The organism is Cyclobacterium salsum (assembly GCF_010119245.1).
Taxonomy (GTDB): domain Bacteria; phylum Bacteroidota; class Bacteroidia; order Cytophagales; family Cyclobacteriaceae; genus Cyclobacterium; species Cyclobacterium salsum.
In genome coordinates this window covers 1-200,402 of sequence record NZ_WNKG01000011.1, presented here as the reverse complement: position 1 = coordinate 200,402, position 200,402 = coordinate 1, and the positions used below count along the sequence as shown (strand labels likewise).

153 protein-coding genes and 1 tRNA gene are annotated in these 200,402 nt (G+C 45.7%); 107 read left to right on the top strand and 47 right to left on the bottom strand.

All coding sequences use genetic code 11. From position 1 onward, the window contains the following. Positions 1-336: 336 nt before the first annotated feature. Positions 337-2,262, bottom strand: a complete 1,926-nt coding sequence (dxs, locus tag GJS45_RS19205) for a 1-deoxy-D-xylulose-5-phosphate synthase (protein WP_162343490.1) — start codon at positions 2,260-2,262, stop codon at positions 337-339. 182 nt (positions 2,263-2,444) lie between these two features. Here dxs and GJS45_RS19200 point away from each other — a divergent pair, with 182 nt between their 5' ends. From GJS45_RS19200 to GJS45_RS19190, 3 genes are all read left to right on the top strand, one after another. After that, complete coding sequence (locus GJS45_RS19200; RefSeq protein ID WP_162343489.1) at positions 2,445-3,200, top strand: segregation and condensation protein A; 756 nt, start codon at positions 2,445-2,447, stop codon at positions 3,198-3,200. After that, positions 3,197-4,255, top strand: a complete 1,059-nt coding sequence (locus tag GJS45_RS19195) for a lysylphosphatidylglycerol synthase transmembrane domain-containing protein (protein WP_162343488.1) — start codon at positions 3,197-3,199, stop codon at positions 4,253-4,255. The genes GJS45_RS19200 and GJS45_RS19195 overlap by 4 nt, the downstream gene beginning before the upstream one ends. 74 nt (positions 4,256-4,329) lie before the next feature. Continuing rightward, positions 4,330-4,569, top strand: coding sequence for a Kazal-type serine protease inhibitor family protein (locus tag GJS45_RS19190; RefSeq protein ID WP_317165116.1), 240 nt, complete (start codon positions 4,330-4,332; stop codon positions 4,567-4,569). A 56-nt stretch (positions 4,570-4,625) separates the two neighbouring features. Here the strand turns inward: GJS45_RS19190 and GJS45_RS19185 are convergent, their stop codons facing one another. Beyond that, positions 4,626-5,954, bottom strand: coding sequence for a glycoside hydrolase family 140 protein (locus GJS45_RS19185; RefSeq protein ID WP_394366603.1), 1,329 nt, complete (start codon positions 5,952-5,954; stop codon positions 4,626-4,628). A gap of 188 nt (positions 5,955-6,142) precedes the next feature. Beyond that, positions 6,143-6,565 (bottom strand): nucleoside-diphosphate kinase, encoded by a 423-nt coding sequence (locus tag GJS45_RS19180; protein ID WP_162343487.1) that lies wholly within the window; start codon positions 6,563-6,565, stop codon positions 6,143-6,145. 179 nt (positions 6,566-6,744) lie between these two features. Between GJS45_RS19180 and GJS45_RS19175 the strand changes: the two genes are divergently transcribed. The 4 genes from GJS45_RS19175 to GJS45_RS19160 are packed head-to-tail and all read left to right on the top strand — an operon-like array spanning position 6,745 to position 9,894. Continuing rightward, a complete protein-coding gene (locus GJS45_RS19175; protein ID WP_162343486.1) occupies positions 6,745-7,794 on the top strand; it encodes a DHH family phosphoesterase in 1,050 nt (349 codons plus the stop codon). Then, the gene (locus GJS45_RS19170; RefSeq protein ID WP_162343485.1) at positions 7,778-8,710 is read left to right on the top strand and encodes an FKBP-type peptidyl-prolyl cis-trans isomerase; all 933 of its coding nucleotides are present in this window, start codon (positions 7,778-7,780) and stop codon (positions 8,708-8,710) included. Before GJS45_RS19175 ends, GJS45_RS19170 begins: the two co-directional genes overlap by 17 nt. Positions 8,711-8,764: 54 nt before the next feature. Beyond that, positions 8,765-9,313, top strand: coding sequence for an FKBP-type peptidyl-prolyl cis-trans isomerase (locus GJS45_RS19165; protein WP_235954871.1), 549 nt, complete (start codon positions 8,765-8,767; stop codon positions 9,311-9,313). A 17-nt stretch (positions 9,314-9,330) separates the two neighbouring features. Next, the gene (locus GJS45_RS19160; protein ID WP_162343484.1) at positions 9,331-9,894 is read left to right on the top strand and encodes an FKBP-type peptidyl-prolyl cis-trans isomerase; all 564 of its coding nucleotides are present in this window, start codon (positions 9,331-9,333) and stop codon (positions 9,892-9,894) included. A 90-nt stretch (positions 9,895-9,984) separates the two neighbouring features. On the opposite strand, the gene guaB is transcribed toward GJS45_RS19160, so the two are convergent. From guaB to GJS45_RS19145, 3 genes are all read right to left on the bottom strand, one after another. After that, positions 9,985-11,463, bottom strand: coding sequence for an IMP dehydrogenase (gene guaB / locus GJS45_RS19155; RefSeq protein WP_162343483.1), 1,479 nt, complete (start codon positions 11,461-11,463; stop codon positions 9,985-9,987). Positions 11,464-11,565: 102 nt separating this feature from the next. Beyond that, entirely contained in the window at positions 11,566-12,267 is a 702-nt protein-coding gene (locus GJS45_RS19150; protein WP_162343482.1) for an SGNH/GDSL hydrolase family protein, read from the bottom strand. After that, entirely contained in the window at positions 12,264-13,454 is a 1,191-nt protein-coding gene (locus GJS45_RS19145; protein ID WP_162343481.1) for an RsmB/NOP family class I SAM-dependent RNA methyltransferase, read from the bottom strand. Before GJS45_RS19145 ends, GJS45_RS19150 begins: the two co-directional genes overlap by 4 nt. Positions 13,455-13,575: 121 nt before the next feature. Between GJS45_RS19145 and GJS45_RS19140 the strand changes: the two genes are divergently transcribed. Genes GJS45_RS19140 through prmC form a run of 3 tightly spaced genes read left to right on the top strand, consistent with a single transcriptional unit; the run spans position 13,576 to position 15,067 of the window. Then, positions 13,576-13,860 (top strand): hypothetical protein, encoded by a 285-nt coding sequence (locus GJS45_RS19140; protein ID WP_162343480.1) that lies wholly within the window; start codon positions 13,576-13,578, stop codon positions 13,858-13,860. After that, complete coding sequence (locus tag GJS45_RS19135) at positions 13,860-14,219, top strand: magnesium citrate secondary transporter (RefSeq protein WP_162343479.1); 360 nt, start codon at positions 13,860-13,862, stop codon at positions 14,217-14,219. Before GJS45_RS19140 ends, GJS45_RS19135 begins: the two co-directional genes overlap by 1 nt. Before the next feature lie 8 nt (positions 14,220-14,227). Then, positions 14,228-15,067 (top strand): peptide chain release factor N(5)-glutamine methyltransferase, encoded by an 840-nt coding sequence (gene prmC, locus GJS45_RS19130; protein WP_162343478.1) that lies wholly within the window; start codon positions 14,228-14,230, stop codon positions 15,065-15,067. On the opposite strand, the gene GJS45_RS19125 is transcribed toward prmC, so the two are convergent. After that, on the bottom strand, positions 15,062-15,679 hold the full coding sequence (locus GJS45_RS19125) for a thiamine pyrophosphokinase (RefSeq protein WP_162343477.1): 618 nt from the start codon (positions 15,677-15,679) through the stop codon (positions 15,062-15,064). The genes prmC and GJS45_RS19125 overlap by 6 nt on opposite strands. A gap of 226 nt (positions 15,680-15,905) precedes the next feature. Further along, positions 15,906-16,214: a hypothetical protein gene (locus GJS45_RS19120; protein ID WP_162343476.1), complete on the bottom strand. Its 309-nt coding sequence runs from the start codon at positions 16,212-16,214 to the stop codon at positions 15,906-15,908. A 168-nt stretch (positions 16,215-16,382) separates the two neighbouring features. On the opposite strand from GJS45_RS19120, the gene GJS45_RS19115 reads away from it, so the two are divergent. The 7 genes from GJS45_RS19115 to GJS45_RS19085 all read left to right on the top strand — a co-directional run bounded on the left by GJS45_RS19115 (position 16,383) and on the right by GJS45_RS19085 (position 23,519). Beyond that, positions 16,383-17,219, top strand: coding sequence for a hypothetical protein (locus tag GJS45_RS19115; RefSeq protein ID WP_202928126.1), 837 nt, complete (start codon positions 16,383-16,385; stop codon positions 17,217-17,219). 1 nt (position 17,220) lies between these two features. Further along, on the top strand, positions 17,221-17,895 hold the full coding sequence (locus tag GJS45_RS19110) for a response regulator transcription factor (protein ID WP_162343475.1): 675 nt from the start codon (positions 17,221-17,223) through the stop codon (positions 17,893-17,895). Between the two features lie 111 nt (positions 17,896-18,006). After that, positions 18,007-19,221, top strand: a complete 1,215-nt coding sequence (locus GJS45_RS19105; protein ID WP_235954870.1) for a sensor histidine kinase — start codon at positions 18,007-18,009, stop codon at positions 19,219-19,221. A gap of 104 nt (positions 19,222-19,325) precedes the next feature. Beyond that, entirely contained in the window at positions 19,326-20,135 is an 810-nt protein-coding gene (locus tag GJS45_RS19100) for a DUF4382 domain-containing protein (RefSeq protein WP_162343473.1), read from the top strand. 156 nt (positions 20,136-20,291) lie between these two features. Then, positions 20,292-20,804 (top strand): 3-hydroxyanthranilate 3,4-dioxygenase, encoded by a 513-nt coding sequence (locus GJS45_RS19095; protein WP_162343472.1) that lies wholly within the window; start codon positions 20,292-20,294, stop codon positions 20,802-20,804. Positions 20,805-20,857: 53 nt separating this feature from the next. Further along, the gene (gene kynU / locus GJS45_RS19090) at positions 20,858-22,135 is read left to right on the top strand and encodes a kynureninase (RefSeq protein ID WP_162343471.1); all 1,278 of its coding nucleotides are present in this window, start codon (positions 20,858-20,860) and stop codon (positions 22,133-22,135) included. A gap of 31 nt (positions 22,136-22,166) precedes the next feature. Then, entirely contained in the window at positions 22,167-23,519 is a 1,353-nt protein-coding gene (locus tag GJS45_RS19085; RefSeq protein ID WP_162343470.1) for an FAD-dependent oxidoreductase, read from the top strand. 767 nt (positions 23,520-24,286) lie between these two features. Here the strand turns inward: GJS45_RS19085 and GJS45_RS19080 are convergent. After that, positions 24,287-25,195: a 1-aminocyclopropane-1-carboxylate deaminase/D-cysteine desulfhydrase gene (locus tag GJS45_RS19080; RefSeq protein ID WP_162343469.1), complete on the bottom strand. Its 909-nt coding sequence runs from the start codon at positions 25,193-25,195 to the stop codon at positions 24,287-24,289. Positions 25,196-25,261: 66 nt separating this feature from the next. Between GJS45_RS19080 and GJS45_RS19075 the strand changes: the two genes are divergently transcribed. The 6 genes from GJS45_RS19075 (at position 25,262) to rhuM (ending at position 35,169) form a co-directional block, all read left to right on the top strand. Next, a complete protein-coding gene (locus tag GJS45_RS19075; RefSeq protein ID WP_162343468.1) occupies positions 25,262-26,296 on the top strand; it encodes an RluA family pseudouridine synthase in 1,035 nt (344 codons plus the stop codon). Between the two features lie 487 nt (positions 26,297-26,783). Next, positions 26,784-31,136, top strand: a complete 4,353-nt coding sequence (locus GJS45_RS19070; protein ID WP_162343467.1) for a hypothetical protein — start codon at positions 26,784-26,786, stop codon at positions 31,134-31,136. A gap of 75 nt (positions 31,137-31,211) precedes the next feature. Then, on the top strand, positions 31,212-32,240 hold the full coding sequence (pheS, locus tag GJS45_RS19065; RefSeq protein WP_162343466.1) for a phenylalanine--tRNA ligase subunit alpha: 1,029 nt from the start codon (positions 31,212-31,214) through the stop codon (positions 32,238-32,240). A 79-nt stretch (positions 32,241-32,319) separates the two neighbouring features. After that, positions 32,320-33,147 carry an FkbM family methyltransferase gene (locus GJS45_RS19060; protein ID WP_162343465.1) on the top strand — a complete coding sequence of 276 codons (828 nt, stop codon included), beginning with the start codon at positions 32,320-32,322 and terminating at the stop codon, positions 33,145-33,147. Beyond that, positions 33,147-33,929, top strand: a complete 783-nt coding sequence (locus GJS45_RS19055) for a glycosyltransferase family 2 protein (protein WP_162343464.1) — start codon at positions 33,147-33,149, stop codon at positions 33,927-33,929. Before GJS45_RS19060 ends, GJS45_RS19055 begins: the two co-directional genes overlap by 1 nt. A 760-nt stretch (positions 33,930-34,689) precedes the next feature. Continuing rightward, the gene (rhuM, locus tag GJS45_RS19050) at positions 34,690-35,169 is read left to right on the top strand and encodes a RhuM family protein (RefSeq protein WP_235954869.1); all 480 of its coding nucleotides are present in this window, start codon (positions 34,690-34,692) and stop codon (positions 35,167-35,169) included. An 11-nt stretch (positions 35,170-35,180) separates the two neighbouring features. Here the strand turns inward: rhuM and GJS45_RS19045 are convergent, their stop codons facing one another. Together GJS45_RS19045 and GJS45_RS19040 are read right to left on the bottom strand one after the other, a co-directional pair. Next, positions 35,181-35,825 carry a collagen-like protein gene (locus GJS45_RS19045; RefSeq protein ID WP_162343463.1) on the bottom strand — a complete coding sequence of 215 codons (645 nt, stop codon included), beginning with the start codon at positions 35,823-35,825 and terminating at the stop codon, positions 35,181-35,183. Positions 35,826-36,276: 451 nt separating this feature from the next. Beyond that, positions 36,277-36,348 (bottom strand) — tRNA-Arg (locus tag GJS45_RS19040). Between the two features lie 232 nt (positions 36,349-36,580). Between GJS45_RS19040 and GJS45_RS19035 the strand changes: the two genes are divergently transcribed. The 22 genes from GJS45_RS19035 to GJS45_RS18930 all read left to right on the top strand — a co-directional run bounded on the left by GJS45_RS19035 (position 36,581) and on the right by GJS45_RS18930 (position 65,700). Continuing rightward, entirely contained in the window at positions 36,581-37,219 is a 639-nt protein-coding gene (locus tag GJS45_RS19035; RefSeq protein WP_162343462.1) for a 30S ribosomal protein S16, read from the top strand. Positions 37,220-37,233: 14 nt separating this feature from the next. Then, entirely contained in the window at positions 37,234-37,764 is a 531-nt protein-coding gene (gene rimM / locus GJS45_RS19030; protein ID WP_162343461.1) for a ribosome maturation factor RimM, read from the top strand. Position 37,765: 1 nt separating this feature from the next. Beyond that, positions 37,766-38,491 (top strand): tRNA (guanosine(37)-N1)-methyltransferase TrmD, encoded by a 726-nt coding sequence (trmD, locus tag GJS45_RS19025; RefSeq protein ID WP_162343460.1) that lies wholly within the window; start codon positions 37,766-37,768, stop codon positions 38,489-38,491. Between the two features lie 58 nt (positions 38,492-38,549). Further along, entirely contained in the window at positions 38,550-38,915 is a 366-nt protein-coding gene (rplS, locus tag GJS45_RS19020; RefSeq protein WP_162343459.1) for a 50S ribosomal protein L19, read from the top strand. Positions 38,916-39,195: 280 nt separating this feature from the next. After that, positions 39,196-42,270, top strand: coding sequence for a SusC/RagA family TonB-linked outer membrane protein (locus GJS45_RS19015; protein ID WP_162343458.1), 3,075 nt, complete (start codon positions 39,196-39,198; stop codon positions 42,268-42,270). A gap of 19 nt (positions 42,271-42,289) precedes the next feature. Continuing rightward, entirely contained in the window at positions 42,290-43,798 is a 1,509-nt protein-coding gene (locus tag GJS45_RS19010) for a RagB/SusD family nutrient uptake outer membrane protein (RefSeq protein ID WP_162343457.1), read from the top strand. A 358-nt stretch (positions 43,799-44,156) separates the two neighbouring features. Further along, a complete protein-coding gene (locus GJS45_RS19005; protein WP_162343456.1) occupies positions 44,157-47,252 on the top strand; it encodes a SusC/RagA family TonB-linked outer membrane protein in 3,096 nt (1,031 codons plus the stop codon). Between the two features lie 30 nt (positions 47,253-47,282). Further along, on the top strand, positions 47,283-48,788 hold the full coding sequence (locus GJS45_RS19000; protein ID WP_162343455.1) for a RagB/SusD family nutrient uptake outer membrane protein: 1,506 nt from the start codon (positions 47,283-47,285) through the stop codon (positions 48,786-48,788). Between the two features lie 210 nt (positions 48,789-48,998). Further along, a complete protein-coding gene (locus GJS45_RS18995; protein WP_162343454.1) occupies positions 48,999-51,656 on the top strand; it encodes a c-type cytochrome in 2,658 nt (885 codons plus the stop codon). A gap of 76 nt (positions 51,657-51,732) precedes the next feature. Next, positions 51,733-52,530: a 3-keto-disaccharide hydrolase gene (locus tag GJS45_RS18990; protein WP_162343453.1), complete on the top strand. Its 798-nt coding sequence runs from the start codon at positions 51,733-51,735 to the stop codon at positions 52,528-52,530. 89 nt (positions 52,531-52,619) lie between these two features. Next, positions 52,620-53,684 (top strand): aldose 1-epimerase family protein, encoded by a 1,065-nt coding sequence (locus tag GJS45_RS18985; RefSeq protein ID WP_162343452.1) that lies wholly within the window; start codon positions 52,620-52,622, stop codon positions 53,682-53,684. 34 nt (positions 53,685-53,718) lie between these two features. Then, on the top strand, positions 53,719-54,924 hold the full coding sequence (locus tag GJS45_RS18980; protein ID WP_162343451.1) for a cupin domain-containing protein: 1,206 nt from the start codon (positions 53,719-53,721) through the stop codon (positions 54,922-54,924). Positions 54,925-55,097: 173 nt separating this feature from the next. Beyond that, complete coding sequence (locus tag GJS45_RS18975; protein ID WP_162343450.1) at positions 55,098-56,129, top strand: sugar phosphate isomerase/epimerase family protein; 1,032 nt, start codon at positions 55,098-55,100, stop codon at positions 56,127-56,129. 52 nt (positions 56,130-56,181) lie between these two features. After that, positions 56,182-57,336, top strand: a complete 1,155-nt coding sequence (locus GJS45_RS18970; RefSeq protein WP_162343449.1) for a Gfo/Idh/MocA family protein — start codon at positions 56,182-56,184, stop codon at positions 57,334-57,336. A 187-nt stretch (positions 57,337-57,523) separates the two neighbouring features. Continuing rightward, complete coding sequence (locus GJS45_RS18965) at positions 57,524-58,411, top strand: EboA domain-containing protein (protein WP_162343448.1); 888 nt, start codon at positions 57,524-57,526, stop codon at positions 58,409-58,411. Between the two features lie 106 nt (positions 58,412-58,517). Further along, positions 58,518-59,429 carry a TatD family hydrolase gene (locus tag GJS45_RS18960; RefSeq protein WP_162343447.1) on the top strand — a complete coding sequence of 304 codons (912 nt, stop codon included), beginning with the start codon at positions 58,518-58,520 and terminating at the stop codon, positions 59,427-59,429. Positions 59,430-59,437: 8 nt separating this feature from the next. Then, positions 59,438-60,337: a UbiA-like protein EboC gene (gene eboC, locus GJS45_RS18955; RefSeq protein ID WP_162343446.1), complete on the top strand. Its 900-nt coding sequence runs from the start codon at positions 59,438-59,440 to the stop codon at positions 60,335-60,337. A gap of 69 nt (positions 60,338-60,406) precedes the next feature. Then, a complete protein-coding gene (locus tag GJS45_RS18950; RefSeq protein WP_162343445.1) occupies positions 60,407-61,567 on the top strand; it encodes a 3-dehydroquinate synthase in 1,161 nt (386 codons plus the stop codon). Between the two features lie 36 nt (positions 61,568-61,603). Further along, positions 61,604-62,812, top strand: a complete 1,209-nt coding sequence (gene eboE / locus GJS45_RS18945; protein ID WP_162343444.1) for a metabolite traffic protein EboE — start codon at positions 61,604-61,606, stop codon at positions 62,810-62,812. Further along, positions 62,809-64,185: an alkaline phosphatase family protein gene (locus GJS45_RS18940; protein WP_162343443.1), complete on the top strand. Its 1,377-nt coding sequence runs from the start codon at positions 62,809-62,811 to the stop codon at positions 64,183-64,185. Before eboE ends, GJS45_RS18940 begins: the two co-directional genes overlap by 4 nt. A gap of 47 nt (positions 64,186-64,232) precedes the next feature. Then, positions 64,233-64,637 (top strand): transmembrane 220 family protein, encoded by a 405-nt coding sequence (locus GJS45_RS18935; protein WP_162343442.1) that lies wholly within the window; start codon positions 64,233-64,235, stop codon positions 64,635-64,637. Positions 64,638-64,692: 55 nt separating this feature from the next. Then, the gene (locus tag GJS45_RS18930; protein WP_162343441.1) at positions 64,693-65,700 is read left to right on the top strand and encodes an adenosine kinase; all 1,008 of its coding nucleotides are present in this window, start codon (positions 64,693-64,695) and stop codon (positions 65,698-65,700) included. 79 nt (positions 65,701-65,779) lie between these two features. Here the strand turns inward: GJS45_RS18930 and GJS45_RS18925 are convergent, their stop codons facing one another. Genes GJS45_RS18925 through GJS45_RS18900 form a run of 6 tightly spaced genes read right to left on the bottom strand, consistent with a single transcriptional unit; the run spans position 65,780 to position 71,235 of the window. Continuing rightward, positions 65,780-66,316, bottom strand: coding sequence for a hypothetical protein (locus tag GJS45_RS18925; RefSeq protein WP_162343440.1), 537 nt, complete (start codon positions 66,314-66,316; stop codon positions 65,780-65,782). Then, on the bottom strand, positions 66,301-66,990 hold the full coding sequence (gene mnmD / locus GJS45_RS18920) for a tRNA (5-methylaminomethyl-2-thiouridine)(34)-methyltransferase MnmD (protein ID WP_162343439.1): 690 nt from the start codon (positions 66,988-66,990) through the stop codon (positions 66,301-66,303). Before mnmD ends, GJS45_RS18925 begins: the two co-directional genes overlap by 16 nt. Next, on the bottom strand, positions 66,987-67,484 hold the full coding sequence (gene ispF / locus GJS45_RS18915; RefSeq protein WP_162343438.1) for a 2-C-methyl-D-erythritol 2,4-cyclodiphosphate synthase: 498 nt from the start codon (positions 67,482-67,484) through the stop codon (positions 66,987-66,989). Before ispF ends, mnmD begins: the two co-directional genes overlap by 4 nt. Positions 67,485-67,520: 36 nt before the next feature. Further along, the gene (locus GJS45_RS18910) at positions 67,521-68,759 is read right to left on the bottom strand and encodes a M16 family metallopeptidase (RefSeq protein ID WP_162343437.1); all 1,239 of its coding nucleotides are present in this window, start codon (positions 68,757-68,759) and stop codon (positions 67,521-67,523) included. A gap of 50 nt (positions 68,760-68,809) precedes the next feature. Beyond that, positions 68,810-69,022 carry a heavy-metal-associated domain-containing protein gene (locus GJS45_RS18905; protein ID WP_162343436.1) on the bottom strand — a complete coding sequence of 71 codons (213 nt, stop codon included), beginning with the start codon at positions 69,020-69,022 and terminating at the stop codon, positions 68,810-68,812. A 5-nt stretch (positions 69,023-69,027) separates the two neighbouring features. Then, positions 69,028-71,235 (bottom strand): heavy metal translocating P-type ATPase, encoded by a 2,208-nt coding sequence (locus tag GJS45_RS18900; RefSeq protein ID WP_162343435.1) that lies wholly within the window; start codon positions 71,233-71,235, stop codon positions 69,028-69,030. 172 nt (positions 71,236-71,407) lie between these two features. Between GJS45_RS18900 and bshC the strand changes: the two genes are divergently transcribed. Genes bshC through GJS45_RS18885 form a run of 3 tightly spaced genes read left to right on the top strand, consistent with a single transcriptional unit; the run spans position 71,408 to position 74,038 of the window. Beyond that, positions 71,408-73,006 (top strand): bacillithiol biosynthesis cysteine-adding enzyme BshC, encoded by a 1,599-nt coding sequence (gene bshC, locus GJS45_RS18895; RefSeq protein ID WP_162343434.1) that lies wholly within the window; start codon positions 71,408-71,410, stop codon positions 73,004-73,006. Beyond that, the gene (locus GJS45_RS18890) at positions 72,963-73,538 is read left to right on the top strand and encodes a 5-formyltetrahydrofolate cyclo-ligase (RefSeq protein ID WP_162343433.1); all 576 of its coding nucleotides are present in this window, start codon (positions 72,963-72,965) and stop codon (positions 73,536-73,538) included. The genes bshC and GJS45_RS18890 overlap by 44 nt, the downstream gene beginning before the upstream one ends. A gap of 20 nt (positions 73,539-73,558) precedes the next feature. Beyond that, positions 73,559-74,038, top strand: coding sequence for a hypothetical protein (locus tag GJS45_RS18885; RefSeq protein WP_162343432.1), 480 nt, complete (start codon positions 73,559-73,561; stop codon positions 74,036-74,038). 52 nt (positions 74,039-74,090) lie between these two features. Here the strand turns inward: GJS45_RS18885 and GJS45_RS18880 are convergent, their stop codons facing one another. Next, positions 74,091-75,206, bottom strand: a complete 1,116-nt coding sequence (locus tag GJS45_RS18880; RefSeq protein ID WP_394366602.1) for a PQQ-dependent sugar dehydrogenase — start codon at positions 75,204-75,206, stop codon at positions 74,091-74,093. Positions 75,207-75,753: 547 nt separating this feature from the next. On the opposite strand from GJS45_RS18880, the gene GJS45_RS18875 reads away from it, so the two are divergent. From GJS45_RS18875 to GJS45_RS18810, 14 genes are all read left to right on the top strand, one after another. After that, on the top strand, positions 75,754-76,188 hold the full coding sequence (locus tag GJS45_RS18875) for a hypothetical protein (RefSeq protein ID WP_162343430.1): 435 nt from the start codon (positions 75,754-75,756) through the stop codon (positions 76,186-76,188). 65 nt (positions 76,189-76,253) lie between these two features. Next, on the top strand, positions 76,254-77,804 hold the full coding sequence (locus GJS45_RS18870) for an LruC domain-containing protein (RefSeq protein WP_162343429.1): 1,551 nt from the start codon (positions 76,254-76,256) through the stop codon (positions 77,802-77,804). Positions 77,805-78,095: 291 nt separating this feature from the next. Then, on the top strand, positions 78,096-81,008 hold the full coding sequence (locus tag GJS45_RS18865; RefSeq protein WP_235954868.1) for an Ig-like domain-containing protein: 2,913 nt from the start codon (positions 78,096-78,098) through the stop codon (positions 81,006-81,008). 37 nt (positions 81,009-81,045) lie between these two features. Next, entirely contained in the window at positions 81,046-82,020 is a 975-nt protein-coding gene (locus tag GJS45_RS18860; protein ID WP_162343427.1) for a PorP/SprF family type IX secretion system membrane protein, read from the top strand. A 2-nt stretch (positions 82,021-82,022) separates the two neighbouring features. Then, positions 82,023-84,398, top strand: a complete 2,376-nt coding sequence (locus tag GJS45_RS18855) for an OmpA family protein (protein ID WP_162343426.1) — start codon at positions 82,023-82,025, stop codon at positions 84,396-84,398. Between the two features lie 1,026 nt (positions 84,399-85,424). Beyond that, positions 85,425-88,664 carry a SusC/RagA family TonB-linked outer membrane protein gene (locus tag GJS45_RS18850; protein WP_235954866.1) on the top strand — a complete coding sequence of 1,080 codons (3,240 nt, stop codon included), beginning with the start codon at positions 85,425-85,427 and terminating at the stop codon, positions 88,662-88,664. An 80-nt stretch (positions 88,665-88,744) separates the two neighbouring features. Further along, entirely contained in the window at positions 88,745-90,223 is a 1,479-nt protein-coding gene (locus GJS45_RS18845) for a SusD/RagB family nutrient-binding outer membrane lipoprotein (RefSeq protein WP_162343425.1), read from the top strand. Positions 90,224-90,255: 32 nt separating this feature from the next. Next, positions 90,256-91,800 carry an amidase gene (locus tag GJS45_RS18840; RefSeq protein WP_162343424.1) on the top strand — a complete coding sequence of 515 codons (1,545 nt, stop codon included), beginning with the start codon at positions 90,256-90,258 and terminating at the stop codon, positions 91,798-91,800. Between the two features lie 40 nt (positions 91,801-91,840). After that, complete coding sequence (locus GJS45_RS18835; RefSeq protein WP_202928125.1) at positions 91,841-93,433, top strand: amidase; 1,593 nt, start codon at positions 91,841-91,843, stop codon at positions 93,431-93,433. A gap of 107 nt (positions 93,434-93,540) precedes the next feature. Continuing rightward, positions 93,541-95,055, top strand: a complete 1,515-nt coding sequence (locus GJS45_RS18830) for an amidase (RefSeq protein WP_162343423.1) — start codon at positions 93,541-93,543, stop codon at positions 95,053-95,055. 62 nt (positions 95,056-95,117) lie between these two features. Beyond that, entirely contained in the window at positions 95,118-96,698 is a 1,581-nt protein-coding gene (locus GJS45_RS18825) for an amidase (RefSeq protein WP_162343422.1), read from the top strand. A 194-nt stretch (positions 96,699-96,892) separates the two neighbouring features. Then, a complete protein-coding gene (locus tag GJS45_RS18820) occupies positions 96,893-98,044 on the top strand; it encodes an acetamidase/formamidase family protein (protein WP_162343421.1) in 1,152 nt (383 codons plus the stop codon). Positions 98,045-98,058: 14 nt separating this feature from the next. Next, positions 98,059-99,813 carry an asparaginase domain-containing protein gene (locus GJS45_RS18815; RefSeq protein WP_162343420.1) on the top strand — a complete coding sequence of 585 codons (1,755 nt, stop codon included), beginning with the start codon at positions 98,059-98,061 and terminating at the stop codon, positions 99,811-99,813. A gap of 41 nt (positions 99,814-99,854) precedes the next feature. Continuing rightward, on the top strand, positions 99,855-101,387 hold the full coding sequence (locus GJS45_RS18810) for an amidase family protein (protein ID WP_235954865.1): 1,533 nt from the start codon (positions 99,855-99,857) through the stop codon (positions 101,385-101,387). Between the two features lie 369 nt (positions 101,388-101,756). On the opposite strand, the gene GJS45_RS18805 is transcribed toward GJS45_RS18810, so the two are convergent. The 4 genes from GJS45_RS18805 to GJS45_RS18790 form a co-directional block, all read right to left on the bottom strand. Further along, the gene (locus GJS45_RS18805; protein ID WP_162343418.1) at positions 101,757-102,326 is read right to left on the bottom strand and encodes a hypothetical protein; all 570 of its coding nucleotides are present in this window, start codon (positions 102,324-102,326) and stop codon (positions 101,757-101,759) included. 27 nt (positions 102,327-102,353) lie between these two features. Next, complete coding sequence (locus tag GJS45_RS18800) at positions 102,354-103,973, bottom strand: SusD/RagB family nutrient-binding outer membrane lipoprotein (RefSeq protein WP_162343417.1); 1,620 nt, start codon at positions 103,971-103,973, stop codon at positions 102,354-102,356. Between the two features lie 12 nt (positions 103,974-103,985). Further along, positions 103,986-107,270: a SusC/RagA family TonB-linked outer membrane protein gene (locus GJS45_RS18795; RefSeq protein ID WP_162343416.1), complete on the bottom strand. Its 3,285-nt coding sequence runs from the start codon at positions 107,268-107,270 to the stop codon at positions 103,986-103,988. Between the two features lie 555 nt (positions 107,271-107,825). After that, positions 107,826-109,106 carry a M23 family metallopeptidase gene (locus GJS45_RS18790; protein WP_162343415.1) on the bottom strand — a complete coding sequence of 427 codons (1,281 nt, stop codon included), beginning with the start codon at positions 109,104-109,106 and terminating at the stop codon, positions 107,826-107,828. A gap of 234 nt (positions 109,107-109,340) precedes the next feature. Here GJS45_RS18790 and aspS point away from each other — a divergent pair, with 234 nt between their 5' ends. After that, complete coding sequence (gene aspS / locus GJS45_RS18785) at positions 109,341-111,098, top strand: aspartate--tRNA ligase (protein WP_162343414.1); 1,758 nt, start codon at positions 109,341-109,343, stop codon at positions 111,096-111,098. A 30-nt stretch (positions 111,099-111,128) separates the two neighbouring features. On the opposite strand, the gene GJS45_RS18780 is transcribed toward aspS, so the two are convergent. Then, positions 111,129-111,818, bottom strand: a complete 690-nt coding sequence (locus GJS45_RS18780; protein WP_162343413.1) for a lysoplasmalogenase — start codon at positions 111,816-111,818, stop codon at positions 111,129-111,131. A 415-nt stretch (positions 111,819-112,233) separates the two neighbouring features. Between GJS45_RS18780 and GJS45_RS18775 the strand changes: the two genes are divergently transcribed. From GJS45_RS18775 to GJS45_RS18750, 6 genes are all read left to right on the top strand, one after another. Further along, positions 112,234-115,551, top strand: coding sequence for a TonB-dependent receptor (locus GJS45_RS18775; RefSeq protein WP_162343412.1), 3,318 nt, complete (start codon positions 112,234-112,236; stop codon positions 115,549-115,551). Between the two features lie 28 nt (positions 115,552-115,579). Further along, positions 115,580-116,560, top strand: a complete 981-nt coding sequence (locus GJS45_RS18770; RefSeq protein ID WP_162343411.1) for a fasciclin domain-containing protein — start codon at positions 115,580-115,582, stop codon at positions 116,558-116,560. Positions 116,561-116,920: 360 nt separating this feature from the next. Further along, positions 116,921-117,997 carry an efflux RND transporter periplasmic adaptor subunit gene (locus GJS45_RS18765; RefSeq protein ID WP_162343410.1) on the top strand — a complete coding sequence of 359 codons (1,077 nt, stop codon included), beginning with the start codon at positions 116,921-116,923 and terminating at the stop codon, positions 117,995-117,997. A gap of 5 nt (positions 117,998-118,002) precedes the next feature. After that, the gene (locus GJS45_RS18760; RefSeq protein ID WP_162343409.1) at positions 118,003-121,065 is read left to right on the top strand and encodes an efflux RND transporter permease subunit; all 3,063 of its coding nucleotides are present in this window, start codon (positions 118,003-118,005) and stop codon (positions 121,063-121,065) included. 1 nt (position 121,066) lies between these two features. Then, entirely contained in the window at positions 121,067-122,389 is a 1,323-nt protein-coding gene (locus tag GJS45_RS18755; RefSeq protein WP_162343408.1) for a TolC family protein, read from the top strand. A 118-nt stretch (positions 122,390-122,507) separates the two neighbouring features. Beyond that, positions 122,508-123,908: an MltF family protein gene (locus tag GJS45_RS18750; protein ID WP_162343407.1), complete on the top strand. Its 1,401-nt coding sequence runs from the start codon at positions 122,508-122,510 to the stop codon at positions 123,906-123,908. Here GJS45_RS18750 and crtD read toward each other — a convergent pair. Together crtD and GJS45_RS18740 are read right to left on the bottom strand one after the other, a co-directional pair. Further along, a complete protein-coding gene (crtD, locus tag GJS45_RS18745) occupies positions 123,884-125,371 on the bottom strand; it encodes a 1-hydroxycarotenoid 3,4-desaturase CrtD (protein ID WP_162343406.1) in 1,488 nt (495 codons plus the stop codon). The two genes, GJS45_RS18750 and crtD, sit on opposite strands and share 25 nt — an antisense overlap. A 60-nt stretch (positions 125,372-125,431) precedes the next feature. Then, positions 125,432-126,058, bottom strand: a complete 627-nt coding sequence (locus tag GJS45_RS18740) for a DsbA family oxidoreductase (RefSeq protein WP_162343405.1) — start codon at positions 126,056-126,058, stop codon at positions 125,432-125,434. Between the two features lie 266 nt (positions 126,059-126,324). Between GJS45_RS18740 and GJS45_RS18735 the strand changes: the two genes are divergently transcribed. From GJS45_RS18735 to GJS45_RS18725, 3 genes are read left to right on the top strand one after another with little or no spacing between them, the layout of a single operon-like run. Beyond that, positions 126,325-126,666 carry a phage holin family protein gene (locus tag GJS45_RS18735; RefSeq protein ID WP_162343404.1) on the top strand — a complete coding sequence of 114 codons (342 nt, stop codon included), beginning with the start codon at positions 126,325-126,327 and terminating at the stop codon, positions 126,664-126,666. Between the two features lie 8 nt (positions 126,667-126,674). Next, positions 126,675-127,007 (top strand): hypothetical protein, encoded by a 333-nt coding sequence (locus GJS45_RS18730; protein ID WP_162343403.1) that lies wholly within the window; start codon positions 126,675-126,677, stop codon positions 127,005-127,007. After that, positions 126,991-127,770, top strand: a complete 780-nt coding sequence (locus tag GJS45_RS18725; RefSeq protein WP_162343402.1) for a geranylgeranylglyceryl/heptaprenylglyceryl phosphate synthase — start codon at positions 126,991-126,993, stop codon at positions 127,768-127,770. Before GJS45_RS18730 ends, GJS45_RS18725 begins: the two co-directional genes overlap by 17 nt. Here the strand turns inward: GJS45_RS18725 and GJS45_RS18720 are convergent. The 6 genes from GJS45_RS18720 to panC all read right to left on the bottom strand — a co-directional run bounded on the left by GJS45_RS18720 (position 127,753) and on the right by panC (position 132,998). Then, positions 127,753-128,682 (bottom strand): helix-turn-helix domain-containing protein, encoded by a 930-nt coding sequence (locus GJS45_RS18720; protein WP_162343401.1) that lies wholly within the window; start codon positions 128,680-128,682, stop codon positions 127,753-127,755. The genes GJS45_RS18725 and GJS45_RS18720 overlap by 18 nt on opposite strands. A 140-nt stretch (positions 128,683-128,822) precedes the next feature. After that, positions 128,823-129,962 carry an acyl-CoA dehydrogenase family protein gene (locus tag GJS45_RS18715; RefSeq protein WP_162343400.1) on the bottom strand — a complete coding sequence of 380 codons (1,140 nt, stop codon included), beginning with the start codon at positions 129,960-129,962 and terminating at the stop codon, positions 128,823-128,825. 99 nt (positions 129,963-130,061) lie between these two features. After that, the gene (locus tag GJS45_RS18710; protein ID WP_162343399.1) at positions 130,062-130,754 is read right to left on the bottom strand and encodes a zinc metallopeptidase; all 693 of its coding nucleotides are present in this window, start codon (positions 130,752-130,754) and stop codon (positions 130,062-130,064) included. A 23-nt stretch (positions 130,755-130,777) separates the two neighbouring features. After that, the gene (locus GJS45_RS18705; protein ID WP_162343398.1) at positions 130,778-131,788 is read right to left on the bottom strand and encodes a lysylphosphatidylglycerol synthase transmembrane domain-containing protein; all 1,011 of its coding nucleotides are present in this window, start codon (positions 131,786-131,788) and stop codon (positions 130,778-130,780) included. After that, positions 131,785-132,132: an aspartate 1-decarboxylase gene (gene panD, locus GJS45_RS18700; RefSeq protein WP_162343397.1), complete on the bottom strand. Its 348-nt coding sequence runs from the start codon at positions 132,130-132,132 to the stop codon at positions 131,785-131,787. The genes GJS45_RS18705 and panD overlap by 4 nt, the downstream gene beginning before the upstream one ends. Before the next feature lie 8 nt (positions 132,133-132,140). Continuing rightward, positions 132,141-132,998, bottom strand: a complete 858-nt coding sequence (panC, locus tag GJS45_RS18695; protein ID WP_162343396.1) for a pantoate--beta-alanine ligase — start codon at positions 132,996-132,998, stop codon at positions 132,141-132,143. 129 nt (positions 132,999-133,127) lie between these two features. On the opposite strand from panC, the gene GJS45_RS18690 reads away from it, so the two are divergent. Both GJS45_RS18690 and GJS45_RS18685 read left to right on the top strand, forming a co-directional pair. Further along, the gene (locus GJS45_RS18690; RefSeq protein ID WP_162343395.1) at positions 133,128-133,940 is read left to right on the top strand and encodes a glycogen/starch synthase; all 813 of its coding nucleotides are present in this window, start codon (positions 133,128-133,130) and stop codon (positions 133,938-133,940) included. Then, entirely contained in the window at positions 133,900-135,282 is a 1,383-nt protein-coding gene (locus GJS45_RS18685; protein ID WP_235954864.1) for a DUF4270 family protein, read from the top strand. Before GJS45_RS18690 ends, GJS45_RS18685 begins: the two co-directional genes overlap by 41 nt. A gap of 14 nt (positions 135,283-135,296) precedes the next feature. On the opposite strand, the gene prmA is transcribed toward GJS45_RS18685, so the two are convergent. Then, positions 135,297-136,133, bottom strand: a complete 837-nt coding sequence (gene prmA, locus GJS45_RS18680) for a 50S ribosomal protein L11 methyltransferase (RefSeq protein WP_162343394.1) — start codon at positions 136,131-136,133, stop codon at positions 135,297-135,299. A 74-nt stretch (positions 136,134-136,207) separates the two neighbouring features. Next, positions 136,208-136,969 carry a triose-phosphate isomerase gene (tpiA, locus tag GJS45_RS18675; RefSeq protein WP_162343393.1) on the bottom strand — a complete coding sequence of 254 codons (762 nt, stop codon included), beginning with the start codon at positions 136,967-136,969 and terminating at the stop codon, positions 136,208-136,210. 73 nt (positions 136,970-137,042) lie between these two features. On the opposite strand from tpiA, the gene GJS45_RS18670 reads away from it, so the two are divergent. Further along, positions 137,043-137,549, top strand: a complete 507-nt coding sequence (locus GJS45_RS18670; protein ID WP_162343392.1) for a regulatory protein RecX — start codon at positions 137,043-137,045, stop codon at positions 137,547-137,549. On the opposite strand, the gene GJS45_RS18665 is transcribed toward GJS45_RS18670, so the two are convergent. Genes GJS45_RS18665 through GJS45_RS18650 form a run of 4 tightly spaced genes read right to left on the bottom strand, consistent with a single transcriptional unit; the run spans position 137,539 to position 141,932 of the window. Continuing rightward, positions 137,539-138,174, bottom strand: a complete 636-nt coding sequence (locus GJS45_RS18665; protein WP_162343391.1) for an AlbA family DNA-binding domain-containing protein — start codon at positions 138,172-138,174, stop codon at positions 137,539-137,541. The two genes, GJS45_RS18670 and GJS45_RS18665, sit on opposite strands and share 11 nt — an antisense overlap. Positions 138,175-138,179: 5 nt before the next feature. Then, the gene (locus GJS45_RS18660; RefSeq protein WP_162343390.1) at positions 138,180-138,620 is read right to left on the bottom strand and encodes a hypothetical protein; all 441 of its coding nucleotides are present in this window, start codon (positions 138,618-138,620) and stop codon (positions 138,180-138,182) included. Further along, a complete protein-coding gene (gene uvrB, locus GJS45_RS18655) occupies positions 138,617-140,656 on the bottom strand; it encodes an excinuclease ABC subunit UvrB (RefSeq protein ID WP_162343389.1) in 2,040 nt (679 codons plus the stop codon). The genes GJS45_RS18660 and uvrB overlap by 4 nt, the downstream gene beginning before the upstream one ends. Before the next feature lie 55 nt (positions 140,657-140,711). Then, entirely contained in the window at positions 140,712-141,932 is a 1,221-nt protein-coding gene (locus tag GJS45_RS18650) for an Lnb N-terminal periplasmic domain-containing protein (RefSeq protein ID WP_162343388.1), read from the bottom strand. A gap of 238 nt (positions 141,933-142,170) precedes the next feature. Between GJS45_RS18650 and GJS45_RS18645 the strand changes: the two genes are divergently transcribed. The 17 genes from GJS45_RS18645 to nagB all read left to right on the top strand — a co-directional run bounded on the left by GJS45_RS18645 (position 142,171) and on the right by nagB (position 161,570). Further along, positions 142,171-144,501: a hypothetical protein gene (locus GJS45_RS18645; protein WP_162343387.1), complete on the top strand. Its 2,331-nt coding sequence runs from the start codon at positions 142,171-142,173 to the stop codon at positions 144,499-144,501. 233 nt (positions 144,502-144,734) lie between these two features. Continuing rightward, a complete protein-coding gene (locus tag GJS45_RS18640) occupies positions 144,735-146,312 on the top strand; it encodes a T9SS type A sorting domain-containing protein (RefSeq protein ID WP_162343386.1) in 1,578 nt (525 codons plus the stop codon). Between the two features lie 90 nt (positions 146,313-146,402). Further along, on the top strand, positions 146,403-147,722 hold the full coding sequence (locus tag GJS45_RS18635) for a gluconate:H+ symporter (RefSeq protein ID WP_162343494.1): 1,320 nt from the start codon (positions 146,403-146,405) through the stop codon (positions 147,720-147,722). A 25-nt stretch (positions 147,723-147,747) separates the two neighbouring features. After that, positions 147,748-148,212 (top strand): RidA family protein, encoded by a 465-nt coding sequence (locus GJS45_RS18630; protein ID WP_202928128.1) that lies wholly within the window; start codon positions 147,748-147,750, stop codon positions 148,210-148,212. 4 nt (positions 148,213-148,216) lie between these two features. Further along, positions 148,217-149,329, top strand: a complete 1,113-nt coding sequence (locus GJS45_RS18625) for a D-TA family PLP-dependent enzyme (RefSeq protein WP_162343384.1) — start codon at positions 148,217-148,219, stop codon at positions 149,327-149,329. 21 nt (positions 149,330-149,350) lie between these two features. Continuing rightward, the gene (locus GJS45_RS18620) at positions 149,351-150,427 is read left to right on the top strand and encodes a dipeptidase (protein ID WP_162343383.1); all 1,077 of its coding nucleotides are present in this window, start codon (positions 149,351-149,353) and stop codon (positions 150,425-150,427) included. 217 nt (positions 150,428-150,644) lie between these two features. Then, the gene (locus GJS45_RS18615; protein WP_162343382.1) at positions 150,645-151,157 is read left to right on the top strand and encodes an RNA polymerase sigma factor; all 513 of its coding nucleotides are present in this window, start codon (positions 150,645-150,647) and stop codon (positions 151,155-151,157) included. 3 nt (positions 151,158-151,160) lie between these two features. Then, the gene (locus GJS45_RS18610; RefSeq protein WP_162343381.1) at positions 151,161-152,642 is read left to right on the top strand and encodes a phytoene desaturase family protein; all 1,482 of its coding nucleotides are present in this window, start codon (positions 151,161-151,163) and stop codon (positions 152,640-152,642) included. A 25-nt stretch (positions 152,643-152,667) separates the two neighbouring features. After that, positions 152,668-153,513: a phytoene/squalene synthase family protein gene (locus GJS45_RS18605; RefSeq protein ID WP_162343380.1), complete on the top strand. Its 846-nt coding sequence runs from the start codon at positions 152,668-152,670 to the stop codon at positions 153,511-153,513. Next, a complete protein-coding gene (locus tag GJS45_RS18600) occupies positions 153,510-154,214 on the top strand; it encodes a lycopene cyclase domain-containing protein (protein WP_235954863.1) in 705 nt (234 codons plus the stop codon). The genes GJS45_RS18605 and GJS45_RS18600 overlap by 4 nt, the downstream gene beginning before the upstream one ends. A gap of 15 nt (positions 154,215-154,229) precedes the next feature. After that, positions 154,230-155,075 carry a 4-hydroxy-3-methylbut-2-enyl diphosphate reductase gene (locus tag GJS45_RS18595; protein ID WP_162343379.1) on the top strand — a complete coding sequence of 282 codons (846 nt, stop codon included), beginning with the start codon at positions 154,230-154,232 and terminating at the stop codon, positions 155,073-155,075. A 31-nt stretch (positions 155,076-155,106) separates the two neighbouring features. After that, entirely contained in the window at positions 155,107-155,823 is a 717-nt protein-coding gene (locus tag GJS45_RS18590; RefSeq protein ID WP_162343378.1) for a fatty acid desaturase, read from the top strand. Between the two features lie 63 nt (positions 155,824-155,886). Continuing rightward, positions 155,887-158,289 carry a TonB-dependent receptor gene (locus GJS45_RS18585; RefSeq protein ID WP_162343377.1) on the top strand — a complete coding sequence of 801 codons (2,403 nt, stop codon included), beginning with the start codon at positions 155,887-155,889 and terminating at the stop codon, positions 158,287-158,289. Positions 158,290-158,316: 27 nt separating this feature from the next. Continuing rightward, positions 158,317-159,468 (top strand): BamA/TamA family outer membrane protein, encoded by a 1,152-nt coding sequence (locus tag GJS45_RS18580; protein WP_162343376.1) that lies wholly within the window; start codon positions 158,317-158,319, stop codon positions 159,466-159,468. Between the two features lie 29 nt (positions 159,469-159,497). Next, positions 159,498-160,118: a class I SAM-dependent methyltransferase gene (locus tag GJS45_RS18575; RefSeq protein ID WP_162343375.1), complete on the top strand. Its 621-nt coding sequence runs from the start codon at positions 159,498-159,500 to the stop codon at positions 160,116-160,118. Positions 160,119-160,150: 32 nt separating this feature from the next. After that, a complete protein-coding gene (locus GJS45_RS18570; RefSeq protein ID WP_162343492.1) occupies positions 160,151-160,753 on the top strand; it encodes a trimeric intracellular cation channel family protein in 603 nt (200 codons plus the stop codon). A gap of 94 nt (positions 160,754-160,847) precedes the next feature. After that, the gene (gene nagB / locus GJS45_RS18565; protein WP_162343374.1) at positions 160,848-161,570 is read left to right on the top strand and encodes a glucosamine-6-phosphate deaminase; all 723 of its coding nucleotides are present in this window, start codon (positions 160,848-160,850) and stop codon (positions 161,568-161,570) included. On the opposite strand, the gene GJS45_RS18560 is transcribed toward nagB, so the two are convergent. Together GJS45_RS18560 and GJS45_RS18555 are read right to left on the bottom strand one after the other, a co-directional pair. Next, on the bottom strand, positions 161,530-164,595 hold the full coding sequence (locus GJS45_RS18560) for a PAS domain S-box protein (protein ID WP_162343373.1): 3,066 nt from the start codon (positions 164,593-164,595) through the stop codon (positions 161,530-161,532). The two genes, nagB and GJS45_RS18560, sit on opposite strands and share 41 nt — an antisense overlap. 142 nt (positions 164,596-164,737) lie before the next feature. Beyond that, positions 164,738-165,910, bottom strand: coding sequence for an aspartyl protease family protein (locus GJS45_RS18555; protein WP_235954861.1), 1,173 nt, complete (start codon positions 165,908-165,910; stop codon positions 164,738-164,740). 292 nt (positions 165,911-166,202) lie between these two features. Here GJS45_RS18555 and GJS45_RS18550 point away from each other — a divergent pair, with 292 nt between their 5' ends. Next, entirely contained in the window at positions 166,203-166,676 is a 474-nt protein-coding gene (locus GJS45_RS18550; protein ID WP_162343372.1) for a Fur family transcriptional regulator, read from the top strand. Positions 166,677-166,696: 20 nt separating this feature from the next. On the opposite strand, the gene GJS45_RS18545 is transcribed toward GJS45_RS18550, so the two are convergent. The 4 genes from GJS45_RS18545 to GJS45_RS18530 all read right to left on the bottom strand — a co-directional run bounded on the left by GJS45_RS18545 (position 166,697) and on the right by GJS45_RS18530 (position 169,828). Further along, a complete protein-coding gene (locus GJS45_RS18545) occupies positions 166,697-167,149 on the bottom strand; it encodes an SRPBCC family protein (protein ID WP_162343371.1) in 453 nt (150 codons plus the stop codon). Between the two features lie 30 nt (positions 167,150-167,179). Beyond that, entirely contained in the window at positions 167,180-168,118 is a 939-nt protein-coding gene (hflC, locus tag GJS45_RS18540; protein WP_162343370.1) for a protease modulator HflC, read from the bottom strand. 30 nt (positions 168,119-168,148) lie between these two features. Then, positions 168,149-169,126 (bottom strand): FtsH protease activity modulator HflK, encoded by a 978-nt coding sequence (gene hflK / locus GJS45_RS18535; protein WP_162343369.1) that lies wholly within the window; start codon positions 169,124-169,126, stop codon positions 168,149-168,151. A gap of 90 nt (positions 169,127-169,216) precedes the next feature. Next, a complete protein-coding gene (locus tag GJS45_RS18530; protein ID WP_162343368.1) occupies positions 169,217-169,828 on the bottom strand; it encodes a cytochrome c oxidase subunit 3 in 612 nt (203 codons plus the stop codon). A 176-nt stretch (positions 169,829-170,004) separates the two neighbouring features. Between GJS45_RS18530 and mfd the strand changes: the two genes are divergently transcribed. The 3 genes from mfd (at position 170,005) to GJS45_RS18515 (ending at position 177,807) form a co-directional block, all read left to right on the top strand. Next, positions 170,005-173,349, top strand: coding sequence for a transcription-repair coupling factor (mfd, locus tag GJS45_RS18525; RefSeq protein ID WP_162343367.1), 3,345 nt, complete (start codon positions 170,005-170,007; stop codon positions 173,347-173,349). Between the two features lie 287 nt (positions 173,350-173,636). Then, the gene (gene gldJ, locus GJS45_RS18520) at positions 173,637-174,809 is read left to right on the top strand and encodes a gliding motility lipoprotein GldJ (protein ID WP_235954874.1); all 1,173 of its coding nucleotides are present in this window, start codon (positions 173,637-173,639) and stop codon (positions 174,807-174,809) included. Between the two features lie 190 nt (positions 174,810-174,999). Further along, the gene (locus GJS45_RS18515; protein ID WP_162343365.1) at positions 175,000-177,807 is read left to right on the top strand and encodes a YCF48-related protein; all 2,808 of its coding nucleotides are present in this window, start codon (positions 175,000-175,002) and stop codon (positions 177,805-177,807) included. Here GJS45_RS18515 and prfA read toward each other — a convergent pair. After that, on the bottom strand, positions 177,804-178,880 hold the full coding sequence (gene prfA / locus GJS45_RS18510; RefSeq protein WP_162343364.1) for a peptide chain release factor 1: 1,077 nt from the start codon (positions 178,878-178,880) through the stop codon (positions 177,804-177,806). The two genes, GJS45_RS18515 and prfA, sit on opposite strands and share 4 nt — an antisense overlap. A gap of 388 nt (positions 178,881-179,268) precedes the next feature. Between prfA and GJS45_RS18505 the strand changes: the two genes are divergently transcribed. From GJS45_RS18505 to GJS45_RS18490, 4 genes are all read left to right on the top strand, one after another. Beyond that, positions 179,269-179,931 carry a Tll0287-like domain-containing protein gene (locus tag GJS45_RS18505; RefSeq protein WP_162343363.1) on the top strand — a complete coding sequence of 221 codons (663 nt, stop codon included), beginning with the start codon at positions 179,269-179,271 and terminating at the stop codon, positions 179,929-179,931. Positions 179,932-180,043: 112 nt separating this feature from the next. Further along, a complete protein-coding gene (locus tag GJS45_RS24180) occupies positions 180,044-182,563 on the top strand; it encodes a M14 family metallopeptidase (RefSeq protein ID WP_162343362.1) in 2,520 nt (839 codons plus the stop codon). Positions 182,564-182,645: 82 nt separating this feature from the next. Continuing rightward, complete coding sequence (locus GJS45_RS18495; protein ID WP_162343361.1) at positions 182,646-183,248, top strand: DNA-3-methyladenine glycosylase I; 603 nt, start codon at positions 182,646-182,648, stop codon at positions 183,246-183,248. Positions 183,249-183,263: 15 nt separating this feature from the next. After that, complete coding sequence (locus tag GJS45_RS18490; RefSeq protein WP_162343360.1) at positions 183,264-184,493, top strand: serine hydrolase domain-containing protein; 1,230 nt, start codon at positions 183,264-183,266, stop codon at positions 184,491-184,493. Here the strand turns inward: GJS45_RS18490 and GJS45_RS18485 are convergent. Next, positions 184,490-185,923, bottom strand: a complete 1,434-nt coding sequence (locus GJS45_RS18485; RefSeq protein WP_162343359.1) for a DASH family cryptochrome — start codon at positions 185,921-185,923, stop codon at positions 184,490-184,492. The genes GJS45_RS18490 and GJS45_RS18485 overlap by 4 nt on opposite strands. A gap of 839 nt (positions 185,924-186,762) precedes the next feature. Further along, positions 186,763-189,189, bottom strand: a complete 2,427-nt coding sequence (locus tag GJS45_RS18480) for an outer membrane beta-barrel family protein (protein WP_162343358.1) — start codon at positions 189,187-189,189, stop codon at positions 186,763-186,765. A 299-nt stretch (positions 189,190-189,488) separates the two neighbouring features. On the opposite strand from GJS45_RS18480, the gene GJS45_RS18475 reads away from it, so the two are divergent. From GJS45_RS18475 to GJS45_RS18460, 4 genes are read left to right on the top strand one after another with little or no spacing between them, the layout of a single operon-like run. Beyond that, a complete protein-coding gene (locus GJS45_RS18475) occupies positions 189,489-191,204 on the top strand; it encodes a PQQ-dependent sugar dehydrogenase (RefSeq protein WP_162343357.1) in 1,716 nt (571 codons plus the stop codon). Next, a complete protein-coding gene (locus GJS45_RS18470) occupies positions 191,201-192,070 on the top strand; it encodes a sugar phosphate isomerase/epimerase family protein (RefSeq protein ID WP_162343356.1) in 870 nt (289 codons plus the stop codon). The genes GJS45_RS18475 and GJS45_RS18470 overlap by 4 nt, the downstream gene beginning before the upstream one ends. Positions 192,071-192,074: 4 nt before the next feature. Continuing rightward, on the top strand, positions 192,075-194,906 hold the full coding sequence (locus tag GJS45_RS18465) for a PVC-type heme-binding CxxCH protein (RefSeq protein ID WP_162343355.1): 2,832 nt from the start codon (positions 192,075-192,077) through the stop codon (positions 194,904-194,906). A gap of 40 nt (positions 194,907-194,946) precedes the next feature. Further along, positions 194,947-196,413: a glycine--tRNA ligase gene (locus tag GJS45_RS18460; protein WP_162343354.1), complete on the top strand. Its 1,467-nt coding sequence runs from the start codon at positions 194,947-194,949 to the stop codon at positions 196,411-196,413. Between the two features lie 399 nt (positions 196,414-196,812). Here GJS45_RS18460 and GJS45_RS18455 read toward each other — a convergent pair whose 3' ends face one another. After that, entirely contained in the window at positions 196,813-197,112 is a 300-nt protein-coding gene (locus GJS45_RS18455; protein WP_162343353.1) for a GIY-YIG nuclease family protein, read from the bottom strand. Positions 197,113-197,359: 247 nt separating this feature from the next. On the opposite strand from GJS45_RS18455, the gene GJS45_RS18450 reads away from it, so the two are divergent. From GJS45_RS18450 to GJS45_RS18440, 3 genes are all read left to right on the top strand, one after another. Beyond that, a complete protein-coding gene (locus GJS45_RS18450; RefSeq protein WP_162343352.1) occupies positions 197,360-197,554 on the top strand; it encodes a hypothetical protein in 195 nt (64 codons plus the stop codon). Positions 197,555-198,203: 649 nt separating this feature from the next. Beyond that, entirely contained in the window at positions 198,204-198,698 is a 495-nt protein-coding gene (locus tag GJS45_RS18445) for a Cif family virulence factor (protein ID WP_162343351.1), read from the top strand. A 356-nt stretch (positions 198,699-199,054) separates the two neighbouring features. Continuing rightward, positions 199,055-200,281 carry a glycoside hydrolase family 18 protein gene (locus GJS45_RS18440; protein WP_162343350.1) on the top strand — a complete coding sequence of 409 codons (1,227 nt, stop codon included), beginning with the start codon at positions 199,055-199,057 and terminating at the stop codon, positions 200,279-200,281. The last annotated feature ends 121 nt before the right edge of the window (positions 200,282-200,402 follow it).

Sequence of the window (200,402 nt, the reverse complement as noted above, 5' to 3'; positions counted from 1 at the left end):
AGAATGGAAAAGTATGTGGAATTTTAGCTGTTTTGTTTGCTTTTCAACATAGGAGGGCTCAAAGGTTTTCTTAATGAACACTTCTTGCCATTTGTGTTTCCTTTGTCGGCTTTGTGTCTAGCATCTTTGGAACATTAATCAGTATTCTTGCCGCAAATGATTCAAAGACATACAAAAAGGCAGGGAGCTTTTTTTAATACTACTTTGTGTTCTTCGTGCAACCTTTGTGCGCTTTGTGGCTTCCCTTTTTGTTCGTTCAACCTATCTTCACCCCGTTGACATTCCGTCTACAGATGTGGTCCAATGAGTTGCAAAAAACACATCATCATCCAGCCTTTAGTACTTCAACTTTTCCGAAACGGTCGTTCCGAGCATTTCTTTTGCAGCGGCAATAATGCCATCGGGATCAAACCCACATTCGCGATGCAATTCAATTTGCTCTCCGTGCTCAATGACCTCATCAGGTATTCCCAGTCTTTTTACTCTGGCCTGGTAGCCGTGGTCCACCATCCATTCCAGGACGGCACTGCCAAATCCCCCCATCAGACAGCCGTCTTCGATGGTAATAACCTTGTCGAATTTACTGAAAACCTCCTGAAGCAAGGCCTCATCCAATGGCTTTACAAATCGCATGTCGTAATGCGCCATGTCGATGCCTTTGGCCTGAAGTTTTGCCGCCGCCTCAACGGCGTAATTGCCTACGTGGCCAATGCTCAATAGGGCCAGGTCTTTTCCTTCCTTCACAATTCTGCCTTGCCCGGTAGGTATTTTTTGAAGCGGCTGTTTCCAGTCGGGCATCACGCCTTGGCCCCTTGGATACCGGATGGAATAGGGGCCGCTGTACTCGGAGGCTGAAAACATGAGGTTTCGGAGCTCCTCTTCGTTCATCGGAGCACTGACCACCAGATTGGGCAGGCACCGGAAGAAGGCCAAATCGTAGGCACCATGGTGCGTGGGGCCATCGGCTCCGGCAAAACCGGCCCGGTCCAGGCAAAACACTACCGGCAGGTTTTGAAGGCATACGTCATGGATCACCTGATCATAGGCCCGTTGCATAAACGTGCTGTAAATATTGCAAAAAGGCGTAAGCCCCTGGGTTGCCAAGCCGGCTGAAAAGGTAACAGCGTGTTGTTCGGCGATGCCTACGTCAAAAGACCTTTCCGGAAAGGCCTTCATCATAATGTTCATGGACGATCCGGAAGGCATGGCTGGAGTTACGCCTACAATTTTTTCATTTTGTCCGGCTAGTTCTACCAGGGTGTGCCCAAAAACATCCTGGTACTTGGGCGCTTGTGGACTGGTGGGGATTTTTTTGGAAATTTCCCCGGTAATTTTATCAAATTTTCCGGGGGCATGCCACTTGGTTTGGTCTTTTTCAGCAGGAGCAAAACCCTTCCCTTTCACGGTAATGCAATGCAGAATTTTTGGCCCCGGTATGTCTTTCAGATCATTCAGAATTTCTACCAGGTGATTGACATCATGCCCGTCTACCGGTCCGAAATACCGAAGGTTCAGGGACTCAAATAAATTACTCTGTTGGAGCAGTGTGGATTTAATGGCGCCTTCTACTTTGGAGACCACGTCCTGGGCACTGAAACCGAATTTGCTGATTTTGCCCAGTAGACTCCATACTTCATCCCGGACCTTGTTATAGGTATGGGAGGTAGTAATATCGGTCAGGTAATCTTTTAATGCCCCGACGTTGGGGTCTATGGACATGCAATTGTCATTCAGAATGATTAGCAGGTTGGTATCCGATACACCGGCATGATTCATGGCTTCAAAAGCCATTCCTCCGGTCATGGCGCCGTCACCAATAACGGCAACATGCTGTCTTTTGTCCTCCCCTTTGTATTTGGAGGCCATGGCCATTCCCAAGGCTGCCGAGATGGAGGTGCTGGAGTGACCTACGCCAAACGCATCATAAGGACTTTCTTTACGTTTTGGAAAACCGGAAAGGCCTTTATAAAGCCTGTTGGTATGAAATTCATCCCTTCTGCCGGTAAGAATTTTGTGCCCGTAGGCCTGATGTCCTACATCCCATACCAGCTGGTCATCGGGAGTGTTTAATACATAATGCAAGGCGACCGTCATTTCCACTACCCCCAAACCGGCACCGAAATGTCCTCCATACACGGAAACATGATCGATGATAAATTGCCTCAGCTCATCACAGATTTGAACCAATTGGTCTTTACTGAGGTTTTTTAGGTCTTCCGGATTATGGATTTCCCTGAGTAATTTTCCAGGTTCTATTTGCATATGCCGCTTTTCTTTATAAAAATTTATAACCCCGGTGGCAGTAGATTGTTTAATATTACCAATAATTATTCAGGCCACCATGCCATGAGGGAAATTATTCAGATGCCTATTGAATTAGAAAGATATATGATACCTTTGAACTCAATAAGAAGTGCAAAAATAACAAAAAATAATCGTATCCAGTGAGTTTTGAAATCAAATTACCTTTATTTGAGGGGCCGTTTGACCTGATGCTCTTTTTTATCGAAAGGGATGAGCTGGACGTTTACGATATTCCCATTTCCAAAATCACCCGTGATTTTTTGGATTACATCCACCAACTGGAGAAAATGGAGATCGAAGTCGCCAGCGAATTTATCCTTTTCGCAGCCACATTGATGAAAATAAAATCCAAAATGCTGCTGCCCAGGCCGGAGTTCAATGAAGACGGGGAGGAAATCGACCCTCGGGAGGAGCTAATCAGGCATTTATTGGAGTACAAAAAGTACAAATCCGTGATCGGCGAACTGGCGACGATGGAAGAACAACGCATGAGCCGTTTTGACAGAGGCAATGTCGTTTCCGAATTGAAGGAGCTAACAAAAACAGACCAGGTAGATGCCGAATTACAGGACCTTGACCTGTACCGACTATTAAAGGTATATCAAAAAGTGCTCACAAAATATGCGCACAGAAGCGATGAAACCAAGCATACCGTGATCCAATATCCCTATACCATTGAGCAACAGAAAACCCTGGTGCTGGATAAACTAAATGAGAAGCCTAGAATTCCATTTTCTGACTTTATTAATTACAAGCCAGATAAGATTTTTGTGATTTACACCTTTTTAGCCATTCTTGAATTGCTTCAGCTTGCCATGGTGACGATAAAAATCGGCGAGGGATTTAATAATTTTTGGGTTGAAAAACTGGAAGCCATACCTGTAGAAGACTTATGAAATTAGACAATAGGGAAATTTTTAAAACCTTAAATCCAAATAAGGTTTGGGTTCCTGTATTGATTGGGATAGGGATTGTGTTTCTTATGTTTTACATGGATCCGACTGTCAATGCCCAAACCCTGAGGGGTGTATTTGACGCTTCCTTTTGGTCAATAATGCTGGCACTGGTGTTTATTTTTCTTCGAGACGCGGGCTACGTATTCCGGATACGCGAAATCACCAATAAGCACCTTAGCTGGAGTCGGGCCATCTATGTAATCATCCTTTGGGAATTTGCCTCGGCCGTAACTCCTTCGATCGTAGGCGGTACTGCAGTGGCGGTGTTTATTCTTCATAAAGAAGGCATTCCACTGGGCAAGGCCCTCGCCTTTACCATGCTGACCGCCATTATGGACAACCTGTTCTTTGTGCTGGGCGCGCCGATAATCCTTTTTCTGGCGCAGGGGTATATCTTTCCCGATAGCAGGGTGCTTGAAATGCGCCTGGGAAATAGTCTGGAGTACCTTTTCTGGGTGAGTTATTCGCTTTATACCCTGTATTCCTTATTGATGGCACTGGCATTGTTTTACCGGCCACGGGTGTTTAAATGGATATTATTGAAATTATTTTCCATTCGCTGGTTGAAAAAGTGGAAATACGAAGCGAATAATTACGGAGACCAAATCATTGAAGCCAGCAAAGAATTTAGAGGGAAAAACCTGAAGTACTGGCTGCTCATTATCGTAACCACGATTTTCATCTGGTCCTCGCGTTATTTTATGCTCAATGCGTTAATATCGGCCTACGAAAGTCTCAGCATGTTCGAGCATGTGGTCATTTTCGCCCGGCAAATTATCATGTGGATCGTGATGATGATCAGTCCGACCCCCGGGAGCAGTGGCACGGCGGAATTTTTCTTTGCCCAGTTCTTCAATGAATTTCTGACCGGTTACACCTTTGTTACCAGTATTCTCTGGCGGGTGTTTTCGTATTATCCCTACCTGCTTTTAGGGGCAATATTTTTGCCACGCTGGATCCGGCAGGTGTTTTTCAAAAAGAAGACCAATGAATAAAAGGGCTTCTCTTTGTGGCGTTTTGATGATTTATTCCGTCTCAGCATTAAGTTAGTGGCGTATAAAAAAAATAAATGATGAAAAAGGCGGTCTTCGCACTTGGATTGATTTTAGCAATGGGGTTTCAATGTGAGGAAGTACAACCTAGCGGAGTTGTGGAAACAAGCTGCATCGATCCTGATAAAATCAATCCTGAAGGAATTTGCACCATGGAGTACATCCCTGTATGTGGTTGTGATGGAAAGACCTATGGGAATGCCTGCTCTGCAAGGCAGGCAGGGCTGAAAAGCTGGTCAAAGGGTAATTGTGACTAAACAGAAATTTCCTTTGTTGGTGAATTTTTCACTGACTGATGGGTGTATTCAGAAACCTATTCGGCATCCAAAATAAGTACCCAATCGTGTCCTTTTCCTCCCGAGGTAGGAGGTGAAATCTCCATTTTACCTGACTTCTCTATCGTTGCACCCAAATAGGAATTACCTGTTCTTGGGTCATACCAATTGATTTGCAAGAGGTTTCCGGATAACTTTCCTGAATTCAAGGTAACCGTTTTTCCAGTTGGAAAATAGACCATGGCATAGCTTCCCTCACTGTCCCGGGTGGCGATTACATAATGCTCGTTATCTTCTTGAGTACTGGTAATCATCTCCTGTGCCGGGATGCGGGTCAGGAATGGCCTGCTGAGCATCAGGTTTTTCAAGTGTTTGACCTGATTGGCCATGGGCAGGTCCAAGGCTTCTTTCCAGGGTCTCAATGGGCCATTTATTCCCTCTCTTTCGGTGGTAAACATCTGCCATACATCGTGACAGCCGTAGGATTGCCCGAAGGCACCTGCGAATACATTCCAGTACATGATCCTGCGGATATCTTCCGCAATACTGTATCCGAGCTCTTTGGCGTTGAAGCAATTGGGATGGTCTTCATAAAGGGGTTCGCCATCCAGGGTAGGTTTTACCGGTTTTAAGGCATAATCGTGACCGATTTTTTTGTAAGTAGCTTGGTTAGCACAATGTCCGGTTTGGTGCATGTTGAAATCCAGCCATTCGTCATTATGAAACCAGTTACTGGAGCCACCTGGTCCTGTGGGTTGGGGGTGAAAGGTCATCAAGGCCTTGTCCAGACCTCCTATTCCTTCACTAATCCCAGCGGCAAGCGCTCGCCAGATGGCCTCATCAGCGCTTTTGGCTCGTGGATTACGGTCGCCTCCTAAGACCCAGATGATGTGGGATTGATCTTTATACCGGTTGCCGATCCAATGGCCAAAAGCCTTGGCATTTTCCTCGGTAAAGACTTCCGGACCCTTTCCCCAGGAATTGGTAAACACCTTATCGCCCCAGGTAGGCAACAGAGCGACATAGATGCCCTGCTCCGCAGCCATTTGTACGATGGAATCCACATGTGAAAAATAAGCCGGATTGGGCTGGCAGGGATCGTTATCGATCAAGGGAGTTTCTCCATAAGGGTTGGGACTATTGAGGCCGTCAATCTCCGCAAGGGCTACAGCCTGTACCATGTTGAATCCCTGTTCAGCCCGCTTTTTCAAGTAATGGGCGGCTTCTTCCCGATCACAGCGGTGGAAGAGTTCCCAGGCCGTGTCTGCCATCCAGAAAAACGGTTCACCATTCTCGGTGACCAGAAACCGTTTATTTTCTGCTACCTTCAATCGGGGCAAAGAAGCCTGTCCGTAGGCAGCATACATCGAAAAGAAAGCAAGAAGGAATACCAGGATGGGTTTTGAAGTCATTGCGGGGAGGAAATGGGTACCAGGCAAGATAAAAATATCCAGGCGAATCTGAAAAATAAAGTGCCCCATTCGGGGATAATGTTAAAAAATCATAAAATTTCTCCCTTCCTTAGCTGGCGTTTCCAGAAGGAAGGGAGAAAGATTTACCCCTGATGTTCGAAGGCATTAAAAAAGAAATTGCCTTCAATAAGGGCATTTTCATCCGAATCAGAGCCGTGAATGGCATTCGCTTCTATGGAGGTAGCAAAGCGTTTCCGGATGGTTCCCTCAGCGGCGTTTTCGGGGTTGGTTGCACCGATAAGGGATCTGAAATCTGCCACCGCATTGTTTTTTTCCAAAATGGCCGCAATGATGGGGCCTGAGGACATGTACCGGCATAAATCCGCGTAAAAGGGGCGCTCCTTGTGTACCAGGTAGAATTCAGCGGCAAGTGCTTCGGTGAGTCGGGTGGCTTTTAGTGCGATAATTTGAAAACCGGCGGCTTCAATCATCTCTAAAATTGCACCGGAGTTTCCTGCGCCAAAAGCATCCGGTTTGATCATGGTAAAGGTTCTGTTGGTAGCCATAAACGAGTAGAATTATTTGATTCGCTGGCGAAATTACGTCTTTTCTCTGAAAGACCGAAAGAATGGATTCATTTCCCAATAAACTACCTGAGCCCGTGGAATTCCCATTGGGAATTTCAGAAAATTATACAGAACTTTGTCGTCCGTGTTTTTAAAAATACGGTAGTCAAAAATTACACATGCAGAAATTAGATCTATTTAAAGAACAGATTTCATCCGCTTCGTCCAAAAGAATCATTATCACCACCCATCATAAACCTGACGCAGATGCCCTTGGCTCTTCATTGGCCCTGGCCTTGTACCTGAAGAAGAAAAAGCATCAGGTCACTGTTGTCACCCCCTCCGATTATCCTTCTTTCCTTCATTGGATGAAAGGAAACGATGAGGTCATTAATTTTGAGGACAAGCAACAGGTGGATGAAGCCAGGAGTCTGATCGGGAAAGCGGATATCCTTTTTTGTCTGGATTTTTCCAATCTCGGTCGTTTGCAGGGAATGGAAGAGGCAGTAAAAGATTCCGATGCCTATAAGGTCAATATTGATCATCACCAGGACCCGGAGGATTTTGCTGACTTTAGCTTTTCCAGTACCAAAGCCGCTGCCACCTGCGAGTTGTTGTACGATTTAATAGTCAAAGTCGGCGATAAGGAATTAATCGATCAGGATATGGCAGAATGCCTGTACTCGGGAATCATGACCGACACGGGGGGATTCCGACACCCGAATACCACCAAGAATGTTCACTTGGTTACGGCAGAACTTATTGGTTTGGGGGCCGACAATTCCAAAATTTCCCGGCTGATTTACGATACTTATTCCGTCAACCGGCTTAAATTTCTAGGTTTTGCATTGACCAGGCGGTTGACCATTTTACCGGAGCTAAACACCGCCTACTTTGGGATCAGTAAAAAAGACCTGCGAAAATACCAGTCGCAGACCGGGGATACGGAGGGCTTGGTTAATTACGCACTCTCCCTGGATGGAATCAAAATTGCAGCTTTGTTTACCGAAAGGAAAGACGGCGTCAAAATCTCCTTTCGTTCTACGGAAGAAGTGGCCATCAATAAGTTTGCAGCCACCTATTTTGATGGAGGAGGGCATAAGAATGCCTCGGGGGGAATTTCCAGCCTGTCGCTGGAAGATACCCAGAAACGATTCGAAAAATTAGTAAAAGAAAATAAACAAATCTTATTTAATCAATTAGCATTAGTCGATGAAAAAAATCAATAATTTAGTTTTAGGTGCCATGGTGCTTGCAGGCAGCACCCTGTTGTATTCTTGCGAGAAGACAGAAACCACCTCAGATGGAATCGAATATACCTACGTAGAACAAGGTGACGATAAGACTCAGGACGGCGAATTTGTGGTCTATCACTTTACTGCAAAAACAGGAAGCGACTCTCTGTTTATCTCCAGTTATGACCAGCCGGTTCCTCCCTATTTGCAGCATTTGGACTCTGCGGAAGCCAAATCAGGAATAGATGAAATATTCCTTAACCTGAATAATGGAGATAGTATTGTCATTACCGCTACTGCAGAACAAATATTTGCTGCCGGTGGAGGCGTGCCCCCATTTTTGGATAATGAGGAGATGGTCACTATTAATATTGGGGTTATCAATGTGCTGGAAGAGGAGGTTTTTGAAGATTATTTCAACGATCTGGTAGCCGAACAGCAAAAGAAGCAAACGGAACAGGCTGGAGTTCAGTTAGAAGAAGATGTATCTGCATTGGAAGCCTATATAGAAGAAAATAATTTGGATGCCAACAGGACAGAATCAGGTCTTTTTTACGTCATAGAGGAAGAAGGTAATGGACCGCAGGTGGAACAAGGAGATAAGATTTCTGTGGACTATACAGGCTATGTGCTGGACGGGACCGTTTTTGATACCAGCGTGGAAAGCAAAGCCAGAGAAGCAAATACCTACGACGAAAACAGGCCCTACGAGCCATTTAGCTTCAATGTGGGAGAAGGAATGGTCATCCCAGGTTGGGATGAAGGATTGCAGCTTTTGAAAGAAGGTGCAAAGGCCAAATTTCTGATTCCCTCTCCACTAGCCTATGGACCCAGTCAGCGTGGTGCCGTCATCGTACCCAATTCCATTTTGGTGTTTGATGTAGAAGTGACAGATGTAGAAAAGCAATAATCCGGTAAACGCCGGAATCAGGAAATACACCGACTAAACCATAGTTGTACGAATATGAGAAAAAGCACCTTTATTTTGGCACTGATACCAGTCTTGGGTACGGTTTCATCTTGTATTTCCGATGAGGAAAATCTGGATGTCGTTTTTGAGCAGGACCTTCAGAAAATAGAAGAGTACATTCAAACGGTAGAGACAGAGTATACCCGAAGGGAAACCATAGAACAAACCGGGATTGAGCTTTTATTCCTTACTGAGGAGGTTGAATCGGAGGAACTGCCTGAGGTTAGGGATACCCTGGCCGTCAATTATACCGGCATGTTGCTGGACGGTACAGTGTTCGATACCTCCCTTGAACAAGTAGCACAGGAGAACGATGTTTTCAACCCGAACCGGACCTACGAGCCGTTCGAAGTGATATTGGGAATGTCCAACGTCATCAATGGATGGCATTGGTCCCTTTCTCAGATGAAAGAAGGAGAAAAAGCCATTGCCCTGATCCCTTCCTCCTATGCTTACGGAAGTCAGTCCAATGGGCCCATTCCAGCCAATTCGGTATTGGTTTTTGAACTTGATCTGGTCGAAGTACGACCCTATCAACCTTAATTACAGATATACAATCAATGATAAACGTTTCGAAAATCACTTGCATTTTTTTTATCGTCCTGTTTGGTTTTTCTTGTGACGATCAGTTAGGCCAGTTTGGCGGTCCGGTATACGATCGGGAGGCAAACCTGGCGATCGACCGGGAAATTATAGCGGAGTACCTGGAAACAGCCCCCTATGATAGTCTGTATCGAATCCATGATCCCTCGGGAGTGGTGGTGATCGTGACGGAGGAAGGAGAGGGTTCCCGCCCCACCGCAGGGAATGTGGTGTACGCCAATTATACCGGCTACTTACTGGACGGTTCCGTATTTGATTCCAACCTCGAAGATGTGGCCATTGAGAATGATATCTATGATGAAGAACGGAATTACGACATCTTCTCGTTTTTCGTGGATGTGCCAGCGAGTCAGGGGGGTGCTATTCAGGGTTTTAGTATGGGCTTCAAACGACTGAGGAGTGGTGCCAAAGGTACCATCATCATCCCGTCTCCCTACGGATATCAGGATAATGAAAACGTACTCCGTGTGCCGGCTAATTCGGTGTTGGTTTTTGATGTAGAATTTCTGGGATTGGACTAATGACCCGTTGACAGGCAATAGCAGTAACATAAAAAAAACCCGGTTTATCCGGGTTTTTTATTTTATATAGCTAATGAATTCGCTTTAAACCTACATTTTAGCACTATAGTTCGGTGCTTCCCGGGTGATGCTGACATCATGTGGATGTGACTCCCTGGCACCGGCAGCGGTAATCTTTACAAATTTGGCCTTATCTTTCAGGTCTTGAATGGTGGCTGTTCCGCAATAACCCATGCCCGCCTGCAAACCGCCAACGAGCTGGTAAAGGACTTCAGAAACCAGGCCTTTGAAAGCAACTCGTCCGATGATTCCTTCCGGCACCAGCTTTTTGATATTGTCTTCAGCATCCTGAAAATACCGGTCTTTGGATCCGGATTCCATGGCTTCCAGTGAGCCCATACCCCGGTAAGACTTGAATTTCCTGCCTTCAAAGATGATGATCTCCCCAGGGGCTTCTTCTGTTCCTGCCAGGATAGACCCGATCATTACCGAACTTGCTCCGGCAGCCAGGGCTTTTACTACATCCCCCGAATATCGGATGCCGCCGTCGGCAATCACCGGAATTCCCCTGTCTTTCAAAACCCCAGCGCATTCCATAACCGCAGACAACTGCGGCATGCCTACGCCTGCAATCACGCGTGTGGTACAGATACTTCCCGGACCTACTCCGACTTTCACTGCATCCGCGCCCGCATCCGCCAGTGCTGTGGCCGCTTCCGCCGTCGCAATGTTTCCAACGATTACTTCTAAATCAGGAAAGGCCGCTTTGATTTTTTTGCAGGTTTCGATCACGCCCTTGGAATGTCCGTGAGCCGTATCAATGGAAACCACGTCGACGCCGGCAATTTTCAGTGCTTCTACCCTTTCGACGATATCCGAAGTCACGCCTACTGCTGCTCCTACGCGCAACCTGCCAAATTCATCTTTACAGGCATTGGGTTTGTCTTTCCTTTTGAGAATGTCTTTGTAAGTAATCAGCCCGGTCAATTTGTACTCCTCATCTACAATGGGGAGTTTTTCAATTTTATATTCCTGAAGTATCTCTTCCGCCTGTTCCAGTGTAATCCCTGCTTTAGCGGTAAAAAGATTGCCCTTGGTCATGATTTCCCGAACGGGACGATTCATGTCTTTGATAAAGCGCAGGTCGCGGTTGGTAATGATTCCCTTGAGGTAGCGGTTTTCATCGACGACTGGTATGCCCCCAATATTGTATTCGCTCATGATCGCCTCGGCATCCCTGACAAGCGCATCAATGTTCAGGGTAATGGGATCCAGGATCATACCACTTTGGGACCGTTTTACTTTCCGAACTTGGGCAGCTTGCTTTTCGATGGACATGTTTTTGTGAACAAAGCCCAATCCACCCTCCAGTGCGATGGCAATGGCCATCTCCGCCTCGGTGACCGTATCCATTGCGGACGATGTCAGCGGAATTTGCAGTCGAATATTCCGTGTAAGTTGTGTGGAAGTATTGGTATTTCGTGGGAGCACCTCGGAATATCCGGGTACCAGAAGCACGTCATCATAGGTGAGTGCTTCGAAGAGGAATTTATCTGTGTTCGGATTCATGGCAAATGGTTAGTAACCCTATTTGCCCGTCAAAGATACAATGTTTTTGACATGCAGATCAATAGATAAGGGAAAAAAATGTTATTTTTCTCTCAGATCTTACTATTTCATGGAATTTTGTTTGGGGATAGGGCTTACCCTATTTTTGAGGATCTGCTGGATAATTCGCCTGGAGATGGTCTCCATACCCAGGTTGTTGGGATGACGAGCGACGCTCTCATTCTCGAATTCATCAAGTGCCATATATTCTGTTTGCTGACCCAGATCCGATAGCTCCACAAATTCCCAACCCTGACTTTCAGCCGAATGAGATAGCTGCGCATTGACCAGGGGATTGGGCCAAAAGGTGCTGGTGATGATGACCCGGGCGTTACCGGAAGTCAGGTAAGTGCTAAATTTTTGCAATCCCTCTGAAAGGTTTCTGTCTCTTAAATCCTCGAGCGGGATGTTTTCTCCAAGCCGTATTATTAACAGATCAGCATTAAACTCCCGGAGTTGGCTATACTGAGAAAAATCCAAGCTGGCAAACTGCCGCTCAAAAGGAAATACATTTTTACGAATCATCTGAAGTCCTGGAAAATGGTTTTTAAGACTGTCCTCAAGCCTGGAGAAATAGTCTTTGTCAGGGGCATTAGCCGCCATTCCCCAATCAGCGTTCCAACCTATAGCCTGGTCGGGAGGGTGATAGGTAATGCTGTTCCCGATGACTAGCACCCGCCGCAAGTCAATGGGTCTTGCTTCATCGGGTTGGCAGCTGATTACCCCAACCAGTAGAAGTCCCCCTATCAATGCGAATCGAATCATGCCTTCTTTTTCATTTTGGCAATATAGAATCCGTCAAATCCGGACTCCTGCGAAAGCAGTTGCGTTTCTTCCAGCAATTCAAATGATTTTCCTTCCGGACTTTGTAAAAAGGCTTGCACCTGAAGGTTGTTTTCCGAAGGCAAAATGCTGCAGGTGGCATAGACCAGGATTCCTCCCGGCTTTAACATGGAAGGGTATTGGGATAGAATGTCTTTTTGGATTGCCTGTACGGCAGCAATGGATTCGGGACTTAATTTCCATTTGGTATCCGGATTCCGCTTCAAGACCCCTAGTCCCGAACAAGGCACGTCTAAAAGCAGGCGATCGGCACTCTCACGTAACCTTTTTATCGTTTTGCTGCCCTCTATGGTTTTGGTTTCGATGACCGAAACTCCGGCCCGCCTTGCCCTGAGTTTGGTGTTTTTTAGTTTCCAGGCCTCCAGGTCCATGGATACGATCCTTCCCTTGTTTTCCATAAGCGCAGCCAGGTGCAGGGATTTTCCCCCGGCTCCGGCGCAGGCATCAATGACCCGCATACCGGGCTGGGCTTCCAGGGCCATGGCGACCAGCTGGGAAGAGGCATCCTGCACTTCAAAGTGTCCTTCCTTAAACAAGGGCGTGCGGAAAACATTTTTTCTTTCTTTCAGGATCAATGCATCCGGGTAGCCACTTGCCGGGTAGCTGCTGATTCCCAACTCCTCCAATTGTTCCCTCAGCCTGGATCGGCTGGTTTTCAAGGTATTTACCCGCAGCACAACTTCGGCGACCTGGTTCAGGCTGTTAATTTCTTGTTCCCACTTTTCTCCAAGCTGCTCCTGTCCCATCTGGTCCATCCAGTCCGGTATGGACTGAAGCAAGGTTCGTTGGGTTATTTTTTCCTTTTTGCGATGGATTGCTTGTGGGTTGATTCCTTTGAATTCCCGCCAATCCGGCAAAATGTTGCCCTGCATTACCCAATAAGTTCCAAACCACTGGTAATAATCAGCTCCCGGACTCAGGTATTCCACCAGTCGTTTCCAGCGGACGATCTCGTAGACGCTTTCGGCAATAAAAGCCCGATCCCGGGCTCCCCATTTGGGATTTGATTTTAATACACGCTCAATCACTTTGTCGGCAAAGTGATGCTGGTCAAAAATTTCTTCCAGTGCCCTGACGACACCATTTACCGTGTTTGGAAAAAGCTTCATAAGTTTTTTAGCTACTTTTATGCAAATATAGGCAATTAATACCGGGGAAAACGGGATCTGTCAGGATGGAGATCCGGATCTCATACTTTGTTTTTGCTCGAAATTTGGTATTTTTGGAGCTATGGGAGAGAAAAAATGCCCTCATTGCGGGAAATGGTCTGATTGGAACCAGAATTTATCGGATCGCTGTACCCATTGCGGAAAACCATTAGGAGGCACCGACCTGGAGTATCAGGAAAAAAGAGCGGCGCAAAAAAAAGCCAATGAGGAACAATGGGTTTTTTATATTAAGGAGACCGATAGTACGTTCGTGAAAAACATGAAAAAGGTGGGCAATTTCTTTTATACCATCTACATTGCCATCATCACGTTTCTTGCCTGGTTAATTGCCGCTTTGCCCGGATAATGCCTGTTTACAAAAACCCCTACTTTCTGCTGCCCGTCTTGTTGTTTTGGGTCAACCAGTACCTGGAACGGATCGAAGAGGTTTACTTGCCTTTCATTCATAGTTATTGGGATGACCTGCTGGCAATGCCCGTCATTCTGGGTTTGACGCTACAGTTTTACCGATGGATTCACCCCCTTAAAGCGCAATTGGTTTTCTCGCCGGTACAGGTCTTGGCGGGCTGGCTGTATGTAAGCTTGATTTTTGAATACTTGCTGCCCCGCTGGTCAGACCGGTACACCGCTGATCTCTGGGATGTTGGCTGCTATTTCATCGGATCGGTGTATTTTTATTTTTTGATCAATCGAACTAGAAACTAATCGTACTCATGGCCGGCACACTCAAAGCACTTTTCGTTCAGTATAAGGAAGCGTTAGGCGACAGCTACCCTGCTGAGGAGGCTGAGAACCTGGTTTATTGGCTGATGGAAGCCTATCTGGGCGTAAAAAAATGGGACTTGCTTTCTCAAAAGGTGGTAGAAGGTATTCCTCCCGCCATGGAACAGGCCCTGGAAAAGCTTAAATCCGGGCTACCCATCCAATACATCCTGGGAAAGGCCCCTTTTTATGGCAGGGAATTTCTGGTTAGTCCGGAAGTTTTAATTCCACGGCCGGAAACAGAAGAATTGGTTCACCTGATCCTGAAAAATCATTCCGGCAAAAAGCAACTTTTGGATTTGGGTACCGGGTCCGGATGCATTGCCATTTCCCTGGCATTGGACTGGAGCGAAGCTTCGGTAACCGCATTGGATATCAGTAACGGCGCGCTGGCTATCGCTCAAAAGAATGCTTCGGATCTTTCCGCAACCGTTGATTTTGTAAAAGCAGACATGCTTTCCCATTCCTTGCCCCTGGGCAAGGTCGATATTCTGGTCAGCAACCCTCCCTATGTGATGGAGCAGGAAAAAGCTTACATGAAGCCTAATGTGCTGGAGCACGAACCACATTTAGCACTGTTTGTGCCCGACATGGATCCGTTAAAGTATTACAAAGCACTAATCCGGCATGCCGGCAACCATTTGGTGAAGGGTGGATACCTATACGTGGAGATCAATGAAAAATTCGGTACGGAGGTAGCCTACCTCATGGAAGTTAATGGCCTGGCAGAGGTACAGGTATACCGGGACCTTCAAGGCAAAGATCGGATCGTGTGGGGCAAAGCCTTATGAGGTCTGAAATTCCGTTCCCAACCAGAAAATGCGGTTGCTGGAGAACTGTTGCAATCCTTCGGTTACCTCCAGGCTCGTTAGGTAGTTGATAGGAAATAGATGGGTGTTTACGGAAGATTGATGTTCCACAAATTGCCCCTCCTCACCCAGAACCTGAATGGAGCAGGCGGGCAGCCATTTTTTAATACTTCCTTGCTTTGCGGGGAAATACCGAAAGCCATTATGGAAAAAGACAATGTCCAGGTCTTTCAAATAGGGTTCGAGCTGGGAATGATTCTGGGGATCGTGAGGGAGGATATTGACGGCGCTATGTCCGGATTGGGTCAGGTATTCAAGGGATGCGGAGAGAGATTGCCTGGTTGGGATCGTTATAAATTTTACGGGGAATTGTTCCTCGCCAAGCTGTGGATTATCCTTTTGAAATTTTTGAGTTGCCACGATGACATCCACCTTGATGCCAAATGAAAGGACCTTTAGCGCACTTTCCTCGGTTACCAAAATGGTCGGGACCCACTCCAGAAGGGGCTGAAGGTGCTGGAAATCCCAGCCTGTTTGGCTTGCTATTAAAAGGGCGGGTTCTTGTTTTTCTTTAACAAAGTGATGGGAGGACATGATCGGGACCAGATTTCTCGTTGGTTTAGCAACTGGATTTGACACCAGGTTTATATTTGCCAAAATAGTCAAACTTTTTGAAAAAAAATCAAGATGAACCGGTTCTTCATTTAAACTTCATTTTAATGTATTTACTTCACTTTTAATTTAGAACAAGTTGTACCTGAATAGTGAGTTTTCAGGTTTTTATTTTGATATATTTAAAAAACAAATATTTTAATTCTATTCACATGAAAAACTTACTATTTTTATTTATACTTTTATTCTCGCTAAGTGCTGCTTTTGGGCAATCAGGTGAAAATAAAGCAAAGGAAATCCCTGTTGTGGAGAAATCAAAATCAAGCGGATCACAAAAAGGCATAAGTATCAGTAGCGCTGCAAGGAGGCGAAGTTTGGTTAATAAAAATGTTGGTAAAAGGGTTGAAGGGTCTTCTGACAAATCAAAGGCAAACAAGGGGTCGGAAATTTCAGGTAAAGCAAGGAGCCAAACGCCTTCTGAAATTGGTAGACCATCCGGTATGGGGAGGCCATCCATCAGGGTTCCTGCCGCCAGGCCGACACCACCGGTGGTTAGGCCTACTACTCCGAGACCCAATTCACCAGCCCCAAAGGGGAAACCAGCCATTCCTTCAGTACCCGGTAAACCTGGAGGGATGTAGAAAAATGGTTGTTTTTATAGCTATGTATTAGGAAAAAGGGCGTGATGAGAGAAGGAAGTTTCTATCGATTTTTTGTTTTGATCTTAGTATTTTTTTTGATGCTGACCCAGGGGTTTGCTCAAGAGAAGGATTCCATTCAATCTAAGCAGCCAGCGGTATATGATTTTGTCATTTTGAATGGTAAAGTAAATGACCGATTTGCATTTATGGGTAGGGATTTTGGCAGAAAAATTCCTTCGGCAAATATGGGGCTGATGTATTTTTCTAACAGCGGTTGGTACGTTAATGCTTCCGTTTTTACGTTTTTGGAATCGGGCATTCCCGTCCAATATGGTCTTACTTCGGGTTATCAAACTGATTTGTCACCTATCACTGATCTGGACGTAAGTTATTCTCAATTTTTAGTTCCAGGAGAGAGTAAGGTCGCCGGGATTCAAAACATGGGGGTTCTACAGGGCAGGTTCGGGCTTGACTGGTATTACCTGTATTCTACTATTGGTGTCCAAGGACTTTTTAATAAAACGCCAGATTTGTTTCTCACTTCAAGGCATTCCAGGTATTTCGAGTTTGACCAAAAATTGCTTAACCTTTTTACGATTTCATTTGAGCCCTCATTTTCCTTCACCTTTGGAACCAGCAGGTTTTATTATTTAGGAGGATATGAAGTAAGTGATAATGAAAAAAACGAAGCGATTGAGAATTTCAATTTGTTAAGCTGGGAAATCGAATTCCCGGTAAGTGTTGAATGGAATAATTGGATGATTGAGTTCCAGTCAAGTTATATTTCCCCCCAAAATCTTCCAGATTTTGACGAATCTGCATCCGGATTCGTTTTTGGCAGCCATTTAATTTATACCATACCGATAATAAAAGCAAAATAATATGAGGGTGCTACTAGTTGAAGACGAGAAGTTGTTGGCCGATGAATTTTTGTTTTATTTAGAAAAGGATCAAATCATATGTGATTGGGCTTCCAGTTATGCAAACGCTTCAGAAGCGCTTGCTGTAAACGAGTATGACTTTGTTTTTTTGGATCTGGGGTTGCCAGATGGAGATGGCCTGGACCTATTGTCAGAAAGCAAAAAACATCAAAAGCATGCACTTATCATCATATTGACCGCAAGGTCGGACATCAAAGACCGGGTGAAGGGTTTGGAAATGGGAGCAGATGATTACCTCTCGAAACCTTTTTCCTTTCTGGAATTAAAAGCCAGAATGCAGGCGATACTCCGGAGAAAAAGCGGCTGGAATAAAGAGGAAATCAATATTGGCGGCTTTATACTTGACCTAGATAGTTGGACGGTGAGGTATCAGGCGGAAAAAATAGTTTTGACCAAAAAGGAATTTAGTCTTCTGCATTTTTTACTCTTGCATTCAAACAGAGTGATTAATCGTTTCCAGCTGGCAGAACATATTTGGGGAGACCATCTGGAAGATGATTACCAGTCCAATTATATTGATGTACATATCAAAAACATCCGGAAAAAGTTGGGGAATTTTGCTTCAGTGGATTGGCTCGAAACGGTTCGAGGGGTCGGTTACAAGATCAAAACCTGATCTGATATGTACCTGTCCACTAAAATGTTGTTATATAACCTCCTGGCTAAGGGGATCATTTTGCTTTTCTTTTTAATGACAGGGCCTTTCTTGTTAAAATATTTTGCTCTAATGGATATTGATGCAGAATTAAAGGATAAGAGAGATCAGATTCTTGCCATTATTAGCGAGAATGGAATGGAGGATTTTTTTGTAGGTAACGATTCTCCCGGTGGTTTTGGAAGCTACAATATTCTGAAAGAAGAATATGTCCTATTGGAGAGATTGGAAGATCCCTTTCTCTTGGATAGTATTTTCAATGAAGAACGAATTTTGGACAAGGTTACGGTATCCTACCGGGTTTGTGCCTACGTATTTTCTTTTGAAGATGAAACGTACCTGATGGAAATAGGGAAGAGTCTTGAAACCATAAACCGGATTTTTGATTTACTATTCAGGATTATTATTTTCTTATTATTGGCTTTTCTGGTGCTATCTTTTTTTCTGGATACGATTTTTAGTAAATGGCTCATACAGCCCTTTAGGAAAATAATTAGAGATAAGATTGCTCATATAAATGAACCTCAGCAGTTTAAGCATGAACCAGTTAAAACCTCTACCAAGGATTTTAGGCTATTGGACGATTCGATTAGCCATATGATGTGGAGGATACAAAAGGCCTTCAATCAGGAGCGGGTTTTTATTTCTCATGCTTCTCACGAGCTTAAAACACCTGTATCGATTTTACAAACCAAAATAGAGGCTTTTTTTGGGGATGAGACGCTAAACGAACGTGAAATGGAACGGTTGATGGATATGCAGCAGACCATTCAAAAGTTAAAAAAAATAATCAATTCCCTGCTGCTTCTATCCAAAGTAAATAATGCGCAATATTTAAAAACAGAGACGGTCCCCCTTCATGAATTAGTACAAGAACTCGTCGAAGAATGGGAACCTTTAGCAGAAGACAGAAATCTTGAATTGAACCTGGAAATTCGAGATGAATTCGACGCTAAGTCTTCCAATGGTTCCCTTTGTCACATTATGATCCAGAATGCCTTATCAAACGCAATGAAATATTCTTATAAGGGGTCGACCATAAAATTAGTTGGCAGATTAGGTCCGGACGAATACCAGCTATTGGTCCTAAACGAAGGGCCTGCGATTTCAGATGAACTGATGGATCAGGTGGCCTCTGGATTGGTGTTTCTAAAAGATGCTAAAAAAGAAAGTTCGGGATATGGTTTGCAGATAATTTATAAGATTGCTTCTTTTTTAGGAGTAGGCGTTCGGGTGGAGTCTAATTCCTCTGGTACCAAATTTATCTTTTGTTTTCCGGTAACGTAACAGATAAACGACACCTGGTTTTTTTTGGAAAGTAGATACGGCTTCACGTTAACTTCATTTTAAGCCCATATACTTGTAATGTAAAAACTTAAACTTTTAAAACGATGAAAAAATTTAATTTTAAATCAGGGATGGCAGCTTTCCTTTTATTGAGTGTGTTGGTTAGCTGTAATGATCAGGATGACGTTATGGACGGAAACGCCAGGTTGAGCGTTTCTCTTATTGATGCCCCGGCAGATTATGATGAGGTCTGGGTAGAGGTCTTAGCTTTAGAAGTCCAGCCCAACGGTATCGATGAGACAGATGAATCGGGTTGGATCAGCATTGAGAATGAATCGGAGGAAAAGAAGATTGACCTTTTGACGCTGACAGGAGGCAATGCCCTACAATTAGGCACCGAAGAAATTCCGGCGGGATATATTTCTCAGATCCGATTAATTTTGGGAGATGATAATTATCTCATTCAAGATGGCGCTAAAATAGACCTGACTACACCAAGTGCTCAGCAAACCGGTCTAAAACTTCAGCTTAATAAGGAGCTATTGGCTGGAATTCAGTACGATCTTATATTGGATTTTGACGCCGCTCAATCAATTGTTAAGGCAGGAAATTCGGGACAGTATATCCTTAAACCAGTGCTTAGAGTTGTAGCAGAAGGTAAGGCAAGTATTAAAGGAAATGTAATGCCATTGGAGGCATCAGCAGCCGTCTATGGTATCAAAGAGGGGGACACCTTAGCTACTTTTACCGATGATAAAGGAGACTTTATCCTTAAGGGCCTGGATCAGGGTGAATACAGGGTGGAAATTCATCCTGTGGTTCCCTATTTGGGAGATACGTTGTTCAGTGTACCGACTTCATTGGGAGAGATTACCCAGCTAGACCCGGTTGAATTGACTGTAGAGGAGGAGTAATTTGAACAGGAAATGAGTAATATTTGCCCAGCTCAAAAATTTCTTTTGGGCCGGGCTTTTTTTGTTTTTTGGCAAGACTTGGTATATTTTGTCATATTTGTACTTAGTTTTGGTTCGTGATAACCTACTGTTTTATTCAACTAAACGTATAAAACCATGCCCATTTCCCAACCGATTAACTTTGCCAAGTGGATAGAAGAAAACCGTCACCTGCTAAAGCCACCCGTGGGCAATCAGCAGCTATATCTGGATAACGATGATTTTATTGTCATGGTCGTCGGCGGACCCAATGCCCGAAAAGACTACCATTACAATGAAGGGGAAGAGTTTTTTTACCAGGTGGAAGGGGATATCACCCTAAAAATAGTGGATGATGGCCAAATGAAGGACATTTCCATCCGGGAAGGAGAGGTTTTTTTGTTACCACCACGGACCCCACACAGCCCTCGCCGGCCAGCCAATACGGTGGGCCTGGTGATCGAGAGGTACCGAAAGCCGGGGGAGAAGGACGGATTCCTTTGGTTTTGTGAAAACTGCGGACACAAACTTTACGAGGAATTTGAACCCATTACCGATATCGTCAATCAATTACCCCCAATCATGGAGCGGTTTTGGGCCAATCCGGCCCATACTACCTGTGATGAATGTGGTACCGTCATGCAGAAGTAACCTGGTAAATTTCTTTTCTTCACCCTTCCACAGGAATTCCTATCGCCGAACCAATGGGACCACCAACCTATGAATTGACCTTGGATTTTGCCAAAGAAATGGACGAAAAGGATCCATTGAAAGGCTTCCGAAAGCAGTTTTTTCTACCAAAGAAAAAGGGCAAAACGGCTTTGTATTTTTGTGGCAATTCCCTGGGTCTGCAACCCCGGGCGGTTTCCGCGTATATTGCAAAAGATCTGGAAAAATGGGCAGCCAAAGGAGTGGAAGGGCATTTTGAAGGAGAAGTGCCCTGGGTGGATGCTCGCAAGCCTTCCAAAGGCCAACTTGCCGCCTTATTGGGAGCTACCAGGGAGGAAGTGGTAGCCATGAATAGTTTGACGGTTAACCTGCATTTATTGCTTGTTTCCTTCTATAGACCCGAGGGAAAGAAGTATAAAATCCTTACGGAATCCGGTGCCTTTCCTTCCGATCAGTATGTTTTGGAGTCTCAGTTAAAGTATCATGGCTATGATCCGGAGGAAGCGCTATTGGAAATTTCCGCCCGGCCCGGCGAATATTTGCTAAGAACGGAGGATATTCTTCAGAAGATACGGCAGCATAAAGATGAATTGGCACTGCTCATGATGTCTGGGGTGCAGTATTATACCGGTCAGTGTTTTGACATGGAGGCCATAAGCCGGGAAGCGGGACGATATGGCATAACGGTAGGGCTGGATCTGGCGCATGCCATTGGAAACGTGCCCTTATCCCTGCACGACTGGGGGGTGGATTTTGCCACCTGGTGTAGCTACAAATACCTGAATGCCGGCCCTGGCAATGTGTCTGGAATTTTTGTTCATCAGAAGCATGGTGACGACCCTGAAATTCCCCGGTTTGCAGGATGGTGGGGTTATCTGGAAGAGAGGCGCTTTGAGATGAAAAAGGGATTTCTGCCCATGCAAGGGGCGGACGGCTGGCTTTTGAGCAATGATCCGATTTTAGGCCTTGGGGCACTACAGGCTTCACTGGATATCTTTTCTGCAGCCGGTTTGGAAAATATATGGGCCAAGTCCGAACTATTGACAGGCTATATGGAGTTTGTAATCCGTGAAACAATAGGTAGCCGGGAGGAGTTACATATAATAACTCCTTCAAAACCAGTGGATAGGGGTTGCCAATTGTCAGTTCTAATTCCCAAAGGAGGTAAAGAAATGGTTGAAAAATGGACGGAGAATGGCGTAGTGGCGGATTGGAGAAATCCAAATGTAGTTCGCCTGGCTCCGGCACCTCTTTATAATACCTTTCAGGAAGTGTTTGCCTTCAGTAACATTTTGAAAGCATCGTTGACCTGAATGAAGAACAAGTCCAAAACCTATTAAAAATATGAATGAAAAAATAGACCTATTGGGGGCGGGATTAATTGGTTCCCTCTTGGCAATCTACCTTAAAAAACGAGGGTTAGATGTGTCCATATATGAGAAAAGAAAAGACTGGCGGCAGGTTAATGCTTCCGGAGAGGGACGTTCCATTAATATGGCTCTAAGTTACCGGGGGTGGAAAGCCCTGGAAAAAGCCGGCATAAAAGAGAAAGTACTTCCCCACATACAGCCCATGCATGGGAGAAGAATTCATGACGAGCACGGCAATACGTTCTTCCAGCCCTATGGCAAAGAAAACCAAGCCATCTATTCGATCAGCAGAAATTCGTTTAACAAAATTTTGCTGGATGAAGCGGAGGCCCTTGGTGCCAAGCTCCATTTTGAACACAAAGTAGAGCGGGTAAATGTAGGCACCAGGGAAGTGACCTTTAGTTTGGCGGATGGAGCTCCCAAAAGCATACAGACGGAAGTACTGATCGGCTCCGACGGTGCCTATTCATCGCTCAGAAATGCCTTTCAAAGTCAACTTCGATTCAACTTCAGCCAACAATACATTTCCCACGGGTACAAAGAGCTAAGCATCCCGCCTACACCGGAAGGGGAATTTGCCATGGATCCCAACGCCCTGCATATCTGGCCGAGAGGCAAATTCATGCTGATCGCGCTGCCCAATCAGGATAAATCGTTTACCTGCACCTTGTTTTTGCCCTTCGAAGGCTATAAAGTCAGCTTCGAAAACATTCACGATGATCAGGATATCCTTCAGGTTTTTAAAACGCATTTTAATGATGCCCAGGCGTTGATGCCCAACCTGGTACGGGATTTTAATAGCAATCCTACTTCCGCATTGATTAACACGGAATGTTATCCCTGGACGGAAAACAACACCTTGCTAATCGGCGATGCGGCCCACGCCATGGTGCCTTTTTACGGACAGGGGATGAACTGTGGGTTTGAAGATTGCTTTATTCTGGATGGGTTGTTGGAAAAGTACGGGACCTTCTCCTGGGATTTGGTGTTTGAAAAGTTTCAGAAAGGACGTAAGCCCGACACGGATGCCATTTGCCAGTTGGCGATGGATAATTTTGTCGAAATGAGTGATAATGTAGCCGATCCAAAATTTCTTATCCGCAAGAAAATTGAAGCCCGGCTTTACGAACTATACCCGAAGGAGTGGGTGCCATTGTACAGCATGGTTACCTTCTCTGACATGAAGTATTCCGAAGCCTATGCCATCGGCAAAATCCAGGAAAAGGTAATGGATCAGGTCATGAGTGATCCTCTAATCACCCAAAACTGGGACCGGCTGGATTATGAAGACATCCTTCAAAAGGTAGAAGTGGCAGGAGCGGTCTGACTGTAGTTTTACGTTAAAATAGGGGGAACCATATAAGAAATATAAGGGCATGTGAGGGATAACGATCGCCCTTATATTTACTTAAATACCTTATATGGTTTAAAAAAAGGGGAACCATATAAGAGATATAAGGACATGTAAGGGATAACGACCCCCCTTATATTTACTTCAATGCCTTATATGGTTTAAAAAAAGGGGAACCATATAAGAAATATAAGGGCATGTGAGAGATAACGATCGCCCTTATATTTACTTCAATGCCTTATATGGTTTAAAAAAAAAGGGGAACCATATAAGAGATATAAGGACATGTAAGGGATAACGATCGCCCTTATATTTACTTAAATACCTTATATGGTTTAAAAAAAAGGGGGACCATATAAGTGATATAAGGACATGTAAGGGATAACGATCGCCCCTTATATTTACTTAAATACCTTATATGGTTTAAAAAAAAGGGGGACCATATAAGTGATATAAGGACATGTAAGGGATAACGATCGCCCCTTATATTTACTTAAATGCCTTATATGGTTTAAAAAAAGGGGAATCATATAAGAGATATAAGGGCATGTGAGGGATAACGATCGCCCTTATATTTACTTAAATACCTTATATGGTTTAAAAAAAAGGGGAACCATATAAGAGATATAAGGACATGTAAGGGATAACGATCGCCCTTATATTTACTTAAATACCTTATATGGTTTAAAAAAAAAGGGAATATAAGAGATTTAAGGGGTTTACGTATATGATCGCCTTATTTCTTATAGATCCAATCCAAAGCGTTGGTTAAATCCCCTGATTCCTTGCAACCCACCGGTGTGCAGGGCAAGTATTTTGATTCCTTTTGGAAAATAATCTTTTCGGATCAGTTCCAATAGTCCGAAAAATAGCTTTCCCGTGTATATGGGATCCAGCGGCAGATTGGCCTGGACTTGCATATGCTTGATAAAACCGATGAGTTCCGGCGTGAATTTGGCATAGCCTCCAAAGTGAAAATCGGTTTGGATTTCCACGGGTTTGGGAGGATTGATGTGGTGTGCTTCCAGTAGTTGTTGTACTTCCTTTCGTATAAAATCACCTTTTAAAGCCGAGAAGCCGAGTACTTGTTGGTGAGGCAGTGCGCTGGCAGCAATTCCGGCAAGGGTACCGCCCGTACCTACCGGAAGGGCTATTACTTGCATGGAGGCATCCTCATGCGATAAAATCTCCGAGGCACCCCGAATAGCAAAAGCGTTGGTGCCTCCCTCCGGGATCAGGTAAAAATCTCCGAATACTTGGCGGAGCCCCGCAATCACGCGGTCACTTTGTTTTTCCCGGTAATCTGAGCGGGAAAGCGGGTATAATCGCATGCCTTGCTCCCTGGCATCCGCCAAGGTGGGATTTAGCGGATCATCCACGGCTCCCCGGATAATACCTACGGCCTGAATGCCCGCTTCTGCACAAGCCATTGCCGTGGCGTGAATATGGTTGGAATAGGCGCCTCCAAACGTCAGGACTTGGGTGTGGCCGCTTTTTTTTGCTTCTTGTATATTGTAGCGAAGCTTGTAATACTTATTACCCTGCATGCCCGGATGCATCAGATCCAGCCGTTTTACGACTACATGCACCTTCTTTTCGTAAAGTAGAGGTAGTTCAAGTGGTTGGTAAATGGGGGATTTATCGCTTTCCAAGAAATTATATTTAGGGATTTTAGATTAAAATTCTGATTGTTTTTCATCATATCCTAATTTTGTGCCATGACTACATCCAATGAGGGAGAATTGCCGGAGGAGGAATCCTATTTCGAACCGTATGAGCTGCAGGTAGATCCGGGGCAAAGGCCCCTGCGTATAGACAAATTTATTACGGACAAAGTGGCCAATGCTTCCCGGAATAAGGTGCAGCAGAGTATCGTAGCGGGAATTGTAAAAGTGAACGGCCAGCCTGTAAAGGCCAATTACAAGACGAAAGCGGGAGATCAGGTTTATTTTGTCATGGAACGTAGCCGCAAGGATACTGACGTGGTTCCGGAACCCATTCCGCTAGACATCCGCTACGAGGACGAATACCTGCTGGTGGTCAACAAGCCCGCTGGAATGGTGGTGCATCCGGCCCATGGAAACTGGACCGGTACGCTGGTAAATGGATTGGCCTATTATTTCAATCAGCTTCCGGAATTGCCTGGAAATTCCGGCAGACCTGGATTGGTTCATCGCATTGATAAGGATACCTCCGGTCTTTTGGTGGTAGCCAAATCCGAGCAGGCCATGGCGCACCTGGCCGCTCAATTTTTTGACCACAGCATCAAGCGAACCTACCTGGCGCTGGTATGGGGCGAGCCGGTCGAGGAGGAAGGAACGGTGGACGTACCCATAGGCAGGGGAATGAAAGATCGTAAAGTAATGCAGGCCTATCCCGATGGGACCGCAGGCAAATCGGCGATTACCCACTGGAAGCTGCTGCAGCGATTCCGCTATGTGAGTTTAACCAGCTGTTCGCTGGAAACCGGTAGAACCCATCAAATACGCGTTCATATGAAATACATCGGTCACCCCCTGTTCAATGATGCCGTTTATGGAGGAGATAAAATCAGAAAGGGAACGCAATATGCCAAATACACCTCCTTTGTAAAAAATTGTTTCAAGCTGATTCCCCGGCAGGCCCTACACGCGCAGTCATTGGGCTTTGTCCACCCCATTACCGGCGAAAATCTGTTTTTTGAATCAGAAATTCCTGAAGACATGGCCGCCGTAATAGAAAAGTGGGAAAATTACGTGCAGCTTGATTCCTAATGGTTATTGATTTGTTAACCGAGAGAATTAAATAGGGGTTACAATTAACAATTAATCTCAAATTTTGGCTTTTTATTGAATAGTATTAAAAAATAGATAATTTTTTATGAAATTATTTCTTTAAAAGTAAGCTTTCATTACATTTGAAGCATCAAAATATTCACGGATGGTAGTGCTGCCAATCGTTTTAAATTATATTTTGGTGTCAACTTGTAGGATGTTGAAATTGGCAGACAAGCCCTCCTGTCTCGGGGGTGGGGAATCCGGATTTATCTGGTGTACTGGATAAAGCACACATCGAGCTCAATGTGTTGCCTAACAGCTCCGTGGAGGTTCGAATCCTTCTCCTACAGCAAGAAGTAACTATCCGGCAGGTATACCTGAGTGTACATTGCCGGATTTTTTTTTTAGATATCTCGCGCTAATCGCTTCTTTTGTTTCAGATTTTTGAATAATATCCACTTTATTTTGTATTCTTGATCTGGCAATGGGGGAAGAAAGTTTACATACAAAACAGCAAAAGAACCGGAGGAAACGCTGGCTAAAAGTAGGTGGAATCCTGGTCTTTTTTACCGTATTTCTGCAAGCGGGCTTGTACTATGGTGGTGACCTGTTGTTTAGAGAACTCATCAAGCAACAGGTAGAAAGTGTATCTGCAGGAAAATATGAAGTAGATTTCGATCGAATTTATTTCTCGTTGCTGCAAAGGGGCTTATTTGTAAAGGGATTTTCCCTGAACCCCACCGATCCGGCTATTTTTGATGAACAAAAAATTCCCTATTACCGGATTGATATAGACCAATTTGACCTCCTGGGACTTAGCTATTCTAGCAGCTCCGGCCAATTATCAGTGGGTACGCTTCGACTAACCTCCCCCAGGGTGCAGTCCCGACAAAATGCCAGCCCGGAAGATACGAGCAATGCCAGTCCCTTACAGTTACTGGAAAATGAAATTCAAAAATCCCTGGGTGAGCGTGTACGGGAGATTGTAGTGAAAGATTTTTACGTAGAACAAGCCAATTTATTGATCGAAAACTTTATCAGCCAAAAATCAATCTCCGCTTCCAATACCAACTTATACGTTAAAAATATTCAGGTAGGGGGAGAACAACCGGATGAGCTACCCTTTGGATTGGAAGGCTTCCGCCTGGACTTTGATGATTTTGACATCGTTTTGTCGGATAGTATTCACCGGGTGACAGCCGAAAAGGTGGAGGTTTCTTCGTTGGAAAAACGCATCAGTGCTCAGGCCCTGCAAGTGGTTCCGGACCTGCAGCGAGCAGCGGATGTGTATTATGAAATCGGCCTGGAGCAATTGGTGTTGGAAGATGCGGATATCATGGAAATGTTTCGCACCGCGGAGGTAAACGTCGGATCCCTGAATCTGGAAGGACCGGAATTTGTGTTGTATACCGATCGAACCACCCTGGAAAACGAACGAAGGACCACGGATCTTTATGAATTAATCCGGGATGTTCTTACCTCGATTTCCATTCAAGACCTCACCATAAACCAGGGACAGTTTCTTCAAAGGGGAGTCAGTCAGGCTAACCAAAATCGGATTGAAGCTGATGATATCCGATTTTCCATGGAGGGGGTGTACATTGGGCAGGATGAGGCATTGAAAGAAAACAGTTTCTTTTATGCCAACGATGCCACCTTGGAAATCGACCGGGCAAGGATTGCCCTGGCAGATGAGATCCATTGGATTACCGGCCGTCGAATCTATTTGTCTTCCTACGATGACCGGGTCACTATAAACGAGGTAGAAATCAATCCTTTGGTAGACGAGGACAGTTTGTCGGATATCTCCTTGTTCGAGATCAAAGTTCCCCAACTGGAGTTTGCCAATGCCAATCTCAGAAAAGTATACAACGAGAAGGTTATCGACATCGGAGAACTGATGATTCGTTCGCCGGATGTAGTGATTAAAGATATCCTGGGCAATTCTGAAAAGCCTGAACGAAGCACCCAACTGGCCTCACTGCAGCAGTTGACCAAGGGGTTTTTAAACGCAATTTATATTCAGCGATTGGAAATGCAAGAAGGTAGTCTGGTGCTGGACAACCACCTGAGACTTCGACAGGACAGCCTTTCCTTTGGAAAAATTGATTTTGTCCTGGAAAATTTTCAGTTGGATGAACAGCAGTTAATGGATTCGTCTTCCAGAATTTTTCTGGCCGAAAACCTGCAATTAGAAATCGAAGATTATGCCCTCAAGCTTTCCGATAACCTGCACTTGTTTTCCGCTGATAAAATCCGCATAGATACCAAAAGGGAGGAATTGATGATCAATGGGTTCCGCTTGCAGCCCCATTCGCCGGAAGAAGTGCTACAACTACTGGACCGGTATGGCAGAACAACCGTTCTGGACATTACCATTCCTGAATTTTTAGCCAGCGGGGTGGACATCAATCAGGCCTATTTTCAGGAAAAGTTATTCATTAACCACATCGATATTCCTAGCCCCAATATCCAATGGACCAAATACATTCCATCTGGAGAGGAAGAGCAGGCTAAACTGGAGCGTGGAGATATTCTAAACCTGATCACCAATTACTTCGAAGTGGTAAGCATTGATTCGCTGAGTATCAGCGAAGGGTCTTTTGTGTATGATAACTTTGCCAATGAGCGTTTTCGTACTTTTGCAGAAAAAGACATTGAGGTCAACATCCGAAATTTTTACCTGGATGAAAAGGTAGATCCGGCCGAAAACCAAACCCTCTTTGCAGAGGAAGTGGATGTCAACCTGAACAATTACCTGTTTAATATTGCCAATGGGAAATACAGTATCGTTGCCGAACGTATTACCTTCAATTCTGCCACGGAAGAAATCAACACGTTTAATGTCCGGCTGAATCCAAATCGGTACCTGGATTCCAAAGTAAGCATAGCAGCGACCATTCCCGAGCTTAGCTTTCGTGGAGTGGATCTAGAGGCCTTTTTATTTGATAATACCCTGTCGCTTTCGGAGTTAAAGCTCACCGATGCCGGTGTTAAGCTGTCAATTAACCGCGATTATGGCGAGGAGGAAACCGAGGCAGAACCGGAGGAGGAAAAGCCTGCGGGACGGAAACTGCCTAAACGGATAGATGTCATTCGGATAGATTCCATTCTTACTTCCAATGCTTCCTTTAACGTGGCGTATTACCAGGAGGGGAAAGACCTGGATTTGATAAAAACGGGGATTAATCTATCCATTGCCGCTTTTTTATTGGATTCAGCACGTCTTTCGGAGGGAGATATTGCCAGTTTTTTCTCCAATGTCAGTCTGGAAGTGGACGATTTTTCCCTGGCACTAAAAGACAGTATCCATACGCTGACTTTCTCCAAAATTGGCTTTGATTCCGGAGATGAAGAGATTTTAGTGGACAACCTCCGCATTGATCCCAGTCAGATTTCAGGGATTAAAGGGGTACCAGTGGTGAGGGCTAGCGTTCCCAGGGTTACCATCAATACCCGATCATTGCAGAGCTTCCAACGCACCGGCAGCCTGGATGTATCCCTTCTTCAATTCAGCGATCCGGATGTAAGCATCTACCTGGACGAAGACGAAACCCTGACCCTACTGCAACCAGAAAAAGAGAAAGAAGTGGTGCAAAAAATCCTTGAAAGCCTGCTGATCAGGGATTTCAACCTCTCCGGAGGGAAACTTGCCCTAATTAATAAAGCAGATACCACCAAGGTGACGGCGTTTGAAAATCTGAGTTTAATACTCAGTGATCTTAATTTTGATTTCACTCAGAATCAAACCATCAGTTCCGAATTCTTTTTTAGTAATGACTTCCAATTTGAACTAAAAGACTACGAGCTTGACCTGCCAGACAGCCTGAACCGGCTGCAGATAGGGCAGGTGCTGATTTCTTCTAATCAACTTGTTCTCAATGATATCCGGTTTTTTCCGAAATCAGGAAGGTACGCATATACCCGAGAGGTAGGAACGCAAACCGATGTCGCAGAGTTGTACATCCCGCAGGTAGTGGTAGATGGGTTGGATGCAGGAAAATTTATTGCAGAAGAAAAGTTAGTCGCCCGGTCCATGACCGTCTATTCCCCCCATGTGGAAATATTCCGTGACAAACGAATTCCTGAGGATACCACCGTGGTGAAGCCAATGCCGCAACAAGTAATGGATGCCATGAGTATGGTGATGGTTTTGGATACCTTGCTCGTGACGGACGGGCGACTTCGCTACAGGGAGTTTCCGGAGAAAGGAATGGTTCCCGGGGAAATCAATTTTAGCCGGATGGAGGGGCTCATGTATCCCTTTAGTATGGGGAAAATGGATCAGGAACGAGAAGAGGCCATTGTTAAAGCCTCCTTTCTGATCAATGACGCGGCGGATTTGGATGTGAGTCTTTCCATGAAGTTTACTCCTCCCTATCCCATTGCAGTGGAGGCGAGCGTAGGTTCTTTTGAACTGCCGGTTATCAATTCCATATTGGAGTCCAATGCCTTTGTCACGGTCGAAAGGGGCAAGATTCGGGAAGGAGAATGGCATTTTACCGCCGATCAAGAGCATGCCATTGGAGAAATGACGCTGAAATACAATGATTTAAAAGTCCGGTTACTGGAGGAACGTACGCTCAAAAGGGCGGGGGGCCGAAAGGGCATCCTTACCTTTGTGATCAATGCACTGGCCATGCGAAAAAATAATCCCCGGCCCTTATTTAAACGACTGGTATCATCGCCCATATACAAGGAGCGTACACCCTATAAGTTTGTCTTTAATTACATGTGGAAGGCTACCTTTTCCGGATTGATGGGGAGTTCTGGCTTGATGCAGCCTCGAATTCCTGCAAAAGAGGAAGAAGAGGAAGGCTTTGAAAATGAGGAATGAGCCTTTCCCTATTTAAAAGGTAGGTGGCATCAATAATTTATTATAGATTTGTGACCTTAAAAAGACCAATTGCCCATGCAAAGCCAGAAAATAGACCAGATTAAAGCTGAAATTGCTGCTGCCAATGCCAAATCTGCGGAGGAGCTAGAAGCCTACCGGATGCGGTTTATCAGTAAGAAAAGTGTGGTAGCTGCGCTGTTTGCGGATATGAAATCCATCCCTAATGAGCAAAAAAAGGAATACGGGCAACAAGTCAATGAAGTAAAGCAACTGGCAGAAGAGAAATTCAAACAATTGATCGAAGCGGTCAATACGAGTCGGCAGCAAAAGACCGGACCCTTACCGGACCTAACCCTTCCGCCCACCACCTGGCCGATAGGTGGGATTCACCCCCTAACCGCTACCCGGCAACGAATCGTGGAGATATTCGAACGGATAGGCTTTAACCTTTCCGAAGGCCCTGAAATAGAGGATGACTGGCACAATTTTACGGCCCTGAATTTCCCTGAAAATCACCCGGCAAGGGAAATGCAGGATACGTTCTTTATAGAGAAAAATCCCGACATTGCCTTGCGGACCCATACCTCTTCCGTACAGGTGCGGGTTATGGAAAATGAAAAGCCCCCCATTCGTACCCTGTCACCCGGCAGGGTGTTTCGGAATGAGGCCATTTCTGCCAGGGCGCATTGTATTTTTCACCAGGTAGAAGGCCTGTACGTAGATGAGAATGTGAGTTTTGCTAACCTGAAGCAGACCTTGTATCATTTCGCAAAAGAAATGTTTGGCAAGCAAACGCAGGTACGGTTCCGGCCCTCCTTTTTTCCTTTTACGGAACCCAGCGCAGAGATAGACATCTCCTGCCAGCTATGCGGCGGAAAAGGCTGTAATATCTGTAAGGGGACCGGTTGGGTAGAGATCGGAGGATCCGGAATGGTGGACCCCAATGTGTTGGAAAATTGTGGGATCGATTCCGAAAAATACACCGGATTTGCCTTTGGTATGGGCATTGAGCGGATTGCCATGCTCAAGTACCAGATCAATGATCTGAGGTTATTTACTGAAAACGATATCCGTTTCTTGCAGCAATTCAGGGGACTGCTTTAAACTGGTTAAAGTAGTCTTTCGATGATATAGTAGGAGGCTACAACATCAGCAGGGAATAATAGGTTTGAACAAAAAGATTATGCAATCACTATTTTTGCCTCTTAAGAGAAAATTTCAAAGCCAATGGAAGGCCCTGCGATTTCAATTAAGCGCGTCGAATCATCCGGCGTTTATTGGTTTTTACAAGTATCTGTATAACCCCGGTAAGGGAAGTTTGAGTGATTTTCTGAGCCGTTATTCGCTTTCAAAAAAAGGTGATTTTACCGTCGTTCAAATTGGGGCAAACGACGGCATCACCCACGATCCAATCCACAAATTCATCAAAAGGGATGGGTGGAACGGGGTTTTGCTTGAGCCTCAGCCGGAGGTCTATCATCGGTTTTTGAAGAAAATTTATGCCAAAAATAAGGGGATAAGCCCCCTATGCGCTGCCATCGGTGAAAAGGACGGCACACAGGACATTTATAAAATTGGCTTTTCCGATATGCGCTGGGCGACCGGATTGACTTCTTTTTCCAGGGAAAAAATCGAAAAGGCATTTGAGGAAGGTATCGTTGCTGCCAATTGTTCGAAATTTGGGATAGCGATCCCCAAGGATAAAGATCGGTGGATCAGTAAGGAAGAGGTAGAAGTAATTGCTCCGCAAACCCTGATGAAGCGGTATGACATTCGTAAAATTGATCTTTTGCAAATCGATGCAGAGGGCTATGACCTGGAAGTGATCCGGATTTTTGACCTGCCACGTACAAACCCCGAGGCGATTGTTTTCGAAAACGTGGGTTTGAATGAAGTTGATTACGTTGCCTGCCTGGCACTCTTGCAGGAAAATGGCTACGGTACCCGGAAGTTCGGGCCCAATACCCTGGCCTTAAAAAAGACTGCGGAGATTTATAAAACGTTTTTTTAATGAGCAGGGAGGGCTTGGTTTCCGTCGTTATTCCCTGCTATAATCAGGGAAAGTACCTGGCAGAGACCGTGCAGTCGGTATTGGCATCCACTTACCGCCCGCTGGAGATTCTGATCGTTAATGACGGTTCCACCGATAGTTCCCTGGAAACAGCCCTGGATCTGGAGAAGCAAAATCCGGAAATCAGCGTCATAGACCAGGCAAATGCAGGGGTAGCCAAGGCCCGTAATACCGGGATACAGGCCGCCAGGGGTGGCATACTGCTACCGCTGGATGGGGACGATAAAATTTCTCCGGATTATATTGCACAAGGCGTGTCTGTGCTCCATCAGGATCCCGGGGTGAAAGTAGTGTATTGCCGGGCAGTAAAGTTTTCCGAAGCACGGCAGAAACCCTGGAAATTAAAACCTTTTAGCCTTCGGGCCCTGGCCAGGGACAATATGATTTTTGTGGCTGCCCTTTTCCGGAAAGCAGATGCATTGGCAGTGGGCGGTTTTTCGGAAGACATGCACATGGGGCGGGAAGATTGGGAGTTTTGGATCAAGATGCTCAAAAATGGAGGGGAAGTGGTACAGCTACCCTTTGTAGGTTTTTATTACCGGATGACACCGGATAGCAAAAGGAAAAAGACGGGAACCGGCCGGAAAAAGCGAGAGCGAATAGATTATTTGAATGCCAAACACATGGATTTTTTTGAAAGGGAGCTCAGGGGCCCGCTACGATTTCAGCGCTCCTGGTCCAGGAGGTACAATACCTTGTTGAAGTGGTTGGGGAAGGGCTGATATTGGAAGCTTGGCCTTCAAATGGAAAAAAATCCGGATAGGTGCCGTAGTTGATAGTATGTTGCCCTGGTTGAACAAATGTCCAACTTCTTTATGTGAGAATTGGGGTTGTCTGAAAATCTGGTAGTCAAACTAAAGCCGAAGAAGTTGGCGTCAGGTACTTGACAACCTAAGTTCGATCTATTTTCCGTAAAAAGGTTCAACCCCGTCCGGGGTTGGAGGTTTGTTTTTGTTAGCTTTCCGCGGGTTGCACCCACGGTTATTGTTGTTCAGGCCCTTCAGGCCTGCTTTTACTGAGTGAATCATCAGCAGCCTAAATTGGCATTTATAGCGTTTTTTTCCGTTAGTCCAATTAGGTTATAATGAGGTTCCAGATCACTTCTCAAGAAAAAAGCTCCTATTCGACTTCGAAGCCTGCAGGGCTTCAACAATAATAACTCCGGGCGAAACCCGGGGTTTAGGAGCCAATCTATCCTTCCAGCAACCCCAGAGTGGGTTGAACACTTTTTTCAAAAAGCCCGGAATCAAGTTCAAAACCGGTCAAACGAAGCAAATTGCGACCTATTAAAATCGAACTCAGGTTGACAGACCGATTTAATATATGTACTGAAAATTTAAATATGTTCATTTAGATATATAAATATGAACATATGCTATTAACAGGTCCACTTTATTTCTGGGTAAATTTAGCCTTAAAATTGGTGTAGGGTGCGCTTCTTAATTCAGCGTATTAGTTGAAGAATGGCTTACCCAAAAGGGTATGCAGGAGTTATTTAAAAAAGCCAAGTCCACCATATCAGAACACATCAAGAATGTATTTGAGGGAGGAGAATTGGACGAAGAAGTGGTAGTTCGGGATTTCCGAACCACCAGTCCACATGGGGCTATTATGGACAAAACGGAGGAAAATACCGTAAAATATTACAACCTGGACGTAATCATTTCGGTAGGCTATCGATTGAAGTCTCAACGAGTTACGCAGTTCCGTATATGGGCTACTAAGGCATTGCGGGAATACAATATCAAAGGCTTTGTCCTGGAGGATCAGCGTCTAAAGCAAGGTTCAGCGCTTTTTGGCAAAGACTACTTTGATGAACTACTGGAACGTATCCGTGAGATACTAGCCGGTGAAAGAAGGTTCTACCAAACAATTACAAACATCTACGACCAATGCAGCCAAGAAAAATTGACCATCAGTCGCTTGGAGCTACCATTCCGAATGCTTTCCTGTTTGGCATAAATCAACTTAAATCATTCTTCAATTCCCAAAACTTTCCTAAACTGGTTAAAGTCCCTTAAATCGGTAGTAGGTTGAATAACCGTTGGAACCAAATTTTCCGTGGTTTCGATGGCCACTACTTTTACTTCTTCGTAAGTTTCTCCCGGTCCTGTTGTGGTCACCCGTGCTATGGTAATCTGGACAGCACTCCTGTTTGAAATATACTGATGATAGGTTCTGTAATAAGTCCGTCCAGCATTACCATAATTCGGCAAAATGTACCAGACGTTACCCCTTTTCATGTAGGTATAGAAAAGTTTATTGTTAAAGTCGTCAATTGACATTGAAATTTCTAATTGTTGGATGCTATTTATAGTAAAGTCCTGTCCATCAAAGGTATATACCGTTACATTGGCGTTTCCCGGAGCACCTTGTTCACCTTTGGGACCTTGCGCTCCCCTTGGTCCAGCCGGACCCATTTCTCCCTGATCGCCCTTCTGACCCGGCTCCCCTCGCTCGCCCCTGGGACCAACCGGGCCCATTTCACCCTGTGGACCTACCGGACCTGTCTCTCCCTGTGGGCCTTCGAACAAACTACAGGACCCAAATAAACTCATTGTAAATGCCAAGGCCATAATGGCCAGAGATTTTTCACTGATATTTCGATTTATTTTCATGGGAATACAGTTTAAAAGGATAAGATAAATATTAAGATAGTTAATTTTATTTAATATTCTTCATTTATAACTAATTAAGAAATAAAAAATTAATAAATGATTAATTTACCACATAAAATTCTTAAAAATAATCTCATGAAAGCTTTAACATTCCACTGCCGCTGTGACTGTTGCCCAGAATACCTATTTCAAATCCAACAGAATGGCCATAAAAAGGAGTAGGAACAAAGCCCTGAGATAATAATTTTATTTTTTCAGAGGTTTATGGGTTGGCCGTGTTATTTTTATTAATGGTTGTTAAAAGTAAGTAATCCATCGGAAACCCTGTTTAGTCATTGTTGCGATCCTTTTATACCATGTTGCAAACGGAGCAGAAAAAGCTGTATTTAGCCTACAACTGTCCCCCCAAAAATAAAAAACCCCAAATACAGCTTGTATAAGGGGTTTTTTGTAGCCTCGACAGGAATCGAACCTGTATCTAAAGTTTAGGAAACTTCTATTCTATCCATTGAACTACGAGGCCATTTAAACTTGAGGAAAGAGTAAGATTTACCTTTTGTAAACCTGTTAATGGGTGTTTTTTGGGGCTGCTTAATCGAGCAGGCCTCCGAAAAACATCGCAATTTAAACCATAATTTTACTATTTCACAAATAAAAGAGAGGCATATTCTTCTTTTTGATTTTAATGTTTTATCTTTGCAGTCCAAAAAATATCGATGGACGGGATCCATCAATTCACTAAAAGTCAAAATATTATGGCATTAAAAATCAGATTAGCACGTAGGGGTCGTAGAAAAATGGCCATTTACGATGTAGTAATTGCTGATGCTAGGGCTCCACGAGATGGACGCTTTATCGAAAAAATCGGGTCGTACAATCCAAATACCGACCCCGCTACCATTGCAATCAACAATGACCGTGCGTTAAAATGGTTGATGAATGGAGCACAACCTACCGATACGGTAAAAGCCATGCTTTCCTACCGGGGCGTGATGCTGAAGAAGCACTTGCAGATCGGGGTGGTGAAGGGAGCTATTTCCCAGGAACAAGCCGATGAGAAATTTGAGGCCTGGTTAGAAACCAAAGAGAAAAACATCGCCAGCAAGGTGGATAAAATCCAGTCTGCGAAAGATGATGCCAAGAAAGCGGCATTGGAAGCGGAAGCAGCCAAAAATCAGGCCCGACTGGATGCCATTAAGAAACGAGAAGAAGACGCGATTGCAGCGGCCGAAGCGGCTGAAGCGGAAGCCAAAGCGGCAGCAGCACCTCAGGAAGAGGCTCCGGCCGAAAGTGAAGCCGAAGCTCCTGCCGAGGATAAAGCAGAAGCACCCGCCGAAAACGAAGGAGAAGCTCCTGCAGATGATGCGGCCGCTTCTGACGAAGAAAAAGCCTAAATCCAGCACCGACCATGAACAAAGACAATTGCTTTCAATTGGGCCATATAGCCAAAGTTCATGGATTGCATGGAGAGGTATTGCTGGTACTGGATGTAGACTTTCCCGAGGATTATGAGGAGTTGGAACATGTCTTCGTGGAAAAGGGCAACCGACTGGTACCCTTTATGCTGGAGCACATGGTGCCTCAACCCAATAATAAATTTCTGGCCAAATTTGAAGAATTTGACCAGGTAGATCAGGTGAAGCCTATGGTAGGAGCCGCATTGTTCCTCCCATTATCCCTTCTTCCGGACTTGAAAGAAGATCAGTTTTATTACCACGAATTGGTGGGATATACCGTGATCGATGAGGAGCTGGGGGAATTGGGAGAGGTCAAAGTGATCTATGACCTGGAAACACAGGATCTGATCGGAATGGATTACCAGGGCAAAGAGGTATTAATACCCATTCAGGATGGCATCCTGGAGGGGGTAGATAAGGCAGAGAAAAAAGTTTTCTGCAGGCTTCCGGAAGGCCTACTTGACATTTATTTGGAAGATTAACATGCGGATTGATATCATCACCGTTTTGCCCGGACTGCTGGAAGGGCCTTTTTCCCATTCCATTCTGAAAAGAGCGGAAGATAAAGGACTGGCCAGCGTAAAGGTGCATGATTTGCGCGGATATGGTATCGGGAAGCAGAAAAGTGTTGACAATTACGCCTTTGGGGGTGGTGCAGGCATGGTGATGATGATAGAACCCATCGCCAAATGCATCGAAGACTTGAAAAAGGAACGCGACTACGACGAGGTTATTTACATGACACCGGACGGTCTAACCTTCGATCAAGGCATGGCCAACGCCCTTTCGTTGACGGAGAATTTAATCATTCTTTGCGGACATTATAAAGGAGTAGATGAGCGGGTTCGTCAACATTTGATCACTAAAGAGGTAAGCATAGGTGATTTTGTCCTTTCAGGAGGAGAGTTAGCCGCTGCGGTAGTGACAGATGCCATCATTCGATTACTCCCCGGAGTTCTGAATGACGAGACTTCTGCCTTGACAGATTCCTTTCAGGATGGCCTATTGGCACCGCCGGTTTATACCCGGCCAGCGACCTACAAAGGTTGGAAGGTACCTGAAGTATTGCTGTCAGGACATGCGGCAAACATCGAATCCTGGAGATTTGATGAATCGGTACGCCGAACCAAAGAAAGAAGACCCGACCTGATGGAAGGGGATAATTCTCTGGGCAAAGGCGATAGCACAACAGAACGAAACGATAATTGAGATAATTAAGGATACAAGAATCGGTATCCGATAAAGCGATAAGCAAAATAGTAAAGCAATGAGCGAACTACTTAAATTCGTAGAACAGGATTACAAAGACGCACGATCCAAATTTCCTGCCTTCAAAGCCGGGGATACGGTCAACGTTCACGTGAAAATTACAGAAGGAAACAAGGAGCGTATCCAGCAGTTTCAGGGTACGGTCATCCAGCGGAAAAATGTAAATTCCAATGGTGAAACCTTCACGGTAAGAAAGGTGTCCAACAGTATTGGTGTAGAGCGAATATTTCCCATCATCTCCCCAAGCTTAGAAAAAATTGAAGTCCTGCGAGAAGGCAAAGTCCGCAGGGCCAAATTGTTCTACCTGAGAGGAAGACAGGGTAAGTCTGCAAAAATCAAGGAAAAGATCAGGGTAAAAAAGTAAGTTTATCCGAATTAAATATTAGTAATAGTAGAAAAGGGGGGCTTTTGCCCCCTTTTTTTGTGCATTAATTCCACTAAGCCAATTTGACTTCCGGGACGAACCAGGTAACTAACCGTTTCATTTTTATCTTTTTTAATAGAGATATACCAAGTAATGTATTTTTAAGTTAGTTTTTTATCACTATAAAATTTTATTTAGGCAGGATAGTGCAGGATAGTATTGCTTGATCTTTTGGGTTTATTTAATTGACATAAATCAATTTAACCAAACACAAAAGATTATGAAAACAGGTTACAAACCACACTTAATCGGGTTTCGGACGGTGTTTATGGCTTTTCTTTTAGTAATTACCTTTTCCGGATATTCCCAGGATACAGGGCAGATTACAGGGAGAGTCCTGGCAGCAGAGGATTCCGAACCCCTACCGGGTGTATCCATTTTGGTGAACGGAACCTCCCGGGGAACGGTCACCAATATGGACGGAGAGTTTGCCATTCAGGCATCTTCCGGAGAAACACTTACCATTAGTTTTATTGGATTTGAAACCAAGGAAGTAGCCGTCACCGGAGGCCAGACCAACTACGAAATTATTATGGAACCCTCCATGGGAGATTTGGGTGAAGTCGTGGTAATGGGCTATGGCTCTCAACGAAAAGCGGACATCACCTCGGCGGTTTCCGTCATCAATATGGAAAATATTGGGGAAGTACCTACTACCAATGTTTCCCGCCTCTTGCAAGGTCAGGCCGCCGGAGTTCAGGTAAGGCAGACCAGTGGAAGGCCTGGTGAGGAAATGGAAGTAACGATCCGGGGAATTGGCTCCCTGGGAGCAGGCAGCCAACCCCTGTACGTGGTGGATGGATTTCCGGTAGGAACCTCCCTGGGACAAAACCTGAATCCAGCCGACATTGAGAGCATGACGGTGCTAAAAGATGCCGCCTCAACGGCCATTTATGGTGCCAGGGGTTCCAATGGTGTGATCGTGATTACCACCAAATCGGCTAAAGATGGCGTGGTAAGCCTGGACTTCGTCGTCAACCAAGGCATTCAGAACGTTCCTGACGGGAGAAGAACCCGCATGATGAACGGTCCTGAGTTTGCCCAGTTCAAGCACGATAGTTTCGTAGACAGGATCCGCTATTTCGAGCAACGAGAGCCTGACCTGGAGGAAATTCCCCTGGAATTCCGGTTTCCCGAGCAGACCACTGTTTCTACAGATTGGTTTGAGGAGATCATGAATCAAAATGCACAATTTCAGAATTACAACGCCACCCTTACGGCCGGAAAGGGAGATATTCGCTCCCTGGTGTCGGTGGGCTATATCAATCAGGAAGGTGCCGTTATCGAGACGGGTTTCGAACGATTTAACGTGCGGGCCAATATCGACGGCAAGATCAATGATTTTATCAGTATGGGCTGGAACATTGCGGCTTCCCATTCCCGGGAAGATTATGCTTCTACCGACGGCAGAAGTGCGTTAATAGGTCGGTCACTTTGGGCAGATCCCCGGTATCCAGTGTACAATGAAGATGGGAGTTTTAATGACTTTATCGGGGGCACCCATGGCGTTTTTGGAACGGCCAATGTGGTACAGGAACTGCATGAAATGGAACGAAACCGGTCTGAGAACAACATTCTGACCAATGGCTACCTGGAATTCAGTTTTTTGAAAAACTTCAAATTCCGGACTTCGGTAAATGCCAGACTGGAAGGTACCGACCAGAAGGAATTCAGGCCATCCACCCTGGCAGGAACTGGTTTCAATCAGGCTCCTCCCAGAGAGGCGACCTTATACCAGAGAAGAAACGAGGTGTTGAATATCGCAGCCGATCAGTTACTTTCTTATAATAAAATTTTGGGTAGTCATCGAGTGGAAGGACTTTTGGGTTTTTCAGCTCAGGAAGAAACCTTTAAATACCTGCAAGGCAACGGCAACGAATTTGCCAATGATCAGGTCCAATACCTGAGCGCGGCCATTCGGCAAACCTCAACTTCCGGAGAGGCGGATTGGAGTCTGATGGCCTATTTTGCCCGAGTCAATTATTCCTTTAACGACAAATACCTCTTTTCCGCTTCCTACCGTCGGGAAGGCAGTTCCCGATTTGGTGCGAATAATAAGTGGGGGGACTTTCCTGCCTTTTCTGCCGGTTGGCGGATTTCAGAAGAATCCTTCATGCCACAGACCAATTGGATTACCGATCTGAAATTGAGGGCCAGCTATGGGATTACCGGTAACAATGCCATCGGGAATTACTCCAGTTTGTCCAACCTGCGTATCTCGAACTATGTTCTGGGAGGTGCCATTGCCAATGGGCAGGTCTTGTCCAATTTTGCTAACGCCAATCTGGGCTGGGAGCAATCCCAACAAACAGATATCGGCCTGGATCTGGCCATGTTTGACAACCGCTTGATACTGACAGCGGAGTATTACAACCGATTAACGGACAACATGCTGTTGTCGGTAGAAATGCCGGTCATCTCCGGTTTTACCCAGTCGCTGGATAATGTAGGACAGGTACAAAACAGGGGATTGGAACTGGCATTGGATTACCGGACCCGGATCAACCAACTAAATCTGCGAAGCAATTTAAACCTGACTATCAACCGTAACAAGGTGTTGGAAATCAGGGGTGAAAATGACGAAATCTGGTCGGGTGGTTTCTACAGCACCTATAATGTTTCTCAGGTGGGCCGGCCGGTTTCCATGCTCCATGGTTTTCGCATGATGGGCATTTTTGATACCGAAGATGAAATCGAAGCCTGGCCAACTCAGGACGGAGCCATCCCCGGTACCTACAAATATTTCGATGCGAATGGTGACGGGGAAATTTCCTACGACCAGCAGGATATGATAGAAATAGGTAATCCGCATCCCGCTTATATATTGGGATTTACGCTTGGAGGGGACTATAAAAGCTTTGACTTTAACTTCATGTTTACAGGAGCCTTTGACTACGACGTATTCCGGAACATAGAAGCTACGACCATGAATATGGACGGGGTATTCAACATCCTGCAGTCCGGTGTCAACCGCTGGCGATCTGCCGAAAACCCGGGTGATGGCCGGGGGGCTACGACCAACACCTGGAAGTGGCAGCGGGAATCCAATTCCAGGTACGTGTACGATGCTACCCACGTGTGGCTAAGGAACATTACCCTTGGGTACACCATCCCTCAAAATCCGGTAATACCCAATGCCAGGGTGTTTTTCAGTGCAGAAAATCCCTTCCTTTTCACTTCCTTTCCAGGTACCAATCCGGAGATCAACCAAAGGGGAGGGATAAATATAGGAGTGGATGATGAAGCCTACCCCATGCCCAGGACGTTTACCTTGGGCGCGACCATCAGATTTTAATTAGTAAACTACCGAAGAGATGAAAAAATACATGCATATAAAATTAATTTGTCTGGGCTCCTTGCTGGCTTTTACTGCTTGCGATGAGGAGTTTCTGAACAAAACCGATCCCACTGTTCTGGTATCAGATAATTTCTACCAGACCGAAACCCAGGTAATTCAGGCGGTGAATGGGGTGTATGGACAACTTAGGCCCTTGCACTTAAATCAATGGCAATACACGGAGTTTATATCCGACAATACCACCCTGCATTTTAACCCGGGTAACCGGGGAAGTGGACCATCCCTGGAAGCCCTGGAATTTTGGCAGTACAACCCAGCTACTCCCAATATTACCAACCTGTACAATAGTACCTATGGGGTGATGGTCAACGTGAATACCACCCTGTCTAAATTGCCCGAATCTGTTGCCAGTGAGGCGATTAAAACCCGTTCGGAAGGGGAATTGAAATTTATCCGGGCGTATTTGTATTTTCACCTGGTACAGCACTTTGGGGATGTGATCATCATTACGGAACCGGTAAACTCTCCGGCGGAAGCTTTCGAATACGAACGTCAACCGGTGGAAACGGTGTATCAACAGATACTATCGGATTTGAATACGGCCGTCAATGCGCTACCTGTCAGCTATGATTCCGATCAGGTAGGTCGGGTGACCAAGGGAGCGGCGCTTAGTCTGTTGGGAAAGGTTCATCTGACACGCGGAAATTACGGACTGGCGATCGATGCCCTGGACCAGGTCACCTCAATGGGTTACGATTTATTAGCTGATTATGCGGATATTTTTGACCCGCAAAACAAAAACCACCAGGAGTCTGTCTGGGATATTCAGTACCAGGGAGACAATCAGTTTGGTGTAAACAGTAACTTTATCTACACCTTCGCACCCCGGGAGTCCTTTGGTGCAGTAATAGATTTCCCAGGCCAGGAAGGCGGTGGATGGAACACGCCAAGCAATGACATCATCGCCGCCTACGAAGAGGGTGACCTGAGAAAAGAAGTTTCCCTGAAAGAAGGGTACACCGACCTGGACGGGGAATACGTAGGAGTCCCTTTTATCAATAAGTACAATCATCCTCATTCGATTCGGGGCGTTACCAATGACAACTGGCCCGTAATCCGGTATGCCGATGTATTGCTGATGTTAGCGGAGGCGATCAACGAAGTAGATGGCCCTACCGGCGTTGCCTATGGCTATCTGAATGAGATAAGGGACCGAGCAGGCTTGGATCCCCTGAGCGGGTTAGGCCAGGATGCTTTCCGGGAGGCCGTACTCGACGAACGTCGGATTGAACTGGCCTTTGAGAATCATCGTTGGTTTGATTTGAAACGAACCATGGAAACCCAAGAGTTGGTGAGTTTTCTGAATGCTTATGGCCTGCAGGAGCGTGCCAATCCAACCACTTCCAGGGAGGGGATTCCTTTTTCGAATGGTGATTTTATCTTTGAAGCCCACGAGATTCTGTTTCCGATTCCGCAGGATCAAATCCGGATCAATTCGGAACTCACCCAGAATCCGGGTTATTAAGAATAGAAATGGATAAGTTAAAAGTCTTCCGTTATGAACTGTAGAAAACAGTTTATTTCGGAAGACTTTTTTGATTCGCTATTTTTTAATATCCATAGAAAATTTCCTTTGCGGGAAGGATTACCGGAGCGGCTTCCAGCAATCCTTCTATTTTATCCTTAAACAGAAATTAATTTTGGTAAATAATTTTTTGTCAAACAGTTGTTTAACAAAGCCTGGCTTTTTCAAAAGGACTGATTGAAATCATATTCAGCACAGTGCAGGATAGTTCTGGAAGGAATATCGTTTTTATTTAGGAAAATTTCGGGTATAACACCTGGAGGTTTTAGAATAAATCCATTCATTTAACCTATTTATTATGAAAAAAGATTGCTACCCAATTTTGGATAGCAGGCGCCTGATTGCTTTCATGGCGGCCATGCTATTGACCTTCGCATCTTATGCGCAAAGCACCGTCTCGGGTGTGGTGCGCTCAGAGGGAGACAATGAAACGTTACCGGGAGTTTCCGTCCTGGTAAAAGGAACCACCCGCGGCACGGTTACCGACCTGGACGGTAGGTTTCAGGTAGAAGCGGCAGCCGGTGAGGTGTTAACCGTTAGTTACATCGGATACGCAACACGGGAAATTCCCGTGCAGGGAGGCCAAACGGAATATGAAATCGTGTTGGCATCTTCCATGAGTGACCTGACCGAAGTAGTGGTCGTGGGTTACGGTAGCCAGTTGAAGAAGGAAATCACCGGTTCGGTGCAAACCATCCAGGGAGATGACCTGATGGACATACCAGCTACACAAATGGCCCAGAAGCTTCAGGGACAGCTGGCCGGTGTGCAGATCAACCAAACCACTGGAAAGCCCGGACAGGGAATGAATGTTCGGATCAGAGGACAGTTATCTGTTTCCGCTGGTAGTGATCCATTGTATGTAGTTGATGGATTTCCGATTACTGGAGATATTTCCACATTGAACCCAGACGAAATTCAGGACATTACCATTCTGAAAGATGCAGCGTCTACCTCCTTGTATGGATCCCGTGCTGCAAACGGCGTGGTCTTGATAACCACCAAAAGAGGAAAAGCGGGACAATCCTCCGTTGCCTTGAACGTGTATACAGGTTTGCAAAATGTACCTCATTACAACCGTCTGGAAATGATGGATGCGGTAGAATTTGCTCAGTTTAAGAAGGAATATTTTGAAGATGCGGGAAGACCCGTACCAGACATGTTCCAGAACCCTTCCCAATACGAAGGACAGACTCAGGATTGGTACGATGCCTTGCTGCAGACCGCTCCTATTACGAACTATAACCTGACGATAAACTCCAACACCGAGAAAATGCGAACTTCAGTGGTGGCAGGCTATTTTGACCAGGAAGGTGTGGTATTGAATACCGATTACGAACGGTTTTCATTGCGATTAAACACTGATTACACGGCTTCAGATAAACTAACCATGGGTTTTAACCTGGCTCCTACCTATGTACGAGACAATACGCCCAGAACCGATGGATCCAGAGGTACGGGGATTTTGTTTAACGCCTTGCATACCTGGCCTAATATGCCCATTTACGATGATAACGGGGAGCTGACCTATTTCAACCGATTCCCAAGTGAAACAGGAAATATATTTGCTTATCCAAACTATGTCAGATCTGCTCAGGAGATTACTAACGAGACCAAGCAGACCAATTTGTTGTCTAATGCGTATGTGCAATATGAGCCTATAGAGGGGCTTGAAATCAAATCCACCATCAATGCTGAAATCAGAAATAGTAAGTATTTCTATTTCAATCCTTCTACCGCCACTCCGGGAATGAACGTGGCCATTCCTACGGTGGCTTCCTCCGTTCGGGATAATCGCGAAATATTCAGTTGGTTGAACGAAAATACGGTAACGTACACCAAGTCCATCAACGACCACAATTTCCAGCTATTGGGAGGGTTTACCAACCAGAAGTTCAGACTGGATCGGACCCAGGTGGCCGCCAATACCTATGCGGATGACCGACTCCCTACCGTTCAGGGAGCCATCAATATCAACAGAGGAAGCACGATCTCAGACGTTCAAGAGTGGGCCCTGACTTCTTTCCTAAGCCGATTGACTTACAACTACCAGGGTAAATACCTATTGACCGCGGCTATACGAGCGGACGGGTCTTCCCGATTTGGTTCCGAAAACCGTTGGGGAGTATTCCCTTCTGTGTCTGCCGGATGGGTCATGTCTGACGAAGGCTTCCTGAACACCAGTGACAAGGTTTCCTTTATGAAAGTAAGGGGTAGCTACGGAGTGACTGGTAATAACAACATCGGTAACTATACCCAGTATGCCCTGGTGAACAACACGGTGAATCATGTTTTCAACAATTCGGTGGTGCCGGGTGCAGCCATTACTTCCCTGCAGAATCCCTTTCTGGGATGGGAAACCACCCAGCAGTTTGACATCGGATTAGACCTGGGATTATTTGACGATCGCATCCAGTTTGTATATGATTTCTATACCAAAAACACCACCAACCTGTTGTATAACGTGCAGATACCGCAGGAAGCGGGATTCGGCAGCTTTACGGACAACATTGGAGAGATCAAATTCTGGGGTCATGAATTTGCAATAACTTCGCGAAACACCCAAGGCAGACTGGTATGGACCACCAATGCCAACATCTCTTTCAATCGCAACAAGGTAATGGATCTTGCTGAAGGCATCGATCGGGTGTATGGTAACGTACATATCACGCAGGTAGGGCAACCATTCGGACAATTTTATGGATTGAGAAAGCTTGGTAACTACATGAATGAGGAAGACCTGAACAGTTCTCCTCAGGTACCGGGTCGCTCCACGGTTGGCTCTATTAAATTGGAAGATATCAATGGAGATGGCATCATCTCCATTGGTGGCGATAACGATGACCGAACCATCATAGGCAATCCATTCCCAGATTTCACTTATGGAATCACCAATAATTTCCGATATGGAAAGTGGGATTTGAATATCATCGGATCTGGTTCCTATGGAAATGAGTTGTACATGAGACATCTTTTCAGTACGGCGAACCTGGATGGGGTATTTAATATGGTTCAAAAGGCCACTGAGCGTTTTCGTTCTCCGGAAGATCCGGGAGAGGGAATCTTCGGAACCACTGTGGGTGGAGGAAACGTGACGGGTATTGAACGAGATTGGGCCAACAGCAACTTTGTCTGGGATGCTTCCTTTTTCACTATCAAGAATATCACATTGGGATACAATCTTGGGGCAATTGCAAATGTAATTAAGTCTGCCAGGGTCTATGCTGCTGTACAAAATGTGTACATTTTTACTCCCTACTGGGGAGGTCCTAATCCGGAAGTCAGTCAGCAAAATAATGGAAATGGCGACGGAGGAAACCTTAGTCAGGGAGTTGACCTTACCGGTTATCCTGTTCCCAGAACCTTTACAGTAGGTGCGAATATTACCTTCTAAAGAAGCTTTACATCTAAAATTGACTGAAAAATGAAAAAAATAAATATCATCCTGGCGTTTTTGGGAATCATGCTGTCAAGCTGTGAAGAGTTCTTGACCATTGCCCCGGAAACAGCCCTCAGCTCTGCTACTTTCTATCAGACAGAGTCTGATTTTGAACAAGCGGTGAATGCAGCCTATGCCCCATTAAGAACCATTGCCGATAACCGGTCCTGGTTGCTATGTGAAATGCGGTCCGATAATACGATTTATGCACGGAACATCAACTTTGGAGCTACCGAGCAGCAGGAAGATCTTTCCGATCATGCCCTGCCAGAAGCACAGGGAATCACTTCCAACGTGCATGTTCTGAATCAATACCGGCAGGACTACCTGATCATTGCGAGAACCAATGAAATAATGTCCCAAATAGACGATGTAGAATTTGATCAGGCGTCTAAGGATAACCTGAAAGGTCAGGCCCTTTTCTTACGCGGATATGCCTATTATGAATTGGCCCGTTACTTCGGAAGTGTGCCCTTGCACCTTACTCCGGTTACTTCCAGAGAGGAAGCAGCATTGCCTTTAACACCCGAAGCTGAAATTTATACCCAGTTGATCGGTGACATTCAGTCTGCTGTTAATTTATTGCCCGTTCGATCCCAGCAGGGAGTGGGCAGGGCATCCAAGGGAGCCGCCCAGATGTTACTGGCGGACGTGTTTATCACCCAGAAGCGCTGGGAGGATGCAGAAACCCTGCTTAAAGCCATAGTGACCAGCGGTGAGTACGAGTTGATACCCAATTACGAAGACGTATTTTCTGAAAGCGTGGGAAATAAAAACAATGCAGAATCACTGTTTGAGATTCAATATCTTGAAGGTCCGGAAGGATTGAACAGTGACTTTTTGTATGCCTTTATGCCCCGGCCGATTTCACAAGATGAGTTGCAGCCCATCACCGGCACCTCTAATCCGCAACCGCTGGATGGAGAAGGAAATAATATCCCTACTCCGGACATCATTGCTGCTTATGAAGAGGGCGATTTGAGAAAGGATGCTTCCATTGCCTACGTGGAAATAGCGGGTAGTGACCGGGAAGACAAAGTGTACCCGTACATTAAAAAATATGCCAAGCACCATGATTTGCACTTTAACCATGGGATAAATTGGCCCATTTACCGCTATGCGGAAGTCTTGTTATTCCTAGCCGAGGCACTGAATGAGCAGGGTAAAACCGAAGAAGCTGCCGGCTACCTGAATCAGGTGCGAAGCCGGGCCGGATTGGACGATACCAATGCTTCCGGACAGACCGATATGCGAGAAGCCATCTTTAACGAAAGAAGGGTGGAGTTGGCCTTTGAAAACAAAAGGTGGTTTGACATCACTCGCGCAGACAGGGTACAAGAGATCATTGGCGATTTCGGACAAAGAGCTTTGGCCAATCCACAGGACTATTACTATCCTGAGGGAGCTACCTTCCGATCCAATGCCTTTACCAATATCACCAAATACTATGCCTTACCAGCTGCCGAAGCAGAGATCACGCCTCACTTCTAACAATGCTGTAGGCTTGGAAACGAAATAATCCAACCTGATAGATACAGCGGGAAGCCCATTTGCTTTCCGCTGTTTTTTGGTTAATTATGATCAAAGGTTTAAATTCCACTTTACTGGCTTTATAAAGCAGTGGATTTGGGTTAAATTTAGAATTGTTTCCCAGGCTTTTAAAATGCCTAAGAGGAGAAATTGCCAATTAATAATAACTATATGTATAACAAAAACTCAATGAAAAACTGGCTGATGGCTGCATTGATCCTCCTGTTTGCAGGATCCTGCGGCCAGGGTGGCGGCGACCAAAAAGAGGTTGACCCCAAAGTTGCCAAGTTGAAATTGCCCTCCGGCTTTGAGGCGGAGCATCTCTACAGCCCCGGGGATAATGAACAGGGCTCCTGGGTAGGAATGACCTTTGATGATAAGGATCGACTGCTTACGGTGGACCAATATGGAGCCATCTACCGGCTGGAGGTTCCAGGCATCGGGTCTGATTCGCTGACACCGAAAGTAGAAAAACTCATTATAGGAGAAAACGGAGACGATCAGATCGGGATGGGCTATGCTCAGGCGCTCTTATATGCCTTTAATAGTCTTTATGTGATGGTCAATCACCGGGCAAACGATGACTTTGACAAAAACACCGGCATTTACAGGCTACAGGATACCAATGGAGACGATCAATTTGATTCCATAACCATGCTCAGAGAATTTACCGGTAGCCCCGGTGAGCACGGGCCGCACAGTATGGTGGTTTCTCCGGATGGCGAATCCATTTACCTGGTGGTAGGAAATCACATTGACGTTCCGGAAATGGATCATTACCGAATTCCCCGGGTTTGGGAAGACGATAACCTCATTCCGGAAATCAAAGACCCCAGAGGTCACGCCAATAGCCGGGGAGCACCGGGAGGATGGATCGCTAAAATTGACCCCGAAGGTACCGAATGGGAATTGATTAGCGTGGGTTATCGTAACCCCTTCGATATCGCCTTTAATGAGGTAGGAGATTTATTTACGTATGATTCCGACATGGAGTGGGATTTTGGAATGCCCTGGTACCGGCCTACCCGTATCAATCACGTGACCAGCGGGAGTGAATACGGTTGGCGAACCGGGAATAAAAAGTGGTCTCCCAACTACACCGACAACTTACCGGCAATTTTGAATATTGGTCAGGGGTCCCCCACGAATGTGTTCTACGGGACCAATGCCAAATTTCCGGCAGAATACCGAAATGCCCTTTACGCCTTTGATTGGAGTTTCGGTATCATGTACAAAATTAATCTGACCCCTGAGGGCGGCTCTTATGCCGCTACCGGTGAAGAGTTTATTTCGGGATCGCCACTTCCGCTTACCGATGGCGTGATTGGTCCTGATGGGGCCCTTTACTTCATGACCGGAGGTAGAAGGTTGGAGTCGGACCTGTACCGGGTGCATTATACCGGAGATTTAAGCGACGATGGCAACGGAGGACTGACCGAGGCCGATTTGCCGGAAGCGCACAACATTCGAAGAAGCCTGGAGGCGTATCATGAAGGTCCACAAGCAGGAGCTATTGATTTTGCCTGGCCTTATTTGAGTCATGAGGACCGATTTGTTCAGTATGCAGCGAGAATTGCGGTAGAGCACCAGCCCCTTTCGGAATGGCAAAGTAAGGCCTTGAATGAAACCGACCCAAGAGCACTTACCCAGGCGATCATTGCACTGGCCAGACACGGAAATGCTTCCCAGCGAAATGCCATGCTGCAGTCGCTGATGGGAATCGATTACGCATCCCTGAATGAAGAAGACCGGCTGAACCTTTCCAGGGCGGTGGAAGTGGTCATCGCCCGGCATGGAAATCCAACCGGTGGCGTACGGACCCAGTTAATCAGTTACCTGGACGCTCATTTCCCGGCGGAAAGCAACAGTTTAAATCGGGTTCTGGGTAAAGTCATGGTAGCGTTGGAAGCCCCATCGGCGGTACCCCAGTTGCTAGGTCTGTTAGAAAACGCAGAGGACGATCCGAACTTTCAGAAGACGCTAACGGCTTCTTCGGACCTGATCATGAGAAACCCCCAATACGGGTTGGATATTGCCAATATGCTGGCCAATGTTCCGCCTGCCCAGCAGACCTACTATGCGACCGTATTGGGAGGTGCCAAGGCAGGATGGGATGAGGAGTCCTACGAGAAATATTTTAACTGGACGCACAATGCTTTTCAATACAAGGGCGGAAGAAGCTATGTGGGCTTTATTGATCGCGCCAGAAAAATGGCTTTGAGTACCGTTCCGGAAAATAAATTTGAACAATACGATGAGCTTTCCGGTGGCAAGCTTCTGACCGGATCGGGCAATGATATTGCCGTATCCGAAGTTCAACCGGAGGGTCCGGGTAGAAGGTGGACGGTAGATGAGGCCGCGCCATTGGTAGAAGACTTGAGCAACAGGGATTTGGAAAAAGGAAAGGCCATGTACGGGGCCGCCCTTTGTAGTTCCTGTCATGCCATAGGCGGAGAAGGGGGAGCGGTAGGTCCTGACCTGACCCAATTGGGCAATAGGTTTACTCCTAAGGATATTCTGGAGGCTACTCTTGACCCAAGTGCGGTGATCTCAGATCAATATGCGGCGATGGTGTTCGTTATGGGAGATAAATCTTCTGTCGTGGGTAGGTTGATCAGGGAAAATGATGATACCTATTACGTGTCCCAGAATCCCTTTGCTCCCGAAGTGATCAAGGAGGTGCCTAAGGATGAAGTCACCAGCATCAAGGAGTCAGAAGTATCCGTGATGATGCCGGGACTGGTAAACCGTTTAAACGAAGAAGAATTAAAAGATTTGATGGCTTATCTGATCTCAGGTGGTAATCCAAACCACGAAGTGTATCAATAAGTATTGCTTATATAATTGTTTTCAGGCCAGGCAGCAGTTGTTTGGCCTGAAAACATTCAACCTAAATCAGCATGCAATGAAGAAATATACTCAAATAGCCTTTCTGGCTGCATTTTCGACCTTGGCTTTTGCCTGTGGATCGGGCCAGCAAAATGATTCCGAGACCGAAAGCGTAGCAGAGGCCGTTCAGCCTGAGGATAATAACGATGGTTTTGTACAAATTTTTGATGGAAGCACTTTGAACGGCTGGGAGGGTGATGCTACCTATTGGCGCGTAGAAGACGGAAGCCTGGTGGGAGAAATCACCGAAGAAACCAAACTGGAAAGAAACCATTTTATTATCTGGCAAGGGGGGCAACCGGGAGATTTTGAATTCAAGGCCGAGTTTAAAATTACGGAGGCTGGCAATTCCGGCGTCAATTATCGTAGCGAAATGGTTGAGGATCTCCCCTTTGCGCTACGTGGCTATCAGGCCGATATTGACGGTAAAAACAATTACACCGGTCAAAATTACGAAGAAAGAAAGCGGACCACGCTTGCATACATTGGACAGAAAACCAAAATCAACCCTCAGGAAACGGAGGGCGATCTCCGATCCAATGTAGAGCGGAATGCCTGGTTGGGTCTGGAAGTAGTAGAAGAACTGGGTGATAGGGAAGAGATGAAGCAGGTAGTAAATTCCAATGACTGGAATGAAATCCATATTGTTGCCAAAGGAAACAGGCTGCAACATTATATTAATGGCACACTGATGAGTGATGTGACCGACGATGATCCTGCAAATAGGTCTATGAAGGGATATTTGGGCATGCAGGTACATGTGGGGCCTCCCATGCAGGTAGCCTACCGAAATATATTTTTGAAAGAACTTTAGTAGTGAAGGTATCCTATCTGGAGAGATACCAGAAAGAACAGGATGGTTAAAAAAACGGAAAGATTTATATTGTATAAAAAAACAGGTTTATGGATTCCGGATATAGTCCCTGGAATGGAAAAGTAGGTAGTGTTCGTCAGATAGGCGGCATCGAAACCAGTGTTTTGGATAACGGTCCGGGACGCGGTGTTCGGGTGGCCTGGATCGATACCGGGGCAGGATTGCGCTACCAGGTCGTTCTTGACCGAGGGATGGATATCAGTGCTGCTTTTTTTCGATCCCAAAGTCTTGCATGGCTTAGTCAGGTCGGAATCACAGCGCCCTCCCCTTTTTCGGACAGGGGACTGGACTGGCTTCGGACCTTTGGTGGAGGCTTGCTCACCACCTGTGGGTTGAGTCATGTAGGAGGCCCGGAAGACGATGAACAGGGTCATCGGGGATTGCACGGAAGGATTTCAAATAATCCGGCCGAAATCATCGAAGTCAAACAACCGGATATTCTTGGCGGCGACTTGAACATGCAGCTAACCGGTATTATTCGGGAAAGCAGTGTGTTTGGGCCTCATTTGGTCTTAAAGCGCACCATTTCTGGGATTTTGGGGCAACCCTACCTAAAGATAACAGATGAAGTCACCAATGAGTCCAATGTGGAAGTACCCCATATGTTACTTTACCATGTGAATTTTGGCTGGCCCTTAGTGGATGAGGGGAGCCAGATCGTGTGGAGGGGCTCTTGGCAGTCCAGGGATGGAGATGCCCAGAACCGGATTTTCAATCCCAAAAATGACTTCAAAACCTGCCCGCCGCCTTTGGACGATCATGCAGGGTTTGGGGAAGACGTAGCATTTATCGATCCGGAGGTAGAAAGTGATAATCGCTGCCGGGCCGGCATCTATAACTCCTCTCTGGGTTTTGCCTTGAGGATGACTTTTGATAAACGCCAATTACCCAGCCTGGTCAATTGGCAACATTGGGGAAAGAATGAATACGTAACCGCTTTGGAACCTGGAACTCATCCGCCGATAGGGCAGGCCAAAGCCAGAGAAGAAGGTTCGTTGATCCTGCTCAAGCCGGGTGAAAAGCGTACCTATGATCTGATGCTGGACGTTTTGACGGACAGCAAAGGACTTAAATCTTTTACAAATACGAAATAAATAGCATTACTAACAATAAATCAAATAAGAACCTATGAGTTTGGCAAAAAAAGCATTAGAAGAAGGACAGGGTATTTTGCGCCTGGCACCTACTTGGGTACCCAGATCTTTTTGTGTTCCCGGCAGGAGGATAAAATTACATCCGGATGATTATTACGTGTTGGGTGGGGAACGAGGAGGAATCGACGAACGATGGCTTTCTTCCACCACCGCTGCCGAAAATGGTCCCCTTACCGGTAAAGATGAAGGATTAAGCAAAGTAATTGTTGGGGCTGAGGGCAAGGAGGAACAAATCCTGCTTAAGGATGTCATCGACGAACTTCAAGGAGAAATCATAGGTTCCCGAATTTGGGACGAGCATCAAAGCTGGCCCATGTATTCCAAGTTTTTTGATAATATGGGGCCCCTGCCGCACCACATTCATCACAACGATGAGCACGCAGCCAAAATTGGGATGAAAGGAAAGCCGGAAGCCTACTATTTCCCGCCGCAGTTGAATAACCACGGAGGAGATTTTCCCTACACCTTTTTTGGGATCGCTCCGGGTACTACGAGAGAGCAAATCAAGGAGTGCCTGATGAATTTCAATAAAGGAGACAACAAAATTACCAGTTTCTCCCAGGCATTTAAACTGGACCCGGGAACGGGTTGGGATGTGCCTCCGGGAATGCTGCATGCACCCGGTAGTATGTGTACCTACGAACCCCAAAAGGCATCCGATGTTTTTGCCATGTACCAGTCTCTGGTCAATGAAGCCATTATTCCCGAAGAACTCCTTTGGAAAGGAACACCGAAAGACCGGATGGGAGATTACGATCAGCTGATGGAAGTTATTGATTGGGATTTGAATGTGGATCCAAACATCCTGGAGACCCGGTTCATGGCCCCTGTTCCTGTAGAGGATACAGCTGCCATGGAAGCAGAAGGTTTTATTGAGAACTGGATTTGCTATCGATCAGATGCTTTCAGTGCCAAAGAGCTGACGGTTATGCCCGGACAAACGGTCACAATAAAGGACAATGCGGCGTATGGTATGATCATGATGCAAGGTCATGGGACCATGGGTGTATGGGATGTGGAGACCCCAGCCCTGATCCGATATGGACAATTGACCCATGACGAATATTTTGTAACGGAAAAAGCGGCCAGGGAAGGAGTAAAAATCAGCAATCACTCTAAAACCGATCCGATTGTGATGCTCAAACATTTTGGTCCCGGAAATCCAGACCTTAAACTATAAGTATTGCCTTATTTATAGGGGCAGAATCCTCTTTTATACTGGGATTCTTTCAGTTATTTATTAAATTGAAGGGGATTTTTGGAGGAAGATATCCGGTAAAATGCTGAGGCTTCCTCTTTAACAGAGCTTTATTTTAATTTCAATCAATTATTCATAGTAAAAAAAATAATATTATGTCCCAAAATAATTTTCCAAAGTTACATAATGCCACCTGGCCTGGAATTGTAGGAAAGGGGCCAGATTCGGAACCCATCATTTCCTTTGATGAGATGCTGGAAAACACCGCCAAAGCGGAAGTTGACGGAGTAAAGTTTGATGGAGTGGACATAGGTCTTTTTGACCCTCATATCGATCTGGAAATGGACGACGATGGGGTAAAAAAGCTTGTTGACAAGGTGTCTTCCTACCATCTGGAAATTGGCTCAGTAGTGGCTCCTATCTGGGGAGGTCCCATATTGGGTTCCAAAGAAGACCGGGCCACCTACCTGGATTTACTGGAAAAATCCTGTAAACTAGCTTCAAAGCTCCGGGAAGCAGGAATCCGACCCAATGGCATTGTCCGGGTGGATACGGCCAGTAGTCCGGAACAATGGGCCAAAGATCCGAAAGGAAGCCAAAAGATCATCGTAGAGACCTTTAAGGAAGCCTGTAAAATTGCTGAGAATTACGGGGAAAAGTTAGCTGCCGAAGGCGAAATTTGCTGGGGAGGCATGCACAGCTGGAAGACCATGCTGGAAACACTGGAGTCTGTAGACAGTCCCTACCTGGGTTTTCAGGCAGACATGGCGCATACCCTATTGTATACTCTGGGCTACAACTATCCGGAGCATAGAATTTTACCGGAGGGCTACGATTGGAAGGATAAATCCGTATGGAAAGCGGCATTAAAGGAAATGACGGATGCCTTGCGTCCCTGGACCATAGATTTTCACGTGGCTCAAAATGATGCCACCGTTTTTGGTTCAGGATCTCATGATAAGACCGGCAGGCATTGCCTGGCTAATGATCCTAATGGAAAATTGGATATTGCCGAAGACGCAGGATACTGGCTGCGAGATGAGAAAGGAAATCTCACCAAAGCTTTTAACCACATTTGCTGGGATGGTTGCATGTTCCCCAATGCGGTGATGAGCAAGCAGGACACCTGGAATAATATTCTAGCAGCATTGATTCAGGTTAGAGAGGCGCATGGCTGGAAAGCCTAAGCCCGATTCTTGTTTTGAATAGATTCGATTTTCCAAACAAAAAATGTTAACCATGTCAGAAAAAAAGCAATTACGAATAGGATTGATCGGTACGGGTTTGATGGGAAGAATTCATACCAATGGATATAAGCGATTAGGTGATTTTTTTCCCGAATACGAATACCGGCCGGTATTGCAAGTGGCCTGCTCCAGACGGGAGGATAAAATAAAGGCCTTTGCCGAACAGTGGGGTTATGCCTCCTACGAGACCGACTGGAAAAAAGTCATTGAGCGGGATGATGTGGATGCCATTGACATCTGTACGCCTAACGATACCCACGCCGAGATTGCCATCGCTGCGGCCAAGGCAGGTAAAATGATTTTGTGTGAAAAACCGCTTGCCCGAACCCTGGAAGAAGCCAAGGAGATGGTCAAAGTGATTGAAGCTACAGGCGTAAAAAATACGGTTTGGTATAATTACCGTAGAGTGCCCGCGGTTACCCTGGCCAAGCAATTGGTAGATTCCGGAAAATTGGGTAAAATTTTCCATTACCGTGCTAATTTTCTTCAGGACTGGACCATCAGTCCGGACCTTCCTCAAGGTGGAGACGCATTGTGGAGGCTGGATGCCGATGCGGCTGGTTCCGGGGTAACGGGAGACCTGCTGGCGCACTGCATAGATACGGCCATGTGGCTGAATGGGGGGATTAAAGATGTGTCGGGTATGACAGAGACCTTTATTAAAGAACGGGTGCACCAAGGAAGTGGTGAGAAGAAAAAGGTGGGCATAGACGATGCCTGTACCTTCCATTGCCATTTTGATAATGGTTCGCTGGGGCTGTTTGAGGCTACCCGCTATGCCAGAGGGCATAAAGCATTGTATACCTTTGAAATAAATGGAGAACACGCATCCATTCGCTGGGATTTACATGATTTGAATCGCCTGGAATATTTCGATCACCGCGATGAATCGGTGGTTAGAGGATGGCGATCCATTCATGTCACCGATGCAGATCAACCGTATATGGACCGTTGGTGGATACCCGGAACCAGTATTGGCTACGAGCATTCGTTTATTCATCAGGTGGCTGATTTCTTTAAAAGCCTGGAAGGAGACGAACCGTGTGCGCCTACTTTTAAGGATGCTTACGAAACCCAAAAAGTTTGTCAAGCCGTGTTGGATTCGGCAGCCTCCAGAACCTGGAAAGATACCGGTGTGGATTGGTAGTTTCCCCTCCGATCTGATACGTTTAATTATCATTTAAAATCCAGGCCTTTTTTAAAAACAAAAGGCCTGGATTTTTCTTTTTTCTTGTTTCCTACTTTTTGACAAAAAATATGATTATTCTCAGTTTCAAAAAATGAAAATGGAATAAGTGTTATATTTACCGAGAATTTAACCGATCATTTGACTTATGCAGAACCTTAGCTCCACCAGGCAATTTCTAAAGGATATTCTATCGGATACGGCCTCCGCCCAGGCCATGGATTGGCTGAGCACCCAGGTAGAAAAAATTAAAAAAGCAGATGGACAGATGAAGTTTTTCCTGGCTTTTAGCCAGGCATCCAGGCATTTTTCAAAGGAAGTGCTGAATTTGTCAGAGCAAAAGGAACTGGAAGCAAGGAAAATCCGAGCTGGATTTCAGCCGGGTTCCTGGACGGTTTTACAAACGGCCCGAACCTTATTGGTATTGGAAATTGCTTCTGAGACAGCAGAGGATTGGATTCATACGCTGGATCGGCTCTTCGAATCGGCGGATATGCATGAGCAGGAGGCTTTGTATGCCGCGCTTCCATTGTTGCCCTTTCCTGAAAAACATACCCATCGGGCTGCGGAGGGCATTCGAACCAATATAACTTCCGTTTTTGATGCAGTCGCACTGGAGAACCCCTACCCTTCGGAGTTTTTGGATGAGCCGGCCTGGAACCAACTGCTGCTAAAGGCGATCTTTATGCAACGACCCCTCTACCGGATAGTGGGTGCCGATCGGCGGGCAAACCTTAGGCTTGCGAAAACGCTGGTGGATTACGTGCATGAACGCTGGTCGGCGAGCCGGAATGTAATGCCGGAATTATGGCGGTTTCTGGCTCCTTTTGTGGAGGAGGAAATTCTGGGTTTATTGGAAAAAGTACTGGAAGAAGGAAATGATTTGGAAAGGAAGGCGGCTGCATTAGCCTGTTCTTCTGGTGAGCATCCCGGTTGTGTGATTCTGCTATCCAAATATCCGGATTTACAGGAAATGATTGCAAGAGGAGACCTTTCCTGGGAAGCTATCGGAAAGGAGTACGATGCGGAAAGATAGGTTCAGCTTTCTTATTTGCCGCTTCCTTAGGAAATGACCCGTTCACCGGGGATCGTTATGAATTGGATTAAAAAAAGATTAGGTTAGCAAATAAAATTAAATCGTTATGATGTACATCGATCCACATATACACGTTACCTCCCGGACTACAGACGATTACGAAGCCATGCAGAAGGCGGGGATCGTAGCGGTCATTGAACCGGCGTTTTGGTTGGGACAGCCCCGCACCAAGGTGGGTAGCTTTCAGGATTATTTCAGCAGCCTGGTAGGTTGGGAACGTTTTCGGGCCAAGCAATTTGGTATCGTTCATTATTGTACCATCGGCTTGAATAGCAAGGAGGCTAATAATGTATCCTTAGCGGAAGAAGTCATGGAGTTGTTGCCGCTGTATGTCGGTAAAGAAGGAGTGGTGGCGATTGGTGAGATTGGATATGACGACCAAACGGAAGCAGAGGACCGCTTTTACCGCTTGCAGCTGGAGCTTGCCAAAGACGTGGATCTTCCGGTGATGATCCATACTCCCCATCGGGATAAAAAGAAAGGAACCATCCGGAGTATGGATGTGAGTGAGGAACACGGCCTGGATCCGGGAATGGTCATCGTCGATCACAACAACGAAGAAACGGTGAGAGAAGTGCTGGATAGAGGCTACTGGGCGGCGTTTACCATCTATCCCCATACCAAAATGGGAAGTGAGCGAATGGTCGAAATAGTCAGAGAATATGGACCAGACCGGATCATCGTGGATAGTGCGGCGGATTGGGGTATCAGCGATCCGCTGGCAGTGCCAAAGACGGCCGATTTGATGTTGGAAAAAGGAATTCCGGAGGAGCATGTGCGGATGGTTTGTTATCAAAATGCATTGAAGGCATACGGGCAAAGCGGGCAGATGGAAGAAAAAGACTGGCTGGAAAAAGAACCCATCGACCAAACCAAAAAACATGGAGGAAGTACCGTCTTGAGAGGGGGACAAAAACCCAGAGTGGACAATGATTCCTCGAATATCATAGAGAATTGATTCGGTCGATGCGTTCCTTAATTGCTCACATCAGACTCACCCGACCGGCTAATATTATCACGGCAATAGCCGATATTCTGGCCGGTGCGGCCATCTCAGGAGCTGCTTATTTCCTTATTCAGGAAAACCAGTCAGAATGGTGGGGCAATCTTGCCTGGTTGGTTCTTGCCACGATTGGTCTCTATGGTGGCGGGGTGGCTTTTAACGATGTCTTTGATGCCGAATTGGATAAAAAGGAACGTCCCGAACGCCCCATCCCCAGTGGGCAGGCGAGCGTTAGAAGTGCGGGCTGGATGGCCTTTTTATTGCTTTTGATGGGTGTGGTAGCCGCCTGGCAGGTTAGTTTGCTTTCCGGAGTTCTGGCCCTGGCGGTGGCCCTTTTGGCCCTTCTGTACGATGCCTGGGGAAAACACCAAACCCTTTTTGGCCCTGTAAATATGGGCTTATGCAGAACAGGAAACCTGCTTTTGGGTATGAGTCTGGTTCCGGGGGCGGTGCAGCAATTTGCCTACATTGGATTGGTTCCGCTGGTTTATGTTGCCGCCATCACCATGGTCAGCCGCGGAGAGGTGCATGGGAAAACCACCCGTGCGTTGTATGGCGGGTTGGTCATGTACGCGAGCATCCTTTTATTTATAGCCGGGTTGGCTTACATTCAGAAAGATCATTTTTGGGTAAGCCTTCCCTTTCTGGTCTTACTGGCCTATTTTATTTTCCCTCCGTTGGTGAAAGCAATAAAGAAGCAAGAACCGGCACTGATTGGCAAATCCGTGAAGGCGGCAGTACTCGCCTTAATCCTTGTAAATGCTTCTCTCGCAGCCGCTTTTTCTGGATGGCTGGTGGGTTTGATCATTTTGTTACTATTGCCGGTATCCTTGCAATTAGCCAAGGTATTTGCCGTAACCTGATGAACCAAAAAGGGGATTTATTACTTATATTAATGAAATGAAACGTTCGGCGGAATCGTCTAGTTAAAAATGGAAAAAAGAGTGCATCAATCAATTGAGCAGGTTTTCAGTGTCCCGTTTACCTACCAGGTTTTTTTTACGGAAAATTTATTTTCTTCCGCTAACGGTCTTTTTGCAGATTTAGTAAAAGGGGACAAAGTTCCCAAGGTATACCTGGTTTTGGATGAAGGAGTGGTCCGACATCATCCCGGTCTGCTAGCTGCGATCAAAACCTATGCCGCTGAAAACAGCGACCTATTTAACTTGTGTGCAGAACCCCTCGTCGTGCCTGGTGGGGAGCAGGTGAAAAACGATCAGCAGTATTTTCAGCAGGTTTTAAAGGCCACGCATGAATACGGAATAGACAGGCATTCCTATATTGTTGGATTAGGGGGAGGGGCCCTGCTGGACATGGTCGGTTTTGCCGCCACGATAGCCCATCGAGGGATTCGCCACATTCGCATTCCCACCACGGTGCTTTCACAAAATGATTCGGGCGTTGGGGTTAAAAATGGTATCAATGCTTACGGAAAGAAAAATTACCTGGGGGCTTTTGCTCCTCCCTATGCCGTGATTAACGATGCGCAATTCCTCCAGACCCTGGAGGAGAGGGATTGGCGTTCCGGAATTTCGGAGGCTCTAAAGGTGGCATTGATCAAAGACGCTTCCTTTTTTGTGTGGATAGAACAGCAGGCACTGGATTTGATGGATAAAAATCATTCCTCCATGCAGGAGTTGATTTACCGCTGTGCCCAGATGCACATGGACCACATTGCTTCCGGCGATCCCTTTGAAGCGGGTTCTTCCAGGCCGCTGGACTTTGGACACTGGTCAGCACATAAACTAGAGCATTTGAGCGATTACCGAATACGCCACGGAGAGGCAGTCGCCATCGGTATTGCCCTGGATACGACGTATTCCTTTCTGGCGGGAATGATTTCTGAAAACGAATTGAACAGGGTGCTGGATGTCATCGTTAAACTTGGTTTTGAGTTATATGTTCCGGAATTGTCCGGAGATTCCCTATTAAAGGGCCTGGAAGAATTCAGAGAACACCTGGGGGGAGAATTAACCATCATGCTGCTGGATAAAATTGGCAGCGGAGTAGAAGTTCATCAAATGGACCCGGCATTGGTACGCAATGCCGTTGAAAAATTAAATCAATTACAATTAGCTAATTCCAGGGCCTAATCCTTATTTTTAAGTCAATCAAGTAGAACCTGAGACATGCACATTGCCGACTATCATTTAACCTATTGTACCAATATTCATCCCGGAGAAAGCTGGGAAGCAACCTTTACCAACCTCAAAGATTACGTTCCACCGATAAAAGAAAGGCTGTCCGCAAAACAGCTCTTTGGAATCGGATTGAGGATTTCGGATGAGGCAAGCAGGGAATTAATGGAACCAGGAAAATTAGGCGAGCTCAAAAGCTGGCTGGAAGCGAATCACTGCTACGTGTTCACGTTAAATGGTTTTCCCTTTGGCGGCTTTCACCGGCAGGTAGTAAAAGATGAGGTGCATCATCCCGACTGGACTACTCGGGATCGGGTCACCTATACCCTCCGGCTATTCGATATCTTATCAGCTATTATGCCCACCGGCATGGATGCGGGCATTTCCACTTCTCCATTAAGCTACAAACACTGGCACAAAACTCCGGAAGCATTGGAACAGGTAATGATCCAATCTTGCGATCACCTGCTGGAAGTGGTGGACCGTTTGTATCTCCTGAAAAAGGAAAAGGGTCAGTTGCTCCACCTGGATATAGAACCAGAACCCGATGGGATCATTGAGAATTCGGTAGGATTAATCCAGTTTTATAAAAATTGGTTGCTTCCAAAAGGGATGAGGCGGTTTGGTGAAAAATATGGAATGGCTGCAGCGGCTGCCCGGGAACTTATTTTGGATCATATACGGGTTTGTTACGATGTGTGTCACTTTGCGGTGGCCTACGAGGATCACGATGCGGTCCTAAAAAGATTTCAGGAAGAAGGGATCAAAATTGGCAAATTTCAGCTCAGTGCTGCCTTAAAAATACCGATTCCAGAAAAAATAGGGGAGCGAAAAGCAGTAGAAAAGGCATTGTTGCCCTTCGTGGAATCTACCTACCTGCACCAGGTCATCGGAGTCGAAAAGGATGGCACCCAACACGCTTATCCTGATTTACCGGATGCCTTGTTGAAGCTATCAGAAACGGAAGAAGTCGAATGGAGGATCCATTTCCATGTACCGGTATTTTTATCCGGTTACGGTACCTTACAATCCACCCAGGAGGATATTCTTACCGTTTTAAAATTAAATGAAAAAGGGCAGTATTCTGCGCAGCTTGAAGTGGAAACCTATACCTGGGAGGTGTTGCCCGAAGACATTCACCTGTCTTTGGGACAATCCATCATCCGGGAGCTGGATTGGGTGAAAAAACAAATTACATGAAGAAAACAGTTGTACTCAACGTAGTGGCGCTATCGGGAAGGATCCTGGGAAAACACACCCCCTTCCTCAGCCAGTGGGTAAAAAAAAGAAAACAAGCGTCTATTAAACCGGTACTTCCCGCCGTTACCTGTTCGGCGCAGTCCGTTTACCTTACCGGTAAATGGCCTGCCGAAAACGGGATTGTGGGGAATGGCTGGTATTTTAAGGATGAATGTGAGGTCAAATTCTGGAGGCAATCCAATCACCTGGTCCAGTCATCTAAAATTTGGGATGCGCTGAAGGCCGAAAACCCGGATTTTACCTGTTCCAATATGTTTTGGTGGTACAATATGTATTCCTCGGTAGACTATGGGGTTACGCCGAGACCCTTGTATCCATCCGATGGCCGGAAATTGCCGGATGTTCATAGTCAGCCCATGGATTTGCGGGATCGCCTACAGAAAGAGCTGGGTCAGTTTCCCTTGTTTTCCTTTTGGGGGCCCAATGCCAATATCTCTTCTTCCAAATGGATAGCGGAAGCGTCTATGAAAGTGGACGAATGGCATGACCCCACGCTTACCTTTATTTACCTGCCTCATCTGGATTATGGCTTGCAAAAACACGGAACCGATTTTGATTTCATTGGAAAGGATTTGGAGGAGATAGACGCTTTGTGTGAGCGATTAATTACCTATTACGAGCAGCAAGGCGCGGAGATTATCTTACTCTCTGAATATGGAATCACTTCCGTAAACAAGCCGATCCATATCAACCGGGCCCTTAGAAAAGAAGGCTATATCCAGGTAAAGGATGAACTGGGATTGGAAACCCTGGATGCAGGCACCTGTAAGGCATTTGCGGTTTCAGACCATCAGTTGGCGCATATTTATATTAATGATCCAGCGGAAAAAGAGGCGGTCAAAAAACTGATAGCTTCCCTGCCCGGGGTTGAAAAGGTGCTGGATGAGGAAGGGAAAAAAGAATACCACCTAAACCACGAACGGGCAGGTGATCTGGTAGCCGTAGCAGACAAGGACTCCTGGTTTACCTATTATTATTGGCTGGATGATGCGAAGGCACCGGACTATGCGCGTACGGTAGATATCCATAGGAAACCCGGCTACGATCCGGTCGAAATGTTTGCCAATCCGGAAATTCCCTTTCTGAAAGGAAAATTAGGTTGGATTTTGCTTAAAAAGAAACTGGGATTCAGGTACCTGATGGACGTGATCCCTTTACAGGCTGACCTGGTAAAAGGCTCCCATGGACGAATTAGCGAGAATTCGCTGGACTGGCCCATATTGATTTTACCCTCCCACTCCTCGGATAGGGCAGATGAAGTTAGCCCCACAGACGTGTATTCTTTGATTTACGATCAAGTGATGAGAAAATGAAGGAAGCAGCTACGTTTTATTTCTAAAATCAGTAACTTACTAATCCTATGACAAAAGGTTGGAAATGGTTTTTCGGTATCAGTTCGCTGCTGTTTTTATTGTTTGCCTTTTGGCAGATAAATGATCCGGACCCAATGAGGTGGGTACCCGTGTACCTGATTGCTGCGCTAACTGCCGGGTTTGCTTTTTTTGGAAAGTTTAACGTGAACCTACTGGTGTTCTTCACCTTTAGTTATTTGATTGCTGCGGTATTCTTCTGGCCGGATAATATCCTGGGATGGATAGGTGAAGAGTGGCAACAAAAAGACCTTTCCATGAAAACCATTGCCATGGAAACGAATCGTGAATTTTTTGGCTTAACCCTGGCAGCAATCACCTTTGCGCTGCAGGCAATTATCGGAAGGAGAAAAAGGCTGTTGGAAAATCAGAATAAAAACAAGCAGGACACTTGATCCATAGATCCAAGTTTGGCCACTTTGCTGGCTTGAAAAAAATAAATCATAAAACATGACGAAAAAATACGATGTGACGGGTATGGGAAATGCCCTGGTGGATATAGAGTTTGAGGTAAGCGATGCCTTTCTGGAAACGAATGGTATTGAAAAAGGGCTGATGACGCTAGTCGATGAAGAACGTCAGGGAACGCTAATGACTGCCATTCATACTAAAACTTCCAAGCTGCAATGTGGTGGATCCGCCGCCAACACCGTTATCGCTCTCAGTCAGTTCGGAGGAAAATCGTACTACTGCTGCAAAGTGGCAGACGACGAACTGGGTAGGTTTTTTATGGAGGATCTTCGGGAGTCCGGAGTGAACCATAACCTGGATCCTTATCAGTTGGAAAAAGGCATTACCGGTAAATGCCTGGTAATGGTAACGGCTGATGCTGAAAGAACCATGAATACCTTTCTGGGGATTACTCAAACCTTTTCAGAATCCCAACTGAATCTCGAAGCCATCAAAGACTCCAAGTACCTGTATATCGAAGGATACCTGATCACTTCTCCTGATGCCAAAGAGGCCATGCTTAAGGCAAAACAAGTGGCAAAGGAAAACGGCGTAAAAGTAGCCCTTACTTTTTCGGACCCTGCGATGGTCAAGTATTTTGGAGCCGGTTTTGAGGAGGTAATCGGTGATGGGGTGGACCTGCTTTTCGCTAATGAAGAAGAGGCCATGTTGTACACTGGCGAAGAAACCCTTCTTGAAGCAAGGGAGGCGATGAAGAAGCTGGCAACCCGTTTTGTCATTACCCAGGGTAAAAACGGAGCGATAATCTACGATGGCGAGACGTTTATAGACATCGAACCCTATCCGACCCGGGCTGTGGACAGTAATGGTGCCGGTGACATGTTTGCAGGGGCTTTTCTTTATGGGATTACCAACGGCCATTCCTACGCTTCCAGCGGAAAATTGGCCAGCATGGCATCTTCCAAAATAGTCAGTCAATTTGGCCCTCGCCTAACCTGGGACGAGGCCGGAGAAATTTTGGATCGGCTCAAGCCGGATCAGGGATAAAGACCGTATCAGAAAAGGGTTAATTTATCAAAAAAGGTTAGATGTATGTATAGGGGCGGGAATATTTCCGTCCCTTTTTTTATTCCTCGAACACGACATGTGTAAAGGAATACTCCGTGCGTACCAGGCTGTCCGTTTCCGATGGAAGGTAATGTAAATCAAAGAGCACGTCGTTTAGATCCAGTGCGTTGTTGATAACTACCTGGTAAGCTTGTTCCCCGATTTTGGTGAGAACGTAATCGGGGAATTCCGGAAAAGTAAATTCGATTTCACCGCTATAGGCCAATGGAAACCGGGCTTTAAGATAAAACTTGTCCTCAAATAGGAAGGCATCCTGTATGAGCGGATAAAATTCATTGTAGATCCGTTTTTCATCCACCAATAAACTTTCAAAAACAGTGATTTCGTCATCCAGATATTGTTGCCTGGTACTGTCACCATTTTTGACTTCGACCCACCCGTCAAGATGTGCCGAAGCTTGGTTATCCTGAATAATAATCTCCTTCCATGTGCTATTTTCGGAGGTTTTCTCTTTCTTTTTTGGCTTACAGCCTAAGGTTCCCAGCCAGCAAAGCAGGAATAACGGGAAAACTACCTTATTTAGCTTTTTTTCCATGCCCGGGTCATTTCTTTTTTACCCGGAGGTCCAGGCACCTCATCCAGGGTTAGCCCCAGGGATTGAAGATTCTTTTTGAGATGGCCTGCCGCACAGTAGGTAACAAAGGTAGCACCGGGGTTCATACAGGCATGAATTTTTTCAAGTAGTGGTTTCTCCCATAGTTCGGGTTGTTTTTTAGGAGAAAAGGCATCAAAGTAGACGATGTCAGTAGGATATAGCTGGACCTCCTGCAAGGAAATCCGTTCCTTTTTGATGTTAAAATAGTCCGTTAAAGGCTTCCCGGTGTCCCATTCCATTTTGTGCAGCTTTTTGAAATAGCCGTTGTAGTGAGTGAGGGTTTCATCTAGCTGGGTATAATTTAAGGACTCGTAGATTTTTTCCGGAAGGGGAAAGGGTTCTATGGTGTGGTACAATACCGGAACCTGATTTTGTTCTGCCCAAATCAAGGTAAGCCAGGCATTGAGGCCGGTACCAAAGCCCAGCTCAAAAATCCGGATAGGAAACTTACCCCGGTTTCGGGCATACCAGGCTTCCAAGCCATAAAGTAGAAATACGTGGATGGACTCCCGATAGGCACCATGGGAAGAATGATAGCTTTCGTTGAGTTCCGGAAGATATACCGAGTGGGAACCGTCTTCCGTAGTAATGATTTTGGGTTCCTGCTTGTTCATTTGATGGGTTGATTTGGCTGGTGAATTAACGCCACACAATAGGCAGATACTCCTTCTTGCCTTCCGACAAAACCCAAATTTTCCGTGGTGGTGGCCTTAATAGAGATCTGGTTTTCGGTTACTTGCATTACTTCCGAGAGGCATTTTTTCATTTCGGGGATAAAGGGATTGATTTTTGGCTTTTGAAGGCAAATGGTGGCATCCAGGTTTCCCAGTGCATAGCCGCTATCCGCGACCAGCCTCATGACTTCTTTTAATAATAATTTGCTATCAATTCCCTTGTACTGGGGGTCCTGATCTGAAAAGTGGTAGCCGATATCGCGCAGGTTGGCCGCTCCTAGGAGGGCATCACAAATAACATGTATCAGCACGTCAGCATCCGAATGCCCCACGGCCCCTTTGTCATGTGGGATTTTAATTCCACCCAACCAAAAATCAACGGTTTCTTCCAGTTGATGGACATCGTAACCAAATCCAATTCGAAAATTATTCATGATATCGTGTGTTAATCCCGGAACAATCCGTGGAAGTCAATCCTTACATTTATAATAAACTACTGAAGCCAGATCATTGCTTAGGTAGGCAGTAGACGCCTCCCTGATTTCTTCTGCTGAAATGGCTAATTTCCGGTCAAATTCCGTCTGGATTAAAGAGGGATCGCCCAATGAGGCATAATAGGCCAGCTTCATGGCCCGCCCCAGCAACGATACCGACTCGAAAGTAGTCATTGCCTCTGACTGGTTCTTTATCTTTTGAAGGACCTGCTCTGGAAAAACGTTTTGCTTTAAGGTGTCGACAATTTTATCCAGCTCTTCCTCCGCTTTTTCGGCGGGAATACCTTTTTCCATTTTGCCGGTAAACACCATGAGCCCGGGGTCTATGTTGCCTAAAACGTACGCCTGGCAACTGGCAAAATTGGCGCTGTTTTTTACCAGTTTTTGCTCCAATACCGAGGATCTTCCGAAACTTAAAATATCGGTAATTAGATCGCAGTGCAGGTAGGCATCATCCAGCCTTCCGGGAATCCGGTAGACTTTGTAAAGGGCCTCAGTAGGTACCTCTGCGAATACCTGCTTGCTTCTTTTTTCTTTTTGGGGAGGTTCGGGAATAGGCGTGGAAATCTGATGCAAACTCGCCGGAATTTCACCAAACCAGTGACCTACCTTATCCCTGACTTCGTCAAATGATACTTTCCCGGCAATGCACAAGACGGCATTATTGGGGGAGTAATGGTGCTGATAGAACTGCAGCAAATCCTTTTTTTCCAGTAGCTCGATATCCTCTATTTGTTGTCCGATGGTCGGCCAGCGGTAAGGATGTTGCTCATAAGCCAGGTTTCTGACATGATGCATGGCATCTCCATAAGGCTGATTGAGATACCGCTGTTTAAACTCCTCCATTACCACTTGCTTCTGAGTCAGCACTTGCGGGTCATTCAAGCTGAGGTGGAGCATTCGGTCAGATTCCAGCCAAAGTGCCGTATCCAGATTGACCGCCGGAAGGGTAATGTAATAATTGGTAATGTCCGTATTGGTAAAGGCATTACTGGAGCCCCCTACCCTTTCCAGTGCATTGTCAAATTCAGGAACGTGTTGCGAACCGGAAAACATCAGGTGTTCAAAATAGTGAGCCAAACCGGTTTTACCAGCGGTTTCATTTCTGGAGCCTACCTTATAGAGTAAGTTGACAACGGCCATTTCCGAAGTGGGATCTTCATGAACCAGCACCTGCAGGCCATTGTCTAGTGTAAATTCTTTGTAATCGATCATAGAATAGGGTCAAAAGTAAGAAAATTTTGTCCCATCCGAAGCCTGTTTTTCTAAATTGATTCCCCCTTGTATCCTGATTTTTCCAAAGCAGCCTTGACAGATTCGGGATCGACTTTTTCATTTACGGTTAGAATTCTATCCGGGGACTTGAGATCGACTTCCCATTGGTTCGGAGCTAGTTGATTCAGGGCTGGACTCACTGCAGCAATGCAAGCTGCACATTTGATGTTGGTTTTAAATTGCATGGATTTTTCGTTGTTCATGGTGTTTATTTGATTTTGGTAAATTTTAATCGAAGGCTATTGCTCACTACGGAAACGGAACTCAAGGCCATGGCGGCACCGGCAATCATGGGGTTTAGTAAAAAACCCGATATCGGATACAACAGCCCGGCAGCTATGGGGATTCCGATGATATTATAGATAAAGGCCCAGAATAAATTTTGGCGGATGGTTCGTACCGTTTGTGTGCTTAATTGTAACAGTTGAGGTACGCTTTTTAGGGATGAATGCATCAGGGTAACCTTGGCCGTTTCCATGGCAATGTCCGTTCCCGCGCCCATGGCAATGCCTAAATCGGCCAGCACCAGTGCCTCGCTATCGTTGATGCCATCACCTACCATGGCCACCTTATGGCCTTGTTTCTGAAGTTCCCGGATATAATTTCCCTTGTCCTGAGGTAACATCCCACTTTGAAAATGCCGGATACCAACCGCTTGCGCCACAGAGGCGGCGGTTTTTTCCTGATCCCCGGTCAGCATGTGCACGGTGATCCCCATTTTTTCCAATGTAGCGACGGCCTCGGCGGAGTCTTCCCGGATTTGATCGGATATGGCGATCCATCCCACCAGGCTAGCGTCTACAGCCAAATAGACAAGAATGCTACCATCCTCCAGGGCTTTTTGTCCCGACTGAATCAGGTCGTCTTCCATGCCTACTTCCAGGGATAGCAGCCAGTTTTGGGTACCAATACGGTACGTTTTTCCTTCGTAACGGGCGCTAACCCCTTTTCCGGTTTCAGATTGAAAATTTTCGATTCCCAACGATTTGTCAGAAGACGTAAAATGCTGCGCAATGGCCGCAGCCAAGGGGTGTTCACTTTTAGACTCAAGTGCCTGAAAAACCCGGCTCAGCTGTGTTTCATCCACGCCTGTTTTCCACTTCACCGTTTTCACTGTGGGCTTACCGAGGGTGATCGTACCGGTTTTGTCCAGGATGAGGCTGTCTGTACGCTTCCCTCTCTCCAAACTTTCGGCATCCCGGATCAGAATGCCATAGGAAGCTGCTTTCCCCATTCCTACCATGATGGCAGTGGGCGTGGCCAGGCCCAGCGCACAGGGACAGGCGATTACCAATACGGTTATTCCGGAGAGCATCCCCCGTACCACCGCCTCTTCCACACCACTGAATGTCCAGACAAAAAAGGTAAGCACAGCCAATCCCAGCACTACTGGAACAAAGACGGCCGTTACCTTATCTACCGTCTTCTGGATCGGCGCTTTGGAGCCCTGGGCTTGTTTTACCCGGTCAATGATGGCTGCCAACAACGTTTCTGAAGCGGATACGCTGGCTTTGAAAATAAAGCTTCCTTTCTGGTTGATGGTGCCGGCATAAACCGTATCCCCTGGTTTTTTTTCAACGGGAATCGGTTCTCCGGTAAGCATGCTTTCGTCTACGTAGGAATTGCCTTGTTCCAGAATTCCGTCCAGGGGTACCCGCTGCCCGGGTTTGATCATAATGACTTCTCCTATTTCCACCTCTTTCACAGGCAGGCTAAGTTCCTTACCATCCCGAATGGCGATTAGACGGTCAGGCTGCAGCCCGATCAGTTTTCTCAGTGCTTCCGATGTTCCCGCCTTGGCTCCTGCCTCCAACATTCGTCCTAATAAAATAAAAAAGACAATGACAGCGGCCGTTTCAAAATAGACGTGTGCGACGATGCCTCTTCCTTCCAGCCATTGGGGAAAAAAAGTGGCAAAAGTACTGTACAAGTAGGCAATTCCGGTACTCAATGCTACCAGAGTGTCCATATTCGCCTTACCGATTTTCGTCTGTTTGGCGGCATTGGTAAAAAAAGCCCTTCCGAAAACGAAGAGGACTGGAGTTGTCAGAAACCACATGATATAATTCCCATAGGGCATCTCCATCCAAAACATGCCAATGAGAAACACCGGCAGGGCCAATATGCCCGAGGCAATGGTGTTTCTACGCAGTTTTTTATAAGCCGCTTTTTGAACCTCTTCCAGGCTATCCTTTTCCTGCTGGTCAATCAGTAATTCATATCCTACGGCATGAATATTCTTCCTGGCCTGATTCAGGTCGGTTGTTTTTTCATCAAAAACCAGGGTGGCCGCTTGTGTGGCATAGTTCACACTGGCAGATTGAACACCCGGAGTTTCTTTCAGCACGGTTTCCACGCTTACGGCACAGGCAGCGCAACTCATACCTGATACCGGAATTTCGACGGTTTTACTCATAACTTAACGTTTCCCAAAATTACACAGGACAAGGTCGCTACCTGTTATATAATTTTCAAAAAATTGTATAAAGGCATTTCTGATAAATCGATAAAAATGTTGAACTTTAGCGTTGGTACGCAGGTTTTTAAACTTTATTTACTTCTGATAACCAGTCAAAATTGCACCTTTCATGATAAAATCCACCGTAGACCCTGCCTGTACGGGCTTATTTTCAGATTTGTTTTTAGACTATATTCGGCAAAAGGATACACTAGCACCATTTTATCAGGAATATCCGGAATTAAATCGATTTAAAAAGGCGATTGAAAAGAATGCCTTTTCGCTAGAGAAGCGCAGGGTATTGGTGGACGCATTACGGGAGCAGTATAAAGGTTTCGGGGAATCTCCGGTTACAAGCAATATCGAGAAACTTGCTGATCTGAAAACCTTCACCGTTACCACAGGGCATCAGCTTAATCTGATGACAGGCCCCTCTTTTTTTATTTATAAGATTGTTTCCACCCTGCGATTGGCAGAAAAATTACAGAAAGCGTATCCGGATTACCAGTTTGTTCCGGTGTATTGGATGGCCAGTGAGGATCATGATTTTGAAGAGATCAATCATTTTCATTTTGACGGGAAGAAATACACCTGGGAAACAAATCAGGAAGGGCCGGTAGGCGAATTTGAAATAGATGAAACCTTAAAAGGCTTGCTACAGCAATGGGATTTTGTCCCCGCATTCTTCAAGGAGGCATATACCCAAAGTAAGTACCTGAAGGAGGCTGTCAGAAAATACGTTCATCACCTGTTTGCAGAAAAAGGGCTGGTAATAATAGATGCCAACCATCAGGCACTGAAAAAGCAGTTTTTACCCATTATCAAGGATGATCTTTTTTATCAACGGGCCAATACACTTGTAAATGAGAGCAATCAATCCCTGGAGGCTGCCGGATACAAGACTCAGATATTTCCCAGAGAGATCAATTTTTTTTACATGGAACCCGGACGCAGGGAGAGGCTGGTACGGCAGGACGGGGAATTTCGTACCCACGATGGTAAAAACAAATGGACGGAGGCTGAAATGGAGGCCTTTTTAGAGTCCCATCCGGAGAAGTTCAGCCCCAATGTGGTCATGCGGCCCTTGTATCAGGAAGAGATTTTACCCAATCTGGCCTATTTGGGAGGCCCTGCCGAGGTGGCGTATTGGTTTCAATTAAAAAAAGTTTTTGACCATTATAAGGTATCATTCCCCTTTCTTCTGCCAAGGAATTTTGCCATGATAATTCCGGGACATGTGCAGCGAAAAATCGACAAATTGAGGCTGAAACCAGAAGAACTTTTCCAGTCTATTGACCGACTGAGGATTGCCTATGTAAAACAGCACGCGTCTGAAGACCTTTCTCTGAAAACAGAAAAAGAGCAGTTGAATCAACTGTTCGGGACCTTGGAAAAGCGGGCAAGCCGGCTGGACCCCACCTTAGAGGCTGCGGTAAAAGCAGCGCTCACTAGAAGCGATAAAATTCTGGACCAGGTAGCGGTTAAATTCAGGAAGGCCGAAGAAAAAAACCAAAAGGATGCCATCCGGCAACTAAGGGAAGTCAAGGCTTATCTCTTTCCAAACGGAACCTTGCAAGAGAGAAAGGTCAATTTTCTGGAATTTTACCTAAAGGATCCGGAAATGATCGAACAACTTTTAGGAAAATTTGATCCATTGGATTTTAATTTTATAATTTTGCAGGAGAATGGAAGCGAAGGAAGTACTCAGGAAAAGGTTCAAATCGGATAGAATAGCCCTGGGAGAAGAAGAAAGGGCCCTGCGATCTGAAAAAATTGCCCGTGAATGCATGAATTTTTTAGTCCAACGGGAAAAAATCCGGCATATTCACCTTTTTTTTCCCATCAAACGGCTTTTCGAGATCAATACGGTACTATTATTGCCCTTGTTATTTGAGGGCGGATATAAGGTCTATGGGTCTATAACGGATAAGAATTTACAGCGCCTTCATACAGTAAAAATAGATGAAAGCACTGTTTTCCTGGAAGACGATATGGGTATACCCGTACCTCAAAATCCAGAATCGGCTCTCAATAAAGACATCGAACTGGTATTCGTTCCCCTTTTAGGGCTGGATGCCAAGGGTAATCGGTTGGGCTACGGAATGGGCTATTATGACCGGTTTTTTCGCATGCTAAAGCCGGGAGTACTTAAAGTTGGATTGTCCTACTTCCTTCCTTCCGACGAATTGCCTACGGCAGGACACGATGTGCCTTTGGATGCCTGTGTCTTTCCAGAAGGTAGTGTAGTTTTTAATCAATAGTTTTTCTAAATAATAGTTGTATGGTAAAAAAATCAATGATTTTCGTATTTGCTCTAATGATGGGCTTGGGTCTCCTCAACGAGAGCAGGGCTCAGACGTATGCCACAGGGATAGGCTTGAGAGCAGGTGTTAGCAATGGGCTGACAGTAAAACACTTTATTCAAAGCGATGTGGCTTTGGAGGGGATTCTTCATTCACGCTGGAGGGGCTTGGTCCTTACCGGATTATATGAGGTCCATAAAGACATCCGGGAAGTCCGGGGACTTCGTTGGTTTTATGGTGGAGGAGCACATATTGGAAGCTGGAATAGTGGAAATACGGTGAAACGAGATTACAGTGGTACCACTATTGTGGGGATTGATGGAATCATCGGCCTTGATTTTAAGTTTGCCGATGCGCCCATTAATTTATCCCTGGACTATAAACCTGCATTTAATATTATCAATGATGCGGGGTTTTGGGGCGATGAGGTCGCACTTTCCATTCGGTTTACATTTTAGAAACGATATGGCAATAAAAAAAACCGCTGAAATTTATTCAGCGGTTTTTTTTTTATTCCTGTGGGATAAGCTTAATCAAAAAGCCGGTTCCCTCGGTGAGGGCATAAATGTATCCGTCCGGAGATTGGGCCACCTGCCTTACACGGCCGATGTCTTGCAATAGTTTTTCTTCTCCTTCGTATTCGGTGCCATTGAGCATCACCCTGGCGATGTGTTGTTTGGCAAGCGCGCCCACCAGGAGGTTTCCTTTCCATTCAGGGTATCGGTCAGAGGTGACCATCATGGACCCGCAGGGAGCAATGGAAGGTCTCCAAAAGTGGATAGGCTGTTCCATTCCTGCCTTTACAGTATCTTCAGTGATGATGCTATCGTCATAGTCGATTCCGTAGGTTATTTCCGGCCAGCCATAATTATTTCCTTTTTCGATGAGGTTAATTTCATCCCCACCTTTGGGACCGTGTTCGATGCCATAAATCCGGTCATTGGCACCGTCATAAACCAAGCCCTGGGGGTTTCGGTTTCCATAGGTCCAAATGGAAGGGATGGCATCCGGCTCATTGACAAAGGGATTGTCTTCGGGAATCCGGCCATCGTCATGAATCCGATGGATTTTTCCATGGGAATTTTTCAGCGTTTGGGCATTCTCAGGGTTAGCACCTCTTTCTCCATTACTAAAGTAAAGGTAGTTATCCTTATCAAAAATAATTCTGCTGCCGAAGTGCCGGCCACCTTCCACCGCTGGTGTGGTTACAATCAGGTCTTCTTGATTCGTTAGGCTGTTACCGTCCACTTTTGCCCGCATGATTGCAGTGGCTCCGCCTCCCTCAACTGGCTTTGCATAGGAGAAATAGATCCATCCATTGTTGCTGTGATCCGGGTGCGTTTGAATATCCAGTAAACCCGCCTGATTAACTTCATGAACCTCCGGCACACCAGCCAATTTTTCGCCCGTAAATTGGTCATCCTGAAAGACCAGGATTTCTCCTTTTCTTTCCGTAACCAACATCCTACCATCGGCCAGCCAGGTCATTCCCCAGGGGTTTTCCAACCCTTCGTATAGGGTATCTACTTTAAAGGTAAGCTGATCGGAAGTCACGGCATAGGGATCTGGAGTGGATTTTTCCTGAACGCCTGACTCGCAGCCTGCACCCAGGCCCATAATTGTCATTCCTAATACTATCTTTGTTAAATCTGTTTTTTTCATTTTACATTTTTCTTTTAAAACCCGAATATACCACATATTTCAGGATTTTTTGATTTCAATCGCGGGTGTCGATTGGATGGCATTCAAACCAAATAGCCGGTTTTTTCGGTATTTGTTGGAGAGCTGTTGGCGGCGAAGAGGCGCGAGGATTCCTTTAATACACAAGGAGATTACCGGTATGGCAAATAGATGCTTATAATCGACAAAATTGGTAGTATAAAAAAATACACACAGAAAAATTTGGTTTTTATATAATAAAAAAAATTTTGTACTTAATTATCACTAAATAAATGCATTAACTCTTTTTGGACAGGACTTTGATTTCTACTTTTATAACTGAAAACCAACTCATAACGAAAATTTAAACCTTTCAAAGGACCATTTTGTCGCCTGGTATGGCGGGTTCATCGAAAAAATTCCAATGAGGGCTTATAATTGCCGAATTTAGATCCATCAATTAAAAACAGCAATAAACATATCCGGTAGGATAGAGAAATTTTAAACAACAGAGATGATGAAAAACAGCAATAACAACTCTAAAATGATGGCGGGAGCTCTGGCGGTATTTGCCACTTTATTTTTCGCCTCCTGTGTGGATGAGCCTACCGAAGGGCCTATTGGTGGTCAGGTAGAAACGATTGAAACCTTGCAAGCTTCCGGCACATTCGACTGGAAAACCAGTGAAAAAATCACCGTCGTAATCGAGGGACTGGCTATAGATGTGGATGTCATCAGAAAGTTAACCTTGGAAACAGGAAGTGGCGATGAATTTTTCGCCGGAGCTCAAGCCATGGACGAGGACTTTGAAATGACCTTCGATTTGCCGGCACATGTAACAGAAGTGACCATGAAGTACGGTGCCATTGAACAAAAGAAAGCGATCAGCCAATACCAGGTGGCGTTTAATTTTGTGGAGGAACGAGGCGAAGAAGATCTGGAACTTTGAGAAGTTTCGGTAATAAAAACAGCAATAAGGAAACGATTATTTTTAAATTTTTAACAATGATGACCATGAAAAAAGTATTGGTATTCAGCTATATAATGGGAATGATGAGCTTTTCCCTGCAAGCTCAGGAAAATTGGGTGAAAAATGATGCCGAACTGGGTGACCGGGATAGGTATTTTGCTGCCTGCTGGTCCATGGGAGCGATAACAGTAAGCGATAGTAAAGAAACCCTGATATCCGGTGATTACAGTCTTCGAAGCAATCAGGTCACGGATGAGTCAAGAACGGCTACCTGGTTAAAATCTCCCTGGATGATGATGGAGGCTGGCGAGATAAGTTTTAACACCCGTCTCGACGGGAATGCCGGTGGGAATAGAAGCATTATCATCCAGTACATAGCATTTGATCCAATGAATGAGTCTACCGGTGAAGGTGATGTCATTGAGACAGCTGAATTTGAGTTTCCGACTCCTATAAACCGCCAAACTGACGTGCATGAAGTGACTGTTTCAGTACCTGATGCACTCCAGGGAAAAACGGTGAAAATTTACCTTAGTCTGGTTGGATCCGGTGGAAGCGCCCGAATAGGAATCGATGATCTGGCCATTCCAGGCACTTATGCTGCCGATCCTTCAGAGGGTTGTTTGCCAAAGAGCCAGATAGCCGACAAAGATAAAGATGGTATCGCAGATGAAGAAGATGCGTATCCGGAAGATCCCTACCGGGCATTTGACAATTTTTTACCTGCTACCGGGTTCGGAACCCTGATGTTTGAAGACTTATGGCCAGCCAGAGGGGATTATGACTTCAATGATCTGGTCGTGGACTATCGTTTAAACCGGGTCACGGATGCTAAGGGAGATGTCGTAGAAATCAAAATTGAACTGTCGCCTAGGGCTGCAGGGGCAGGTTTCACCAATGGTTTTGGGATCGAGTTTGCCGGTTTATCGCCGAAAAAAGTGATGCAGGTAATCGGAACCAAATCCAGTGCGGAAAGTATCCACAAAATAGACGAAAAAGGATTGGAATTGGACAATGAGTTTGCCACAATCATTCCTTTCGATAAAGTTTCCCTTGTCCTCACCCATCCCGGTGGCGGTGCCTTGGGTATCAATACCGACCCGAAATTTAAGCTTCAAAGACCGGAGCTGCAGACGATTGTGATCACATTGAAAGAAGAAGGCAAAAGCACCGAAGAGGGGGCGACAAAATTGAATGAGCTGGGACTGGATAATTTCAATCCTTTCCTAATTGTCAATCAGAAAAGAGGGGTAGAGGTTCACTTGCCCGGAATGAAGCCTACCCGACATGCAGACCAAACCATTTTTGGGACAAAGGAAGATGGAAGTATTGCCGGGGCGGATAGCTATTACCGCAATAAAGAAAATGGATTGCCTTGGGGAATGAACGTGCCGGTAAGTATTCCTTACATGATTAACAAGGCTCCGATCACCGAAGGATACGTCCGGTTTTTTGAATGGGTTGTTTCCGGAGGAGAATCCTATCCGGATTGGTATCTGGATAATAGCGGATTCCGAAACCAAAGGTTAATGCTGAACGCAAATATGCACGGAGACACGATCGTCAGAGGTGGAGGATCTAATAGAATCCCGTAACAGGGAGCTTTGGTCACTGACAAAACAGCCCTGAAAGCTTAGTCTTAGATAGAATGCTGCTGTTCTGGGGATAGCTCATCAGCAGGAATCTTAAATGGAGAAACTCAGGTAGCCGAAGGGCTACCTGAGTTTTAATTGGCGGGATCGACACGAATGGATAAAGTGGTTATCTGTTTTGGATTTAGTAAGAAATCGCTACTTTAGCAGTACTTTGTTTAGGTTGTTTTTTACGATGGGTAGATGGATGGTTTTTAATAGAATGGAATTATGGGAAATTTAATACTACAAAATATGCCTACCTCGCATATACTTTTTAAACGAAGTGGCCTCATTCCGGCACTCATGTTTTTGTTTATGTTTCAGGCAACTACGGCCGTTTTCGCTCAGGTAGTGACGGTCACGGAAACTGAAAATTTTATTCCGATGGAACGGGTCACCTACCTCGTAGAGGGGCAGGAGCTGATTCAAACGGAAGCTGAGGGAAACCAGAACCCCAGTCCGGAAAATGTTCCGGTGATCGTCAGTGGAATTCAAATAGAAGGGGGCAAGACGATTTATGCGACCACCCGAAATCCTTCTGTGGCGAACCCCAATCCAGCTATCGGGAGTAACGAAATCCGACCCACTGCCATACAGATTGTCCGATCGGACAACACCATTATCTCTCACAGAGACCAGGAATTTTTCAGCAACCTGGAAGCGGTCGTTTCGACACCTGACATCCGCTCCTATTGGGATATTAATGCACAGCCTTCCATTCCCAGAGGGGATCCCTTTGTTGACCTGATTTACTCCGATCCGGTAGTGACATCCGGTTTCCTGCTATACACCGAACGGGATGGGAATTCGCCGACCGATTTTATTGCTCTGGGTAGGAATGGGGAACCGATTGAAGGAGCAAATACCATTGAAGTCAGAGGCTACCAATGGAAGACGGGTATCCATCATGTGAGCAATGTGCCGGATCAATCACAGGAAATGGTGCTGTTCTCTCCATCCCTTTTTGAATCGGACGAGCCGATATTTGGTATTCGAATCATTGCCGTAAATGAACCTGACGGCAAATTGGTTTTCTTCGTAAATGCCATTTCCGCTACCCCTGACCTGGCCGAGCGCGTAAACAGTGAACTTGGCGGAGAAGCGGTGCTGAATATCTTTGACAATGACGAACTAAATGGAGCCCCCCTTAATCCTATAGATATCCAATTAACGATTCTGGAGGATTTTCCGGCGGGCACAGCAGTGTTAAATCCCGACGGATCGGTGGATGTACCTCCCAATACCCCTCCGGGGGTTTATACGCTGACCTATGAAATTTCTGCGGGACAGGATTCCGATCAGGCAGAGGTCAGGATTGAAGTAATTGAATACAAGCCGGAGGCTTTTGATGATTCCGTGGAAGTACCGGATAGTTTTGCCAGGGATAGTATTGTAAATGTGCTGGGTAACGACATGCTAAACGGCTTGCCAGCCCTTATTGAAAATGTCAACCTAAGTGAAATAAGTAATGATTCAGGCGGGTTTATTAGCCTTACAGCCGATGGATCTATTGATATTTCGGAGGGAATTTCCTCAGGAGATTACCTCCTGGTTTACCAGATTTGTGACGCAGCAGATCCGGGTAAATGCGATCAGGCAACCGTGGCGGTTACCGTGGCACCAACCCTGCTGACGGCGGTAGATGATGAATACGGTAATGTAAATCTAAACCGTGGTGGACTGATCGGAAACGTGCTGGACAATGACCTCCTGAATGGGGAAGCAGTGCCTGAGGATCGGGTACGTGTCACCTTGCTGGATGCAGACGGCTTGTCCGGAGTGACCCTTTCGCCTACCGGGGAATTGGAACTTCCCGTTGGCCTTCCCAATGGTGATTATGAATTGCAATATGAAATGCAGGAAGACATCAACCCCGGAAACCGGGATCAGGCGTTTATCCGGTTTTCCTTACTTGATATCCAATTGGAGGCAAATGATGATGAATATACCACCAACCAAAACCAAGAAATCAGCTTAGATGTACTGGCAAATGATTTTATCAATACCGGAGAGCTGCAGGTGGAAACATTGGAAATTATCGACGCACCGGTAGACGGGACCTTTGTGCCGAATGGAGATGGGACGTTTACCTACACGCCAACGGCTAATTTTTCCGGAACCGATAGCTTCAGGTATGAAATATGCGAAAATACGGACAGGCAATTTTGTGATCAGGCCCTGGTGAGCATTATCGTCAGACCGATCGTGCTGGAGGTATCCAAATCGCCTAATCTGACAGATTTACCCATCGGAGGAATGGTAATTTATACCCTTTCACTTACCAATAATTCGGAATTTGACCTGGAAAATGTGCTGGTGGAAGAAGTCCTACCGGATGGGCTGATGCTGCTTTCCTCCGATCCGGAGCCGACGGATGGAAGCGAGTGGGTTATTGAAACAATACCTGCAGGCACTGAAGTCCGGATTGTGATCGAAGCGATGGGTGTTGGGCTAGGCCAGCAGGTAAATATTGCGAACATTAGTATGGGGGATTACACTGATTTGGTGCAGGCGGTGCCGGTCACGGTATTGGCCAGACCCGTTGATATCCGCATAGAAAAGACCTCTTTTGGTATTGATTTGTATGAAGGAAACGAGTTTGAATACGAAATCCGGGTAAGTAATAACGGTACCGGTCCGGGAGAAGACATATTCCTTGAGGATCAACTGCCCGAAGGATTGGTTTACCTGGGTTTTTCCGGTGAGGCGGAAGTGAATGTATCCGGGAATACGCTCAGCTGGACTATTCCAAGTCTTGGGGCGGGTGAGGAGTTGGTTTTCAGGATTCAGGTTCAGGCAACTCAAACCGGAACTATCACGAATACCATCCGGGTACAGGTTCCTGAAGATCAGGAAAACATTTCTCCGGTTCAGGAGGATAGTGACACCAATCAGGTCAATCCATTCTTCATTCCAAATGTGATCACACCGGGGAATCCGGATGGTAAAAACGACCGATTTGAAATCCGTGGAGTCGAGCGCTTTGCCCAAAGCTCCCTGACTGTATTGAATAGAAATGGCGACCATGTATTTGCTTCAGAGGATTACCAAAACGATTGGGCTGCAGCCGGGCTTAATGCCGGATCCTATTTTTATGTATTGGTGATTACCGATAGTCAGGGGGAAAGCCAAACCTACAAAGGTTGGGTACAGGTAGTGAAATAGAGAAGTTGTGAACAAGGGAGGGTTTAAATTTAATTCGATGAAAAATATTTTTAGCGTTTATGGGTACCTGGCATTGTTGCTGATCTTGACCGTTGGCCAGGCAAACGGGCAGCAGCTGCCCCAATTTAGTCAGTACATGTTTAACGGCCTGCATGTCAATCCAGCTTATGCAGGGTACAAGGGGGAACATTATATCCAATCCTCGTACCGGAACCAGTGGGCTGGTTTGCCGGGAGCACCTACCACGTTCACGGTGACAGCGGACCTGAGTGCCAACGAGGGGCTGATGGGGTTTGGAGCGAGTATTTTATCCGACCAACTCGGACCGGCAAAGACCAATGCCGCTTTGTTGACCTATGCCTACCGGATACAGACGGGAGAGGCATCTTTCTTAGGATTTGGTATCAGTGGAGGCGTTTCTGAATATGCTATTGAAGGCTCCCTCTTCGACCCGAACGATTTTGACGATTCGGAACTACCGGAGGGTAGAATCAATGTGTTCACTCCGAACCTAAATGCGGGTATCTTTTACCATAATCCCGGATTTTATGCGGGCTTTAGTGCCTACAACCTGATCGGTAAAAACGTCTTGGAAAACGAAGCAGTTGCCCTGGCCTACCATAACGTGCACTATTACCTGACGGCCGGAGGCCTGCTACCGCTTTCGGCGGAGGTACAATTCAAACCCTCCTTTCTGGTCAGGCATGGGGGCAAGGGGCCTACCAACGTGGATTTGAATGGTATGTTTTTATTTATGGACAGAATTTGGGCAGGAGCCTCCTACCGAACCAATGTCAAATTGGGTCAGGATGAGTTGCCTAGTGGATTGTCTGCGCGAAACGCCGTGGCCTTAATTTTGGAATTGTTTGCCACTGAAAATTTGAGAGTAGGTTATGCGTACGATATACAAACGAATGCTCTTAGTGGGTTACGAAATAACTCCCATGAATTTTCAGTAGGGTACTATATTTCCCCAAGAAAAGTGACAATGAACAACCCAAGATGGTTTTAAATATGAAAAAGATTTTTACCTATCTAATACCCGCTATTTTCCTTGGAATGCTAGGCCTGCATGTTCAGGCCCAGCAGGGACTTCTAAGATATGCTGACAAAAAGGCTGCGGAAGAAAATTATTTTGAGGCAGGACAGGGTTATGTCGACGCCTATTCAAAAGCTCCCTCCTTTCAGGCGGCAAAGGGTGCCGCACAGGCCTATGGCCATTTGAGAGATTACCAAAAAGCCTATGACTGGTGGAAAAATGCCGTGGCCTATCAGGCGGCAGGGCAGGAAGAATTGTTGGCATATATTGCGGCTGCAAATCAGGCTGGGCAGCAAGTGGTGGTCTTTGCCGCACTGGATACAATGGAAACCAGAGAACACGAAGCCATTGCTAACCTGCACCTGGATTCCCTGCAACACTGGTATGCTGTCGGGGGAAATACCGGCGTGAAAAAGCTGGAGGGCATCAATAGTTCAAATACTGAGTTTGGATGGGTAAAAGGTGCTCAGGGAAGGGCCTATTTCTCTTCGGATAGAGGGGAAGCCGAAAATCGTAATCGAAGCAGTGTTCGTATTGACAAAAGCTATAAATATTACACCCAATCTTCGGACTGGACCGGTAGAAATTTTTTGAATATCTATTCCGTGGATGAGGAAGGCAAGATAAGTCTCTTTGATCCCCCTGTCCCGGATGTTTTCCATGCGACCGATCCTTTTCCGCTTCAGGAGCAGGAGGTGCTTTTTTACGCCGTGACACGGGATATACGCCGTCCGCAGAATTACGAAGTACAATCCGAAATCTATTTCAGCCGGCTCGATGAGGCTGGAAACCCACTTGATTTTGTAGGCTTGTCGGTGAATTCTCCGCTGGAGTATGGTATAAAGAGTCCATTTGTAGACGAGGAGCAAAACCGCCTGTACTTTTCTTCCAACATGCCGGGAGGCCAAGGAGGTTACGATCTGTATTATATGGATTACAACACGGATTTTGAATTCCAAACTCCGGTAAATTTAGGCCCACTGATCAACAGTCCTGGAAACGAAATCGATCCTTTCATACACGATGGGAGGCTGTATTTCGCATCCGACGGACACGTGGGAATGGGTGGCCTGGATCTTTTTGTTTCCGATTTCAAGGGGGATGAATTTTTGGGAGTAAAAAACATGGGTTTGCCATTCAATTCTTCCCAGGATGACTTTGGCTTTTTCGAGACCAATGACGACAAGGTACTGATTTCCTCCAATCGTCTCCAAAGCTCAGGTTGGGATGATATATTTGAGCTGGAAACATTGGAACTAGATTTTCTGGCCAGGGTGATTGCCTGTGATGGCGCGGCCGTACCAGGTCCGATAGAGGTGAATTTGGCTGAAGGGGCGGATAAAGCCAATGTACCTATGGAAAAGCAAGGGGAAGGACTATTTCAGGCAAAAATCAGTCCGGAGGAAGATCAGCAGATCCAAATTTCAAAGGCCGGTTATTTTGCAGTTCAGGATCTGACGATTTCCAGTAAAGGGTTGACAAGCGGAACCTTGGAGAAATCCTACCAACTGATCAAAATTCCCTATAAAACAGCTGTACATGTTGATTTGGTTTACTATAATCTGGACGAATCTGCTATTAGGAAAGATGCTGAAAGTGCTTTAGATCGGGTAGCGGAATTGTTACGCACCTATTCGTTTCTAAATATTGTGGTTCGTTCCCACACGGATGAGAGAGCCAGTGACGAATACAATGAGAAGTTAAGTGAAAAAAGAGCTGATGCGGTGCGGGAGTATCTGGGACAATATGGAATCGCCAGTTCCAGGATAGAGGCGGAGTGGCTTGGGGAAACGGAATTGACGGCGGATTGCGGAGAGGGAGTTCCCTGCACAGAGGATCGTCATCAGCTCAACCGAAGGACAGAGTTATTGTTATTGGCCTTTCCAGAAGTGGGAAAATCCTATCAGGTACCGCTGGAGTTGCAGGAGCTGGATTTATGTGATGCCAGCAATATGCAATTGCCTGCCGAATTGCCCACCATTTATTTTGGATTTGATGAGGCGGACCTTACGCTGGCAGACAAGATGGCCTTGGAAAGGGTAGCGCTGATGTTACGAAACATGGTACAGCGTCGTCTTGCCATCACCGGGCATACGGATTCCAGAGGCTCGGCATCCTATAACGAGGAGTTGTCCAAAAGGAGGGCATTGGTGGTAAAGAATTACCTGGAAGGGAAAGGGATTGCTTCCGACCGGCTGGTGTATGAGTTTTTCGGAAAGACCAAACCCGTGAACGACTGTGATGAGGTTCCTTGCACCGAAGAGATGCACCGGCAAAACCGAAGGACGGAACTGCATGTTCCCAGTAGTAGCCTCCCCAATTTGAAAAAGAATTGGTCCAACGAGAAATAGGATAGTATCTATTTAAATAAAAAAAAGGAGCTGATTCAGCTCCTTTTTTTGTTTCTCCTATTATTGGTTGGGGGTTTTTCCAATAACCCAACCAAATCCTTTTATGTCTCTGCTGGGAATGCATTGTTTTTTTCGCTTTCCATTCAGTTTACAACTACTCATTTCTAAGTCGGTTTTCAAATATTTCGGCCCGTCCCGATACATGGGGCAAGATCAGAACTAATACTCCATTCGGAATTCTTCAAAGTGAAATAACGAATATCATTTGGAATACCATTTTAGCCATTGGCCGATAGAAAGCTGTCTTAAACGCTCAAAAAATTTGAATAGCCTAATTTAAACTTTGATAAGTAAAAAAGATTGATCGAAAATAATTAAATAGTTAAAAATACGAATAAAATAACATGAAATACCTATAAACAGAATTTAAAACTTTATTTAAGCAAATTAAAGATTTTAATATAAAAAAGGTACCTGTAGTTAAAAAAATAACGTATTAGTATTAATAAAGGATGTAGGATATAAAATAAGGGTAAAAATAAAACCTAAAAGTATCCTAAAAACAGTAAAAAAGTAAAATTAGGTTTATAAAAACACTTAAAATAGAAAAAATATGAAAATAAACTAGAATGAAAAGTAAATAAATATATCATTTTTATTTTGAATTAATAAGATATCAAAAATTTAAAATAATAATTAAAATAATAAAAAATTTAATTTAAGCATTATTAAAATAAAATGATTGACATCTTAGTTTAAAAAAATAATAGATGGTTTATTTTTTTGTTTTCCTCCTTGCGTATATATTTGATCAAGAAGGACTTAGCAGCTGCCCAAATCTAAAGATTTAATTAGATCCAGACATTACAATCCTACTGTTTTTGTTATCTGATTAACTCACCTTCTTACCACCCCAATTTAGCCCTACCCGGAATAATCGTTCAAGCCTGAACTCAAAATTGCCTATTCTACATCCGGAGTAATCCGGAAAGAGCAGTTTTATTATACACTAACCACTAACAAATTATGAAAAATTTTACTCACGCAAGGAAACAACCTTCCGTTGGAATTAGACCATTGGGGATGGCTATTCTAATTCTAATTGGATGTTTCGTTTTTAATTCACTTCATGCACAGGAAAGGACTGTGACTGGAAAAGTAATTGACGAAAATGAAGAATCTATTCCCGGAGCCAGTGTGCTTGTGAAAGGCACAACAAAAGGTGCAGCAACGGACATTAATGGTGAGTTCACCTTGAACTTATTGGAATCTGAAAATGAATTGGAAGTATCCTTTATTGGCTTCAATCAAAAAGTAGTCCAGGTAGGCAACCAAAGTAATATTACCATTTCACTCAGCTCGGAAGAAACTGCTTTGTCCGAAGTGGTCGTTACCGCATTGGGGGTAAAGCGGGATGAACGGGCTTTGGGATATACCGTTCAGCAAGTAGATACACAGGGGCTGGATGAGGCTAAAGAAACCAATATCGTCAACTCCCTTACCGGAAAAATCGCCGGAGTTCAAATATCAAATTCTTCGGGAAATATTGGAGGTTCTTCTCGTATTACTATCAGGGGAATTAATTCAATTTCCGGCAATAATCAGCCGTTATTTGTAGTGGATGGGACCCCAATAGATAATTCCAACTACAATTCCGACGATCAGGTAGCTGGAAATGGCGGTAGGGATTATGGCAATGCAGCTCAAGATATTAATCCCGACGACATCGCATCTATTTCTGTGTTAAAAGGACCAAGTGCTTCCGCTTTATATGGATCCAGAGCCTCCAATGGTGTCATTTTGATTACGACCAAAAGTGGTGAGAACCGGAAAGGAATCGGCGTAAGCATCAATTCGTCCACCATGTTCAGCAATGTGTTTTTACTACCAGAAATGCAGAATGAGTACGGGGGTGGTTTTGCACTTACCTTTGATGAAGCCGTGGACCCGCTAGATGGGCAAACCTATAAAGTGGTCAATACCAATGCGAATAACAGTTGGGGTCCACGATTTGATGGTACCTTGGTACGGCATTGGGACAGCATGTATCCAGGAGAACCCAACTATGGTGAAGTACGTCCATGGGTGGCGACACCCAATAACATTAAAGATTTCTTTGAGACCGGAGTCACCTTATCCAATAATGTGTCGATAAGTGGAGGCAATGACAAGAGCTCCTTTCGGCTATCTTATACCAACCTGGACCAGACGGGGACCATGCCTAACAGCTCTCTGAATAGGAATACCATTGCTGTAAGCGCAAATAGCCAGCTTTCTGATAAGTTTTCAGCCGGGGCGAAAATCAATTACGTACGAACAGAGGCGTTAGGTCGACCTGCCACAGGAGATTGGTCTCCCGAAAGACCCGTAAATGTTTTAACCTACTGGTATGCCTGGACACAACGGCAGATTGATCCGGCCAGAATGCGAGACTATAAATCAGACAGGTATTACCATATGACCTGGAATACCCAAGGATTGGGACGCCATTTGGAACAGAGTTATAACAATAATCCCTACTTTACCCTTTACGAAAGCTACAATAATGACTTAAAGGATAGAGTGTTTGGGAATATAAATATCTCTTATCAGATCCTGCCGCAACTATCTTTGACGCTTTTTGCCAGAACCGATTTCTACACGGACACAAGAGAAGACAGGGCATCAATAGGAGGGTACCTTCAAAATGCTTATGAAAAAGATCTTTATCATTTCCGGGAGGATAACTTTGAGCTACTGGGTCAGTATAATGGAGACCTCGGAGACGACTTTAGTCTGGGAGTTACCTTTGGTGGAAATATCAGGAAAAATACCTTCAAAAATAACTATACAAGAACCCAGGGGGGCTTGAGCGTGCCCAATTTTTACAATCTGATGGCATCCCTTCAGCGTCCGGAGATCAGAGACTTTACATCTGAGCGGGAGGTTCAGAGTGTCTATGCGAGCGGTAATATCGGCTACAGGGATTACCTCTTTTTCGAAGCGTCGCTTCGAAATGATTGGTCTTCCACGCTGCCGGTCGATAATAACTCCTATCTGTATCCGGCGGTTTCCAGCAGCTTTGTTTTTTCCAATTTGATGACCGGAGCCGATTTCTTTTCCTTTGGTAAAATGAGGATCGGATGGGCACAGGTGGGGAACGATACGGATCCCTATCGTTTGATCAATACCTATGCAAACGGCGATCCTTACGGCAATACCTCCGTATTCACCGTAGATGACGTATTTAAAAACAGTAACCTGAAACCAGAGATCGTTTCGAATATTGAGGCGGGCCTGGATTTGAGGTTTTTGGAAAACAGAATTGGGTTGGACTTCACCGTTTATAAAGTGAATACCTTCAATCAGATTCTTGCTCTTCCTGTTTCATCTACTACCGGATTTAAATCACTGATTGTAAATGCGGGAGAAATGGAAAACAAAGGAATCGAAGTAATGCTTAAGGGTACCCCGGTGGATCGAAGCAATTTCTCCTGGGATGTAAACCTTAACCTGGCCCGAAACCGGAATATGGTCCTGGAGCTTGCCGAAGGCCAGGATAATTTTGAATTAGGTAGCCGGGACGGCACTAATTCGGTCAATGCAACAGTGGGACAACCCTACGGAACAATTATCACGCCTAACGTAATTTATCATGAAGAAACCGGGAAGCCAATCGTAGGAAGCAATGGATTTTACCTACGAAACCCAGGAGAGGTAGTAGGGAACATCATGCCGGACGTGACGGGTGGTTTTTCCAATACATTTACCTATCGGGGGATTAGCCTTAGTGCGCTGATCGATTTTCAGTCCGGAGGCAGTTTTTGGTCCGAAACCGTTCAAAATGGTATTGCAAACGGTCAGTTTATTGAGTCTGTGGGGGATAATGACAGAGGTGTTCCCATGAGAGACCCCGTTTCAGAGGGAGGAGGATTAAAAGCGGAGGCTGTTTTCAAAAACGGAGAAGCCAATACGGTATACCTGGAGGCCCAAAATTATTTAAAGCAGCAGTACAGTCTGGACGGGTTAAATGTTTACGATGCCTCCTATGTCAAATTACGTGAAGTCAGATTAGGGTATAGTTTGCCCAGCAGCATGCTGAACAATATGTTTATAACTGCCCTTAGACTTTCCATTTTTTCCCGAAACGTAGCATTATTGCATAGCAATGTGCCTCATATTGACCCCTCAGAGATAGCCTATGGGTCGAGCAATATGCAAGGTTTAGAAGGAGCATCTTTACCTGCTCCCAGGGTGATTGGTTTTAACATCAACATAAAGCTATAATATTTTTGGGCGATGCAGTGTGCAGGGATTTTCTACTATCCCCTTGTACAACAATAGTTTAACATCTAAGAAATACTGAAATGAAAAAAATAATCAATACAAATTTGATCGTGCTGGCTGCGGGGTTTTCAATTTTCCTGTCTGCTTGTACAGAGGGCTTTGAGGAATTGAATATCGATCCCAACCAGCCTGTAGTAGTGCCGACATCAAGCCTGCTGACTGGTGCTCAGCGGGAATTGGTGGCAGATATATTTGGGAATCATAACGAACTCAATGGAGTAGGACTGCCTGCGATGGTTTACACGCAACAAATGGCTAGTTTAAGGGGAGGGACTACGGACACCTACGCAACCGTTGAGGAGGATTTTTCCACGTTTTATACGAATGGCTTGAGGGATTTGCAGGAGATCATAGCACTCAATAGTAATGTGGAAACCATGACCAATGCAGCGCTCTCAGGGCCAAATAATAACCAGATAGCAGTGGCCAGGATTCTTAAAGCCTGGGCATTCCAGAACATTACGGATGTATGGGGCGATGTTCCCTACACGGAGACCTTGCAGGGAAATGAGTTTCCCCTTCCGATCTACGATACACAGGAATTCATTTATATGGATTTGCTCAAGGAGCTAAGCGAGGCGGTCGAAATGATTGATGTAGCAGATGGGGATATCTCTGGTGATATTATTTACCACGGGGATATGGAAAAGTGGTTAAAGTTTGCAAACAGCCTCAAGATGCGAGTAGCGCTGCGTTTGTCTAAAGTAGCTCCCGGAGTCGCTGCAAATGCGCTTGCTGAAGCATTTGCGGCAGGACCAATGGATTCTGTTGAGGATAATGCTTTTTACCAATTTCTGGAATCTCAACCCAATAACAACCCCTGGTATTTTAGATTTGAATTGAGCGTTCCCAACTATGGTGTAGGAAGCACGTTGGTAGACATGCTCAAATCACTCGATGACCCACGGCTGGAAAAATATGCTGACGTGGCTTTCAACCAGGATTTAGGGGGAGGATACATAGGCCAGCCTGTGGGGCTTGATGTGGCATCCGGGAGTGCTATCAGTGATTTCGCCGTGTCCTGGCCGGATGCCGAAAACATATTACAACCTACTTCAAGATTTACTATTATGTCCTATGCCGAGGTCGGCTTTATCCTGGCAGAAGCGGCTGAACGGGGTTGGATAACAGGGAGTGCCTCTGATTACTACACCACAGCCATCACCGCCTCTATGGAGCAATGGGGGATTTCAGACCCTGAGACTATTGCTGCTTATCTGGCTCAGGAAGAAGTAGTCTATGATACCTCCGATCCTATTAAATCCATTGGAAACCAAAAGTGGATTTCTTTCTATATGCAGGGGGTTCAGTCTTGGTGCGAATGGCGCAGGTTGGAGGTTCCCGAGCTGGAAATCGCCAAAGATGCTGTTATAGATGGTATTCCTAGAAGAAGGGGCTATCCACCAAGTGAAATCAATTTGAATAAGTCCAACTATGAGGCTGCAGTAGCCAGGCAAGGTACAGATGATCTCCTGACCAGAGTGTGGTGGGATAAGTAATAAGATCGTTTGAACCAAAACAGATAGTTGATATGACATTAAAAAAGAAAAATAGCAGGAGAGATTTTATAAGTTCGTCTTTTATGTTGTTTGGTAGCGGGGGGCTTGGGTTGAAGCCTCCCGTAACTACCGCAACCGCTTACGAAAAATCAGCTCGTTTTTATAAATCGAATCACCGCACCGAAGACCTCAAGTTTGCTTCTGTAGTTCAGATGGCTCAGATGATTCGGGACAAAGAAATTTCTTCTGTCGAACTGGTTACTACCATGTACAATCGGATCGCAGAAGTCAATCCCCAGATCAATGCAGTTGTATTAACCTGTAAAGAGCGAGCACTTGAGGAAGCTAAAAAGGCGGATGAGCTCCTGGCAGGAGGAAAGGTGACGGGAGCGTTGCACGGTGTTCCGATGACCATTAAGGATTCCCTGGAGACAGCTGGAGTGATAAGCACAGGAGGCACCTTGGGCAGAAAGGATTACATTCCTGCAAAAGACGCTACAATAGTTGCCAGGCTCCGTGCCAGCGGAGCCATTCTTATGGGTAAAACCAATACGCCGGAATTTACCTTGTCTGGAACCACCGCCAACTTGATTTATGGTATGACGAGTAACCCCTATAAGGAGGGGTATAGTCCCGGAGGAAGCAGTGGCGGGGCGGGAGCCATCGTGGCGGCTGGAGGTTCACCCTTTGACATCGGGTCGGATTTTGGCGGTAGTATCAGGGGGCCTGCTCACTTCAACGGAATTGCCGGTATCAAACCGACAACGGGTTTGGTCCCGCGTACCGGTCACATAGTAGACTATGGTGGCCTATTCGATGCCTATCAAGTGCTTGGACCACTAGCCCGGTATGTGGAAGACTTGAAACTTATTCTTCCGATCATTCTTGGACCGGATCAGATTGATGCAGCCATTCATCCCGTTCCCTGGAATGATCCGGAATCTGTTCAGATAAAAAATCTAGAATACGCTTGGTTTATCGAGCATGGAAGCTCCAAGGATTGCTCCGAAGAAACCGTGGAGGCCATTGGAAAAGCTGTCGCCTCTTTGGAGTCGGCGGGGATACAACTTAAGGAAGATGCTCCCATTGAGGAAATCAAGGAAGCCGAGGAGGTTCGGTATGAGCTTTTTGGTGCCGATGGGCGGGCCTGGGTGAGTAGGCTGACTGAAAAATACGGCACTACGCAAACGCATCCGCTCCTTCGATTATCGGATCCATCTACGGCCATATCATCAGGGGCATTTACCGAATTGGTGGAAAAGCTGGATGCCTGTCGCAGCAAGCTATTGCAATGGATGCAAGGGTATGACATAGTCATTTGCCCGGTTCATTTCGACGGAGCGGCCCCTAATCCGGATGTGTTTGAGAAATCATCCTGGTCTGCTGACGAATATGGCTATATGGGAACTTTCAACCTTACGGGTTGGCCAGCCGCAGTCGTAAGAGCAGGAACGAGCAAAGAAGGCTTGCCTATAGGTGTTCAGATTGTTGGACAGCCTTTCCAGGATCACAAAGTATTGGCGGTTGCTGAATATTTAGAAGATCAATTGGGAGGCTGGCAAGCCCCGTCGATGTGATTTTTCAACCCTAACCAAGTTTTTCTCAAATAAAATAGTAATGGAAAACCTTAAAAAAAGTGTCGCTAAAAAAGTAATAAAGGGCCATTCCAGAAGGGCTTTTATGGGCAAACTGTCGGCAGGAGCCCTCGCCACAGCCTGTTTGCCAGCTATTGCCAGAGGGTCTAGTAAGCCTTTGCTTATCCGGGAATTTGGTAAACCTGCCGAACCCTCTGAGATACAATACAAATCCGTAACGGCAATCGCAGAGATGATTCGGGAAAAGGAAGTGTCTGCTCTAGAAGTGGTGCAGACCTATATCGCCCGAATCGAAGATGTGAATTACCAGCTCAATGCGGTGGTTATGGAATGTTTCGACAGGGCCATCGAAGAAGCTAAAAAGGCAGATAATGAAATTTCAAAAGGAAATGTATTGGGAAAGCTCCATGGGGTGCCCTTAACTATCAAAGACTCCTTTATGACAGAAGGGGTGGTAAGTACCGGGGGTACGATTGGTAAAATGAATTTTGTGCCGGAGGAAGACGCTACTGTTGTTGCCCGTTTACGGAATGCAGGTGGAATGATGTTGGGCAAGACGAATACGCCTGAATTTACCTTGATTGGCGGCGTTTTAGGAGTCAACTCTACCAATAATATCCTATACGGGATCAGTAAAAACCCTTACGATCTAAATAAAACGACTTCTGGAAGTAGCGGCGGTGCCGGGGCGATTGTCGCTGCAGGTGGAGCTGCTTTCGATGTTGGTACTGATTGGGGCGGAAGTGTTAGGGGACCTTCCTGCACCAATGGCATAGCAGGTATAAAGCCGACGTCGGTAAGGTTGCCACGCACGGGTCATATCGTTGACTACGGTGGTCTTTTTGATTCCTGGCAACAGCCGGGTCCGATGGCCAGATACGTTAAGGATCTTGACTTACTCACGCCTATTATGGCGGGTCCTGATTTTAAGGATGCTGCTGTTGTGCCCATGCCTTGGCCGGATTACCAAAAAGTGGATATCTCCCAATTGAGAGTAGCGTTTTTCCCGGAAAACGGAATCGCTAATACGGACCCTGCTACCATTGAGACTGTGAGAAAGGCGGCAAAGTGGATGGACGAAGTAGCATTGGATGTCACGGAAGATTGTCCGCGGGAGCTATTGGTGGAGTTGGGTACGATCCGGCGGGAATTGATCATTGGAGACGGTTGGCAATGGCTTAAGAGAGCAACCGAACGTGCAGGTTCCAAGACCTATGGTGCATCCCTGAGAGAACGACTTGAGAATCAGGGAGCGGTCATTTCTACGGCGGAATACACGAAACTTTTGGAAATGCAAGATGCTAATAGAAGCAAAATGCTCCAATGGTTTTCTCAATACGATGTGATTATTTGCCCGACCACCAGTTCGCCAGCAGGGGATATTAATAGTGGCTATAACGAGGAATCCAGGTACATGGATAACCCCGGGGAGAGCTATACTAAACCCTTTAATACCTGTGGCTGGCCGGGTGCAGTGGTCAGGTGTGGTCAGAGTGCGGATGGTCTTCCCATTGGCGTGCAGGTAGTGGCACAGCCCTGGCGGGAGGATGTAGCACTTGCCGTAGCCAGTTACCTCGAATCAAAGTCAGGAGGCTGGAAAAGGCCACCGATATAAAAATGATAAGCGTTTTTTAAAATATGGCAAAACAAATTAACAGAGATGTAAGCAGGATGTGATTGAATTTCAAGCCCTTTCTGTAAGATCTCCCAAACCAAAACCAAATGAAAAAACAAACCACCAACAACCGAAGAAAATTTATCACTACGCTAGGTATGGGATCACTGGGAACGGTGCTTCCATCCTTTGGAAAGCAGCTGCCGAAGGGGGTAGTGCTTCCTCAGAAACAATTTGTCTCCTCCGATGAGACAGACGAACTTTTATACATGTCTGCTACAAAGGTAGCGGGGATGATCAAAAACAAAGAAATAAGCAGCCAGGAGGTAGTGGAGCTGTGTTTGGCTAGAATAGATGAGGTTAACCCCCAAATCAATGCGGTGGTACAGATAGTAAGAGAACGAGCACTCCTGGAGGCCAAGAAGGCAGATGAAGCTGTCAAAGCGGGCAAGACCTTGGGGCTATTACATGGTGTGCCCATGACGATCAAAGATTCCTTTGAAACCGCTGGTATTATTTCGACAGCAGGCACCATGGGCCGCAAAAATTACATGCCTGGCACCGATGCCACGGTGGTTAAAAGACTTCGGGAAGAAGGAGCTATTTTACTAGGTAAAACCAATACGCCCGAATTTACCATGTCTTCTCTCACCTTTAATTTAATATATGGTCAGACGCTCAATCCCTATGACCTTACTACCCACCCATCCGGGAGCAGTGGAGGTGCAGCGGCCATATTAGCAGCGGGGGGGTCCTATTTTGACATAGGTACCGATTCCGGGGGTAGTGTACGGGCACCTGCGCATGTTTGCGGTTTGGCAAGTATAAAACCTACTAGTGGCAGGATACCACAAACGGGTCATTTGCCGGATTATGGTGACCGATTTGGGAGCTACCAACAACCTGGGCCAATGGCAAGGAGAGTGGAAGATTTGTATTTATTGTTATCCATTCTTTCAGGTCCTGATCAATTGGATGCCAGCATTAGTCCGGTGCCTCTCAATGACCCCGCCGATGTGGATCTTTCAACATTGCGAATTGCCTATTACACAACCAACGATGTGGCGGAACCCATTCCTGAAATCAAAAAGATGGTAGTTGATTGTGCCAATCAGCTCAAACCATCCGTGAGCAGTGTATCAGAATCCCGTCCGCCGGTGCTTAAGGCACTTTCAGATAAAAGGTCCGAACTAAATAGCGCAGATGGTAAGGCTCACATTAAGCGACTTATCAAGGCATGTGGCACCAAGGTTATTTCACCAAACCTCAATATTTCAGGAGAGGTTGTTTCGGCGGATCAGTATACGAAATTAGTGGAGGAGATTGATGCCTTAAAAAGTCAAATGCTTCAATTTATGGATGATTATGACATTATGCTCTGCCCGGTTACTTCGACAGCAGCCATGAAGGTAGAGGCCGAAAGGTTCCCGGGACATTGGTATACCTCCGAGTACAATGCTACCGGATGGCCTGCAGCTGTCGTTCGAGCGGGCACCTCCAATGATGGTTTGCCGCTCGGGATCCAAATTGTAGGTAAACCCTGGACGGAAGGCAAAGTTCTGGCAGTGGCCGCTAATCTGGAAAAAGCATTTGGAGGATATTCCAAACCGGAAAATATTTAAGAACCCATTCCAAGTCAATCTCAATGAATTGTAATTGAATAAAAATTTAAAACTGTACCCTAATGAAAAATAATATAGCTGTTCAAGGCAAAAGTAATCAGTCAAGAAGAAAATTTTTGGCATTGGTGGGAGCAAGCAGTGCTGCGGCGATGACTTTTTCTCCTGCAAATCTTTCGGCCTCCATCCAACCACCCAATTCACCTTACCGGGTATCAAAGGATGAAACAGACGAATTGATATTTATGTCCGTGACAAAACTTTCAGAAATGATCCGAACCAAAAAGGTTTCGTCTGTAGAACTGACACAAGCTTATATTGATCGCATCGAAAAAGTCAATTATCACCTCAATGCAGTAGTGATGCAGTGTTTTGAAAGGGCACTGGACGAAGCCAAAGCCGCAGATGCCGCATTAAAGAAAAAGCAAATTAGGGGACCATTGCACGGGGTACCCATGACACTTAAAGATTCGTTTGAAGCGGAAGGTGTAATCAGTACGGGGGGTACACTCGGCAGGATCGATTATGTGGGAAAAAAGGATGCCACGGTATTGGCCAGAATGAGACAAAACGGAGCCATTCTTTTGGGGAAAACCAATACGCCTGAATTTACGCTAGCCGGTGGCGGTATGAGAGGTGTGCGTACTACGGGCAATATCATCTATGGTCTCAGCAAAAACCCTTATGACCTTACACGAGGCACTTCTGGAAGTAGCGGGGGGGCAGGATCCATTGTAGCAGCAGGAGGCGCAGGGTTTGATATCGGAACAGACTGGGGAGGGAGCGTGCGATTACCATCAAGTACCAATGGTATCGCAGGGCTCAAGCCTACCTCTGTCCGTTGTCCGCGTACGGGTCATATCGTTGATTATGGGGGAGTATTTGATTCCTGGCAACAGCCGGGGCCAATGGCTCGTAGGGTAGAAGATTTGATGTTGCTTACTCCATTAATGAGTGGTCCTGACGGTATGGACGCTGCGGTGGTGCCTATGCCCTGGCCGGATCCCGAGCAAATTGATATTAAAAGGCTTAAGGTAGCCTATTACCCTTCTAATTTAATTGCAGATACAGCCGAAGAAACTCAAAATACCATTAAGCAAGCGGCTAAGTGGATGGAAGAGGCAGGAGCAGAAGTCACCGAGGACATGCCTCTGGAAATTTTTACCGAGCTAGGAGAGATACGAAGGGAGTTGGTTTCTGGAGATGCCTGGGCGTTTCTGAAAAGGGCAGGTGATTTACATGGAAGCAAAACCTTGAGTGAATCCATTCAAAATAGACTTGACAACGGTACACCAATCTCCGCAGACCGGTATTCTGAACTTTTGACGCTTCAAGATAAGAACAGGACAAGGATGCTGCAGTGGTTCCAAAAATATGACGTGATTCTTTGTCCGACTACCGCTACTCCTGCTGAAGAAATCGATCAAGGAATCGGTAGTGAATGGACCAGCAGCAAGCCAGGTGCCAGCTACTGTGGCCCTTACAATACTACCGGCTGGCCAGTCACCGTGGTAAGAGGTGATGCCAACGGCGCATTGCCGGTTGGGGTGCAATGCGTGGCCCATCCCTGGAGAGAGGATGTTTCCCTGGCGGTAGCCCAATACCTTGAAAGCAGATCAGGAGGTTGGAGAAGACCCATGATTTGACAACCGATCTGGTTGATTATTTCCGGTTCGGATATCATTACCTGTTTAGAATTGACGCTGTACTATTTCAGTCCTATCGAAATAAAATATGCCAAAAGGTTGGTGATGGGTTATCCAACGCTTTGGTTTAAAGAAACCAGGTCATTTTAAAAATTTCAGTTACTCGAAAGACACAAAATTAATTGTATAATAATATGGAAATTAAAAATTCAAGGAGGGATTTTTTAGAAAAGTCGATCTTCGGAGGAACCCTTGCCCTTAGCGGATTACCTGGATTGGTTCTTGGCAAGGGACCCAATAAATTTCCCGAAAAAATTGGAAACCAATCTACCGGGAAGATCAAACCAGATAAGATTCTTCGTTCGTTTCCTGAAAATATGGTTTGGGGTTATTTTGGAGCGGATGTACCTCCAAAACTCACCGTAAAAGAAGGAGAAATAGTAGAAATTCATTCGATAAGTACCTCGGGTGTTTCCAGGGAAGACCCGGAGTCTTTTTTCAGGGAAAATAACCTGCCTTTGGACGATCATGCAAAGGAACTTATTGATATTATCCATAATGTACCCCCAGAACCTTCAGGGATTAGAGGGCATATGTTGACGGGCCCTGTCTTCATTGAGGGTGCAATGCCAGGGGATAGTATCGAAATACGTATCCATGATGTTCGGTTAAGAAGTGATTTCGGGGTAAATCATGTAAGGCCTGGTAGCAGGGATGATGTTCCTCTGGAAATTACTAACCAGGAAAGCTTCGTCTACAAATACAATAAAAAAAGAACCAGTGCGGAGCTGCTTCCCGGGGTGGAAATACCATTAAAGCCCTTCATGGGAGTTATGGCACTTTCGCCACCTTCTGAGACGGGACGTGTAAGCTCCATTCCACCTGATTTTTTTGGCGGGAACCTGGATTTAAAGCATTTGGTAAAAGGCACTTCCCTCACCTTGCCGGTGTCTGTAGAAGGAGGACTTTTCACAACCGGGGATGCTCATGGCGCACAGGGCAATGGGGAGGTGAGTGGCACGGCCATAGAAACGTCAATGATACTCGTGGCCGAATTCATTATTCACAAAAAGACCATTCAACTGCCAGTGGCCGAAACGCCAGATCATTTCATCGTCTTTGGTCTTAATCCTGACTTGGACGAGGCAATGAAACAAGCACTCCGGCAATCCGTGGTTTTCATTCATGAAAAACTTGGCTTCACTTATGAAGAGGCGATGTCCATTTCAAGTACCGCGGTAGATTTTGAAATTACGCAAGTTGTTGATCGTACCGAAGGAGTGCACGGTATGATACCTAAATCCATTTTCACCAACCACAAATTTGATTACTGGTACTCCTCTTAAACTCCACTAACCATATGCAAACCACCAACCGATTTAGTATTTGCAATAAATTCATATTATTCCTTCTTCTCTTTATTTGCTACAAGGAAGGTTATTCTCAGGAAAAGCCACGTTTGGCTATCTTTTCCGGTCCCACTGCGACCATTCAGAACAGCTATCCGCTGATCACCAGTAACAAGGCGAGGGAGAACAACGAACTGCCATTGTTGACCACCGATGAGGGCGAAAAGATGCCTTTTGATCGATTATACTATCAACGAATAGCCGCCCCGGTAACGGTATATGTAGAAATGTTCACCGCCCACCCCCTGGAAAATGATGTCAAAGAATTGTATGGGGCACCAGACGGGTATATCGATGCAGACGGAAAATTTCGAAAAACCAGGAGAGATCCTTCAGACAAACCTGTTCTAAAAGTGGAATTAAAACCGGAAGACGGCTTGTATCCAATGCCGTACATGGCGGTTCAGGCCAACGGAAAACCCTGGGACGCTACCTCTGCTTACCCGGGCTCGCCGTTTTCAGAGTCCAGACAAACCTTTTATCCCAATGCCTCCAGAATATTCGAGGAGATTGAACGGGATGGCGGGAATATCTATGGAATGGCAGACTATGACTTTTACAGGCCAGCTCCGGCTGGGGGATATACCAAAGGATTAGCAGCGGAAGCGCGAACAGATAATGGCGAAGGGGATATTCCACCCGAAACCTTGGGTAAAGACTTCTTCACTTATGGTCCCTATGGTGCCTCACAAAACCGCATGCAACTGGCAAAAGCTACAAATATAGTTCAGCGGGTAATGGAATCCGGGGACTATGACGGCTCCATCTGGCTGGAAGGAAGCCCCAGTATTGAGAATACTTCTTATTGGATGGGTTTACTTATCGATTCGGAAGCCCCTCTGGTATTCAATGCGGCGCAGCGTATGCGTGGTCTGGTGAGTGCCGATGGAGATCAAAATATTATCGATGGTATTCATTTCATTACTTCCGGAATTTGGGCAGATGAAAAGGGGGTCAGTCGGATTGGCTCGGTAATGATTCAGGATCAGATAATATTTTCTTCCCGGGAAGTACAGAAGGGAGATGCAAGACCAGGAGGATATGTGATTACAGGGGGTTATGGCGGTATTATCGGCTCCATGGGCTACGGGCCCAAATTGACCTTTTTGCCCTTAAGAAAACATACGCACCTTTCTGAAGTGAACTTCAACCGGATACCTGAATCCGTTCCCGGCATAACCGTATCGAATGAAGGATCGCTTTCAAATGTGGAGGTCGCAGTAAAGGATGAAAATGGAGACTTAATTCCCGAGTCCATGCCGATGGTTACGATATATAAAAGCGCGCGTTGGAAAACAGAGGATGACGGCAGTGATGACCCTGCGAGCGAAGTAGACATTCTTGCCAGAATACAAGATAATCTCAGCCAATACCCGCTTGCGGGATTTGTTGGGGAAGGAATGGCACCCTATGGCTCCATGATATCGCCAATGGATGCAGCACTCGAACTAGCGGCACTTCATGGGTACCCGGTTCTCAAGGCAGCTCGGGGCAATGCCGATGGATTTATGGATACCAATCCAGATAATTTATTTATTGAGGGACATAATACCACCTCTACCAAGGGCAGGGTACTGTTAATGGCTTGTATTCTTCGGTACGGAACCTATCCGCCAGCAAAGGACCCATCAAATCCTACGCCAGAAGAACTTGATGCCATTAAAGAAAAAATTAAACTGTATCAGGAAGTCTTCCACACTCACTAATATTAACTATGGGTACCATAAATAAACTAATACAATTTTACTTGGTTGGACTTCTGTTTTGGGTTAGTTGTACTTCCCCGGATAAAAGGGCATCCGATTTTCCTCTAGCCGAGGCCACCATAGCGGATATCCATGCAGCCATGGAACGTGGCGATGTCACTGCTCAGTATTTAGTCGAAGGCTATCTGGAGCGAATTGAGGCGTACGATAAACAGGGACCCTCCATCAATTCCATTATTTCAATCAATCCTGAAGCAATGGCTACCGCCAAATACCTGGATAGCATTTATGCCGAGAGTGGTATGGTAGGCCCTCTTCACGGCATCCCTATTATTGTCAAGGATAACTATGATTTTTTTGGCATGCCCACCAGCAATGGAACACTCGCATTAAAAGCTTCCTACCCGCCTGATGATGCTTTTCAAGTTAAAAAACTGCGTGAAGCGGGTGCCATTATTATCGCCAAGGCAAATTTAGCAGAATTTGCCTCCAGCGGTGAATTCTCGGTGAGCTCTGTCCTGCCTGGCTATTCCCGTAATCCCTATGATACCCGCAGAACAACTGCTGGTTCCAGCGGGGGTACCGGTGCATCCATTGCCGCAAGCTTGGCGGTCGTGGGTTTGGGCACCGATACCGGAAGCTCTATCAGGGGGCCTTCTGCCCACCAGGCCTTGGTTGGAATCAGGTCCACTATGGGCTTAACCAGCCGGGATGGCATCGTTCCACTGGCACTGACCAATGATATCGGTGGCCCAATGGCCAGAACAGTGGAAGATGCAGTGAGGGTGTTTGATGTCATTGCCGGATATGATGAGGCAGATACCGTCACTAAAGCTAGTATCGAGTCCAAAGAGGATTCCTATTTGCCTTTTTTGGATGCAAATGCCCTTGAGGGAAAGAGAATTGGTGTTCTCCATCAACTTTTTCCAAAATCTGATTCCGATAGCAGTGTTTATTCATTGATGACCGGCGCGCTGGAAGATCTGAAGAAGGGAGGGGCCGTTTTATTCGATAGTGTGATGATCCGGGACCTGGATTCCTTGAATGAATCTGGTACTCGTATCCGTCAACTCAAAAGGGACTACAATGCCTATCTTGCCAGCTTGGGAGATAGTTCGAAGTACAAAACGCTTCAAGATATTATCGATTCCGATGATTATCATCCCTATTTGGAAAAGAGGTTAATTGATGCCCAGGCTGATGTGGACATACCGGAGGACCATCCCGATTGGGACAAAAATATGGCATTGAGACAAACGCTGCGGGAACGCGTGTTTGAGGTGATGGATAGTTTAAACCTGGATGCCCTTATTTACCCTGCTTTCACCTATCCTCCCCGGTTGATTGGTGATCTCAATGGACCCAGGGGCGATACCAGCGGCAAGCTTTCGCCACCAACGGGTTTCCCTGCCGTAGCCGTACCTATGGGCTATTCCTACGGTAAATATCCGGCAGGTTTTCAGCTTTTGGGTAGGCCTTTTAGTGAAGGGGTTCTATTTGCCATAGCTTACGGGTATGAACAGCAAACCAAGCATCGACGAGCTCCCGATGGTTTTGAGGAGCTTGACAGGTAAATCCATACCAACAGGGGGCTCTTCTCTAGAAATCCAGCCCGGTGAACTTAACCGGACTGGATTTTTAGTAGTTGGGTTTCAGGGTCTGAAGACCCGATTGATCGAAGTCCGGTAAAATCTTGGAGAATAGCCTGTTTCACTCAGGAATGAGTAGTCCGACAAACCGTAAATCGGGAATGAGGCGACACCAAACGGCTCGGGTATTACGCGTTTGGATACCTGTGGCTACTTTTCGATTTTTTCTACCAGCCTGAGAAAACAAGTATATTTTTTAAGGTTTTGGCGAATTCTTTGACTAACAAAAAAAGGAGCTGATTCAGCTCCTTTTTTTGTTTTCCGGTCAATTGGAATGAAAGTTCCAGATCTATTTTAATCCTGCTCGTTTGGATTCTGGGGATTAGGAGCCCTGACCTCCAGCACTAAGGTACCGAATCCCGGGAGGTTGGTATAAAATTGTGCATACCGACCGGTATAGCGGCCATCCAGGGAGGGATTGTAATTGAAGTACTGACCGTACTGTGAAAACTGCAGGCCTTCGCTGGTCGTAATTTCGTAAGTAATCCGAAATTCATCCCGGGATAGGTTAGCATCCGCTATCGAAGCCGGTGTCTCTCCAAAATACGCATAAGCCTCCGCTCCGGTCATGGAAATGGAAGAGGGAAAATCAGTAAAGCTACCCAGGGAAACCTGATTGGAACCTCTGTTCAGAAACAATTCAATGGAAGAGGCTGTGTGAACACCAAAACCTTCGTAGTTCAAATCGAAGGATACCTCTGATTCTTCGAGTGCTTGAATATTAAACCAGTATTTTCCTGGTTCCAGGGTTGCATTTGCAATGATGCCCACTTCGTAATCAGGCTCTTTGATCGAATCCTCTTCCAGGCAGCTACTAAATACCAGGGCCAGGGCAACAATAATAATATAGGAATATAGTTTCATTTTCTTTTGCTTAAAGTGAGTGGATGATCAAGGTTGGTCCCAGAATACCGGTTCAAATGGGTCCGGAGTATAGTCTGCCAGCGAAGGATTGGTTTCCAATTCTGAAACGGGGATGATAAATCGTTGCGGATAGGGCGGATTTCCCATGACCGGGGAAGTTTCTGCAAAATCAGGATACCCGGTCCTTCTGAAATTGGTGTAAGCCTCAATTCCATTGCCCCATAAGGCCAGCTGGTATTCGGTCATGATGATATTGAGTTTTTCCTCATCGCTGGCGGCAGCTGAATATTGGGACTGTACATCATTGATGTAAGCAGAAACCGCTGCGTCTGACATTTCAAACGAGCTACCGGCTATGGAAGGCATTTCTTCAGAGCCGTAGTTTTTCACTTTCTGCATGGACAGTTCTATGCCTTCGCTTAAGAGGGCCAGTGGGTCTCCTTCCACGGCTGTGGTCAGGGCCATTTCAGCATGCAAAAATTTGATCATGAAGGATGTCAACATGGGGAAAACCCCACGTCCGGTGCCATCGGAAGCGGTGACGGTTTTTGGGGCATCTGTGTCGACCAGCCCACCAACGGGATACACCCCAAAAGTGGCGATTAGGGCACCTTCATTAGAAAAAGCCGATGGATCACCGGCATCCCTTCCCAAATATCCGTTGCCGATCAGGCCTATGGGGCAGCCCCCTCCGGCGCAGGTCACTACCGAACCGTCTCCGTCTCCCGGTACCTGACGGAAGACGTAATACCTAAGCCGGGGATCTTCCACGTTTCGGTAGGATACGGGAAGACCGGTTACACCGCTGATGGTGCCATCATTCAGTAGATTGGCCATGGTCCAATTGTCCATCCAATAGGCAGTAGCCTGATTGTAATGGTTAACGTGCAAGGGATGACGGTTTTGGTTGGGTGTCTGCTGAGAGCCGTACTTTAACTGAAAATCATCCGAAATGGTTGAAATCAGATCGCTGTTCAGCATCTCGGTAAAGCCCTGTGCGGAATTAATAGAGGATTCTTTTCTTGTTTGGGCAAATAGTTTCAATTTCAGGCTATTGCCCATTTTTACCCATTTAGTAAGGTCGCCTCCATAAATCATGTCTCCCTGTATGTTTTCTGCGGAACTTGATAATTCCTGAATCGCCTGATCTATTTCTTGCAACAGGTCGGCATAAATGGCTTCCCCACTGTCCACGGAAGGAAAGGTAACCTCAGGGTTCAAAGCTTCAAAATAAGGGACATCTCCATAGAGATCCACCATGATGCTGAAGGTGTACGCTTTTAGCAGCCTGGCAATACCCCGGTAACCCGGTTCCTGTTCCGAAGTGCCATCCAGCACAGCCTGCAGGTTTGCCAAAGGCCGTGAGTACATGTTTACCCATGAATCGCTATACGTTCCCTGATTTTGTTCATAGTTACGGATAGCCGTGGTATACCACATTCGGCTGAAAGAGCCCGCATTGGTGTTGGGCTCTTCCAAAAGATTGGAAACCAGGGAAACCTGAGCAAAGGCCAGCGTAGTGGGCAAGGCCAATTGCGTTGAGGTGTTAGGGTCATTATTTATGTCCAACAGGTCTTCGCTGCAGGAAAAGACTCCCAGACAGCTACCAATAAGAATTACTATAATAAAATTAAAATATCTGTTCATCTTAGCGATTTTTTAAAAGGTCACGGATAAATTCATGCTGTATCTTCTGGCAGAAGGAACGCCGATAAAGTCAATCCCTCTAAGTCCGGGAAACGAACTGGTTTCCGGATCGAGATTTAAGCCATCGTGAAAATTGGGTGTAACAAACCACAGGTTTCTTCCGGACATGCCCAGGCTGGCCGTACCAAAGGGAGTTTTGTCTAGCCATTGTGATGGGAAGGTATAGCTCAAGGCTACCTCTCGTAACCGGAAGACGGTGGCATCAAAGGTGTGAAACTCCTCTGCTGCGTTCCACCCGAAGCCTCCCCGGTCATACCACCAGTTGAAATTCGTAAGATTGATCGTATTCCGGATACGATTTCCATCGGCATCCACTGCAGCCAGGTAATTTCCGTTTTCATCCCTGACCAGGCTTCCGTCTCCATTTCTGGCGGCGATATACCCGGGCATAATCCGGGAAACCATCCGGTCACCAGCATCGTTTGTCAAACCCCTACCGACAATTTCACGGTTGGATTTAGAGTAGAGGTCTCCTCCCTGAACCCAGTCCAGCACAACTGAAAGTTGCAGGCCTTTGTAGGAAAAATCATTGGTAATGCCTACCACAAAATCCGGGTTGGGATCACCGATTACCTGTGGTTCCGGGTTGTCGATGTATTTTCCGTAGGTAGTTCCCGGTAGTCCGTCAATAAGCAAATTTCCTTCGGCATCCCGGATGGCTTTTCGACCTATCAGGATCCCAAAGGGTTGCCCGGTACGGTGCGCTATCTGAACAATTTCACTGCTACCGGCACTACTCGTCAGGACAATCTGGTCAACCCCCTCCTGGAGCTCCAATACCTCGTTTCTATTCCGCGTGAAGGCAGTGAAAATGTCCCAGTTAAGGCCATTGTCCCGTTGTAGGACTTTTAAATTGAGCCCCACTTCCACACCTCTGTTCCGCACCTTTCCTATGTTTACTACCTGAGTAGCCGATCCGCTGGATGGAGGAACATTGATTGCCGTGATTCCGTTTTCAGTGGTTCGGTTGTAATAAGTGACATCCAGACCGATGCGTTGATTGAAGAAGAGCAGTTCAGTGCCCAGTTCGGTTTCGGTCGTTAATTCTGGTTTCAGGAGTGGATTTCCCCGGTTACTATTGATTGCAGAGCCATTGGTGGTACCGTAACCATTCACAAAGGGAAACTGAGTGCTGCCTCCGGAGCTGTTTACCGGTTGATTTAGCAAAAAGTTATTTGTGGTTAGGTAGGGATCGGCATCGTTTCCTACCTGACCCACTCCGGCCCTGATTTTAGCATAATCCAGATAAGAATTGTTCCATTCCAGCGCATCACTCAGAATAATGGAGGTACTGAGTCCAGGGTAAAAGTAACTTCTATTGTCTTCCGGCAAGGTGGAGGACCAGTCGTTTCTGGCGGTCAGGTTTACGAAGGCCCATTCCTGATAGGCCAGGGAAATATCGGTAAACAGGCCGGCAAATCTCCTTTGAACAAAACGATCTTCGATGATAAATTGAGCCGATGTATTAGAAAAGGACCGAATGCCTCTTTCAATAATGCCATTGCCACCAAAACGACTGGTGGAGTTAGTTCGCTGGTTGATATTCCATCCGGTAATGGTGCGGAGGTAAAAATCATCTGATAGGGCCTTATTGATATTGATCAACAGGTTTCCATCCAATTCCGCATTGGAAAAGGTAGACCGGCGCATGAAGCCGGATTGCTGAATGGCAGAGCCAAATCCTCCCGGCTCCATCATGAAAAACCGACGGTCAGTGTAGGCATTGTAGCCGAGCTGGTACGCAACGGATAGCCAGTCAGTGATATTGTAACTGGCCTTGATATTCCCAAAATACCGATCCACATTACTTTCATTCAGTGAATTATCCGCCACCCAATAGGGGTTGTTTGCCGTTCGGTAGTACATGGCACCCCCATCTTCTTCCCGTTGGTAGGGATAGCCGTCCAGATTAAAGCTGGTAGGCATCCATAGCACCAGTTGGGCAGCCGATTGATTGAAGCCTCCAAAATTTCCGCTCCCTAGGGCCGGATTGCTCTGAACCGTGCTGACATAATTCAGTGAGGCATTTAATTTCAATCCATTATCCAATTCAGCATTACCACCCACGTTCGCTGAAATCCGGTTGATGGATGAATTGGGAATGATACCCGAATTGTCCATCCAGGAAAGACCAGCAGAAAGAGATGTTTTTTCGCCGCCTGACTGGATGGATACCGCATGTTCCTGAAGCTTACCGGAATTGAAAAAATTCCGGTATTTGTCGGTAAAAGGTTGGTAGCGTACGTTGTCGCCCCTGCTGGCTACGTTTTGATAAGAAGGGGAGTTGAGGTAAGGGCCAAGCGCGGGATTGGTATAAGGGTGGGGAACTGAATCGTAGGCACTGTAGGGAGCACCGAAGGATCCGAAATAATTCTCAATATACACGTTTCCATTACCACCTTGTCCGTATTGATTCTGATAATCAGGAAGTTTGGCGACTTCTTCTACTCCAAACGAGGTGCTGTAGCTTACCTCCATTCCTTTGCGGGAGACACCGCTCCCACTTTTGGTGGTAATGATTACCACACCGTTTTGCGCTCTTGAGCCATACAGGGCAGCCGCAGCCGCTCCTTTCAGGACGGTGACCGAAGCTACAATATTTGGATCAATGTCGAAAGATCGGTTGGTTACGCTATTTCCTTCCGAGTTTGAAAAACCCTGGGTGGAGTTATCGAAGGGGATACCATCTACGACAAACAGGGGTTGGTTATTTCCAGTGAGGGATGAACTTCCTCGGATGGTAATGTTGGTATTTCCGCCGGTGACACCACCTGATCCCTGAATAAGTACGCCGGCGACTTTTCCGTTCAAGGCCCGGACCACATCCGGTTCAGATCGCTGAGTGATGTCATCGGAATCCACTTCCGAAACGGCGTAGCCCAAGGCTTTCTTTTCCCGCTCTATGCCTATTGCCGTAACGACAACCTCATTCAGGGCACTCGTACTGGAAGCCATGACTACATCAATGACAGATCGGTCGCCAATAGGCTCTTCCTGAGTCTCCATGCCAATAAAGGAATAGACCAGCGTTGTGGCCTGCGAGGATACGTCAAGGGAGTAGTTGCCATCCAAATCGGAAACGGTTCCGGTGGTGGATCCCTTGACCAGTATACTTACCCCTGGTATGGGGGAATTGTCTTCAGCGGATAGGATAGTCCCGCTGATTCGTTGGGTCTGTGCAAAAGAAAATTGCACGAAAGACCATAATAATAAAATTATTGGTAATTTCTTTCTCATGTTATAGTTGTTAGTGGAAGATTGAATTTAATCAATGCCTGAAATTATCAACTATTTTGAGATCAAAACTTGGTCTTTTGACAAAAAAATTGCTTTTAAAAGCAAAAAAAGAGGATATTGTATTCAAAAAGAGAAACGATCCGGGCTCCTTAAAAAAAATGATAAACTTGAAAATAGCGTGTGAATGCCTTGGGTACAAATAGAAAATATAAAATAAAAATTTTTAAAAATAGGTTTTAAGAAATAAATAGTATTAAATTATAATAATAATAAAATAATATAATGTAAATAGACCAATGGTTTAAAATAAACCCATCCGGGTTAAGGTTAGGAGGGTAGAAAGAATAAAATAGAAGGAGATAGAAAATAATCAGAATAATGATTAAATGGGCTAATTGTTTGATTTCAATGAAAGATTTATCAAATTATTAGCATTTTACTAATCAGAATGGCTGTTTATAAATAAAAAATGAATTTGCAGCTGTGTTTAAAAACAAACTGAAAATACCCATTGGGATGATATTTTTTATCCCAATGGGTGTTTTTTAAACTGGGCTACTTCGAGTAGCTGCTTGTAAGTAATTCTGTTTTTTCGGTATAAGGGATAGCAGATAGTTTTGTTATTTTTTCTCCTTTCACTTGTTCAAAAGCCTGTAGGTTCTCTGGCGCAATAGGTTCTGCAGGTGGGATGTCTTCACGAAGCCAATCCACCTGTTTGCCATGTTTCCAAAACCGAAAGCAAAGATGCGGGCCGGTGGCAAGTCCCGTGCTGCCCACGTATCCGATGACCTGACCTTGCTTTACACGAGTACCTTTTCGGATCCCCTTACCAATTTTAGACATGTGCAGGTACTGGGTAGAATAGGTGCCATTGTGTTTTATTTTGACATAATTTCCATTGCCACGGCTGTATCCGGCCTCCAGGACAGTGCCATCGCCCACGGTACGGATTTCAGTACCTCTGGGTGCGGCATAATCGGTGCCCAGGTGGGCTTTGTAGCGTTTTTGAACGGGATGGAAACGGCTTAGACTGTACCGGGAGCTAATCCGCGTGAATCGCAGGGGATCCCGGAGAAATGCCTTTTTGAGGCTATTTCCTTCCTGATCAAAATAGGAAACGATCCCGTTTTGCTCAAAGGGAATGGCATGGTATCCCTGCCCCATGTGCTCAAAATAGGCTGCCTCTATGTCTTCTATGCCTACTGTCCGGTTTTCAACTAGTTGCTCTTTGAATACTACTTTAAATTTATCGCCTTTTTGCAGGCGTTGAAAATCCACTACCCAGCCATACAGATCCGCAAATTGGTCAATGAGGTCAGGAGTCAGCCCTAATTGGGTCATGTTTACGTAGAGGGAGGAATTGATCGTTCCGCCAATCTCCCTGTTAACAATTTCCATTGGCTTACTTTCCAGGTAAATTTCAGGCCGGTCAAGCTTGAATACCACAAACTCGGTGGGATTGGGTTCGTAGATGAAAAATTGTGCCTGTAGCGAATCCTTTGGAGTCAGGACGGTGTATTTTTTATTAAAAGCAATTTTTTTAACGTCAAAAATTTCCGCAGATTTCTTGGCTATTTCGTCTATTATCTGATAGGGAACATTAAAAGGAGCTAAAATGGTAGAGAGTGTTTGGTTTCGTTTAACAATCCCTTCGATAATATCCAACTCATCCACATTAATGCCATATAGGAGGTTTTCTTCTATTGGCACTATTTCTTCGACCAGCACTTTTTCTTCAGTTTCTACTTCCGAAGCAGGAATTTCCTGTTTCTGACTTACCCAATAGCCCATCCCAATAATCAATAGGATTCCACCGTATGTCCAAAATTTTTTCATAAAATCAAGATTAAATAATAAATGTTACACAAAATAAGTCAATTATCTTGATAAATTTCAATCCAACCGCCTTTTTCTTTTTAAATATACGTTTTTTCACTTATTTCCAAGCTGCCGATTGCTACATCAAACGGGTAAAATAGCCCTTCTATTGCTTTATCTTTCACCTAAAATAGCAATCTCTCCATCGAATGTTTATCTTTGGCGATTAATTGCAAACAAACAGAATTATTTATGCTTAGAACACATACTTGTGGGGAATTGCGGTTGGAGGATTTGAATAAAAAAGTAACCCTTGCCGGCTGGGTGCAACGGGTGAGAAACAAAGGGGGTCTTATTTGGGTGGACTTGAGGGACAGGTATGGAATAACCCAGTTGATATTTGAAGAAGGAGAAGCGGAAGTTGCTCTGCTGAAAAGCGCCGGGTCTCTGGGAAGGGAGTTTGTCGTACAGGCCCATGGGAAAGTCATTGAGCGTACGGCAAAAAATAATAAAATCCCTACAGGAGAGATCGAGATAAAAGTAAGTGACTTGCAGGTACTGAACAAGGCGAAGGTACCTCCTTTCATCATTGAAGATGATACGGATGGAGGCGAAGACCTGAGGATGAAGTACCGTTATCTGGACTTGAGAAGAAATATTATCCGGGAAAAACTGCACCTGAGGCACCGAATGATGCAGGAAACCCGAAAATACATGGATCTGGCCAATTTCATGGAAGTAGAAACGCCTGTGCTCATCAAATCCACTCCCGAAGGTGCCAGGGATTTTGTAGTTCCCAGCCGGATTCATGGCGGAGAATTTTACGCCCTTCCCCAGTCGCCGCAAACGTTCAAACAGCTATTGATGGTCAGCGGTTTTGACCGTTATTTTCAGATTGTAAAGTGCTTTAGGGATGAAGACCTACGCGCAGACCGGCAACCCGAGTTTACGCAGATCGACTGTGAAATGTCTTTTGTGGAACAGGAGGATATCCTGGAACTATTTGAGGGCTTGATGCGGCATCTTTTTCAAGAGGTCAAAGGGATGGAGCTGGATGAAGTACAGCGCATGACCTATTCAGATGCCATGAGGCTGTATGGGAATGATAAGCCGGACCTGAGGTTTGGAATGACTTTCGTTGAGTTAAATGAATTGGCCCAGGGAAAAGGGTTTAATGTCTTCGATTCGGCAGACCTGGTAGCAGGGATATGTGCCAAAGGAGCCGCCGACTACACCCGAAAGCAACTGGACGAACTTACTAATTGGGTGAAAAGGCCTCAGATTGGAGCCAAAGGCCTGGTCTATGTCAAGTGTAATTTAGACGGAACCTTTAAATCTTCTGTGGATAAATTTTATAGCCAGGAAGACTTAAAAAGCTGGGCAGAAAAGGCAGGAGCGGCCGCCGGAGATCTATTGTTGGTTTTGTCCGGAGAGCTTCATACAACCCGAAAGCAGCTATCTGAATTGCGCCTCAGAATGGGAGACGATTTGGGATTAAGGGATAGATCGGTTTACAAAGCACTTTGGGTGTTGGACTTTCCTTTATTGGAGTGGGACGAAGAAACGGCCCGATACCATGCCATGCATCACCCGTTTACCTCTCCCAAAACGGAAGACATTCCCTTGCTGGAAACGGATCCGGGGAAAGTGCGCGCAAATGCTTATGATTTGGTTATCAATGGTGTAGAAATAGGGGGTGGCTCCATTCGTATTCACGACAGGGAACGGCAGCAACTCATGTTTAAGCACTTAGGCTTTACAGAGGAAGAGGCCCAGTCTCAGTTTGGGTTCCTGATGGAGGCATTTGAATACGGTGCGCCGCCTCATGGCGGAATTGCCTTTGGGTTTGACAGGCTTTGCGCCATTTTTGGGGGGAGCGATTCGATCAGAGACTACATCGCCTTTCCAAAAAACAATGCAGGAAGAGATGTCATGATCAATTCTCCCAGCAGCATCTCCAGCGATCAGTTAACAGAACTGTCCCTGGCGATTCACCGGAAGAAAGACTAGGCAAAATCGACATCTTACCCAGCACACTTGCTAACGCGGAAAAATCAGATGGCTTCGGATACCCATGATGATTAGAAGCTGTGCTAATGTATAGGTACCCATGATCAGGACATCGCCATCTGGAATGGGTTGAAAAAACTTGTCCAGCGCCAGCAAGCCATCAGAAATAAAGAACAGAAAGGCACCCAGAAACAATTGCCAAAAGCTGGCAGCATTGGTTCTTCCAAACCGTTCCCGGGCCAGCGTCAGCATCATGACCAGGACTAATAAATACATCACTACAGGTATTTTTAGCTCATTTAGCTGCCTATGGATCAAAAAATAAACGAAGGCTGCTAAAATGTAAACCGGTAGATTGTATAGAAACATCTTGATGAAGTTTACCTTTAAGGGATTAAAGAGATGATTTTGCGTAAGCTTGAAAGCGATGATATAGCAAATATGGGTCATAAAAAATGCACCAAGACCATAGAGAAACAAATTGGGGAAGAGGAGTAGGACATCGCCTGCCAGCGAAAAAAATAATGCAGCAGAAACACTTTTTCTTAGCAAGCTTCCCCGGATAAGGGAGGTGGATTGAAGAAAATAACCCAGCAGGAAAGCCATAAGGAGTGGTTTGCTATAAATGCGGTATTGGCTTTCGGAGTGGACAATCAATGCCATGTCTGCCAGAGCTGCAACTAAAAAAAGATAGAGCCAGACAATTCCTTTTTTATACATTTTATTGGTTTTCGGTGGGAGATTTTTATTTCGATCCAAAAGATAAAGACTTTATAGGTAAAAATTCAAACCAGGGGTCGCGAGCAGTTAATTTTGCTCGGATGGTTTTGGAATGATTCGCAAGATGGAAAGTTTAGGTAAATCACCGGGTAATATAAAAAGTGGATTTAAACGTTTATAGCGCGTTTTAGAAAATTTCAGCATAAAAACACTTTTTGGAAGTAGAATTGTAGGCCTTCAAAAAATTTACTTCTTATTTCTAAAGTTAGGGAATTGTTAACTACTTTTACGGTATAAATTGAAAACATAACAATTCGCAAAAAAGATAGTCTTAATATAAGGTTACCTTTGTACCTGCCCAAATAACCAGATTTCTTAACGAAAGTTTTCTAATTCCACCTAATTACTATCAAAAATGAGGCAACTACTACAAAAAAGTCTTTTTGCGTTACTTACCCTTGTATTGACCTCGGGTTTAGCCTATGCGCAGGGAGTCACCACCGCCAGTATGCAGGGAACTGTAACTGATGACACCGGGGAAACGCTGCCCGGAGCAAATGTGGTCGCGATCCACGAACCTTCCGGAACGCGATATGGTGCCGTCACCAATATTGATGGCCGATTTAACCTTCCCAACATGAGAGTAGGAGGTCCGTATACGGTTACCTTTTCATTCGTAGGTTTCGATGAAAAGGTGTTTGATGGCATTATCCTTTCTTTGGGCCAGAAATACACCATCGATGTTACCTTTACGGATGGTGTGGAGCTCGAAGCTGTAGAGATAATCGGAAGAAGAGACGGGATCATGAACTCTGACAGAACAGGTGCATCAACCTCCCTAAACAATGAACGAATCAATTCCATGCCCACGATCAGCAGGGGTATTAATGATTTCACCCGGCTCACGCCTCAAAGTAACGGTACCAGTTTCGGAGGAGCAGATCAAAGGTATAACAACTACACCATTGATGGGAATTTATACAACAACAACTTTGGCTTGGGTTCCAGCCAGTTTGCTGGTGGTAATCCCATCTCTCTGGATGCGATTGAAGAGGTTCAGGTAAACATTGCTCCTTATGATGTCACCCAAAGCGGGTTCACAGGAGCAAATGTGAATGCGATTACCAAAGCGGGCTCTAATGAATGGAGGGGCACCGCCTACACCCTTTTTAGAAATGACCGGTTGCAGGGAATCACCGTAAATGGCGGTCGTGAAGTTCCTTTTTCCGAGTCACAAACCAATATTCATGGAATTGCTTTTGGTGGTCCCATTATCAAGGATAAATTATTTTTCTTCGTAAGTGCAGAAACGGAAATCAATGATCTTCCTGGCGACAACAGATTGGCCGCCCGACCGGAACAAGGGCTGCTTCCTGACAATCAGATTGTATCGAGAGTTCCTGCTGAAAGAGCAGAATTTGTCAGCCAGCAACTAGACCAGTTGTATGGGTACCAGACAGGTGCTTACGAAAACATACCTTTCGCTGATGATGCGACCAGGTTAAACCTTCGCCTGGATTACAATATCAATGACAGAAATAAATTGACCGTAAGGTATAACCGTTTTCAGCAATTAAGGGATGTGACCGTAAACGGAAACAGTATCAGGGGCCTTCCCGGAAATTTACGCTATAGAAATACCAATAGAGGCGGAATTGAGGCATTGACGTTTAGAAATACACATTATACATCTGAGGACAACGTGTCATCCATAGTGGCTGAATTGAATTCAACCCTGGGAGACAACATGGCTAATTCACTGAATATTGGTTATACCAGTGCCGTTACTCAGAGAGGGGTGCCGGGAGGTCAGCAATTTCCGATGATCGAAGTGTTGGAATTTGACGGGAATACCCCCCTTTACTACCTTTCTATGGGTACTGAATTGTTTACAAGGGGAAATCTCCTGGACAACAAGACGTTCAACCTGACCAATAATTTCAATTACTTTTTGGGTAACCATACGTTTACAGCGGGGGTTAATTTCGAATACATGACCTTTGATAATGCCTTTAACCCCACATGGGATTCCTGGTACAGGTACAATTCCTATGATAGTTTTGTAGAGAGTGTGATTAATCAGAATCCGGATGTCATTCCTGATGGATTTGCCATCGGTTTTACTTATGATGCTGATAATCCATTTACGTTGCCTACCGATCAGGTGAGCTTTGGACAAGTAGGTCTGTACATTCAGGATGAATATCAGGCCACCAGAGACTTGAAGATTACCGGAGGTTTACGGGTTGACATGCCTTTTTATCCCATTGATGCCCCCAGAAATTCTCGGTTAGACGCATTAAACATTTCAGTAGAAAACCCAAGGGAGCCTGGTCAAATGATCAGCCCGGATGTGAGTCAGTTTCCTCCGGTAAACCCGGTTTTCTCGCCTAGGTTTGGCTTCAATTGGGATGCCATGAGTGATGGCTCACTGCAGGTAAGAGGGGGTTCGGGATTGTTTACAGCAAGACCTATTTTCGTTCACCTTTCCAATCAGATCAATGCTAATGGTATCACCAGGGGTTTTGTAGGGAGAACCCCAGACCAATGGGCCGAAGGTGAATGGCAGGGCTTCCAATCGGATATTAACTACTACCGACCAAATCCGGCAGAGCAGGAGCCTGATATCTCCAGCTCCGTGAACGTGACAGATGAAAATTTCAAACTGCCCCAAACCTGGAGATCGAATTTGGCCGCAGATTATCAATTTGGAGACGGGTTTATATTTACCCTGGAAGCCATGCATTCCAGCGATTACAACATGCCATTCTCCGCAAACCTGGCCAGTACCCCAACCGGCGAATCAGTCAATATCGGAGGGAATGCTTACCCAACTTACAGCCAGGGAATCAATGGAACGGGAATCAATGAACTGTTTTTGCTAACCAATATCGATGTGGGTACTTACAGCGCGCTGACCTTGTCTTTACAAAAGGATTGGGGATCAGGGATTTTTACCAGCCTGGCCTATACCAGAAGCCAAAAAAGAGATTTTGGCCTGATCGGTGGTTCACAGGCAGCGTCCCTGTGGCCTACAGGAGTACAGACAGATCGAAATAATCCGGAGGAAGGTTTTAACCGCTTTGACCAACCGAACAGGGTAGTGGGTTTAATATCCTTCAATACCAAGGGATTAAATGAATACAATAACACTCAAATTTCACTTTTTTATGAGGGTGGAGAGCAAGGCAGATACAGCTACACCTATTCCGGTAATTTTGGAGATGGCGGCGGTATCCGTTTGATGTATGTTCCCGAAAGCCTTGAAGATGCCCAGTTAGTGGACCGTGTCTCAGGAGGGGTAATCACCCAGACGGCGGCAGAGCAATGGGATATTTTGGATCAGTACATAGAGAATGATCCTTATTTAAGAGAAAATAGAGGACAGGTAACCGAAAGAAATGGTGCCCTATTGCCTTGGTTGCACCGATTTGATTTCAGGTTGATACAGGATCTTCACCTGACTAAAGATACCAATCAGCATAAACTTCAGATTTCCCTGGATATTTTAAATGTAGGGAACCTATTGAAGGATTCATGGGGAGTCGGAAGGCAGGTGATACAAAGTAACCTCTTGGATCTTAATGGAGTAGATGATAGCGGCAATGCCCAGTTTACCTTAAATAGTATTCAAGGTCAGTCCGGTGTTTACCCTACCCAAATTTCCCAGTCCCTCTTTAACCTCAACCAGACCTGGAATGCCCAGGTTGGCTTAAGGTATATTTTCAAATAATCTGTGGTCCAAAGAAAATACTCCTATTATGAATCATACGTTTAATAATATCCTATTTCTTCTGGCAGCGGGCATACTGATGGCTGGCTGTATTGATGCAAATTACGAGGAGCCTGTAGCGGGGCGAACCGAAGACCAACTTCTCAGCAATGTGATTGCAGCCCAATCAGAGTTGAGTATCTTCAATGAACTTCTGGATAGCGAAGGCTTGCTGCCTTTATTGGTGAGTAGGCAAACCCAGGACCAGCGGGCAGTCTTTGCTCCTACAGATGCCGCTATTGAAGCGTTTATGTCCGAAAATGGGTTTGAATCGGCGGATAATATTGAGGGTCTGGAGAACGTCCTGGCGTATCATATCGCAGAGGCGAATATCAAGCAATCTGATCTAAACCGGACCAATTATAATTTCATTCAAACCAATGCCGACCAGAATATCTTTGTCAACCGATCCGGAGGCGAGGTGAGATTTAACAACCAAACCGTCAATATCCTGCGTTCTGAAAGTGGAAATGGAACGGTACACCTGATTGATGAGGTATTGCTCCCGAGGTCAAATGCCATGACAGCCTACCTGGATGAAAATCCGGAGCTGAGTGTATTTAAGCAAGTGGTTGAACTTTTAGGGCTGAATTCACAATTGTCTACTAATTTCAGGACATTATTTATCCCTAATAATCAAGCATTTGCAGATTTATTGACTGCGATTGGAGCAGGGTCTCTGGATGAGTTGGTTGAGATAGTTGGTGAAGAAGCATTGGAAGAGATTGTCAGGTACCATATTGTAAACGATCTGGTCTACTCTGGAAATGTTTCCAATAATCAGACCCTGACCCCTCAGTTTGCAGGAGAGGTTATGCCCAGGATTTCAATTGATAGTGAGAATGTGATGCTTACCTATGGGGAAGACCATGGATCTTCTACCCAGGTGACCGTGAATGATGATATTTTCCAAACAGGCTTTGTTCATATTATTGATAAGGTGATGCTACCTGTTAGGGAAATTGACTAAAATAGAATTCCTTAATTTCAACTGAGAATACATGGTAATCGGGCCACCTTGATTGAAGCAGGGTGGCCTGATTTTCTGCTTATGTGAGAGAACCTCCGATATCTGCTCGATTACCGGGCATTTATTGCCTGCCATTGGTGTTCTCGATTTGCCTCTCGTGTTTATTTATTTCCTTATAATAAAAATATCAGTTAATTTAGTAGTTCGTTGGAATGTTTTCAGAAGGATAATGTTGCTTTTTTATATAGAAAGGCAGATGAAAGAATTTTAATTTCCAAAACGATAAACAAAAGCGAGAAAATTTGATTCTTGTATAGTACTGATTTAGCCACTAAAACTAATTTTATACCAGCGCCCGTAATGAAAAAACAGACCAAAATTATTTTGATAATTATCATCGTTTTGGTGATAAGCGTCTTATTTTTTTACCCCAGAATGGATATTTTAAGCGGGGGGGAGGAAAAAGCGGCCACTTCGCAAAACGGTGAAAATCAATCCAGTTTGCCGGTGAACGTTGTCGAACTTAAGCAGGAAAAGCTGGAAAATAACCTGAATATCACCGGTTCCTTGATTCCCAATGAAATTGTCACCTTAAGGCCGGAAGTAGCCGGGCTGGTAGAAAAGGTAGCCTTCAATGAGGGACAATTTGTAAGAAAGGGAACCCCCTTACTTTACCTGAATGACGAGGAGCTGGATGCCCAGCGGGAAAGGCTGAGATATACCAAAAAATTGTACGAAAGCCAGGAGAACAGGCAGAAGGAATTGCTGTCCCGGGAGGCGATCAGCCAGGAAGAATATGACATTGTCCTAAATCAGTACAATACCAATCTGGCTGATTTAAGGCTTATTGAGGCGCAATTGAGTAAGATGGTTATTCGTGCCCCATTTGATGGGGAATTGGGATTCCGGCAGGTTTCCGAGGGAAGCGTTATCGGAACTACGGACGTGATTTCCAATATCGTCAATGTGGATCCGATCAAGATCGAATTTTCCATTCCGGAACGGTATGTCAATGAAATCAAACAGGGTTCACTGGTTTACTTTAGGGCAAACAACAGCAGTGAGGAGGCCGAGGGAAAAGTGTATGCCATAGAGCCCAATGTAGATGCAGCGACCAGAACCCTAAAAATCAGGGCGAGGAGTCCCAATAAGGAAAAGAAATTTTTGCCCGGGATGTTTGTAAGGGTACGGTTGGTATTAAATGAAATAGACAATGCGATCATGATTCCTTCCGAATCCCTGATCCCCGAATTGGAGGGGTATAAGGTGTTTATAGCCAATGAAGGGAAAATTGAATCCAGAAAGGTGACCATTGGTCAACGGACGGATACCAGGGTTCAAGTTTTAGACGGTCTGGCTCCGGGGGAGCTGGTTTTAACTACCGGTGTATTGCAAGCCCGTGAAGGGATGCCTGTCAACGTCAACCAAATTAATTGATCATCATGTCCAGTTTATCCACTATCAGTATACGAAGGCCCGTATTGTCCATTGTCATGTCCTTGACCATCATCATTTTCGGTGTAATAGGGATATCCTATCTGGGCGTCAGGGAATTTCCGAGCGTGGACCCTCCGGTGGTTAATGTCAGGACCACCTATGTAGGAGCCAATGCCGATGTAATAGAGGCCCAGATTACAGAACCCCTGGAAGAAGGGATCAATGGGATATCCGGAATCAAAAGCCTGACATCCATCTCCAACGATGGAGGAAGCAGCATCACGGTGGAATTTGAAGTCGGAGCCGACATGGAGGCGGCGGCCAATGATGTTAGGGACCGGGTTTCCAGGGCTCGGCGTAACCTACCTATCGATGCCGAACCCCCTATCGTTACCAAGCAGGATGCAGACACCCAGCCAATTGTTTTTCTAAATATCCAAAGCGATCAGCGTAGCTTACTGGAGTTATCAGATATAGCAGCCAATATTTTTAAAGAGCGGCTTCAGACCATCGACGGGGTAAGTGAGATACGGATCTGGGGAGAAAAGGAATATGCGATCAGGTTGAGGATGGATCCCCTGAGGATGGCATCCTATGGTATTACTCCCCTGGACGTGCTTACCAAGGTACAAAGCGAGAATGTGGAACTTCCTACAGGAAGTATTGAAGGGCAGTCGATAGAGCTTTCGGTCAGGACCAGAAGCCGCATGAGTACTCCTGAGGAATTCAACCGACTGATTATCAAAGAAGAGGAAAACAATGTAGTGCGATTTCAGGATATTGGCAATGCCGAATTGGCTCCTCTCAATGAAAGAACGGTTTTGAAAAGAGATGGAGTACCCATGGTAGGGGTAGCCCTCGTTCCGCTTCCGGGTTCGAATAGCATCGAAATCATGGATGAATTCTACCGAAGATTGGAGTTTATTCAAAAAGATTTGCCCGAAGACATAAAACTGGGAATCGGTTTTGATACCACCAAATATATCCGGAGCTCTATCAGTGAAGTCCAGGAAACCATCTTTCTGGCTTTTGTGCTGGTAGTGCTGATCATTTTTATCTTTCTCCGGGATTGGAGGACCACGTTCATCCCGGTGCTGACCATTCCGATCAGTTTGATCGGCGTATTTTTCATCATGTATTTTGCAGGTTTTTCCATCAACGTACTTACCTTACTAGGCATCGTGTTGTCCATTGGATTGGTGGTGGATGATGCCATTGTGGTACTGGAGAACATTTATACAAAAATTGAAGGGGGAGAAGACCCTGATAAAGCGGCTGAAAAGGGTGCTGAGGAGATATTTTTCGCCGTAATTGCTACCACCGTAGCATTGGCTGCAGTGTTCTTACCGGTTATTTTCCTTACCGGTACTACGGGTAGATTATTTAGGGAATTTGGTGTGGTAGTGGCCGGAGCGGTGATCATTTCTTCTTTTGTGGCCCTCACCATGACCCCCATGCTAAGTTCCAAATTGCTTAAGAAAAGGGAAAAGAAAAATTGGCTTTATACCAAAACAGAACCTTTCTTTTTGTGGTTGAATGACCTTTATGCAGGAGCCTTATCCCGTTTTATGAAAGTAAAATGGCTTTCCTTCGTGTTATTGGCCATTATGGGTTTTGGTACCTACCTTCTTTTCAATGATATACCTTCCGAATTGGCTCCCATAGAGGACAGGGGACAAATAAGGATCAACCTTGCCGGACCGGAAGGAGCCACTTTTAGCTATATGGACAGGGTCATAGATGAAATGACCGAAGAATTGATGAATTTGGTGCCGGATGAGGAAAGAGAAGGATTGATTTCAGTTACCTCACCGGGATTTGGAACGGCTAGTACCAATTCAGGTTTTGTGCGGGTAGCTCTCGTAGATGCGGAAGAACGAGCAAGGTCCCAACAGGAGATTTTTGATGAGGTTTCGGAATACCTGAAAACCAAAACAGCGGTCCGGGCTTTTGGGGCACAAGAACCGTCTATTGGCGACCGCAGGGCGGGGTTACCCATCCAGTATGTCATTCAGGCGCAGACGTTGGAGAAATTAAAAGAGATTATTCCGGTCTTTATGGAAAGGGTAGGTCAAAATTCGGCATTTAGCTTTTCGGATGTCAACCTGAAATTTACCAAGCCAGAAATTGAAGTGGAGATAGACCGGGAAAAAGCCAGGAATATAGGGGTATCTGTTCAGGAAATAGCAAGAACCCTTCAGTTAAGTTATTCCGGTCAGCGTTTCGATTATTTTATCATGAATGGAAAGCAGTATCAGGTAGTTGGAGAAATGCGGTTGGAAGACAGAAATGAACCCATCAATCTACGAATGCTCTATGTCAGAGGGGAGGACGGGCAACTGGTGCAAATGGATAACCTGGTGACCATTTCAGAAAGAAGCACCCCACCGCAGCTTTACCGATTCAATCGTTTTGTCAGTGCCACCGTGCAGGCCCAGTTGGCACCGGGCGAAACGGTGGGAACAGGCCTGGAAGAAATGGATAAAATTGCTGCTGAAGTGTTAGATGAAACGTATTCCACTGATGTGGCTGGCTTGTCCAAGGAATACCGGGATAGTTCCAGCAGTTTGGTATTTGCCTTTATCTTTGCCCTGGTGTTGATTTACCTGGTTCTTTCAGCCCAATTTGAAAGCTTTATGGATCCGCTGACCATTATGTTTACGGTTCCCCTGGCGATATTTGGAGCATTGTTTTCCTTGTGGGTATTTGACTTTACCCTCAATGTTTTTAGTCAGATCGGAATCATTATGCTTATCGGATTGGTCACCAAGAACGGTATCCTGATAGTGGAGTTTGCCAACCAGCGGAAAGCTGCCGGGATGAGTATTTCTGAAGCCATAGAAGGAGCTGCTGCGGCTCGTTTCAGGCCCATTTTGATGACCAGTTTATCCACCATTTTGGGTATTCTTCCTATTGCCCTGGCCCTTGGAGCCGGATCTGAAGGAAGGGTGCCAATGGGCGTGGCGGTTATTGGTGGATTGCTATTAGCTACCATTCTGACGCTGTTTGTAATTCCAGGCATTTATACTTATTTGACATCTAAAGAGGGCAGATTAGCAAGAGTCTAGTATGAAGAAATTTTTATTGTTAAGTGTGTTGATCGTTTTTTCCTCCGGCCTTCTGGCACAGGAAAAAGAATTATTGACTTTTGAAAAAGCCGTTGAGATTGGGTTGGAAAACAACTTTGACGTTAAAATAGCCACCAACCAGGTTTTGTTGACTGAAAACGACCGGAAGGTAGGCAGCAGTGTGCTGATGCCAACCCTCGACGTGAACAATACCAGGGGGTACCGTCGAGAGGATACCGAACAGGCCTTTGTCAATGACCCTGAAAATCCCAGGATCATTCCCGGAGCGCAAACAAGAACCAATAATTACAGTCTTGTAGCCATATACGGGTTTAGTGCGGACGCGGTAGTAGCCCTGCAAAGGTTAGGGAAATTGGCAGAGGTGAGTGAACTGGAGGCCAAAGTGGTGATTGAGAACACCGTAGCGGCAATAGCAACGGCCTATTACAGGTTGGTTCTGGAGCAGCAAAGGTATGATGTGTTGAACAATACCTTGGAGCTTTCTGATGAAAGGCTGGAAATTGCCAAAGCCCAATATGAATTTGGGAGGGCATCCAAGCGGGATTTTCTTGCCGCCCAGGTAGATTATAATGCCGACCTTACTGCTTTGGTAACCCAGGAGCAGGTGATTCAAAATTCCAGAGTAAACCTCAATGAGTTACTGGCGTTGGGCTTGGATGATAATTTTGCAGTGAGAGACACCATTACCATCAAGGAGGACCTATCCATGGAGGAGTTGCGGGAAAATGCCTATAGCCAGAATAAGATGTTTTTGGTGACTCAGCGCATGGAAAATGTGGCCTACCTACAGCTCAAGGAATTGAGAGCGCAGCGTTTACCTACCATCACTTTAAATGGTTCCTACAATGATAATACGCTGAATTCCGACGCAGGATTTCTGTTGAGCAACGAACAACAGGGGATTAACCTGGGGGCGACCATTAGCTTAAATCTTTTCAGTGGTCTTTCTTTGAACCGGCAAATTCAGGGAGCCAAGATTCAAATCAATAACCAAAGGCATTTGATGGAGCAATACGAAAACCAGATGCTATCGGATTTGCAGCGGACCTTCAACACGTATCAAAATAGCAAAAGGCTGCTTGAAATCGAAAGAAATAACTACGAAGTAGCGATTGAAAATGCAGATATCACTTTGGATCGTTTTCGGCTGGGGATTACCAATTACCTGGAATTCCGTGACGCACAGGTAAATCGATTGCAGGCAGAAAGCCGGTTGATCGAGTCTCTGTTTGCAATCAAGGAAAATGAAATTGAATTAATGCGGCTTTCAGGGAAAATTTATTTCCCTGAAACAGAAAATTAAGTTTTTTTTGGAAGTAAAGAAAAAAAGGCCTGGGGTAATCCAACAGGCCTTTTTTGTTTTATTAAGGATAAAAAGCTATTATTGAATATACCAACGTCCTTTTGGGACCGCCTGTTGTATGTCAAATACTCGTTTCTTTTTTCAGTTGGTGATTTTTCTGATCATCGGAATAAGTGCCTGTGCTCCCACTGAAAATGCTGATACCGAACCTGAATTTTGGGAATCACCCGCTGAAATTGACTTTGATGCTATTAAAAGCAGAGGATACTTACGGGCTATTGTGGATAATTCATCCACCAGCTATTATATCTATCGGGGGAGGACCATGGGCTACGAGTTTGAAATGCTTCGTAACCTGGCCAATCAACTTGGAGTAGGGCTGCGTTTGATTGTCAGACACGATCTGGAGGATGCCTTTCGGTTGTTGAATAAAGGAAGAGCAGATATTGTTGCCATTAATTTTGAAGTGAACGAACGACGAAAAAAATACGCCGCATTTACGGACCCGGTGGGCCAAATGAAAACCGTTCTGGTTCAACGCAAAGATCAGACCCATTTGGATAGCTTGAAGCAATTGGACGGGAAGGAAGTTTTCATTAAAAGGGGAACGGTATACCAGTCTCGGTTAACGGCACTGCAGGATTCCCTTCGGTTGGATTTTGCCCTTCAGGAAGAAAACACCAGCCTCGAAAACCTGATTACTCAGGTTGTGCGGGAAGAAATTGATTATACCGTAGTAGATGATGATATCGCACTGGTAAATGCCACTTATTACGACAACCTTGATGTCAGTCTCATGGTCAGTCCCTCCAATCCTGTTTCCTGGGCGGTGAGGAAAAATTCTCCGGAATTATTGGGAAAAATCAACGAATGGGTGGAGCGAATCAAGCGAACAGGCTACCAGGCCATTCTATACAATAAATATTTCCTCAACAAAAAGAATAGCGTCTACCGGTCCTCTTCAGCCTTTTCATCCGTCTCAGGTGGGAGTATTTCTCCCTACGATGAAATCATTAAAGCGGGCGCAGACCAACTGGGCTGGGACTGGCGGCTTCTCTCTGCCCTTGTTTACAAAGAAAGTAGGTTTAATACTTCCGCCGTATCCTATGCAGGTGCAGTAGGTTTATTACAACTCATGCCCGTTACCCTTCAACGCTTTGGCGTAAGGGACCCTAACAATCCCAATGAAAGTTTAAGAGGGGGAGTGAACTACCTGAAATACCTGGATGGTTTCTGGATGGAAAGGGTGCCAGATAATACCCAACGGATAAAATTTATTTTGGCCTCCTACAATGTCGGCCATGGTCACGTTCAGGATGCATGGCGATTGGCCTACAAATATGGGAAGGATACGCGCCGCTGGGAGAATGTGGCCTATTACCTGGAAAGGAAGTCCCAACCGGAAATTTACCGTGATCCCTGGGTGAAAAGCGGTTATGCCAAAGGGCACGTAACTGTCCGCTATGTACGGGAAGTGTATGGTTTGTATGAATCCTATAAAGTGTTGGTTGATCCTTGATTCTCCGGAATCATTTCAGCCATTATTTTGGCAGATAACAAGCAAAGCGGAATGCCTCCACCCGGATGCACACTACCTCCGCAAAAATACAAACCCTTAATCCGGGAGTGATTAGCATGCCGTAAAAAGGCAGCGTACCGATTATTAGAGCTGTTTCCATAGAGGGCCCCATTTGCGGAAGCGGTTTTTGTTTCAATGGTAATGGGGTCGAGTAGTTCCTCCACCTCAATTAGTGGTTCAATGTCGGTGTTCAGAGTACGGTTGATTTTTTCAATGATGGCTGATCGGGCACGGGATGTTAGCAGTGTCCAATCCTGTCCCTGATTATTGGGGACATTGATCATCGTAAACCAGTTCATGCAGTCGGCAGGGGCATCATCTTTTTTATAAACTGATGTGATGTTAATGTATACGGTAGGGTCCCTATAAATCGTTTTTTTCGAAAAGATATGGTCAAACTCCTCTTTATAGTCCTCACTAAATAAAATGTTATGCAGGTCCAGTTCGGGAAACGTTTTTTTGATGCCCCAGTAAAAAATCAAAGCCGAGCTTGATTTGGGTTGCTGCAATAGACGCGTTGGTTGTTGCTGGTCTTTAAGCAGGGTTTTATAGGCATTTACCATATCCATATTATTGACCAGCAAATCAGCCTTATGAACCTTCCCGTTCACCTGGATCCCTTTAGCCCGATTTTTTTCAACGACTATTTTCTCCACTTTTTGGTTAAAATGGAATTGAACGCCAAGTTCACATGCTAGCTTGTAGAGGCTTTCCGTAATAGCATGCATGCCCTTTTCCGGAAAATAGGCTCCTCTGTTAAATTCCAGGTGGGGAATAATATTCAAGGTGGCCGGCGTTTGGTAAGGATTGGACCCATTGTAGGTTGCATAACGATTAAACAATTGAACCATCTTAGGATGGGTAAATTGCTTTTGGTTAGACTCGTTCATGGTTTGAAACAAACCTAGCTTACCCAAACGTACATAAGCTTTCAACGCATTGCTGCCAACCCAGGTACCGATCCGGTGTAGGGATCGGTGCATAAAGAGGGGGGAAAGGTATTTGTAGATAAAGGAAGCATTTTCAAGAGCCTGAAGAATATTTTCGCGTTTTTCCCCCAATTTCGATGCTACTTCTTCAGCAAATTTACCGGTATCGGAATAGGCTTTTATGTGGGTTCCGTCTTCCCAGAAATAATGACAGTTTACAGGCAACCTAATGTAGCTGAAATGATCCGGAGGGTTTTTACCCGATAGGGTGAACAATTCTTCCACTTGTTCCGGCAAGGTGAATAAAGAGGGCCCGGTATCAAACCGGTAGCCACCCTGCCTAATCTCAGCCAATTTTCCCCCGGGATAGGCATTCGCCTCAAACACCTGAACCTGATATCCTTTATTGGCAAGTCGGATGCTGCTGGCCAGTCCGGCTATGCCTGAACCAATAATGATTACTTGGTTTTTCATAAGGGTAAAACTAAAAGAAATCCAAAGAGTTCATCTCTCTTCGTTTGCATCTTTTCATTTTTATTGCTCAAACGCCTGCTTCAGGGTTTTGGAAAACACGCTCAAATCCTGGGCACCGCTGATGGCATATTTTCTGTCAAAGACGAAAAATGGAACGCCCTTCACTCCTAACTGGCGGGATTCCAGGATGTCTTTACGAACATCCAACGCGTATTCATCGCTATCAAGTACTTTCTCGGAATCAGTGAGGCCGATGTCGGTTGCCAATTCCAGCAGGGTATTCCTATCGTCGATATTTTTACCTTCTGTAAAGTATGCTTTTAGAAGTCTTTCTTTTGTTTCTACCTGCTTCTCCTGATTTTTTGCATGGTGAAGCAGGCGGTGAGCCCGGAAGGTATTGGCCACTACGGCATTGTCCAGGCGATAGCGTAAGTCCAGGGCGGCTGCCTGTTCGGTAACGTACTCGTTCATCTGCCGGGCCTGGTCCAGACTCATTCCTTTTTCTCTGGCAAGAAACGCATTGATGGAAAGTCCCGGTTCGGTTTTTACATGGGGCATCAATTGATAGCTTTTATAGGTCACATCGATGGAATCCCGATGTTCAAATTCCTCCATGGCTTTTTCTAATTTTCGCTTTCCCAAATAGCAAAAAGGGCAAACAATGTCACTCCAAATTTCTATAGTCATTGAATTATTTTAATTTTGTTTTAGACAACTTTACCGTAGGATTTCTTTGATCAAAGGGATAACACCTTGTCGCTGGGATGGGTTCTTACTTCGGTGTAGATTTTGCTATTCGGGATACCCGGATTATACCGGAGAAAAATAATTTCTGCAGCAGGTTCTCTGGTCGAAATTTTTGAAAAAGATTCTTTATATTACCAATAGCAAGGTTTTTGTGAGGTAAAATAGTAACTTAATTTGTATATGAGATCATTCACCACTAAATCGATATGATGGAAATCATTTCTACCCTAAAGAAACTAATTGAAGTAAGGTTTAATATCATAAAATCTGAAATAGCCGATCAGATCAGCAGCATGGCCGCCCGAGTGGGGGTATTGGTGATGATGGTCTTGTCGGCATCTTTTATCCTGCTATTTGGCAGTATCTCTCTGGCCTTTTATTTTAGTGAGATTTATGGAAGCAGTTCCGTGGGCTTTTTGTTACTGACGGGAATATATTTGGCACTCTTTATTGTCTTGTACCTGATAAGAAATGCCTCCTTTTTTCAAAAGCTATTAAAAAACTCGCTTTCCAAATACGTGTTTTTATTTGATAATAAAAAGGACTGAGACTGATAATGGATGAGGCATTAAAAAGGCAATCGGAGGAGCTGGAGCAGACGCTTCAGAAACAACTTGAATTACTGAAACAGGATTCGCAAGTTTATGTGAAAGTAGCGGGCATTGCATTGCTCGGAGGGCTTCTGGCAGTGGGATCGGTAAAGTTGCTTTCCAGAAGCGGTAAGCGTGACGAACACAAAGAGAAGATCAAAAAGAAAAAGAAAAGAGGGTACTCCTTCTTTCGAAACATCCGGAACAGGCTATTTTGGATGGCATTTGATTACGGTAAAGCCCGGCTGATAGAGAATTTTGTAGCCAACATGGGCAAAGAAGATGAATCAAAGAATTGAGTTAAAGGAATTGCTTTATCAGCGAAGCAAGGAAGGGACTAAAAGTCTGGCCTTGCTGATCGATCCTGAAAAGATGGATAGACAAGGTCGCTGGCTGAAACAAGCTGAAAAATATGCTTCCTTCCCGCTGGATTATTTTTTTGTCGGTGGCAGTTTGGTCAATCCGGAAAAGCTGGCGATCTGTATAAATAAACTGAAGCAGGTTAACGAATATGGAGTACCGGTAGTCCTTTTTCCCGGAAGTGCCATGCAGGTATCTGAAGAAGCAGATGCCATCTTGTTTTTATCCCTCATTTCCGGAAGAAACCCCGAATTATTGATAGGACAACATGTTCTTGCTGCGCCCGCCCTTTCCAGGAGTGGATTAGAGATCCTGCCCACGGGTTACATGTTGGTAAACGGAGGGCGGCCCACGAGCGTGGAGTACATTAGCCAAACCATACCGATTCCCCGGGATAAAGAAGATTTAGCGGTAGCGACTGCACTTGCCGGAAAATTCCTGGGCTTGTCGCTGTTTTATCTGGATGCCGGAAGTGGTGCCCACCTTCCGGTTCCGCCGGAAATGATCCGGGCAGTTCGTAAATGTATTGGCTCCCCGCTCATCGTAGGAGGCGGTATTAATTCCCTATCCAAAGCACAAAATGCCTGGGAGGCGGGCGCAGACTTGTTAGTCATAGGGAATGGGGCAGAAAAAAACCCCGAACTGATAGCCGAGGTTTTTCATTTTTTGCGATGTTATAACGCCTCATTGAACGTTAATTAAAGATTCTCTTCTTCTCATTTTCCCTGCAGGAAGTCCGTACATCATTTTAAATCTTCGGCAGAAATAGGCGGTATCCTTATACCCTACTTCTTTTCCAATATCCCGAATGCTTTTCTTGGTGGTCCTTAACAATTCTACCGCTGCTTCCATTCGTTGGTATTCGATGTAGTCCTGAGGGTTGATACCCGTGAGCATCTTGAAATACTGTCCCACATAATCTTCGGACACATTGGCCACTTTTGCCAATACCTTGTTGGAAAGATCTCCTCCAATGTTCTTTTTGATGTAATTGAACATGTCGATGAGTCTGGGGTCTTTGAAGTAGGTGCTGTTGGTCGATAATTCTTCCACAAATAGCCTGTTTTTCAGGATATGGCGAACTAATTCTACCACTAAAAGCTCTGTGTACAGCTTGATAACCCGTTCTTTACCCGGTGTATTCTGCTCGGATTCTTTTACCACATCTTCCAGAATGGAAGCAATTCGGTCATTGAATCGAATGACAAAGGCAGGTATGCCCAAGGAATTAAAGAAATTGACTACATCAAAAACCTTTGCTTCAAACGTAACGGAGGTGATGCAATCGTCCTCCACGTTTTTGATGTCTTTAAAGCTAATGGTCTGTAGGTATTTTTTCTTATTCTCCAGGAAACTTTCGTTATTGGTTTCATTTCTCTTGGTTACGGTACCAAAAGAAACACGAGTAGACCTTCCAGCAGGTATAAAAAGTATTTCCCCTTCATTAACAGATTCTTGGTCATCCCCGAAGTTAAGCGAACCCCTGTGAAGCAGGATGGCTGTGTTTTCAGAATCTGCATAGTCGGTGATGGTTACTGGCCGCTCTATCTTGAAGTTATTTCCTTTAACGTACCTTACCCCAACCGACTCAATCACCTTATTGTAATATTCCATGATCAGTGCCTTTAGGTTTATTTTTGTAAAAGTATATTTTTTTTCTGATTTGTGATGACAATTATAGATAAAAAATTAGAATAAACTAAATTTCGATATGAAAATTAATATATATTTTTAAAAATCCACAGCTTATACAATTATCTTAAAATGTTTCTCGATATAACTATTTTTTGAATTTCTGAAGTGCCTTCATAGATTTGTGTAATTTTCGCGTCCCGCATCATGCGTTCTACCTGGTATTCCCGCACATATCCATATCCTCCGTGGATCTGAATAGCCTCTGAAGTGACTTCCATCGCCACCTTTGAGGAGTACAATTTGGCCATGGCACTCCATTTTGAGTAATCCCTTCCCCGGTCTTTGGCAAAGGCGGCCTCGTAGCACAGCAGTCGGGCCGCTTCAATTTCTGTAGCCATGTCAGCTAGTTTAAATTGAATGGCCTGGTGTTCACAGATGGGTTTACCAAAGGTTTTTCGCTCTTTGGAGTAGTTCAGGGCCCTTTCGTAAGCTCCTTCCGCAATGCCAAGTGCCTGCGCAGCGATTCCAATTCTGCCCCCGTCCAGGGTTTCCATCGCATACCGGAATCCAATACCCTCATCACCGATTCGGTTTTCTTTGGGGACTTTGACGTTGGTAAACATCAGTGAATGGGTGTCGGATGCCCGGATGCCCATTTTGTCTTCCTTAACGCCCACCTCAAATCCTGCCCATCCTTTTTCCACTATAAATACAGACATGCCCCGATGCCCCTTGGATGGATCGGTTTGTGCCAGGACCAAACAGATAGCAGAAGAATTTCCATTGGTGATCCAGTTTTTTGTTCCATTGAGCAGGTAATGATCTCCCATGTCTTCGGCGGTGGTCTTTTGAGAAGTAGCATCAGATCCAGCTTCTGGCTCGGACAAGGCGAAGGCTCCCAGTAATTTTCCGCCTGCCAAAGGGATCAGGTATTTCTTTTTTTGTTGCTCGCTCGCATATTTTTCAATTCCCCAGCATACCAGGGAATTATTGACAGACATGATTACACCGGCAGACGCATCGATTTTGGAAATCTCCTCTATGGCCAGTACATAGGAAATGGTGTCCATTCCCCCTCCGCCATATTCAGGTCGAGTCATCATACCCATAAAGCCCATTTCGCCCATCATCGCTGTTAGTTCCTTAGGGAATGTGGCTTGGATATCCCTTTCGACGACACCGGGTAACAGGTGAGTCTTTGCAAATTCCCGGGCAGCCTCCATTACAGCCAGGTGCTCTTCGGTCAAATCGAAATCCATAAACGAGGGGATTAAAGGTTAGTTGCTATTAGTAATACGCTAAAAACAAAAAAAGGGGCAATCATTGCCCCTTTTAATTTTATGGTAAAATATTGGTTTTTAGTCCCTTCCGCCGAAGAAAATAAAGAAATAATAAGCCAGCGTTGCCAGAGAAGCAAGGGCAGCTACTACATACGTCATGGCAGCCCATTTTAAGGCATCCTTAGACATGCCGTATTCCTGAGGTGTCACGATATTACGCTCCTTTACCCAAGCCAGGGCACGGTTGCTGGCATCGAATTCTACGGGTAAGGTAACCAGACTGAACAAGGTCAGCATGCTAAAGGAACCTACGACTATGATGCCTACGGCTTCATAAGGAAGTCCGAGTAGCGCAATACCACCGAAAAGCGAAGCAATTAATACAAAGTTTAGAATCTTCCCACTGATGTTCTGAATGGGTACCAGAGCGGATCGTAGCTTCAGCCAGGCATAAGACTGGGCATGCTGAACCGCATGACCACACTCGTGGGCAGCTACTGCAGAAGCAGCGGCGTTTCTACCATAATACACATCTGGACTCAGATTCACTGATTTGTTCATGGGGTTGTAATGGTCAGATAGCTGACCTTCCCCGCAATTGACACTCACATTGTGAATACCATGATCTGCCAACATCAGTTCCGCTATTTCTTTACCGGAAAGATTGGCTTTCAGGGATGTTTCAGAATACTTCCTGAATTTACTTTTGAGCTTGTTACTTACAACGTAACCCAAAATACCGAATACCACTACTATTAATATAATTCCCATTTTTTTGTTTAATTATTTTCTTGCTAATAAACGTTTCTTTCTTCGCTAAGGTTACTTATTCTTTTTGGTAAAAAATAAAGCAAACCGATTCCTCCCAATACCAAAATGGTTATCATTTGGGAAGCATGAACCACCATTGCAAATATCTTGCCCTGCTCCTCTGAAATACCATAAAACAAAAGTATAAAGGCGACCATGGCATGGAAGGTGCCAATGCCGCCCTGTACCGGTGCTACCATGCCTATGCTGCCCATTACCAACACCATTAATACCGAACCCATTGATAATGAGTTGGTAGCGGGCATGGCAAGCGCGATCCAATACATCATTAGAAAATAGATTAACCAAATGAGTAAAGAGGCAGTCCAAAAGCCCCATTGATTTTTCATTTGGTAAACCGTCTCGATGCCACTGACAAATTGTCGCAAAAACTGTCTAATTTTCCCCGCCAGGCGGTGGTTTTTGAATTTTAAATACCCGAGGTAAAGAGCGACCGCTATGCCAAGCAATATCACCATCCCTAGCACAAAATAGCTCTGAACAAACTGGCTCAAAGCAGAAATAGAAACCAGCAGGCCAAAGATCTCCAAAAACACAGCTCCTTGGAGCAGAAATGCCAGGGTGACCATCAAGACCATAAAAGCCAGGTCTATGGTTCGTTCCAAAACGACTGTTCCAATTAATTTGCCTGTGGAAATGGGGTAAACCCGAGTAACTGCCCCGCACCTTGCCAATTCTCCGGCTCTGGGCACCAGTAAATTGATCAGGTATCCCAACATAAGTGCCCAAAATACAGGGGCTGTTTTTACCGAAACGGCTTCTCGTGTGGCAATCAGCAATTTCCACCGCCAGGCACGGAGCAGGTAACCGATGAGACCCACAAATAGTGAAGCTCCCAGCCAAAACAAATCCGTTTCTCTCAAGGCCGAGAGGATCGTTTCTTTTTCCAGGTCTTTATACAGAAAGTAAAAAATACCCACAGCAATAAGCAGGGGTAGGGTCAGTTGGAGTCCCCGTTTTAATTTTCTATTCAAATCAGCCGGTTTTGTTCGTCTGGGAAAATCACGATCGGTTGATAGCCCTTCGCCTCTTCGAAATCCATGCTGGCATAAGAAATGACGATCACAATGTCTCCGACCTGGGCTTTACGGGCAGCCGGCCCATTGAGACAAACCTGTCCACTGCCTCTTTCGCCCTTGATGACATATGTTTCGAGGCGCTCCCCATTATTGATGTTGACAATCTGAACTTTCTCATTGGCAATAATATTGGCGGCATCCATCAGGTCCTCATCGATGGTAATGCTGCCCACATAATGAAGTTCGGCCTGGGTTATTTTTACCCGGTGTATTTTCGACTTTAATAGCTGAATGTGCATGACAAAGGTTAATTCTGCTTCTCGCTGATGACAATATTGTCAATTAAACGGATATTTTCTATGTAAGCAGCAATGCAAATGGCGAAAGGGACATGCGGAATTGGGGAGTTTATCAATGAAAACCTGCTTAATTCTACCAATTCCAGGTAATCCGGCTCAATGGATGCAGGCCGAAGTTTTCGTTCGATAATCTCATTTTTAAGGGATAACCAATCTTGTCCTTTCAATAGTTCCTCTTTGCAAAAAAGCAGGGTTTCGTAAAGTAGGGGAGCAATTTTTCTTCCCTTCTCCGAAAGCCGAAGATTTCTGGAGGAAAGCGCCAGTCCGCTTTCTTCTCTTACGGTAGCCACCGTAACAACGGAGGTAGGAAAAGAAAGGTCCTTGACAAGCTTTCGAATCAGGGTTACTTGTTGCAGGTCTTTCTGACCGAAATAAGCCCGATCAGGTTGTAGGATATGAAAGAGTTTGGAAACCACGATGCCTACACCATTGAAATGACCGGGACGAAATCGCCCCTCCAACACCTGTTCGATAGGACCGAAATCGAATTCGGTACTGACCGCTTCCGGATACATTTCCTGTTCATCCGGGATAAAAACCAGGTCGACCCCTTCCTCAGAAAGCATTTGCATATCCTGACGCAGGTTTTTTGGATAGTTTGCCAGATCTTCCGGGCTGTTAAATTGGATGGGATTAACAAATATGGAGACAATGGTTACCTCCGTCTCCTTTTTTGATCGGCGAATCAATTCCAAATGGCCCCGGTGAAGGGCTCCCATGGTAGGCACCAGCCCTATGGACTTTCCCAGGCCTTTTAATCTCTTTACATGCTGTCTGACAGCGGGTATGGTGTCAAATTTCTCCAAGTGATGCGTTGGGATAGTTTAGGAAAATAGGTGCAAAAGTATATTATTCTGAATAAAAACAATGGGATTTGCTGATTTTTTTTGTAATTTTGTAGTCCCGTTATATCCCTTTAACAAAACACACTAGATATGTCTAAACTTCGTATTCTTTACGTAGCAAGTGAAATCAATCCTTTTCTTCAAACTTCAGAAGTAGCTAATTTTGTGAGGGCCTTGCCTCAGGCAATGCAGGAAAAAGGAATGGAAATTCGAATTTTGGTTCCCAGGTTTGGATTAATCAACGAAAGAAAGAATAGGTTGCATGAGGTAGTGAGGCTTTCCGGAATCAATATCTCTGTGGGAGAAGAGGAAAAGCCACTGATTATCAAGGTGGCATCCATTCCCAATGCCAAGCTACAGGTTTATTTCATCGATAATGAAGACTATTTTCAGCGGAAAAGCGTTTTCTTTGATAAGCAAAATAAGTTTTACGCAGACAATGACGAACGAGCGATTTTCTTTTGCAAAGGGGTACTGGAAACGGTCAAAAAACTAGGCTGGGCACCTGATGTGGTGCATTGCAACGACTGGATGACCAGTTTGATACCTTTGTACTTGAAAACAACCTACAAGAACGAGCCCCTTTTCAAAGAAACAAAATCCGTATTCGCCATTTATAATAACGGATTTAGTCATAAATTTGGGGACGATTTGTTTGAAAAAATAAAAATGGTAGACATTGACGACAAGCTCCTGGCCCCTCTGAAGTCCAAAGATTATGAAGGATTTCTAAAATTGGGAATGGAATATGCAGATGTTGTCGTTAAGGGTGAGGATATTTCCGAAAGCCTGACCGCCATGATACAGGAATCATCAAAAGACAAGCAGTTTGAAATTAACAGTGAAGAAAAAGACCAGCTTTTTGAAAGTTATTACAATATCTACACGGACCTTGCTGGCTAACGTCCATGGATTTTTAATCGCCTTACTCATTTTCACAAGTGCTTGCTCCGACCCATCCGAGATTGGATTGGTGCTGGAACCGGATTCAAATCAGATAGGGGTTTTCTATGAAGAAATACCCCTTTCTCCTTATTTGGTTCTTGCCGATTCATTCAATACCACCAGCCAAGGTAGGCTATTGGTAGGGGGTGACCAGAGTGAGTTCTTTGGGACCACCCAAGCCATTGGGTATAGCCGGCTTTCTTTTAATCCCAACGGCATCCCCCCGGAGCCCGATGCCTTATTTGATTCTGCTGTATTCACCATGAATGTGGTGGACTTGATAGGCGAAGATTTTGACGAAGAAAAAGCGTTCCGGGTACACCGGCTCACCGAACCAATCCTTGACACGGCCTATTACAACTTCAATCACCTTTCATTTGAGGAGGACAAAACCATCGCCTCCGGATCCTTTCTCTTGGAACCGGATACGGTAAACCAACTCCGAATGGACGTTTCTCCGGATCTGTCTGCCGAACTTTTTGAAAAGCTCACTACTGACGATCCGGCCTTCGACGATATTTTTGCCTTTCGGGATTATTTTCCAGGCATTGCCATCACAGGTGATCCCGGGCAAAACACATCGCTTTCTCTTGCTACCGGAAGCGGAACGGGTATGGTTTTGTATTACCATTACGATGGAGATACGGTGTCTACCGCTTATCCAATCAATACCATTCAATCCCGTCATTTTAACGGCATTTTAAATGACCGGCAGGGTTCGGCCATTAGTTCTGTCGTAGAAAGAGGAGAAGCATATGAGGTGCCTGGAGAACGAGTTGGTACGAAGGCCGGTTTGGGACTTATGGTCAAACTGGACATGAGTGCTTTACATGGGTTTTTGGATACACTCGAAAACATAACCTTCAACCAGATCATGCTGGAGGTAGGACCAGTTGAGGAATATCCTGAATTTAAAGCTCCCTACAATCCCTTGGTCATGTATTTTGCCACCGAAGATAATGAAATCTACCGTAGGTTTGATGGAGCAAAAGTTGCCATTCAAGCCGAAGGGCAGGGGCATACAGGCCTGGATCCGGAAGGGAATGTGGTCCCGACCACCAACAATCAAACCGGGTTGATATATAATCCCGAAGACCGGTTGTATGCCAATCAGATTACTTCCTACGTAAATGCGATATACCGTTCCGGATTGGTGCGAACGGATTTATTCTTGTACCCCAATATTCCCAGCACAGAAAGAAATCCGGTAACCTCAGATGCCTTCAAGCGCTCGCTTCGGGAATTCAAGCTGCCGAAAGAAAATATTAAATTAAAAGTTTATTATACCAGAATCAGGTAACAACATACCAACAATCAAGGCGTTTTTGTAAAAAGTAACGCTGCCCATTGATGATTTGTTTTCTGGCCGACAGGTTTCAGGTTATAAAGACCTGCCTCCCTGCGTATATCTTCGCTATCCCCTTCGTAAAAGCCACTCAACAAAAGTTGGCCGGCAGGAGTTAGTTTAGTGCTGTAGGTTTTTATTTCATCCAATAGTACGTTTTTATTGATGTTTGCCAATATCAAATCGTAATGCCCGGGGGCTTTCACCGTGGTAATGCTGCCTTTTTGCATGTACAAACCAGTTAGCCCGTTTATTTCAAAATTTTCATTCCCATTTTCCACGCTCCATTCGTCTATATCAAAGGCGATCACCTCTTTGGCTCCCAGTTTTTTAGCCATAATAGCCAGAATACCCGTTCCTGAGCCAGCATCCATGACCTTCTTGGCCTGAAGGTCCAGGGAAAGCATCCATTCCAACATAAGGAAGGTGGTGGCATGGTGTCCGGTACCAAAAGACATCTTTGGGTTGATGATGATTTCGTGGATGAATTCATCTGTCCTACTTGGATGAAAAGTCGCTCGGACATATACCTTGTCAGTCAGACTAATGGGGTCGTAATTTTTTTCCCATTCTTCATTCCAATTCATTTTTGGTAAACGCCTTTCGTTTACCTTAATCTGTGCGGGCTTTTCGTACTGGGCAAGAAAGTTTTCCCAAAGGGAAGTATCCAATGTACCTGACAAAATACAGGCATCAAAACCCGTTTCTGTTTCCAGAAAGGAATCAAAGCCTATGTCAGCCAACTCGGCTATTAGTATGTCTTTGTATTCAGACGTGCAAGTGATGTTAAATTCCTGATACTCCACTGATGAAAGGGTTAAATAGCCGGTTAAAAAAAACCCGGACAGGATTATGCCCGGGCGTAAACGAGTGCCGAATTTTAGAAGGATTGAACAATTGCTACAAAGTCTCTGGATTTCAGAGAAGCTCCTCCTATTAAACCTCCGTCAACATCTGGCTTGGAGAATATTTCCTTGGCGTTGTCAGGCTTGCAGCTACCCCCATAGAGAATGGAAATTTCATTGGCGGTGGCATCTCCGTATTTTCCAGCCAGGTGGTTTCGGATGGCGGCATGCATTTCCTGTGCCTGCTCTGAAGAAGCCGTTTTGCCGGTGCCGATCGCCCAGATGGGCTCGTATGCAATGACTATCTTTTTTAATTCCTCCTCCGTGAAATCAAATAAACTGGCGGTAAGTTGATCCTTTACGTAGGTTTCATGCGTTCCGGATTCCCGGATTTCCAGGGGTTCGCCACAACAAAATATCGGTTGCAATCCGTTATCCAGTGCTTGCCGGGTTTTTGCAGTCAACAGTTCATTAGTTTCGTTGAAGTACTGCCTTCGTTCACTGTGACCAATGATGACATAGCTAGCGCCAAAAGAGGCCAACATGGCCGCAGAGACTTCTCCTGTAAAGGCTCCGGATGCCTGATCAGAACAATTCTGCCCGCCTAAATGCACCCGGTCTACACCTGCTATTAGTTTATTTACGGCATGCAGGTGTACAAAAGGCGGGTTTAATACCACGGTGACATCGGCTGTCGGTTCATCTTTTATCATATTCACAATCTCCGACGTCAGTTTTTGCCCTTCTTCCTGGAGACAGTTCATTTTCCAATTTCCTGCTACAATTTTTTTTCGCATGATATATTAGTTAAGATTTATATATTTGGTCAGGATTATCCCGTTGGTAAACCAAAAGCTAAAAATACGTAAAATGTCAGTTCCAGAAAAAGGAAATGCAGCTTCCGGCTCAAAAAAGAAAGTGAGCTTTTCTCAGGGCCTAAAAAAAATCTCCTCTTATTGTGCTTACCAGGAACGCTGTCTTATGGAGGTCCAGAATAAGCTGGAAGAATGGGGATTGTCCTCCTCAGAAACCGAAAAAATCATCGACAAACTCCTGGAAAATGATTTTCTTAATGAAAGCCGCTTCGTAGAAAGTTATGTGCGCGGAAAATTCGGTCTCAAAAAATGGGGCAAGGTACGCATCCGTCAGGAACTGAAAATGCGGGAAATATCCAACGAATTGATAAGGGAGGCCCTGGATGCGATTGATGAATCGGAATACCAGGAAACCTTGAAATTTTTGGCAGATAGGAAATGGAAGTTGACCGGAGAGCCGGATTTATACAAAAAGAAAGCAAAAGTTGCGCGCTTTTTAGCTTTCAGGGGCTTCGAAGCCGACCTGATCCGGGATATAGTGGATGATCTGGCTAATGCTTAGGTACATACCGATCCTCCAACTCTCGTGGGATCACGTCAATCACATTGGCCAATACCAGCTTTACCAGAGTTCTGGAGGCTATGTAAACCGGTATTTTGGCCAGCGCCATGTATTCTTTTAACGTGATGTGTGGGCGGGAGACCAGGGCTTTCATCAGGAGTTCCTCCTTCTTACCATATTTGAATACAATATCTTCTTGTCTTTGTTTGCGTTTCATGATCTCCCACATTTCCCTGCTGGCCTGTATGCTTTTATCTGCTACCCGCACAAAAGCTTTTTTACGCCGATTTTCCAGGATGTAATGTGGGGCGGATTTGCTTTTTCTGATCTCATAGACAGCAACCCCTTTTTTAGGGCTTAGATCAATCACATATTTTTTCAAATGCAGGGCAGGCAAAATCAATTCCTGAATGGCTTTGTCCATGGCATAGACTTCTTCCTCTATGTACCGTTGCCCGCTGACAGTGCCATCATCGTCTACACCAATTAACAAATGACCTCCTTCCGTATTGGCCATGGCCACAATTTCCTTGACGATTTTTTCGGGATGGGCTGCTTTCTTCTTGAATTCCACGCGCAGGCCTTCTCCTTTCTGTGCTATTTTCCCAATATCCTGAACCGTCATTCCCGTTAATTTATCAATACTGCAATGGCCACCCTTAGCCCCAGGGTGCTTTCATGAATATAATAATCCACCATGCTTTCCAGTCGCATCCGGTAGGTAAAGTTGTGGGTGTATCCCAGCCCGACTCCCATATCGGCATCGTTGCCGACCAGGGCTCTGGCTCTGATAAATACCGGTTCCAATGGATACCAGCGAATTCCTCCGGTAACCTGATTGGGTCGGTTTAAATTGTATTCGTAACCTCCCGAAAAGGAAAGGTGGTGCAAGTAGAAATAATTGACCTCCCCACCGAATTGGGCCCTTTCCATCACCTGGTTCAGGTCGGACCGAACCAGGTCCAATCCTGCACTGACCAAAAAACTTCCGCCCGCCTGCTGAGCTTGCACCCGGTTTATTCCAAGGGATAGCATCAGTAGTGAAAAAACGATTAATCCGGACTTTTTCATGAGGAACCTCCATTCAGGGTTTCAAGTCGCTTCTGCAGTCCCATCCACTCGTCCCGAAGACGGGCAGCTTCCATAAAGTTAAGTTCCTTTGCGGCAGCTTCCATTCGTTTCTGCGTTTGTTTGGTGAGTTTTTCCAATTTTTCCCGGCTTAAATACTGAATTACCGGATCCGCTGCTACGTCTACCTCTTCGGGATTGTTTTCTACATAGATCTTCGCGTTTCGTTTGCTATCGGCCACCTTCGTCTGCCCCATAATTCTATCCCTGGATTTAATGACCGTTGTGGGGGTGATGCCGTGGGCTTCGTTATAGGCTTTCTGTTTGACTCGTCGGCGGTTGGTTTCGTCGATCGCCGATTGCATGCTATCCGTAACCTTATCGGCATACATGATGACCCTGCCTTCGGAATTCCTGGCGGCGCGGCCGATGGTCTGCACCAGGCTCCTTTCATTTCGCAGGAAACCTTCCTTGTCCGCATCCAAAATGGCAACCAGGGCCACTTCCGGAAGGTCCAGTCCTTCCCGAAGCAGGTTCACGCCTACCAAAACATCAAATATTCCGAGCCGTAGCTCTCGCAATATTTCCACCCGGTCCAGTGGTTTTACCTCCGAGTGGATGTACCGTGATTTTACGCCGATTTTCGCCAGGTACTTATCCAGTTCTTCGGCCATCCGTTTGGTAAGTGTGGTTACCAACACCCGGAAGCCTTTTTGGATCGTCTGGTCGATTTCCTCCAGCAGGTCATCGATTTGATTGCCACTGGGACGGACATCTATTACAGGATCAAGCAGACCGGTAGGCCGGATAATTTGTTCTACCACCACTCCCTCGGATTTGGTCAATTCATAATCGGCGGGAGTGGCGCTGACATAGATCGTCTGTTTGGTCAGGGATTCAAATTCATCAAATTTCAGGGGCCGGTTATCCAATGCGGAAGGCAATCGGAAGCCGTATTCCACCAGGTTTACTTTTCTGGACCGGTCACCGCCCCACATGGCCCGGACCTGTGGAAGGGTAACGTGACTCTCGTCGATCACCATCAGGTAATCATCCGGGAAATAATCGAGTAAACAGAACGGCCGGGTGCCCGGATGCCTACGGTCGAAATAGCGGGAGTAATTTTCCACCCCGGAACAATACCCCAGCTCCCGAATCATTTCCAAATCAAATTCGGTCCTTTCCTTGAGCCGCTTTGCTTCCATCAATTTCCGGTTTTCCTCAAAAAAACGTATCTGAGAGACCAGGTCATCCTGAATTTCATGAATCGCTGTATCGATCACGTCCCTGCCCGTGACAAATAAATTAGCGGGAAAAATAGTGATGAGGCGTTCGTCTGAGATTTTTTTTCCGCTTTCAGGATCCACCCGCTGAATGGCTTCGATTTCATCTCCCCAAAAGAAAACCCGGTAGGCAAAATCGCCATAAGCCACAAATATATCTACGGTGTCTCCCTTTACCCGAAATGTTCCCCGGGTAAATTCACCCGTCGTCCTACTGTACAAGACTTCTACCAATTTGAACAGAAACTGATTTCTGGGTATCCGGTCTCCTTCCTGGATTTTGATCACGTTTTTTCCAAACTCTTCCGGATTGCCGATACCGTAAATACAGGAAACGGAAGCCACCACGATAACGTCCCTTCTGCCCGAAAGCAGGGAAGAAGTGGCGGAAAGTCTTAATTTTTCAATTTCTTCATTTATCGACAAATCCTTCTCTATGTACGTCCCACTCGTGGGAATGAAGGCCTCAGGCTGGTAGTAGTCGTAGTAACTGATAAAATACTCCACCGCATTGTCCGGAAAAAATTGTTTGAATTCCCCGTATAGCTGGGCCGCCAGTGTTTTGTTATGGCTTAATACCAGGGTGGGTTTTTGTACTTGCTGGATTACATTGGCAATGGTAAAGGTTTTACCGGAGCCGGTTACCCCTAAAAGTACCTGGGATGGTTCTCCTGAATTTACCCCGCTTACCAGATTTTTAATGGCAGTTGGCTGGTCTCCGGTAGGCACGTAATCCGAAATGATATTAAAATCCATATAATTTTAATTTATTTAAATACAACGTCGGATAGGTGGTGAATAGTTTTCGCGGTTACCTCCTTTTATCCAAACCGATGAACGCCTTTACGTTATAATATAGAAAATTGGTTCTTAGCAAAATGATCAGCAACAGGGGCAGAATGCTGGGGTGAAAAGACTGAAATCCCAATATCCATATGACCAGTGCCAGGTCGGTGAGGATCATGCTTGTCAGAAGCAACTTTTTCACCAATGGATGAAGCGGTCTGACCAAAAGGTACCAGGCTACGATCAGGTGTAAGGGGAAGGCCCAAAGGAGATTCCAATTGTACTTCGTCTGCGAATGCTCCGTGAAAAACCAAAGAAAAACCACCAGCAGTCCCAGCAAACCCAAAATGGTAAAGATCCCGATATCCAGGCCGTAGTAAAGTCTTTTTTTCCTGAATCCAAAAAACGTAATCAGGCCCACGATGATGGCCAGGGCCCAAAAGACCAAATAAGGACTGGAAAAATCCCATTGTTGTCCTTCGGTATCCGGGAATTCGTAGACGGTGTGGTTTTGAGCAACCAGTGCTCTTTCCGGACCGTCCCCGATAATGGTGGCCCGTTGAAAAGCGGCTTCCAGGTAGTCGGGTAAAAAGAGCTTTTCATTTTCATTGGCCGTACGGTCAATGACCGCACCCAGGGCCAGATCTATTCCCAGGTCCGACCAGGGCAGTGGGTAGACGTATTCGTCGATCAAATTCCGGAAGGATTTTGAAGGAGCATCAGTGGGATGATTCCACTTTAGGGAGGAACCCAGCACGGTTTCCAGCATTTCCTGGATTCTGGTGGAGCAATTGTCAAAGAAAAAGTCATACCGGTAATTCCGGTTTTCCGGTCGGTAATTGTTTTGCAGAAAGGCTACCAAATCCCTGGCTTGTGCCTCTGAAAGTGCCAGCTCCTGTTCACGTACATTTCGCTTAAAATAATCGTACTCATAGAGAAAGTTCTCCGTAGTGGTCAGTGATAACTGATAATCCAGGGTTCGACGGATAAATTTGACATAGAAAAAGGGTGTATTGAAGTCAAAAGTGCCATAATTAAAGACCAGATCCCTGCCAGAATCCAACTCCCTTACCCGTATGGCACTATGTCCAAAAGTGGAGTATAGTTCGTCTCCGGGATCGCAGGTGAGCAGGCTTATTTTGAAACGCTGTGCCTCCGAATCAGGAATGGAGGTAAGTCCAACAAACAAGGTTAGGCTTACATAAAAAATGAGCCTGGCAAATGAAAGGTGAAATGGATGTTCCATGGAATCGGGAGATGACTGGAGATTAGGGCGTAATGGATCGTGCAAATTTACAGGATTAATTCTGTTTTCGGGTAATTCCCCACTCAAATCCTTAACAGAAGCAATTCCCAAAAAAGTCGGATTTATCTAAGTAAAAATGAGTTTCCTATAAAAAAATATGCATTACATGCTTTGGTTTTTGCGGATGATTTCTTATTTTTAGTATGAATTCATTTTTATTCAGGATATTTTTTATAAAATGAAACCTTGCATTACCAACCGCGAACTACCGTGCATTCGGGCAATGGGTACCATTTTCCTGCTGCTTTCCTGTGTTTTTTGGACAAATGCACAGATAGCCCTCACACCCAATAGCTACCGTACCCAATTGCCCCAAGATGGCGTTGGTGACTGGAGTGATGCCGGAATCTGGGAGGTTTTTGATGGGGTGTCCTGGGTAGCTGCAGGGGCTCCGCCCAATAGAAACCACGGTGTATTTATTCTCAAAGGAAATGAAGTCAGGCTAACCCAGAACCAGGAAGTAGGCAATCTTTTCCTTTTTGGAGCAGTGGATGCAGGAAAAAAATTGAATTTACAGGCCTTTGATCTGGAGGTATATGGGGCTTTACATAGCTTTGACGTTAATGCAGGTGGGGAGTACGTGCTTTACGGTAGCGCCTGGTTAGGGGATGATTGGATTTACCCAGAAACAGGCGAGATTGTTTTCAAGGGCACCTCCAGGACCGTCGTGGATCGGGGCTCCTGGAGCGGGCAAAACCTGGCAAGTAGGTTTTCCGTAGTTTTTAACCCAGATCCGGGAGAAGAATTGGTGGTTAATGCCGTGTTCAAAGCCAGCGATTTTTTGATCCAAAGTGGAACCGTCCGCCAAACAGTTAATACCAACGGGGATCCGGCGACTTCCACTTTTTCCTTTACAACGACCGAGCTCTTTGGTACTGAAGATTTTGGCGAACTTCGCATCGCTTCCGGTGCCACCTTAATTTCCGAGGCGACTAAGGAGTTTGACCAACTGATCCGAAGGTCTGACTCCAAACCAGCCAGTTCCTTTATTCTGGAAGAAGGAGCGAACCTGGTGCTGCTCGGGCAGGAGCCGGAGATAGATGCCGTAAACGTGGTATTGGATGGAAACGTATTTTATGCTTCGGAAGGAACCTCCCAGGAATTTTTGCAGGCATCCATGGCAAGCGCACAGCAGGATTTTGGCTACCAAAACCTGTACCTACAAGGAGCGGCTTCCAAAGTTCTTCCGGACCAGTTGCCGGTTCAGGGGGATTTTATATTGCTCTCGGGGGGAGCTGCCGATGGCTCCAATACTAATCTGCAGCTCACAGGCCCAACCGATCAGGAGCTGGATGTTCCCGGATTGCTGCTTTCAGGTTTGCTGATAGACAAAGTCGCAGGCCTGGTAACGATAAATGATGATTTGACGGTTACGGAAAACTATTCACAGGTGGGTGGAGACGTTGATTTTCAACAGCATCAACTTATCCTGGATTTTGATGCTACGGGTTCTTATACCTATTCCGGAGGAAATTGGTTTAATCTGGGTGAATTGCGCTATGAAAGCCTGCCACTGACATTGGATACCGGAAATGCCCTTTTTCCGTTTTTTGATCAATCCCTGGATGCACCGAGGCATTTACTACTGGAAGGAATTTTATCCACGGCTGGCCAATCGTTAGTATTAAGCTATGTTGAAGCACCCGGTGTGACATATGATCCAGGTTTTTTAGATGAAGGGGTGGCAGTCGTGTATCATTTGAATAGCTTTTTTGAAATCAGTACTACCGGAACGGATTCCGGACAGCTAATAGCCTGGGTTAGTGCGGAGGATCTGGCAGTTCAGGATATCGATCACCTGCGGGTAGTCGGAGACGGTCTGCCCGCTATTGGAGTACACGAGCCTGCCGAAGAAAAAGATGGCTGGCTCTGGGCAAAAAGAACTTTTGATTTTCAGGAAGCACAAAATAGTCTGCTGACCATTGGCAGTACGAGTTCCCTGAGTGTTTTGCCCCTGGATTGGAACGGACTGCAGGCCAATTTGTTGGGTGACAGGGTTGTCTTGTCCTGGGAGGATCATTCCGACGAGCGGGTGGATTATACCATTACCCGGTCGGGTAGCGAAGGGAAGGAGTTTTTACCTATCGACAGCTTTCAGGTAAATCCGGGCAATCAGATGGTGTCGTATGAAGATATCAATTACCCGCTCGATCAGCCATTCTGGTTTTACCAGATAGTGGGCAAAGAAATGGATGGCCTGCTCACTTACAGTCCGGTGATTCGGGTAACGAACCCGCTGTACCGATACCAGGGTCCAAAGATCCATCCCAACCCCTACCTTTCCGGGCCTCTTAACCTGGTCCTGGGCAGTATGTCTTCGGAGGAAATAACCGTTTGCAAAGTTTGGAATATGGAAGGAGTTAATTTTCTAACCCTTTATTTCAAAGAGGATTTTCATGCTGGAATTTTAGAAAATAGATTGGCATCACTTCCTGCGGGAAACTACCTGATACAGCTTTTAGGGGTAAGGGAAGTGCACACACTCAAATGGCAGAAACACAACCAATAAAATTTGTATTTTATATACTAATAAACTTTTTTTAAAATAATAAATTGAAAATACTATAAAAACATTGTAAATATTCTTATTTATTTGTATTTTTATACTACAAAAGAGGGGTGGCTAACCTTCTTTTTTGAAAGATCGCTATTTTTGTTAGCCTGATTTTTAGAGATAGGATCTCGGGGAGGCAGGACATGGTCTTAAGAATGTTATATCGGTTTTTGACGTTGCAGATTTTCATGGCAAGCGCAATTTCCCTTCCGGCCCAGGTGCAAATAACCGGTAATCAGAATAATATTGCTGTGGAAGAAGTTCGGTTGCGAGTGGCAGGCACCTTGCACGTACAAACCACCGATGTTTCGACTCGAACTAATCCTTCTCCAACCACAGAACCCGTCATTATCGAAACCATTCTTTTGGCCGAAGGCACTGAAATTTTTGCTACGACTCGTACTCCCTTTGTTGGTAATTTGCATCGCGATCTGGGCACTACATCCATTGCAGTTGGTGCAGTAGGCGTGGCCAAATACGATGGTAGCACGGTAAGTCATCGCAGCGTGGGCTTTCAACAGGCATTGGAGGAGGTGGTTTCCACACCGGACCTACGCTCCTACTGGGATATTGGAGGGGAGTCTATTCCTTCCGGAGAAACGTTTATGGATATAGTGTACCCGCAGGAGGTTCCAATGTCAGGATATCTCATAGTATCGGAAAGGGACGGTAATTCCAAATTTAATTTCCAGGCCTTGGATGTCAATGGGGATCCTATCCCCGGAGCCAAAACCCTGGAAATAAGGGGCTATGAATGGAATACCCAGGTAGTAAATCAGGGGAATTATCCAAGTCAGCCGCAGCATTTGGTAGTTATTTCACCTCAACTATTTGATACGGAATCACCTGTATATGGGTTTAGGGTGATCAACCTGGACGGGGCTGATGGGAAGATTGTTTTTTTCCGTAATTCCATACACGTAAACCCAGACCTGCCAGAACCTGTTTTTTCTGGAGATACTGCCATAATAAATGTACTGCATAATGATGAATTGAAGGAGCAGGCAGCAACGGTAGCTAGTGTCAGCGTTTTTACCCTTGCCGGGGTGGAGAATGAGTACGTTTTGTTAAGATCGGATGGGTTTGTGGATGTAGCACCGGAGGCACCTGCCGGGACGTATACCATCGTCTACAATATTTGTGAAATAGGGAACAGCACCAATTGTGACAGCGGTACCGTTACGGTTGAAGTCATGTATGCCTTACCGGTAGTCTGGTTAGATTATAAAGCGGAAGCCGGAACGGGAGGAAATATGGTTATTTGGAACACCGCCTCTGAAAAAGACAATAAAATGTACCGGATCTGGCGCGCATCAGACCCGTCACAGGGATTTAAATTGATCGGAGAATTGCCTGCAAGGGGCGAAAGTACAGAACCACTACGTTACGCCTTTCTGGATACCGTGGATTTTTCCGGAGATGCCTTGTATTATCGGATAGATCAGATAGACGTGGATGGGGAAATTTCCACTACCTCCGTTTTCAGGCTAAAAACGACTATCAGGAAAACACCTGTTTTCCAGGTGTATCCCAATCCTTATTTTGGTGGGCAGGTAGTTGTTAATTTTCCTCCTGGATGGAAGGGTAAAATGGGCACTATTGGAATTCAGAGCTACCTCGGTACCGTCCATTATTCAGTTCAAGGAGAGCTTCAGTCCCTGGCGGGTAGCCTCCGCTCACGTTTAAAGCAATTACCAAAAGGCATGTACATCCTTTTCGTACAAGTTGAAGACGAGAAAAAGGTAAAAAAATGGATCAAACGGTAAGTATGGGTGAATATTTTTTCCAAGTTTATTGGCTCTGAATAGGCATTCAGCGGAATATGCTGTATTTTTTCGATTCATTTCGAATTCATGATGACCTTTTTAATTGTCGGATTAAGCATATTATTGCTGGTAGGATTGATAGTTTGGTTGAGGGTAGAGCCCTTTATTGCCTTTCTGCTTACCTCTATTGCAGCCGGATTATGTCTAGGCATTCCGCTGGATGCCATTTCCGGTTCTATTCAGAACGGGATTGGAAGTTTGATGGGGGCCTTGGTGATTGTTATTGTTTTGGGAGCAATGTTGGGAAAAGTAGTGGCGGATAGTGGTGCCGCTCAGCGGATCGCCCTTTTCCTTACGCAACGTTTTGGACAACAGCGCTTGCCCTGGTCGGTGGCGATGACCGCATTTATAGTAGGGATCCCCTTGTTTTTTAACGTCGGGTTTGTGCTGCTGGTGCCCCTTGTGTTTTCGGTTTCCTATCAGTATAACATCCCGGCGATGGTCGTGGGCATTCCCATGCTGGCGGCCCTTTCGGTTACCCATGGATTATTACCTCCCCATCCGGCTCCGGTAGCCCTGGTGGCTCAGTTTGATGCACATATGGGGACCACACTGATTTACGGTTTAATATTGGCGGTGCCGATGGTAATATTAGCGGGCCCCATATTAGGTAAGCTTCCCTATTTTAGATCCATGCAGGTAAGGCCGCTGGCCGTTTTCAGTGCAAAACCAAAACCCGTTGAGGAGTTGCCGGGATTGGGAAACAGTCTATTTACTGCATTATTGCCTGTTTTCTTGCTCATTGTCCTGTCGTTAGTGAGCTTGAAGATGCCCCCCGACAGCGCTGGTTACGGGTGGATTCAGTTTTTTAGTGACCCCAACGTGGTCATGCTGATTTCGCTCATTTGGGCCACCTTCAGCCTGGGAATTAGCAGGGGACAAGGGGTGGCCGAGCTCATGGAAGGGTACGGTTCTGCCGTCAAAGACATTGCCCTGATTTTGTTGATCATTGCCGGAGCCGGAGCCTACAAAGAGGTGTTGATGGACAGCGGGGTGAGTACGGAAATCGGAGCATCATTGGAACAATTACCGATCAATTCCTTAATTCTCGGATGGTTGATTGCGGCAGTTATCCGGATTTCCGTTGGTTCTGCCACCGTAGCGGCGCTTACTGCGGCTGGGATCATTTCGCCCCTGGTGGCAGGGGGTAGTGTCGATCCTAACCTGATGGTGCTCGCCATTGGTAGCGGCAGCCTTATTTTTTCGCATGTCAATGACGGCGGATTTTGGCTGGTAAAAGAATATTTTAACCTGAGTATTAAACAGACCTTTTTATCGTGGACCTTATTGGAGACGGTGGTGGCTATTTTAGGCCTCTTGGGGGTGTTGATACTGGATTTGATTATATAAAAAAAGAAAAATTGCTATGGAAAACATGTCTGCAGAAGGGAAATTAAAAGAATTAGGACTGGTACTACCTCCGGCTCCACCTCCGGGGGGTGTATACCGACCTATTGTTATCACCGGAAACATGTTGTTTCTGTCCGGTCACGGGCCGGTATTGGAAGATGGAAGCCTTATTAAGGGCAAGGTGGGAATTGATTTGGACAAGGACCAGGGCAAAGCCGCTGCCAGGCAGGTAGGGCTGACCATGCTTTCTACCTTGCAAACCCAACTAGGTAGCCTGAATAAAATCAAGCGTGTGATCAAAGTTTTGGGGATGGTTAATTGCAGTTTGGATTTCGAAGAACACCCCTATGTAATCAATGGCTGTTCGGAGCTGTTCGGAGAAATATGGGGAAAGGAAGATGGAATTGGCTCCAGAAGTGCCGTAGGCTTCGGTTCCTTGCCAGGGAATATTTCCGTGGAAATAGAAGCTACTTTCGAAATAAACCAGTAAGTGTATGACAGATAAGTGGTATGAATTGCAAAATCCGGAGAAAACCGACAGCCCTGCCTTATTGGTATACAAAGAGCGGGCAATCGAAAACATCCAAAAAGCCATTCGAGAGGTAGGTTCGCCGGACCGGCTGCGACCTCATGTAAAGACAAACAAGTCCGTTGAAGCCTGCCGCCTGATGATGGATGCCGGAATAAGGAAGTTTAAAGGAGCCACCATCGCGGAGGTAGAGATGCTAGTGATGGCAGGGGCCAAGGATATCCTGTTGGCTTACCAACCTGTGGGGCCAAAAATAGACCGACTGATATCCCTCATTCAGAAATACCCTGAAATCAGCTTCCACTGCCTTACGGATCATGCGTCTGCGGCGGATGCGATGGATTTAAAAGCCATGGAGGCCGGTGTAAAGCTATCGGTCTACATTGATCTCAATGCTGGGACGAACCGGACGGGTATTGCCCCCGGTCCTGCCGCCATTGATTTGTTTGAAGTGCTTGTTCAAAAGAAAAATCTTCAGGTAATAGGATTTCATTTGTACGATGGACATTTGCGGAATCCGGTATTTGAAATTCGTAAGTCGGAGTGCGATGAGGGGTTTGCTCCCATTGCCGCCATGCGAGAGGAATTGGAAAAAAGCTATGGATTTTCCCTGGAAATCATTGCCGGAGGTACGACCACCTTTCCGATTCATGCCGCCCGTGAGGGAGTCACCTGCGGACCGGGAACATTTATTTACTGGGACGATGGGTATGGATTTGGGCTTCCGGAGCAGGAATTTCAGCATGCCGCACTGGTGATGAGCCGGGTGATATCCTTTCCGGCGGAGAACTTGGTTTGTGTGGACCTGGGGCACAAGGCCATTGCTTCCGAAAATCCCATCGATAAACGAGTCCGTTTTCTAAATGCAACGGATCTTACGCCGGTAAGCCAAAGCGAAGAGCATTTGGTATTGCAAACTTCCCCTGATCATGCCTATCGGATTGGCGATGTTTTGTATGGGGTTCCCTACCATATTTGCCCCACGGTAGCCTTGCATCAGGAGGCAGTGGTGGTGGAAAATGGGGAGCAAACGGCAGTATGGAAGACGATTTCCCGCGACCGGAGGATCTTATTTTAATGATTAACAAGACAACGATAGATGTTTACTATAGACGCACACCTGGATTTGAGCATGAATGCTCTGGAGTGGAACAGAGACCTTACCCTTCCTGTTGATCAGATTAACGCAAGGGAACGGGAATTGCAAATGACCGATAAACCGGATCGGGGTAAGGCCACCGTCTCGCTGCCTGCATTGAGAAAGGCCGAGATTGGATTGGTGGTAGCCACCCAAATAGCCCGGTACGTGGCACCAGGCAACGCTTTGCCTGGCTGGCATAGTCCTGAACAGGCCTGGGCGCAAACACAGGGGCAATTGGCCTGGTACCAGGCGATGGAAGATAAGGGTGAGATGGTACAAATAGCCAACCTGAAAGCCCTGGAGGATCACCTGAATTTATGGAAGGATGGCTCGGATGCCAGGAAAAAGCCTGTAGGATATATTTTGTCGCTGGAGGGAGCAGATTCCATTGTTAACCTCAAGTATTTGGAAAAGTCGTATGAGACGGGTTTGCGTGCATTAGGACCGGCTCACTATGGTCCTGGCCGGTATGCACAAGGGACAGATGCCAGCGGTCCTTTGGGGCCAAAGGGAAGGGATTTACTTCGGGAAATGGAGCGTTTATCGATTATTTTAGATGCTACCCATCTTAGCGATGAAAGTTTTTGGGAGGCTCTGGATCATTTTAACGGGCCGGTATGGGCCAGTCATAATAATTGCCGGGCACTTGTAAATCACAACCGCCAGTATAGTGATGAACAAATCAAGGCCTTAATTGATAGGGGCGCGGTCATTGGAGGAGCGTTGGATGCCTGGATGATGGTTCCCGGATGGATTAAAGGGGTCTCTCAGCCTCGGGAAATGGATTGTGATCTTGAAAAAGTAATTGATCATTTGGACCACATATGCCAGATTGCGGGCAATGCCAGGCATATCGGTATCGGGACCGACCTGGACGGAGCTTATGGAAGGGAGCAAAGTCCCTATGACCTGGAAACGATCGCCGATATCAGCCGGATCCCAGGCATGCTTGAAAAGCGTGGCTATAGTAATGCCGATATTGAATTGGTCATGCATGGTAACTGGCTGCGGTTTCTACAGAGAGCCTGGAGTTGATTTGTTTAATAAATAAAAAAAATATTAAACAAATATACCTCTTTAGGTTTTATCAATAAAGAATGAAAAAGCTCCATAAAATTGATTTATGGGGCTTTTTCTTTTATTTCGTTTCTTTTCTCTATTTTTTGTTTAAAGAAAAAATAAAAAAACTCTACAAAAAAGTTGCTTGATTGTTTAACATTAAGTAGTTTTGTTTAAACAAAAAGATAAAGCCATGACAACTCTTGAATTCAGTTACTCATTAAATAAGTTAAGTAAATCATTAAAGCCATTTGCATTAAAGTTAACTCGCGACATGGATGATGCCAACGATTTGATGCAAGACACCATGGTCAAGGCATTTACCAACAAAGATAAATTTACCGACGGAACCAACTTAAAAGCTTGGTTATATACCATAATGAAGAACACCTTCATCACTAATTATCAGCGAATGGTGAGAAGAGGTACATTTGTGGATACCTCCGATAATTTGCATTTCATCAACTCCGGTTCCGTAGTTATTGAAAATGGCGCCTATGGAGAGTTCGCCATGAAAGATATCACCAAGGCAATCGATAAATTGGATTCGGTATACAAAACCCCCTTCCTTATGCATTATAAAGGGTTTAAATACCATGAAATCGCTGAAAAGCTAGACATTCCCATAGGAACGGTCAAAAACAGGATTCATATTGCCCGGAAATTATTAAAAGACGATCTTAAGGTCTATATTACCAAAAACTAAGGGATGGTTCATAAAAGAGTTGTGGTTATCGGTTCGGGATTTGCCGGACTCTCTACGGCCACACACCTGGCAGCAGCAGGCCAGCAGGTTTTGTTATTAGAAAAAAACAGCACCCTCGGCGGTAGGGCAAGAAAATTCAAGGCCGAGGGTTTTGTTTTTGATATGGGTCCGAGTTGGTATTGGATGCCAGATGTCTTTGAAAAGTACTTTGAAACCTTCGGGAAGCGGGTTAGCGATTACTATGAACTGACCCGACTTGACCCTTCCTATTCGGTTTTTTTTGGAGAAGATGATGTAATGGATATTCCGGCCGACCTGGAAAAGCTGAAGCAACAACTCGAAAAGTTGGAGCCTGGAGCGGGAGTTAAGCTGGATGAATTTTTGAAGCAGGCGGCTTATAAATACCAAAAAGGAATCCATGATCTCGTACATAGACCAAGTCTTTCCCTTACTGAATTTATCGATTTTTCATTAGTAAAGGACTTGTTCAAAATGGACATTTTTCAGTCCATGTCTTCTCATGTCCGGAAATACTTTACCCACGACAAAATTATTCGCCTAATGGAATTTCCCGTGTTGTTCCTGGGAGAGACCGCACAAAAAATTCCGGCACTTTATAGTTTGATGAATTATGCAGATATCGCCTTAGGTACCTGGTATCCCAAGGGGGGGATGCATAAAATCATTGAAGGAATGGTAAGTCTGGCAGTGGAAAAAGGAGTGGAAATCCGGGCAAATGCTGAGGTAGTGAAAATAAATGCCCGGGCGGGCAAAGCCGAATCCCTACTCTTAAGCAATGGAGAAATCATCGATTTCGATATTCTGGTAGCGGGTGCCGACTACCACCATGTGGACAAAAACCTTCTGGACCCAGCGTTCAGCAATTACAGCGAGGGGTACTGGGATAAGCGGACCTTGGCACCATCTTCCTTGCTTTTTTACCTGGGAGTGGACAAAAAGCTTCAAAACCTGCACCACCACAACCTCTTTTTCGACGAGCCGCTGGGTCCCCATGCAGATGCGATATACAAAAACCCCAAATGGCCTGAAAAACCCTTGTTCTATGTTTCGGTGCCTTCCCAAACAGATCCGACCGTAGCTCCTGAAGGAATGGAAAACCTGTTCATTCTAATACCGCTGGCTCCCGATCTGGAAGACCCCGAGAAAACCAGGCAATACTATTTTAATTTGGTGATGGATCGGTTGGAAAAATTAACCCATCAGGAAATACGATCCCACATTATTTATCAAAAATCGTATGCTCACCAGGATTTTAAGGACGACTACCATGCCTTCAAGGGAAATGCCTATGGCTTGGCCAATACCCTGATGCAAACGGCGATCCTGAAGCCTTCATTGAAAAACAAGAAACTTTCCAATGTCTATTATACGGGTCAGTTGACTGTCCCGGGCCCAGGCGTTCCTCCCTCTTTGATTTCGGGAGGAGTGGTAGCAAAAGAAGTTATTAAATCCCTGGGAAAATAAATAAAATCTATATATTGAGGAGGTTATGATCGATCACCAAAAGCTTTTTGATGAGACTGCACTGGAGTGTAGTAAACTAATAACCCAGAGGTACAGTACGTCCTTTACACTGGGCATCAAAACCTTGCACAAGAAGTTTCACCTACCGATCTATGCCATATATGGTTTTGTTCGCTATGCGGATGAGATCGTCGACACGTTTCATGACAAGGACAAGCAGGCTTTACTAAATTCGTTCAGAGAAGATACCTATCAGGCCATCTCCGATGGAATCAGTCTGAATCCCGTTCTCCATTCGTTTCAATTAATGGTGAATAAGTATCAGATTGAAAGGGAGCTGATAGATGCCTTTCTGGCCAGCATGGAGATGGACCTGGATTTTACCACTTACAATGATTCGAAGTATAAGGAGTACATTTATGGTTCAGCGGAAGTAGTTGGCCTGATGTGTTTAAAGGTTTTTTGCGAAGGCAATGCATCCGAGTACGAAAAACTAAGAGGAGCTGCTGGCAAACTGGGTTCTGCTTTTCAGAAAGTAAATTTTTTGAGGGATTTGAAGAGTGATTTTGAAGATAGAGGCCGGGTCTATTTTCCAGGTGTCGATTTTGAAAAATTCGATTATACGGTAAAAAGGGAAATTGAAAGCGACATTGAAAAAGATTTTAAAGAGGCATTAGAAGGCATCCATCAATTACCCAAAGGAGCCATGTTAGGTGTAAAAATAGCCTATTTGTATTATCAGAAACTTTTCCTTAAAATAAAGCGCCTACCACCTGAGGTAATCACCAGGCAACGCATACGCATACCCAATATTCGAAAAATGGCACTACTCGCCAAGACCTATTTCGGATACAAAACAGGACTTGGATGATGATAGAGGAATTTTATTACCTGGGACTGATGCTTTTCACCATCTCCTATCCACTGGCACAGTCATTTGAATCCCGGATCTACTACTATAAAAAGTGGCATGCTCTCTGGCCGGCAACCCTGGTTTCAGCCTTTATTTATATTCTGTGGGACCATTGGTTTACCGTGGAGGGGGTATGGTGGTTTAATGAACGATACATTTTGGGTTGGTACCTTTTCGACCTTCCCCTGGAAGAAATATCGTTTTTCTTTATCGTTCCTTTTGCCTGTGTATTTATTTATGAAGTGCTGATTTACTTTATGGAGAAAGATTGGCTGCGCCCTTTGGGCAAACCGTTTGTCTTTTTGGGAGTGCCGGTACTGTTATTCATCGGCCTGTACCATTGGGATAAAATGTACACTTCGGTAAATTTTATTTTTACCGCCTTTCTACTTCTCGGCCACTACCTGGTATTTAAAGATAAGATATTGGGTCGATTTCTGGCGGGGTTTCTAGTCAGCCTGATTCCCTTTATGCTTGTAAATGGTATTTTAACAGGCTCATGGCTAGAAGAGCCCATCGTAGGCTATAACAATGAAGAGAACCTGGGAATTCGAATTGGAACCGTTCCCCTAGAAGATAGTGTTTACTCACTGGGGCTCTTGCTTTTAAATATTAGTATTTACGAAAAAATCCTGAAACGCAAAACATTTCGAAAATAGTATGGTTTATAGTCTATGTTAAATTTGGATGTACATATTGATCAACATTCCGGTTTTTGTTTTGGGGTAGTGTATGCTATTGAAATGGCGGAAGAAATCCTCGATAATGAAGGACGCTTGTATTGTTTAGGTGATATTGTACACAACGATGAAGAAGTGAAAAGACTGACTCAAAAAGGTCTTATCATTATCGATCATGAATCGTTGACCGATCTGAAAAATGAGAAGGTCCTAATCCGGGCCCATGGAGAGCCTCCGTCTACTTATGAATTGGCAATAAAAAATAACTTAACCCTGGTAGATGCGAGTTGTCCTGTGGTATTGAAACTACAAAACAGGATCAAAAACTCCTACGACAAAGAGGAAACCATCTACATTTACGGAAAGCACGGGCATGCGGAGGTAATTGGTTTACTTGGCCAAACAAGAAACAAAGCCGTAGTATTTCAGGATATAAGTGAATTGGACATCCCTTCTCTACCGAAAAACATTACGCTGTACAGTCAAACTACGAAAAGCACGGATAAGTTTTACGAAATTAATAAGATCCTTAAAGAAAATGGAATTACCATCAATACCAATGATACCATTTGCAGGCAGGTTTCTAATCGGGATAAAGAGCTTCGGGAATTTGCTTCCAAATTTGATCATATAGTGTTTGTAAGTGGTACAAAATCTTCCAATGGGAAGGTTCTTTTTAACGTATGCAAAGAAAAAAATCCGAACACTTATTTTGTGTCCAGTCCGGAGGAAGTAGAACAGAACTGGTTTTCAAATAATCAAACCGTGGGGATCTGTGGGGCCACCTCCACCCCCATGTGGTTGATGGAAAAAGTACGGGATCGGATTAGAGAATTTTGAATGTTTTCATTTTTTTCATTGTTTCTTTTTCATGAACAATTTGCGATCTGTCCACCAGCTATCTGAGAAAATCGATCCAAAGGGTATTTTGATAGCTTTGTCCATCATGTTTTTATGGGGCATCTCCTTGGTTTTCTTACTAGGCTACTCGGTCGATTTTTCCAATCCGCTGGTTTACGTAGGCATTTTGGTCCAGACGCATTTGTACACCGGGCTTTTTATTACCGCCCATGATGCCATGCATGGGGTCGTTTCTTCCAACAAAAAGCTTAACCATGCCGTCGGTTGGCTCGCCGCCCTGCTGTTCTCCTATAATTTTTACTGGAAACTCTTTCCCAATCACCACAAACATCATCAATATGTTGCCACGGAGAATGATCCTGATTATCACTCTTCCAACCGTTTTCTTCCCTGGTACCTGAGTTTTTTGTTCAGCTATGTGAACATCTGGCAGTTCCTCTTAATGGCCGTTACGTTCAATGTGTTAAAAATTTGGGTCCCTGTTCCTAACCTGATTCTATTCTGGATGCTGCCTGCCATCCTTTCCACCCTGCAGCTGTTTTATTTTGGGACCTACCTTCCCCATAGAGGAGATCATGCCAATAAACATCATTCGGGCACCCTGCCTGCCAATCATGTTTGGGCATTTGTATCCTGTTATTTTTTTGGATATCATTATGAACACCATGACTCACCGAATACGCCCTGGTGGCGCCTTTGGAGAACAAAAAATGTTCGTACCGGATAATTTATGCTTTACAACCAAACATTTTTTGTTCATTTTGATTATTCTTTAAAACTACCGTTCACGATGAAGCACTTCTCTTTAGCATTTCTTCTTTTTTTCGTTTTTCGTACGGCAATGGCTCAGGATGGGGTCATTGAAGGTAAAATCGTCAATCCCATCAATAACGAACCCATTCCTTTTGCCAATGTAATCATACAGGGCTTGGACCAGGGGGCCGTTTCCGATGAGCAGGGCCAATACCGTATTTCAGGCCTTGAACCAGGTCTGTACAATGTAAAAGCGTCATTTGTAGGGTTCAAATCCCAGACCTTTTTTGAAGTTCAGGTGACGCTGGCAAGACCCGTACAACTTGATTTTGAATTGGAAGAGGATGCATCTAATTTGGACGAAGTGGTAGTTGATTCGGAATTTAGCCGGTCAGAGGAAACCCCCTTATCTGCAAGAAAGCTTAATTCGAATGAAATCGAGCGCTATCCCGGAGGTAATCGGGATATCAGCAGGGTGATCCAATCCCTACCAGGTGTGGCCAGCACCGCCAGCTTTAGAAACGATATCATTATCCGGGGCGGAGCTCCCAATGAAAACAAGTTCTTTATCGATGAAATCGAAGTCCCCGTGATCAATCACTTTGCTACCCAGGGGTCCTCGGGTGGTCCGGTAGGAATCTTAAACGTAAACCTGATCAAAAATGTAGACGTTATCAGTGGGGGGTTTCCAGCCAATCGAATGAACGCCCTGAGTTCCTTTTTTGAATTTCAGTTAAAAGATGGGCGAAGGGATAAGATGTTTTCTCAGGTTACGGTAGGTGCCAGCGAACTGACCTTTTCTAATGAAGGCCCCATTGGCGACAAAACAACCTATATATTTTCTGCCCGTAGATCCTATTTACAAGGATTGTTTCGGCTTTTGGGACTTCCTTTTCTGCCTACTTTCAATGATTTTACATTCAAAACCAAAACCAAAATCAATGATAAGACAGAGCTGACGGTGTTGGGAGTGGGTGCGATTGATGAATTTGCCCTGAATTTTGACGTTCCGGATGGAGAAACCACCGAGGACAGGGAAAACCGGCTGTATCTTTTAGACAACCTTCCCATTTCTACCCAATGGAACTACGCCACGGGAGTGAAATTGAAGCGGTTTCGTGATAATGGGTTCTGGACCTTTATTTTAAGCCGAAACATGCTGAATAACCGTTCCTATAAATATGCCCGAAATGATGAGTCCCAGCCAGAAAACCTATTGTTTGACTACTTGTCACAGGAGAGCGAAAACAAATTCCGTGCAGAAAACAACGTTTTCAAGGACGGTTATACCTTTCAATACGGTGTTAATTATGAATTCAGCAGGTACCTGATCGAAAACGTTGACCGGCAGGTACTGGTTCAGGACGGGCAGGAGTTGAATATATCCTCTGTTTCGCTTTTCCATGGGTATGGTGGATTTGCCATGGGGAGTAAGAAATTCTACGATGAACGCCTGCTCATTAATTTTGGGGTTCGACTGGATGGAAGTGATTTTGGCGCGACTGCCAGTAACCCGTTGAATCAATTTAGCCCTAGGTTGTCTGCCAGCTACCAGGTAAAAGACAATCTATTTTGGAATGCCAATGCCGGAATTTATTACCAAAAACCACCCTACACTGTTTTAGGTTTTCAGAACAACGAGGGGAACTTTGTAAATCAGGACAATGATGTCCGGTTTATCAGAGCCACCCATCTGATTTCCGGAATAGAATGGAAATTTCCGGAAAAAAACAGGACCTTTTCCGCTGAGGTGTTTTATAAGAAATATGCCAACTATCCCAGCTCCATCCGAAACGGTATCGCTCTTGCCAATTTGGGGGCAGATTTTGGAGTGATTGGGAACGAGCCGGTAAGTTCGGACGCGGAAGGTCGTGCTTACGGTCTGGAATTGTTGGCCCAGCAGCGGCTATACAAGGGGTTTTATGGAATCGCCGCGCTTACCTTGGTTCGTAGCGAGTTTACCAATTCCAATACGGATTACCTTCCCTCCTCCTGGGACAATCGGTTTATTGTAAGCCTCACTGCGGGCAAACGGTTACCGAACGATTGGGAAGTGGGCGGCCGCTGGCGCTTTCTCGGAGGAACGCCCTACACCCCGTACGATTTTCAGGCTTCCTCCCTTCGGTCCAATTGGGATTTATTTAACCGGGGAATTTTTGATTACTCCCGAATCAATGATCAGCGGCTCAACAGTTTTCACCAATTAGATTTGCGGGTAGATAAAAAATATTTCTTCGACAAGTGGAATCTCAATTGGTATTTTGATGTTCAAAACGCCTACAACTTTCAGGCTGAGCAGCAGCCAGAATTGATTCCCCAGCGAAATGATCAAAATGAATTGGTCGTGAATCCGGAGGATCCCAGCCGGTACCTACTTCGCGAAGTACCCAATCCTGCCGGAACAGTATTACCAACTATTGGTCTCATAATAGAATTTTGACCTGATATGTAGTATCTTCGGGGCCTGATGAAGCGAAGAACTACTTTTTTACTGATCCTTCAATTGCTCCTTTGGTGTCCCGCTCCTGCGCAGGAGCAGGATAAGACCGCCGGCTTGGGAGAAGCGGAGTCTTTTGCAGGGAAGCTATTTGGCTTAGCTGACCGAACCATAGACCTTTTAACGACGGATTCGTGGACCTTCATTCCTGCCCTGACCTACTCGCCTGAAACAAGCTTGGGTGTGGGTGGGAGGGCCCTGAAAATTTTCCGAACAGGCAAAGACCGCTCCTCAGGATCCACGCGACCTTCATCCCTGCCACTGACCTTTCTATATACGTTCAATCACCAGGTAATTCTAACAGGGGAGCTGGAGTTATGGTTGGATGAGAACAAGTCCTTTCTGAATGCAAGAATGGAATTTTCTGACTATCCTTTCGAATTTTCAGGTATAGGAAATGAGGTCGTGCAAGCCGAACCCTATGCCAGCAGGTATTTTTACTTTCACTTATATTACGAGAAGAAAATCGCAAAGGGCCTCTACCTCGGTCCCCGGTATGAATTTAGGGGCGATGATCTTTACCAAAAAACTCCCGGAGGGCTGCTGGACTCAGGCAATATTCCGGGCAGTAACGGACAGCGCTTGTCCGGGCTGGGACTGGCAGTGAATTTAGATAGGAGGGATAATATTTTCCAACCAACGAGAGGAGTTTACCATCAATTATCCTGGATGAAGTTTCATTCCCTTTTTGGTAGTAATTTTGATTTTTCACAGTGGATCTTTGATTTCAGAAAATATTGGCCGGTTGGGAACGAGCAGGTACTGGTCGGGCAGGCGATGTTTAGCGTTTCAGCGGGAGAGGTGCCTTTCCAGCATTTAGCGATGATGGGGGGAAGTGATTTGATGCGGGGATACTTTGAAGGCAGGTACCGGGACAGACATGCCACGGTCTATCAGGCCGAGTGGCGTTTTCCGGTTTATCGAAATCTGAGAATGGTTGCCTTTGGTAGTGCCGGGCAGGTAGGAAGGAAATTTTCGGAATTTGGCCTGAACCACCACCTTCGCATGGCGGGTGGTTTTGGATTCAGGTATCGATTAAATAAAGAAGGGCTGCATTTAAGAATTGATTTTGCCTACGGGGATCAGCCAGCCTTTTATTTTGGACTAAATGAAGTAATCTAGCTAGCAGCGCATTTCTAACTTCAGAACGAATGGAAATAAGAGCATTGAACCAATTGTTAGGCAATATTGATATTTATTTGCTTGACCAATTACTAAAAGAACGTTTCAATAAAGAAATGCTTATCCTGGATGCAGGTTGTGGAGAAGGCAGGAACACCCATTATTTTATACGGTCTGGTTATCAAATCCTGGGAGTAGATAGTAACCCTATAGCTATTCAGATGGCCAGGGTAACAGCGAAGACCCTGGATCCCACTTTTGATCCCTTGCGGTTTTTGGTGGCTCCGGTTGAGGATCTTCCATTTCATGGGGGGGCTTTCGACGTACTGATCAGTAGTGCCGTCATGCATTTTGCGGATGATCGGACCCATTTTGAAGCGATGCTACAGGAGCAAATGCGGGTGCTGAAAAAGGGAGGGCTTTTTTGGTTAAGAACCTGCACGGATGCAGGAGGTTGTTTTTCGTTGGCTTCCGGGAATGAAGAACGAAGGCAAGCACTACCAGACGGCACCGAAAGGTTTGTTTTTACAGAAAAATTAATGAAGGAAGCAATGAGAAAATATGGGCTTACCCTTCTGGAACCGGCAAAATCGGTTCTGGTCCACGGCAAAAGAGCTATGGGGGTTTATCTGTTTCAAAAAGAGAAATAAAAAATACGGCAATGTTTGGGACTGCGATACCATTGGATTTACAGTATGCCTTGGAATTGATAGGTACTTATTTTTTTGCCATATCAGGGGCATTGGCGATTCAAAACCGGGAACATGACTTATTTGGGGCAGGTTTTACAGGTTTTATTACAGCGATTGGAGGGGGAAGTTTGCGGGATATTATTTTGGGTGCGTATCCCTTGGTATGGATTGGCAATGTTAATTTTCTGTATGCCATCTTTGCTGGATTGATTACCACGTTTGTTTTTTTTCCTCTGGTAGCCCGGTTGCGAAAGACCTTGTTTTTGTTTGATACCCTTGGCATTGCTTTTTTTACGATATTAGGTGTGGAGAAAACCCTGGCTCTTGGCTTTCGGCCAGAGGTGGCCGCCATCATGGGCATGTTTAGTGCCGTCATGGGAGGAGTGATCCGGGATACGCTTACCAATGAAATACCTATATTGTTCCGGAAGGAGGTATACGCTTCGGTCTGTCTTAGCGGCGCAGTGGTTTACCTTGTCCTGAATTACTACGGCTTGGAACGCAATATTAATCTATTGGCATCCATTTCGCTCATCATCCTGATACGCCTGGTAGCCGTTCGATTTAAATTAAGTTTGCCTACCCTAAAGTAGCTGGAATTTTCAAGATCCGATTTAAGGGATGGTATTTTGGCAGCGAATGAGGTATATCTAAAAATAAATTTACATTAACCATTCTTTTTTATTCATGCAAATTCAAATATTTCAAAGCAGAGAAGCGCTACACCGGGCGGTTGCCGACAGCTTTATTTCCGCGGTTAAGGCTAACCCCAAAATGGTGCTTGGTTTGTCTACCGGAAGTTCGCCGCTGGATACCTACGCGAACCTGGTTCGGGACCATCAACAAAATGGTACGGACTACAGTAAAATCCACACCTTCAATCTGGACGAATACGTGGGATTGACTGGAAGCCACCCGCAGAGTTACCGATACTTCATGAACGCCCACCTGTTCCGTCATCTAAATATCCCGATGGCACAAACGCATGTACCGGCGGGAGTCGGAGATTTGGTAGAAGAATGCGAACGGTACGAAAATGAGATTCAGGTCCGTGGAGGCATTGACCTACAGTTACTCGGTTTGGGTACCAACGGTCATATTGGGTTTAATGAACCCGGTACTTCCTTTGATTCCAGGACCCATGTAGTCAGTCTATTGAAAGAAACGATTGAAGCAAATGCACGTTTTTTTTCGGGTAAGGAAGAGGTTCCCACCAAAGCTGTTACCATGGGCATACAGACCATCATGGAAGCCCGTCAGATTGCGCTGCTGGCCTATGGTAGCAAGAAGGCCGCTCCTATTCGAGATGCCGTAAACGGACCCATTACCGAATCGATGCCCGCTTCGCTCCTTCAGAAACATGCGGATGTCACACTTTATCTGGACGAGGAAGCTGCCGCTCTATTGTAGCCTCCCTGGGGAAGGGCTCTTGGGAAGAAAAGGTATTTTTGTTTTTTCCCATGATCAGGTTCCGAAGGTATACTTTGAAGATGGTGCCCTTTCCCACCTTACTTTCGATTTCTATTTTACCGTCATTGACGCGAATCTGCTCCCTTACCAGATAGAGTCCCAGGCCTTTGCCTTCCACGTGGTTATGAAACCGCTGGTAGAGACCAAATATGCGATCCCCATATCTTTTTAGGTCTAGTCCTATGCCGTTATCTTCAAAGTGAATTATACAATAATCCTTTTCTTTATAGGTGCGAATGTATACTTCAGGAGTTCGGTCTGGATGTTTGTATTTGACCGCATTGGTCATGAAATTCATGAAGAAATTTTCCAGATGGGCGTACACATAGTTCATTTCTTCCAAGGCTGAAAAATCCTTGTGAATTTTTATCCCCGACTCTTTCAATTGATTGAACAGGCTTTTTTCCACATTGTAAAGAAGTAGCTTGAAATCGATCCGTTCTACCTTAGGAATCTTTTGTTTTTTAATGGATACGACCTCTATCAGATCCTGAAGCGTTGCATCCAGTAGGTTGGTGGAGATTTTTAGGTTTTCCATAACCTCCTTGTTTTCAGGGTCTGCTGGATTTTCCTCATTAAACAAATCTATCAATAGGGAAATATTGACGATGGGCGCCCTCAAATTATGGGAAACAATGTAAGCAAAGCGCAGCAGTTCTTCGTTGTGTGATTTTAAATCCCTAATTAGTTTTTCACGCTCGGATTCCAGCTTTTTAGCCTTGGTAATATTTTGTTTGACCAGTAGAATCCGATCAATCTTTCCCGCATCATTTGTCAGGGGAACACCACTTTTTAAAAAACGCTGTTGTTGGGCTTCGGTTTCATAGGAAACCCGTTGCCCCTGAAGGATTTTATTCAGGTTTTTCTTAGTGATGGCAAGGTTTTCTCCCGAGTACTGTTCCAGATGGGAGGTGCCTACGAGGGACTTGGGGTCCTTTCCAGCAAGCCGGTATTCTTCCCCATCTGTAAAAATATAGTTGAAGGATTTGTCCAGTACATCTACGGTTCCACCTGGGAAATTTTCTGCGATGCTTCGGTACAATTGCTCGGAAGCAATCAGTCTTTTTTCAGAAACGGTCCGGTCAGTGATGTCATCGACAAAGACGACGTAGGAGACGCGGTTTCTTTTTCCATAGCGAATACGCGTAAAAGAGATTTTAAGTTCTTTATAATCTTCCGGTCCATTGGGAAGTAAAAAGTAGGCCGTATTTTTTTTTGACTGGGAAAACTGCGTAATAACCTCCCGAAGATTTTGTTTATTGCCATTATTAATTAATACCGTTTTCAACAGTTTATCTTTTCTCTTTAGGTTGAAAACGGGTAAGGTTTTGTTATTTATCAGGGTGATTTCAAACTGGTGATTTACAGCAAAAATAGCATAGGCTGTTCCATTTAGAATGGCATCGTGCATGAAATTGGTCTCCTGAAGGGTGGATTCAAAGCGGAATCGATGCAATTCTTTCCCTATCCAGTCAGCTAAGATCCGAAATAATTCCTGGTACAGAGAGCGATTTTGAAGGGGTTCCTGGTGAAGAAAACAAAGGGCACCAATTTTAAGGTTTTCTTTGTCCAGCAAGTCCAGGCGAATTAATGAGGCAATTTGGTGTTTTTTAAAAAATGGATGCGGTTCTAAAGAACTTCTATCTTCAGCGGAAAGCATCAAAAAATCCCTTTCCTTAGCGGGAGCGGGAAGATCCTGGTTTAGAAATTTTCGCCATTTTTCTGAAGATCCTGAGGTCAGTTTGCCAGCAATGGCCAGGGAAACCATCTCCAGGGATTGATTGTCGGGGTCAGTATTGGCAATCATGCAATAGGTAAATCCCAGCCTTTTATGTAGCAAGAGGACAATTTGATCAAAAAGTGCTTTTCCGCTAAATAGATTTGATATCTCGGAAATCTCCTTAAGGGTCTTTTGAATAAATTCTTTTTCGCTGAGATTCTGGATAATCCCTTCTTTTTCAAGCAGGTTTTTTTTGGCCTTGTTTATTTCCGATACATCCCGGAGAATCCCTACCAGTACGGTTTTTTGGGAGGGAATATCATAAAAAACTTTCAAGCTGTTTTTTAGATGAAGGAATTTCCCTTTGTTATTTTTGACCCGGTAGGTGAGGGTATAGGAATCCAACTCATACCTTTCAGAAAAAAATAATTCCTGGACCTTACCCCGGTCCTTAGGATGCACCATTTCCAGCCAGTCCCATACGGTATATTTTTTGAACTGGTTTTCTTCATATCCGAGTAATTCAGTGATGGCTCCGGACCAGATCATTTCCTTGTCTTCCCTGAGGTACTCAAAATACAGGATATCTAAAAAACTGTGCGGGATGTAATTGGGTTTATCTTCAATTAGATTGGGGAATTCCGGACGATTGGTTTGCTTCTTTATAGCCAGTAGCTGGTACCCATTTTTTAATGGAATACTATGCATTTTCAGCACATCTAAATCTAAAACCGTTCCCACTAAATTTCCCTGACAGAGCTTCCTTAATTTGTCCTTGTCCGAAAACCGGTACTTATCGTGAAGGTGCTGACAGAATTCTTCCATATCCTTTGGTACAAAACCAGAAGGATTGGAAATATCGGCTAGAATTGTTTTCGTTAAGGGATGAACAATCCAGGAAGACTGGGTTTCGGCGGGTCTGCTGGGTACGATCATCGCGTTGACCAGATAGCTATTTTCTTCCTGTGCCATGGTAAAGCCTTCGATTGTTACCCAGGTAAATTTATTATGGCCTACAAAAAAGGGTACCTCCAGAACTTCGGCCTTGCCCAGGAAATCAAATAGTTTTTCAAAAACCGGAGATTCGATCGTAGGGAAAATCTCATCAAAAAATTCGGTCCTGTAAAACTTTGATCGCTCATTAAAAATCCCAAAAAAGTTTTTGGAAACATAGAGAATCTCAAAAACCCCCTGATTTGATTTTCTAAAAGTTAATAGTAAGTTATTGAATTTCTTCTCAGGCATTTGCCACATTCAGTGAATATCGAAAGTCTATACAAGCAAAGATTAGCTAAATTTAAATTAAATTTCAAAAAATACACAATAAATTTATATTAGTCAAAATAAACTATACGAAATTCATATAATCAACTACGTATTGAAACAGTTATAATTGTTTTTCCAATAGGAATGTGATTTTGTGTAATGTGGAGGCGGTTTCATCAGCAGGATCTCTGCGAAGTAGTTCGAGTGAAATCACCTCTCCCTCTTTCGATCTCAACAAATCCGTAATGTCGGATAATTTCCAAAAGGGAGCAGGAATTTTATTGATCGAAATTATTTCGTCGAATACCTGTACGCCTTGTTGGTGGGCAGGGGAGCCTTCCCGTACCTGGCTAATATAGAAGCGTTTGCTTTCAGCCGAATATACCCGAACCATCAGTCCGCTCATATCGTATTTAAATTCATTACTGAATCGAGATCCTTTTTTGTAGAGCATTCTTTTTCGGGGATAATCCATTATGATTTTCATCCGGTTCAGGACATCTGAACCGATACTTCCATTTCGGCCGGTTCCGATGATGACATCTGAGAACTCATTCTCTTCCGGATAGGAAGTGATGACATTTCTGAATTTTAGTCCATTTAGACGCAGTCTTTTAACCCGGCCCACAAAGCCAAACAAGTCCCCTCCAAGGGATCGGCCCAGGTCACTCTGCAGCGTGACTTCGGGAAGAACGATCTCATCGCTGGTCTCCCTGTTCAGCAACAAGCCATGGTTTGCTCCCGTGTCAATCAACAATTTAGAGCTTAGATCCGGGCCATTTGATTGGCGGATGGTGGATTGAACGTACGGTTTGTTTCCTAAAATCTCAATTTCTGTTTTTCGGAACCCCAGGGGCCTCCATTTGAGGGCCGATCTTTTGTAAAAACTAATAACACCATTGTCATAATCAATTTTCACAGGGTTATTTTTGAAAAATTCGTGACCAATCACCCCAAATACAGGAATACCAATTACCTTTTCCAATTCCAGAAAATCTTCGTCCAATACCAATATTGCCTGAAAGATACCTTCAATGGGACCCAAATCGAAGTGGTTGTTTGGCGAGACGGAGGCGCTCAATACGGTCGTTCCGTCGGCACCAACCAGATTTAATTTCCGGGTGTATTGCATGTCTAATTCATCCGCCATGGTTTTGCTGAAAAAAATATTGGATTTCACACCCGTGTCGAACAAAAAATTCACCTCGGGTCCTCCATTAATGGAAATAGGCATGATGATGAGGCTATTTGAATCAATAAAAGGAAGGTTTATTTTTCTCTTTTCCTTTTTCATGTAAAAACCAGGAACCTGGCTTTGTAGCGAGAAAGCTATGAAACAGGATAGGAAAAAAAAGAAAAACGGTCTGATACCAAGGTGCATAGATGCTGGATTCGTGTTTATCGTTTTAATATAGAAAATTAATTTTAGTACTCTGTCATTAACGGCTATTCTTTGAGGTTGTTTGAAAATACCTACCGCTTATTTAGAAGGATTGAAAATAACTATGGATAATGAGCATTGGAAAGTTAACCGGTTTGATAAATCTAAAAAATAACTCATCTTTAATCTTTAGAATCGTAGCGTCATGGCCGAAAAGTCAATAATTGAAAAAGCAAAGAAAATTTTTGAAAACTACCTCATCCGACAAGGGAGCCGTAAAACCCCCGAACGCTTCTCCGTAATCGATGAGCTTTATGCCCTTCCTCAGGATGAACACATCGATGTGGAGGGCTTATTTTTGAAAATGAGAAACAGTGGGTATTCCATCAGCAGAGCTACCATTTACAATACCCTGGACCTATTGGTTGAATGTGGGCTGGCTGTGAAGCATCAGTTTAAGGATAAGGTAGCCCTGTACGAACAGGCGCTTACCTACAAGCACCATGACCATTACGTCTGCAATCAATGCAGAAAGATCAAGGAATTTTCGGATCAACGGATCAATTTGATTAAGGAGGCCATGGGAAAGGAATTTTCCTCCCACATTACCAGCCATTCGCTGGTGCTTTATGGGGATTGTCAGATCCCAGAATGTGAAAACCTACATTTCGTGGTGTAAGAAATCCTTTTATCGGTGTCCTAAACGGGTTTATGTTGTCCAAAATACTTTTTGTATATCGGTTTGCGCAGGGCAAACTGAGCATATAATACCGGGAATAGCACGACTTCCAATAATATATTAGGAGCCCGATAGCTAATTTCATCAATAATTAAGGACTGCGTTGCCCCTTTGCTTACTATCCGGTGTTTATGCCTCCAAAAACGGAGGAAAAAGGGTAGTTTTATTCCTTCGTCTACGAAGTAAAACTCGTTTTCAACCGTCTGATCATCGGTAATCTCACTGGTCCATACCTGTTTGAACAGAAGAAAATTTAATTCCAAACTGACGATGTCTCCGGTAGATGAGCCATCAAATCGAAGTAATTTTACTGGAGGAAAGGGCGGGTTCAAGGATTGAAACAAATCTTCCGTGAACCCTTCCTTTACCTTTAGATAGGGTTGATTCACCCGGGTACTAAGGTTGATTTTCATTTAGGAAACTATCGCTTCTGATTTACTTTTTTATTGCATGTCTTTCAGGTACTGAAACAATTCACTATCAGAAGAGATCACCAGATTGGTGTTTTCATCCAGCGAATTTTCCAGTGCTTCCATGGAACGCAGAAATTTATACAGGTCGATAGATTGCCTGTTTTTATTGTATGCAGAAGCATATATTTCCGTAGCTTCAGCGTCTGCCCGGCCACGTATTTCTTCAGCCTGTCTGACCGCTTCCGACTGGATTTGAGCCAGGTCCCGTTCTTTATCCCCTTGGATTTTTCGGGCTTCCCCCTGGCCTTCCGATCGGAATTGATCCGCAATCCGGTTTCGCTCACTTACCATTCGATCGTAAACCCGGTCACGCACCTCATCTACATAGTTCATGCGCTTAAACTTGAAATCCAGAACCCGTACGCCCAGATCAGAAGTCCTTTCGTTGGCCTTTTGGAGAATAATCTCTTCGATGGCTTCCCTTCCTACATCAATGTCCTCCAAAACCTCCAATTCTTCCATGAAATCCTCCGTCACTTCCGGATCCCGATTGGTGGAACGAACGATGTCCAACAGGTCATGGCTGGCGATAGCATTCCTTGTTTCGCCATCCAGAATGTCATCTAGCCTGGATTGAGCGGAACGTTCGTCTCTCAGACGGATAAAAAACTGCAAGGGGTCTGTAATCTGCCAGCGGGCATAGGTGTCTACAAAGATGAATTTCTTGTCTTTGGTAGGCACCTGGTTTCTGTCTCCATCCCATTCCAGATAGCGCTTGTCAAAAAACTGCACCTTTTGAATAAAGGGAATAACGACGTTAACCCCCGGACTGGTACGCGGCTCTCCCACGGGCTTACCAAACTGCGTGACAATAGCCTGCTGCGTTTCATCGAGTATAAACACACTCTGAGCAACGAAGATCAATGCTACTACCACCAATACTATGTATATTATTTTACTTTTTTTCATTTCTTGACGTTTTTATTGTACCGATTAGGCTCAGGGAGTAGGATTTTGAATGGCCTTGTTTAAATTCAACAATGGCAAAACGTTGCTTCCCGCTTCATCCGTAATGATTGTATTTCCGATTTTGGGAAGTACTTTTTCGAGGGTTTCCAAATACAAACGCTGTCTGGTTACTTCGGGTGCCTTGATATAAGCGGCGTACACCGAATTAAACCTCTCGGCTTCTCCTCTTGCACCGTTGACCCTGTTTAGGGCATAGGCTTCTGCTAATTGGATGGTCTCTTCGGCTATTCCGCGGGCTCTGGGAATAACACGATTGTAATCGGCATCCGCCTGATTGATAAGTGTTTCTCTTTCCTGCTGCGCTTCATTAACTGCATTGAAACTAGGTTTTACTGGTTCGGGAGGGTTGACATCCTGCAGCACCACCTGATCGATCCGGATGCCATTTTCATACTCATCGCACAGCTCTTGCAGCAATACTTCGACGCTGGTAGCGATTTCCTGCCTGCCCACGGTCAACACTTCATTGACCGTGCGGTCACCCACGATTTTTCTCATGGCGGCCTCCGACATGTCGTTGAGCGTTTTTTCTGCATTGCGGACTTTAAAAAGGTAGTTATAGGAGTTAACGATACGATACTGCACCACCCACTCTACATCGGTAAGATTTAAGTCCCCGGTGAGCATCATGCTCTCATCCCCATACCCGGATTTCACGTAATCCGATTGGGTACCTGCACTGCTGGTACGAAATCCGAACTCTTGCTTCAATTGCCGCTGTACCGGTATTTTATACATGGTTTCCGCGAAAGGAATAATAAAATTCAGTCCGGGCAAAACGGTGCGGTTGTATTCCCCCAATTGAATCACCACCCCTTCTTCTTCCGGTCCCACGGTTTTAACGGCTGAAAACAGCACAATTAAAGCCGCCACTACCAAGACGATCTTGGATAAATATTTCTTGATCCAATCCGGGTTGACGTTGATTTCAAATTGTTTGTCTGACATAGTAATTAATTTTTTTGCAATTTACGATTAATTGACGGAAGTAACCCCAGAGAGGGAACTCATTTAAGAGTAGCTAGGCTGGACTTTAACCTAAAACATCCACAGAAATAGCAAAAACAGGATTAACCAGACTGCATCCATGAATTTCCAGTAAACCGAAAACAAATCTAGCTTCATTTTCTCATAAGGATTCGTGAGAAGGATCAGGGATTTGACGGGATCTTTCTCCTTTTTACTGATTTGGACCAAAAGCACCAAGGCGTAAATCAGGGCACCAGCGAGATGAAAAAGGTGAATACCACTCAGCAGGTAAAGGAAACTACCGGAAGGAAGCCCCCGGAAGTCTATGCCCATATCTGATAGTTCTGTCCATCCTAAAAACTGAGATGCTGAGAAGAATAAACCAAGGAGAAATGTATAAAAGAGGTATTTCTTTGCCATTTCTGGTTGATCCGAAAGGAAACCCGGTATTATCTTGGCAGAGGTGTAGGTACTAACCAGGATAATCAAGGTGCTGAAAATAAAGGATTTTGGAATGATAAACTGATCATAGACACCCGCTCCCGGCTGTGAAAGAACAAAAGCCGTGGTAAGAAAAAAGAACAGCAACCCACTGCTAAACATGCCCAGATACAGAATCGTCCTGTATGGATGCATGTTCTCAATTTTTTGAAACCAGGTAGCTTTTTTTTCTTTTTGCATACAATATAGACTGGTAACAAAACTACTCTACCCTTTGTTGTTTCGAACCAGTTAAATTTCTTTCGTAATAGGAATCCAGAAAATAGCTGCGATCGGATTCTGGAGGGAAGGCTCTTACTTTGCGGGGAAATTAATAAATTGCGCCAATTAATTTACGACCATTAAATAAAATATCGTTGGATAGACAATCATTTTTGTCACTTTACGAAGAAGATCCCTTCGTCAGAAACCTGGCTTTAACCTTGACGGAAGGCCAATCTAATAGAATGCAGGTTAGGGGTTTATCCGGAAGTATGGATATGATTCTGCTTCAGGCAATGGTCAAACTTTCAGGAGGATTTCATGTCGTACTTGCACATGATAGAGAAGAAGCAGCTTATTTGGCCGGAGACTGGCAGGCACTGACAGGGTCGCGCCCCTATCTCTTTCCCGCCAGCTATAAAAAACCCTATCACCACGAAGACATTGAAAACGCCAATGTCCTTTTGCGCGCTGAAATACTTAATCAGCTGTCCCAGTCGCCTGAGACAGGCCGGGTACTGATTACTTCCCCGGAGGCCATATACGAAAAGGTAATCAATAAAAAGAGCCTGAAAGAAAGCACCTTCACTGTTCGGACTGGTGAAATGGTGGATTTGGCTTTCGTCGAAGAGTTGTTCAGTACCTATGGCTTTGAAAAGGCAGACTTTGTGTACGAGGCTGGCCAATTTGCGGTAAGAGGAGGAATCATAGACATTTTTTCCTACGCCAATGACATGCCCTACCGGCTGGAATTGTTTGGCAAGGAAATAGACAGCATCCGGGTATTTGATCCCGAGACGCAGTTGTCCACCGTGCCCATTGATCAAATCAGTATCATTCCAAACATTCAGACCAGTTTGCAGGAAGAATCCCGACAGCCGCTAACAGATTTTTTTCCAGAAGACACCTGTTTTTGGATGAAGGATTATGCGCATTGCCTGGGCGTATTGGAGCGCTTATACGAAAAGGGGCTGGATTATTATCAGAATGGCGGAGATGCGGGAAAGAGCTTGCTGATGCATCCCGAAAAGCTTTTCTTGTCAAAGGAGGCATTTGAAGAAGCCATCGCTCCGTTCAGGCAAATTGCGTTCGGTCATGTGTTTGCCTGGAAAGATGTTCCCGAATTTCAGTATCAGGGACAGCCGCAGCCTTCTTTTAATAAACATTTTGATCTGCTGGTTCAAAACCTGAACGAAAATGCGGCCAAAGGAATCTGTAACATCATCTGCTCGGAAAGTGAAAAGCAGATAGGCCGTCTTTTGAATATTTTTTCGGAAGTAGATCCAAGTCTTGAGATCCAAACGCTGCCCATTAGTCTTAGGGAGGGGTTCATCGATACTTCACTGAAGCTTGCCTGTTACACAGACCACCAGATTTTTGAACGGTTTCATCGCTACAAAACCACCGGAAGGAGCAGTAAGTCCAAAGCACTCACGCTGAAAGAGATCAAAAGCTTACATCCCGGGGATTTTATTGTACATGTAGATCATGGCATCGGCCGCTTTGCCGGATTGGAAAAGGTCGATGTAAACGGAAAGCGCCAGGAAGCCATCCGTCTGGTTTTTCGTGACGATGATCTGCTGTATGTCAACATTCACTCCCTGCACAAGATATCCAAATACAGCAGTCAGGAAGGGACCCTCCCTACCATGTCCAAGCTGGGTTCTCAGGAATGGGAAAACAAGAAAAAGAAGGTAAAGAAAAAGGTCAAGGACATTGCCAAAGACCTGATCCGCCTTTATTCCAAACGCAAATCAGCTCCCGGTCACCGTTTTTCTCAGGATAGTGTGTTGCAGGTGGAGTTGGAAAGTTCCTTTATCTATGAGGACACGCCGGATCAGGCCACGGCCACCACGGATGTCAAAGAAGACATGGAAAAGCCGTATCCCATGGACCGGCTTGTCTGCGGGGATGTAGGTTTTGGGAAAACAGAAGTTGCCGTCCGGGCGGTATTCAAGGCTGTAAATGACCGCAAACAGGTGGCGGTGCTGGTCCCCACCACTATTTTGGCCATGCAGCATTACCAGACCTTTAAGGAGCGACTGGCCGACTTCCCGGTAGCTGTGGAGTACATCAACCGATTTCGGACGGCCAGGGAAACTAAGGAAATAATTCAAAAGGTAAGCAGTGGTGAAATCGATGTGCTGATTGGAACACATCGCATCGTAAACAAAGACATCAAGTTTAAAGATCTGGGGCTTTTGGTTATTGATGAAGAGCAGAAATTTGGTGTGAAGGTAAAGGAACAACTTAAAGAACTGCGGGTGAACGTGGATGTGCTTACCCTAACCGCTACGCCCATTCCGAGAACCTTGCATTTTTCCCTGATGGGAGCTCGGGATTTGTCAGTAATTGCCACCCCGCCCCCAAACCGGCAACCGGTTACCACCGAAATTTATACGTTTAGAGAGGATGTCATTCGGGATGCAGTAGCCAACGAACTGAGTCGGGGTGGGCAGGTGTTTTTTGTTCACAATCGGGTAGGTGAGATTGATTCCATTGCCAACCTGATTCTAAGATTGGTACCGGATGCCAAGGTAATAGGAGCCCATGGGCAGATGGACGGAAAGAAGCTGGAAAAGGTCATGGTTGATTTTATTGAAGGCGCTTACGATGTGTTGGTTTCTACCAATATTATCGAATCCGGGCTCGATATACCCAATGCCAACACCATCATCATAAACCGGGCGCATATGTTTGGCATGAGTGATTTGCACCAAATGAGGGGCAGGGTAGGGCGAAGCAATAAAAAGGCCTACTGCTACCTTCTTACCCCCCCGACTTCCACCCTGAGTGCGGAATCCAGGAAACGCCTGCAGGCATTGGAAGAGTTTTCAGATTTAGGTGATGGGTTCAAAGTAGCCATGAGAGATCTCGATATCCGCGGAGCGGGCAATTTGTTGGGGGCCGAACAAAGCGGTTTTATTTCCGACCTGGGTTTTGAAATGTATCATAAAATTTTGGACGAAGCGGTGCACGAGTTGAAGCAAACCGAATTTGCTTCCCTTTTTGAATCAGACCTGAAGGAAAAAACGGCGGTTTTGGTTCAGGATTGCGTTATTGAAACGGACCTGGAACTACTGATCCCTGATAACTATGTCAGTAATATTTCTGAAAGACTGGGATTGTATTCCAAATTGGACAGTATTAAGGAAGAGGAAGAACTCGCCTCCTTTAAGGAGGAAATCAGAGATCGCTTCGGGCCGATTCCTGACCGGGTTCAGGCGTTGTTTGAAACGGTAGAATTGCGCTGGATGGCCGAGCGGCTGGGTTTTGAGAAACTAGCCTTGAAAAACGAACAAATGAAATGCTACTTCGTTTCATCAAAAAAGGACAGCTACTACAGTTCGTCCGTATTTCAACGTATAATGACCTTCATTCAGTCCAAAGGGAGGTATTGTAAAATAAAAGAGACCAAAGATCGTTTACTATTGGTAATAAAGGGAGTTGATTCGATCGGGAAAGCAAAAAAATGGCTGGAAGACATGTTGACGACCTGATCCAAATGCCTCCGGTACCCGTTTGGAAAAGAGGGGTTTAGTATGAAATAAGCAAAAATAGGTAAAAATTTTTCATGCCAGCATTTATAGCAATGGTATGATCGTTTTTGTAGTATTTCACAGGATCGGCCGTTTCCGATCTTTTGAACAAGGCTAGTGTCGAAAAAGAATATTGGTATAATATATTATTGCTCCTATATTAGCGTTTCAATAGGGCAAAACAAAAAAATTGTCACATGAATTTGGGTAACAAAAATTTTCATTTTAGTTTTTTTGCCGGGCTGGCAATGCTGGGTTTTTTATTCACTTCCTGTGGTAATCAATCCGGTCGCAGAACTGCGAGTGATCCGGGAGGAGTAAGTGCCTCCACAGGTGCTCAGTATAGTTTTGACGAAGAAGATTCCACTTCTTTTCAGGTGTTTCGATTACCCACAGAAGTGGTTGGTCCCCGACTGGTCTTTATACAGGGGGGAAGGGCTGTTTTAGGTTCGCAGGAACAGGATATCATGGGTTTTCGGGATAATGTGGAACGAACGGTTACCATCGCTTCCTTTTACATGGACGAGACGGAAGTTACCAATGTCGATTATAAGGAATTTTTGTTCAACATGGCCAAAAGAGATGGTGTCAGTGCGGACTCAGTTCAAAAGTTGGAACCCAATGAAAAAGTATGGGATGGCACCATGTCGTACAACGATGTGTATGCCACGTATTATTTCCGATATCCCGGATTTAATTTTTATCCGGTAGCTGGGGTGAGTTGGACACAAGCCAATGCATACAGCAAATGGCGAACCATCTACGTAAATGAATTGGAACGAGAAAAAAATGAACTGGATTCAGCGTTGACGAAAGATCAGCTCATTGAACGAGGCTCTGTATTTCCCGACTACCGCCTTCCCAACGAAGCCGAGTGGGAATATGCGGCGAAAGCGATGATTGGTACCCAGTACATGGACGAGAATCAGGAAAATGGGCGGATTTATCCCTGGGACGGTAGAGGGCCAAGAAATCCATATAACATCAAAAGAAAATCCAGGCAAGGAGATTTTCTGGCCAACTTTAAACGGGGACGTGGAGATTATGCCGGTATCGCGGGTAGTGTATCCAACGATGGAGAAATTATTCCTACTAACGTATATGATTTTCCCGCTAATGATTTTGGCTTGTACAATATGGCTGGCAACATGAACGAATGGGTGCAGGATGTGTACCGTCCGCTATCCTTTCAGGATTTTGACGACCTGAATCCCCTTCGAAAAGATGGGGTATACGATGAAGAAGATACCTATAATACCACATTGATTGACGACAACTACCGAGTCTACAAAGGAGGTTCGTGGAGAGATGTAGCCTACTGGCTAGCCCCTGGTACCAGGAGGTTCATGCACCAGGATTCGTCCTCTAATCACATTGGATTCAGATGTGCCATGATCGCTGTTGGCGGTAAAGACCGGTAGAAGGAGTTTAATGGCTTAACATAATTTGTAAAGGGGTGTATAGCCCCTTTTTTTATGGCTTGTTTTTTTTATTTGATAGCTACAAAAAAGCCTTTGAGAATTCTCAAAGGCAATAAATGGTGTTTTGCTGTGTTATCATGAATTAAATAGTATTTTTGTAAGCATAATTTATTTAAACTAAGGCATTTGTATGAAGCGGGCTTTATTTTTAGTTTTCGTGCTGCTGGTAGGTATTCAGGAGATTTTTGGTCAAAGCTGGAGACGAGTAGGTGATTGGGGCAATGACTATTCCGCCATACATTGGGTCAATGAGAACGTGGGGTACATTGCCGGAGAAAATATTTTTTTGAAATCGATTGATGGGGGACTTAGCTGGGTAGAGATCAAATCACCATCCGGGGGGATACTTCTGGACCTCGCCTTTTATGATGAACAATTTGGTCTGGTAATTGACGACGAGGGACGGCTCCACCGGACAACAAATGGGGGAACGAATTGGACAGGTTACCGGCATTCAGAAAATACCTCCTGGAAAAAAATCAGCTTTGTAAACAACGAGGTGCTGATAGTCACCGGGAGTTCGGGAGCTATGATCCGTTCTGATGACCGGGGTGTCTCCTGGGAGGAGGTACTGACTCCTTCCACTGCCGATATTAATGGCTTTATGTTCGTCAATGAGACCTTGGGTTTTGCCGTTACCTCTGATGCTGAGATCTTAAAATCTACCAACTCAGGGCAGGACTGGGAACGTTTTCCTTCCGGATTTCAGGCGGCTTTAAACGGTATTCATTTTACCGATGATACTACCGGGTACGCAGTAGGAAGCCTGGGGACTATCATTAAGACGGTGGACGGAGGGAGAAACTGGCAATACATCAATAGTGGGATCGATAGTGATCTTCACGAGGTGGTATTCAATCCGGCTTTCCCTCAAATTGGCGTGATCAGTGGGGATAACGGTACCATTCTGAGAACCGATAATGGGGGCCTTACCTTTTCAGCATCCAATTCCCGTACACTACAAGGTATTAAAGACCTGGCATTCAGGCCGGAAACCAATAGCGTGATGGGGGTTGGTTCCAGCGGAAATCTAATAGCTTCCAATAATTCGGGGGGCAACTGGGCCATTCGTTTGTCAGGAAGGGCCAATGACTACACCTCCATTGAGTTTACGACAGACCTCAGAGGCTATCTTGCTGGGGATCAAGGGTTGATTTTATTGACAGGAAATGGTGGCAACTCGTTTTTAGATCGGTCCAGGCCCATTTCCCTTCCTTTTAATAGTCTTTACTTCGTTTCCGGAAACGTCGGGTATGTATCTGGAAACAATGGAAACATACTCAGTACCACCAATTCGGGTGGTACCTGGACTACCCTAAATCCTGGCACCAACCGCAATGTCAACGGATTGTATTTTTTTGATATCAACCGAGGCTTCGCTGTGGGAGACAGAGGGCTGATTACCAAAACGGAAAACAGAGGTGTCAATTGGGAACTGGTTCCTTCCGGGTACAACGAAGTAAATTTTAGGGACATCCTGTTTTTCGATGAGGATACAGGTCTGATCATTGGGGACCAGGGGTACCTGCTTCGTTCCGAAAACGGGGGAACGAACTGGGCTCGGGTGAACTTGAATCAGACGACAAAATTACGTGCCCTGGCGATGATGGATGAAAATACCGCCATGCTGGTTGGGGGAGCAGGGACCGTATTCAAAACAGAAGATAAAGGCGATTCCTGGATGCGTTTGGAAACCGGCTTTTCGGTTGATTTCAGTGATGTGGAATTTCTGGATGAATCCGTAGGGTTTATTACGGGAGAAGGGGGTACGATATTGCGGACCTTTGATACGGGTGAAACCTGGGAAAAGCTTTCCACCGGCACTTTTCAGGATTTTACAGGGCTTAGTTTCGGCGATCTGAATGTTGGGTACGCAGCCGGAGAAAACGGGATATTCTATCAATACACCTGTCAGGTACCGCTAGACATCGCAACCATTTTTGGTGAGGAGGATATTTGTCTTAGTCAGCAGATTTATACGATACAAGACCTGGAAGAGGAGGGCACCAGCTACGAATGGAGAGTAGACGGAGGAACAATACTGGAAGGGCAGGGAAGTACCCGGATTGTCGTGCTTTGGGACGAGCCGGGAAGGAATGCGGTCATGGTCAGGGGTCAAAATAACTGCGGAAATGGGAATACTACCGCCCTGGAAGTGGTTGTATCAGAGGAACCCCAGCAAACCGCCGCCATTCAGGGTGAGGGAGTTGTTTGTGTCAATACCCTGGAAGAATATTACGTAGATTCCATTCCCGGTACCCAGTATTTTTGGGAAACGACCGGTGGTGTGGTGCGTTCCGGGCAGGGAACGGCACGCATTACCCTGGAGTGGACCAACTTAAACAACCAGTCCATATCGGTTTCCACTACAAATCCTTGCGGACAGGGTCCCACCACCGAAAAATTAATTCAGGTCATTACCATTCCGGAACAGCCTGCACCTATAAATGGCCCCGGAAGAGTAGGTTTTCAGGAGGCAGACTATGACGTAGCTGCCGTGCAAGATATCAACTACCAGTGGTCGCTGGATGGTGGAGGCGAAATTATCGAAGGGCAGGGAACGGCATCGGTTAGGATCAGATGGAATGACGAAGGGGATCACCAGTTAGAAGTGACACCTATGAATGCTTGTAATCAGGGGCCTAGCCAGGTACTTCCTGTGAATGTGAATTTGATAACATCCCTTCCTGAAACCGGTGCCGATGCGGATATTCGCCTGTTTCCCAGCCCTTCATTCGGAAATGTTCACCTTCAGGTGCAGGGTTTGCCAGCATTAGTCAGGCTGGAAGTATTCAACGCGAGCGGCCAAAAAATCAGAGAAATGCAAACACAAGAGGGTCAATTTGTATATCCCATTACCGACTTGCCCAAAGGGCTGCATGTGGTGGTAATACGTACCCGAACAGCCACTTATAAACGGAAAATTATCGTCTTTTAGTCCTCTATTCCTCCCTCTTTCATTTTTTCTGCGTTTTCTGCAAAGCGAAGGGCACTGATGAATTCTTCGATATTCCCCTCCATTACTTCCGGCAGGTTGTAAACGGTTTTATTTATCCGGTGATCGGTGACCCGGCTTTGGGGGTAATTGTAGGTCCGTATTTTATCGGACCGGTCGCCGCTACCGACCATGGATCTCCTTTGAGCACCTACGGTTTCATTGTGCTTTGCCAGTTCGATTTCGTAAATGCGAGATCGCAGTACTTTCAGTGCTTTTTCAAAATTTTTAATCTGAGATTTTTGATCCTGGCAGGTAACGACCAGCCCGGTCGGTTCATGGGTAAGCCGTACGGCGGAATAGGTCGTATTTACGGACTGACCGCCGGGTCCGGAGGAACAATAAGTGTCTTTTCGCACCTCGTTCATATCTATTTGCACGTCCACCTCTTCCATTTCCGGTAGCACTGCTACGGTAGCGGCGGAAGTGTGAACCCTTCCTTGTGTTTCGGTGGTTGGTACCCGCTGTACCCGATGCACACCGGACTCGTATTTCAGCATGCCATACACGTCCGCTCCCGAGACAGAGCTGATTATTTCCTTGTATCCTCCGGAGGTGCCAAAGGTAAGATCCAAAACCCTCAGGTTCAGGCTTTGCTTTTCGCAAAACTTTTCATACATGCGGAACAGATCCCCAGCAAAAATGGCCGCTTCATCTCCACCGGTGCCACTCCGAATTTCCAAAATGCAATCTTTGGAATCATTCGGGTCTTTTGGAATGAGCATTTTTCTCAACTCCTCCTCCAACTCCTCTTTTCGCTCTTTTAGCGTTTCCCACTCCAATTTCGCCATTTCCCTGAATTCAGGGTCTTTTTCTTTCTCCAAAAGTGCCTTGGTACTGCTGATATTTTCCAGTGTCAATCGGTAGGTTTCATAGACGTTTACTACCTTTTCCAGGTCCTTGTATTCTTTGGAAAGCTTGGTGTACTTTCCCATGTCCGACATGGCATCTGGCTGAATGATCAGCTGGGATACTTCTTCAAATCTTTCTTTTATGGCTTCCAGTTTATCCAGCATGGTACGGTATGGTTTAAAAGGCAAAATTAAACAATATTGTTGACGAATACCCTCCCGGGGGAGCAGAAAGGTGCGGGGCCACGATGCTAAGCGCTGCAAAAGGCTAGCCACAGGCAAGCCAGAGAATCGCTATAATGACCGTATAGGCTATTATCCTGGCACTATTTAACCGATAGGATAGATCATGGAGTGTTTTTTTTAAAAACGAATGGGGTGTTTTGGTTCACACGCCGATTTCGATTACTGGGGAATTTCCTAATTCGATCGCTTCAACCGCTGTACCTCTATTGTCCTTCACAAACAGGAACTTTAATGATTTTAATCATCCATTGAACAATTTTGCCAGCAAGTGTGTATCTTTAACTAACGGACATAGATAGACGGTTTTATGAATAGTATTCAGGCATTTCTTTCGGTTGGCGCGCTTTCTTTTTTTCTGGTTTCCTGTGGGAATAATAAAAAAATCGACCGGGATATCGTAGAACAGGTTAACCAGGCCAATGAGGTGAAAAAAGTAGCCGAATCGGAAATCATCGCACAAGCCATGGAATGGGGGGACGAAATCAGCCAGGATGCACAGGCATCCCTGATCGGTGCCCTTCAAAAGGCAATCGAAGAAAAAGGGGTGCCGGGGGCCCTTGACTTTTGTCAGGTGGAAGCATTGCCCATCACGGAAAAGGTAGCTGAAAAATACCAGGTAGAGATTAGGAGGGTCTCCACGAAAAATCGGAATCCGGAAAATCAACCTAATGAATTGGAAAAAACCTTATTAGATGCCTACCAATACAATGTCGAAAACGATATCAATAGCCGCTCCAATATTCAGAAAGCAGAGGAGGGCGAAGTGCTGTTGTTTACCAAAGCCATTACCATCCCGGGTGGACTTTGCCTGAATTGTCACGGGGAGCCGGGCAAGGACATCAGCGAAGCGACCCTGGAAAAAATTAATTCCCTCTACCCTAACGATAAAGCCACTCATTACAAGGTTGGTGAGCTACGCGGCATGTGGAGCATCTCCATACCCAAGAAAGAAGTGGTCAAAAACATGTGAAATAACCTCTTGGGTTGTTTCCTTCTTTTTAAACTTTCCTTTATATATTCGCATTGAATTCCGGCGTTGGTACCAGCGAAGAAAGCGCCATTCCTAACCTATTCCCCTGTTTATGAAAAAAGTTTATCTACTAGTGGCTTTGCTCCTGTTCCAAACCATATTGCTGGCCCAAACCAAAAGTCCAGCCGAATTTTTAGGGTATGAATTAGGAGAACGGTTTACCCCCCACCATAAAGTAGTTGCCTACTTTCAGCATGTGGCATCGGAAAATCCTGGTGTTGTGCTGCGTGAATATGGTAAAACCAATGAATTACGTCCGCTGCTTGTTGCCTTTGTCTCTTCGGTAGCGAATATTGATCGACTGGAAACCATCCGTACGGATAATTTAAAGAGAACAGGAATGCTGGAAGGCAGTCCGGAGCTTTCCATCCCGGTTCATTGGATGAGTTACAACGTCCACGGCAATGAAGCGGTTTCTTCCGAAGCGACGATGATGACCCTTTTTTCACTAGTGGACCCCGAAAATAACCAATACAGTTCCTGGCTGGATGAGATGCTGGTCGTCCTGGATCCCTGTGTGAATCCGGATGGACAGGAAAGGTACGTCAACTGGTACCAACAAAAAATGAATCAGGTGCTGCAGCCAAACCTGCAATCCATCGAACACCGGGAACCCTGGCCGGGAGGAAGGCCTAACCATTATTTGTTTGATCTGAACAGGGACTGGGCATGGCAGACGCAAGTGGAATCTCAGCAACGCCTGGCGCTTTACAACGAATGGATGCCTCAGGTACACCTGGATTTTCACGAGCAGGGAATAAACTCTCCTTATTATTTCGCACCGGCAGCAGAGCCTCTGCACGCGCAGCTAACCGATTTCCAGCAGGAATACCAGGAACGTTTTGGCCGGAATACGGCTAGCTATTTCGATGTAAACGATTGGTTTTATTTCACCAAAGAGCGCTTTGATTTACTATATCCCAGCTATGGCGATACCTACCCCATGTACAATGGGGCCATTGGTATGACCATTGAGCAGGGAGGCTCGGGAAGGGCCGGAATAGGAGGATATACGGCTGATGGGGATACCGTTACCCTTAAAGACCGGATCATTCATCACCATACTACCGGAATTTCCGCTATTCAGACGACCTTTGATCTAAAGGAACAAGTATTGGAAGCCTATTCCAATTATTTTGAGGAAAGCAGCTCGGATCCTGTAGGTCCGTACAAAAGTTTTGTCATTAAGGGCAGTAATCCTCCGGCGAAAGTCCGTGCGTTGCTGGATTTGCTGGACAAAAACCACATTCGCTATGGCCTCAGCGGCAAGCGCGCAAGCCTGACCGGCTTTTCGTATCAAAGCGGGCAGTCTGAACGCCTGAATCTGGAAGAAAATGACATCGTCATCAATGCCTACCAGCCGAAATCCGTTTTGACCCAGGTCCTTTTTGAACCCGAGCCGGTGCTAAATGATAGTATAACCTATGACATTACTTCCTGGGCCCTTCCTTATGCCTATGGCCTGGAGGCATACGCGCTGGATAGCCGCCTGGATGGGGAACAGCCATATGAGGCCTTAGCCTTTGAGCCTAACCAGCCTGACGCGGAGACACTTGCCTACATTGCTCCCTGGAATGCCACCCTTCATGTCAAATTCCTGTCGGCATTGCTGCAGGAAGGCATTCGGGTACGCTATAACGAGTTTCCCTTTGAAGTGGGCGGAAAAAGCTATCCTACCGGTTCGCTTATTATTAACCGTGGAGGAAATGACTATGTACCCAACTTTCACCAGAAGGTGACCGATCTGGCCAATTCGTTTGAGATTCCCCTGGGCCAAACGAGTACAGGATACGTGGACAGTGGAAAAGATTTTGGTTCTTCGCATGTACGCGTGATCCAGAAGCCCTCCATTGCCCTGGTGGGCGGTGAGGGTGTTTCTTCCCTGAATTTTGGGGAAATTTGGCATTTTCTGGACAGTGAGCTGGCCTATCCCGTGGTAATCCTGGAGCAGGATCAATTAACAAGTGCTGATCTGAGCAGGTACGATGTGATGGTGTTGCCTTCCGGTAGTTATCCCGATGAGCTCTACGAAAACCTAACCGAATGGGTAGCGGCGGGGGGAAAGTTGCTGGCACTGGATGATGCCCTGAAGCTATTTGCTGACAAGCCGGATGGGATGTTACGTACCTTTGCCAGTGAGGACGAAAAAGCCCTGCAAGACAGTATTGAGAGCAAGGCGATGGAAGAGGAAAAAACGGCTCCGTTTCTTGAACGGGAGCGGCTAGACATATCAACCTATGCTGCCGGAGCGATATTTGAGGTGCAATTGGATCCCACCCACCCTTTGGGATATGGAAAAAACGGAACATTTTACACACTTAAAAACAGTTCCAACCGGTATGCGCTGATGGATCAGGGAATCAATGCCGGTTATATCTCCGGAATGGACAGACACCGCACCGGGTTTATAGGATATAAAATTAAACCGGGCATGGCTCGGTCCCTGGTTTTTGGTGTGGAACCCAAAGGTCGGGGGCAATTGATCTACCTGGCCGATAACCCCGTATTTCGTAGTTTCTGGGAAGATGGCAAGTTGATACTTGCCAATGCCCTCTTCCTTTCTGGAAATTGAGAAAAAAGCGGTCGTGTATTCCATTCATGACCGCTTTTTTTCCATTTATTTCCTATATTACTTAGGAAATTTCCCTACTGCTATGACCAACTTTATACTCAACCAAACCGACACCTTTCGCTGCCCCTGGTGTCTGGGATTCGAACAGTACATTCAGTACCACGATGAAGAATGGGGGGTGCCTGTATACAGTGACCGTAAGCATTTTGAATTTCTAGTGCTGGAAAGTGCCCAGGCGGGCTTGAGTTGGGCTACCATCCTGAAGAAAAGAGAAGGATATGCCCGGGCATTCAAGGATTTTGACTACCAAGTTGTAGCGGATTTTACCGGGGCAGACATCGAAAATCTGATCGGGAATCCGGCCATTGTAAGAAACCGCTTGAAAATAGCGGCAGCGGTCAATAATGCGGGGAAGTTTATGGAAATACAAAAGCATTACGGAACCTTTACCGATTATATATGGGGCTTTGTGGAGGGTAAACCTGTTCAGAATGAATGGAAAAGTCTTTCGTCTGTTCCCGCAGCGACCGAACTGTCCAATCAAATAGCCCGTGACTTGAAGCAAAAGGGGTTCAAATTTCTAGGAAGTACCATTGTATATTCCCATTTGCAGGCGACCGGAATCGTAAACGATCATCTGGTGCAATGCTTCCGTCATCAGGAAGTCAAACGTATGGCCAGGTAAATTTAACTCGCAATCATGACAGGATTTTACTACCAATACTTTTGTTTTTTGTTGACTGCCTTTTTGTTGCCGGGGTTATTACCGGCTCAGGACTATTTCCCCGAAAGGAACCAATGGGAAGAAAAGGAACCAGCGTCGCTTGGGGTGGATGCGGCACGACTTCAGGAAGCCATTGAACTGGCCATCCGGGAAGAAAGTGAAGCAGATTCGAATCTTAAAATGGCCCATTACCTCAGTGGTTTTGGAAGGGAACCTTTTGGATATCCCATTGGGCCGATGAAAAACAGGGGGGCAGCTACCGGATTGATTATTTACAAAGGGTATGTGATCGGAAAATGGGGAGATCCCGACAGGGTAGACCTGACTTTCAGTGTGGCCAAAAGTTTCTTGTCCACTGTGGTGGGACTGGCTGTGGAGGGGGGCCTGATCCAAAGCGAAAAAGATCTGGTACATCCCTACATGGCACCGATCATCCCCTACGATCCTGGCCTTGCCCGCCGAAATAAATCGGATCACCTGGAGGAAGAAGACGTATTCGACTTATTTGGAACACAGCATAATCGGAAAATCACCTGGGAACATTTGCTTCGGCAAACTTCTGACTGGGAAGGAACCCTATGGGGCAAGCCGGATTGGGCTGATCGGCCAAGAGGCAGTAGTGAAACCTGGCTGAACAGGGAAAGAAATGAGCCCGGATCGGTATACACTTATAACGATACCCGGGTGAATGTCCTTGCGTTGGCCGTAATGAATGTGTGGCGGAAGCCACTTCCGGTAGTGCTAAAGGAACGGGTTATGGATAAAATTGGGGCCAGCCCAACCTGGAGATGGACGGGATACGAGAATTCCTTTGTTATTATAGATGGCCAGATCATGCAGTCTGTAAGTGGAGGCTCTCACTGGGGCGGAGGCATGATGATCAATGCCTTTGATCAGGCCAGGTTTGGTTACCTGACCTTGCGTGAGGGAGAGTGGAACGGAGAACAGCTGCTATCCCGTGAATGGATTTCAAAATCCCGCACCCCGGGTTCAGCCCAGGAGCGTTACGGTTTTATGAATTATTTTTTGAATACCGGGCAACAGGAGATTCCCGCTGCCCCTGAATCCGCCTTCTTTCATCTGGGAGCAGGGACCAATATGGTCTATGTGGATGAAGAAAATGACCTCGTCATCGTCAGCCGTTGGATTAAGAATGTCTCAAAGGCCGAACTGGTAAAGTTGGTTTTAGAAAGTCTGCCGGATTAGATGCTCCAGTTTTCCGGAGAAATCAGCGGTGCCGGATAATTATTTTCCAACTTTACCCCCCTCTTTTTCAAGGTTTCCGAAGAAAGTTGAAAGGGAATGTGCCGGTCAAAACTCTTTAATTTCGCCAGTTCCGGAATCCATCGAGCAATGTACTCCCCTTGTGGATCGTATTTTTTGGCTTGCAGCAGAATATTGAAATACCGGTCGGATCTAGGGTCATTGCCCACCCCGGCAATGTACATCCAGTTGCCCCAATTGCTGCAGGGGTCGTAGTCGACAAGCTGCTGCTCAAAATAGGCCGCGCCCCACCTCCAGTCGATTTCCAGATCGTTTACCAGGAAACTGGCGACCAGCTGACGGCCCCGGTTGGACATAAAACCGGTTTGATTGAGTTCTCTCATATTGGCATCGATAAAGGGAATACCTGTTTTTCCCGCAGACCATTTGGAAAAAACCTCGCGATCTTCCTTCCAGTACCCTGACTTGTCTTGAATACCGGCAAGCTGAAAGATGCGATTCCCATGTTTTTTCGCCATCAGGCGAAAGAAATCCCGCCAGATCAACTCAAAAATCAACCAGTAAGTAGATTGATTTTTGGTTTTTTCCGATTCGAAGCGACGGATCTCCCAATAAATTTGCCGGGGAGAGAGCGCTCCCAGCGCAAGCCAGGGAGAGAATTTGCTTGAATAGTCGGCCCCCAGTAGCCCATTTCTGGTGTTTTTGTAATCGGCCAGGGCCACCGTTTCCCAGAAGTAATGATTCAATCTTTTCCAGGCCGAGGAAGTACCACCTTTGAAAAGGGTATCGCCCGCCGGTTCCTGCGCAGGTTGGTCGTAGCCCAGCTCCTGCAAATCCGGTGGTTTATTACAGATAGTTTCTGGCACGGTAGCGAAGCGAACTGACTCGGAAAGGATTTCGAGCGGCCTTACTGATGCCATTTTTTCGCATTCTTTGCGAAAGCGGGTAAACACTTCCGGGAGTTGGTTCACCGGGAAGGGGATGTCGTCGATATGAAAAAGGGTAGCTTGCCAATAGCTTTCGGTTGCTATTCCATGCTGCCAGGCTTCTTTTTCCAGGGCTTCTTCCACTTGGATTTCTTCTCCGGTAACTTCCTGAGAAAAACAGATCACCCGGGCATCAAGCTCACGGGCAAGGGCAGGTATTTCGGTTTCGGGATGGCCCCGGAGGAATAGGAGTTTTCCTCCTCTTGCAGCGATTTGTTCCTGCAAGTCCTGGAGGGTCTCCAATAGGAACCTGGCCCGGTGAATACCGGTTTTCTTCAATCCGAAATCGCCCTGCCCAAATTGCCGGAGGTCCAGGCAATAAACGGGTAGGATGGTTTTGGCAAGTTCGGTTGCTTTTTTAATAGTGAGGTTGTCTTCCCACCTTAGGTCATTTCTCAGCCAGACAAGTGCTTTTTCGTATCGCATACGGTAATCAAACTCCCTGTTCAGCCAAAGTGTTTTTTACAAAAAGCTGATTTTGGCTAAAGCCAGTAATTTGAAATCCAATTTATGGGGGGGCGATTTCCTATTGAGAAACGATTCGAAATCCATTATTGATCAAAAATAGAAAACAGGATTCCTTTCAATCAATTGCCTACAGCTTTAGCTGTGGGTAGAGGTAGGATATGTTTACTGTATCCTTGGCTTTAGCCAAACCATTTTTCCAGGAGGCTCTCAAATCTAATTTTAACCTAAACCTTGGCATTTCCCCTAAAACCCTGCCTTCATTTTGGCTAAAGCCGAAGGGATAGATTCTGAATCAAAAAGATGGGGCTAAAGCCGCCATCCTATTGAAAGGAGACCGGTCATTGATTATGGGTTAAAAATAGAAATCAGGAACCCTTTTAATCAATTGCCTACAGCTTTAGCTGTGGGTAAGGGGGGTATATCTTATGCATCCTTGGCTTTAGCCAAATCCTATATCGGGAAGGTATTAATTTCCGAATTTCTCCAAACCTCTCCCCAGTTTTGTTTAAAGCCGGGGTTTATGGAATCTTATTCTATGGAATGGGCTAAAGCTACATTCCTATTGAGGGATGCTTGCCATTGATTTATTGGTCTTAGCTTTAGGATCAATTCCCTTTTATCAATTGCCTCCTGCTTCAGCTGGAGGCAATTAATTGGGTTATTAGCATCATTGGCTTTAGCCAAAAATTTCATCCATGTAGCTCTTGATTACCATTTTTACGGGTATTTCCTAAAGCCACCTTCCCGTTTTTGAGATGCTAGCCGTTGATTTTTCGGCCAATTTGTCTATTTGAAACCTAATCCTCTCCCAAAATAGTCGGCTTGCTTTGGGCTTTGGATTGCTTGATCCGGTAGTTTAGCGTCAGGTTGATTTGCCTTCTTCTGGGCAGGATATCCCCTTCCGTCAAGAATCCAGGCCCCTCAAAAATGTACCTATTTCTGCGGGAATTAAACACATCCATCACATTCAGAATAAGCGTTCCGCGTCCTTTCATGATGTCCTTGCTGGCGGAAACATCCAGGTAGGCAATGGCCTTTTGTACCCCCTGGGCCACCCTTCTGCGACCCTCATAATTTCCTCGGAACTGCAGGTCCAGCCCATTGGCTAAGGTGAAGCGGGAAGTAAGCCGGGTAAACCAGGAATAGGTGTCGGCCGTGTAGGTGTCCAATACATTGCTGCCGTCAATTTTGGCATAGAAGAAATTAAAATTAGCATCCAGCTTCCACCATTCCACCGGGTAATAGTCCGTAGTGAACTCAAAGCCCATGGACTGTTCGCCCACTATATTATAGGGTAGCGTGGTGGCATTTCCCTCTTCATCCACGCTTCGGATGCGCTCGATTTTGTCCTCGGTATCCCGGTAATACAGGGTGGAGAAAACAGATCCCTTGTCCATGTATTTGATATGGCCGAGTTCGAAAGCATCTGTGTATTCCGGATTCAGGTCCGGGTTGCCGCTAAAGAAATTCCTTGCATCTGAAAAGGTCATAAAGGGACTGAGATCGTTGTAAACGGGCCGGCGGATCCGGCGGCTGTAACTGACCTGTAAGGCATCATCCGGACTGATATTATAAGTCAGGTGGGCAGAGGGGAATAGGTTGGCGTAATCCCGGGGATTGACCTCATTGGTTTTTACCAGGGTGGTACTCACATCGGTGTATTCTGCTCGTATACCTCCCTGATAAGAAAATTTATTGCTCTTGTTTCCCAGGATGGCGTACGCCGCATGGATGTTTTCGTCGTAAAGGAAAATATCGTCCAGACCGGGCAGTGCTACCATGTCTCCAGACTCTGTCCGTTCGCTGACGATAAAATCATTTTCCATATTCCGGATACTGCTGCGTATTCCGGTTTCAAAGTTTCCCTCGCTACCGATGGGCTTGGTATAGTCCAGTTGGAGCAGCCATTGCCTGTCAAATTCGTCGTTAATAGAGGTTTGATACAGGGAACCACCTGGAATGGCCGTTCCATTAGGAAAATAGGCATCCTGCGTGTACACCTGATCCGAATTTTCCCAATAATCCAGGTAGGTAATGGCCGTACTGAGTACATGGCCCTTCTGATCAAAGCTTCGTTTATAGGTCAGGTTAAACTCCGAATTGGGTTCTTTCTCATCTTCATCCTGTGTTCTGAGGGTGTAACTGTCCAAGGGAGCATCCGCTGCTGCATAATCGTTGTACCGGATATTGGTCAAGCGCCTGGCATCGCTTCTTCTCCAGAGATAAGAGCCGGTAAGGATGCTGTTTTCGTTGAAAAAATAGTCCAGGCCCGCCCGAATATTGTTGTTCAGCCCATTTACCGTACCCGTAGTGGTCTGATAGGAGTAAAAGCTGGTATCGGCATTGCTGACTTCCTGGCGGATGGTACCCTCCCTGGGCACCCGGCGGTATGCCACCCCATAATTGACAAACCAATTGATTTTTTTGCGGCGGTAGTTCAGGTTAGCGGCCAGCCCAAAATTGGTTGGATTACCCGCAATTCCCTCAAAGGAGGCATTAAAGCCCTGGTTGTTTTCCTTTTTAAGGATAATGTTGATGACACCGGCCATGCCTTCTGCCTCGTAGCGTGCAGAAGGATTGGTAATGACCTCTACGGTTTCGATCATGCTGGCGGGGAGTTGTTGCAGGCCGCTGCTCCCCTTGAAGCTAACCAATCCGGAAGGCTTTCCATCTACCAGAATGCGTACATTGTTGGATCCCCGGAGGCTTACCCCACCTTCGGGATCTACGTTGATGGAGGGAAGGTTCATCAGAATGTCGGAGGCCGTTCCTCCTGCATTGGCCAGGTCTTTACCTACGTTGAAGATTCGTTTGTCCAGGGAGAGCTCCATCAAGGTTTTTTCTCCCTGTACGACCACTTCCTCCAGGTTTTCGGTATCGGCTTCCAATTCGAGCGTGCCCAAATCTACCCTGCGAGTCTCCCGGTTGATATCCAGGTCATTGATTTCCAGGGGCAGGTAGCCCATAAATTCCACGAGTACAGCATAGTCCCCTTGTGGCAGGTCCAGGTCAAAGGTTCCGTCCTCTGCCGTGATGCCTCCATTTACCAGTGTTTTTTCGGCACTTTCCGCATCAAACACGCTAATGGTGGCAAAACCCAGTGGAGCTTTGCCTTCCTGATCGATTACTTTTCCCCGAATGCCGCCGAAATTATCGGATTGGGCAAACAGGGAGCTGCTGATTAGAAAAAATAAGGTTATTCCGGGCAGGTAGATTTTTTTCATGGGTCTTTATTTCATTTTCTGGGTTCTTGCAAAGATAGAAATACAATGTGTAGGAAAGTTGAATTTTTACAGGAAAGCCGAAAGAAGTATACCAAAGGAGTTTATTTTTTGCAACTTTCCCAAAGTTTTAAACTTTGGGAAAGTTAACCTGAGGGTGATTTTAACCCAACCCAGCCAAATAAGTATTACAGATTCGTAATAGTAAGGACCACCTCCAAATCCCGTTTTTTTATTTTGGTAGAATAGACTAGATTAGTCGGGTCAATTGTTTCAGATATTTTAATGCGACTTTACCCTTTATGAATTATCGATATTCCCATTCCCTTTTTCTGCTAGCCATCGCTATGGCCTGGTCTTGTTCTTCCGGTGAGCCAAAATTGGAAGAGCAGATTCCCATGGACGAAGCGGCACTGGAAAGCGGCGAAAATTTATTTGATACCCACTGCAGCAGTTGCCATGGATTCGAGCAGGACGGGATTGGGCCCCACCTGGGAGGGATCACCCGGGATGAGTCCCTGGACTGGCTGCGACGGTTTATCAAGAACCCAACTGAAGTAATCGAAAGCGGGGATGAGCGAGCCAAAGCTGTTTTTGAGCGCTACAATACTTACATGCCAGGCTTTGGTTACCTGGAAGCGCAGGAAATCGATGCGATCATTGCCTACATGCATCAATATCCGGCACCGGAGGAGGTTGAGGGCGCACGGGCCGATTCCATTTTGAATCCCATTCCCGAAGCCATTCCGCTCTCCGATCTGCTGGTCGAATTGGAATGGATCAGCACCATTCCTGCTTCCGCAGAAAATAAACCCCGGACCCGTATCGCCAAAATGGACTACCATCCGGTAACGGGCGATTTGTACATCATGGACCTGCGGGGCAAAATGTATCGCATGGAGGGGGAAGAAACCGAAGTGTACCTGGACATGCAGCAGCAAATGCCCGATTTTATCAACGAACCCGGACTGGCTACCGGTTTTGGCAGTTTTGCCTTTCACCCGGACTTTGGCAATAACGGACTGCTGTACACCTCTCATACCGAAAAACCGGGAACCGCTCCCGCAGATTTCACCTACGGAGACAGCATCAAGTCTACCTTGCAATGGGTGGTAACCGAATGGAAAACCGATCAACCCCTGCAGGTACCCCTACAGGCTGAAAGCCGGGAGCTGTTCCGGATAGCCATGGTTACCGGAATACATGGCATGCAGGAGTTGACTTTCAATCCCCTTGCCGAAAAAGGAGAACCGGATTACGGCTTGTTGTATATCGGGATCGGAGACGGGGGTAGTGTGGGCGCAGGTCATCCCTGGGTTCCCCATGGAGCCGAGCAGGCCTGGGGCTCCATTTTCCGCATCGATCCCTCCGGAACCAACAGCACCAATGGCAACTATGGTATTCCCCCGGATAATCCCTTTGTGGATCAGCAGGAAGGGCTGCCCGAAATTTATGCGCATGGCTTTCGCAATGCCCACCGGATTACCTGGACGGCTGACGGGAAAATGCTGGCCACCAATATTGGACAGGGTCAGATCGAATCCCTGTATATCGTGGAGCCCGGAGATGACTATGGCTGGCCGGTTAGGGAAGGTCCTTTTGTGATCGAACCGGCAATGGATTTAAATCAGGTTTTTCCCCTGCCGGAAAATGATGCCGAACTGGGCTACACCTATCCGGTAGCCATGTACGATCACGACGAAGGCAATGCCATTTCCGGAGGCTATGAATACCAGGGAACCGATATCCCCGAATTGCAGGGGAAATACCTTTTTGGGGATATTGTTCATGGCCGACTTTTTTACGTGGAAACGGCCGATTTGGAGCGGGGAAGCCTGGCCCCGGTTTACGAGTGGAAAGTTAGCTATGAGGGCAACTCCATACCCCTATCCGAACTGTCTGGCAGCAACCGGGTGGATTTGCGGCTGGCCAGGGACCAGACCGGAGAAATGTACCTCTTCACCAAAGCCGATGGCAAGGTATATAGCATGACAGGAACGTTACCACCGGACAAATGAAAAATCACGATCGAAGAAAGGTACTCAAAAGTATGGCCTGCCTGGGAGCCATGGCAGCGGTCTATCCTGGCTATGGAAAGGTGGGTAGACACCTTCCCACTCTTTCTATCGGTGCTTGCGACTGGTCCATAGGCAAAACCTCCGATCCGGAAGCCTTTGCCCTGGCCAGGGAAATCGGACTGGACGGCTTGCAGGTAAGCCTGGGTACTGCCCAAAACGACATGCACCTGCGGCAGGCAGCCGTTCAGCAGGCTTTTTTGGAGGCGTCCCGGGAGCATGAGGTGGGCATTGCCAGTTTGGCGATCGGTGAACTGAATCGGGTGCCCTACAAGTCGGCTCCGGAGACAGAGGACTGGGTGCGTGACAGCATCGATGTGGCCAAAGCCCTGGGCTGTACCAATGTCTTGCTGGCTTTTTTTGGTGAGGGCGATTTACGGGAAGATTCGGAAGGACAGGCAGAGGTGGTGCGCAGGCTGCGGAAAGTGGTCCCCAAAGCGGAAGCGATGGGCGTGAACCTGGCCATAGAGTCTTGGCTTAGTGCCGAAGAACACCTAAGGCTAATTGAAGCCATCGGTTCTCCCCATGTGAAAGTCTATTACGATGTGGCCAATGCTACTGAAATGGGATATGATATCTTTCGGGAAATGGAGCTGTTGGGAACCGAACACATTTGTGAAATCCATTTCAAGGAAAACGGGAACCTGCTGGGGCAGGGGAAGGTAAATTTTCAACGGGTAAAAAGCACCCTGGAGAAAATGGGTTACAAAAACTGGATTATTATGGAAGGGGCGCTTCCAAAAGGAGCGGCCATTTTGCCCGCATACCAGCAGAATCTGCAATTTGTCAGACAACTAATAAAAAGCTAGAACTTTGAGAAACTCCACGATCCCAGGCCTTCTACTATTGCTTTCCCTATTCTCCTGTGGGCCTTACTCCCGGGACGAAGCCCCCTTACTGTTTGTGCCGGAGGATCTGGAAGTCACTTTATGGGCCAGCAGCCCGCTCTTTCACAATCCCACCAACATGGATGTGGATGCCAAAGGCAGGGTATGGCTTACAGAGGCCGTCAATTACCGTGATTTTCGCAATGCCGATGGGCACCTGGTAAGGGAAGCCGGAGACCGGATCATGATCCTGGAGGATAGGGATGGAGATGGAAAGGCCGATACTTCACAGGTGTTTGTGCAGGATGAGGATTTACGAAGCCCTTTGGGCATTGCAGTGGTAGGCAATCAGGTAATCGTTTCCTGCTCTCCCAATGTGATTGTATATACGGATACAAATGGAGATGATATTCCAGATAATAAAGCGGTTTTTTTGACCGGATTCGGAGGAAAGGACCATGACCACGGTTTGCATGCCGGCCAGCTGGGTCCCGATGGGAAATGGTATTTCATTACCGGCAATGCCGGGCCTCATCAGGTTAGGGACAAAGAGGGTTGGACCCTGCGCTCCGGCAGCGTTTACAATGAATACACGCCCTACAGCACCGAAAATGTACCGTCTCAGGAAAGCGATGACGGGAAAGTGTATACTGGAGGACTGGTAATAAGGATTAATCCGGATGGCAGCGGCATGGAGGTGATGGCCCATAATTTCCGCAATGCCTACGAGGTATTTGTGGATTCCTTTGGCAATATGTGGCAAAGCGATAACGATGATCAGACCGCCTCCTGCCGCACCACCTGGCTGATGGAGGGAGGCAATGCCGGCTTTTTCAGCGAGGAAGGAGACCGTACCTGGCAAGCTGACCGACGGCCGGGTCAGACCATAGCGGAAGCGCATTGGCATCAACACGACCCCGGGGTGTTGCCTGCAGGCGATATTTACGGGGCAGGCTCTCCAACCGGAATGCTGCGCATCGAAGGTGACGAACTGGGGGAAGCATACCGGGGTTTGTTGCTCGCTGCCGATGCGGGAAGAAACATTATTTTTGGCTATCATCCCAGGCCGGAGGGAGCCGGGTATTCCCTGGCAGAAAGACAAAATTTCATCGCTTCCGTTGACGTGGACAACGAAGGCTACATCTGGCATCAGGTAGAAGCGGATACCAGCAAGTGGTTTCGGCCCAGCGATGCCACCCTGGGAACGGATGGATCCCTTTTTGTAGCCGATTGGTATGATCCCATTGTGGGTGGACATCAGATGCGGGACAAGGAAGGGCAGGGAAAAATCTACCGCATTACCAAAAAGGGGCAAGACTATCCCAAAGCCAGCATTGATTTCGCGACCGTTTCCGGTCAGGTAGCGGCCTTACGTAACCCTGCCGTACATGTGCGTGCCAGGGCGGCCCAATTACTGCGAAAGCAAGGCACAGCGGTAATTCCCGAATTGGAAACCCTGCTGGATCATGCCAATCCCTTTTACCGGGCCCGGGCGATTTGGTTACTTGCTGGAATGGGTGCAATGGGAATACAAAAAATCCAACCGTTGTTGCGAGACAAAAATCCGGAACTGGTTCTCACAGCGGTCCGCGCCCTGGCGGCCCATGCTCCGGATACCTTGATGAGGGAGGCGGAAGACTTACTATCAAATGCCGACCCCCTGGTCAGGCGGGAATTGGCGATTTTGTTGCGACATGAGGATTACGAAAAAACAGCGAAGCTTTATACCGCCCTGATCGAAAGTTACGATGGAAAAGATCGCTGGTACCGGAATGCATTGGGGATAGCTTTAAGCGATAGGGCCAATGAAGTATTTGAAGCGGAATGGCAGGGACTGGATCCCCTGGAATGGAGCCCGGAACAGGCCTCTCTGATATGGGAACTGCATCCTGAAGCGGCGATTCCTGCCCTGAAGCTTCGGATGGAAAGTGAAGGGCTGAGCAGCACAGAACGAATGCAGGCTGTGGAAACCCTGGCCTTTATCCCAAAAAAAGCTGCTGCCGAAATATTTCTGGATTTGGTCGATGAGGATGGAAGGCTTGGCGAACAAATCCGCTGGTGGTTACAATTCAGAAAATACAACGAATGGCAGGCATTTCTGGAAGATTGGGAGCCGCCCTTGGACAATTTGCCTTCTGCCCAACCGGAACTCCTGGCATCCCTGGAAAGGCTGGGTGATAGTCTGGCTACCGGAGATCAGCAGCGGGAAGCATTGAACAGCCTGGCCGAAAGCCCAGCGGGCAGGTTGCATCTGGCATTGCTGGGGGTTAAGGGCAGCTTTCCCGATTCCCTGCAAGCGCGACTCCCGGCGGAATGGTCTTCCGAAGCCCGGCCGGCTGTAAAGCACTTGTTGGCCCGGTTTTTTGGCACGCCACAGGAAGTGGAAGAGGCCGCTGTTAATGCACTTGAGGGCGATGCTGCGGCGGGTAAGGTATTGACTGCTCAAAACTGCCTGGCTTGCCATCGAATTGGTGATTCTGGCAATGATATTGGTCCCAACTTGAGCGGAATCCGACAAAAAATGGACGCTCCTACCCTGGTAAATGCGATTGTACAGCCCGATGCTGCCATTGGTTTCGGTTCCGAATCCTGGTTGGTTCGCCTGAAAAACGGGGCCGTACTTTACGGACTGCTGCAGTCCAACGGTCCGGTGGTCACGGTGCTGGATAGTCAGGGGCAACGGTTTGTAATTCCGGCGTCTGAAGTAGCCGACAAACGCCAGGTACCGCTTAGCCTGATGCCCAAACCGGCAGAAATGGGACTGGTGGCGCAGGACATTGCCCATATCCGGGCCTACCTGATGCAGGGAGATCTGTAAAAATCTTGTACACTATCGGTTTTTAGTTAATTTTGCGCCCATGGCAAAATCAGCACAACCTCAGGAAAGCAATCTGCTTAAAGATATTATCGCCCATGCCAAGGAGTATGGGTTTGTGTACCCCTCGTCGGAAATTTACGATGGCTTGCAGGCCGTCTACGATTACGGCCCCTATGGGGTAGAATTGAAAAATAATCTTAAGCGCTTGTGGTGGGAATCCATGACCCGCCTGAACGATAACATAGTGGGAGTAGATGCGGCTATTTTTATGCATCCCACCACCTGGAAAGCCTCCGGTCACGTGGACAGCTTCAACGATCCCATGGTGGACAACAAAGACAGCAAAAAGCGGTACCGAGCGGATGTATTAATCGAAGACAAAGCCGCCCAATACGAGCAGGCAGGAGAAACGGAGCGGGCAAAGGACCTCTTGGCGGCCATGGGTAAATTGCTGGATGCGGAAGACTTTTCCGCCCTGAGGGATTTAATGATCAATGAAGGCATTACCTGTCCCATGAGCGGCACGGCCAACTGGACCGAGATCCGGCAGTTTAACCTGATGTTTTCCACCCAGGTAGGATCGGTATCGGAGGATTCTTCCACCATCTACCTGCGACCTGAGACGGCGCAAGGCATTTTTGTCAATTTCCTGAACGTGCAGAAGACTGCCCGGATGAAAGTACCTTTTGGCATCGCCCAGATTGGCAAAGCCTTCCGGAATGAGATCGTAGCCCGGCAATTTATATTCAGGATGCGGGAATTCGAACAGATGGAAATGCAGTATTTTGTTCGTCCCGGTACGGAGATGGAATGGTACCAAAACTGGGCCAAAACGCGGGTAAATTGGCACCTGGCCCTGGGAATCCCCGAAGATAAAATCCGGCGACACGATCACGACAAGCTGGCCCACTACGCCAATGCCGCACTGGATATCGAGTACCAGTTTCCCTTTGGTTTTAAAGAGGTGGAAGGCATCCATTCCCGTACGGACTTTGACCTAAAGGCGCATCAGGATTTCAGCAAAAAGAAACAACAATACTTTGATCCGGAAGTAAATCAGAACTACATCCCTTACGTGGTCGAAACCTCCATTGGTGCGGACCGATTGTTTTTGATGACCTTGTGCAATGCCTATACAGAAGAGGAAACTGGGGAAAAAAGCAGGGTATACCTGAAATTCCATCCTGCGATCGCACCGGTCAAGGCGGCTATCTTGCCCCTGACCAAAAAAGACGGTTTACCGGAAAAGGGCAAGGCCATCTTTGAGCAATTGAAATACGATTTCAACATTATCTACGAGGAGGCGGCCTCTATCGGAAAGCGCTATGCGCGGCAGGATTTGATCGGGACGCCCTTTTGCATCGCGGTAGACCACCAGACCCTTGAGGACGATACCGTTACCATTAGGCACCGGGATACCACGGAACAGGAGCGGGTAGCAATTGCTGATCTGCACGGAAGGTTGGCGGCTGCCTGTAGTTTTCGTACGGTGTTTGAGAAGATATGATGTTTCCCTCCCCGTTCCGTCCGGTCCCTGAGCTGAGTCGGTACTGACCGTCATTGCGAGCGCAGCGAAGCAATCTGAATCGGAGCGTTGACGTAAGGAGTTCGAATTAAGGAAATTAAATACGCCTGCTGTGTCCGTCTTCCTTCAGACTGCCGCGGGTGCTGGGGCGGTTGTTGAAATACGATTGGGGTCAGGTTAGCCCCCTCGCAGTGACGGGAACAGGTTGCGGTTACTCAAACGTCGTCATTGCGAGCGCAGCGAAGCAATCTGAATCGGAGCGAGAGCACAAGGAAATCAGAGAAGGACAGTTAGGTACGGCTGATCTGCACGTATACCTTTGAGAATATTCATCGTGATAATTGAAGACTTGTATTTCTGAAACCTGTCAAAAACAAAAGATCACCAATTTTTTACTTCCTCGTACAGGTCTTTCCAAGATGGATTAAAGGCATTGATTAAGTCATTTTTCTTTTTTCTACTCCCGGATTTAAGTTGCTTCTCTCTGCAAATAGCCTCTTCTATTGAGTGAAATAATTCAAAATAGACCAATTTTTTTATTTTATATCGTGATGTAAAAGAGGAGGGGTTTATTCGGGTTTTGTGCTCCACTATCCTTTTTAAAAGGTTTTCTGTTACCCCAACATATAATGTAGTGTTATTTTGGTTGGTCATTATATAGACAGCACCACCTTTTTTCATTTTTCCTGGATTTGATGGGGATTTTGCGGCTAACTAAAATTACATATTTTTAGAAATTTCAACCCGAATACCGTTAAGTATTTCTATACCATTGGATTGATATAGTTTTTTGAAAAAGACCAGCAAGATTCTCTTATCGATTACATATCTCGAAAGACTACCGAAGAAACGTACCAAATGCTCAACCAATTATTCTATCCAAATGAGCCGCCTCGCGTTGACGGTAAGCGTTTCCAGTGAACATACCGTGTCATTGCGAGTGACGGAAACGGGTCGCAGCGATGCCAAAGTCGTCATTGCGAGCGCAGCGAAGCAATCTGAATCGGAGCGTGCGCGTAAGGATCAGGAAAACGGGCATTTAAATACGCCTGCTGTGCACGTATTCCTACAGACTGCCGCGGGTGCTGGGACGTTTGTTGAAATACGATTGGAGTCAGATTAGCCCCCTCGCAGTGACGGGAGGGGTTTCCAGTGCGCACACCGCGTCATTGCGAGCGGCAGCGAAGCAATCTGAACCGGAGCGCAGACGTAAGGATTTCGAGAAAAGGGCAGTTAACTACGATAGACATGTCCGTCTTCCGACAGACTGCCGCGGGTGCAAGGACGGCTGATGAAATACGATTAGGGTCATTTCAGCCCCCTACCGATGACGTATTTTATAAGTATTTGGTTTTCAATATGATATAATCACTTCAAAATTATACCGTCATCCCGATTTCTGCGTTTTTTAAAATGTTAATTCTCGCAGTGACGGGAAGCGATCGTCGGGAAGCGTTTAATGGGAAGGGAATACCGTCAATGGTAGGTGAAATTGGCATCACTGGCCCCTTCCCGGTCTCTGAACACCTGCCTTTTTTTGGTTGCCGGCACATCTCATGTCCATCCAGGAGATTTCCGGGCATGAGGAAGTGAAAGGTAAACACTCCTGGCGGAAAAAAATTCTTTCAAAAAAACAAAAGAAGTTCTAGATTGAGGTATTGTTACTGGGTAAATAACGTACCAGGTGCAATTTACCCAAAGCGGCACTCCAAAATTTTTGAATGTGAAAAACCTTCAAATGATTAAGTGAAACCTTTAACCGTATATCAATTATGCATGTAAAAAACAACCTGTTAGTCTTTCTTCTGCTATACTCGCTGAACGGATTTTCCCAAAATAGCGATAGCCAAGATCGTGATCGATTGGCCGAATTAGACGCATTCTGGACCGAGGTGTCTCGAACCATCGAAGAGGGCGACTTTGAAGGTTATGCAAATACCTTTCATGAAAAGGCTACGTTGGTTTCCGGTGTTAGCGGGGTCGCCTATCCGATCGCTAAGGCCCTTGCCGGATGGAAAAAAGATTTTGACGATACCAAATCCGGAGTAAGGAAGTCATCCGTGGCATTTCGATTTAACAGGCGATTAGGAGATCCTACCACCGCCTATGAAAGCGGAATTTTCCACTATTCTTTTGAATTGAATGGAGAAAAGCAAGGCTATTACATCCATTTTGATGGCTTGTTGGTAAAAGAGGGTACCTGGAAAATGATGATGGAATACCAAAAAAGTCGGGCCATCCAAGAAGAATGGGACGCGTTGGAATAGGTTCGGGAAAACGAATATACTTTAAAACGGGAATTTAGCCTTTGATTCCCATGCGACCTTTTAACGGACCCTTCTTTCTTTACTTTCATGAAAGCATTTGCCCAGCATGGGATTTGTTTACTTTTACCGTTACCGCCAATGCTGTGGCTATCTCACTTTTTGAATAACCGTTTTTTTAAAATTCACTTTTTCTACGGCATCCCCCTGGTTTAAATCCGTTCCAAAGTGGCTGCTGACGACGCATGGGCCACCCAAAATGGCCGGTTTATAAATTAAATTTTTCAGGTTTTGCTTTAACTTTAATAAAAAATTTATTTAATTGATTGTTGAATCACCGTGTCTAAAAACTAACAAACATGCGACCTACCTGGAAAAGCACAAACCTACCTTATCTCCTGGCCCTTTTTTTTATTTTTGGCTGTTCCAATCAACCAAATAACCAAGGAGAGCAAACGCAGGAGGTAGCTTCCCCGGCAAGTGGGCCTGTGGTAATGGCCTATTACGTGCCGGAGCGAGACTACAAGCCGGCGGAGCTACCCGTCGAAAAGCTTACCCACATTATTTACTCCTTTACCCATGTGATTGAGGGGGAAATGAAGTTTAGAAACCCTGAGGAAGCCGGTCCAAAGCTCGAGGCGTTGGTGAAGCAAAAGGAGCGCAATCCCGACCTCAAGGTAATGATCGCCTGTGGCGGTTGGGGAGCAGACGGGTTCTCGGACATGGCCCTGACGGAAGCGAGTCGGGCAAAATTTATTGAGAGCGCCGCTGCATTTATTGAAGCCTACCAATTGGACGGCATGGACATGGACTGGGAGTATCCGGGAATATCGGGTGCCGGTACCATGGCCCGGGAAGAAGATACGCAACATTTCACTGCGCTGATGAAAGGCTTGCGCGAAATGCTGGACGAATTTGATACACCAAAACTGCTGACCTTTGCCTCGGCGGGATGGAAGCGTTACTACGACCATATAGAGCTAAATGAGGTAATGAAATATGCCGATTACACCAATGTAATGACCTATGATCAGGTATCTGGGGTCTCCGAATATACCGGGCATCATACCCCTTTAGGTGAAGTAAGAAGTGAAGATATTGCGGGCACGCCATTTCATGCTTACCTGGATAGCTTGTACCGGATAGGAGCCAATAAAGATCCTCATCCGCGTTCAGCGGAAAAAATTGTGGATTTCCTGATCGAAGAAGGGGTTGATCCCAACCAGATAGTCATTGGCAGTGCGTTTTACGGCCGGGTTTGGAAAGGCGTTCCTCCGGCAAACAACGGACTGTACCAACTTAGTGGTGGCATCCAAATTGGCTGGATGGCCTATCACCAAATCCGGGACAGGTATGAACCGGACAGCAACTTTCAGCGCTATTGGGATGAGCAGGCCCAAGCGCCCTATATGTACAATGCTGCAGACAGCCTGATGGTATCCTATGACGATACGGTTTCAGTAAAGGCAAAAACCATCTATGCCCAAGAGAAAGGGCTGGGTGGCATTATGTTTTGGGAACTGGGCAACGATACCAAGGAGGAAGGAAGCTTGCTGGATGCTATTTATAAGGCCGCCCAGGAGTAGCGTGGATTCAATAAAAAGTGACAACAGAACCACTCATTGTTCTAACTAACTCTTTTTTTGTCACAGAGGTATTATGTTTGAAAAGTGAAGCATAAGCTAAGATTCGTAACTTAAAGGAATA

What these genes read in the sequence shown, in the direction of transcription:
- dxs (WP_162343490.1), bottom strand. Translation starts at nt 2,262, where the DNA reads ATGCAAATAGAACCTGGAAAATTACTCAGGGAAATCCATAATCCGGAA.
- GJS45_RS19195 (WP_162343488.1), top strand. Translation starts at nt 3,197, where the DNA reads ATGAAATTAGACAATAGGGAAATTTTTAAAACCTTAAATCCAAATAAG.
- GJS45_RS19190 (WP_317165116.1), top strand. Translation starts at nt 4,330, where the DNA reads ATGATGAAAAAGGCGGTCTTCGCACTTGGATTGATTTTAGCAATGGGG.
- GJS45_RS19185 (WP_394366603.1), bottom strand. Translation starts at nt 5,954, where the DNA reads ATGTATGCTGCCTACGGACAGGCTTCTTTGCCCCGATTGAAGGTAGCA.
- GJS45_RS19180 (WP_162343487.1), bottom strand. Translation starts at nt 6,565, where the DNA reads ATGGCTACCAACAGAACCTTTACCATGATCAAACCGGATGCTTTTGGC.
- GJS45_RS19175 (WP_162343486.1), top strand. Translation starts at nt 6,745, where the DNA reads ATGCAGAAATTAGATCTATTTAAAGAACAGATTTCATCCGCTTCGTCC.
- GJS45_RS19170 (WP_162343485.1), top strand. Translation starts at nt 7,778, where the DNA reads ATGAAAAAAATCAATAATTTAGTTTTAGGTGCCATGGTGCTTGCAGGC.
- GJS45_RS19165 (WP_235954871.1), top strand. Translation starts at nt 8,765, where the DNA reads ATGAGAAAAAGCACCTTTATTTTGGCACTGATACCAGTCTTGGGTACG.
- GJS45_RS19160 (WP_162343484.1), top strand. Translation starts at nt 9,331, where the DNA reads ATGATAAACGTTTCGAAAATCACTTGCATTTTTTTTATCGTCCTGTTT.
- guaB (WP_162343483.1), bottom strand. Translation starts at nt 11,463, where the DNA reads ATGAATCCGAACACAGATAAATTCCTCTTCGAAGCACTCACCTATGAT.
- GJS45_RS19150 (WP_162343482.1), bottom strand. Translation starts at nt 12,267, where the DNA reads ATGATTCGATTCGCATTGATAGGGGGACTTCTACTGGTTGGGGTAATC.
- GJS45_RS19145 (WP_162343481.1), bottom strand. Translation starts at nt 13,454, where the DNA reads ATGAAGCTTTTTCCAAACACGGTAAATGGTGTCGTCAGGGCACTGGAA.
- GJS45_RS19140 (WP_162343480.1), top strand. Translation starts at nt 13,576, where the DNA reads ATGGGAGAGAAAAAATGCCCTCATTGCGGGAAATGGTCTGATTGGAAC.
- GJS45_RS19135 (WP_162343479.1), top strand. Translation starts at nt 13,860, where the DNA reads ATGCCTGTTTACAAAAACCCCTACTTTCTGCTGCCCGTCTTGTTGTTT.
- prmC (WP_162343478.1), top strand. Translation starts at nt 14,228, where the DNA reads ATGGCCGGCACACTCAAAGCACTTTTCGTTCAGTATAAGGAAGCGTTA.
- GJS45_RS19125 (WP_162343477.1), bottom strand. Translation starts at nt 15,679, where the DNA reads ATGTCCTCCCATCACTTTGTTAAAGAAAAACAAGAACCCGCCCTTTTA.
- GJS45_RS19120 (WP_162343476.1), bottom strand. Translation starts at nt 16,214, where the DNA reads ATGGATGGCCTCCCCATACCGGATGGTCTACCAATTTCAGAAGGCGTT.
- GJS45_RS19115 (WP_202928126.1), top strand. Translation starts at nt 16,383, where the DNA reads ATGAGAGAAGGAAGTTTCTATCGATTTTTTGTTTTGATCTTAGTATTT.
- GJS45_RS19110 (WP_162343475.1), top strand. Translation starts at nt 17,221, where the DNA reads ATGAGGGTGCTACTAGTTGAAGACGAGAAGTTGTTGGCCGATGAATTT.
- GJS45_RS19105 (WP_235954870.1), top strand. Translation starts at nt 18,007, where the DNA reads ATGGATATTGATGCAGAATTAAAGGATAAGAGAGATCAGATTCTTGCC.
- GJS45_RS19100 (WP_162343473.1), top strand. Translation starts at nt 19,326, where the DNA reads ATGAAAAAATTTAATTTTAAATCAGGGATGGCAGCTTTCCTTTTATTG.
- GJS45_RS19095 (WP_162343472.1), top strand. Translation starts at nt 20,292, where the DNA reads ATGCCCATTTCCCAACCGATTAACTTTGCCAAGTGGATAGAAGAAAAC.
- kynU (WP_162343471.1), top strand. Translation starts at nt 20,858, where the DNA reads ATGGGACCACCAACCTATGAATTGACCTTGGATTTTGCCAAAGAAATG.
- GJS45_RS19085 (WP_162343470.1), top strand. Translation starts at nt 22,167, where the DNA reads ATGAATGAAAAAATAGACCTATTGGGGGCGGGATTAATTGGTTCCCTC.
- GJS45_RS19075 (WP_162343468.1), top strand. Translation starts at nt 25,262, where the DNA reads ATGACTACATCCAATGAGGGAGAATTGCCGGAGGAGGAATCCTATTTC.
- GJS45_RS19070 (WP_162343467.1), top strand. Translation starts at nt 26,784, where the DNA reads ATGGGGGAAGAAAGTTTACATACAAAACAGCAAAAGAACCGGAGGAAA.
- pheS (WP_162343466.1), top strand. Translation starts at nt 31,212, where the DNA reads ATGCAAAGCCAGAAAATAGACCAGATTAAAGCTGAAATTGCTGCTGCC.
- GJS45_RS19060 (WP_162343465.1), top strand. Translation starts at nt 32,320, where the DNA reads ATGCAATCACTATTTTTGCCTCTTAAGAGAAAATTTCAAAGCCAATGG.
- GJS45_RS19055 (WP_162343464.1), top strand. Translation starts at nt 33,147, where the DNA reads ATGAGCAGGGAGGGCTTGGTTTCCGTCGTTATTCCCTGCTATAATCAG.
- rhuM (WP_235954869.1), top strand. Translation starts at nt 34,690, where the DNA reads ATGCAGGAGTTATTTAAAAAAGCCAAGTCCACCATATCAGAACACATC.
- GJS45_RS19045 (WP_162343463.1), bottom strand. Translation starts at nt 35,825, where the DNA reads ATGAAAATAAATCGAAATATCAGTGAAAAATCTCTGGCCATTATGGCC.
- GJS45_RS19035 (WP_162343462.1), top strand. Translation starts at nt 36,581, where the DNA reads ATGGCATTAAAAATCAGATTAGCACGTAGGGGTCGTAGAAAAATGGCC.
- rimM (WP_162343461.1), top strand. Translation starts at nt 37,234, where the DNA reads ATGAACAAAGACAATTGCTTTCAATTGGGCCATATAGCCAAAGTTCAT.
- trmD (WP_162343460.1), top strand. Translation starts at nt 37,766, where the DNA reads ATGCGGATTGATATCATCACCGTTTTGCCCGGACTGCTGGAAGGGCCT.
- rplS (WP_162343459.1), top strand. Translation starts at nt 38,550, where the DNA reads ATGAGCGAACTACTTAAATTCGTAGAACAGGATTACAAAGACGCACGA.
- GJS45_RS19015 (WP_162343458.1), top strand. Translation starts at nt 39,196, where the DNA reads ATGAAAACAGGTTACAAACCACACTTAATCGGGTTTCGGACGGTGTTT.
- GJS45_RS19010 (WP_162343457.1), top strand. Translation starts at nt 42,290, where the DNA reads ATGAAAAAATACATGCATATAAAATTAATTTGTCTGGGCTCCTTGCTG.
- GJS45_RS19005 (WP_162343456.1), top strand. Translation starts at nt 44,157, where the DNA reads ATGAAAAAAGATTGCTACCCAATTTTGGATAGCAGGCGCCTGATTGCT.
- GJS45_RS19000 (WP_162343455.1), top strand. Translation starts at nt 47,283, where the DNA reads ATGAAAAAAATAAATATCATCCTGGCGTTTTTGGGAATCATGCTGTCA.
- GJS45_RS18995 (WP_162343454.1), top strand. Translation starts at nt 48,999, where the DNA reads ATGTATAACAAAAACTCAATGAAAAACTGGCTGATGGCTGCATTGATC.
- GJS45_RS18990 (WP_162343453.1), top strand. Translation starts at nt 51,733, where the DNA reads ATGAAGAAATATACTCAAATAGCCTTTCTGGCTGCATTTTCGACCTTG.
- GJS45_RS18985 (WP_162343452.1), top strand. Translation starts at nt 52,620, where the DNA reads ATGGATTCCGGATATAGTCCCTGGAATGGAAAAGTAGGTAGTGTTCGT.
- GJS45_RS18980 (WP_162343451.1), top strand. Translation starts at nt 53,719, where the DNA reads ATGAGTTTGGCAAAAAAAGCATTAGAAGAAGGACAGGGTATTTTGCGC.
- GJS45_RS18975 (WP_162343450.1), top strand. Translation starts at nt 55,098, where the DNA reads ATGTCCCAAAATAATTTTCCAAAGTTACATAATGCCACCTGGCCTGGA.
- GJS45_RS18970 (WP_162343449.1), top strand. Translation starts at nt 56,182, where the DNA reads ATGTCAGAAAAAAAGCAATTACGAATAGGATTGATCGGTACGGGTTTG.
- GJS45_RS18965 (WP_162343448.1), top strand. Translation starts at nt 57,524, where the DNA reads ATGCAGAACCTTAGCTCCACCAGGCAATTTCTAAAGGATATTCTATCG.
- GJS45_RS18960 (WP_162343447.1), top strand. Translation starts at nt 58,518, where the DNA reads ATGATGTACATCGATCCACATATACACGTTACCTCCCGGACTACAGAC.
- eboC (WP_162343446.1), top strand. Translation starts at nt 59,438, where the DNA reads ATGCGTTCCTTAATTGCTCACATCAGACTCACCCGACCGGCTAATATT.
- GJS45_RS18950 (WP_162343445.1), top strand. Translation starts at nt 60,407, where the DNA reads ATGGAAAAAAGAGTGCATCAATCAATTGAGCAGGTTTTCAGTGTCCCG.
- eboE (WP_162343444.1), top strand. Translation starts at nt 61,604, where the DNA reads ATGCACATTGCCGACTATCATTTAACCTATTGTACCAATATTCATCCC.
- GJS45_RS18940 (WP_162343443.1), top strand. Translation starts at nt 62,809, where the DNA reads ATGAAGAAAACAGTTGTACTCAACGTAGTGGCGCTATCGGGAAGGATC.
- GJS45_RS18935 (WP_162343442.1), top strand. Translation starts at nt 64,233, where the DNA reads ATGACAAAAGGTTGGAAATGGTTTTTCGGTATCAGTTCGCTGCTGTTT.
- GJS45_RS18930 (WP_162343441.1), top strand. Translation starts at nt 64,693, where the DNA reads ATGACGAAAAAATACGATGTGACGGGTATGGGAAATGCCCTGGTGGAT.
- GJS45_RS18925 (WP_162343440.1), bottom strand. Translation starts at nt 66,316, where the DNA reads ATGGAAAAAAAGCTAAATAAGGTAGTTTTCCCGTTATTCCTGCTTTGC.
- mnmD (WP_162343439.1), bottom strand. Translation starts at nt 66,990, where the DNA reads ATGAACAAGCAGGAACCCAAAATCATTACTACGGAAGACGGTTCCCAC.
- ispF (WP_162343438.1), bottom strand. Translation starts at nt 67,484, where the DNA reads ATGAATAATTTTCGAATTGGATTTGGTTACGATGTCCATCAACTGGAA.
- GJS45_RS18910 (WP_162343437.1), bottom strand. Translation starts at nt 68,759, where the DNA reads ATGATCGATTACAAAGAATTTACACTAGACAATGGCCTGCAGGTGCTG.
- GJS45_RS18905 (WP_162343436.1), bottom strand. Translation starts at nt 69,022, where the DNA reads ATGAACAACGAAAAATCCATGCAATTTAAAACCAACATCAAATGTGCA.
- GJS45_RS18900 (WP_162343435.1), bottom strand. Translation starts at nt 71,235, where the DNA reads ATGAGTAAAACCGTCGAAATTCCGGTATCAGGTATGAGTTGCGCTGCC.
- bshC (WP_162343434.1), top strand. Translation starts at nt 71,408, where the DNA reads ATGATAAAATCCACCGTAGACCCTGCCTGTACGGGCTTATTTTCAGAT.
- GJS45_RS18890 (WP_162343433.1), top strand. Translation starts at nt 72,963, where the DNA reads ATGGAAGCGAAGGAAGTACTCAGGAAAAGGTTCAAATCGGATAGAATA.
- GJS45_RS18885 (WP_162343432.1), top strand. Translation starts at nt 73,559, where the DNA reads ATGGTAAAAAAATCAATGATTTTCGTATTTGCTCTAATGATGGGCTTG.
- GJS45_RS18880 (WP_394366602.1), bottom strand. Translation starts at nt 75,206, where the DNA reads ATGACAATTATGGGCCTGGGTGCAGGCTGCGAGTCAGGCGTTCAGGAA.
- GJS45_RS18875 (WP_162343430.1), top strand. Translation starts at nt 75,754, where the DNA reads ATGATGAAAAACAGCAATAACAACTCTAAAATGATGGCGGGAGCTCTG.
- GJS45_RS18870 (WP_162343429.1), top strand. Translation starts at nt 76,254, where the DNA reads ATGAAAAAAGTATTGGTATTCAGCTATATAATGGGAATGATGAGCTTT.
- GJS45_RS18865 (WP_235954868.1), top strand. Translation starts at nt 78,096, where the DNA reads ATGCCTACCTCGCATATACTTTTTAAACGAAGTGGCCTCATTCCGGCA.
- GJS45_RS18860 (WP_162343427.1), top strand. Translation starts at nt 81,046, where the DNA reads ATGAAAAATATTTTTAGCGTTTATGGGTACCTGGCATTGTTGCTGATC.
- GJS45_RS18855 (WP_162343426.1), top strand. Translation starts at nt 82,023, where the DNA reads ATGAAAAAGATTTTTACCTATCTAATACCCGCTATTTTCCTTGGAATG.
- GJS45_RS18850 (WP_235954866.1), top strand. Translation starts at nt 85,425, where the DNA reads ATGAAAAATTTTACTCACGCAAGGAAACAACCTTCCGTTGGAATTAGA.
- GJS45_RS18845 (WP_162343425.1), top strand. Translation starts at nt 88,745, where the DNA reads ATGAAAAAAATAATCAATACAAATTTGATCGTGCTGGCTGCGGGGTTT.
- GJS45_RS18840 (WP_162343424.1), top strand. Translation starts at nt 90,256, where the DNA reads ATGACATTAAAAAAGAAAAATAGCAGGAGAGATTTTATAAGTTCGTCT.
- GJS45_RS18835 (WP_202928125.1), top strand. Translation starts at nt 91,841, where the DNA reads ATGGAAAACCTTAAAAAAAGTGTCGCTAAAAAAGTAATAAAGGGCCAT.
- GJS45_RS18830 (WP_162343423.1), top strand. Translation starts at nt 93,541, where the DNA reads ATGAAAAAACAAACCACCAACAACCGAAGAAAATTTATCACTACGCTA.
- GJS45_RS18825 (WP_162343422.1), top strand. Translation starts at nt 95,118, where the DNA reads ATGAAAAATAATATAGCTGTTCAAGGCAAAAGTAATCAGTCAAGAAGA.
- GJS45_RS18820 (WP_162343421.1), top strand. Translation starts at nt 96,893, where the DNA reads ATGGAAATTAAAAATTCAAGGAGGGATTTTTTAGAAAAGTCGATCTTC.
- GJS45_RS18815 (WP_162343420.1), top strand. Translation starts at nt 98,059, where the DNA reads ATGCAAACCACCAACCGATTTAGTATTTGCAATAAATTCATATTATTC.
- GJS45_RS18805 (WP_162343418.1), bottom strand. Translation starts at nt 102,326, where the DNA reads ATGAAACTATATTCCTATATTATTATTGTTGCCCTGGCCCTGGTATTT.
- GJS45_RS18800 (WP_162343417.1), bottom strand. Translation starts at nt 103,973, where the DNA reads ATGAACAGATATTTTAATTTTATTATAGTAATTCTTATTGGTAGCTGT.
- GJS45_RS18795 (WP_162343416.1), bottom strand. Translation starts at nt 107,270, where the DNA reads ATGAGAAAGAAATTACCAATAATTTTATTATTATGGTCTTTCGTGCAA.
- GJS45_RS18790 (WP_162343415.1), bottom strand. Translation starts at nt 109,106, where the DNA reads ATGAAAAAATTTTGGACATACGGTGGAATCCTATTGATTATTGGGATG.
- aspS (WP_162343414.1), top strand. Translation starts at nt 109,341, where the DNA reads ATGCTTAGAACACATACTTGTGGGGAATTGCGGTTGGAGGATTTGAAT.
- GJS45_RS18780 (WP_162343413.1), bottom strand. Translation starts at nt 111,818, where the DNA reads ATGTATAAAAAAGGAATTGTCTGGCTCTATCTTTTTTTAGTTGCAGCT.
- GJS45_RS18775 (WP_162343412.1), top strand. Translation starts at nt 112,234, where the DNA reads ATGAGGCAACTACTACAAAAAAGTCTTTTTGCGTTACTTACCCTTGTA.
- GJS45_RS18770 (WP_162343411.1), top strand. Translation starts at nt 115,580, where the DNA reads ATGAATCATACGTTTAATAATATCCTATTTCTTCTGGCAGCGGGCATA.
- GJS45_RS18765 (WP_162343410.1), top strand. Translation starts at nt 116,921, where the DNA reads ATGAAAAAACAGACCAAAATTATTTTGATAATTATCATCGTTTTGGTG.
- GJS45_RS18760 (WP_162343409.1), top strand. Translation starts at nt 118,003, where the DNA reads ATGTCCAGTTTATCCACTATCAGTATACGAAGGCCCGTATTGTCCATT.
- GJS45_RS18755 (WP_162343408.1), top strand. Translation starts at nt 121,067, where the DNA reads ATGAAGAAATTTTTATTGTTAAGTGTGTTGATCGTTTTTTCCTCCGGC.
- GJS45_RS18750 (WP_162343407.1), top strand. Translation starts at nt 122,508, where the DNA reads ATGTCAAATACTCGTTTCTTTTTTCAGTTGGTGATTTTTCTGATCATC.
- crtD (WP_162343406.1), bottom strand. Translation starts at nt 125,371, where the DNA reads ATGAAAAACCAAGTAATCATTATTGGTTCAGGCATAGCCGGACTGGCC.
- GJS45_RS18740 (WP_162343405.1), bottom strand. Translation starts at nt 126,058, where the DNA reads ATGACTATAGAAATTTGGAGTGACATTGTTTGCCCTTTTTGCTATTTG.
- GJS45_RS18735 (WP_162343404.1), top strand. Translation starts at nt 126,325, where the DNA reads ATGATGGAAATCATTTCTACCCTAAAGAAACTAATTGAAGTAAGGTTT.
- GJS45_RS18730 (WP_162343403.1), top strand. Translation starts at nt 126,675, where the DNA reads ATGGATGAGGCATTAAAAAGGCAATCGGAGGAGCTGGAGCAGACGCTT.
- GJS45_RS18725 (WP_162343402.1), top strand. Translation starts at nt 126,991, where the DNA reads ATGAATCAAAGAATTGAGTTAAAGGAATTGCTTTATCAGCGAAGCAAG.
- GJS45_RS18720 (WP_162343401.1), bottom strand. Translation starts at nt 128,682, where the DNA reads ATGGAATATTACAATAAGGTGATTGAGTCGGTTGGGGTAAGGTACGTT.
- GJS45_RS18715 (WP_162343400.1), bottom strand. Translation starts at nt 129,962, where the DNA reads ATGGATTTCGATTTGACCGAAGAGCACCTGGCTGTAATGGAGGCTGCC.
- GJS45_RS18710 (WP_162343399.1), bottom strand. Translation starts at nt 130,754, where the DNA reads ATGGGAATTATATTAATAGTAGTGGTATTCGGTATTTTGGGTTACGTT.
- panD (WP_162343397.1), bottom strand. Translation starts at nt 132,132, where the DNA reads ATGCACATTCAGCTATTAAAGTCGAAAATACACCGGGTAAAAATAACC.
- GJS45_RS18690 (WP_162343395.1), top strand. Translation starts at nt 133,128, where the DNA reads ATGTCTAAACTTCGTATTCTTTACGTAGCAAGTGAAATCAATCCTTTT.
- tpiA (WP_162343393.1), bottom strand. Translation starts at nt 136,969, where the DNA reads ATGCGAAAAAAAATTGTAGCAGGAAATTGGAAAATGAACTGTCTCCAG.
- GJS45_RS18670 (WP_162343392.1), top strand. Translation starts at nt 137,043, where the DNA reads ATGTCAGTTCCAGAAAAAGGAAATGCAGCTTCCGGCTCAAAAAAGAAA.
- GJS45_RS18665 (WP_162343391.1), bottom strand. Translation starts at nt 138,174, where the DNA reads ATGACGGTTCAGGATATTGGGAAAATAGCACAGAAAGGAGAAGGCCTG.
- GJS45_RS18660 (WP_162343390.1), bottom strand. Translation starts at nt 138,620, where the DNA reads ATGAAAAAGTCCGGATTAATCGTTTTTTCACTACTGATGCTATCCCTT.
- uvrB (WP_162343389.1), bottom strand. Translation starts at nt 140,656, where the DNA reads ATGGATTTTAATATCATTTCGGATTACGTGCCTACCGGAGACCAGCCA.
- GJS45_RS18650 (WP_162343388.1), bottom strand. Translation starts at nt 141,932, where the DNA reads ATGGAACATCCATTTCACCTTTCATTTGCCAGGCTCATTTTTTATGTA.
- GJS45_RS18645 (WP_162343387.1), top strand. Translation starts at nt 142,171, where the DNA reads ATGAAACCTTGCATTACCAACCGCGAACTACCGTGCATTCGGGCAATG.
- GJS45_RS18640 (WP_162343386.1), top strand. Translation starts at nt 144,735, where the DNA reads ATGGCAAGCGCAATTTCCCTTCCGGCCCAGGTGCAAATAACCGGTAAT.
- GJS45_RS18635 (WP_162343494.1), top strand. Translation starts at nt 146,403, where the DNA reads ATGACCTTTTTAATTGTCGGATTAAGCATATTATTGCTGGTAGGATTG.
- GJS45_RS18630 (WP_202928128.1), top strand. Translation starts at nt 147,748, where the DNA reads ATGTCTGCAGAAGGGAAATTAAAAGAATTAGGACTGGTACTACCTCCG.
- GJS45_RS18625 (WP_162343384.1), top strand. Translation starts at nt 148,217, where the DNA reads ATGACAGATAAGTGGTATGAATTGCAAAATCCGGAGAAAACCGACAGC.
- GJS45_RS18620 (WP_162343383.1), top strand. Translation starts at nt 149,351, where the DNA reads ATGTTTACTATAGACGCACACCTGGATTTGAGCATGAATGCTCTGGAG.
- GJS45_RS18615 (WP_162343382.1), top strand. Translation starts at nt 150,645, where the DNA reads ATGACAACTCTTGAATTCAGTTACTCATTAAATAAGTTAAGTAAATCA.
- GJS45_RS18610 (WP_162343381.1), top strand. Translation starts at nt 151,161, where the DNA reads ATGGTTCATAAAAGAGTTGTGGTTATCGGTTCGGGATTTGCCGGACTC.
- GJS45_RS18605 (WP_162343380.1), top strand. Translation starts at nt 152,668, where the DNA reads ATGATCGATCACCAAAAGCTTTTTGATGAGACTGCACTGGAGTGTAGT.
- GJS45_RS18600 (WP_235954863.1), top strand. Translation starts at nt 153,510, where the DNA reads ATGATGATAGAGGAATTTTATTACCTGGGACTGATGCTTTTCACCATC.
- GJS45_RS18595 (WP_162343379.1), top strand. Translation starts at nt 154,230, where the DNA reads ATGTTAAATTTGGATGTACATATTGATCAACATTCCGGTTTTTGTTTT.
- GJS45_RS18590 (WP_162343378.1), top strand. Translation starts at nt 155,107, where the DNA reads ATGAACAATTTGCGATCTGTCCACCAGCTATCTGAGAAAATCGATCCA.
- GJS45_RS18585 (WP_162343377.1), top strand. Translation starts at nt 155,887, where the DNA reads ATGAAGCACTTCTCTTTAGCATTTCTTCTTTTTTTCGTTTTTCGTACG.
- GJS45_RS18580 (WP_162343376.1), top strand. Translation starts at nt 158,317, where the DNA reads ATGAAGCGAAGAACTACTTTTTTACTGATCCTTCAATTGCTCCTTTGG.
- GJS45_RS18575 (WP_162343375.1), top strand. Translation starts at nt 159,498, where the DNA reads ATGGAAATAAGAGCATTGAACCAATTGTTAGGCAATATTGATATTTAT.
- nagB (WP_162343374.1), top strand. Translation starts at nt 160,848, where the DNA reads ATGCAAATTCAAATATTTCAAAGCAGAGAAGCGCTACACCGGGCGGTT.
- GJS45_RS18560 (WP_162343373.1), bottom strand. Translation starts at nt 164,595, where the DNA reads ATGCCTGAGAAGAAATTCAATAACTTACTATTAACTTTTAGAAAATCA.
- GJS45_RS18555 (WP_235954861.1), bottom strand. Translation starts at nt 165,910, where the DNA reads ATGAAAAAGGAAAAGAGAAAAATAAACCTTCCTTTTATTGATTCAAAT.
- GJS45_RS18550 (WP_162343372.1), top strand. Translation starts at nt 166,203, where the DNA reads ATGGCCGAAAAGTCAATAATTGAAAAAGCAAAGAAAATTTTTGAAAAC.
- GJS45_RS18545 (WP_162343371.1), bottom strand. Translation starts at nt 167,149, where the DNA reads ATGAAAATCAACCTTAGTACCCGGGTGAATCAACCCTATCTAAAGGTA.
- hflC (WP_162343370.1), bottom strand. Translation starts at nt 168,118, where the DNA reads ATGAAAAAAAGTAAAATAATATACATAGTATTGGTGGTAGTAGCATTG.
- hflK (WP_162343369.1), bottom strand. Translation starts at nt 169,126, where the DNA reads ATGTCAGACAAACAATTTGAAATCAACGTCAACCCGGATTGGATCAAG.
- GJS45_RS18530 (WP_162343368.1), bottom strand. Translation starts at nt 169,828, where the DNA reads ATGCAAAAAGAAAAAAAAGCTACCTGGTTTCAAAAAATTGAGAACATG.
- gldJ (WP_235954874.1), top strand. Translation starts at nt 173,637, where the DNA reads ATGCTGGGTTTTTTATTCACTTCCTGTGGTAATCAATCCGGTCGCAGA.
- GJS45_RS18515 (WP_162343365.1), top strand. Translation starts at nt 175,000, where the DNA reads ATGAAGCGGGCTTTATTTTTAGTTTTCGTGCTGCTGGTAGGTATTCAG.
- prfA (WP_162343364.1), bottom strand. Translation starts at nt 178,880, where the DNA reads ATGCTGGATAAACTGGAAGCCATAAAAGAAAGATTTGAAGAAGTATCC.
- GJS45_RS18505 (WP_162343363.1), top strand. Translation starts at nt 179,269, where the DNA reads ATGAATAGTATTCAGGCATTTCTTTCGGTTGGCGCGCTTTCTTTTTTT.
- GJS45_RS24180 (WP_162343362.1), top strand. Translation starts at nt 180,044, where the DNA reads ATGAAAAAAGTTTATCTACTAGTGGCTTTGCTCCTGTTCCAAACCATA.
- GJS45_RS18495 (WP_162343361.1), top strand. Translation starts at nt 182,646, where the DNA reads ATGACCAACTTTATACTCAACCAAACCGACACCTTTCGCTGCCCCTGG.
- GJS45_RS18490 (WP_162343360.1), top strand. Translation starts at nt 183,264, where the DNA reads ATGACAGGATTTTACTACCAATACTTTTGTTTTTTGTTGACTGCCTTT.
- GJS45_RS18485 (WP_162343359.1), bottom strand. Translation starts at nt 185,923, where the DNA reads ATGCGATACGAAAAAGCACTTGTCTGGCTGAGAAATGACCTAAGGTGG.
- GJS45_RS18480 (WP_162343358.1), bottom strand. Translation starts at nt 189,189, where the DNA reads ATGAAAAAAATCTACCTGCCCGGAATAACCTTATTTTTTCTAATCAGC.
- GJS45_RS18475 (WP_162343357.1), top strand. Translation starts at nt 189,489, where the DNA reads ATGAATTATCGATATTCCCATTCCCTTTTTCTGCTAGCCATCGCTATG.
- GJS45_RS18470 (WP_162343356.1), top strand. Translation starts at nt 191,201, where the DNA reads ATGAAAAATCACGATCGAAGAAAGGTACTCAAAAGTATGGCCTGCCTG.
- GJS45_RS18460 (WP_162343354.1), top strand. Translation starts at nt 194,947, where the DNA reads ATGGCAAAATCAGCACAACCTCAGGAAAGCAATCTGCTTAAAGATATT.
- GJS45_RS18455 (WP_162343353.1), bottom strand. Translation starts at nt 197,112, where the DNA reads ATGAAAAAAGGTGGTGCTGTCTATATAATGACCAACCAAAATAACACT.
- GJS45_RS18445 (WP_162343351.1), top strand. Translation starts at nt 198,204, where the DNA reads ATGCATGTAAAAAACAACCTGTTAGTCTTTCTTCTGCTATACTCGCTG.
- GJS45_RS18440 (WP_162343350.1), top strand. Translation starts at nt 199,055, where the DNA reads ATGCGACCTACCTGGAAAAGCACAAACCTACCTTATCTCCTGGCCCTT.